The organism is Dyadobacter sp. HNCC25DJ187, assembly GCF_056895255.1.
Genome location: NZ_JBXHAT010000001.1, coordinates 1 through 230,686, shown reverse-complemented (window position 1 = coordinate 230,686; position 230,686 = coordinate 1). Strand labels below are relative to the sequence as shown.

Here is a 230,686-nt window from a genome sequence, read left to right as displayed (position 1 = left end):
CAAGACAAACCATACGAAGTTTTTCCATAAGGGGTTGGTCGCCCAGCCTAGCGGTGAGTGAGCAGAATTTTAGCCTTTCGGAATCATATTTTATATTGATCCCGTACGCGCTTTTCAAATTTTCGAATACTTCTGAAACTGGCGTTCTACGATACGTGAAATGATTGGTTTCTATAGGAAGCTCGTTAAATGTGCTGGCATCGACATTTGAAGCAATTGGTAACGAACTCAGTGCTGTACTATTAAACGTTGCTTCCTGATGTGCCTGTAAAACAAGATTTTTGCTAACGGATTTTAATTTTTCCCTACCACTATCCTGCCGGGCGTTGAATTTAACCATTACCGTTCCTGTTTTTACCCGAACTAATGGAGCTTGGTTCGCCACATCCCTGACCCTGAAGCTTGTGCCAACTACCCGTGTTTTCAAATGAGCGGATGATACGACAAAAGGCCTTTGGGCATCCTTAGTTACCTCAAAAAAAGCTTCACCTGTTAATTCAATCCCACGCAGTGTATCACTAAATTTTTCCGGATATGCTATTCTGCTGTTGGGGAGCACAATCACTGTACTTCCATCCGGGAGTATAACATGCCCCGGTTCTTTTCCGGAATTTGTAAATTGTAACCACCGTACGCCTCCTTGGGCAGTCGACCCAATCGTAGAGGTCATATTGAAATTTCTGAAACTGTAGACAGATAATGCCGCAACCAATAAAAAGATGGCGGCGATAGACAGCCAGCTAAAATCCAAAGTTAATCTCGAACTTTTCCTGATTGTTTTATCCAGAATCCCTTCAATATTAGACGCAGCAGTGTCATCGCTAACAAAAACTCCTTCCTCCAGGAACGACTGTACTATTTCCTTTGCCAGATAAAAGTTTTCTTCCTGTTCAGGGTGAGACAGGAGCCAGACATGCCAATGGTTATTAAGCGCATCCGTAGGCTGACTTATCCACTGATGGAAATCAGGATCGCTGAGCAGTTGTGCTATATCTTCGTTGCTGGACAATTTACAAATCTCATTTACTGGTATAACACTTAGAGATGATTTCTCTACTTATACCCTTCTGCATCTCATTTTTTTTCGTGAACGTGATTTCCAGACGTGAACACATTGATTTAAATCACGAAAAAACATAGAAATACAGATAATTGATACCATTGCTCTCTGAGATAATTAAGCCCGCGGTATAAAAAATTGCTTGCCGTCTGCTTGTTTACGCCCATCAGCAAGGCAATCTGATCGACTGACAATTGTTGAAAATACTTAAGATATAAAGCCTCTCGCTGACGTTCAGGAACACCTTCCATCAAGTGAGATAGCTTTTTCTCATTGAAATCTTTCGTTTCGAATTCGATCATCTGACTTTCTGTATCAAGTTCATTCTCCATCCAGAAGGGTACAGCAATTTCCACAGCACTTTTTTTCAGAGCCAGAAACACATTATTTCGGATGGTTTTGAAAAGATAAAACCGAACGCTCTCCGGGGCCCCCAATGAAGCACGATGTTCCCACAGATAAATAAAACTTTCCTGAAGACAGTCTTCGGCTTGCTCCCTATCTTTGGTAAATCGGGCAGCATATTGAAAAAGCGGTATGTAATATCTTTTCAAAAGGATTTCATATGCTTTCTTATTGCCAGTTTTAAAAGAACTCCAAAGCTCCGAATCATCAGAATACATTTTCATATCGCAATACAATTGGTCTTGTCAACACATGATTGCGAACTGAATCTGGTCTGAAAAATCTTCCTCAGTCCGCAATAATGGCTACCAAAAGCGATAATTCTGTTTATATACTGTAATTTTTCAGGAGACTTAGGATTTTTTTTCCGAATAATGCCACATAAAATAGTTATGTCTTACTCGGCCGGATTGGTGGGAGCTGTAAAATTGAAAAATGGTAATCCTGCTGCAAATTTCAAAGCAGTGTTTCTATCTTTCACCACTGCCATAAATCCACTTTGATGCCTGAATACGAAACCTGTGCACAGAGCAACTTCCTCCGGAATTTGTCCCAGTGTTGTATCTCTGCTATTGATCTGCCAACCATTGGCATGCGGCATCACGGCAAACAGATGTTCCTTTTTAGATTTCCATACAGAAGAATGTTCATCGAAAATGGCTACATTATTGGGGAGAATCACCCTCTGCGCATACGCCGCTTCCGACTTCGCCTTTTTCAACGCGGAATTAAGTTCATTCTCGATGATCAGGGAAGAAAAATCCAAAGCACTGAAGAAATTTTTTAATTGTTCTTCGGAACTCACATTTTCCCGGTTAAATCCCCCTATCAGTGAAGAGGTATTACGGAATCCTTTTGGCAGCAGATCCAGCGTTGCGAAGATGTTGTCACGATTTGTATCCACGGCATCTATACCCGCGATAAACCTTTCGAAGTACGGCTGTGCCTCTGGTGGACAAATATCGGTTTTAACATACTCATAGATAAGTCCTGCAGCAGATTGCAAACTCATATCCTGGTGATGATCAAAATTGAGCATTGCGGGATCATACACTCCGCCTACATCTATGACCGCGACAGATGGATCCGCTATTGCTTCATGTAACTGTGCCTGACTTCTCGTCCTTGTGATATCTAACTCATAACCGGCTCGTCTTAAAAGTGCCAGGGCAATCACTTCGTCTGCATGAAAAAAAGTATCATGCGTAATTACTTTCATATTCTTCATGTAGCAAGTATAGTAAACTAACCTCAAAAAGATGCTACTACCCACAACGTATAGTAGTAGAAAACATTATGCGGCATTAGGTACTCAATTTGTCCCATTAAGTCGCGAAATATTTGGATGATTATCATTTTGTAGTAGTCTGTCCAGTTAGGACAGAAATACCTACACGTGTAGAATATAGCTATAATATTGATTTTTAAGGCATTACATACGTTTCAGTCAATCCTTTTCAATTCGGATTTTTATAGAAGCCATTTGTAAAACAATTTCTACTTAACGGACTAAATATACGTCAAACGTAAATTTGGCATACAAATTGTATGGTACAACATGAAGTATAAAGGGCATAAGATTGAGCTTTGTCTAAGAAGAAATCTTATAACCACACATTTAATGATCATTAAACAATCTCAAAACATCTACTAATCTCTACGCATTATGAAAAAGTTACTAAGAAACTTGTATTTAACCTGCCTTGCAATGGTGACACTAGCCAGTGTCAGCAGGGCACAGGAAAGACTGGTTGCTATTGAATACAGAAATATAATCATTGCGCCTGATAACAAAAGTTTTTCTATGGATGTATGGGCAAGGTCAGTTGAACCTAGCTACACACAGGCAGCTGCACCATGGCAAACTTTTGAGATCAAATTAGATCTTACTCTGGTAGGAGGAGCAACTCAAATTGGTACTCCTACGATTATAAGTAATGGACTCTCTACATCTCCAGCTGTCACCAATGAAGTTGCAGGTGGTTCGGGACCTCGCTTGGCTTTCACATTAGGACGTGGAACTGGTGCTAACCTAACAGCAGCTGCGCAGAGACTGGTGACTGTATCGGTGCCTGTATTGGGTGGTGATGTTACATCAGCATCTGTTGCTGCTACAAGACCCTCGCCGGCAGTACCAAGCGTTACGCAGACATTCTGGTATAGCTCGGTGAACCCCACCACCCGTCGTTCGTTAATTATCCCTAACGATACGCCACTACCGGTTAAGTTAGCCTCATTCAAAGTAGCTAAGGAAGTTAATACACTGGCTCAACTTACCTGGACTACTACCGAAGAAGTGAATGCAAGCCGTTTCGATGTTGAACGTAGCGCAGATACAAGAAACTGGCAGGTAATTGGTAGGGTTGCCGCTAACGGAAACACCAATTCTAGCGTTGACTACCACTTTACCGATCCTACTCCACTGAGCGGAATTAATTATTACCGTCTGAAAATGATAGATCTTGATGAAACATTTGCTACAAGCAGTGTGCAGAGTATTACATTTGGAGAGTCTTCGGACCGTGCAGTTAGCGTATATCCGAACCCGGTTTCAGACGTGTTGTATCTGAATGAGGCAAACCTTGCTACAGTAAGAGAAATAGCGCTGTTGACATCTGATGGTGTTACTGCTTATCAGGCTAATTCAGTAAACGCTGACGGAATATCAGTTAAAAATCTTTCCGGAGGATTATACATTGTAAAGCTTACGCATCAGGATGGCTCATCCAGCAACCACCGTGTATTGATTAATCGCTAAGACCTTCTTAATTTCTAATTTTTAAAATTATATTACCATGTTGAAAAAAATATCCTTCCTTGCCTATTTCGGACTTGCTCTACTTTTAGTTAACTGTAAAGGTGATGACGGAGCTGTAGGACCGGCCGGTCCTACAGGACCTAAAGGTGACGCCGGTACCGTTGGCCCAGCAGGACCCAAAGGCGATACAGGTGTAAGCGGAGCTGCACGTTACTACTCACTAGGCGTGGATTCTACCGATGAAAAAGGTTATATGTATGTTGCGATGGAAGCAACTACGGCAGCAGACGAAGCATTTTGGGAAAATGCAGCGGCGTTTGTTTTTGTAAAATCAAATGGTGTTTACTGGGCACTTCCCGCTACCATTACCTTCCCGGGTAATGTAGAAAGTACCTTTCAGTATTATCAGGGATATGCTCAGAAAGTTTTTTATGCTGAAATAATGCAGAAGGACTGGACAGGTAAGTCACCGGAAAATATGAATCCACCAGTTAGAAAAGTGGATGATATTCGTGTAGTTGCCATTCCTGCGACTACCATGCGTTTAAATGGCGCGGTGAACTGGAAAAGCCTGGAGGAAGCTAAGGCTGCGTTAGGCCTAACTGAAAACGATTTAAAATCTTTATAGAATATAATAGAATTAAGAAATATTGAGGTTGTTTAGAAAAGGTACTTACTATAGTAAGTGCCTTTTTTTTGTTGTAAGAATAATAAGATATTTAAGCTTTGATCGACCTTCATCAGGCGTGAAATTATTATACGCCTCCTACTGCTTAAAACTCAACCTCATATTATTGAAATAGGCGTAAATTGGTGATTATCAAATGGCTTCAAGCGATTGGATCATACATCATTAGTAATCAGATATATAAAACATTCCTGATGGGCTAAAACAAATAATATCCAGTGACGTAAACAATTTTAACGAGAAATGTAAGAACTTCGTCGATAAGGAAGTAATATTTCATGTTATGACCTTTGAACACAAGCCATTTGTATTATTATTTTGCCCTTCAGAAATAACTGAGAAAAGTATTATATGCTCTCAACTTTATTAAATAGAAACTTCCGGGGACCCTTTCTCAGTATATGCGCCGGTTTGATTCTCATATTGGGATCACAGTATTACGCATATAAAAGCGTAGAGAATCTGAGTGAACATAATATCGGACTCAATAAAACGACGCGGATTTTACATCAGACTGCCAATTTCGGGCAACGGGCGAAAGACCTGCAACTCAATATGCATAGTTTTCTTAATACCGACAACCCGTTATTGCTTCGCGACAATTATATGAAGAGAGTGGAACTTATTGAGGTGAGCGATACCCTGTTTAACTTAATGAAGGGAGATGCGCAACAGACTGCAAGAGTAAAAGATTTGTTGGAAATATCAAGCAGAATAGCCCTGTTTGCTCATCAAGTGATGAAGGTATATCAGATGGAGGGATCTGAACAAGCTAGAACGCTGATTCACCGCGGGGAAGGAATTATGCTAAATCAATTGCTGATGCATAAAATTTCAGAAATTGATCGGTATGAAAACCTGAATCTGGAAAATCGACGCAAGCTCGTTCTCAGTACACACAAGGATACCACCCACGCAATAACGGGCACTACATTGGCTGGCTTCCTGCTGACGATGGCCGCCTTTGTTTTTATGGTTCGTGAGCAACGGCGGCAACGTAGGATGCAAGCGGAACTTAACAAAAAGGAGGCCGTTCTTAAACAGTACGTAGAAGCCATACCTGACGGTATTATGGTGCTAAATTCGAATAAGGAAATCGGATTGTTAAACCAGTCAGGCAGGGAAATGCTGGGCCTCAAGAATGAAGTTGTACCTGACCTGGCAACGCTATCTCAATACGTAAAGTACACCTATTGGGATGATGCAAATAAAACAATTGAACCTGAAGACCTACCAGTGAACCAAGCTTTGTATGGCTACAAAAATGCAGGCAATAAGCTGAACATACTACTGGATGGCAAAATCAAAAATCTCGAATCGAATGTGAGTCCGGTTTACGAAGCAGACGGTGAGATTGTAAGTGCCATAACGGTGTTTAGGGATATCACCGAGCGTGTCAATTACCAGACCATGCTGGAAAACGCTCGCATGATGGCAGAAAAGTCACTGCGTGTGAAAGACGTATTTCTTTCCAATGTAAGTCATGAAATACGGACTCCCCTGAATGCAATCATTGGTTTTACCAACCTGCTGGAAGGAGAACTGAAAGATCATAAAAGTCTTGAATTTGTAACGTACATTCAATTAGCCAGTCGAAATCTCCTGGAATTAATTAATGATGTCCTTGATTTCTCTAAAATAGAAGGTGGCCATGTACAGCTGGAAAAGACACCAACCTCGTTAAATGAACTCATCGATTCTGTTTCAGTACTTATTAGTCAAAGAGCCCGGGAAAAAGGAATTGACTACGAAGTAAACCTTGCTGATGATCTGCCTCGAATCATAGATACGGATCAGTTACGGCTCACGCAGATTCTTTTAAATGTGTGCGGCAATGCTGTAAAGTTCACCGAACAAGGGAAAGTTAAGTTAAGTATAGAACCCATCTCCGACATTGAAGATGAGCATCAGCGAATACGATTTACCATTATTGATACCGGTATCGGGATTGCGCCAGATAAGCTGACTGAGATATTCGATCGGTTTGTCCAGGCTTCTGAAAGCACAACCCGACTCTTCGGCGGTACAGGATTGGGGCTTAGTATCGTGAAATCCCTGGTAGAATTATTGGGAGGAACGATAGAAGTAAAAAGTCAGGCTCAAAAAGGTACGCAGTTCGTAATAGAATGCTACTTCAAGATATTATCAGAGGATAAATACGAACAAAAGAATAAGTTTCTGCAACCCTCGGAAGCAATTCTACCCAGACTACATGTACTGGTGGCAGAGGACAATATACTAAATCAAAAGCTATTGAGAGCCATATTCGAACGATTGGGTCTTGAATTCACAATTGCAAACAATGGTTACGAAGCGGTTCAGATTCTGCTACAAGACCTGACTTTCGACTTTATAATCATGGATCTGCAAATGCCTGTAATGGATGGCTATACAGCGATTAAGAAGATCCGTAAGGAAATATCGGCAACGATCCCTATTATTACTATGACTGCCCATGCGCTGGTCGGTGAAAAAGAGGAATGTCTGAATATCGGCGCAAACAGCTATATTTCTAAACCTTTCAAACAAAATGAATTAATTCGCGCCATCCTGCAAGTAACCGGGAAAGATGTTGTGTCGGAAAATGAGAGTAAAAAAGTAACAATACAAAAAACACCACCTATGCTTGAAAGCACATTAAACCTTAGCTACCTGAACGAAATTACCGGCGGCAGTGAGGAACTTCGTGATGAACTGATTGCCATGTTCGAAACAGAAAGTACAACGCAACTAGCTACGATAAGACAGGCAAATACGAGCCGGGATACAAATGCTCTGGCTCAGGCTATTCATAAATATCGCTCATCTTTATTTTCGGTAGGACTACTTTCAGTAGCCGACAAGTACAAAGTGCTGGAAGCAAGCCTCAAAAACAATATATGGCCAGCTGATATTAATGAATCTATTAGCTCTATTGAAAATGATGCGTTGGCAGGACTGGAAGAATTAAAAAATCTTTGATATTCCCTCTGGAATACATAGAAAGGACCAGCCTGTTTGAGGCTGGCCTTTTCTATGAAATGATATATGGCTATTTCAGATATTTACCGGCATAGGCCAAACATTGCATGGCAGCCAATCCCCATTGTGCAACAGCATTAGTAGAAATACCTTTTGCCTCTTCAACTGGCATAATTACGATTGGCCCAGTGATGATTTTTGTTTCATAAGAAGCCGTTTTAATTCCTGCACCTCCTTCAAAAAACTCCTCCCATGCTCGGTTGGCTAAAGTAGCATCTTTCTTCCTTAATGATGCGAAAGCTGTAAGGCGTGCATGGCCCTGTCTAAGATTAAGCTTGCTTAATGGTTGTCCCAATAAGCGCTTTTGTTCTTCGGGTGTAGCATTGTACAACTCACAATACTGCACCCATGCTTCTTCAAATTCGGGAATACCAAAAACAGCGATCAGCTCCGCGCATATTTCTGCCAGCCCGAATACAGCACTCAAATGTGACACAGAAAGTTTACCTTTCTCTCTAATCTGAAACTTACCTGTGTTCAAATCCATGATAGAAACACCTGTGAAAAATCCATGTGGTTGAGCAGCTATGGTTTCCATCGAATTCAATAACTTGGTTTTCACCTTTTCGTTACCTGTCCTTTCCCATTCCGTCAGCCAGGCACTGGCCAGTGCACCCCAATCTGTACCGAAAGATATACTGGCCAGTTCTCCCTTAGGATCGTTTGCAGGCGCTGTCTGTCCTATTTTCCTACCCGGAATAATGCTTCTCAGCGTTTTGTCTGCATCAATCTGTTCTTTCATCAAATCTCCTACCCTCTCGTCAGCAGTCAGATAGTAGTAGAAGCGACGGTTCGCAGCAGTACTGATTCGTAGCTGCTTGGCGCTGCATCCCCAGTGCATTACATTGTGCCTTGATCCGAGTGGACTAAAAGGCCCGATGTGGTGAACATCCACTTCGCCTGTGTGCCTCGTCATGGCCTCCGCCATACGAAACACATCACTTCTGCCAGTCCGCAGGAAATAATACCACAGCCATAGATCAGTCGAGAGCTCAGAATTGTCCCAAGCGTAACCACCTACGTCGTAGCGCCAGGTGTGCCGGTCATAATCATAGGCATGCATGACATCGCCATAATTCCAGAAGCCATACCATTTATGCTGATCCACTTGTTTGTGGTAGTAGTCAAAATAGAAATCAAGTTGCTTATCAATCTTTTCCTCTTTCGGATTCCCTTTTGCGACTGCACTGAATGCCGCACCAAAGATACCGGTTTCCGCAAAATACGCAGGCTCGGCTGCGAGTTGGGGCGGATGCTGGATAGCGTTGGCGGCAGCAGAAATCTCAGAGTTACCCGGAGTTGCGGCAACAATTTTTAGCTGCATTTCGCTGGTTCTAGCCACGCCCACAGGCCTCCCGAATTCCGGTTCGTAATCTTCATAGGTAATTTCCAAAGCATCTCGTTGCTTTTCAAAGGTATCCTGCCCCATTCCGTCATGGTAAAAGCGAAGATCCATAGCCGAGGACTTTGGCGCCCAAACCCAGAGCGTGATCTCTGCCAGATCTGTATGTGCGTTACGGATGTCGAGCTGAGCCGGGTGACTTTGCCAGAAGTTTCTGATACCGAATATTACACCTCCGCCGGGCGATCCCAGATAGGCAGTTCCGGTTGATCGTTTACCAAAAGCAGATTGCAACCAACCGTGCCCCGCTTTAGTTCGTTTCTGAATTTCAAATGAATCTGGTGTTGGCTGAAAAAGTGTATAATCTCCGAAAGCTGGTATGTAATGCAGTCTTTTCGAAACATTATCGGGAAATGCTGTAGTAGACGGCGTTGCCTTGCCAGACAGCTGTGCATCTATGACATCCTTTCCCGGATCACGGCGCAATCCCGTTAAACCGCGAATTGCCTCGGCAAAAACACCATTTTCTTCTCCTGTGAATCGTACATGTCTATTATGCAGCTCATCTTCAACAGGCACATTCAACCTCAAACCGATACCACTGATAAAGTCATTGTTTTCATCAGCATCATAGATGATAGTATGCAAAATGCGTATTGCATCGCTGTTCTCATAGAAGTAGAGTCTGACCACAAATGGCAGTAATGCCTTATTTTCCGTGGTATGTGAACCAGTCACTTTCACCACACAGCGAATTGGTCCGGTTTGTTCAACAATCACCTCCTTGATTTCACCCTGGAAATACTCCGTTCTGATCTGTTCACCAGGCTCAGCATCAGGTAGATTCTGAACATGTAAAACAAGATGACCATCCTTTGCTGCAATTTTGCCGTCACGTTCTATGCCATCAATAATTCGTTTTCCTTTTTTACTGATTTTGCAAATGATGCGACCAGTATCGATACTGATGTGTTCTTCGGTTTCGGAAATTTTAAGCAATGAAGATTTTACCGGCGCTTTCACTGGCTTCAGTAAAAATGTTTCCGGCATATTGGACTGAGCTCCAATGGCGTGCGCGGTCCATTTGATCGAACCATCGGGCCACTGGGCAGTTTGCCAGCTTTGTACCGGAACGGATGCTCCATTGACGCTTTGTAAAGAAAAAGAAGTAGCTTTTTTTAGTGCACCTTTTGGCCAGGGAACGCCCCATGTGGTTCCGATGGTTTCACCGCTTACCTTAGAATCCAGCCATTTCAAAGGCACCTCACCTGCTTTATTCGTTTTCGCTGTTTCAGTTTTAGCAAATGATGAAGCAACCGGCAATCCTGCAGCCAGCACTACAGCACTTTTAACAAATTTTCTACGTGTAACCTGAGGTAAATATTTCATGATGATTATAAATAAACCTATATTTCAAATGTCAGAAGAGGCATGGTACTTATGTAACCTTATTTTTACCAATTGTCAAATGTAATCATTCCGACACGGATCACTCTCCTGAGGTGTTATGTGTATTTGTTTGAAATTTGTTTAATTCACATTACTCAAATTATTTCTCTTTTACTCCTATATGAAAAGAATATCGATAGCTGTTTTGTTATGCATTGTCGTACTTAGCTGTGAGCCACGGGAGGTAGATACCATCAATATCAGACATATATGGAAAATTATGTCTGTTAAGGAAAATGGAGTACTTGTTTTTGACGCAGCTAACATGGATGGAGCAAGCAGGGCATATTCCCGATTTGAGATAGATCTCACCGATGCAAATACGGTTAAAATGACTGAGAAAGGCGGCATAAAGGTAACAGGCGATTGGACTCTGTCACGCGATTACAGGAAATTGATGTTGACCAATATGGTGGCAACTGCTTCGCTACAAGCTATAGACAGTTCTGAGTTTGATATTATCAGCACTAAAGGATCGGTGCTTATGCTGGCACGAACCACCACGAACTCCAAAAGCGGGAGAATACTGGCAGCATATACCCTGTTTCATAAATAAAACATATTCTAAAATTTAGACCATTCGCAGTACTTTGGTTATAAAACGATCTCATTACTGGCTTGAGTCCGATATGTACTATAGAAAACAGAGGAATTTACCCATCTGAAACAGCACCCATTACGCACGTATCGACTTATTAATCAACATTTAACAAATCGAGTTTTTCCGTATTAACAATTTCATAATCTGGAACTAACACAAGGGTAACACAACGAAGAGACCTTTGCACCCGAACAAAACCAGTGTTATGAACTTATTTACATCTACAAAAAATCTAATTACGGTCTGTTTGTTACTATTTGCCACGATCTCTTTCGCTCAAAAAGGATTAATAACAGGTAACATCATGGACAGCCAGAAATTATCACTGCCAGGAGCTACACTCAAACTTACGCCTGGAAATCAATATACGGTTTCCGACGTAAGAGGAAAGTTTGAATTTTTGAGTGTTCCCTCAGGAACTTATACCCTGGAAGCTACATATATCGGATATCAGAACCACAAGCAGGAAATAACCGTACAATCAGGACAAATTGCGTCCATTCAGCTTGTTATGAACGAAGGAAGTCTGGATATGAATGAGGTGGTTGTTTTGGGTGACCGGCTTAGAGGGCAAGCCAAAGCACTCAACCAACAGCGTAACAACGAGAATATCAGCAACATCATTTCTTCTGATCAGGTAGGTCGTTTCCCGGATTCCAACATAGGAGATGCGCTGAAGCGTGTACCGGGTGTTACGATGCAGAATGACCAGGGAGAAGCACGTAACATTATTATAAGAGGTCTTGCTCCTGAGCTTAACTCCGTGACTCTGAACGGCGACCGTATTCCATCTGCAGAAGGAGATAACCGCCGTGTACAAATGGATTTGATCCCTTCGGATATGATCTCTACCATCGAAGTGAACAAAACGCTTACGCCGGATATGGATGCTGATGCCATAGGAGGATCCGTCAATCTGGTAACACGTGCTGCTCCGAACGGACAACGCATATCAGCAACGCTGTCGAGTGGATTTAACCCTATTCGTGGCAAAGCACTTTATACAGGTGGATTTGTGTATGCCAACCGTTTTGCAAAAAATACAATAGGAATGGTGTTGAGTGGTTCGTACAATAATAACAACTACGGCTCTGATGACGTAGAGGCGACTTGGAGAAAAGATGATTTCGGAAATGTGTTCATTGGTCAATCCGATATCAGAAAATACGATGTGCAAAGGATCAGAAGAAGCCTTTCTGCGGCATTTGATTTTAAATTAGGACAAAATCATACGATTACAGCCAATGCAATGTATAACTGGCGCGATGACCTGGAAAATCGGTACCGCTTACGTACCGATAATATTGCACCTACCTATGACGATGCCAACAATATTACCGGATATACAGGCCGTATCAGCAGGCAGACAAAAGGCGGTATAGAAAACAGCAGCAATAAAGGCACCAGACTTGAAGCTCAGAAAGTCCAGAACTATTCGGTAAAAGGAGACCATTTATTGAGCTCGAAAGTGGACATGGATTGGTCGGTAAGCTACTCTACAGCAAGTGAGGATCGTCCTAATGAACGTTATATCAATTTCAGAAAAAGCGGCAATCCGATCACCTATAACGGAGATTCGCATTCACCTATGTTCACACCTGTCAATCTTTCATCAGGTTCGATCGGGCTGAATGAGATCAGTGAAAACCACGATTTTACAGAAGAAACAGAGCTTGGTGCGAAGGTAAATATTCGTTTTCCCTTATCAGTAATTCCAGACCAAAAAGGGCGCATGCGTGTAGGCGGGCGTCTGAGACTGAAAACAAAAGATCGTAACAACAATTTCTTTGTTTACAATCCTGTAAATGAAGATGACTTTGCAACGCTTGGTAGCACATCAACTGTAAATTGGAATGACAATAGCTTTCAGGCTGGGTCACATCTGGTTCCGGGAGTGTTTACTTCCAAGTCATTTTTGGGGAACCTCAATCTGACCAATACGTCGCTATTTGAAGCCGAAAGTGTACCCAGCGAGTTTCTAGGATTAAACTATAATGCGAAAGAAAACATTGTAGCGGGTTACGCCCGGTGGGATCAGGACTTTTCTGAAAAGTTATCTATGATTGCAGGTGTTCGTCTGGAAAATACTTCCATCAATTACACGGGAAATGTAATCGAAGATGAAGAAGAGCTTACAGGACAGCGGACTGTAAAAAACAGCTACACCAACCTTCTTCCAAGTATATCTTTCAAATATAATGCAACCGAAAACTTTATCCTGCGTGCGGCTGCAACTACCGCTTTGGCACGTCCTAACTATTATGCACTGGCTCCGTATATCAGTACAATTCCGGGCGATAGAGAGATCAGAGCTGGTAATCCTGACCTGAAAGCAACCTATTCATGGAATTTTGATTTGATGGCAGAAAACTATTTCGAATCAGTTGGACTGGTATCCGGTGGCGCATTTTACAAAAATTTGAAGAACTTTATTTACACTTATCGTAATCAATCCTATAGCACAGCTAATTATGCAGCAGACTTCCCTGGTACTACCAACCCAATTGCAGCGAGTGAGCTTTGGGATTTCTATCAATCCAGAAATGGTGAAAGCGTAAACGTATTCGGTTTTGAAGTAGCTTTCCAACGCCAACTGGATTTCCTTCCGGGCGCTTTGAAGAATCTGGGAGTCTATACCAACTATACTTTCACCAAGTCATTTGCGAAGGGAGTTTATAACGAAGACGGTGATGTGAGAAATGATGTAACTCTTCCCGGAACTGCTCCTCACATGTTCAACGCGTCACTGTCTTGGGAAAACAAGCGCTTTTCGGCAAGACTTTCAGCTAACTATACAGCTGCTTATCTGGATGCATTGGGAGGTAGTGATTTTGATGATATCTATTATGACAAACAATTCTTCCTGGATGCTAATGCATCTTACAAAATCACAAAAAATCTGCGTGTATTTGCTGAAGCGAACAACCTGACTAATCAACCATTGCGCTATTATCAGAGTGTTTCTTCCCGCACAGTACAGGCCGAATATTACCGTCCGCGTTACAACATCGGGATCAAATTCGACCTTACCAAATAACCGTCACAGACTAATGAAGTACAAAACCTGGGTCTGATTTATTCAGACTTGGGTTTTTCTAATACCACCAACTCATGATTAAAAATACGATTACCGCATGCTCACTGGCTTTTATGCTTGCCCTTACCTCCTGCGGAAAAAAAACGAGCAGTCTTAACGGCAACAGCGACTCAACAGCCATCAAACCCGTCATCATTACAGAGGCTGTAAAGCATGATACCGATGACCCGGCCATTTGGCTGAATCCTGAGGATCCGTCTAAAAGTCTGATCATAGGAACAGACAAAGACATTGATGGCGCCTTATACGTGTTTGACCTGAACGGGAAAATCGTTGCCGACAAAGTAGTGAGAAATCTTAAACGCCCTAATAATGTCGACGTAGCTTACGGGTTGATCATCAATGGAAAACCAACAGATATTGCAGTAGTAACAGAACGCGAAGCAAACAAGATTCGCATTTTCAGTCTGCCTGATATGAAAGCCATAGACAACGGTGGAATTGAAGTTTTCAAAGGTGAAGCAATACAGGCTCCCATGGGTATATCTCTTTATACCCGCCCTTCTGATAAAGCAGTCTTCGCAATCGTAGGCCGTAAATCAGGCCCGGCGGAAGGTTATTTATGGCAATATAAACTTTCAGATGCCGGAAACGGAAATGTGTCCGGAGAGGTAGTACGCAAATTTGGACGCTATAGCGGCAAAAAGGAAATCGAATCTATCGCCGTGGATAATGAAAGTGGCTACGTCTACTATTCAGACGAACAGGTAGGTATCAGAAAGTACTATGCTGATCCTGAAAAAGATAATAAGGAACTGGCACTTATTCCTAACATTGGTTTCACAGAAGACAATGAAGGGATTTCCATTTACAAAACCGGGGAAAAAACAGGCTACATCCTGGTATCAGATCAGGGAGCGGGCAAGTTCCAGATCTTCCCACGTGAAGGTAGTGCGAACAATCCTCATGAACATAAAATGATCAAATCCGTAAAGGTAACCGCTTTGAAAAGTGATGGTTCAGATGTAACGAACGTAGCATTGAATGATCAGTTCAAAAATGGTCTTTTTGTGGCCATGTCAGAAGGAAAAGTATTCCATTACTATCGATGGGAAGATATCATTGGCGCTGAAGAGAAGTAGCGTCATCATGTATGATAAAAGCTGGTGCATGACCAACATGCATCGGCTTTTGCATTTTAGGCTGAAAGCGGCATGTATCAGCATGTGATTTGCTCAAACCTGAAAGACAAACGTAATCTGGCTATAACCTTGAATTGCAGAAGCGTATTGAGCGAAGTCGCCATGCAACACCTTGACCTGAGAAACGCTGAAGAACTCTTCCCGGAATGGAAACAAGAAAATATGGGTTTGATTAAAACTTAATTCGTGATAAATGGCAGAGATACATTGTGATAACGGGGCAGTCTGATCTGCTGCCTCATATTTTTAAAGCTCTCCATCGGTCCCTGCGCGGCCAGCATATTCACCATCCAGGCAGGAATGATTCCGCCGGGATCTACCTGCAAAATATACTGTACCTGTACTTTGCTACCGACAAGTGGGGTGATTGTCCAATATCCTAACGACTTCTGGATTCTCACAACACCTTTTTTTTCTTCCACCCAGCCTGGGACTGCCGGAGCATTCACGGTCACTACTTTTGTGGAGGCTTCCTGTGACACACGTATATGCGCAACAAAATCACGGTTTTCCAGTGGCCATGGTAAGGCCACTTCAGAATAATAATACAGCTCGGAATCAGAAACACGTTTTACCATAGTGCAGGATTTGGTATGGGAAACCCACTGTGTAGCGGCTGATACATCCAGGAGTAACGTAACCAGCTGCGATACTGAAGCATCCACAATGCACTCCACTTTCACTGCCTTGACCTTACTGGTAGAAACTGTTTTTGAGAATACACGGATTCCGTTATCGTCTGCAATTAATTGCCAGTCAGACTGAGCCGATGCCATATTCCCATATTGCAACAGGATAAATAGCATATAATATATTCTGTGCATTGTATTTTTATCAGTAGTCCGGATATTTCAAATTGCACCAAAAGTACAATATATCTTTTGCGCCGTATATAGCCTCCGGAAAATTTAATAGCATGTTAAAAAAGGGAAACAGAATGCGGTATTCTAAATAACTATTGTCGGACGTAGGAAGAGGTGGATTAATAAATTTGTAAAATCTAAAGCGTTTAACGCTGAAAATCCGCATTTTCTTTTGAAATTTGCATGAATGAAGCCATCAAGCAGATCGTTTTGCAGATAGTCATTCGACAGAAACCATCCTGGCAAAGAATATTTTTTTGCAAAAAACGAATTCCCGGCGTCAATTTTTAGTTACATACAGAACCAGTTGCTCCAGGCAGCTATAAAAGCCTCAAACTTAAAAAAATACAATGGCTAAGTACTTAAACGAAACGTCAAGGACTTTCAGTGAATTCCTGCTTATTCCAGGACTTACTACAAAAGACTGTATTCCTCCAAAGGTTTCTCTAAAAACTCCGCTAACTAAATACAAAAAGGGACAAGTTCCTGATATTGAGCTAAATATTCCTTTTGTTTCAGCTATCATGCAATCTGTATCCAATGATGGTATGGCAGTAGCATTGGCAAAAAATGGTGGAGTTTCATTTGTCTTCGGATCCCAAACCATCCAGGATCAGGCTGAAATGATCCGCAAGGTGAAAAATCATAAGTCTGGATTTGTGATCAGTACAGCGAACCTCACTCAGGATCACACATTGCGAGATGTGATTGCATTGAAAGCCAAAACCGGCCACTCCACCATTGCGATTACAGACGATGGCACAGCTGAAGGTAAATTGCTGGGAATAGTTACCAGCCGTGACTACCGCGTTGGAACTGATTCTCACGACAAGAAGGTAAAAGAATTTATGACGCCATTCTCCAAGTTGGTTACTGCGCAACTGGGGTGTACACTGAAAGAGGCGAATGATCTGATCTGGGAACATAAACTGAACAGTCTTCCGGTTATTGACGAAGAGGCACGTTTCAGATTTTTTGTATTCAGAAAAGACTATGACAACCATAAAGATAATCCGAATGAGCTGACCGACAAGCAAAAGAAGTTGGTAGTGGGTGCAGGTATCAATACACGTGATTACAAAGAACGAGTTCCTGCTTTGGTTGAAGCGGGTGCAGATATTCTTTGCATCGATTCGTCAGACGGTTTTTCTGAATGGCAGCGTGAGACTTTGCAGTACATCAAGCAAGAGTTTGGTGACAAAGTAAAAGTAGGTGCTGGTAATGTGGTGGATAAAGAAGGATTTCTGTATCTTGTAGAATCGGGTGCTGATTTTATAAAGGTCGGTGTCGGCGGCGGTTCAATCTGTATCACTCGTGAGACAAAAGGTATTGGTCGCGGACAAGCAACTGCATTGATCGAAGTAGCAGAAGCAAGGGATAGGTATTTCGAGGAGACCGGAATTTACGTTCCGATTTGTTCCGACGGCGGTATTGCACAAGATTACCACATGGTGCTTGCTCTTGCCATGGGTGCCGATTTCCTGATGATGGGTCGCTATTTTGCCCGTTTCGATGAAAGTCCTACAAGAAAGCTTTTGGTGAACGGACACTACGTAAAAGAATATTGGGGAGAAGGATCTAACCGTGCACGTAACTGGGAACGGTACGATATGGGTGACACCGATGGACTCAAATTCGAAGAAGGTGTCGACAGCTATGTGCCTTATGCCGGTACGTTGAAAGACAACCTTGCCGTTACATTAGGCAAAATCAAATCCACCATGTGTAGTTGCGGTACATTATCCATTAAAGAACTGAAAGATAATGCACGCATTACGTTGGTATCTTCTGTTAGTATTGTAGAAGGCGGCGCACACGATGTGATTGTGAAAGAGTAAGCTTTAATCTATAAAAAATGGTCTGATTTACAAATCGTGGATCAGACCATTTTTTATACAATCATAGTAGCTAAGCGAGCATCCTTCTGCTCAAAGCGCTTACTCTGATTCCTTTAAGACTTTTTACTCTTGCCCCTATCTCAGTTTTATCCCGAAAGGTGTATCCCGGACCAAACAGCCCTTTGAACTCTTCAATACTTTCCTTCAATTGCTTTCTGGATAATCCGCTATATTCCAACTGAAGAAATCTCGATTTCTCAGCAGTGTATTTTTTTAACTTCCAGAATTGGGGATGGTTCATCCCTATGGGCGGACGAAAATGCTCTTCATGGTCTCGGATCAAAAATTCAAGATCAAAATTTACTTCCGATGAATTCCTTGATGCATAGCCTTTGATCACAATTTTGGCTTCACGCCCTACTGCCAATTTGAATATCTTTTCATGTATCATTTTACCTGAGAATGCTGATTAGTACTTATTTTCATATGAATGAAAATATTAAGTCTATAAATTCGATAGACAAAGAAAGCTATTAGTTTGTATAAATGCAATGTGTTTTACATTTTTTAAGATATCTGTTTTAAATTCTAACCCGGTATCTGCTTTCGCGGGAGCCGGGTTGATCTGATGGGCGACACTCTACAAAGCCATTCTCGGTAAGCCAGTTCAACGATTGATACACTGTAGCCGGGCTGATTTTCACAAAGTTGTTGCGTAGTAAAAGATATAAATTTGCAGCATCCGTGTAATCTTTTGTTTTTTGCAGATAGTCTGCCACCAGCAGTTTTTTACCAGGGCATCGTACGCCTTTTGCTTTGCAATAAGTTATAATTTTTGTTGAAATCCTGCTCATAATCTTCTTTTACACGTATTCTGAATTTCTTCAGCCCTTGATTGTCTTTTCCTGGAAGGCGTCATCTTTTTTCCTAAACGGCAGGAAAATGATACCACAGTCTATCTTCCGTTAAAGCGGATAGGGTCATACCAAGATTTCTGTATCGTACATGCTGTACAAAATAAGGCTACCTCTGTCTCCACTAGCCAAATTCAAAGAGTTTTTTTAATAAGTGATTTTGTCTCTTTTCACGTCTGCTTAGAATAATTTTATGAATGCGTTCGCTGATTCGCAGCTGCCTTAGAAAATCCTTTATTTATATCCATTCCATCACTTACCGTTTAAAATTATACGCACGCGGAAAATGATCATTTTATGCATGCTGTCACTCTGAGCGCAGTTGGAAATTGCGGTAGGATTCCGTTGATTAGGTGGCATTCACACCTAAGTTGCATAACTACATCTCAACCCGAATGTCAATCAGAAAAAAAGTAAATGGGTTCAATGAGCTGCCTCGCCTTCCATAAATTTCCACTTGAAAACGTTGTTACATTTACCATTCTGATGGTGTCTGCTTCGTATTTACAGATGAATTATCCGTAGCAACAGCTTGATCTGTGTTTTTTCGTTACTTTTATCTGAATAAATCCTTCTCTTACCGCAGATCATTCTGCACTATTATATTTTCACCAAATATTACTAACCACTAATCTATGAAGAAAAAATTATTGCTGTCGACATTAATCCTGTGCAGCTGCCAGTTACTCATCTTTGGCCAGTCTTTCAACAATTTCCCGGTTACCACGCAAAAACCGCCACTTCATGCCAAACACTGGATGGCGATTACCGGAAAACCGCTGGCTGCCACATCGGGGGCTATGATATTCAGCAAAGGAGGAAATGCTATTGACGCCTCGTGTGCCATGCTCGCATCCACTTGTACCATGTGGGATGTGTTAAGTTGGGGAGGAGAAACGCAGGCACTGATATACAATCCGAAAACAAAAAAAGTGATTGCAATTAATGCAATGGGGGTAGCGCCTACTGGAGCAACTGCGGATTTTTTTAAGAACAAAGGCATGAAATACCCACCGGAATATGGTCCGTTGGCAGCTACTACACCCGGTACAGCAGGAGGACTCATGACAATGCTGGCCGAATATGGCACCATGAGTTTGAAAGAAGTACTCGCACCTGCCATGCAACTCGCCTCTGGCTACCCTATTGAAGCGCAAACTGCCAACTCAATTGAAAGAGGAAAGGATAAGATCAAACAGTGGCCCTATTCGGCGAAGGTATTCCTGACTCATCCCGGAGAAAAGCGTGAAGCACCGGATGCCGGCGAGATATTTGTTCAAAAAGATTTACTGGCTACGCTCCAGAAACTGGTTGATACAGAAGCCGCAGCATTGGAAAAAGGCAAATCAAGAAAGGAGGCGATTTACGCGGCTTATGATCGTTTTTATAAAGGAGATATTGCAAAAGAAATTGCGCGAAGCACCCAGGAACAAGGAGGATTGATCACCGAACAGGATATGGCTAACTGGAAAGTAAAAATTGAAGAACCGCTGATGACCAGTTACAAAGGGATTGAAGTATATAAAATGCAACCCTGGACACAAGGACCCGTGATGCTGCAGGCGCTCAATATGCTTGAAAACTTTGATTTGAAAAGTATGGGTTACAACTCCTCACGTTATGTGCATACACTGTATCAAACCATGAATCTGGCATTTGCTGACCGTGACTTCTATTACGGGGATCCTGCATTTGCTCCTGAGGAACCCATGAAAGGCCTTTTATCGAAAGAGTATGCCAAAGAACGTATCAAGCAGATCAACTGGGAAAAGAACGACCCAAAAGTATTACCCGGCGATCCTTACCCATTTGAAGGAAAAACAAATCCATTTACACAGCAGATTAAAAACTGGGGAAATTTCCAGGCTAGCACAAGCAGAAATACAAACGGACTTGACGACAAATTCATGGAAGAATTTACGGCTGGCACCACTTCAGTGGAAGCTGCTGACGAAGAGGGCTGGGTAGTTTCCATCACTCCAAGTGGAGGCTGGGTACCCGCGTGCATTGCCGGTAATACAGGCGTTGGTTTAAGTCAGCGAATGCAATCTTTTGTATTGGACTCTCAAGAAAATCCTTTCAATGTGGTAGAGCCAGGCAAACGTCCACGTGTTACACTCACGCCTAGTCTTGCGTTGAAAGACGGAAAACCGTTTCTTTCTTTTGCCAAGCAGGCTGGCGATGAACAGGATCAATTGCTCCTACAGTTCTTCTTGAATGTAGTTGAATTCGGTATGACTGTACAGGAAGCGGCAGAAGCGCCCAGTTTCAAAACGTTGCAGATGTATGCCAGCTTCGGGGCGCATGAAAAAGATCCGGGCGGGTTAATCCTGAACGAACAAATGCCTGACTGGACCCGAAAAGAATTATCAAGAATGGGCTATAAAAATTCTTATCAACCCCGTACCAGCGGCCCTATTAATGCAATTTACTTCGACTGGATACATGGCAGCATGTGGGGAGGATCCAGTAACCATGGGGAAGATTACGGAATAGGCTGGTAAGTTTAATCCTTATTTTTTCTCTGCCACGGATACACGAATAAAGCACGGATATGATGTACATGAATAAACAAATTCGTGAAGATTCGTGTATCCGTGGCCAATTAAACTCTTGACACAGATCTACCAATAGCGCACTAATTTGATTTCTGCAGATATAAAAATTCATACTAATCGGTGTATCCGTGGTCAACTTCTAATCTGCCACTGATGCACGAATAAAGCACGGATATGATGTACATAAATAGACAAATTCGTGAAGATCCGTGTATCCGTGGCCAATTAAACTCTTGACACAGATCTACCAATAGCGCACTAATTTGATTTCTGCAGATATAAAAATTCATACTAATCGGTGTATCCGTGGTCAACTTCTAATCTGCCACTGATGTACGAATAAAGCACGGATATGATGTACATGAATAAACAAATTCGTGAAGATTCGTGTATCCGTGGCCAATTAAACTCTTGACCCAGATCTACCAATAGGTCGCGGTTTCGATTTTACAGATATGAAAATTTGTGCTAATCGGTGTATCCGTGGCAATAATCCATTCCAATTATCTCATGACTTCCATTTTATTTTCGGACCGACTACACCTTTCATCAAATTTTTGAATTCCGCTACATCTTCAGTGGTAAATGCCCTCTTAGGCATAATATTAGCTGAAGCCTCAGTGGGCTTAACAAGAAAGAAATCTGCAGTCTCAACAATTGAATGAAATTTCTCCCACTCCATAAAGTTTGAGAAAGACTCTCCTTTCATTCTGAATCCATTTCCATCTATTCTTACCTTCACTTCCTGTACAAAGGGATTTTTAGTTTTGATGAGATTCGGCACCTGTATTTTCGCAGTAATCTCGGACAAAAAGGTAAGATATACACCCATCAGCAATGGGAACAAGTACGACATGCTGAAGTAGTAAATTCCATTTACTATATTGACAGTAGTGGTAAACACCATTACCACCAGCAGGAAAATTCCTAAACCTCTCAGAATTTTGGTGATCAGCCTGGAGCTGTTATTTTGCACTAAACCTCTGTAAACTTCCTTTTCTGTTAATTTATATTCGATTTGCACCATAGATGAGAGAATGAACGTAAAATGTTAACGCAAGATAAAGTGTAGCTCCGCCACAGCAAAGTCTCTTAATCTAAAATATCCCAGTGAATCACTGTGGTTTATAGCCGAATCTAAAAATTAGATTAAAAAAGATAGAAATCTTATTTGGACTTGTTTTAAACAAGATGCTATATTTGCTATCAGTTCGATTACAATGTCCTTATGACAAACTCTCATATCTCATCCACCACATTTCGTATTGACGAGCAATCTTTCCGGGAGATTTATCTGCAATATTGGGATAAGGTCTATGCTGTGTGCTCCAGCAATCTGAATGACAGCGAGGTAGCAAAAGGAATGGTACAGGAAATTTTTAAATCATTATGGGAAAGAAAGGATGAACTGGAAATTACAACATCTGTAGAGCGCTATTTGATCCGGTCAGCTAAATTTAAGGTATTTGAATACATCAGAAATACCAGCAGCCGGCGTGAGCATAGTCAAAAAGCATTGACGAATTACTGTAATCATACCTGCTGTACTGAGAATGAAATCATGTACAATAGTTTGAAAAGCAAAGTAGATACACTGGTCGACACACTCCCCTGCCAATGCCGCAATGTGTACAGAATGAGCCGTGAGCAAGGACTCACCAATCGTGAAATCGCGTCGAACCTGCTCATCTCTGAAAGAGCAGTCGAGTATCATATCAGCAAGGCACTATCCATGCTCAAAGCTAATCTTTCTGAATACTTACATTAGTTTTTATAATTGCACCTTCGGCAATATCATTTTTATGCTACTTTTACTTAAAAGTGGGTCGATATAGCATTGCAAAAAACTATCCATGAAGGTCACCAGAGAACTTATAGAAAAATATCACGCGGGAAAGTGTACGCCGGAGGAAATGCTCATGGTTGAGGAATGGCTTCTTGACGACGAAGCGGAGGAAGAGTATGTCACTCCTAAAGCATTAGACAGAGATGCACTTCGCGATAGCATCTGGGAAGATCTTCAGGCAGACATTAATCCTTTACAGCCTGTCATCCCTGAAAAGAAACCGATAGGATTGTCTCTCAAAATGATACCCTTCCGGAAACCTGCCGTAGCTGCGGCAGCAGTATTGCTAATTGGTTCATTTCTTTATTACGCTAAACAGCAGGAAACCAGCCAGAAATTATTTGTACTCAGCAATGCTTCAGATACTTCTAACAAGAAGGTCAGCGGCAGCCTTTATACGATTAGCCTTGCTCCGAAAAGTAACATAGAAATCGATAACAGCACCGGGACTATTGATTTTTGCGGAGCTGTACTTATAAATCCTAAACAAGATATAGAGTTTACCATACAGGGAACTTGTGCTGCAGACGATGAAAAAGAAAAACTTTTCCTGAAAAAGGGACAAAACTACATTGCCATGAACTACAATAGCCACGACAATGAAAACGAAATGATTATTCTCGAAGAAGGATCACTTACAAGTCTTCCACCTATCGTGAAAAGGCAGCTCATGGATCAATTCAATATCTGACAGTTGTGTGTAAATGAGATTTCGATTATATACCTTTCTTATCTGTCTATCGTTTCTATGCACTTATTTATCCGGCTGTACTGAAAAAGAACACGGGGCTGCCTCAAACAAAAAGTATAGTATTTATGTAGGAATGACAGGAGGTAAAGAATTTCTCGTAACTACGGACACCATTGATTCAGGTACTATTAATCCCGAAAAGCAGGGAGCTGTAGTCGACCCACCAAGAATATTCCATGACCTTATTGTTCAAAATGGTTATTACTATCGCTTGGATCAGCGTACAGGTATGTTCAGCGAATCCACAATAGCAGATGGAATACTTAAAGAAAACAGATCTGTAAAAATTGCAGGTTTCAACGATATTGAAAATTACAATTGGATCAGTAAGGATTCCTTGTTACTGGTTGGTTACGAAGAGAGAAGCAGAAAGGCAATATGTGCTAAAATTAATGTTCGGAACATGACGGTTGTTCAGCAGGAACTTCCTATTCCCACTCCCTTTGGTAAATACAATTGGATGTCTGTCGGCTTTACCAAGTTTTTTGGAAACAAACTTACAGTGGGATATTGTTACCACAGTACTACCAAATTGCACAGCTACACTACCAGCGATACTTTGTATGTGGATGTGATCAGTTATCCTGAATTCAAAACGATTAATCGTTTAAAGGATACCCGCTCCACCTATCCCGGGGGAATTAATTCAGCCATGCAAAGCTTTTTTACTGATGAGAAAGGTGATTTTTATTTCCTGGCATGCCCGGGCATTGTGTCGGGGAATGTACCTCAAAAATCAACGGGCATTTTTAGAATTAAAACAACAGTAAAGGAAATCGATCCTGATTATTTTTTCAACATCTCCGGTTCCCCCATCCAAAATCATGGGTACGGGCTATGGTACCTGGGAAAAGGAAAAGCGATTGTACGTACGGAACACAAAGGACTTTTTTCCGGTGTGAATGATCATTACAAAACACATCATATTGAGTATTATCTGCTCGATCTGGTTCACCAAACGACCAAAAAGCTGCAACTTCCTCTTGACAAAGGAACCAGAAAACAATGTGTGCTGGTAGAAGACGGCATTGCTCATATTGCCATCAATTCAGATAAAGAAGGAAGTGCTGTTTGGATTTACAATCCGGAAAATGACAGTCTCAAAAAGGGGCTGCAACTTTTGGGTGAGGTCAATTACTTCCTGCGTCTGGAAAGGCTGAATTGAGATTATAGCATAGTGCCTTTCCCTTTGGTGCTAATATCTGTCAGGCTCAGCTGGCGGATGCGGCGCGGTGGAAGTCCAATCATATATGAATATTCAATCAGGACAACACATTTTATCACGGTGGGCTGCACTCGGAAACATCGATGTACTGAATTTGCTACGAATATTACGGCGCTCTGCGCCTTGTACCCAGCAACAATCGTGTAAGCCTGATGTAAGCTAAGCTTTTAGTCACAGAAATCATTGTGGATCAGGGAATCATCAATTCTCTCAATCGCACGGATGCCCCCTCTGCTTAGGGTGACATTCAATAAGGGTATTCAGAGCACTTTGGAATTCAAATCCATTCAAACTTATTAAACCAGCCTTGCTTACGTTTACTTTATCCAATTTTTCGCAATGAACACAACTCTCCTCTATTCCATAACAAACTATTTATCAATAACTTAAAATCGATGTAAATCTCACAAGTAAAAATCCCATCTAAAATTACCAATATTTTTCTCTCACGACCTTCGGGATAAAAGTGTCTGCGCTACTTCCATAGAGTAAGTAATAAAAAACTTTATGAATTTAACATTACGCAGCAATTATACCAGGTTTACTATTACCTCTATCATGCTGCTGTGCTCATGGCAGAGTATGGCTCAGATCTACGTTCACGGAATTATCAAAGGAATATCGGGAGAAGGAATTCCCGGTGTTGCGGTTCAGATCAAAAATTCATCACGGGGCGAACATACCGACGCTGACGGTAAGTTTCGTATCAATGGTCTTCAATCCGGAACCTATCAACTTTTGTTTTCGGCAGTAGGATATAAGAATCAACAACGGGATGTGACGCTGAAAAGCGGACAAAATCAGGAAGTGCTGATCGTGATGGAAGAAAACTCACAGCATCTGAATGAAGTTCGCGTTGTTGGGAAAACAGAAAGCAGAGCACTTAAGGAGGGCGCCTACAACGTCAATGCACTTGATACGAAGGTATTTGCGAATACATCTTCCGATATCAACCAGGTGCTTAACCGTATGAGTGGTGTCAGGATACAGGAAAGTGGTGGTTTGGGTTCCGACTTTCGGTTTTCATTGAACGGCCTCTCCGGAAACCATATTAAGTTTTTTATCGATGGAATACCCATGGAGTCATTCGGAGGAGGTTTGTCGTTGAATAACATACCCGTCAATCTTGCCGAAAGAATAGAAGTGTATAAAGGTGTTGTTCCAGCTTACCTGGGGTCGGATGCACTGGGTGGTGCTGTCAATATAGTTACCAAAGGCAAAGGTAACAACAAGCTGGACGCAAGCTATTCCATCGGTTCGTTTAACACCCACCGTGCGGCCCTTTCAGGAAGTTACACCGCTCCTAAATCCGGAATTACGGTCAACATCAGCTCTTACTACAATTTTTCTGACAACAACTACTGGATGCGGAATAATCCTGAGGCGAATGTAAAATTACAGGTAATTGAAGATGGTAAATTCGTTGTAAAAGATCGTCTCCGACGTTTTCACGATGGTTTTGAATCCTACATGGGACAAATTGAAGTGGGGATATCCAACAAAAAATGGGCGGATGTATTTGTTCTGGGTTTGACACATACCAACACGTATAAGGAACGCCAGACCGGTGCTACCCAGGACAAAGTAATTGGTGAAATGACTAATAAAAGCCACAATATTGTTCCCTCCCTGCGTTACCGCAAAGACAATTTATTTGTTAAAGGACTTGCATTAAGGGCTTTTGCTAATATTTCGAATGACAAATCGGTAGTTACGGATACAAGTTCAAGAACGTGGTATCAATGGAATGGAATTCCTGATCGTGTAAATCAAACCAGCGGAGAATTAAACGTAAACAAGTCTATCACGCATCTTACGGGAGGAAATGCACTTGCCCAGCTCAACCTGAACTATGCGCTGACACCCAACCACATGTTCAACCTGAACTATAACTACAATGCTTCATTCAGGGAAAGTTACAATGAGATCGATCCTTACAATCACTCCTATGACCGGTCAAACCGCCTGAACAAAAAGATTCTGGGATTTACCTACCAACAGGATTTCTTTGATTCAAGGCTATCTAATAGCTTCTTTGTCAAACATTTCGGCTTTTCAGGTAAGGTAATCGGTGCCGATAGTTCCGTATCCAAAGAGCACTCCAGCTATTGGGGATATGGCGGGGCTTCCCGATTCAAACTGACAGAAGGAACGGGTATTAAAGCTTCCTATGAATATGCGCTTCGATTGCCAGGACTGATCGAACTGTACGGAAACGCGGAAGAGGTGATCGGAAACGCCAATCTTCAACCAGAAAATAGCAACAACTACAACCTTGGCGTGTTTTTCACCAAACGCGTAAACAGTCATACTTTCTTTGCCGAAGCGTCAGCTTTTTACCGTAACACCAAAAACTACATCTATTCCATGCCTGCATTAAGCTCCGCAAGTGGAGATTTTTCCATGTACTACAATGCAGGAGGAATCAAAATCAACGGGTTCGAAGCAGATTTGAGATATGAGTACTTTCGCCTACTCAGCTTTTCTGTGAACATGAGTTACATGAACGCCGTAGACCGGGAACGCTACGTACGGGGAACCAACCGCGAAAAGATCACCTACCTGAGCCGTATTCCAAATCAGCCGTGGCTCTACGGTAGCACTGATTTCAACATAGGGAAAAGCGATCTGTTTGGAAAAGGTACGCGTTTACAGTTCAACTGGTTTACCCAGTTCATCAACAGCTACTCACTCAGCTGGTCGAAACTGGGAAACAAATCGACTAAGGATTACATACCATTGCAATTCATTCAGAATGTAGGCATTACTTACTCGCTGAAGTCTGGCAGATACAATATTACTCTTGAAAGCCGCAATCTCACTGATCAGATTGCCTATGACAACTTCAAACTACAGAAGCCAGGTCGCTCTTTCTTTTTGAAACTGCGGTATGTGCTCTCTTCTTACAATCTTTTTAATTATTAATCAATTTCTAAATATATGTACAATTCACTTAAACAATGGGTTTCGATCCTGAGCGTATGCTCGTCACTGTTCTTATTCTCCTGTAACGACAAGGATGGAAACGAAACGGTGACACCATCAACTCCTGGAGAATATGCAGTAATTTTTACCGCAGATAATGGCAACTCATACATGCTTAACGCATCGTCTTTGACAGAGGGTAGCATTTCGGCCGTAGGTAAAGGGACAGATGTAACGAGCATATTTACCTGGGAAGAAAATATTATTCAGAAAGGGCGTGACTTCTATCATTTGGACCCTAACGCAGGAAAATTCGGCAAATACCGTTTTGAAAATGATGTATTATCTACAGTATCTGAAATTGTATTTACAGCTTTTCCGAGTCCATATCTTGGATGGCACGTATGGTTGGACGACAACCAGGTGATGTTCGGACCAAGAAGCTCTAACTTGTATGCGATCGTAAATACATCTACAATGACGATTGTAAAAACGGGAGAGTTTGAAAAAACAGGTATTCCGGCTGACCATAGCAGGAGAATTTTCTCTGCCATTCCAAAAGGCAACAAGCTGCTGATCGGATATGGTTTGTATAATGAAGTGACTAAGGTTCACTACGACTCTTCTTACATGGCGGTGATGGATTTCCCAACACTTACTAACCTTACTGTTACAAGTAAAGATGGTCGCTCGGCGCCTATTGGTGCACTGCGTAACGGGTACTTCAGCCAGTTCAGCGAAGGTGGAAACACTTACGTATTGACACACCCTATCGCACTGGGCGCCAATAAGCCGGCCATGCCAACAGGTTTTTATCGCGTGAAGGACGGCAGCTACGAAATCGATCCCGGTTATTTTTTCGATGTTTCAGCCAAACGCAACGGAGACAAGCAGCTGGGAGTAGGTTACCTGGGTAATGGCAAAGCACTTCTCATCAGTGCACATGATGCAGAAACAAACGTAAAAGAATGGAACGACTGGTGGTATGCTTCTATGTGGGAATATCTGGTTGTAGATGTGAATACGCAACAGGTAGTTAAAAAACTTGATCTTCCTTATGTACTCAATTCACGTTCGGCAGTAATCCATGAAGGAAGTGCCTACATCGCGGTTAATGACCCTAATGCAGATGCCATTTACGTTTGGGAATACAATAGTGAAAAAGATACTTTCACCAAAGGGTTGAAAATTGAAGGAGGTAGTGACAACACACCTACTCTGTTCAAACTGAATTGATTTTTTTTCAGTCGGCAGCGCCACTTACCAAAGTTGGTGTGGAGCTGCCGATGTTGTACCTGAGCAAAATTATGTTTACTAAAATAAATGCATGGATACACCTGTGGCTCGGATTATTTTCCGGCATAGTTGTGATAATTCTCAGCGTGACAGGATGTTTGCTGGTGTTTCAACAGGAAATATCTGATATTATCTATCCGTGGCGATCTGTAGAGGCGCGTACCAGTGAAGAACAATTACCTCCCTCAGAGATATTTAAGGCAGTTAAGGCTTACGTTCCGGACAAAGAAATACAAAGCATCTGGTATTACGGTCTTGATAAATCCGTAAAAGTTAATCTCAAATCAGATTCTATTCTTTATGTAAATCCCTATACGGCCGAAATGCTCGCCTTTAAGGATCATGAAGATTTCTTCCACGAAATAGATGAGGGACATCGTCACCTGTGGCTTCCTCCCAAATACGGCGACCCGATTGTGGGCTGGGGTACGTTCATTTTCTTTATTTTAACCCTAAGCGGGCTCATACTTTGGTTTCCAAAGAAATGGAGCAAAGCAAATATCAATAAAAGTTTCAAGATCAAGTGGAAGGCCAGTTTTAAAAGGGTTAACTATGACTTGCATAATGTATTGGGTTTTTACAGCTTGCTTCTGGCGTTGATTATTGCCATTTCTGGTCTTGTGATGAGCTTTCAATGGGCGCGTAAAAGTGTATACTGGCTTAGTGGCGGAGTGAACAAGCCTCGCAAGGAACGCCGGAATGAGCCAAAGGAAGAAAAACCAGTTATCACGATGAAAGAGGCTTTGTTGATGCAAAAGACCGACCAGATATGGAACAAGGTCCGTAAGGAGTATGCTATCTACAATAAGGAAGAAGTCATTATTGGTTATCCGAAAGATGCAAGTGAACCCTTGTACACCTGTACAGATATGATTTACGGTTCATGGCGCTATATCTATTTTGACTTACAAACCATGCTGCCAACCAAAGGTACCCAGACGCCTTTAAGCGAAGAGAAGGCTGCCGACTGGATTATGCGTGCGAACTATGGAATCCACACCGGTCTCATTCTGGGAACAACAAGTAAAATCCTCTATTTCCTTGCAAGTCTGGTCTGTGCCAGCTTACCTATCACAGGATTCTACATTTGGTGGGGAAGACGAAAAAAGGATAAATCCAAAAAGGTCAGAACCAGTAAGACAGGGACTGCTACCGTCGATCCGCGATTAGCAGCCAGATAGTCTTACGTTGCCTTCATCGTCTACGTTTGTGCATGGTTTAAACGCTGGCATCACTAACAAAACATATGAACAAATACTACCGAATTTATACTGTTTTCTCACTGCTGTTGTGCAGTCATATTCTGGTTGGACAGGCATCCAAAACGCCTTATCTTGTGAAAGGTAACGTCTCCGACTCATCCACAAAAAAGACGATTGAGTTTGCCACCATCAGTATTCTTGATGCTGAACAAAAAGTGATAGCACTCACCTACTCTGATGAAAATGGTAATTTCAAATCGTCAGACATTTCCGAAGGAAGCTATTTCATTAACCTTTCATTTGTAGGTTACGGGCAGAAAAATCTACCTTTCAAAGTCAGCAGCCAGAAACCAGTATACGATTTCGGAAATGTATTGCTCAATGCTCAGATCAATCAGTTGCAGACTGTTACCGTAACTGGTAGCAAACAGCTTGTGGAACAGCAACCCGGTATGCTTATTTATAATGCTGAAAAAGACATCAGCAACAATGGTGGTACTGCTGCAGACGTACTGCGCAAGGCTCCTATCCTTAATGTGGATGCGGCTGGCAATGTATCCATGCGGGGTAATTCCAATCTCAGGATACTTATTAATGGCAAGTATTCCGGTCAGATGGCAAGAAGCCCGGGAGATGCATTGAATATGATGCCGGCCGGATCTATCAAGTCGGTGGAAGTAATCACAAGCCCCTCTGCCCGTTACGATGCTGAAGGTGCTGCCGGGGTGATCAACATTATTACTAAAAAAGGGCAACAGAGTATGAGCGGCACTATTGAAGTAGTCGGAGGAAATCTGGAGCAGGCAATTAATCCAAGACTTTCTGTTAACCGGGATAAATGGAATATCAATTCCACTTTGCACTTGCACCGTTTCCGTAACAAAGAATTAACCGAACTTGACCGCACTACACTTGAAAATGGCCGCCCAACAGGACGCCTTTACCAGGAAATCACAAAAGACAATACCAATCCGCACAGCTCGGGTGATGTACAGATTGAATATACCCCCGACTCTCTAAACCTCTTCAATTTTTCTGTGAATGGCTGGTTGGGCAGATGGCCTGACAACAGTACACAACGTAACCGCCGATTCTCTGCAGATGACGCGTTACTCGAAGAATATCAGCAATCGGCTACCACCCAGGCTCCTAGTAAAGGGTTCGATTTGAACCTCGGGTATACCCGCAAATTCAAAAAACCGGGAGAAGAACTTTACCTGATGGCACAGCACAACCGCTCAACCGATGATTTCAATTATATTTCCTCTCAAACAGGACTGGAGAGAATTCTTCTTTACAGAGAAACGAATGACAACCGTACCAATAATAATGAATGGACTTTCCAGACCGATTACATTTTACCGCTGGACAAATCGGGACAACATGCCCTTGAAACGGGATTGAAAGCAATACTTAGAAATGGTGGAACGAACTACAATGTACAGGAGAGCAGCGACAGCAATCCGGATGTATTGGTTCCGATTGGTTCACGATCGGATCAGTTCGACTACAGGCAGTATGTGGTTGCTGCTTATGGGCAACTCAAACTCAAATGGAAAAACGGTTGGGCTTTACATGCAGGAGCAAGAATGGAAGGCACCTTTCTGGAAGGCAAACAACGCATACAGAATACTTCTTTCAATAATGAATTCTGGAATTTTGTACCAAGCGCAACACTATTCCGAAAACTCAATGCAAACAACAACCTTACGTTGAGTTATACCAAAAGAATATCAAGACCATCGCTATGGGATTTGAATCCGAATGCAAATAGCCAGGATCAGAATAATATCACTGTCGGTAATCCACGCCTCAGACCTGAGGAAGTTAATCAGACAGAATTTACGTATGCATTGCAGACTGATAATGATGTTTTCCTGAACTTCTCCCTGTTTACCCGCAAGACCAATAATTCAATAGAAAGTGTGGTTTCAATAGGAGATAATGGTGTTGCCACAACTTCGAAGCAAAATCTCGCATCCAATGCGCAGCATGGGCTTAACTTTTCAACCTCCTTCCCTATTTTACCCGGATGGAAGTTCAATAGCAATGCCAATGTGAGATATGCCAAATTCCAAAGTGGTGCTTTAAATATCAGTAATGATGGTATTGCCTGTGGAATTAACCTGAATAGCAGCTGGAAACTTCCGAAAAACTTCAGCGTTCAGGTATATGGTGATTACGATGCCAAGAGCGTGACTCTACAAGGATATGAGTCGTCCTGGTTGTACTACAGTTTCTCTGCAAAAAAGGAAATTCCCTCTAAAAAGCTGACTGTTACGCTGACAACAGTAAGTCCGTTCGGTCAATACATTTCACGAACAGATGTGGTACGGGCTTCAGATTTCAATTCGACGCTCAACAATCGCTACATGATGCGCTCAGTGAGACTGTCTCTGAACTGGGAATTCGGAGGTTTGATTAAAGGAACGCAATCAAGAAAAATAAGTAATGACGACCAGAAGAATGTAAAATCCGGAGGATAACCAAATCCTCAGCAGGAAGACAAAAGGACGTGCAAAGCAATCTTTCACGTCCTTTTCCTATATCTCTTCTCCACACTATTTCTCCAGATATTTACCAATCAGCATAATACTTTCATGCTGGTTATGAGAGCCGCTTTTTACTAATTTCTCATTCAGTTCTTTTAATGCCTTTTTAGAATCTACTGAGCCAATCTCACCTATTCTCTGAATAGCATAAGGCAACATTTTAGGAAATACGGATTTCTCAGCAATAGCAAGTGTACGGCTGGCATCCAGTGCCGCCAGGGGTTCAAGTCCGTACCAAACCATTAATGGAAGATTATGATCATCCTTATCCTCCACTTTGGAAGCCAGTGCCTCCATTACTTCCCAGCGAGATGCGATGTCGATACGCTGCATGGAAGCAACCAGATACAGTCTCACCAGGGCAGATTCTTCATTCTTTGCCATTTCAGCAAACTTTTTAAGTGCATTTACTGAAACAATTTTATCCTCTACGATCAGCTGAACAGCCCAGCTTCGGATATATTCATCCTTATCTTTTAGTAATGCTTCTAATTCTTTATCACTAATCCCACCTGTAACATGGAGTGTCCATAACGCACGAAGTTTGCGGGTTACGTCCGGATTGTTATTCAGTATTTCCCAAATCGCTTTATGTACTTTCTTGTTGGCTCCGCGTTGTTGTAGTATTGTGCGCGCCTGCCTTACATACCATTCATTGGCATGAAGCTGATATGCAACCAATTCTTTGTCCGTCGCTTTGGACAAATCCACTTTCACCCACTTGTCATTGTCATGAGTAATTTTAAAAATCCGGCCCATGGTTTTATCATGTACATCCGGATTGGGGCTGTGGCACTGGTTTTTATCGTACCAGTCAATCGCGTAAACCGAGCCGGAAGGATCATATTTCATATTCAGCCACTGTGACCAGCTGTCGTTCATCGCAAGAAAATCGGGCTGGTGAGTGGCTATATAACCCGACCCTTTTCTTGTCAATTGGTCAATATTAAGCCTGGCCCCATTGATGTTATTCATAAAAATCTGGTTTCGATATGCCTCGGGCCAGCTGTTGCCACCCAGGTATATCATCGCCCCTGCATGCGCATGGCCACCACCGGCAGAAGCTGACCTGAAATTACCCGCATGTGGTCCCCGCTCTCCCACCCAGTGTACATGGTCAGCTATGGTTTTGATGTCATCAAAAGTATAAGGATTGAAATGATTGCCGGCCTGACGCTGGTAGCGCGCTCCTTGTATGACATGATACATATGTGGAATCACACAAACCGTAATGAACGGATGACCGTAATCATTGAAATCGATACCCCATGGATTGCTGCTTCCCTCAGCAAACACTTCAAATATATGTTTAGTAGGATGATAACGCCATACTCCAGCATTGATTTTGATCCTGTCCTTATCCGCTGCACCCGGTTTTCCAACATTAGAATGGGTAAAAATGCCATGCGTTCCATACAGCCAGCCATCAGGTCCCCACCTGAGGTTATTGAGCACTTCATGCGTATCCTGGGTTCCCCATCCGTCGAGAAGTTTCTGAACCGGGCCAGCTGGTTTACCATTTTTTTCATCAATAGGTATAAAAAGCAGATATGGTGCTGCTCCCAGCCAGACACCTCCCATACCTACCTCTATCCCGCTTACGAGGTTGAGTCCTTCTGCAAAAACTTTTCTGCTATCCAGTGTACCATCGCCATTGGTATCTTCAAATATTAAGATGCGATCCCTTCCCTGTCCCTCTGGTGCCGGCACAGGATAGGTATGTCCTTCCACCACCCACAATCTGCCCCTCGAATCTATCGTAAAGCTGATTGGGCGTACAATATCGGGCTCTGCAGCTGCTAATGTTACTTTGAAACCCTGGGGAGGCGTCATCGTTTTGGCCGCATCTTTTCCCGAGAGGCCGGCATTCAGAACGAGATCCAGAGGGGGTAATACAATGATATCCTTTTGCTTTAATTCATTGGGAAATTCCGGTCGGGTGTCATAAAATCGAAAATCATCAAAGTTAATATGTGCCCACTTATCATGTGGTATATAGGGAATTTGAGATATTCCTGTTTCGTTATCAATAATTCTGATAAAGATCTGCTGTCCCTTATAACTCGTCAAGTCCACCACAACGGGTTGTAAAGTAGCTCTTCCCTGCCCTGTGATATGAAATAGTACCTGTTGGTTGGCTGACTGCACGATTTCTACCCGCGTATCCTGCAGGGCTCCACCAGATACCTGAAAAGCGGCAAACGGATGAGTGACTGTAAACGGTGATGATTCGATTTGTCCGGTAAGTTTAGCATTGGCTGTGCCTCCACTGCTCAAAAAATGCTTCCCCTGGAAACCGATATGCATTTCCTTCTCGTGTACAGGAGAGGGTTCGGAAGAATATACAGGATTTTTGAAAGCTTCACCAGTAGCAGTCCAATCGGAGAAATTACCTTGTTCCAGGTCCAGATCAAGTCGTCTCCCATTCTGGACAGGAAGGTATCCGGCAGATTTGAATTCTGAAATCACACCATCCACTACTTCAAAACTGCCTACCATGCCTGCAATGCGATGTCCTGGTACAGAACAGTAATAGGTATCACTTTGCTCAGCTTTAAATACAATGCTGGTGCTTGTTCCTTTCTCAAGGATAACATTACTTTTGATACCCAATTTCTCCAGAGCAATATCATGCGTCATTAGCTCCCCATTGGTGATTGTGATGCGGACGCGATCTCCCTTATTGGCTTTCAGTACCGGATTACGCGCACCATCTCGCGCAAAGAAACCCAGCATGGTAGCTTCCAGCGCATAATCCCGGTCAAAACGGGCAGTATCTGTATTGGCTGCTCTACTCTTTTGGGCAAAAGTTGTTTCCCATGCCAGGCAAGCCATAGCAATGAATAGAAATTGGAAGCTTGGTCGAAAGGGCATAAGAAGATCAACTTTAATAGAAATATTCGATGTAAATCTATAAAAAAACCAAATATTTCATTCTAATTACTTACCTTACTTTTGATCTCTTTCTCCTTAGTATATCTTATCCAACAACCATCTCCCAAAGCAAAATTATTAAAACACAAGAAAGCCATAGCCATTGTATGCACCGCTTTGGCATTCAGCTTCCTGCTCATTTGGATATGCTGGTCATTATTTTTTGTCGGAGCGCCAATAACTTTTTTACTAACTGCAGGATTTCCTACCTCAAAGATGCTCCGTGATCATTATGGAAGTCTTCTCCGCTCCATATTTTCTGTGAGCTCCATTTTTCAGCCGGATCCGCCCAGAAAGGATCTGTTTCCGGCAGGCCTAAGGGCAGAAAAATACTCGTCGCCAGATAGGGACTTCCTTGGTTATTGTATACATCTGCCAAATCCGGCTGTGAGCCATATAGGCCTAACGTAAGCCAACCCTTATCATAGGTGGTCGGACTTTCCAGGGTTTTGCGGATCACGGCAGTTAGCGCTCCACGTACCTGCGCTGCTTTAAGGTCATCAGGTAGTCTGCGTTTCAGTGCCATATTAGCCAAGTGATGAAAGGCAGCACCACGGTAGATAATGGATCGGCCGGTTGCCGGGAAGGTGCCATCACTGTTGATCAAACGCTCCTGAATAACGGCATACCTTTCATTGCGCTTTCTGATTTTGCCAAACATGCTGTTATAGGCATTTGTCTTTTGTCCGATTACATCCGCAATGTCTGTAAGATAAGGATGGATGACAAAGCTGTTATAGTAGTCGTAAGCATAGGATGTTCCATCCATATACATGCCATCACCAACATACCATTGTTCGAGCTGTTGCAGAGCATAATCTACCCGCATCGGATCCCAGTCATACCCGTATTTACTAAAAAAAGTTTCGGTCATGGCAGAAAAAAGCAACCAGTTGGAAAAAACAGGTTTGTATCGTCGTGTACTTGTCAGCGCTTCTACCATACGCTGCTGGTCTATTGATCGTAAATTTTGCCATAGCCATGGCGCTCTGACAAACGCTGCAGCTAAAAAAGATGCGTCCACCAATTGCTGACCGCCCAGATCAAAACGCATGTAATCATTTTTGGTGGAATCCAATGCATTAGCTAATCCATCCAAAGCCCATTTTCTATATTGATTTCTCAGGGCCACCTCTTCCTTAGATCCGCCCTCCAATTGTAACCATGGCGCAATGCCGCTTAGCACCCTTCCAAGTACTTCCAGATATTGCACCTGTATCCGCTGCGCTTTGTTATCAACCCTGATCGAGGTGACCTGAGGCATTACAATACGCAAACTGTCTTTCGCAAGCGACGCCATGACAGGGCGACACATTTTATCCATTTCAGCCAGCCAGAGCGCTCGGTCAGTGATGACTGCTAACTTCTTATGTTCAACCTTTTTCTTTTGTGCAAAAGACAGCTGATTCAGATTTAAGGTAAAAAAGGAAACGAATGCAAATAGTATAATTTTGGTATTCAAATGTTTCATAGATGTAGGTTGATCTGTCCGGTTCACACAAAATGATATAACTGGCAGAAGGTCAAATTAAACAGAAAAAGGAAATTCATACAAGTATTACTGACTCATCGTGAGTGCTCTTTTCATAAATCCACCCACAAAGCCCGCAACAAATGTAAGGATCAAAGAACCATACAATCTAAAGTTCTCTATCTCAATTTGCCCGGTTGTTTGCGGTTGAGATGTAAATAGAAAGTAACCCGAAAAAACCAGTACAGCCTGCAGTGTAGCCAGAATCCAGCCCTTACGTGGTTCAGCAAACCCAAGAGCAATAGCACAAACCACGGCAATCATGTAGGGTAAATGCACACTCTCCGCATTTTTAATAACCAGGATGACCAATGCGCTGGTAAACAAAACTAAAATCATGCTTACCATCAGTTTCTTATCAAGAAACGGACCACTGCTTTTCATTACGCTGCCGGTTTTTACCAATGAAAGGATTTGTTTTGCCCTTTGCTCATCTCTGCTGGCAGAGTCATGTTGATCAAGCTTCTTACAAATCAAGGCACGAAAATGATATGGCTCATCGCTCGTTTCCTCTGCCTTGATAACAGCTTTATCTGCAGACATTAAAGCATCCTCGTAATTACCGCTTGCAATTTGCCTAGTTCTAAATGAGCAAGCCATACGTCTTGGTCTACACTGAGTGCAGATCTGATGTCCGATTCTGCCTGAAAGAGTTGTCCCTTAGATTTGTAGCAAAGCCCGCGGTACAGGAGTGCAATACAAGAGTTTGGTTTCCGGGATACAGCGTGATTAAAATATGTAAATGCTTGCTCAAATTCTCCGTTACGATACTGTAAGATGCCTGTAGCAAATTCTACCTCTTCTTTCTCCGATTTACTTCTCAGATCGGCATAATTGCGCAGATAATAAATATAACCGCAGAATGTAATAACGGCCAGCAATTCCAGCATATTCAGGAGCTATTTTGAGTTGGATTTGCCCGTCGAAGGACATACAAATCCAATTTTGGAAAAATGATACCAAGAACAACTTAGTATTTTTCAATGTATTTAAACAGAAGTGATCTTGTGGACAATGGGAAGATAGACTTCAAATGCAGCCCCGTGCCCCTTTTGACCTTTGGCGATAATTACACCCGCATGATTCTCCACAATTCTTTTGCAAATCGAAAGTCCAATACCTGTTCCTTCGAAGTTTTGAGCTGTGTGGAGTCGCTGAAAGATGGTGAATATCCTATCGGCAAACCGCTGATCAAATCCAATTCCATAATCTCGGAATGTGATACGTACGTATTGATTCTCGGGCTGTAAATCCGGGAAATCGGATAAATCAGAGCCATTTAGATTTTCTGAGATAATATCGATACGGCCTTTGTCCGGTGAGAATTTCAGGGCATTACTCAATAAATTGTAAAAGAGCTGATTCATCTGTAAAGGAACCGCTTCAATAACAGGAAGATTACCGACATGTATAACAGCTTCCTTTTGTTGGATCGTAAACTCAAAATCTTCCATCACTTGTTGTAGTATTACATTCAGGTTGGTCGATTCAAAGTTTACCTCTGAGTTGGAAACTCTGGCGAAGCTAAGCAGGTCCCGAATCAAATGCGACATTCGCTCAGACGAATTTCCTATTCTTTTCAAATAGTCGCGTGCTACGCTATCACTGTTTGAAATATTCTGTCCGGCGAGTTCCGAGAAAACCTGTATTTTCCTCAGAGGCTCCTGTAGATCATGACTGGTTACATGTGCAAACTGCTCCAGTTCTCTATTGCTATTTAATAACTGGTCATTGGTTTTTTTCAGCTCAGCAGTCCGCTGTGATACGTGCCTTTCCAGCGTTTCCTCCAGCATTTTCTGGTCATGGATATCGGTACTGGCACCAAGCCAGTTTTCAATTTCGCCGCTCGTACCACGCTGGGCCACACCCCTGCTCAGGTGCCATCTATAAATGCCATCATGCCTTCTGTAGCGATGCTCATAAATAAAATCTTCTCCGGTTGCCAGAGATTTTTGCCAGTGGATCAGGTTGTTTTCCCGTTCGTCGGGGTGTACCATGACCATCATACCATTTTCTTGCAGCTCCTGCTCAGTGAGTCCGGAATATTTTAATATGTAATCATTATAAAAATTTTTGCCTCCCGTCTTGTCAATTCTCCATACGAGTTGTGGCGTACTGTTAGCCAAGAGCTTGAAACGCTGTTCGCTTTCACGAGCCAATTCCAAAGCGGTAATCAGTTCTGTTACATCGTTTGCCACAACCATGACGCCGGTGATCACTCCTGTTACATCATAAAGAGGTTCGAAAACCATATTTACATATAGCGTAGACTGCTTTCCATGTCTTACAATAGGAAGCGGCCATTCATGAAGTACCTTTTGTTCACCTGAATTAAAAACTTCTTTTGCCACTTTCTCAAATCCATCCGAGGGAATCTGCTCAAAAGCGCCTGCAAAGGTAGTACCCAGAACCTGCCCACTGGTTTTACCCCAGTACCTCAGCATCATGTTATTGGCAAGTTCAATAATGAGATCCGGCCCGCGAAAAACCCCGATTGCTACCGGCGCACGCAGGAAAAAGTTTCTTAGTTCTGCCTCTGTTTTCTGAGTTATACTATTGATACGTATTACAGAACTCACTTTGGATATCAGTTCACGAGCCACAAACGGTTTGACCAGATAATCGTCTGCGCCCCAGCTAAGTCCTTCTATCCGTGCCTCTTCTCCGGCTCTGGCCGAAAGCAGAATCACCGGAACTCTGGTACCCGGCCGTTGCCGTAGTTCTATCAGCAACTGTTTTCCGTCCATGACAGGCATCATCACATCACTAATCATCAGATCCGGACGATTTATCCCTATTTTTTCTAATGCATCTATGCCATTTACAGCAAAGTCAACTGTAAAATATGGTGATAGCAATCTGCCAATGTAGCTGCGCATGTCCGCGTTGTCGTCTACAACCAGAATGTTTACTTCTTTTTGCACTGTAAACTCCTTTGCTTCAAACTCCGGCTCCGGGAACGACGATTGATCCATGTCACTTGCTTCAGTATCCAGCAAGCTCATTGCCTCACGAAGAAAAGTCTGCCGTTCCAAAGTATTCGGCTTATTGGCTTTACTCTGGGTGATCTGGTCGTCGGAAAGATGCGCCTTACCGGTTGGCAGTTTTACCGTAAAGCTACTTCCTTCACCAAAAACGCTTTCAACGCTGATCTGTCCATGATGCAGGTTTACCAGTTCTGACACGAGTGACAGTCCGATGCCAGTTCCTTCGTGGGTACGTCCTAATGCATTTTCGACCCTGTGGAAACGCTCAAACATGTGTGGAAGCTCATTTGCAGGAATACCCACCCCGGTATCCGTCACACGTAAAATTGCCTGATCACCTGACCCGTATATCAATACCTGTATACTTCCGTTCAGGGTATACTTAAATGCATTGGATAACAGATTTAATACAATTTTTTCCCACATATCGGTGTCTACATACACGGGTTTCTCTATCCGCTCAGTATGGATCACCAACTCCATTCCTGCGCTTTCAATAACGGATCTGAAATTAGAAGCAAGATCTTCAGTCAATTCTCCAAGGTTGATCAGCTCAAAAGACGCCTTTACCCTGCCAGCCTCCATCCTACTGAAATCCAGTAAGTTATTTACCAATTTCAAAAGCCGTTGCGCATTACGGTATATGGGTTCATAATCTTCACGTGTCAGCCCTATCTCGGGATGATCTATCGCTTGCTGCAAAGGTCCGAGAATCAGTGTCAGCGGCGTACGAAACTCATGGCTTACATTGCTGAAAAATGCAGTTTTGGCACGATCAATTTCTGCAAGTTGCTGAGCACGTTTTTGCTGTTGCTGATAGGCATCTACATTTGAAAAAGCGGTAGAAATTGTATTAGCAAACAGAGCGAAAAAATTCTGGTATTCCTGGTCGAGGGAACGGCCCGAACTCACACCGGCAACGACGTAACCATAAGGATTTTCCTGGCCTGCAATGGTAATCGGATAGACCAGCGCTGTATGAGGTGATAGTTCAAAGGGACCACTCTTCGTTTCAGGAAAACGCGATGTGAGATTTGTGAGCTCAATAGGCCAGACGTCCGTGTGTCCGAGTTCATAAGTACTGAATGACATATCCCCGCCAGACAGCCCTGCTGATACCTTTATATCAGCCCCATCTGAGTGATGATCCAACTCATACACCTGTATAAACGGCACATCATATACGAAATCGCCGGGAACCTGGGCGATAACATTACAGATTTCTTCATTTGATCTTGCATCTGCCGTACGAATTGCCACATCCCTGAGCACCTGTGTTCTTCTGGCACTTAAAACCTGATCCGTAGTTTCTGTGATAGGGTGAAAAATGCCTCCTACATTTCCAGACTCATCTCTGATCGGGGCAAACGAAAATGTCATGAAAGCCTCTTCTATATAGCCATATCTGTCCAGCAACATCTGCTGATCTTTGATGTAAGTTCCTTCGCCTCCTAAACCACGATCAAATGCATCTCCCACCACTGGCAATGCTGTTTCCCAGCATATCTTAAAATTCTGACCCATGGATTCAGGATGTTTTGCTCCACAAATAGGTCGGTAACTGTCATTGTAGATCTGAATCAACTCTGGCCCCCAGGCTATTAATATTGGAAAAGTAGAAGAAAGACAAAGGCTAACGCTGGTGCGTAAACTCTGAGGCCATTCGCTCACAGGTCCAAGCGCCGTTGCAGACCAGTCCATGGATCGTATTAGAGCGCCCATTTGCCCTCCACCTGATAAAAATTGTTCTTCGTTTTCAGTACGCTGCATCGAGACTTTCCGTGGTAGTATTGAAATTTCCATATATATGTAAAGATAACAGGTGAGTGCTATATTCACGGCCTATCCGGGTGGCAAGACTATTTTTTGTTAATAGCCTACCCTTGCATCTTACAAATCCATATGTCAGATATCGTGTTGTCCTGACTCATGCGGATGATGATGGCTCAGAGCAAAGAATCCTGAGGAGACAGGTTTTCCAATTGCAGGAAGATGGGAATAAGCGATTTACCTTTTTCTGACAGCACATATTCTATATGAAGCGGTTTCAGCTTAACCACAATACGCTGCACCAATTCCTGCTCTTCAAGTTCTTTCAGAGCAGTAGCGATGGACTGTTTGCTGGAACCTTCCAGTTGCCGGAGCAAAGTATTAAAGCGCACAGGCTCCGAAAGAGCAAGTCTGAATATCTGTGGTTTCCATTTCCCGGATAACTGTTTTAATAACTGCTCTGCCGGACATTTACTTTCACTGGTCTTCATTCTCCATATTTTTGTAAGCACGATGTTGTGTCAACAACGAACGATTCTACGAAGTTGCCTAAAAAAGCTGTTATATAGTCATAAAAAACAGACTAATTGATTATTTGAAAGTTTAGCCTGTAATTTGTAGATATAAATGATCAGGTATATACCAAATGGATCATTTATGAATAAATGCATAAGCCACCATATTTCTGGTACGTCTCTTGATTTAACAAAAATGCAAACATCGCCCGTAAATCCACTTCTTTGCGATATCGAAACCGGAATCTGCGAAGTCCCCGAAAATCATTCTGAAATCCAAAATGAAATTACGTCGTCTGACAAGAGGCCTTTGAAAATTATATATTTTACAGATCCCATCTGCTCGTCTTGCTGGGGTATTGAGCCGCAACTCCGTAGACTCAAGCTGCAATACAGCCAGTACTTTGATATAGATTACCGAATGGGTGGGCTGCTTCCCGACTGGAGTTACAACAGTGGTGGCATCAGCAAACCATCGGACGTGGCACATCACTGGGATGACGTAAGTATACACTACGATATGCCAATAGATGGTGATGTGTGGCTTGAGGACCCCTTGGATTCTTCTTATCCGCCTTCCATTGCATTCAAAGCGGCACAACTGCAAGATGAGCAAAAAGCGGTTGACCTGTTGCGTGAGCTTCGCCATATGGTGTTTCTGAAAAAAAAGAATATCACCAGATGGGAGCATTTACTACAAGCAGCAAAAATATGTGGTTTGGACACTGAGCAGTTTACCAAGGATTATCATGGAAAAGCCAAGGCACTTTTTGAACAGGATTTGAACATGGCAAGACAACTGGGTGTACGTGGTTTTCCGACCTTGTTTTTTGTCGACAACAATGGTAATCAGGAGAAAGTCTACGGCACGAAGTCCTACGAGACCTATGAAAGTGCTTTACTTAAACAACTTCCCCACGCTCGCAAGAAAACAGTAGATACAAGCTGGGAAAATCTTTTTTCTAAATTCAATACACTTACATCCCGTGAGTTTTCAGAGTTGGCTGGTATGGATCGGACTCACAGTGAAGTTTATCTGCAAAACCTGGAAGATTCCGGGCTGATAGGCCGGTTCAGCACTAAAAACGGGAATTTATGGATTCTTAATAAGCCGTAAATAAAAAACTGCTCTTACAAATAAATTGAAGTTAACCTGCTATTTTAGTGCATTCTAAAGCTCGTTTCAGCTGGCAACCATTCGCAATTTAAATTATCTATCTATGCCTAACTTTTTCTTCTCCGTCATTGCCATTATTGTGGGTGTAGCATTGTATAAACAGTTCGATTTTCAAACTCTGAAATTTGATAATATGGGGCTTGCAGTCGTTTATGCGATCACTTTTATAGGATCGGTCTTTTTACTAATCAAAGACCTGAAAAAAACGAATAAAGCGGATTCTTGAAAAGGATGCAGAATTAACTTCCGGTTTTAAAAGTGTAGTTAATTCTGCATATGTAACTGCGTTTGTGTATACCACATTATTCTGTGGTCGCGGGTATCTTTGCCGGGCTTGCCAGGTGCCAACCTGATTTTTGAAGAAGTATGATTGTTGTCTAATTTTGAACTACCATTCAGCAGCACTTCCATCCTCATGTTGCCACAAAGGATTTTTCCAGTTATGTCCTGTTTCTGCCAGGCGACGCACATGCTCTTCATTAATTTCAACACCTAAGCCAGGGCCAGCAGGAATCTTCACAAATCCATCGTCATAATCAAACACAGACTGATCCGTTATGTAGTCCAACAAATCGCTTCCCTGGTTATAGTGAATTCCCAGGCTCTGTTCCTGGATAAATGCATTATGACAAGTCGCATCCACCTGAAGGCATGCAGCCAGAGCAATAGGTCCCAACGGACAATGCGGAGCTGCAGCGACATCATAAGCTTCTGCCATGGAAATGATTTTCTTGCATTCGGTAATACCACCAGCATGTGACAAATCAGGTTGTATAATATCCGCATAACCATCTGAAAGCAATTGTTTAAAATGCCATCGACTGAACATACGTTCGCCTGTTGCAATCGGGATACAGGTATGGTTGGCAATTTCGCGAAGTGCCTCGTTGTTTTCGGGTAAAACAGGCTCTTCAATAAACATAGGTCTGAATTGTTCCAACTCTTTTGCCAGCACTTTCGCCATTGGTTTATGTAGACGACCGTGAAAGTCAACTCCTATATCCAGATCATATCCTACTGCCTCGCGAATAGAAGATACACGTTCTAACACCAGATCGATTTTTTTATACGTATCGATGTACTGCATTTCATCAGTTGCATTCATTTTGATGGCCCTGAAACCAGCCTCAAGTGATTTCTTAGCTGTGGCGGCTACATCTGCCGGCCGGTCGCCGCCAATCCACGAATAGACCTTAATTTTATCTCTGCACTTCCCACCCAATAGCTGATAGACCGGAGCATTGTAGAATTTACCCTTGATATCCCAAAGTGCCTGATCTATACCTGAAATTGCACTCATCAGGATAGGTCCCCCACGATAAAATCCTCCGCGATACATGGTGTTCCAGTGTCCTTCAATATCCATGGGATCTTTGCCGATCAGACTCTCCATCAACTCAATCACTGCAGCCTTTACGGTAGCGGCCTTTCCTTCAATCACCGGCTCTCCCCAACCTACAATACCTTCGTCGGTTTCAATTTTTAGAAATAACCACCGGGGTGGTACCTGGAACAATTCGTAACTTCTGATTTTCATCTTAATAAATCCGGATTCAATGTGAGATAGCGAAGCTATTTATTTCTCCGCTAACAGCAAAAGGATAGAAAGGAAGATTTATATCGTTGGGGCCGTGACAGAAACAGGGGTATGTCATGAATTTTATAGCTTGTATGCTTGACAATCAGCATCATTTGCTTGTAAATTTGTGGCTCAAACCTACAGAAATGATTGCCAAAATTATCACTTTTATCGGGCTGGCCAGCTCTAATATTCTTCTCTACTTTTTTTTAATCCAGTTTGAATCTGTACCGGATTATAAAATATTGTTCATTTTGCTGAGAGCGATTTTTATTACAAGTATTCTCATGCAAAGCCTTGTTGCATTTGGCTTTTTCAAGGGTCAAAAGCTGTGGACCTGGAGGTAAGGATCATTTTCTTCATTCCATCAATGTATTTTCACAAAAGAAGTCCGGCTATACGATCATAACCGGACTTAAAACGATGTCCTGCTGATTTGGTTTTATTGCTCAGACTAGCTCAGCAATGTAACAGGAACCTGAGCACATCTAGTAAACCAGGCTTTTCAGGTATGCCATTGTTTGAGGAACCTGTGTTTGGTAATTCGGACTTTCATCTTCGATATAGTAATGCTCAATAGCCGATTTCCTGGCTGCTTTCAAAATAGCAGGAATATCAAGCTGTCCGGTTCCCAGAGCAACATCGTTTTCTACCGGCGTTCCTCCTGACAAATTACCTTCAACCCCTTTTTTAAGATCCTTCAGGTGCATCAGTTTGAAACGTTTCGGATATTTCTTCAATAGTTCAGCAGGATCTCCGCCCGGGAAAAAAGCCCAAAGGATATCGAGTTCGAAGCTTACATACTTTGGATCTGTCTTCTGGATGATGTAGTCCAGCAAAGTGCCGTCTTCATGTTTCACGTACTCATAGCCATGATTATGATAGCAAAATGTAAGACCGTGATCATCTTTTAGTTTTTTACCGATCTGATTGAAATCAGCGATGGTTTTATCAGCCATTTCCTTTGTAAAAGGACCAGTGTGAGGAATCCAGGCCACCCGCACGAACTTAGCACCCAACGTTTTGGCATTGCTGGCAACCTCGTCTGTTTTATTCAACGCATCCGGGTACTGGACACCAAACGATGAACATTTGATACCTCTTTCATCGAGCATCTTACGGAGTTCAGCAGCTGTTTTTCCAAACAAACTGGAAAATTCCATATCCTTGATTCCTAACTTTTGCAACGTATCAAGCGTAGCTGCCGGATCTTTCGCCAAACTTTTGCGGTAAGTGTATGACACCATTCCCGGCATTTCGGGAAACAACGGTTTACCTTTCTGAGCGAACACTGCAGTGGTACCAACACAGACTATGGTAAAGGCTAAAACAATACTTCTGATTTTCATATTAAGGATTTTTGGGTACACTATCCGGACGAGTTTTGGATGACACAACCCCGATAAAATAAAATTCAAACCAAAAGTCAGGATATTTGTCAATTTGACCAAATATGCGAATCGAAGAAAAAATGGATGACCCATCTCAACAAAACCCGTGGTTGATAACCGACGTAAAGCTCAGATCTGCCTGAGAAATCTCTGCCTATCCAACACACCTTTATGATCCGGGTGAACTTTACTAGCTTTGACCGGATTTCTCCAAAATCAGAAATTGTTGTAAAAGGAGGCAGATTGGCATAAAATGTATGTGTGTCTGCTACGGGATTTTCAATTAGCCTATATGAATCAAAAAAGGATCAAAAAGCAGATCAGCAATTTTTTTACCGGAGAGTATTTTACAGATGCGCTTCGTATTACCCTTAGCATAATAGTTCCGGCAGGTATCCTGTTTGCTCTGAAATTGCCTCAGCCTGCAATTGGCGTTGCACATGGTGCGCTTCTGATCGCACTTACTGATATAAGAGGAACGATCGAAGATAAACGTACCACTTCGATTGTTAGCATTCTGCTGTTTTTCATTATATCGGTCATATCCATCCTTGCGCTGCCGTACCCATGGTTATTGGGCATAATTGTCTTTTCCGTTACAATGGGATGCTCTATGCTTTCCGTATATGGAAGCCGTTTCTCTATATCCGGCACCGCAGCTATTGTGTTGATGATTTTTATATGGGGACTGAAACCATCCGGACTTTGGTTTTGCGGTTACCTGTTGCTAGGTGGTATCTGGTATTATGCTGTCAGCCTGCTGCACTTAATGCTTTGTCCTGAAAGATATCTTCGTTACGCAATTTCAGAATGTCTTATAGCCACCCATGACTACCTGAAAGTAAAGGCTCAATTTTACGATACAGAAATTCCTTTGGAAGATTGCTATAAGCGCGCTATTCTCACACATAATCGTGTGAGCGAAGCACAACAACAGTTGAGAAGTATCCTTCTACGCGACAAAATAGTGATGCATGATAGCAATCGGAAAGGGCAAGCCCTACTTTATGCCGCAGAAAAGACAATAGACTTGTATGAGCAAATTACGGCTATTAACTATTACTATGACTTTATTCGTGAACAATTTGCCATCACGGGCGCCTTGGATCTGATTCGTCAGATGGTAGAAGTTCTGACTGCTGAAATGCTTCATATCAGCGAGATGAGACCCTTTTCTGAATCGCTAAAGAAGCCACAGGAAAGTCGTCAGATGATATATCTGATGGCAAGGTTTGAGTACATAATTGAAAAGGAAAGTCAATCAAATGCTGAAATTCTTTCCAAATTACTTGGCAATCTTCGGGGCATTCATGCAGATATTCAAGGAATTAATCTCGTGCTAAGCAACGCGAATACCGTACCTACAAACCTTGAAGAAAAGCCTGAATATCATCATTTTGCTCCATTTGAAAACATGGAATGGAGACACCTTTTAACACATCTCAAGTTCAGTTCACCTATCTTCCGATTTTCCCTCAGGTTAGCATTAACTTGTCTTTTTTGCTATCTGATCGCGCACGTTTTTGAACTTGGCAGATACAGTTACTGGATCTTAATTACCGTTGTCGTTATTATCAAGCCTGCCTTCAGCCTTACACGTGAACGCAATATACAACGGCTTACAGGTACAATAATTGGTATTGTCATCGCCCTTTGTCTGCTCTTTTTCGTAGACAACACGACAATCCTGCTTGTGTTCGGGGCGATATTTTTACTTGCATTTTTCACCTTTAACAGAACACATCACTTACTAAGCGTTATTGCTCTTACGCCAATGATCATTGTTGTTTTATATATCTACGGCAATAGTGGATGGGGTTTTGTGATGGAAAGGATCAGCGACACGCTCATCGGTTGCGCCATCGCTTTTGGCGCAACCTATCTTTTCCCGTCGTGGGAGTCGAGCAGGATACCGTTCCTGTGCAGAGAACTTCTGAAAGCTAACATACATTATTTAGAAAGACTGCTGGATGCGATTACAGAAAAACCAATCAGTCTAACGACGTATAAACTAGCAAGAAAAAGTGTATACATAGAACAGGCTAACCTTTCGTCAGCCTTTCAGCGTATGTTGGGCGAACCGAAACACAAAGCAATAGCATCTGAGAAAATCTATCATTTTCAGATGCTCAATCATATTCTCAGTTCAAATATATCATCGCTGTTCGTGTCGCTGCCCGCTTCCATACCCGCCATTATTTCAAAAGCAGATCAAATCCTGGTGCAGTCCGTGATTGCGTCACTTTCACAAAGTGAGCTCCTGCTATACCAGAGAGATCAGCATTCCGGAGAACTCCCATTTTCCGGAATAGCAGATTTATCGCAAAATTATTCATCTGAAAAATACCAGGATACATTTTATGTATTGAAGGATATTGACAGAGAAATCAGGAATTGTTGTATTGAACTTCGGGAAACCGTGGTGTAATTACTAGAGCCAATAGGACAGAAATTAATACAATCTAAAAGAACCGCTCAAATACGATTCCATAGGTAAGTATAAAATTCTCTTTCTCTGTTCTGCTGATCAGATTGTAATTTAATGCAGTATTCAGCGTCACCCATCGCCACACTTTAAAACCGACATTTAGGTTCGTCGTCACAATATGGTCTTTTTTATAGGTCAGGGAAGGTTGCCAAAAGCCCGATCCTGTAACGGTGATAAAATCTTTGTGCTTCCAGTTAAGTTGTAATCGGAGAGAATTTCTGATTGTCTGATACCTAAGTTCGACACTATCGGGCTGGATGATATTACTACGTTCGTACAAGAGTCCGTCGCTGACGCTGAACATCAGATTTTCCTTATTGAAAACACGGTAAGCAAGTCCGGCGCCTGACTGAATCTGCTCGTTGATTTTCAGTGAGAAGCTGGATGTGAAATTGACCAACCCCCAATAATAGAAGTCCGGCACCTTTTTGTTGTACACGTTAAAATCGACAGAAGCATTGACATCATTGTTCGTTAGCGTTTCAAGCGTTCCCCCATACAGCCAAGCAGCGTTCGAATTCATCACAAACCGCTTCTTTTTCACACTAAATCCTCCGCTGTTATTTAAAAGATAAGTCATTCCTTCCGAGGTTTTATTGAACGTACCCGATGTAGCCAAGCGTACCCGATGCGTGAGTGAATCACTGAATTGAGCATTGGCTCCCGTAAAACAGATAAAAAAAAGGAAAGAAAAAAGAATGAATTTCATATGACTGATTGTAAGACTACACAGGTCCACGCGTAAAGCGTCGGCAGGCCTGAAAACTTTTACAAATGACCGGCAAAAGAACGATGCCACTATCAACCACAAGCAGTATATGCCAGTACTTCAGGATCTCTACAGAATCATAATAGAAGAAAAACAACATTTCGGGTATTCATACCCCGATTTGTAACCATTGGCAAAACAGGGAGGCTGACGCATTATCCACGCCCTTCAAAAGCCAGGTTTTACAAGTTATCTAAGACTTCTATCACTGCATTAATCAGTCCGGAGTCAGGTGACCTTCCCGGCACTACAGTTTCAATTATCGCCCGGTATTGCTGGCTATCATCCTTTTCGAAAACAACCTCCACATCTTTTAGCATCAGATAAAGTTTGTAGGTATAGCCGAAACTAACCAGCCTTCCGTCTATGGTTAGCTCCTCCCCCTGGTATTCGACAGGAATCTGTATTAATTGCTCATTCTGCATTGCACTATATCAAAAATTTGTCAAAGATAACCCTGCCGACGTAAGGATGGAAATATCAGCCAAAACAATTATGTTGGCTTAAGCTGTCCACACCTGTAGCACTTTTGTAACTCATATAGCATGATTCAATCGCTCATAATGACCTTTGCCTTATTATATTCAGGCTTCTCTACAATTGCTATTTTACAATGAATGCATGGATTTCTCTAAGAGAAATTGGCAATAATATGAATACTCAAGTAACTTAGAGGTAGCTACTACATTTTCATAAAAATGAAATCATAAGTAGTTTGGTTAGAGAATTAAAAAGGGTGGCTATTTTGTGGCTGCCCTTTTTCTTTGCAGTATCCCGACATGCTTCACAATGGATGAATGTTATTGATACACATTTTTATCGAATTTTACTAGATCGAGGAATCAACAAACCCAGTTTTAAACAAAGACAAGTGCCACAAAGTGGTAGCTACCCGGCGTAAAGTACCACGGGCACTCTTTTTGCTTGAAGTAAATACGCGATTATATTCATCACATCTAACCATCTGACTTAACTATGAGAAGATTAACACTTGCCACACTGGCAGCCGCTGCCATATGGGTTGCAGCTTGCAAAGATGATGTTGCCGAAGGTCCGGAAAACCCGGTAGAATCGGATACGCTTACATCTGTGGAGACTAATCCGGCCAATACAAGTTATAAACCCGCATTTTCCGGGCAGACACGCACGGCGGCTGTAAAAACAACTACCAAGTGGTCAAGCCAGATTCTTACGGAATCCCTCCGTAGTCCCTGGGGAATTACCACACTACCTGATGGCCGATTACTAATCACCGAAAAAGGAGGTACAATGCGGATCGTTACGACGTCCGGGGAGACCTCTGAAGCAATTACGGGAGTTCCAGCAGTTAATGCAGAAGGACAAGGTGGTTTGCTTGGGGTGCGTATTGATCCTGCTTTTGCCACGAACAGGACTATCTATTGGGTCTATTCAGAATCCACAAGCGAAGGAAATCTTACAGCAGTTGCGAAAGGTAGATTATCTGCAAATGAGCGACAGATAGAAGCTCCAACAGTTATTTACAGGGCTACACCAGCTTACAGAGGAAATCTGCATTACGGAGGAAGGATTCTTTTCGATCAGTCCGGGAATCTGCTGATCAGCACTGGTGAACGTTCAGATGCTGCTGTCAGGACACAAGCGCAATCACTCAATTCAGCCTTGGGGAAAGTCATTAGAATTACCAAGGAGGGTGAGCCGGTTGCAGGAAATCCGTTCATGGGGCAATCAGATGCGCGTGCCGAAATTTATGCTTATGGTTTCCGCAATCCTCAGGGTATTGCCATACATCCGGTTACCGGAGATATCTGGGAAAGTGAGCACGGTCCGAGAGGTGGTGACGAAATAAACCGTATTGCAGCAGGTGCCAATTATGGCTGGCCGGTAATTACTTACGGGGTGGAATATAGCGGTGCAACCATAGGCGGAGGCGTTCAACAACAAAATGGTATGCAGCAACCTGCGTACTATTGGGATCCGGTGATATCGCCAAGCGGAATCACTTTTTACACCGGTAATCGTATTCCAGAATGGACCAATAATCTGTTTGTGGGTGCATTAAGCGGCCAGCATATTGCGCGACTAGTCATTGAAGACAATAAAATTGTAGGTGAGGAAAGATTGCTGGCTGGAGAATCTCAGCGTTTTCGCGATATCGCACAGGGAAGTGACGGAGCACTTTATGCCATCACAGATCAGGGACGGCTATACCGTATAGATCGGCAATAACCAAATGCAGCCCTGAGCAGCTAATACTGGTCAGGGCTGCTTTGCTATCAAGATGTTTCTTATTAATAGAACATTCATATGAGGCGTATGCGGTCAGGATTAAATTAATTAGTCTTTAAATTGGATATAATGTTCGGAGCGCATTGAAGACAGCTTGGTGCGTAATTGTCGCGTGATCTTCGCCTGGTAAATAATCGAAATACACTTGTAATAATGGTGATTTGTTCTGCTTCAACTTATCAAAAAGTAAATTTGCATCTACTTCCATCACGTGAGGCTGAACACTCGGGGCCAAACCTTCCTTACCAACTGCAATGTATACGGCGGTTTTATTTTGGAGCGCTGCGGCATCAAGCTTCAAAATCGAGCCGTTATCCCACCAGATACTTGGACTGATGATGATATATCTATCGAATATTGACGGTTTTTTTAATAAAACTTCTGTAGCCAGTAGCCCTGCGAATGACTGCCCGATAAGTGTTTTTGAATGATTTGTCTTAAAATTCTTTTGAACATAAGGCTGTAACTCTTGTTCCAGGAAGTGGATAAACTTTGCTGAATGGCCACTTGTTGGTAGCTTCTTTTTCTCGGACTCTATCGCCGTTTCAAATGTAAAATCTCTCTTTCTGTCCACATTGGCTATACCAACAATAATAGATTTGGGAACGCGATTGATCCATGAAAAATTATTGAAGTGATATAAGCCGGTAACATGAATAAAATCCTCATCCGCAGAGCCATCAAGCAGGTAAACGACCGGATACCTGACAGTGTCTTTGGGGTTGTATCCTTCAGGTAAATAAATATTCAAAACCCGTTCCTCTTTTAATACAGTGGATTTTATCCGATCGACTCTTCCAAGTATAAATGGTAAACTGCTAACCTGAGCGGTCTGGCTTAAAACACTATGGGTAAAGAAGGTCATGAAAATGACCACTACTAACACTCTCATCTGCTATTCTGTGAATTTACCTGCAAAAATAGGAAATAATATCTCCTGCAATCATGGTTAAAAACGGGTAGATATAGAATGATAGTGCACCACTTCTACCGACGAATGTGGGATTCTGTAATTTAAGACTTATCACTACATACTTTCTTCTACTTTTTGGACACTTCCTTTTCTACCTCAAAGCCAACTATAGGTATATAACCCTTTGTGCCATCCGGCAATACTATGCGGTAACCCTTTCCAAATTCTCCTAAGATCCGTATCTTTTCATTTTTTGAAATCACGCTTATTTTCTCAGTATTGGAAAGAGCTGTAGAAGCATATAGAGATGCCTTTGATTTTATCCTGACAGAATCACCTAACCACCTGGATGATTTGGGAAGCCCTGGCAATTTTTCCTTTTTATCACTGATGAAAGGAAAAGGATCAACAGCACCGGAGCCACGCGTATATATTCCAAAGTGCAGATGTGGCGTCGTCGTAATTGCATTGCCTGTATTTCCTACCAAACCCAGAGTATCACCGCGGGTCACCCGTTGTCCTACTGAAACCATTTGACTATCCAGATGGGCATAGTATAACGAATACGGACTACCTGAAGCTGACAAAAAAACAATTTTACCACCCAGATTATTGGTGCCGGTTCGTGTAATGAAGCCATCGTCCGATGCTACCACAGGCGTACCACGCGGCGCTTTGATGTCAACGCCTTCATGAGAGCGAATCCCACCATCACGCTGGGCTCCCCAAAAACTGATCAGATTCTGCATGCCGAAGCTAGCTATTGGAAAAGTCAGTGTAGGTAAGGTAGTAGCTGTCAGGGAAACTCTGAGGGTTTCATTCAGACCTGTTTGTATACGCAACAGCAACGTATCCTCGTGATAGTCCGAAATCGTCAATGTATGATCGTCGGTTTTCAGGTATTCAACTCTTTGCGGTTTTCCGTTTGTTTTAATACGGTAAATTTCAATGAACAATTTTGATAATGAATCTTCTTCATTTTTGGAGGGTGTAATGACTATTTTCCTTCCTTCCGGAATTTTGAAACGGATCGATTGCGCAGGTGTTGAATCCCCGAGAAAAAATCTTTCCTGAAAAGGTAGAGATGAAAAAAGTGTATCCGCCAATACCTGTGCTCCTTCCCGGAACCATGTCTGCCCCACGCCCGTTTTTTCCAGCTTTGCCTTGTATAATTCCTGTTCATAATGTTCCTGTGGTGTAACAGGAAACCAGCGTGACACCGGCACAGGTTTACATGAGGATAGGTAGATGATCGCCGAAGCAATCGTTATGTACTTAATATATCTTTTAATGAGATGACTGGCTGTTATCATAGCTACCTACGATAATAAATTCATGCCATGGAATGGCTGTTACCTGATGCTGATACATCTACTTAAGGAATCTGATAAAAGCTGGCATTTCCTTTAGTTTCCTGAACATGGATCACATAGTCGAAGTCGGCCAGTATGTTTCCTTTAAAGAATTGTATTTACTTAACAATAACTCAAAAAAGGTATTTATTCAACAGGTCATCGGGAGTCCAACGACTTGCTCATATCTGAAGCCTAGAAACTATTTGAGTCTGTTAAGTATGTATTTAATGGAAAACACACCCTGAATATAACCGATGTATGAATCTCTCTGCGGACTGCCTGCGCCTGGTTGATAGTTGTTTACTTCGTATCCAATGAAATCTTTTCTCCCCATTACAAAGGATTTCTGAATACCCCAATCAAGTATAAATTGACGGCCAATTTCACTGGTAAAACCTATTGTTGTTGCCGGAAACACGATTATTCCACTTGCAGAAACAGGATCACTACTGATCACGGGATTGATAGGATCAATATATGAGCTTGGACCAATACGTCGTATCGCTGTTTGCCTGTATTGCGAAAAAATTGCATATCCACCGATATAAAAACTCGCTTGTTGCGATTTACCCTTAAAGCCAAACGGATAAAGTTTACCACCTGCTTTGGCAAAGGCACCAGATGTTCTCAAATCCGATACTCCGTCATACATACGGCTGGTCAGTACGCCTGTATGACTGCTCGCCAATGTATATCCCAATGCCAGATTCAAGGAAAACGCCGTATTCTTCCTGATTTCAGAATTGATTTCCATCGTTTTCGCAATCGCAGGAACTACGTTTACTCCAAGCTGTTTTTCCCACTGAGCATTTGAGTAATGGGACATGAGCAGCATTAAAATCAAAAGGTAGATAGATCTCATAGATATAAGTTTAAATATTATAATTCAGGATTTGGGCAGAAAAGATTAGTTACATTTTTCTAAATCCACCCGGTGGGCAAGGTAGCTTAGTATCACCTTTTCCGACGACAATAATTCTATTGTGTAATGGATAGGCTTTGGAGGAGTAATCATCGCATTTACAATACCGACATATTGAATAACCAATTGATCCTTTTCTATCCTGTAAGTAGATGGCTGGCCGACCACCGCCCGGCAGTTAGCTATGGTATCATTGGTGACATACAAGTATTGACCATCAAACGTCCAACGTTGAATTTTGTCGCCTGAGTTGCTATTCCAGGTTCCGGTTAAGGACACTACATCGAAATTGACAGAATCCTTTTTACATCCGAACAAAAGAAACACCAACAAAAAAATAGTTACTCTCATATTTTTCCACATTAAAATACAATATATCAGAAAGAACCTGAAATTTGTCAAAAGGTTGGAAAGCAGTTACGTTTATGAAAAAAAAGCCAGTTGCCAGCATTTTAGCTGACAACTGGCTCATATTTAAAAACAGATACTTTGATCTTACTTCTTAAAAATGCGGTAAAGTCTCCCTTGATCGGTTACGGCATACAGCGCTCCGTCTTTTCCCTGAGTGATGTCGCGGAAACGCTGTCCTTCGCCGGAGAGCAATCGCTCCTCTCCTACTACTTTGTTATTTTCTATTACCAGACGGGCAATGTGCATGCTGCTTAGTCCGCCTACGAACAAATTATTTTTCCACTCGGGGATTTCGTCACCGCTGTAAAAAGTAATCCCACTTGGCGACAAAACCGGGTCCCAATAGTACACGGGCTGCTCCAGTCCTTCTTTTACCTGAATAGAATCACCAACTTTCCTTCCATCGTATTCTATACCATATGTGATCGTAGGCCAACCATAGTTTTTTCCTGGCTCAATGCGGTTCAGCTCGTCACCACCTCTCGGACCGAACTCCACTTCCCACAAATCACCCGTAACCGGATGAAAAGCTAATCCCTGTACATTACGGTGGCCGTAAGAATAAATTTCAGGTCTGGCACCAGCCTTGCCTTCGAATGGGTTACCGGCTACAGGTTTTCCTTCCTTCGTGATACGGATTACCTTACCCAATGCAGAATTCAAATCTTGCGCCTGAGGCCTTGTTTTAATATCAGAACGTTCTCCCGTACTGATGATCAGGTTACCTTCCTTGTCGAACAGAATGCGTCCTCCGTAGTGCAGATTCCCTGCAAATACAGGCGTCGCTCTGTAGATCACAGTGGCGCCTTCGATTTTCTTCTCGTCAGCCGACAGCTTACCTTTTGCCACGGCAGTCAGATTCCCACCCGGACGTGGCTCTGAGAACAGCCAGTATACCATTCTGTTTTTTTCAAACTCAGGATCGACACGAAGTCCGAGTAAACCACCTTGTCCGTCAGCATCCACCTTCGGAATACCTGTAATCGGCTCGCTTAATTTGCCATCCGTTGTAGCAATACGCATAGTGCCCGCTTTCTGTGTGATGATCAGACGACCGTCGGGCAGCGAAGTAATTCCCCATGGATTAACAAGCTCACTGGTAAGCACTTTGCCTTCTATTTCGATGGAAGATTTTACACCACCTATACGTGTCTGGCCTTCGAACGATGGTTTATAATCTGAATTTGCCTTTTGGGTTTCTACCGGCGACAAGGTGCTATCGGCCGTTTTCGCCTCAGAGCTATCAGATGATTTCTGCTGACAGGCACTGAAGGTAAGCGCTGTACCAGCCAGCAGGAGTAAAATACGATTTGTCATTGTTTTGAAATAAAAGTTAAGATAACACTCATTATAAGTCAAAAGGTAAGCACTGATTTTATATTTTTCAAGATTAGTAAAGTATATTCAGGCAGATTGCTCGTTGGCTAGCAGATCGCAATTCAAAGACTCCTCTCCGCATTGGTAACAACTTCTCTCCTGATTACCTCCTGCTCACCGTAATTGCTAATCATATCTACAATTCTGAAAAGCCATTTCGCATCATTGCGCTGCACTCTTTCTAATTTCTATTTAACTTTTACAGGATCACTTGCCGTAACCGATATACTATGCGGGCCGTTTACTACCTTTACGAAATAGGGAGCTTTCTAGCTCTTGACCACATATTTCAAACAAAAAACAAACAACACTCCCACAACGAAATTAACATATGGCGTCAGGTATATTTGCAGTTTTAGATGATATCGCTTTTCTGATGGACGATGTTGCCCTGGCAACGAAAGTGGCAACCCGCAAAACTGCGGGAATATTGGGAGATGATCTGGCGGTGAATGCCGAAAAGGCTACAGGCTTTGTATCAAGCCGGGAATTACCAGTACTATGGGCCATTACCAAAGGATCATTGATCAATAAATTGATCATTGTGCCCGTGGCACTGCTTTTAAGTGCATTCCTGCCACAGGCAATCACGATTATTCTGATCATGGGAGGTTTCTACCTGGCTTATGAAGGTGTTGAAAAAATAGTCGAATACTTTTTTCATCATGAGAAAGAGAAGCAGGTTGTTGTAAGTGATCATGAACTGAAGCACAAAGGCCCTGATTTAGAGGATGAGAAAATTAAGATCAAATCTGCTGTTACCACAGACTTTATCCTCTCTGTAGAAATTGTTATCATCGCGCTGGGAACAGTGGTAGAAGAATCCCTTACCATACAAATTGTAACAGTTTCAGCCGTTGCATTACTAGCGACAGTCGGGGTGTATGGAATCGTTGCTCTTATTGTCAGATCGGATGATGCAGGCTATAAACTGATTGCCAAATCAAATGGAAAGGGATTCCTGGCTAAATTGGGGCAGGTGTTGGTAAAAGCGTTGCCGATTATCATCAAAGTACTTGGAGCAGTTGGAACGGTAGCATTGCTACTGGTATCGGGCGGAATATTTGTTCATAACATCGATTACTTCCACCATCTTTTCCCGGCACTTCCTTCCATTGTGAAAGAGTTTGCATTTGGTATAGCGGCGGGAATCGTAGCATTGGTTGTAATAACTGCTTTTAAAAAGATATTTATTAAGAAAAAAAGTACTGTCTAAAAAACGTATTACTTCAATGATTGTACGAGTCAATCTATAGCAACATTTGCAAAGACAACGCGCTACTCATGATTTTCACAATCGAGAAGAAGTTACCTATATGGCAAACAATATATGCTGTAGAATACTTTGAAACAGCTGGCGGGATACATCATACGCGAAGCAACTAAATTTGTGATTACAAAGCTTCTCAAAATAAGAAAGGCAGTATAACTATATCAAAAACATCTTTCCTTGTTACCGAATGATCACTTATGATGTTCTCTCCAGTGAACGCCTCAGTGATCAGGTGGTAAAATTGAATTGATTGTAGTACAGAAAGGGGTTGACGACTTACGTCTGCCCCTTTTTACCACGCTTTCTCCAGCTCAAAATAAAATATACTACCCAAACCTATTTCACTTGTCACGCCGATACTACCTCCCTGGGCCTGTATAAATTCTTTACTGATTGCCAGTCCGAGTCCAGTTCCCGTCTTGTGGCTTCCCGGCACCTGGAAATAGCGGTCAAATATTTTACTGTTGTATCGGCTGTCTATTCCAGCCCCTTCGTCCTTCACCAGAAAACGAACCATCCGATCTGTTTCAACGATCTCAACCTGAACTCTGCTGCCCTGCTCGGAATACCTCACCGCGTTCGTCAGGAAATTAATCAACACCCAGGCAGTCTTCTCCGTGTCTGCTTTTACATCGGATATCGCTTTATCGGTATTCACAATCAATTCTATTTTCTTCTGTTCAACGGGTATTCTCACGGCATCCACCGCGTAACTCAAAATAGCATAAGGACTGCTTTTTTGCATGTTAAGCTGAATATTTCCTGTCTCCACCTGAGACATATTTAAAAGTTCTCCCGTAATTTTCAGCAGCCTGTTGCTGTCATCTTTTATGCCTGCAATTAATTGTTGCTGATCCTCGTTCAAAGAACCGGTTTGTTGATTTTCCAGCAGTTGAACACTCATTTTGATTGATGAAATAGGCGTCTTGAGCTCATGGGAAACGGTAGCAATGAAATTAGTTTTGGCAAAATCGAGCTCTTTGAAAGGAGTTATATTTTTGAGGAGTATAACCTGACCTATGTGTTGAGGTTTTTTTTCGGCCGTAGGGAAAATAGTAATATCTACGATCTCTTTTTCAAAATAACTCTCCTTATTATCAGCGAATATTTTTAGCGGAGCACTGGAAATTCCGCCCGCCGATGCATTTTGATTTTCCAGGATCAATGTTCTGAGCAGATCATTAAACTTCGCCAGTTCTGTGGCCGATTTACCGATCATATCTCCGGCTTCCATGCCTGTGATACGAACCGCCTGATCATTTGCAAACAGCACGACTTTGTTTTCATCCAGACCAATAACCGGCTCATGCATGTTATTGATGAGTGTTTCGATTCGTTTCTTTTCAGTTAATATCTGCGATAAATTGCTATTATTATATTCCTCCAACTTTTCAGCCATTGTGTTGAAGGACTCTGCGAGTTCACCAAACTCATTATTGCCCGAAAAATGGAGCCGTTCTGTATACTTCTTGTCAGCAATAGCCCTGATGCTGTCGGTCAGTTCCCGAATGGGATTTCCCACGTTTCCGGGCAAATTCACAAGCAGTGTAAATGCAATTACAAAACAGATGGTTCCACCCAATGCGATCCATATGAAAGCAGACTGCACGGTGCCTAATGCCCGGTCACTTTTGGCCTGTATCGCCTCCATATTGATCCGTGTAAGTTCAGCCAGATCATTCCTGATCAGCACCGGAAGTTGTTCATTTCCTACATCGTGTTGCAACTGGCTAAAATGATGCGCTATTTTCTCTGTAACCTCCTTCTCACCAGGCTCAGTTTCATTCTGTTTTTGATTCTGCAGATTTTGTTGAAAGATGCTTCTTGCGCCTCTATCGGATTTCACCTGATCCAGCGCCAAAGACATGCTCCTGGCGTAATCCAGTGTTTTGTAGTTGTTTTGCAAAATATTTTCGGTCTGTTTCTCAAGTACATAGATATGCCTCGCAGCGATTAATGACAATGCCAGGATCATCAAAAACAGCAGTCCCAGACCCAGCCGGAGTTTTGTTTTTATTTTCATAATGTCAGGACCCAAGTTAGGATTAGATCAGGATAAAATCACCAGGTCAATATCTGAGCTCGACAATTTTTTCAGCAAATTATTGAAAAGGTTGGTTGCCAAAATTATTTTCAAAAGCGTAATATGAGGCTTCCCCAAACAAATGGTTGTAACCTGTTGTTGCTCAGCAACACGGATAATTGCCTCAGAAACATTTCGATCTTTCACCCTGATAATCTCCGCTCCCATCTCCGTCGCCAGTTTAAAGTTGTTGATCAGGTGGCGCTGTTTGTCCAGTGCGATTTTATCCTGACTTTCGTTCGGCGTTTGCACATACAGCACCAACCATTTGCTGTTGTAATGGTTTGCCAGCCGGGCGGTTTTCCGAATTACATGTCTGGCTGTGCTTTGATTGCTACTGATGCAAGCCAAAATCTTTTCCCGGCGAACGGCAGCGGATCCAGACACTTCCGATTCTACCTTACGCTCCACCTGCCCTGCGACTTCTTTGAGCGCCAGTTCACGCAATTGCAGGATATGATCCGGCTGAAAAAAATTAGTAAGTGCGGTTTCTATTTTATCTTTGGTATAGATCTTCCCCTCTTTTAATCTTATTATCAATTCATCGGCAGTCAGGTCTATATTCACTACCTCGTCTGCTGATGACAATACCCGGTCTGGAATGCGCTCGCTTACATCCACCCCTGTTATTCTCTTTACTTCCCGATTCAGACTTTCAATATGCTGAATATTTACTGCGCTAATCACACTGATGCCCGCATCCAGAACAGCAAGCACATCCTGCCAGCGCTTCTCATTGCTGCTACCTTCCATATTGGTATGTGCCAGCTCATCAATAATCACCACTTCGGGTCTTAAGCTGATGATGGCCTGAACGTCCATCTCCTCAAGCTGCTTTCCTTTATAAAAAAGTTTTCGGCGTTCTATTACGGGTAAGCCATCAAGCAGTTGATGTGTTTGTGCGCGATTGTGCGTTTCGATATAGCCAATCCTGACATCAACGCCACTAGCAAGCAAGCTGTGCGCCTCCTGAAGCATCCGATACGTTTTCCCTACTCCGGCACTCATGCCGATATAGATCTTGAATTTCCCACGTCTGGATTTTTTGATCATTTCCAGAAAATGCTGCGCATGAAGATTAATCTCAGACATAGCTATTAGAATGCTTTTTACAACTTAGAATCAGACGCTCCTGGCGTACAGCGCAGGTGAATTTAGAATGCAATGGATAAACTGGTAGTCGCAAACAGGTTGTTCCTGCCAAAACTTTTGTCCGTTTTTCCGGCAAACAGAGCATCTTTACTACTTAGCCTTCTCACCTCCAATCGCCATAGTACTTTATCAAACAGCGCAAAATCCATATTTACCGAAACGCCTGTAGTCCTGAATCCGTTCTGGCTACCTGTTGTAATAATGACCTCTTTTTCATCACTGAAATATTCCCCTCTCGCAGCGAAACTCAACTTTGGCGAGGCGGTATACCTCACGATCATGACAGGAACAAACCAATTATTGTACTGCCTGCTGCCTTTGGCTTTTTGTTCCATTCCGTAATCAAATCCAGCTGTTAATCCCCATTTTTCTGAAAGCCGCATGATGCCGTAGACGTTGTGATAGATACGCGTTTGTCTTACGCTATCCGGTTTGTCATTGCCAATAAAAGTGCTGTAGTTCAAAGTTACTGATTCTGAAGGCTTATATGTAAACTGAGTTCCAAAGGCAGGAGAACTGTTTCCATCAATCCTTTGAATTCTTTGCCATCCGTTCAGGTACATTGCAGCCAGGTGTAACTTTCCGTCTTCGGTAGTGTAGCCCAGCTTTACCCCCGACTCAAAATAAGGCGTATTTTCAGCAACAAGACTTCTCGTCAACGCCCAGTTGTCCCTTCCTACAGCACTTTCAAAACCAATGTGCGATGGCATAATTCCGGCATCAAGCCAAAGATTAGCATTTTTTGCAAGCTTCACACCAACATTAGCTTCGAATACATTCTTTAAAACACCAGCTTCCGCAGTATAATTGGCATTCATGTAACTTCCCGCGGCAAGTGCCAGATTTGCTCTTACCCGTTCCTGACTAAAGCCAGCCTTGATATAACCCAGATTTAAATTAACCTCTCCTGTCCTGTTGAAGTTATACAGGAAATGGGGAGAAGTATTGTTGGCAGGACGGTTAAAATTATAGTTGTAATAGACCTCGGCATAACCGCTGATCGTTAACGGATTGGGTGTTTTTTCCTCCTCCTGAGCTGCAAGGGTATTGAAACTGATAGATGCGACTATGGTAAAAAGCAAAGTTTTCATTGAAAGAAATAATTGAGTGATTGTGTTAAAGCAGCCTAGTATCTGCTGCATGAAGTGTATTTATAATTTTTCCAAAGCCACATTCAATCTGAGCACGTTCACCTTTTCAGGTCCGAACAAACCTAAAAATGGCTTTTGAATATGCCCGGAGACGAGCTGGCGGAGTTGCTGCTCAGGTATCCTGCGGGCAGCGGCAATCCTTTTAACTTGCACCAAAGCTGCTTTCGGCGAGAGATCAGGATCAAGTCCACTTCCGCTTGCGGTGACCAGCTCGACCGGGATTTCAGTTTTACTCACACCCGGATTATGAATCAGAAAAGTGTCAATCCTGGCCTGCACCGTGGTCAAATACTCACCATTCGACATGGCTTTGTTACTGCCCGCGCTAGATGCGGAATTGTACTCTACCGCAGAAGGACGGCCATTGAAATACTTATCCTGAGTGAAATTCTGCCCGATATTTGCATAGTATCTTTTTCCCGCAGATTCTATCTGCTCACCTTTTCCACTGTGAGGAGTAAACCGGGCCAGGCCCCAGATGATAGCTGGATAAATAACACAGAAAAGAATAATGGTAGCCAGCGTAAATCTAACCGCCGAAATAATGTTTGATTTCATGTTTTTTAGTTTTAAATCGATCACGATTAGATCCATATACTTACGATAAGGTCGATAGCTTTGATGCCTGCAAACGGAATCAAAATACCTCCCATACCATATATTAACAGGTTTCTTCTTAGCAAAGCACTTGCGCCAATTGGTTTGTAGGCTACTCCTTTAAGCGCAAGCGGGATCAGAAACGGAATGATAACCGCATTAAAAATAACTGCTGAAAGAATAGCACTTTCCGGACTATATAACTGCATGATATTTAAACCTTGTAAAGCAGGAATACTGGTGATGAACAGCGCTGGAATGATTGCAAAATACTTGGCGACGTCGTTCGCGATTGAAAAGGTGGTGAGCGTACCGCGAGTCATTAACAGCTGTTTTCCGATCTCCACGATTTCAATCAGTTTGGTCGGATCGTTATCCAGATCCACCATATTGCCAGCCTCTTTTGCTGCCTGCGTTCCACTGTTCATCGCAACACCCACATCGGCTTGTGCGAGAGCAGGCGCGTCGTTGGTACCGTCTCCCATCATCGCCACAAGTTTACCACTCAGCTGCTCGTTTTTGATATAGTTCATTTTATCTTCGGGTTTAGCTTCTGCGATAAAATCATCAACACCGGCTTTCCGGGCTATAAACTGAGCAGTCAATGGGTTGTCGCCCGTCACCATTACCGTTTTAACACCCATTTTTCTCAGGCGCTCAAAACGCTCTGTAATACCAGGTTTGATAATATCCTGCAGCTCGACGACGCCCAGCACCTGTTCGTTTTCTGTTACTACGAGTGGTGTTCCTCCGTTGCCCGAAATATCTCTTACTTTCTCTTCAATGTGCCCTGGAAACAGATTTCCTGCGTGCATTACGCTATTTCTCATCGCATCAAATGCTCCCTTTCGAATGCGCGTGCTGCCAAAGTCCACACCCGAGCTACGCGTTTCGGCGGTGAAGCTGATGAAATTTGGATTGTCCAACTGGTAACTGTCCTCCGTAGCACCTGCAAGTTCGAGAATTGACTTCCCCTCCGGTGTCTGGTCGGCTATAGAGCTGAGTACTGCGGCTTTAATAAAATGATTCTTACTGACACCTTCCGCAGTATGGAAATGGGTGGCCTTTCTGTTTCCAATCGTGATGGTTCCCGTTTTATCCAGCAGCAACACATCAATATCACCGGCTGTCTCCACAGCTTTGCCCGATTTCGTAATCACATTCGCTCTCAGTGCACGATCCATACCAGCAATACCAATTGCAGAAAGCAACCCTCCGATTGTAGTCGGAATCAGACAAACAAAGAGCGAAATAAAGGCTGCAATCGTGATGGGTGTGTTTGCATAATCTGCAAAGGGTTTCAGCGTAACGCTTACGATAATGAACACGAGTGTAAATCCTGCCAGAAGTATGGTCAAAGCGATCTCATTAGGTGTTTTCTGTCTGCTCGCTCCTTCCACCAGTGCGATCATTTTATCTAAAAAACTTTCGCCCGGTGCTGCTGTCACCATCACCTTAATTCTGTCCGATAGGACTTTTGTACCGCCGGTCACACTGGATTTATCGCCTCCTGATTCCCGTATTACCGGAGCGGATTCTCCCGTAATAGCACTTTCATCAATACTAGCCATGCCTTCGATGATATCCCCATCCGTCGCAACATGATCACCTGCTTCACATATAAAAATATCTCCTTTCTTCATCTGCGCTGACATGACATCCCGCGTTTCAACAGAAAACCCTTTTTTGTTTTCAACCACCAGTTTGGCTGGTGTCTGCTGGCGGGTTTTGCGCAAACTTTCAGCTTGTGCTTTACCTCTTGCTTCAGCAATGGCTTCGGCAAAATTGGCAAAAAGTAATGTGAGCAGAAGTACCAGAAAAATGGTAAAGTTATAAGCAAAACTGCCTTGCGATTTGTGCCCGGACAGGATCCAGACGCACACTACCAGCATGATAAATGTTCCTATCTGTACGGTGAACATAACAGGGTTACAGAACATGGTTTTCGGATTAAGCTTGATCAGCGACTGCTTCAAGGCTTCCTTGACTAAATCCTTTTGAAATAAGGATGGATTTTGATTTTTCATTGTGTACAAGATATCCGTGGGCCATTGGCCTGTGGTAATCCGTTTAAGTTAAAAATTGGTTGTATTATTTATAAGCTGAAATATTCAGCTATTGGTCCGAGGGTGAGTGCAGGGAAAAATGAGAGCGCAGTAATAATCACGATCACCGCAAAAATCATCATTCCAAATGTGGCTGAGTCAGTTGGCAAGGTACCTGCGCTTTGAGGAACCTGTTTCTTACCCGCGAGTAGTCCCGCAATGGCAATGGGACCGATAATAGGAATGAAACGCGATAGCAGCAATACAATTCCGGTACTGATGTTCCACCATGGTACATTGTCACCCAAACCTTCGAAGCCACTTCCATTATTAGCTGCAGAAGAAGTGAATTCATACAGCATCTGACTAAATCCGTGAAAGCCCGGATTCGACACAGTAGCAGATGTAATTCCCGGAAAGGATGTAGTCAAAGCCGTTCCCGCCAGAATCAAAAGCGGGTGAAGCAAGGCTACGATCATGGCAATTTTCATTTCCCGGGCTTCAATTTTTTTGCCCAGAAATTCCGGTGTACGACCAACCATCAACCCGCTGATAAAAACAGCCAGTATGATATAGATAAAGAAATTCAAAATACCCACACCGCAGCCACCGTAAAATGCATTGGTCATCATGGCCAATAGCTGTGTCATCCCTGACAACGGCATGCTACTATCATGCATGGAATTAATTGATCCTGTTGAAATAACGGTTGTGGCTATACTCCAGAAACCTGAGGCTGCACTTCCCAACCGGGTCTCTTTTCCCTCCATAGCTCCGGAGCTCATATCAATACCCAAATTTGACAGAGCTGGATTACCCTGCACTTCCCAAATAATTGTAGGTACACAGAGAATCAAAAAGCCTAATGTCATCACACCAAAAATCATAGCAGCCATCTTCCTCCTTTTCAAAAAGAACCCCAGTGCGAAAATCATAGCAAACGGAATAATCATTTGCGCAGCCATTTCAATCATGTTGGAAACATAGCTGGGATTTTCAAGCGGATGCGCCGAGTTAGTACCAAAATATCCCCCCCCGTTTGTACCCAAATGTTTGATAGCAACAAATGCTGCTACAGGACCCGTAGAAACTCCCACCGTGTCTCCCTGCATGGTAATGATGTGATCTCTACCTTCGAATGTCATGGGCATACCGTTGAATGCCAACAAACTAGCTATAACGATACATATCGGCAGTAATATCCGTGTACACGAAATAAGCAGCAGGTTATAAAAGTTTCCAAGTTGATCAGATGCTTTTTCTCTTAGTGCTTTAAGAAGAACAACGGCAGCCGCCATACCTGTTCCGGCACTGACGAATTGTAAAAACATTAAAAACAGCTGAGAAAGATAGGTCACCCCGGTTTCACCTGAATAATGCTGAAGGTTACAATTTACCATAAATGAAATACTGGTATTGAACGCAAGATCCGCAGACTGGCTCAGATTCCCATCAGGATTAAATGGTAACCGACCCTGGTTCATCAAAAGCAACATGCACAATAAAAACCAAACAAAATTGACCGTCAGCATACTGATCATATGTTGTTTCCAATTCATTTGGGCACTCCTGTTAATTCCACTAAACCGTAAAATGATATTCTCAAAAGGATTCATAATCGGATCCAGAATTGTCCTTTCGCCTCCGTATACTTTTGCTATGTATTTGCCTATCGGAATAGCGGCGACGATTGTAAGCGCGTAGGTGGCAATGATGCCAAAAATTTCTGTGTTCATTTTAGTATTTGTTTCAGTCTTCGCAATACAGGTGGTGATTCCACTTCGTTAACATGTGCCGGAATCAGAATTTTTCAGGTTTGATCAGTACGTAACACATGTAGAGAAACACGGCGATGGAGATGATAAGTAATGAGCCCATGTTTCAGATCTTTTCAAAGAATGATACAGATTGATACAGAATGGCAAAGCAAAGACAGCCTGCGGCGATGAGAATAATAGTTAACATGATGGATGTTGTTAAAATGTCTGATAAGTACGACTTGGTAGTTTTCATTTTCTACTTTTTAAATAGACAGCTACCAACGACGTACCAAGAAGATCAAACAAAATTTAATCAACTAATAATCAACGTTGTATAAAAAAATAACAGCACTGTCTATTTGGAAAAACCTATCATTTTGATAAGCTATACTATCAAAATGATTTGCTTGGAGTAGGAGAATGAATTATAACTTACCTGACTTACTCAGACCAAATTCATCTATTTTTCTGTAAAGCGTTGCAATACCGATCCCGAGCAACCGGGCTGCTTCTGCTTTGTTACCCTGACACTGATTCAGTACTTTCTGAATATGATGCCTTTCGACGCTTTCCATCGTCAGGGGTGACAGATTTGGGTTAGTGGCAAGTACAAAGTTTGTGACGTCGGATGGCAGACTGGATGCATCAAGTATTCCGTCACTGATAATCACTGCTCTTTCAATGACGTTCTTCAGTTCACGGATATTGCCACTCCAGCTATAATGTTCCAGAGCGTTCGCAAAGTCAGCCGTATAACCCGGATTAGGCTTATTGGTCTGCTTGGTGTAATAATCCAAAAAGAAATCCAGCAACAATGGAATATCTTGTACCCTTTGGCGAAGTGGTGGGAGCGTAATCTGAAATACGTTAAGCCTGAAATAAAGGTCAGCCCTGAATCGATGCTGTTCTGATTCCGTTTTCAGATCTCTGTTGGTAGCAGCGATCAGGCGAAAATCCGATTTGGTAGTCTTGGTATCTCCCAATTTAATGAAGTCATGGGTTTCCAATACCCGTAATAGTTTGGCTTGCAGTTCAAGTGGCAATTCACCTATCTCGTCCAAAAATAAAGTACCTTGATGTGCCTCTTCCAGCAGTCCGCGCTTGTCTTTCAGTGCACCTGTAAATGCTCCTTGTTTATAACCAAACAATTCACTTTCGATCATTTCTCTACCAAATGCACTGCAATTCAGGGCGACAAAGTTTTTATTTGCGCGCTGACTACTATAATGAATTGCTTGCGCGAAAACTTCTTTACCGGTTCCTGTTTCACCGGTCAGAAGCACCACGGCATCTGTAGGTGCCACTTTTTTTGCCAAATTGATTGCTTCCTGAATAGGCTTGGAATTTCCAATCACAGCATCAAACGAAAACCGGCTGGATACGATGGCTTCAAGCTTTCGGACCTTCTTCTGAAGTTGTGATTTTTCTACTGCTTTATCCAGCAAGGGTAATATTTTATCATTGTCATCACCCTTGACGATGTAATCCATCGCCCCGTTCTTCATCGCCTGTACACCATCCGCAATATTTCCGTTGGCCGTAAGCAAGATGATTTCTGCAGCTGGATTTCGGGATTTTAAAAGTGGAACCAGCTTAACGCCATCTCCATCCGGAAGTCTGACATCACAAAGAACAGCATCAATTGCAGGATTTTCTATTGCCTTTAAACCTGACTTACAATCTTCTGCTTCGATTACCTCCATTCCTTCCGCCCTAATTACTCTGGCTAGAAGAGACCTGAGCTTATTTTCATCATCAATGATCAGAACTGTCTTCACTGGTTTTTTGTATAGAGATTTCTATGTTTGACAGCACCAAATTAGTAAATGATTCTTCCCTAAATACTGCTTGATAGGAAAGATTAAGAATTTCCACCCTTTTATTTGATACAACTATCATGACAAAAAAATCGATTATCAAAATGATAGTGTCATGTCATACATAAGAATAAGCTTTAAGAATGACATATACTACTGATTAACAAAGATCAACGAGTGGGCGAAGGTTGCTATAACGCATCATCCGTGGCAATAAATGGACCTTGTTTTACGGGCATTCCTTGATCTTTCCCCATGTAAAGTGTTTGAGAAGGCAGCATAAAACGAGTACCGGCTTCAGCGATTACGTCCATCATTTTCAATAGTAATTCTTCCTGTATCTCAAGAAAACTGTTCATATCGCCAGTGTCAACATAGGCAAATATGTCAATTTTAACTCCATTTAGCCCGACCTCGGTAAAACGCACTCTGGCGGGATCCGGATTCACACGAGGATGGGTCAGCAGCACCCTGCGCAAATCCTGAATGACCTGGCGAATCTGATCGGGCCTGGTTTCTGGTCGCAGGAAAAATGCGGGATGAAACCAGAAGCGCTCCCGATAAGCATAGTTTTCAATTTTAAGTGAAGAAAGCTCGCCGTTAGGTATTGTTACTATCGTTCTGTCGAGCGTCCGCACCTGTGTGGCACGCATACCGATTCTTTCAATTGTACCCAAGATCTCCCCGATTTTACAAAAGTCCCCTACCCGTACCGGTTGGTCGGCGATGATTGTGACACTGCCTACAAAGTTTTCTACGGTTTTCTGCGTACCGAGTGCAAGAGCAATACCACCTATCCCCAGTGCTGCTATACCTGTAGTTACATCGAAACCGAGTGTATCCAGTACCACAATCACTCCTACAACAGCGAGCGCAATTTTCAACGCTCTGCGAAGAAACAGTATAGCAGAAACGGCTGACTGATTGCGATTTCTGGTCATACGCTGCTCAGTCAGATTCCCTGTCACATCTATGAGTTGCCAGATTAGCAGAATGACCGCTACTATACCTACCAGAAGTGTCAGGTTGCTGAAACTCTGGCGTACAACTAGCGAAATTCCTGCCTCCCTGCTAAAATAGGTGAAGATTGTTATCGCTGCATACAGTTGGGCAGGAATTGAAAATGCCTTCATAACACCCAAATAGGGATCTTCTCCGGACTTCCTGAATACTTTCGGAATGAGATAAATGAAAAGGCGCGCTATACCAAAAGCGAATAGATAGGATACAATCAGCAATAGTGCAGTTGCAATCCAGTGAGATGCCGGAACCCCGCCCCATTTGGTTGTTTGCAGAAATGCCGGCGAAACGCTGTTAACGAAAGTACCTGCTTCTATATCCTCCACATCAAGTGGAATACGTTCAATGGTCTGAGGAGAAAATAACCATATCGGATTGCCTTCTTTATCTACAAATCGTTGAAGTATCAGATCGAAGGATTCATGATTAAGCGTGACGGCACCAATCCTGTCGAACTCCGGACCAAGGTTGTCGTCTGTTTTGCCATCCGGATCATTGCTGATCCAGGAATAAGGATAAATCCGGCCATTCACTTCCAATACAGCTTGCAGTGCTTTGGCTTGCTTGACAGTCACACGTTTACTGGTGCCCGGACCACGATATAAATAGAGTGCTGCCTTTTGATAATTGCTTTGGTAACTGGCTTTAATAAATCCGTCGATTGATCCGCGCGGAGATCGTCTTCCCAGTGAATCAGGAGGATATACAGCCCGCTGGGTTTTACTGGTGTCCCCGGAAATAAAAGGAATCTGAGCTGCAAGCGGAAACTGGGTTAATAGAAATATCAGACATGCTGACAAAAAACGTATCACTGTGAAATTTTTCTTTATTGTATCTAGCATTATAAAATTGTAATTGGTATTTCGTTTCCGTAAAATTTATGCCAATGCCATGATTAAGTCAACGGATTTTTTCAGGAATAATCATAGCAATTTTTAGGAACACTTTTAATAGGTGATATGAAAAGATAATCACTATTTTAGCACAGCTCCAAAATACATTTAAATATATTCATGATCCGGACCTTACAGATTTCTAACATCTTCGCATTTGTGATCACATTAGTGATGAATTATTTGTCCAACACAGGTATATTCAAAAATAGTACGATGGCGTCGGTATCCGAAAAATACCAGAACCTATTTACACCGGCGGGATACGCATTTTCAATCTGGGGTATCATTTATCTTGCCCTGTCCGGCTTCATCATTTATCAGAGTAAAGGAATATCCGGCAATACTAAACCTCATAGCGTGGTGAACAGGATCGGTTGGCTTTTTGTGCTTTCATGCCTGGCCAATTGTTTATGGATTGTCTGTTGGCTGTATGACCATACCGGCTTGTCTGTGCTGGTAATGATCACGCTGTTAGCAAGTCTCTGTGCTATTGTTTTGAAAACACGAATGGAATTGGATTTGATTCCATTGAAACGAATTGCCTTCGAATGGTGGCCTTTTGCCTTGTATCTAGGCTGGATATGTGTCGCTCTTATTGCCAATACATCTGCCTATCTTACAAAAATTGAATGGAACGGACTGGGTTTCTCCGAAGAAGCCTGGACACTTATCATGATATTTGCAGCAGTCGTCATTAATATTCTGTTGATCTGGCTTAGGAATCTACGTGAATCCGCTGCTGTGGGTGCATGGGGATTGGCCGCTGTTGCCATCGCAAATCATCACCAGGTTCAAGATGTATTTTATGCGGCTGCGGCAGCAACGTTATTGCTTTTGCTTAATGCAGGTGTTCACGGATATTTAAATCGGGGAAAGTCCTTCTTGCCGTCGAAGAATATTCCGCGTTAAGAGGTTCGATTTAGCGGATTGCCTGAGGTAGTTTTTTAAGGATAAGTTTTTTTAACATATTCAATAGGTACTTCACGAACATGGTTGGGTAACTTCGATTTTCGAAAATAGTAGTCAACATGTCCAGAAATCTTTACTACTTACTTGTATCACTGCTCATCGTTTTCATAGTACAGGAAATTTTCCTGGCCTATCTCCATTTAAAAACAGCGAACGGGCTTTCTTTCAATTCTGATTTTTTGAAATTTTTCCTAGTCCATGAGCTCACGCACTTTGTAAGTATCGTTCTGCTTTTGCTTTACTTGAGGAGCAGAAGTTATATAGCAGCATTTTGGACCGGCAGCGTGCTGGCGGTATTGTTGGTTATTCACACCTTTATTGTATTTAATGCCTTCACCAGGCATACCTATCTAAACTGGTATTACATTACGTATGGCGTTATTCAAATGGCTCACCTGGTTTGGGGATTCATCCTGGCGGCCTCCTCTAGCCGCGAAAAGCCATGGCTAAAGCGTTTTGGATTTCTCTCCGTTTGCCTGCAATCCATACAAGTGGTGATAGTGATAGTTTACATTGGATTTGCAGATTACAAGCTGAAATCTAATCTATCCGTGCCCAGTCTATGGCTTGGCTGGGGTCTGACAGCCGCCTACACATTTTTCATTATGAATTTGATGGACGAGCTAAGGACAGTAAAATTCAAAGCTGGTATAGGAATGAGTGATGTCATCCCAACCATTTGCGCCTTGCTAATCATCATCCCTTCACTATATTTTGCTTTCTCATTGACCGACCGCAATCTATCATCCAGGCAAGCAAGAATCCCGACAGCCAGCGAAATGGCTGTTGCGAGCCGATTCGAAGGAAACATTTTTGTTAACAGTGAAGGCGATTCGCTTCCATACCGGATAATAAAACCGATTGATTATGATCCCAACCAAAAATATCCTTTGGTTCTTTGTCTGCATCACGGAGGGGCACATGGCCATGATAATGTTGTCCAGGTTGAAAGTTCCTATGCTCCGTTTCTCTCAGGCTATAACATGCGTAGAGACTACCCAGCCTTCCTGCTTGTACCACAATGCCCCGTAGCAAAGGTATGGTGGGATCCGGATGTGGATTTATCGATCATAGAACTTATCCATTCGCTAGAAAAAAGCTTCACTATTGACGTTCAAAGGCGGTATGTAATGGGTTTATCTGGCGGAGGATATGGTACGTGGCATTTCATCGGAAACCATCCTGAGCTTTTTGCTGCTGCCATTCCCATTTGCGGAAAAGGAAATGAACAATTAGCAGAAAATATGAAAGATGTTAAAATCTGGGCTTTTCATGGAAGCGAAGATAAACTCGTTGATGTAAAAAAGTCCCGAAAGATGGTGAGTGCTCTCAAAGAAACGGATCACGATGTTCGATACACAGAATTTTCAGGACTTGGTCACAACATAAGTGATCAGGTACGAGAGACACCCGGACTCTGGGATTGGCTGTTCGCACAGAGACGCCGTTAAAGCTAACGCAAGGCCTCACATCCGAATTCCATTAAGCCATTTTGTTGCAGCCTTTACTTTTGCGTCAGAGTGAATGTCGGTAAAGTTATCACCTCCATCAATGCGAATGTCAGGATCAATTCCCTTTCTGTAAACCCTTCCTTTACCATCCGAGTAGAAGTTGACAGAGAAAAAGAAGAATAGCTCCTTACTCAGCTTTCTGCCCGTTGTACTGGTGGTAAAGCCATAGCTGGACTCACCAAAAACCATACAATTATCCTTAGATCGGAGCGCAATGGCAAAGGCCTCGCCACTACTTGCGGTAATAGGGCCTGTCAGGACAGCTATTCTACCAGATTGCAGCGAAGTGGAACAAGTGCTGCCTGAAGAAGTAATCTGTTTGTCATTTAAATAAAAATTGCCACGTTTCATTTCCCAGATATCCAACTCATTTCCGTCCCTATCTGCGGTTGCTCCAATATGGCCATCTCCAACTATGCGATTGACTCCTCCAAGCATATCAAACATGTTTCCACCATAGTTCAAACGCACATCAACAATCCAGTTTTTTGCACCTTTACTAATTAAGTCACATACTTGCTTTTGAAGCTCCCGGTTAAATGATTCATCCGTTTCAAGACTACTGCCTGGGCTCGTCGGAACGCGCAGGTAAGCAATAGACTCAGATAACATATCAGCTACAATGTACTTATCATTCTTATAGGCGGCTCGCCTTAATGCAGGACTTATCCTACTGTTGTCTTTGGGTATGTAGCTACTGTATTTCTGGTCTTTCAGTACAAACCCATGTTTGTCTTCCAGACTTTCCAGAATAAAATGCAACGCAGGAATTAGCTCCTCGTCACTGTCCGCTTTTTCCGAGAGCTCCATTACTCTTCGCTTTATTTTGTCCCAGTCAACCGCGTTTCGATTCAAACTTTCTTCTTTTGCGTAATGAATTGCTTGATTAGCGAGTAGTTGATACTTTGTAAGACCAGACTTCTGAAGATTAAGCGGAATACGCAGCCCATTCTGCATCCACCATCCGTTTATATGCTTTTTGCCTATTTTCCCTATATATGCTGCATCGGCGTCTCCTGTGAATTGTATAAACAAACTATCGCCATCCACACGACATACGTCACTTTTCAATTCACCTGCCTGCTCCGGAATATATCCATTACAGTACAACTTCCCGATCCAGGATTTCTCAAAACCAAGATAAACAGTGACACGCTGATCCTTCCAACTCACATGGCCTACCCACAACTTAGGATACAAAAGACCATCAGGTTTTGTGTTACAACCAATAATAGATATCAAAATTAGACACCAGAGAAGAGTTATTTTCATCAGAGATCTTTGAATTTCTATTTGCAATAATCTAAATTAATCTTCGGTTACACAACCTACCTTAAGTCATATACACCGTCTATTCAGTTGATCATGGGGGCTTAACGTGGTAAATAGCTCTGTGACAACTGGAATCTAGTGTCAACTCTCGAGGCATTAAAATTGTATCCGGTATAGTAAGTCTGAAATTCACAGATATTCAATTTAAAATAGAATTTAGTTAAAAACCATCAATGAGCACTCCTATTCCTGTAAGCTCCCAACAGCCGAAAGCGGACCCACTAATAGTGACCTTCCTGATTGGATCTGAGGCACAAGCTTATTTCAATAGCCTGCGCCAGAAATATTTTCCTCCGGATCGCAACTATATCGATGCTCATCTGACCCTTTTTCATGCATTGCCTGATCAGCCCTGGATTATGCAAGACCTGGAAAAATTGGTAAACGAGCAAGATGTATTTGAGGCAAAAGCTACATCAATAGTATCGCTTGGGTATGGTACGGCTTTCAAAATCATGGCAAATGAACTGAATGCCATACATCAGCAGCTTCAAAAAAGATGGCTGGATCACCTAACCAATCAGGACAGACAGAAACGTAACTTCCATATCACGGTTCAAAATAAAGTCCAGGCTGCCAGGGCTAAACATTTGCAGCAGCATTTAACAGAAGAATTCGAACCTTTTAGCTTCAAAGTAATTGGAATTCAGGTATGGCGGTATCTGGGCGGGCCGTGGGAGCATGTTGTAGAATTCCATTTCCAATCCCATCAAACCGCTTCATAGCGCACAGTTGTATTCAACAGCTGTACTTACTACTCTTTTCTTCCATAAAGCAGTAGTCTTTTAAATGCATATATGGCAGGGAACTTTCCAAATTCCTGTTTTATCCGGCTTTTATAGGTTGTCACAAAAAGTTCTTGCTGATCGGGAGACAGACGTTCGAGATAGGGTATCAGTGCGGATCCGGCAATGAAATCGAAAAGCATTTTTTCACTGTCCGCAACAATAGGATATACCTTCTGGACGATCTGAATATCCTGCAATCCGGAATCGAACATGATCTGCGCGTATTGATCTATGCTGAGCATTGGCGTTTCTCGTATCCAGTTATCTAAAAAGCCGGCATATGGTTCTTCTCTGGCCAATGTCAGAAGAAGTCTGTTCAGCCGATTGTCATTCTGAACCGGCATTTGCACAGCAAATTGCCCGTGGTCAGTAAGTTGCGATATCAGTTTGGGAAATAGATGCTGATGATCGTCTGACCACTGCAACGCAGCATTACTGAAAATCAAATCCCACTGTTGGTGCGTATTTGCATCAATAAAATCTTCTACAGTAGCTATCCTGAATTTCAGGTTTTTCTGATTCCATTGCCCGCTACTCTGAAGCATTTCTGCAGACGAGTCGATTCCTGTGAAGTTGGTTTGGCCAAACCTTTCCGCCAGTAGGGATGTCTGCTCCCCGGTGCCGCATCCAATATCAATGGCCTGCTCCAAATGGCTATCCGAAATCAACGCCATCAAATCATAAAAAGGTTGGTAACGTACATGCTTAAATTGATTATATATCTCAGGATTCCAGGGCATAATTTCTCATTTGATTAATACATCAAAATGGCTTACAATTCTTTGGCCACAGGCTGGATAATTCAAACAAACTATAATATTCTTTGTTTATAAATAAAAAACCGGATTTTAATAGGGTTGACATGCATCAACATCTATCAAAATCCGGTTCAGTTTAAGGATACCAAAATCTAGCCCATCACCAATTCACCCAATGCTTCTTTGGTAAAACCTTTGAGTTCATCGGTACGATGTTCGTGGATTTTCTTTACCCATGACGGATCAGCTAACAGCGGGCGACCCACCGCAATTAGATCAAAGTCGCCACGATCCATACGGCGCATCAGCTCATCCAATGAACTTGGCTGTGAACTCTCGCCTGCAAACGCAGCCAGAAACTCGCCGGTAAGCCCTACAGAACCTACTGTGATCGTTGGTTTACCAGTGAGTTTTTTAGCCCATCCGGCAAAATTGAGATCTGATTCTGCAAACTCAGCCTCCCAGAATCTTCTTTGTGAGCAATGGAAAATATCAACGCCGGCTTCAGCCAACGGATTCAGCCATGCTTCCATTTCCTGAGGTGTTTTGGCAAGTTTATGATCATATGCAGTTGGCTTAAACTGAGACAATCGGAGGATAATCGCGAAATCTTCCCCGGTTTGTTTGCGAACCTCTTTGATCACCTCAACTCCGAAACGCGTACGTTCAGCCAGTGTTTTACCGCCATATTTGTCTGTACGGTCATTGGTTTGGTCCCAGAAAAACTGGTCGATCAGATACCCATGAGCTCCATGCAGTTCGAGCGTGTCAAAACCAAGTCTTTTTGCATCTGCAGCAGCACGTCCGAAAGCCTGAATGGTATCGGCAATATCTGATTCTGACATGGCCTGCCCGTTTTTCACGCCCGGTTTTCCGTAGCCCGAAGGGCCTTCAAACGGTCCGGAAGGCAACCAGCCAGAGTAGTGATTATCCATCACCCCCATGTGCCATATCTGAGGTCCCATTGAACCGCCTGCAGCATGCACTCCATCAATTACGTTTTTCCAGCCAGCGAGTGCCTTCTCACCATGAAAACGGGGAATATTTTCATCATTCGAGGAGGCTACACGATCTATCACAGTTCCTTCTGACAGGATTAAGCCCACCTCACCTTCAGCTCTGCGCTGATAATAAGTTGCAACCTGATCAGTAGGAACGCCTTTTGGAGAAAATGATCGGGTCATCGGCGCCATGACGATGCGGTTTTTTAAATTCAGCGATTTCAAATTGAAAGGCTTGAACAAATTATCGGTATTCATAAGTAGTATTTACAGGTTAATTATAATTCTTTTTGAATAAGCTGACTTAGCGCAGCAAATGCTTCTTCATTGCGTTGGTAGTACGTCCACTGTCCTACTCTGGTAGCTTTCACAAGCCCTGCCCGTTGCAGCACCGACAAGTATTCTGACACAGTTGACTGCGTAAGACCCGCTTTCTGCTGAATTTGTCCTACACAGACACCATGTTCAAATCCATATTTTTCCTGACCCGGGAAACTTTCCTGAGGATCTTTTAGCCAGAGCAAAATGTTCAATCTGGTAGTATTGCCGAGCGCTTTGAAAATTTCGAGTGGTTCCATATCGAGATATCGATTATTTCCGATATCCCAATTAACATACCTCATGCTATCTACGTTCCGTAAACTGAAGAATATTCATAAAAGAATCAGAATTTGTACCTAACGGGTCAATCAATCAGACCCTAAAAATCTCAGAACGATCAAAGCGCATCAATAAACGTCAAATACGGTTTGACACTCTTTTCAATCCACTCCGGTGAAGAATGGTAGTCTACTCCATAACAAGCAAAAAACGGACGATAATCTGCCTTCACATATTCAAAACTGAGTTCGAAAGGCCGGGTGAGCTCCTGCAGGGTATACTTGTATTTTTCCCCTGCTGCAAGCTCATGTTCATCAACGCCTAATGAAATAGCCAGTGCCACTTTCTTTCCGGCAAACTTATATCCGCTTTTACTACCATACGCCCATCCATGAGTCAGCACCATATCTAACCACTTCTTAAGCATAGCCGGGCAGTTGAACCAGTAATAGGGAAACTGAAAAACAACTTTCTCGTACTGTTCAATAAGCCGTTGCTCCTGTATAACGTCGATGTTTTCATCCGGATATTTTTCGTGAAGCTGATGAACCACGTATTGGTCCGGATACTTGTTCAGCTCTTCAATCCATCTTTTGTTAACTGATGAGTTTTGGATATCGGGATGGATAACGATTACTAATGTTTTCATGACATCATTTTATATTTGTTGTCTGCAAACTTAAAATTCATAACTTCAATTTTGAAGGTTAACTACCAAATGTTAGGTACTATAAAAAATGTAAGTATGTCTCAAATCAAAGAAACCTCAACAAATTCGGCAAACAGGAAAGCACTAGGCGATGAGTGTCCGGAAGCTTACGCCACCAATATTGTAGGCGGACAATGGGTGCTGGTGATCTGTTCCTGGCTGATGAACGGAAAGCTAAGGTTCAGTGAGCTAAAAAAAGTGCTTCCCAATATCACCGAAAGAATGCTTACTTTACAACTGCGGAAGCTGGAGCAAAATCAAATCGTTAAACGAACTGTTTATCCGCAGGTCCCACCCCGAGTAGAATACGAGCTAACTGAGATCGGCTATGATCTCAAACCAATCATAGCTCAGCTCGAAAAATGGGGAGATAAGCACAAGGCGTTGACGGATGGCGCATCAATGAATGATTAATCCTATTTTCATGGCAGAAACACGATCATGTGGATTATTCTAATACTTACGTCCTCCCAAGATTTATGATGAAAGTGTAACGCCGCCTTAGACTAATGGCTGCCGCAGATTGACCTTTTCAGGATTCGAAATGATTGGGTGCTGCACATTTTTTCCAGTATGTTACGATTAAATTGATCGTATCCCTGATCTCTGAATAACTGTTAGGTTTAACAAAGAAGCCCTGAGCAGATGTACTGTAAGCATCGATGACCAGCTGATAATTTACCGCAGTGGTCAAATACAAGTAAGGGATGCATTTCAGGTTCAGATCAGCATCGTTTTTCAACTTTCTTCTCAGCTCCAGTCCATCCAGTTTGGGAAGGTTTATATCTGACAAGATCAGAAATGGCAGCGGGATAGTACCATTCAAATATTCCAGTGCAGCCATGCCGTCGGGAAAATAGATTCGTTCGTTTGGCCAATCAAGCTCGTTAAATACCTGCTCGAGTAAGAGCTGGTCATCTTCGTCATCCTCAATGATAATGATGGCTCCATTTGTATTCATACTCAAAGATTATGGATAAAAGTAGATGTTTATTAAGGTTGTATTGGTGAATACTGCTCTTTTTAAGCGCTTCATATTAATTTGCTATCCCTTAAGACTTTACATCACCCATTAATAACTTCTTTAATTCGGTATGTGTTCCTTTCACAAAATGTTTGTCTCCATTTTTCAGCGTGATAAGCGTGTAACGCATATCCGCATCAGGGAGCATTTCCTGGATTTCCTCCGCAGCTATTCCCACCAGAGAATTATCATCTTTCGATTCAAAGTTTATCTTTTTCATATGCAACGTTCTGTTATCAACTGATGGGGGCATCGTGGTCCGATGATCTAGATACGATTCGACTCTTCACCGCGGAGGCACGCAAACGTGTTTCGTCTTCGTCGCCGTGATAACTTCCTGCCGTTTCATGTACATCGAGCGCGCCATAACTGTCTAAAACACCCACCACATGCTCCGCATCTTCATTCGTGGTGGTATGAACGGTCACTATTGTACGGTTGTGACTTACTTTATGATAAACAGATGCATTCGCCGCATCATTACCAAATAGTCCTTTAAAGAAAGATTTTATGCCCTCCAGCACGTCGGTATCGTGTGTTGTTTCGGCATCGTCCTCCAGATGTTGCTTATATACTGCCGTTTTTAAATTAACTTCTGACGGGGCATACCCTTTTTCTAAAAGATACCTTTCGACCTGACGTGCGCTCTCAATCTCATCAAAAATCGCGACTACTGTATTTGCCATGGTATTAAATGGAATGATGTATGTGAATGTAATGTATCTCCGGAACGGAAAATCCAATCCCATTCCCGATTGTGATTCAAAACACAATTTCTATGCCTACATATCGATATCGCTTTCGGATGTTAATTCAATAGCTGCTGGCTAATTTGGTCTGGCATGATATTGATAGCTCATTAAATCAAAACACATTATAATTAAAAACAAACATTAGAACCATTATGGCAACTTCAGGAAATGCAACGAATGTAATCAATGAGTTAATTGAAATAAACAACGACCGCGTAGCCGGCTTTGAAAAAGCAATTGCAGATATCAATACAGAAAATATCGATCTAAAAGAATTGTTTCAGGGCTACGCTGAGCAGAGCCGCAAATACGGCCAGGAGCTTGCTGCTATCGTAGGTTCTGCTGAAGAAGTAGAAACAGGAACCAGCGTTAGCGGAACATTGCACCGCGCATGGATAGACGTAAAATCTCTATTTGGAGGTAGTGACAGAGCCAGTATCTTATCTGAGGCCGAACGTGGTGAAGATGCAATCAAGAAAGCTTATCAGGATGCTTTAACGGATGAAAATCTTCCTTTCGATGCATCAGAAATTATACGTAGTCAGGCAATGGGAATTAATTCCGCGCACGATCAGATCAAAGCACTCCGCGATGCTGCCAAAGCATAATCGGGAATGCCTGAGATAAAAAAGGCTGCTCTTTTACAGAGCAGCCTTTTTTTTTGTATTTTAAAGATATCATTATCAGACTGATAGAACATTCCGAGAATCCTAATTTCCATTTACTCGCGACTATTTTCTCTCTAAATATTACCACTTCTACGCAATACTTACCAAAATTACCGCAGCGTGTTCAGAATGGTTTTCTATGTAATTAATACATTTGGGACGCAGGGATGCCATGAAAATACCTTAAAATCTGTAACCCAAATGTACCGTCGGAAAAACAAACCATGAGTCAGACTCATACGGTGCATGCTGAAACTGTAATACAGTTGAATCAGGAGTATAAATCAGTGTGATCCATGGTACAAGATATAAGCCTTTGTATGCATTTTCCTTTTTACCAAACATCAATCTGTAACCTGTCCTCACTCCCAGATTGATCCCACGATGTTTTTTGAATTCTCCTGTTTGATCAAATCGTACCTGATCTGTGCCGTAATCTGACTGAAGTCCGATAAACAGTCCTGTGCCTTTCTTGAAAATATAGTCTGCTTTCATACCAAATCCACGGTTACGAAGTGTGTATCCCGGGTCAGACGTAAAGAAGTCTGGTTGAGTTATGGCAAACAAACCAGGGTTATGTGAGGTATAATCTGCACAATGATACCCGACTAACGTTATAAGCTGTGTCATTTTTTAGCTGACCCTGACAGTTGGAGAATAATCATTGGTCAAATCCCTTATACGCGGATCCGCCATGGCTTTCAGATAAATGGGTGTACCGATTCCTGATCCACTTCAATTCAGCAACAGGATCTGTAGTGTAACCGAAGCTTCCTAAAGCCAGCATTTTCAATAAATTTCAAACTCGACGCAACCCTTATATCTTTTTCTCCGTATCTGTATCAAAACGTGATGAAATATGCCCGGACCGAACTCCGCAGCTATTGATGAATTGATCGATGGCTGTCTGAATAGCAACCGCCGAAGCCAGGAGTTGCTCTACAGACAGTTCTACGGATATGCCATGGGTGTATGTTTGCGGTATTCGAAAAACAGAGATGAAGCCAGGGAAATTTTAAACGACGGATTTTATAAAGTTTTTACAAAGCTGGATAGTTTCAATAGAGAAAGACCTTTCAAATCCTGGCTGGCCAGAATCATTATCAATACAGCCATTGATTATTACCGACATGAGGTTGGTAAAGACATTTTCGTACACGAGGAAGTTGCAGGGGAATTTCCGGTTCAGGAAGCGGTTATCAGCAAACTGGCTTATGAAGAGTTAGTTATTTTAATTCAAAGTCTTTCTCCGGCATACAGACTGGTTTTCAGCCTCTATGCAATCGATGGTTATACACATGACGAGATAGCTGAACAATTAAAAATTACGCCAGGAGCATCTAAATCAAACCTGTCGAGGGCCCGGGAAAAACTGAGAGAATTATTATCAAAAATTAACACTGACAATTATGACAGAGTTGCCAGATGACGAACTGGACAAACTCTTCAAAAAGTCATCCGAAGAGTTTGATCCCACTTATGAACCCGAAGAATGGAATGCCTTGCGTAAGCGCCTGGATGTCCATGATGGAAAAACTACGCTTTATTGGTTAAGAAAATGGTGGCCCTTAGCCCTATTCGCATTGATCATTCCTGCGTGGTTTGGCTACTACATGTTGGCTGATTCCAATGAGCATCCAACGACGTTTAGTAATATACCGGCCACAAAAGCTATTAGATCATTAAAAAATGCGGAACAGGTAGCTGATCAAGATGCTGTAAAGTCGCCCCCGGTAATCGTCAGAGATAAAGTATCCGTTAAGCTAAAATCAGAAGATGATAAAACACCAAAGGTTACATTAGCAGCGGGGGATATCAGTAATCAAGCAAGAAATAACGGTCGTAAAAAAGAAAGGGAAGTTGCATTCGCCTCATCACCGGTTGTAGAGGAAGACCCGGACATATTCCGGAATAAAGCTAAAAAAGTGACCTCTGATACTGAGAAGTTGATGAAGCAAATAACATCTGAAAAACAGGGCATTGCAAAAAAAGTCTTTTCTGAACAAGAGGATTTGCTGGAGCAAAGGGAAAGCCTGAGCAACAAAAGCAACCTGTACCATATTGCAGAGGAAATAAAGCCGGCAATTGTATCTGAAGAATTAATATCGCCAAAAACAAAGCTGTCCTTGTCTCCCAATCTGATCAATCATATGCCTTTCATAACTTATGATTCTCTGTCTATGCCAGGTATAGAGATTCCGGAAAATGATTGGAAACCAACAATAGAAAGAGCACGCGATCTTTCGCCGAAGATGGCGATTCGTTTTAGCTATTCTCCTGATATAACGACGGTTGGCTTAAAGAATTTTTCGAAACCAGGATCCGCTGTTTCGCTCATGCTGGAATACAGTATTTTCCGAAAACTGTATTTGCAAACCGGTGTGGTCAGAAGCGTCAAAGACTATCGCGCTAATGCCGGAGAGTATGCATTAAACAAATATGTAACCAACATTAATACGCCATACTCCGTGGATGGAATATGCACGATGATTGAAATACCGCTGGTCTTTCGTTATGACTTGGTTCAAAGGGATCGTTTCAGATTTTTTGCAGGTGCCGGGACGAGCTCCTATTATGTTCAAAATGAGAAATATACATACCATTACGAGCAATATGAACATGGACAAATACCAGGCTGGAAAGGAAAAACAGGTTGGTTTTTACTGAGTCACATCAATGCCTCTGCAGGGTACGAACAAAGAATTTCAAATCAGCTATCAATCCTGGCCGAGCCATATATTCAACTGCCTTTAAAGGGTGTAGGTTATGGGAAAGTAAACCTGATTACTACAGGCATGTGGCTCTCCGTACGGTATACACCTTTGTTCAACCGTTAGTCGCGACCTCTTTGTTACAACTAATCAATCAATTATATCACTATGAAAGCGAAAGAAGAAACAATGAAAAGAGGTGAATTTTTAAGAAGCTTGGGACTCAGCTCTACAACACTGATGGCCTTTTATTGCCTAGGAACCACCATGAGTTCCTGCGGATCAAAACAGGACGATCCTGATCCGGGTACCGGCAATGGTACCGGTGTAAGCGGGACCACGACGGGCTCCAACATCAGTTTTACTGTAGATCTGACGAGTAGTACTTACTCCAAACTGAAAACAGCGGGCTCCTATGAAATTATTGGCGATGTACTGGTTGCATTTACCACATCCAACGGTTATGTGGCGCTATCCAAAGTTTGTACCCATGAAGGAACTACGCTCCGATACCGTAGCCAACAAAATGACCTTTTTTGCTCAAGTCATTCTTCGGAATTTTCCCTGACCGGCGCTGTCGAGCAGGGACCGGCAGCAACAGCTTTGAAAGCCTACAAAGCATCCGTCTCGTCTGATGGAAACACACTAACCGTAACTGTGTAGCAAACCAATAATTCCCCCCATGAAATCACTCCGATTTTTTATTTTACTATTAGTTTCTTTCGTTTCCCAGGCACAGGATGATTTGCTCAGCCAACTTCAGGAAAGTGACAGTGCACAGATTTACCCTGTCACTGCTACTTTCAAATCAACCCGGGTAGTAAATGGTCAGTCCATAGAAACGATGAAGAAAAAACACCTTGATTTCCGTATCTCTCACCGATTCGGCAGGCTCAATTCAGGGGCTTATCAGTTTTTTGGCCTCGATCAGGCTACCATGCGAATGGGATTTGAATACGGGATCACCGACAGGTTCATGGTAGGTTTGGGACGCAGTACCTCTCAGAAGGTGTATGATATTTTTGGAAAGTATAAGTTGATTCAACAAACAACCGGCGTCCGGAATATACCCGTGTCTGTCACTCTTTTTGGAGGTACCGGTGTGGCTACAGCAAATCAGGAGCTGGAGTTTCAGGATAAGGTCTATTATACCGCGCAGGTGCTCATTGCGCGAAAGTTCTCGGAAAGATTATCGCTGCAGCTATCACCGTCTTATCTTTTCCGTAATCGTCCGGAAGTAACAGGCGATGAGAAACTGCTCCTGGCTGTAGGCATTGGCGGGAGGTACAAAATTTCAAAACGGGTCTCGATCAACGGAGAATATTTCTGGACGGCCAGAGAAAAGAATACAGTTACTGCACCATACCACGATTCTATGTCTTTCGGCGTAGATATTGAAACTGGTGGACACGTATTTCAGCTTCATTTCACTAACTCTCTGGGTATGATTGAAAAGCAGTTTATTGGAGAAACCGCAGGCAGTTGGGGTAAAGGTGATATCCATTACGGATTCAACATTTCGCGCACTTTCAGTTTTGATAAACATAACAAAAGGCAGTCAACTAAAAAATCAGAACTATGATCCGTAATTTGTTAGCGACCGTGGCAACAACCGCTCTGCTCCTGACTTCTATGGCTGTACATGTGTCAGCACAAAGCAACATGTTTTACACGAATGTAGGTCATACGAGCTTTTCCTCTAAAACGCCATTGGAAGACATTGACGCAGATAATCATAAGACACAAGCTGTATTGAATCCTGCTACAGGCGAAGTGGCCATACGCATGAATATGAAAGATTTCACGTTTGAGAACAAACTCATGCAGGAGCATTTCAATGAAAATTACATGGAATCAGGTAAGTATCCTGTAGCTACGTTTGCCGGTAAGATTACGAAAACAATTGATTATTCACAAAATGGAGAAAACGACGTGTCGGCAACAGGGAAGTTTACAGTTCACGGCGTTACACAGAACAGAACCATTGAAGGAAAACTAAAAATAGAATCGGGCAAAATCTTCATTACATCTACCTTTCAGGTAGCACTGGCTGACCACAAGATTGAAATTCCACAACTTGTTTTTGTGAAAGTGGCCCAAACAATACAAGTCAAAGCACAGTACACTTTGACAAAAAAATAATACCTAAATTAATTCGAATGCTAAACATTAGTCCCGGTGGGATGACTGTTTAGCATTATGGTGCTATTTTTCATATGTACCGCATTTTCCTTATCTCACAAGCGTACACTAAAACGTTGAAACAGTTTACAAATTGATAAAATAGATCGAGAAGTAATCAAATTTAAAGCCTGTAAATTTAGCAATTATACAGTCACTTACTCTCAAAAGCAATTCCATAATCATCATGAAGCGTTTTTTATTAGTTGGGTGTCTGACGCTGATATCATCTTTCACATCCGGACAGATTGTAGTTGGAAATATTGACATTAATCGTGCCGACAGCGTGAACATTATTGAGGTCTACGTCAACCGACGCGCATGTAAAAATCTGGTTCACGTATATGTTGATTTTGGTCAGAAGGATACTTTTAATGCCCAGAGCCTTGGTAATAGTAACGATGAACTTGTTATCATGGACCCTCAGACAAATAGAAAAAAGGTTTTCAAGTCTACCGCTGCCGTACTTAACTTCTTTGAAAAGAACGGCTGGGACTATATGAATAGCCTAATTGAAAATCAATCTGGGAACTCGGGTTACTATTACTATTTCAGAAGAAGTCAGTCAAATTAGAAGCAAGGATTGTAAACCAAAAACCCAGGTACTTAGAAATCCATACAGATTTCTAAGTACCTGGGTTTTCTTCTTTTAGAAATGGATCGAAACAAACCTCCAACACATGCTAGATCTTCTCTTTCACCACCAGAATCTCCTGCAAAACCGCCCTAGTCAATTCCGCTTTTGGCTTAAAATTCGCTGTTTTCATATACTCCAACAAACTATAACGAAGCTGTCGGGCAACAGGGCGGCTTAAATCATTGCTGATATCAAAACTACATACCAGCAATTTTCCATTTCCTACAGTGGCTTCGAGTACATTCGCCAGGTGCCGGTTGTTTGCAAAATTGTCGATAGAACGCACAATCGGAGGCAGGTACTCGTGACATCTGAATAGCAAAACCTGCGGATTGAGCTGAGAGACCACACAAGTATCTACTTTGAAACCGAAACCGACATCGCACCTGAAAGCATATTCGAGCACATTGTGAGCTTGCCGGATTGCACCAATATGGATTTGCTTACGCTTGCCATTACTGATCAAAATGGTAAAGAACTGATACGTTTTGAGCCCGCGAAAAATAAATCCAACACAATTCCTAATCCGGCGGTGGCTCCTTCCCTGCCCAAAGATGTGGAGAACAATGAGCAATTATTTCTGATCTGTCAACATCTGGAGCAATACCGACATGCTACCTACAATCCGACAGATTACTATACTGAAGCACTTCGCCGGGATCCGAAAGATATACGTAACAATAATGCATTGGGAGCCTGGTTCCTGCGGAGAGGTCAGTTCGCCAAAAGCGAGGCTTATTTCCAAAAAGCAGTTGAAACTTCAATCGGGCGCAATCCTAATCCTTACGACGGCGAGCCCCATTACAACCTCGGGCTGAGTTTCCAGTACCAGGGATTGATGGAAAAAGCTTATAGTGCATTTTACAAAGCGGCCTGGTCAGCAGCGTGGCAGGATATTGCCTATCTGGCATTGGCTCAGATTGATGTAAAAAATGCGAATTACACCGAAGCACTGGAGCACATTAATTTCTCACTGGATCGTAATGCGAGAAGCTCAAAAGCATACACGATTAAAGCATCCATTTTAAGAAAAACAGGGAAATTTGAAGAAGCGACAAAGGTTTGCGAGCAAGCTATCAAGCGGGATGGGTTTAATCTTTCTGCACATTACGAACGGATAAAAATTCAGCAGGAAACTGGCTTAAGTGACGGCGATCTGTCGCAGATTCTCTCATTAGGAAGAAATGAAGTAAATAGTTACATCTAATACGCGCTGGACTACGTTGCTTGTGGTTTGTATCAGGAAGCAATGGATTTCCTGACATTGGCTCAAAGCGCTGACCCAACTCATCCGATGGTTCATTACCATTTCGCAGGCGTTTACAATCTCTCCGGTCAAGACAAGCAAGCAAAAAACCGGCTTGAAAAAGCAGCAGCCCAAAAACCGGATTATTGCTTTCCTAATAAATTAGAGGATGTAGCAGTTTTGAAATTGGCTATCGAAAATAATCCGACAGATGGGTTTGCACCTTACTATCTGGGCAATCTGTTTTACGATAAAAGACAATACTATGACGCCATTGCATTGTGGGAACAATCTATCCGGATTAATCCAGCATTCCCAACTGTGTTCAGCAACCTGGGCATCGCTGTTTTCAATAAGCTAAACCAACATGAGCTTGCTTTGGAAAACTTTGAAAAAGCATTTTCGCTTAACCTTGGCGATGCGCGTATACTCATGGAAGTTAACCGGCTTTACAAGCGGTTGAACGTATCACCTGCTGATAGATTGAGTTTTCTATTGAAGCATTCTGAAACAGCACAGCTCAGAGATGATGTTTATCTTGAACTAGCAACGCTACACAATCTTACCGGAGATAGTGATACAGCCCTAAATATGATTCGAGAACGCAAATTTCATCCATGGGAAGGTGGCGAAGGTAAAGTGCCGCAACAGTACGTAATCGTACTGATAAGCCAGGCTTGCAAGCACATAATCAGTAGGGACTTCTGCTCAGCCATTGATCAACTACTGGCTGCCCAGCAATATCCCCACAACCTTGGAGACGGGAAACTGCCCGATGCTCCTGAAAATAACATTCACTATTGGCTTGGAAATGCCTACGAAGGATTAGGTAAAGACGATAAGGCCAAAGCATATTTCAGGGAAGCCACAGACGGAAACAGCCAGCCTATAGCTGCTATTTTCTATAATGATCAGCAGCCCGATAAAATTTTCTACCAGGGTCTAGCATGGAAAAAGCTGGGGAAAGTGAGTAAAGCTGATTCCATTTTCCGAAGGTTAATTGAATACGGAGAAGTACATCAGGATGAACATATTACCCTTGATTATTTTGCCGTATCACTCCCTGACATGCTCGTATTCGATGCTGATCTTGGTGCCATTAATCAGATCCACTGTTATTACATCATTGGTCTGGGTCATTTGGGACTCGAAAATTATCAGAAGGCAGATTAGTATTTCAAAAAGATTCTTGAATTAGACAAATCCCATCAGGGCGCGTTATTTCATACGCGACTGATTAAACATGATCCAACATCTGAAATCAGTTTGAAATGTTTAGTAATGTCCCGTAGCATTTTAAATGCTTTCGCAGATCTGCAACCGGGATGCCTATGCTTTACTGGCTCCCGGCAAATTTCCAACTTCCTCGCATACAACAGTCAGAAAATATAATGCTAGCTGATTGGAATAACCTTTAAGATATGCAGTGACAAGGATAGCTGAAAGAATCCTGATAATGCAACAAAGAGTTAATCGCTGGTTGATAAGCTACTATGAACCAGCGTATCAGTCATCAAAGCCTATTCTTAACTCAGCGAGACCTGCCACCAACAAAGTCCTTTCTAATTCCTATCATTCCACCGTATGATGTCCGGTACAACTGTCCTATATCTGCCGCAAAGGAAGCGCGTATGGTCATTCCCTCAAGACTCTTTATTCTCCGCTGCAGAGAAATCATGCCTGAAAACTGTTTAATTGTTTCCGGGAACGGCGCATCATACGTACCAATATTTGTCGTGTAGGACAGTTTGCTCACCCAGGTCATGTTATCCAGTAACCTGCCGCGCAGCCCTGCATGTAAGGCAGATACCCTATTGTTACTGGTAAAAAAATCCGCGTATTTCGGAAATCTGAATTCTGTATCCGATGTCGGAGAAATAAAAGGTGTACCAATACCGCGGTTATAGTAGGACCAGCCGTCACGTATCTGGGAATTATTGAAATAGTTGTCTCTTCCAAAATCTCCCCGTCTTTTTACATAATTCTCTACATTAAATTCGGGACCACCCTGATTTTTAGTAAAAAGAAATTCCAGTACCACTTCGGTTACTTCGAACGCTGCGCCATATGAATTTTTCCTCCTCATCCGGAAGCCATTTAATCCATCCTGCAGATTTGTTAGTGCATAAAGCGTTCCATCTTCATAAATATGTTGGCGATACAAGAAAAATGAAGTAGCATAGGTTTCAATTTCCATACCCAAATCAATTGTTCCTAAGTGGTTGCCGACTCTGTTACCATCATCAAAATCGTTCACAATTTCATTCGCATCACCAGGCTTACCAGTAATAATACGATAATAATTAGCCCACCCCTTCGGCATTCTTCCGTCAATCGTTAAATAAGGAGATTTGCCTCCCCACTGCACCTGATGATTAAATCCACCGTACAGTTTGACACGGGAATGTTTTCTGCCTAATCGCAAATAAAACATCTTTTGATGTAGCTTCAGATTGCTTGTAGTTTGTCTATCACTTTCAAAATGACCCTCAGAATAAAAAGTATTAAATGATAGTAGTCCGTCTGTAAATGGGACCGCTACAAACCCTATCGTTCCGATTTGTATTTTGGGTATTGGCATGGCATTGTTTGACCAAATGTAGGAACCACTTCCTATTGTTGAATCTGCCAGACCTACCCATTGTTTTTTTCTTCCTGCAAAAAATTCCCAATTTTTGAATTGGATAGAACCATTTATTTGTGGAAACATAATTTCATTTCGGGCAGATGCATTGGCTGCAATTTCGACTGCACTACTAAATCGCCAATTGGAATTTCTTGATCCAATTGGAACATAATAAGCAAAACCACCGTAAAAATTAGCTAAAGGTGTATGATCAGGAATAATACCAAACTGGTTTGTTTTTAGCCAAAAGGGTGTTCTTCCGGAAGAGCTGACCATACCAGAAACTTCTGCAAAAATTGAAGTAGAATCTTTGGCTGCATTCGATTCGGAGTAGGAAGTTTGTCCATAAACGTTAACAGGTTGAAACAGTATATATACATATACGATGCCACAAAGGAACACATATCCTTTATTCATAAATAGGAAGGTAACTACTGTTTTAATAAACAATTAAACAGATATCATAATCCATATATTTGTTTACAAAACAGAGGAGGGTTGAGTAATAATTAATGATTTAATAGAGGTTAAATATTTGAATTATATACTAAATGGAAGAATTCATATCAATTGAGAATAGGGTTAATATTAAATCTGTATCATTCGCAAATATAGGTTATCTGTAAAGCACACTCCACCACAATTATTCATTATGGGAATAGAATATTAACGAGACAAATGAAATAAATAAGTTCTATCGATTGGAGGTTACACAAAGTTTGTAACCAAAATAAATACTACAAAGAAGTAAAAAAAATGTCGTTGAAATAGAAATTCATGGAAAGTAGAAAATACTCCATTCTATTTCTATCATAGTATTTAACGTACTGCGAATCAACAATTTTCAAATTCATTCTAAATGGATACGCAATAAAAAAGCAGATATCGACAGCTCTAATCTGTCAACATCTGCTTTAACCTAATTTCCGTACTTAGAACTTACTGGATGCACCAAACACTCACCGCGCGTCCGTTAGTTTTAAATACCCCATTTCCTTCATCATCAATTACCACAACCTCAGAAACCGTACCCAGAAAATCCGCAAAGGTTTTCCCAGCATGTTGAGTTCCTACAAACATCGTTTTTTCTGCATCCTCGTGATTCGACATCAAAACGGCACAGGCGGAATTTGCATGTTCATCATCACCTTCCCTGGTCCATCCAATAGCGTTATGATCATCCATATAGTCGTGTTGCGGGCCATATGCCAGTTGTTTTCTAACCCTAAGCAGTGTTTCCAACTGAGGCATACTCTCCATTACAACCTGATGCTCCTGGCCATCATTGCCAGTATCCCTATATTCAGAACCATATAAATCCGTATAGAATACACAAGGATAACCAGCTTCTCTCAATAAAATCAAAGCGTACGCCAATGGCCTGAACCAAGGTTCAACAGGTTGTTCCAAAGACTGCAGAGGTTGCGTATCGTGATTCTCTACAAGCGTTACGGCAAGTTCAGGACGCGTTTGTACGAGGGTATTGTCAAAAATAGTTCTCATATCAAAGCCCTCATTCTCTTTGGATGCCTTGTAAAAATTACCCTGCAGAGGCGCATCAAAAAGTGACATCCTGCTTTCGGTTGCATCTATATAAGCGAGGATCGAATCCAGATCATAGGGCGACCAATACTCACCTACAGTGTACAGTTCCTTTCCAAACTTAGTACGCAGATGATCCAGCCATTCATTAAAAAATGTCGGATCCATGTGTTTAATTGCATCCAGACGAAAGCCGTCGCATCCCGATGTCTCGGTAAACCATTCTCCCCAATTTTTTAATTCCTGTCGCACATGTGGATTTCTGAAATCAATATCAGACAACATGAGATAATCATAGTTGCCGTTTTCAAGATCCAGCACATCCTGCCACCCTTCTCCATATTGGTTTTGAATGCTGTAAATCGCATTTTCTTCCGTATCTGCGTTGTAATCAACTCCTGAAAAGCAATGATAATCCCATACAAATTCAGAGTACTTACCTTTTCTTCCCGGAAAAGTAAATTTGGTGTATGCTTTAATCTCGAATGTATCACTGACAAATTCTGTCCTGTTATCCGGTACTACCTCTTTCACAGGAACAATTTCCGTTTCATCCGCACCGCCCATATGGTTGAGTACGATGTCACAGTAAACCTGCAGTCCGGCGTCTTTACCGGCGGCTACTGCGGCTAAAAATTCTTCCCTGGTACCATACTTAGTTCGAACTGATCCTTTCTGATCAAATTCACCCAAGTCATATAAATCATAGGAATCATAGCCTGTTGAGTCGGCACCTTGCATACCTTTTTGAGCAGGCGGTAGCCATACAGAGTCAAAGCCTATTTCCTTCAGGTGCGTTGCCTGGTCTTTGAAGTGATTCCACAGTGAACCGTCGGCTGGCAGATACCATTCGAAGAACTGTAGCATTGTAAAATTTTCCATAATGTGTTTTAAGTTCGCTAATTTCAAACAGGTATTAAATAACCGTACCCGATTAAAGAGTTGCTGACTATTCAGCCCATCACAACGGTTGCTATGGATACCAGCACTACTGAAAGCATCATGGAAAGAAATACCAGTAAGACAGTCTGCTCTTCATCAGCTTTAAGAAATGCGGCAAAAACCGTAACATTTGCAGCGACGGGAAATAACGGCACCAATGCTAACATACGTAAGTCGTCTTCCTCAATATTTTGTGCTACTGATGACACCACCAAAATGATAATGGCAATGATCACAGCAGCAGCTAACGTTCTGATACCTAATACTTTTGCAAAATACGGGATGCGTATTTTCTTGAAATCAACATCTCCCAGTTGGAGACCAACGATCATCATGCCGGCAGCCGATACCGCAAAACTGACCACGCTTAGTGCCGGTTTGATAACCTCCGGCGTCTCCACCTCTAAAATTTTACATATCACACCAGCCACAAACACGTATAGAAATGGTATACTTAGCATTTCACGCAACGCCTGTTTAGATGAGAATTTTGTTTTCGCGACCTGATAATAACCGATCGTATCGCCATACAAGGCAGATCCGAGGTAGATGCAGATGAGTACGCTTACACTGTCTTCCCCAAAAAGTGCTTTCGCAATCGGAATTCCAAAAAATGCGATATTGAAGAAAGAAAATGAACTTCTCAACAGCAGAGGTTCGCTTTCTTTGGCAATTTTACGCTGCACAGGTATCGCCACGAAATTCATGCTGAGCGCCAGCAAGAACGTAATGATGGGAAGTACCAATAGTTTTGAGGGTTCCGCATCCAGCATATTAGTAAACACTACCAATGGTAACAACACATTGATCAGCGGTTTTGAGATATAGTCCGAACTTAAATCGAACTTTTTGCGAACCAGGTAACCCAATGGGATGAACGCCATTACCGGTAGCAACTCCTTATAGAGTTTAAGCAGGTTTTCCAATGATCTGGCTGGTTAGGTGACGGCAAAGATTACCAATCATTTTTACATTGAACCAGACGGCATTTACATCCAGTAGCTTGCCATTAGTGATATGACCCACAGCGTATAATCCTTCGGTGCTCTTGCCATCCAGGGTGATCTGCAACGTATCGGTGTTGATACTAATTCCACCCACCGGATCGGGTTCAATCAGTCCATCTTCAGCCAGATTCTGTATCAGTTCTGATTTCATCATCTTCACTGCGGAAGCAGGACCGGTAGCATTAATCAGGTACGTTTCATTAGCAGGCTTCTTTTTTCCAGATGTAAGTTTGAAAGATTTGGAGCTTTCGTCGAATTCTACCGATGTTAGGTTGGGCAGAATACTAAGCCTTTTGTCTTCGAACAGAGCCGCTATCCGTTGCGCGTTGACAAGAGGCATGCAGTGACGGTTTATACCCCAGAGTCCACCCAGCCATTTTTTAAATTTAAGCTTTTCAGACTCCTCCAGCCACTTCCACATCTGGGTGCTATCATAACGCAGAGAATACGGTATGTTGGTCAGCGCATCACCTCCTTTTTTTGCCAGAGCAATGTCTTCCTTCAATAGTGCTGCAGGATCCTGTCCTGTCCTGGCTGTTGCTTTCCAGTCTATTTTTTTTCCCTGCAACGTTTCTGCTTCCTGCATAAATAAGCGGAGCATATCCTTCACAGTGGGCCTGCGCAACTTTGTACGCTGTATTTCATGCAGTTTTTTAAGTGTAATATATTTCCTTTCCGGCATGTGCTGGTCTTCCGGCTGAACCCGTGGTAAAAGACCATCGAGCGAATAACAGGTTATCTTCCCGGTATACCCGTTATCTTCCAATGTCATCAATGCATCAATAGCACTCAAGCTGGATCCCAGAATTCCCACAGGGGCATCTTTGGGGATTTTTTTCAATAGCGGAGTTGAAGGCCATGGGGATGCAAAATAATTGTTATGTTCTTCGAGCTCCGGATAGTTGTTCGCAATCGGAGTGCCGGGAGCCAGTAGTACAAAATCACTCTCGTGCGACTTTCCATCAGCCATCAATATCTTGAAACCCGACTTCATTTTCCTGATCCGGGCTGCCTTTGCGTGTAGCACGGTGACCTGCATTCCTTCTTTTTCAGCCAATTTAAGATAATGCTTAAATTGGGTTTTAAGATAATCCCCATACAGACGACGTGTGGCAAAAGCTTCGTGCTGACCCTGATTGTCAACTACTTCCGGCTCTACCCTATCGTCATTTTCAATAAGCCAGTCGCTGAAATGTGCAGGTTCATCCACGTGGATTCCCATCAGGTCAGCCTGGGTGTTAAGTATGTGTCCTGGTTGGGTAGTTCCAAACGCAAGTCCCTTACCTACTTCTTTATTTTCTTCAATAATAGTAATCGAAGTAGTCTGATGAAATCCCGATACACGTAGTTGAAGAAACAGCTCCACAAAGGCGGAGATTCCACATGCTCCGCCCCCGATTATTGTAATATTTGTATTGCGCATTTGCGATGTTGATAAAGTTCGTCATTGCCCCATTACGGGATTATGAAGATTATCAGCAAATAATCATGCTAAGCAAGCAGACCACTCAAAAGAAAGCTCGCTACACATGATTCCAAAAGAAAATACTCCGGCGCCATATACCGGAGCATAAAATGAGTCATATATTGCAAAATCTCCGCCAGGTGCTCCAGCCATCACAATCTTTGCTTGCCTCCTGCTCATTGTCTAAGCTTCTAACCGGACCTCTCGCCGAGCTGTCTGTAGGCCGCGCAAAAATGAACAGATTCATGCACTCATCGGACAGCCAGGTGTACATCACGTCTTATAATCCGCACCTTCACGCCGGAAAGTTCAGTTTGCACTTCCTGACAAGCTCCTTCGTTGTATTGGTAAATACTCCTCTTTCCATTTGGCAGACTGATCACATAACGACTATCCCCTACTTTCTTTAGCGTACATAGTTTCCCATAACGTTCGGAATAGACCAGTTCGGAATCGACAGGCTCCTGGTAATACAAGTTTGTGATGGTCGTGGCGATATGTTGTGGCAAATGCCTGGATGCCTTCTCATCACCGATGAAATCAACTTTGTAATTCTTATTGGTAACAAATGTCGTGACCGTTTGCTGCTTTCTCTTCCCGTTTACATGATGTTCCGTCAAAGCACTTTTCAGTACGCCCTGTGTGAAATTGTTCTCACTGAAAAATGTACCGGAATAAAACGGAACTTTAAATTCAGCTTCAATACGTTGCTTCGTAATTTCACTCTGGTAGTGAAAAACTTTCACTTCTCCAATGGCATGCCCTGCTACAATCACATCGTATCTCACCACCTGTGAAAGGGAAAATAGCGGCGCGGAGAAAAGCCACCATAACATTATTCCGGTTCGAATTTTCATAAAAGTTGATTGCTAAGATTGCTATTCGGACAACTCGCTGCGTTGGTCTTTCGACTTAAAGATCGGATAGCCCAACTGCACGTACCATGGTTCCTCATGATAATCTTCCAAACCGATATGCTCTGAAAATTCCCTTGTGATTTTACCTGTTCCAAAAATCATATCCCAGATAAAGAACATATTGCCATAATTGCCGTTGATTACGCCAATACCATCTGCATCCGTAGCTGCATGGTGGGCATGGTGTGTGGCAGGTGTAGAAATCGTTCTTTCTACGACCCACATCACCGGATGCAGCCATTTAATTTTATAAAGGGGTTTATCCCATTTGATACTGGAATGGGCTGATATGCCAATCAGCGCTTTGAAGAAATAGCCAATGATAAACGCCTGACCAAATCCCAGAAAAATAAGAACGGTAGATACTATACGGGAAGGAAATAGAAGTAAATAGATCCAGGAATTGCGACCCGTCAGGAACACGCTCATTTCAGGTGCGGTATGATGAACGCGGTGTGCCTTCCATAGCCATGTGTAGGTGTGAGCAGCCCTATGCCACCAATATTGTGTGAAGTCCTCCAGCAAGCAAGTAACTAGTATTCCTGCCCATAAAGGAACGGATTCAAATACATTATAATACTGGGGAAAGAAAAAATTCAGTACATATGCTGTTAGTAAAAAGCTGATGGGCCGTGTAATGGTACTTGATAAAAACAAGCCGGCAATGTTGATATACCATTCATTCTGTGACCATTTACCACTTTTGTACAAACCTGAGAAAAATTCTGCCAGACTGATTACTACAAACAGAATCAGTATTTCGTAATAGACGAGGCTTTCTGTAAATCGCATAACGATACAAATTTTGATTAAAAAAAGAAGATGGATGATGGGATAGACAAGGTGATCTACCCCTGACAGCAGTCCGCCGAAGAGAAATAATTTACCACCAAAATTTCAAGTGGCGGAACTGAACCGTCTGAGGAATGTGTATCCGGAAGAATATCCGAAAAGAGATGTGTATCAACAACAACAGGAAAGCTGCTGCACTAGTAGTCTTGACTCTGAAAAGCCTGAGGACTTACTTTGCCGGGATGTCAATAATGTGATTTTCATAGATAAATCCGGTTTGTGACTGTATAGGGCACAGCGTAAAAGTTTATCAATAATATTGAAATTTAGAGGATACATAAACTGCCAGTCGATGGAAGAGTTGCTGGTTGTACCTACGGCAACGAGGTGTCCCACTGTTTCTGTCAAGCAGTCGATTTATCAGATACAATTGACCAAGTCACAGCATAAATCTATTCGGAGCTTTTTAAGACAGATGCCGTTTTGGTACCTAATAGTTCTTCCAAAGTTTTGTGCAGATCTTCACCTTTCAGATTTCTTGCCACAATTTTCCCTTTCGGATCCAGTAGAAAATTCGCTGGTATCGCACGCACACCGTATAGTGCCGCAGGTTCGCTATGCCAGTATTTCAGATCGGATACCTGTGTCCAGTTCAGACCATCCTTTTCCACCGCTTTCTGCCAGGCTTCTTTGGTTTTATCAAGTGACACTCCTAATACATCAAATCCTTTATCTTTAAACTTTTCATAAGCACTCACTACGTTCGGATTTTCTTTGCGGCAAGGTCCGCACCAGGCAGCCCAAAAATCTACCAACACATATTTCCCGTAGTGATCCGATAGTTTCACTGCCTTACCGTTCAAGTCGTTAGCCGTAAAATCAGGTGCCTGCCGACCGACTGACACTTTATCCAATGTTACTATCAGATCTTTTAGTGTGTGCACATAGGCTGTCTTGTGCAAAGATGGATCCAGCAAAGCGATATTTTGCTCAATCTGCTCAGGTGTGAGCCGATATGCAAAGTTACGATAAAGCACATAAGCTGAGACAATTGATGTTGGATTCGCTTTGATGAATTCATCAATTTTCACATCCTTTGTTTCTTTGTATTGTTCAAATAAATCCTGGGCCGGCGACCCGCTCACTACACTATTTTTGTAATAGCCGGCAGTATCCAAAGAAACCGTGACCTTGTTGGTATTTTCCAGAAACAGGAATAAAGGAGCGCTTTTACTGTTAACGGCAAGTCCATATAACTCAGGCAATTCCACCGATGAGGTAAGTTGAAATTTACCTTCGCGAATCGGTACCGAATCTATCGGATAAAAGATTTTCTCTTTAAACTTCTGCAGATATACATAACCGGATTGTACACCCGGCACAGTGCCTTCAACCGTGACGCGAGCAGGCTTATTCTGAGCCTGAAGTGACTGACCCGCCAGTAATGCCGATGCAAGAAAAATATATGATCTCATACCTTATTAGTCTATCAATATTATAGATTTTATAGACAAAATTATTAAGTATCCGTTATACTTACAAATGTCAGACTGAATTTTCGGTTTACGTACCTAAAATACAGATGAAGCAGTCAAGCCAACAACTCTCTCAACAGACGCGAATTATATAACTTTTCAATGCCAATATTTTTAATAATCTCATTCAAACCGAAACCAACGAACAGCTGTTGCCTTTTGTCCATCTCAATCAGGAATTCTGAGCCCTGCCCGATTTCTGCTCAACCAGCATTTCAGTCAGCGTCCAGAGTTGCCTTCCCAAATCTTTGTTTTTGGAAGCTGACGAAGTTCTTCCAGGCTTTCGGCCGACAAAATACTTACCTGTAATTCCTTGAACTTCCGGTGACGACGCCAAATAAATAGTCGTTTCCGCTCCCTGTTTTACTGTTTTTAGAAACGGACGGAATAACTTCATAAACGCAGCAGAAATTCCGGTTCCATCTCCGGCGAAATTACTCGCCACGGTGCCCGGATGCAGTGCGTTTGACGTTATGCCATATGAAAATAATCTTTCCGAGAGCTCATTCGAAAATAAGATGTTAGCCAGTTTCGATCTGCCGTATACAATAAGGTCCTGGTAAAAGACGGGATCGATTAGTTTATCTATATTGAAAAAAGCAAAAAAATGAGCTTCGGAAGCCACATTAATCACGCGTGCACCGGGTTGAAGTAAAGTTAAAAGTCCGGTTGTCAATACGAACGGACCTACGTGGTTTGTAGCAAATGTAAGCTCAATGTCGTCAACCGATTTTTGTTTATGCTGAACGAGTAAACCCGCATTGTTGATCAACACATCAATTTTTCCATAACGACTCCTGATCTCCACCACAGCTGCTTTCACAGACTCGATACTTCCCAGATCACAACTCACAAAATCTGTGCTGACGCAATCTCCTATCTCCTTTTGCAAAGCTTCTACTTTGTGTCTGTTACGTGCTACCAGAATAAGATCATAACCTTTTTTTGACAGCTCAACAGCCGTAACATAGCCAATACCCGAGGTGGGGCCAGTAATTAGTGCAACAGGATTACCCATTAAATTAGAGATATAGGAGTTGATAGTTTTAAGTGAACAAATATAGTCTATATATTCTATAGAAATTATAAATAATATTCATTACTGCTGTTCATGGTGAAGCTTAAATATAAAAATCCGGTTCCAACACAAGCAGGTGCCGCAGCTATCCTTATACGCGCATCCTCTATGTCGCCAATCGGCAAAACCCGATACACCGCCGTGAAATGGAGCTGATGAAAACTCTGTTAAGAAAAGTGATGATACCAGAATTTGTAAATTGAGCAGCATCCGTACTTATGTGCTATTCTTCCGTACAAATGGACTATTCTGCCAACAAGCTACCCGGTAATTTTGTTCTGTCAAATTAAACAAAAGAACATACGTCATGGCTAGAACAATTTTAATAACAGGAGCATCAAGAGGATTTGGGAAATTATGGGCAGAAGCATTATTGCAAAGAGGCGATCAGGTAGCGGCAACGGCACGTGATATTTCCTCTCTTCAGGAGCTCACAGAGAAATACGGCGATAATATTTTCCCTGTTGAGCTGGACGTCACAAATGTGGCACAGGTGAACAAAGTAGTGAATGAAGTCAAACAACATTTTGGAAGCATCGATATTCTGATCAATAACGCCGGTTATGGCTTATTCGGAACTGTTGAGGAAACCACTGAACAACAAGCCAGAGCGCAGATGGAGACAAACTTCTTCGGATTGCTTTGGGTGACTCAGGCCGTATTACCAATTATGAGAGAACAGAAAAGTGGTCACATTATACAACTATCCAGTTTTTTAGGATTGACAACGCTCCCTTTGCTCGGGCTTTACAATGCTTCCAAGTTTGCGGTGGAAGGGCTGAGCGAAACCATTGCTTCGGAAGTAGCGCATCTAGGCATTCATGTAACGCTTATTGAGCCAAACGGATACAGTACCGAATGGGCGGGAGCGTCTGCAGCTCAAACAACTTCGGATATTTCCGATTATAATCCCGTGCGTGAAGGCTTTGCTTCATCAGGCGAAAATACGGATAGTTGGGGGAAACCTGAAGCTACTGTAGACGCCATTCTGAAAGTGATTGACAGTCCAAACCCACCAAAGCGTTTACTTTTGGGAAAAGTTGCTTATCATGCAATGCCTGCGATATATCGTCAGCGTATTAATGACATTGAAGATTGGAAAGAAGTGAGTATTGCAGCTCATGGACATTAAATTGTAATACATGAAACATTTCAAATCTATTAGCCAGATGCATCTGGAGAACGGTTGGGAACCGCCTCAGCACCCTTTATTCAGTGTGATCGGATGCCAATTTGGCTGTCCGATGCCGGATAGCGAATTTACCAGCGATTGTTACATGATTGGTGTTAAAAAGTTCCGGTCTGGGGTAATCAAGTATGGCAGAACTCCCTACGACCATTCAAATGGTTCACTGATGTTTGTCAAGCCAAGACAGATTATAGAAATGCGGGATGTACAGCTGGAAGAAAAAGGGTTCATGATTCTGATCCATGAAGATTATCTGAATGGACACACTTTACATGAGGCGATTCAGCATTACGGTTTTTTTGATTATGAGATCAATGAAGCGCTACACCTTTCCCCGTCCGAAGAGGCAGTGATTTGGGAACTTCATGATAAGATACGGACAGAATACCATACCAACCCTGACGAATTCAGCAGAGAGATCATACTGAGCCATATTGATTCCATTCTCAGATATGCCCAACGCTATTACAAACGTCAATTTATCAATCGCACAGATATGTCGGGCAAGGTGGTAACACGATTCAATGATGCGTTGAAATTGTATTTCCACGATGTCAGCATCAAGGACAAGGGACTGCCCTCGGTGAACGGACTAGCTGATCAACTTGCACTGTCACCCCGGTATCTGAGCGACTTACTGAAGCAAGAAACAGGCAAAACGGCGATTGAGTTGATACACATTTCTGTGATTTCGGAAGCGAAAAACCTGCTAAAAACAAACAGTTTGGGAGTCGCCGAAATTGCATACCAGCTAGGATTTGAAAATGCCTCCTACTTTACCAGGTTATTCAAAAAGCAAACGGGTCAGAACCCGCTGGAATATAGAAAAGTGCAACTCAACTAGACTTAACAGAACATACGAATGAAAGCGATCTTATTAACTGAGCCAGGTGGAATAGAAAATCTGAAACTGACGGAGGTTAATGTACCTCAAATCGGAACCGATGAGGTGCTCATACAAGTAAAAGCGATCAGCATTAACCCTGTGGACGTTAAAAGTCGTGGCGGGAAAGGAGTATATGGCAGGATTAAAGATAATAGTCCGCTCATACTTGGCTGGGATATTTCAGGCGTGGTCACTGAAAGTAACAGCCATGAATTCAAAGCCGGAGATGAAGTATTTGGAATGGTAAATTTCCCTGGCCATGGAAAGGCATATGCCGAATACGTGGCAGCACCAGCCAGCCACCTTGCCATTAAACCCAATTCCATTTCCCATGAAGAGGCTGCAGCAGCTACCCTTGCAGCGTTGACTGCCTTGCAAGCCCTCGCAGAATATGCAAAAGTACAGCCCGGACAAAAAGTACTGATACATGCGGCTGCTGGTGGTGTAGGCCATTACGCTGTTCAGCTTGCTAAGCATTTGGGTGCCTATGTAGTGGGAACTTCTTCAGCGAAAAACAAAGAGCTGATACTTTCACTGGGAGCCGACGAGCATATTGACTACCGTGGTTACGATTGGAAAAACAGTCCGTATGAATTTGATTTTATCCTTGACACTATTGGTGGTGACAATATTGATCTGTCTCTGGAAGTAGCCAAAACAGGCGGAACGCTCATTAGTATACCCTCAGGTTTGAATGAAGCCGTTACGGAAAAGGCGAAGGAAAAAGGTGTGGACGGTTATTTTATTCTAGTGAAATCTGATGGAGAAGGCATGAAAAAACTGGCTTCCCTACTTGCAGACGAAACACTCAGATCACATGTATCACAAAGCTTCTCCTTTGAAGAAATCGGAGCCGCACATACACAAGTGGAAAGCGGGCGTACGGTTGGGAAAGTGGTGGTAGTCGTGTAAACTGCTGACTTATTTTTATATATGGAAAAACTCACACCCACCGCCACTCTGGTTTCCAGCGCAGCGGTGGGTTGATTTTTACCAATCCAATTTTAGAAGTATGGTAGACTGCGATTCGAGTTTAAGATTTACAACAGACTTTCCACCCACGAGCCTAACCTCCTTTTTTCCGCCCACCATTTCCAATCCGCCAGCTTTTTCCAGGGTTTCTATCTGTTTTTTTGTGGGATTCTGAGGCGAACCCATACCCTTCCAGACTTCATAAGAATTGCTGTGATTTTTGTCAATTACATATTGGCTTAAAAATATTTTCTTGCTGGTCGGCAGGCCCTGCAATTGTACCGCAACATTTTCCGGAGCTACCAGTTCATCTACGTCATGATAATTCCAGACCATTACCGATGCGGTATTTTTATCAATAGCCGCTAAGGAACCAATGTCAGACTGCTTGCGGATGCTGCTGGCTAAAATGGAATCCAGCGGATACATCCTATTTGACTGCACAGCTACTCTTTTGCCAGACATTTTTCCAAACATTCTGAATACATTCAACACGGGCTTATCCACGCCATTTGTAGCCAGGTCACGAAACCCGCCAAACCATGGTTGGTTCTCAAATTCAAAGGACCAGCTTACGGCACCCAGCATATTTTTCTGATGGCGATCTGTCAGTTCATACACACGCGCAAAAGATGCTGCGGTGTAACTCGAAAACATGGTTCCATTCCGATACGCATTCTCAGGATTGGTAGCCATACTGCATGCTGCACAGCCTTCCGGATCGGATTCGCCCAAAATGACAGGTACATCTTTAAGTTGCGGATACCTGGCAATCACATCGAAATTGTTAACGATGTTTTTAAGCTGAGCTTTTACATTCATCACCACCTTGCCATCCACCACCTTTGGTGAGCCTTTGGCATGAAACAAAATGATGTCCAGCGGAGATCCTGTTTTGCCCGTCACATAATTTGTACCGGAAGTACAGTGTTTCAAAAACGCATCCAGAAACTTCATTCCGCCACCTGTTACATTACAACCACCGATTCTTGCGTTGGGGAGAGCTCTTTTTACTGCAGCTGCCGTGTAATCATACAGCTTAAAAAATTCCTGCTGTGTACCTTTCCAATATACCCCATCCGGTTCGTTCCAAAGTTCCCAGTACCAGCTCTCCACTTCTGCTTTTCCATAACGTTCCACACAATGTGTAACCCACTGAAAAACAAGCTCGTTCCATTTATCATAATCTTTTGGAGGATAACTCCAACCGGTAAGTAATTTCTCGAACCTGTCACCTGGCTGCCAGTCGTGTTTATACGGCTGAGGATTTGTAGACAAAGCTTCCGGCATAAAACCAATCTGCGCCAAAGGTTTCATTTTCCTGTTCACATAGGAATCGAAAATACTGTCGACAATGGCCCAATTATACACAGGCTTTCCGTTTGCATCTTCTGTATACATATTTGTAGATCCCCATTTCAAAGATGGCGTACCATCACCTGATGTCATCAGATTGTGGGTTCTTACATAAACAGGAACCGGGCTCAGTGCGGCCATCTCCGTGAGCAGTTTTTGCCCGTCCTTCATGTAGGTATAGTTCGGTTCATCATAGCCAAACCAGGCCCAGATCGGAGTCATTTCTCCAACCGTCTGCTTAAAATCGACTTGAATCACCGCTGGATTATTTTGGCCTGATGCAGGTGAAATGGCAATCAGGAAAAGCAGAAAAGTACTTATGGAAAACAATTTAAACATTTGATAAGGATTAGTTAGACGAAAAATCTCTTTATGATTTACCAAAAATGAAGGATTTTTCCCGGGCTGCAATAGGGTTTTAGCTTATATGTTTGATTTACTCCCCGCCCGTTTCAGCATACCGGCGAAGTTCTTCGTTGGGAACAAGCGGTCCCATAAACAAAAGCATAACTGCCAATCCTATCAGTGCAACAATACCAAAACCCATAAATAATATACTATAAGCCATACTATAGCCCAGTGTGATTGAATAATTTTTCAGAATAATTCCAGATACCGACTGAAAAACAGCTCCACCAAGGCCTGTCCCCACACAAGCCATACCCCACACAGAAGCCGCTGAATTTTTAGGCACCACATCGGCAGGAAAAGTGAGCGCGTTAGCCGTGTAAGCAGTATAGCCAAATCCTGCCAATCCAAATACGATCAGGGCGGTCATAGGAGTAGAGATCACAAACGGTCCTGCCAGTAGAGGTAGGATCATAATGAGACCTGCAATGGTTACAGATAGTTTTCTGGCTCGCGGAATAGGCATTCCCCGTTTAATGATATATTGCGTAAAATATCCCCCCGCCAAATTTCCGGCGTCTGCAATCAGAAAGGGAATCATCGCAAGCCATCCTATCTGTTTAAGCTCAAGATGGTGCACGTCAACCAGGTACCTGCCAATCCAGAAAGTCACAAAATACCAAACCGGGTCCATGAAGGTTTTGGATAAGGTAAACATCATTACGAATCTGGTTTTCAAAAGCTTTATGGCTGGAACAGTAAAAGTTTTAGGCTGCGCCACCGTTTCTGCAGGGGTATAATATATGAACCAAAATACAGCCAGCCATAAATACCCGCAAAGCGCTAAAATGATAAAAGTTGCCTGCCAGCCATAGCTTACACCCAGGTACGCCACCAGAGGAGGCACAATAACGGCTCCAAGCGCAGAACCACTGTTAAAAATGCCTGAAGCGGTGGATCTTTCATGAGGTGGAAACCATTCCGTGGTAAGTTTAATAGCTGCAGGCCAGTTCCCAGCCTCTCCTATTCCGAGCATAAACCGACAGACTCCAAACTGTAATGGTGTGGTCGCAAAAGCATGTACGAGTCCCGCAGTAGTCCAGAAAGCCATGCAAAGTGAATAGCCCAGTCGGGTGCCAAGACGATCAATTACAAAACCTGAAAAGGCATTTGAAATCATATAGGCTACGAAAAACGCCGTGCCTATATAACCAAATGCATCATCAGGTATAAGCCTCCGCAACTCCCCTTCAGCACTTAAATAATTAAAAGACAGCCGGTGTACATAATTGAGGACGGTGGCCAGAAACGCCATTCCCACCATCACCCACCGCATTTTCGGGAGTTTTTGCATGGAGGAAACGGGTAAATTGTTATCTACCATTTCAAGTCGGATTTAGGCAATCTGAAAGATTAAAGCTGAGATACAGGTATGAGGTGTTCCGCATCGTGACTCATTGAGACACGATTTTCCAGGGCACGCCCCATTTCTTTCCAATGCACCTTCATCAGATCACCATTTTCTAATCGGATATGGTTTCCAAAACTGAAAGCGTCGGCACCAAAAAAATGCACATGTGCTTGCAGGGGAATCCGGTGTCCCGGATATTTAAAATGATGATATTCCAGATTCTGCAGACTATGCGCCATGTTTGTCTCTCCGGTCTTAACAGGTGAGCTCCACTTTTCCACCCCACCTGCCGCCACAGATACGCTGCCGGTGATATCTTTAAATTCACCCCCGATGACCAGTTCCGGACCTATGGAACACTGTCGTAATTTCGATGGTGCCAGGTACAGATAGTTCTTTTTTTCCATCACATGATCAGAAAACTCATTGCCGGTTGCAAATCCGATTCTTCTGGGATTACCCTGGTTGTCAACTATATAAACTCCCGCTACTTCAGGCTCTTCTCCACCATCATTGGCAAAGACGGGAATCTGAAGGGTTTGTCCGTGTGCTCTTAACACAGATCCGTTTCCCTTGTAAAACCACTCCGGCTGAATGCCTATCTGACCATCTTGCGGAAACCCTCCTTTCACACCCCATTCATACATGACTATACTATCCGTAGGTTTCGAATTTCCTCCGCCAGCATGCATCATCTGTCGATTCAGTGCGCTGTTCTTGTGCGTCAGGCCTGTGCCTGCAACCAAGCAGGCGAAAGGATTTTCAGGATGGTCAAATGCGGGAAGCAACCTCCATTCATCATTGCTTTTATAAACAGGATCGTAGTTTAACTTCTTTTCAGACCGCTTTGATAATAACAGATCAGACAGACTTATACTGTGTTCGATCGCGTACAAGGCAGCTTCATACACAGACTTAAAGCCGTCTACCAATATCAGAAAGGGTTCTTCTACTATTGCAACTGCTCTTCCCTTACTCTGATGTTCAATCTGTACAACTCTTATTTTATTTTCCATTGCTTTCTTTTTTACTGATTACTGGGTCACCCATCCTCCATCGATAGAAAAACAGCCTCCTGTTGAATAGCTGGATGCTTTACTGGCCAAATACAATGCGATCCCCCCTATTTCGTACAGCTCGCCCCAACGACCCATAGGTATTTTGGAAATGAAAGCTTTGTACTTTTCAGGATCATTGATTAGTGGCAAATTAAGATCGGTGGCAAAAGGGCCGGGAAGAATTGCATTCACTGTGATGCCATCCAATGCCACTTCCATGGCCAGGGAACGTGTCAGCTGCAGAATCGCACCTTTGCTGGTAGCATATGGCGTACGTTCAGGGATGGCAGTAAGTGCCAGCATGGAGCCAATATTAATGATCCGCCCATAACCGTTCTGCTTCATGACGGGCACTACTTCTCTGCATGCCAGCCAGGTTCCTGTTACATTCACATTCTGCACTTTATTGAAATCTTCCAGCGATAAAGATTCAATGGGGCCACGGATATTAATACCAGCTGAATTAATCAGGATATCAATTTTACCAAAAGCTTCCACCGTCTTTTTAACAACCGCTTTGATACTTTCTTCTGACGTGACATCGCACTCGGCACTCATGCATTCCGTATGATAAGTTTCTTTTAAAAGTTGTTCTGACTGACGATTAACTTTCGGATCGCGTGCCGCAATCACAACGTTGGCTCCGGCTTCTGCCAGTGCATGAGCCATCGCCAGTCCGAGTCCGCGATTACCCCCCACGATGAGTGCGGTTTGTCCATGTAGCTTAAAAAGTTCCAGGATGCGCTGTTGAGTTACTATATTTTCCATAGTGTTTATTCAGTGATAATAAAATGTTCGAGACCTTCATGTTTGAGCGTAAGACCAACGCCAGGCAACTTGTCATCAAGCTGCAACCTGCCATTTTCAGCAATAGCCTCTCCTTCGAAAATGTACCAGAACATTTCGTTACCTACTTCAATTTCGGTTTGAGGGAAATATTCGGCCATCGGACTTGCAAAGGAGCTCATAACCACATGTAAATTATGCATTTGTCCGCCATGAGGAATCACTTCTATGCCATGCGCCAAAGCCATGTTACATATTTTCTGAGCTTCGGTGAAACCACCTACTCTGTTGGTATCGAACTGAAATATATCCAATGCACCGGTTTGCAACAGATCATGGAATCCATAGCGTGTGTATTCATGCTCGCCACCTGACAGCGGGATATCGGTATATTGGCGCAGCTTTGCGAAGTTGTGAATCTCGTCGGGAAGCAGAAGTTCCTCAGCCCAGCGAAGATTGTAAGGATCCAGTTCCTTTAAAAGTTGTTTGGCATATGCCAGATTAAATCCCATATAACCTTCCAGCATCACGTTCACATCCTCTCCAACGGCTTCTCTCACCACTCTGACCATCTCTACATTTTTACGCAAACCCGATACTCCATCCGTCAGCGGATAGCCACAGCGTAGCTTCATGCCCGAAAAACCTTGGTTTTTATAATGAATTGCTTCATTGTGCAAACTTTCCAGATCTCTGGTATATAACCTGCTGTAGTAGGTTTCGATATCGGGAGTCGTCCTGCCACCCATCAGCATAAATACAGGTTGGTTCATTACTTTTCCCTTGATATCCCAAAGGGCAATGTCTACCGCACTAATCGCAGCAATGACAGTACCTTTTCTACCAAAAGCGACCGTCGAGCGGTACATTTTCTCAAACAGGTATTCGGTATTCAATGGATTCTCTCCGATCAAAAGTGTTGTAAGTTTACTGTCAATAATAGCCTTGGTAATGTCCGGACTAAGTCCGGCGTTGCCGTAGCCGATATGGCCTTCATCGGTTTCGATTTCTACCACCAGCCAGCTAAAGAAGCGGAAAGCAGCCTGCGAATCGTTTTGAAAGTGAAGCGGACTGAGTGGAGTTGCAAAAACAGTATTGGTGGTTAATACCGGGCCTGTCCACTTATATAATTTGGTTCTTACTTTTGTAATTTTCATTGGATAGCTTGGATATAAGATTAGCTGTCGCAGGTATCACCAAGGATACCTGCTGGCTGTTTTGTTAAAAAAATTCAGTCGATTATGACGTCGGTAGGATCGTTACCACTTGAAGTGTAATAGTGATACGCCCTGCCGTGGAAGTTGCATTTCGACTATCACTTTACCGTCTTTGGGAGCAATCCATTCAGGAGATGTCAGCAACTGAAGCTGACCAGCTTTTTCCAGCAGACGAATCTGCTCAGCGGAAGGCTGCTTGGGCGAACCCATACTTTTCCAGACCTCATAGGAATTGCTGTTTTCCTTGTCAATACGATAATGATACATCATCATTTTTTGAGATGGCAGTCCCTGTACGGAAACTTTAACCGGTGCATCCAGTGAAGGCACATTATCATCGTGGTAATTCCATACCATCACCGCAGCGGAATTGGCACTTTTAGAAGCCAGACCATTGATATCGGCCTCTCCGCGTACACTCTCATCCCTTACTCTTTTGTAGTCATAAGCGAGATTCTGCTTCACATCCACACGGTTTCCTTCCATCATACCGAACATTCTGAAAACATTCAATACCGGTTTGTCTACGCCATTCGTAGCCAAATCGCGGAAACCCCGGAACCATGCCTGATCTTCAAATTCAAACGACCAGCTTATAGCACCAACCAGATTAACTCCGCGCGCCTCTGAGAGCTCGTATTTCCTGGCAAAGGAAGCTGCGGTATAGCTCGAGTACATCGTTCCGTTTCGATAGGCATTCTGCGGACTTACATCTTCCGAGCAGGCCGCACATCCTTCCGGATCCGATTCTCCTATGATGATCGGCAACTTTTTGAGTGTAGGATAGGACGCGATAATTTCAAAACCCTTATCAAGATCGCGTAGCTGCGTGCCCATATTCATCTGTACATGTCCGTCCACCACTTTCGGAGCACCCTTGGCATGGTAGGTAAGTACATCAATAGGTGAGCCGGTTTTACCGGTTACATAATTTTTCCCTTTGGTTACATGATCAAAGAAAGCCCGCATCCACACGCGAGACTTATCCCAGCCGGGGCCTGTTACTTCCGGACCACCTACTTTGGCTGTAGGAAGTGCGCGTTTTACAGCATCGGCAGTATAATCATACAATTTGATATACTCATCCATGGTACCCTTCCAGTAACTGATGTTAGGCTCATTCCAGAGTTCCCAATACCAGCTTTCCACTTCTTTCTTTCCATAACGTTCTACAGAATGTTTTACCCACTGATACACCAGTTCTGCCCACTTCTTATAGTCCTTCGGTGGATAGGCCCAACCCAGATAAATATCATTGTAATCGTCTCCCGGTTTCCAGTTATGGCGGTAAGGATCCGGTTTCGTAGAAAGTGCCTGCGGCATAAATCCAACCTGGGCAATGGGCTTCATGCCTCTTTCTATATAAGTGTCAAATATTTTATCGACGATCGTCCAGTCATAAACCGGATTCCCCTGCGCATCTTCTGTATAGGCGTTGGTCGATCCCCACTTGAGTGCTGCTTCTCCGTCGCCGGTCACAAGTAAGCTGTGTGCCCTTACATACACAGGAACTTTGCTTAGTTGCGCAAGTTCGGTCAATAGCTTTTTGCCGTCCTTCATATAGGTATAATTCGGTTCGTCATATCCGAAGAATGCCCATATAGGTTTCATAGGTGCTTTGACGGCATTCATATTTACCTCAATATGAACAGGCTGCTGCTGCCCGAATGAGGAGACTGACAGTGCCGAAAAGATGGCCGCATTGAACAGGAGTGATTTTGTTTTTTTCAGAAGCATCAGATATCGTTTTAGTCAAATTTATTTATTCCAGGTAATTCTTAGCAGCGATACAGCCTGCGCCGGCATTTCAAAGCGTATATTTCCCTGACCATTTTTTACATCAATCCATTGTGGAGAAGAGATCATTTTTAAGTTGCCGGATTCTTCAAGTCGTCTGTATTGGTCGTTGGTCACCTGCTGTGGTGCGCCCATTTCACGCCAGGTCGTAAATGAATTGCTATGTGTTTCATCAATGCGGTAGTGATGTACCATCACACGCGAAACAGGAATTCCTTTCAAAGCGAGTGCGATTTGTACCGGATTGATTTCTATGTCTTCATCATTGTAGTTCCACACCATGATTGATGCTGAATTATCATCTTTAGTTGCCATAGCATTAATATCAGATGCACCTGAAACCCCGGTCTGCATTATTTTTTCAGCGTTATACCCATTGGCGCGGTTTACCGACACGCGGTCTCCGGTCATAAGTCCGAACATGCGCATTACATTCAAAACGGGCTTTGCCACTCCATGCGTCGCAAATGAGCGGAAACCGTCAAACCAGGGCTGCCCGGGAAAGGTAAATGTCCAGCTCACTGCCCCTTCCAGATTTAAATTATGCTTGTCGGCCAGCTCATATTTCCGGGCAAAGGATGCCGCGAAGTAGCTTGAAAATAATGTTCCGTTGCGGTAAGCCATATTGGAATACCCCGAACTCGAAGAGCAGGCAGCGCATCCTTCCGGATCCGACTCACCGATGATGACCGGAAGTTTGGCAAATTCCGGAAACGATTTAATGATCCTGAAGCAGGCGTCAATTTGTTTCAAATGGGTTGACAGTCCCATTTGTACATGTCCTGCATCGGTCACTTTCGGAGATCCTTTGGCATGGAAGCCGAGGAAATCAATTTGAGTTCCCTTTTTACCAGTCGCAAAATTCTTACCGCTGCGGCAGTGCTCAAGGAAGTCAGTCAGAAACTGGTTCTGTCTTTTGGAAAGCCCTCCCGTTACATTAGGTCCGCCGACTCTTGCCGAGGGTAGCGCGCGCTTTACAGCCTTGGCAGTATAATCGTACAATTTGAAATATTCTTCGTCTGTTCCTGCCCAGTAGCCTGCATCCGGCTCATTCCACAATTGCCACCACCAGGTTTCCACTTCTTTGGCGCCGTAACGCTCAACGGAATGTTTCACCCATTCATAAATCAGCGCTTCCCACTTGTCGTAATTATTGGGCGGATAGGCCCAGCCCGTCCAGATGTCGCTGTAAGCATCGCCCGGAGCCCATTTATGTTTGTAGGGTTCCGGCTTCGTCGATAGTGCCTTGGGCATAAAACCGATTTCCATTAATGGTTTGACTCCCGTATTTACCCAGGTATCGACAATTCTATCAACCGTTTTCCAGTCATATACAGGGTTACCGTCTTTACCTTCGGTATAAGCATTGGTCGATCCCCATTTAAGTGCCATAGGCGAACCTTCATGAGTATTCAAAAGATTGTGCGCCCGTACATACACCGGGCTTTGGCTCATTTTCACAAAATCTCCCATCAGCTTTTTGCTTTCCGGTAAATAGGTATAGTTCCCCTCGTCATACCCGACATACGCCCACATAGGCTGCATTTTCCCGACTTTTTTATCAAGATCTACAGAAATAACCTGTGCGGAGGTATCGGGCAATACCTGAGCACGCTGCTCCAATCCACCTGCAAGTGAACCGGAAAATATGCACAGGCCTGCAAAGACAGCTGCCGGTTTTTGAATCGCTTTTTTTAACATCATTGTTTTAAACGGTATTTAAATATTCACTTCTATATGCGTATACCTCAGAGTTCAACTTTAACGGCGGGCGAAAAAATCATCTCATTCACTCCCGACGTCTTTACACCAATTCTCGCAAAAACATATTCGCGGGAGGCCAGGGCCGCTGCCAGTGTTGCATCGATTTTCACCGGCGTTGTGAGAGCCCCGAGGTTTGCCACCTGAATTTCTACTTTCTGCCGGTTGTTAAGATTATCCAAAACGGCCGTAGTTCCTATGTAAAGCCCGACAAACTGCAATGCTCTGGTGTCATCAACTTTTGTCAGATTAAAAGTCGAAGCTAACTTACCTGCTTCATTGGTTATAGATTCATTACCGACTACATAATACGGACGTACCGGAACATCTACTGTGGTATTACCATTAAGATTTACAACAATTGAGTCTCGTGATACTACCCACGGGCCATTACCAGCTACAAACGACAGGCGGTAACTGCCATCGAATACAGAGGCGGAGAAGCTTCCGTCCTGGTTTACATAAACAGGAATTTTAGTTTTTAATGGAAAGCCAGGCTGCCACAATTCCAGCTGAACTCCGTTGCTCCTCACCCCTACTGGCTGGTCGTTGTAGACAACCTTTCCTGAGATGGTGGCAGCTGGTGGCGCATAATTGTCTTTCTCGCACGACCAGAGTGCAGTAAAGAAAAGCAGGCAAACACTTCGATATATCACTTGCATACAATTGATTTTTTGATGATTAATGGAATGGATTTCTGATGATCTTCGGATTATTATTGATGACCGATTGAGCGATTTCTGAATAGTAGTTGCCATCTCTGAAATGGCGGGGACGTGTGTTTCTGGAGGAGCGGAACTTATCAAAAACATATTTTCCATGATTAGGATGTCCGGGACGGATAATCCGGTAAGGGAATAATGCATAGATATTTGCATCCGGATTTCCGGTTGTGCCATCCCAAACTTCATGGGCAATGCGCCACCTGCGGAGATCCCATACCCGATGATCTTCAAAAGCCAATTCTACCTTGCGCTCATTTCGGATACGCGGCATGGTAACTGTACTTAGGCTGTTTACACCAAAACCCGCACGCTCTCTAATCCTGTTGATATATGTAAGAGCCTCACCTGCCTTACCCAGTTCCAAAGCCGCCTCTCCTGCATTCAGGTATATTTCTCCCAGACGGAATTGCACCCACCAAATGTCACTGCGTACTGCACTGGTGGCTGCGCCGGGAGCACTATCCAGGTATTTCCGAAGGTAAAACCCGGTTGCAGAAACATAATTCTCGTTATGCAAAGGACCATCAGCCCCGGTGAGCACACCGCCATCAGCATATTGTGTATTAAGCCCGCCTTCCTGACGATCGTATTTATTAGCATTCGCATTCCAAACGTATACACCAGCCTGCATTTGCAGTGCTTGCCCCGCAAATGAACTGCCCGGATACAAAATGGTTCCTGAAAGCCGTGGATCTTTGTTAGCGAAAATAGCAGAGGTTTGATCATAAAAGATCCAGTTCGCCTGGCCTGCCGCCGTATTACTCCCAGTCCCGACACCTTTCAGTGCTCCATTGGATCCGTCCAGATATTCGAATGATTCCACCAGATTCAGGGAAGGAGATAATGCGGAAGATCCACTTACATTCTCTACATCTTTTCGCAGGCCCCGCGGTATATTTTCCAATGTAAATAAATGCCTTCTGCCCTGGCCAACTGCATAGTCGATCGCCATAATGACCTCGCGGTTGTTGGCCTTTGAAGTGAGAACCTGATAAAAATTCTGCCCCTTGTCAGGATTACTTTCAAAAAGTTGATACGCACCGCTTTTGATGATTTCTTCGGAGGCGGCAAGCGACGATTCAAAAAAGTAGCTTGCGCGTGAAGCGGGGATACCAATTACACCATTTGGCAATGTGATCGGAGCCGACATCAGATTGTTATACTTAGCTAACGAACCGGCATAAAGCATCGCGCGGCTTTTCAGCGCTAACGCTGTGTAACGATTGGCTCTGGTTTTGCTATCCTGATTGCCCAGGTCTGCCATAATCTCACTCAGCTCGGATTCTATGAACAGGTACACCTCCTCTTCTGTATTTCTTGGCTGCTGCAGATAGGATGGATCTCCTTCGAAATCGTAAATCATTTGCTGGGTAATGATCGGTACTCCACCCATCCTTTTGACCAGTTCAAAATAGTTAAATGCACGGATGTAACGTAGCTCAGCTACAAACTGCGTTTTAATCTGATCTGTCATTCTCGGAGCTGTCGCTGCCTTGATGTTGTCTATGGCCAGATTGATATCACGAATCAGGTCATAGTTCCACAGTGCCCACCTGCGAAATGGATAATCGATCAGACTGTTACGGAACTCATAGTCGAAATTACTGACACCCGACCACATCGCTTCGTCATAGGATGCATAGTCTTTCCAGCCGCAGTATCCTTCACCAGCACCACAGCCGTAAGGACCTTCAAAGTCGGTGTGACGTGGTAAGCGGCTATAAAAGTCCGCTATCGTGCTCAGGATGAGCTGTGGATTTGTCCACAGCTGCTCGTCGGTCAGCAGGTGTTCCGGCTCCCTTTCCAGCCAGTCCTTATTACAACTGAAGCTGGTAGTGAGCAGCACCAAAATGAGTATTGATTTTAAGAATGATTTCATCTGTTTATGTGTCATCAGGTTGAACATTCAGTATTAGAATGTCAGGTTGAAACCTACATTGATAATTTTTTGAGAAGGATACCGCAAGCCGGATTCCATAGCCAGTTCAGGATCCAGTTCGATATGTGAAAGATTGTCGAAGGTGAATGGATTGGTTGCGCTTACATATACCCTGGCTGCTTTCATCTTTGCCTTTTCTATTAGCTTTGGAGGAACCGCATACCCCAGCTCAATTCTTCTTACTCTGACATAGGTTACATTGGTTCGCCAGAAATCACTGTTGCGATAGTTAGCGTGGCTGGAATTTTCCCGTATGGCTGGATACCTGCCAGGAATCCATTCGCTGTTATTGTCATAGACATCAGCACGACGCCAGCGGTCTTTAAGCATCCATTCCGGAGAATTATGCCCTCCCTGAAATGGGAACCGCATTTCAAGATTCTGGTTAAAAGAGTACATGGATCCACCTGCGAAATCTACCGACAATGAGAAGTTTTTATATCCAAAACTGCTTGTCAGACCAAAACCAAGAATCGGATTATCATACAATGCATATCCGATCGGTCTTTGATCCAGGTCATTGATGATTCCATCTCCGTTTACATCCTTGTAAATCAGGTCACCAGGTAACATCGTGGTATTTCCCTGACCGTCATTGTTGATGGTATAGTTTTCAATCTGCTCCATAGACTGAAACTGTCCGATGACCTGATAGCCAAAGTTCACACCCGACCAACGCTGCTCAGTCGCGTTCCGATATTCGTCCCAGGAGTTTCCGAATCTGGGCTTGTACCGATCCAGAATCTTACGGCGTGACAGTGTAGCATTGACACCAACACTATAGGTAAAATCTCCTTTTTTACCGCTATAAGTGATAATTCCTTCTATACCCCGATTTGCTTCGGATTCGAGATTTTCTGCCGGCAACGAATATCCAACTTCACTGGGAAGTAATACATCATAACGCGAAGCAGGTAGTCCTGAAAGTTTCCTTTCAAATATGTCAAACTGAGCAGATATCTTATTTTCGAACAGTGAAAGATCAATACCTATATTCTGGGAAGTACTCGTCACCCAGCTCAGATTGGTTACGGGCAGCCCGCGGGGTCTCGCACCTACGATCACCTTTCCATCCAGCATATACTCACTGCTTCCGTAAGTAGCGCCACCCAGATATCCCCACGGAGATACACCCTCTTCCCTGCCTGCCTGTCCCCAGGAGGCGCGCAGTTTCAGGTCAGTTAAGAATGTAAGCTTATCGCGCATGAACTTTTCTTCCGATATACGCCAGCCTGCTGATATACCCGGAAACAGCCCCCAGCGCTTTTTAGGAGCATACAGGTAGGAACCATCATAACGCCCAAGCAATTCCAGCAGATACTTACCTTTATAATCATAGTTAACCTTACCGATTACCGAAGCACGTGCGTTGGTTGTCCAGGTAGTGGAAACATCATTGACATCCACAAAATTGATCAGGTTATTATCGTTGATCGGAGGAACAGACTGAACTGTCGTGTAGGTGTCATCACTATCCGAACGCTCGTAGGCCAGCACACCTGAAAAATAGTGATCTTTGAATGAATTGTCGTAGCTAAGCTGCATTTGGACGAACCTATCTTGTACCTCTCTGCGGTTCCGGTTACGGAGCGGACTTTCAAATCCGCCATAAACCTCGTAGGTATCCTTTTCTGCGTTGTAACGGTAAGCGTCATAACTGTAGCGCTGGCGATCAAACTTATTCTGCTTGTAGGAATGTGAGTAAGTTGCTCTTGCTTTTAAACGAAAAGGAAATGCGTATTCCGCAAAAAAGTTACCTGTAGCGTTGTTCCAGATGTCCTTCTGCCAACCGGCTATTTCTTTGGTATAGGTAGATGGCAGTCTGGTCAGGTAGCGAACATCCCCGTTGATATAATCAGGATTGCCGTTGGCATAAGGATTATCCATCGGCCAGGAGCTGTTAGCACCCAGAAAGGCGTTCCAGATCGGGTCTTCTCTACCAGGAATAGCTACGTTATCACGGTTTTCAATTCTGTAACTAAGCTGCGTACCCACTGTGAAACCTTTTGCTATGGTAGTCTGCAGGTTAGCCTGAAGATTTGTACGGTTGAAGCCATGACCTTTCATAACAAAATCCTGATTTACATGTTCTGCAGAAAAGTAATAGGTCGTCTTTTCAGAACCCCCGGATACGCTGGCGTTAAAGCTATACTGTGCCGCATTGGGATTATTGACTACATAGTCGTACTGATTAAAGCTCTGGTAGCCAGGTTCATTGCCCAATCTCCACTTTTCCAGCTCCGAAGCAGGCATGGTGACAGGAAGGCCTCGATTCTGCTGAGACTCCGCTCGGGTCTGATGGAAAAGGTATGCATTAGCAGGCGTTTCAAAGGGAAATCTGGTGAGATTCTGCCAGCCGTAATAGCCATTGATATTGATTTGTGGTGTTTGGTTCCTTCCCTTTTTGGTAGTAACTAAAACCACACCATTGGCGGCACGGAAACCATATACCGAGGCGGATGCGTCTTTTAAAATTGATATGTTCTCAATATCATTTACATTCAGGTTATTAAACTGCCCGCTGGTTTGCGGTATTCCGTCAATGATAAACAACGGTTCACCCATGTTTCTGATCTGTAGCACAGCTGGTGAACCCGGACGAGCATCGCCCTCGTAACTATTGGTAGATCTGGTTGTTATACCCTGCATCTTACCAACAAGCGCGTCAGCCGTCGTTGTGGCTGCAGTCTGTGTGAGTTTTTCGGACGTAATTGCACTCACCGCGCCTGTCACCGAAGCTCGCCGTTGTGTACCGTAGCCCACAACCACCACTTCGTCGAGCGCTTTGTCGTCATACTTCATCTCTACTTCCAGAACACTTTGCGATCCCAGAATTACTTCCTGGCTCACATAACCGACGAAAGAGAACAGTAAAACTTCGCCGGCAACAGCCTTAATGCTGTACTTGCCATTCTGATCCGTAACCGCATTGGTTCCGCTTGTTTTCGCCTGTATATTCACACCTGGCATCGTTGTCTTATCACCTGCATCACGGACGGTCCCGGTCAGTTCATTAAGTTGCTGAGCGCGCAGGTATCCCGGACAGTGAAATAGTAATCCCAACAGCAAAATACATGCCGTTGCAGGAATATGGTAGCAGACCTGTTTTTTCATTCATACAAATGTTTACAATGGGTTTATACTTGTGGATTTATTCAATAACCAGCAGACTTCAAATAGGTAAAGTCGGAGCAATAGCACACAGAACCGCCGGAAGGCCTGAATGATTTACTGCATAGGAGCCCACTTCCGTACACAAGAAGACGTAGTTATACTTGCCGCCGGTTTTAGACGGTAAAAGATGAATTATTGGAAAATAAATTATAGCCTGTATTTAAACAATGCCTACAAAGGCAGAGGGGCGATTGAAATCAACTTAAACAGAATGAGCATACTTTTTTTCATGGGCATAACAAGTTTAAGATAAGAGTAATGATTTTCTGCACCCACACTTACCGGAAAGGCGGGCATGACAGAATCAGTCACTGACTTTCAAGTCAGGCAGCGTTGAAACGGAACATAATACATCTACGGCCTTTGTTTACTTAGCAGCCATGAGCACTGACAAATCAGCTATTTAGAAACAAATGTATACCTCGCAATGAACAGGACGGAGCATTGCCTATAGTGTGTGCATATATTCGAACGGATAATACTATACGAATATATCCAGGTACCGGACTTCTTCTGAGACCGGCATGATGCCATGTTTTTGAAGACAATTAAAATACATGCTGTCTCCTGCCTTCAGGTGGTATTCATTATCGCCTACGGTCATTTTCATCTCACCGTCAATCACATAAATAAATTCTTCTCCTTCATGTGACAATTCATGTTGCTTAACCTCCCCTTTTTTTGCTACGAATAGCATGGGCTGCATTTTTTTCTGATGATATTCCGGCCCAAACGGGTAAATGAAATATCCTTTTTCAGTCTTCGTCAGGTTCGCTTCCGCTTTTTGCTTCGATGTCAAAATAGCACTTAGCCACTCCTCGGTTTCCAGCAAACTGGAAATGTTGGTTCCAAGTGTCTGTGCGATCTTAATCAAGGCAGCCACCGATGGAACCGTTTTGTTATTCTCTATTTTGGAGATCATACTCTTCGATAGCTCACTGCCATCCGCCACCTCCTGTAGTGTTCTTTTCTGACTTGTTCTTAATATTCGTATCCGGTCTCCGATATTAAGTGTGTTCCCTTCTTCTATCAACATATAGTTCAACCTTGTTTACTAATTTAAATTTTGTTTCACTTCATTCAACAAGGTTGAATGCAAATATAAAGGCAAAATCTGACTACACAAACTTTTGTATAAATATTTTGTGTTTTTATTCTATTTTTCAAAACATGTTAGGAAAATGGCCTCTTACGCACTTTCCTAACAGACAAATATAACTCTCTGTCCCGGAAACTTATTTGCGGGTACTTCCTGGCAGGATGCGGAACAGCATGATAATGCTCATACCATATATGGATATCGTCGACACATTCTCACTACACTGTACCCGTCAATATATCATTTTAACTATGCAAGTGCCTATTCATAAGTCATTTGAACTGCTTTGATTTCAGCCAAACCCTCTCCACTGCCATATATACTAATGCCCGTACGAGGTGCACGGTCCCAACGCGGGAGCCATGGTGCTTCGAATCGCATGGTGCGCTCCAGCGAATCAATCTTTTGACCTTTCACCCCCCAGCTGAATTCATAGAACTGACCAAACCTGGTGGTGAGCTTCAATTCAATATGATTATACTTCTCGGGAATATCCTGCCGTTGCAATACCTCACGGATTCCGTCTTTCACCTGCCAGAGCTCTATATGATTTTCGGTGGCTCCATATCCGATCGCATTATTTACATCTCCGTAGATTACAATGCTTTGTAGCAATTCCTTTTTGGCAATCACCTCAGCCATAAAAGCATAATTTCCTTTTTTTACAGTTAGTCCAAGAAAGTTACCAGCATATGCCGAATTTCTATTTTCGATCTGGAGTGCCCCATTCCGCACCTCAAATGTGGGTTTAGGAAAGCTTACATCATAAGTCCATGGTGTGGTGATCGTGTCACGTTCGTAATCAACTATAAAATTAGAATTGATCACCTCAGTCGGGCCGGCAGGTGACTGGGCTTGTGCCGGAGTGGTACGACCATATCTAAAAACCGGCCATTTCGTTGTTTCATTCCAAACGAGTTCTGACAACACACCTTGTCTACCTGTAAACGTAAAATCAATAGCATTGTAGGCATGATGCAAATAGAAATAACGGTTTTCAGGCGTTACAACGACCGTTCCGTGGCCGGGGCATTTCCAGGTGTCATCTCCAAACAAAACCGGATTACCCACAAATTTTGTCCAAGGCCCCTGCAGCTTTTCCGCCCTGGCAAAACCCACCTGATAATTGCATTGTGCACCACAACAGGCATTGCCCGAGTAGAGCATATACCAGTAATTCCCTTTTTTAAACAGGGATTGCCCTTCGGCACCTCCGGATTCCCAACCTGTCGAATCTGCTTTAATCATCGTAAATTCCTTTCCTGTTACACGGAGTCCATCTGGCGATAATTCTGCTCCCAGGATTTCAATTCCGCGGTCTTTATCCAGTCCGTAGGCTTTCCATGTCATATACAATTTCCCTCCGTCTTCAACGACAAATGCATCAATGGCTTCCTTGGTCCATTCGAGTATTACACCATGATCCTTAAACCCTTTTTTAAGATCAGTAGTTGTAGCAACACCAATAAACGACTGCTGGTCGTATTTTCTCCTCGCGGTGTAATAACAATAATAGATTCCATTTCTAAAATAGAGTTCGGGTGCCCAGTAACTACCCATGGTCCATTCTGGCAAAGTATTGAACACTGGACCAACATATGCCCAATCGATCAGGTTTTTAGAACTGTATATCGGATAGGCCGGCCCCCACTCAGAAGACGTTCCGGCAGCATAGTAGGTATCTCCCACACGTATTACAGAAGGATCGGCAAAATCACCGGCTATGACTGGGTTTCTATACGTTACCTCAGGTCCGGGCAGTTGCTTTTGCGCATATGTATAAGTGCCCAAAACGGCATAAATCAGAACAAGCTTGGTCAGGAATTGAGTCATATGGATTACAGGAATGTTGAACGAAGAAAGGGATTTATTTTCGGATAATCAGCAAAAACCGTGCTTTTAGAAGTTCATGCAGTGTTTATGATAACCATTCTTGACTCAAAACCGCTCATCACAGATCTTAAACCGCTTATGTACTTTGTTATACATAGTACCTTATATAACCAATACATTTGTCTTGTTCTTAAACAGAGTTATTAGCCATCATTTAAAATAATTATTAGCCATGAAAAAGTCAGTTCAATTGTTCGCCCTAGTATTTGCCTTCGTTGCCACAGCCTTCAGTGCAACAGCAGAAGATAAAGAGGCTAAAAAATCATCAGGATTTGGCACTGGCATGTACGCCACAAAGAGTGGAACTATCAGAGTGATGGTAGAAAAGATAGACAAGAAAGCCAGCACTACCATTAGGTTGAAAGACCATCAGGGAAAAATTGTTTATGCAGAAACGGTGAGTAGAAGTATTCAGCTTTTTAGCCGAACCCTCAATGTGGACGAGCTGTCAACAGGTAAGTATGAGGTAGAAGTGATGAGCGATGGTGAAAAACAAACCAAATCCTTTGAACTGATTCAGCCTAAGTCAGAGAGAATTTTACAGGTGAGGTGAAAGCTTTGTACGATCTCTCTAATTTGCTACCGGGAGATCGTATTGTTTTTTTTACAAAATCTCTGAAATTGCAAAAGACTCCCGATTTTTTGCCAATAGCAGATACTGATTAAAAAAGTGTAGTAAATTGAACAAAAATGGATGTGATCATGCCTTTGAAACGCAGGAGCTTCGCATTTCATCCTAATTCATTTGCATATATATCCAACCGGCAGGCTTGATGCTGTAAATTTACCTGCCTGCCGTCAGTACATCAAAATCTCTAAGGAAAGAAAATATTTAGCCAGACATGAACTTCTCTAACATAAATAAAAGGGATGATTGACATAGAAAAAGTGAGGCGGGACACACCAGGATGTCATGATAAGGTATTTCTGAATAGTGCGAGTTCATCGCTGATGCCATCGATAGTAACTGACAAAATGACCACTTATCTCCTTGAAGAACAAATGAAAGGAGGTTATCAAGTAGCTCAGACATATGATCATGCCATCCAGGATTTTTATACACAGGCTGCTCAGCTACTGAATTGTAAGGCCGCCAATATTGCCTTTGCTTATAACGCCACCGACGCCTATGCCAAAGCACTCTCATCTATCCCCTTTCGAAATGGTGATACCATCATCACTACTGATTACGATTACATATCGAATCAGCTTGCTTTCGTTGCTTTGAAGAATAGATTCGGAGTGCAGGTACTCAGGGCAGAGAATCAGATGGACAATAGTCTTGACCTCGCCAATTTTGAAGATCTGATTATCAAACATAAGCCGGTGCTGGTCGCTGTTACGCACGTTCCCACCAATTCCGGATTGGTTCAGGATGTTGAAGCAGTGGGCAAGTTGTGTAGCAAGTATGATATCCTGTACCTGGTTGATGCATGTCAGTCGGTGGGACAAATGGTTGTAGATGTACAAAAAATCAATTGCGATTTTATCAGTGCAACCGGCCGTAAGTTTTTACGAGGCCCAAGAGGAACGGGTATTCTGTATGTTTCCGACAAAGCACTCGCATTGAATCTTCAGCCATTAATCATAGACTCTTGCGGAGCAGAATGGATTGATGCAGATCATTTTGAAATTAACAAAACAGCCCGAAGATTTGAACTTTTTGAGCGCTCGTATATGTCTTTGATCGGATTTACAGAAACAATTAAATATGTCAACAAAATCGGTATCGACCAAATCGAAATATACAACCAGCAATTATCCGGACAACTTCGCCTGCTTCTGGCCAAAAATGAAAAGGTAAAGGTATTGGACCACGGTGGAAGACTTAGCAGTATTATCACGCTGCAATCCACCGAAGGTACAATCAATCAACTGGAAATGCTGTTGCAACAAAACAATGTATACTATTCTGTCAGTAAACTAAACACAGTTCCCATCGCCAGACCTGCAAAAAGCGATCAGTATGCGGTGCGACTATCCCCTCATTATTTCAATACATCCGATGAGATTCATTTTGTGGCGTCGGTGCTGGAATCTCTGAAGTAATAAGTGGCTGAAATTAAAAAACCACACTGAAGATTTGACATTCGGTAATTTTTGCCCGGACAAGATTTCAGAATATGCAGGGCATTATTGTAAAGCGATTTTATCATGTGACTATTTAAGGACACTGTGTCCACGATTTGCCCTGTTAATCAATTTTGTAACCTCAGGAAAGATATAATACGCTATAAATACTGGTAGTGAGACTATTACAATTCATTTAAATAGCAGGAAGCTTCCAAAGTTTGTGCTGGGATGATTTTTGAAGTATAAACGTAACTATACTTTAGAAACGCTCAATTATCCCTGATGATCAATTCTTCTGCTAACAACGAAACATCTACTTATACACAACGTGTCACCATTGCAGTTGGCATCACTATATTACTTCTTGGCCTTACAGGTCTGTTTGTATATAGCTTCCAGGTATTTCTGTTCATCATAGGCGCGCTGCTGATCGCTCTTCCCATGCGAGCCGGTGCCAAGGCGCTTCATCAGAAGTTTGGCATGAAAGAAGGACTGGGCCTGCTCATCATCATTATAGGCGTACTGGGATTGGCAACAGGAATATGCTGGCTCTTTGCAGCCAGAATTTCTGAACAGATTGGCCAGTTCAAGCAACAGATACCGGATGCCATTAAGAGTGCGGAACAGCAATTGAATAACTCGCAAATCGGCAGGCAACTACTCAACAGTATTCCTTCGGCAGAGGATCTTGCCGAAAACAGCTCAGAACTAATGGCGCATGCGCCTGGATTCCTGTCTAGCACTTTCGGAGCTTTGAGCAGCGTATACGTGATCATATTCATGGGGGCTTTCATTGTTGTCAATCCTCGTATGTATCGTGAAGGAATGATCATGCTTGTACCTAAAAAAGGCAGAAAACGTGCCGGTGAGATCCTGTCCAGCCTTAATAAAACACTGGTCAGTTGGCTGTTAGGCCAGCTTTTCTCTATGACGGTGGTCGGTGTACTCACATTCATCTGTTTGTGGATTTTGGGTGTTCCCCTGGCAGGAGTGCTGGGGCTTCTGGCTGGCATCCTTTCATTTATACCAAACCTTGGCCCTATTATAGCGTTGTTCCCGGCTCTGTTATTCGCATCACTTGATGGTTCGGATCAGGTACTTTATGTTCTGATACTATATCTGGCCGTTCAGGCATTTGAAAGTAGTGTCGCCACGCCTTTGGTACAAAAAAAAATGATCAATATGCCCCCTGCTTTGGTTTTCGGCTCGCAGCTTTTGATTGGAGGCTTCGGCGGCTTGCTCGGACTCACCCTTGCCACCCCTATTATGGCCTTGGCCATGGTACTTGTAAAAATGGTATATGTTCAGGATGTATTGAAAGACAGTGAGATAGAAGTAAATCCATAACTATTACGGTCAATTACCCCTTTATTATACTAATCAACAAAAATCCAATTCACAATGAAGATAGTTATCGTAGGTGGAGGTTTTGCGGGAGTCAATGTAGCCCGTGCGCTTGGAAATGATAAGCGATTTGAAATCATACTTGTTGATAAAAACAACTATAACTTCTTTCCTCCTCTGATCTATCAGGTAGGGACAGGCTTTCTGGAACCTTCCAGTATCAGTTATCCGTTCCGGAAGCTTTTTCGGGATCTTAAAAGCGTAAAATTTCGCCTGGGTTACTTACAACGCGTAATACCGCACGAAAATAAGGTCATTCTCTCAAGTGGTGAACTAACTTACGACTATCTCATTTTCGCAACCGGAGCCAAAACAAACTACTTCGGATCGGAAAATTTGAAAAAAAATGCCATTGCGATGAAAACGCTTGATGATGCACTGGAAATGCGGAACAAACTTTTGCGTCAGATGGAACAGGCCAGTGTGATAGATGACTCCTACGAATTAACAAAGCTCCTTACCATTGTTATCGCTGGTGGCGGGCCAACGGGGGTGGAATTATCAGGCATGTTTGCGGAGATGAGAAACGGAATACTCCGTAAAGAATATCCGGAGCTCATCGGAAAAGGTGGGGAAATTTATCTGATCACCAGTGCCAGTGAACTACTCTCCCCTATGAGCGAAAAATCTCAAAAGGACACATATAATCAGCTGAGGAAACTTGGTGTAAAGATCAGGCTTCAGTGCCGTGTAAAAGACTATGTAGATGATAAGGTCGTACTCTCCAATGACGAAACGATATCCACAAAAAATCTGATATGGGCCGCTGGGGTTACTGGTAAATTGTTTGACGGCCTTCTGGCAGAAAGCTATGGAAGAGGCTCCAGATTGCAGGTAGACGAATATAATAAAGTCAACGCAACGGAAAATATCTACGCCATTGGCGACATCTGCCTGCAGCTGACTGATCCCGATTTTGCTACAGGACACCCTCAGGTCGCGCAGGTGGCCATTCAGCAAGGCAGACATCTGGCGAAAAATTTCCGGCTTATGGTTGAAGGTAAACCATTGAAGCCATTCAGATATGTCGACAAGGGCTCAATGGCCATTATAGGAAGGATGATGGCTGTTGCTGACCTTCCGAAACCTAAGGTTCATTTCAATGGCACCATCGCCTGGTTCGCCTGGCTGTTTGTACATCTGATTTCTTTGATCACTAAAAAGAACCGATTCAGAACACTTTTCAACTGGATGGTAGCCTACTTTACTAAAGATCAATCGCTTCGAATGATATTTAAACCGAGCTGGAATAAGTATACAGACGAGTAACCAGCTACTTCTTTTTGTAAAGCACGATGGCTAAAACGTGTCAGTGCTTTACGAAGAGAAAGTCGGGTACCGCATATATCTCAATCGAAGGAATTCTCCACAACAGCATTAACGCACATGCTTACTACTAAATCTTTTTGCCGACTTCTCAGACGACGAGGAGGCATTGCCTGACATTATAAATTTACATTTCTCTCTGAGCCTATGGTTTGTTTCAAGTATGAATTATAATACATTTGATCAATCTGTACAATTGGCCTGACGACTTGAAATACTTTACCATCATTCTCCTATTATTGCTGGTCTCTTCCTGTTCTACCAAAGAAACCAAGCAATTTACCATCGGCTTCTCGCAGTGCACCGGTGCCGACAACTGGCGTCGAACGATGCAGGAAAGTATGTATCGGGAGCTGTCTTTCAATCCTGAGATTAACTTCATTATGAAAGATGCGGGTGGACAAAGTCAAATGCAGATCACTCAAATTGAAGCGCTGATCGAACAACATGTTGACCTGCTGATCGTGTCTCCCAACGAAGCGGAACCTATTACGCCCATCGTAGAAAAAGCATATCAGAATGGCATTCCTGTTATTATTCTGGACCGCCGCACCAATTCTGACCAGTACACAGCCTATGTGGGTGCTGACAATGTGGAAGTCGGACAGATTGCCGGAGCTTACACCAATACGCTTTTAAAAGGAACCGGAAAGGTGATCGAGATCAGTGAAAAGCCCGGCTCGTCTGCAGACACAGACCGTCACAAAGGTTTTATGGAAACAATTGGCCGTTTTCCGGGAATTAAATTAGTTGCGAAGCTGGATGGCGATTGGGATAAATATTCGTTTGAAGTTCCATTGACTAAACTTTTGAAAAGCCATACAGATATTGATGTCATTTTTTGTCAAAATGACCGGCGAGCACTGGCTGCAATTAAAGTTTGTAAAAATTTAGGTGTTGAAAAAAAGATCAGGCTCATAGGTGTTGACGGGCTAACAGGGCCAGACGGCGGTATTGATCTGGTCGACAGAAACATTCTCAATGCAACTATTTTATATCCTACCGGGGGGGAAGAAGCCATACGGACTGCCATTGCGATTCTCCGGAAGCAGCCTTTCAAAAGAGAAAATCGGCTTCAGATTACGATGATTGATTCTACCAATGTAAGAATCATGAAGTTACAGGGCGAAAAACTGGTGGCTCAGCAACAGGATATAGAACGGCGCCAGGAGAAGATCGAAGAGCAGCGTGCCATTTCTGAAAACCAGAGTATCATCATTTATACCGTTTCCATTACACTCGCTCTGGCGCTGATTTTTGGAGCCATTTCCTTTTATTCCTTACGTGAAAACCGAAAGATCAACAAGCGGTTGGAAGTGCAGAACCATGAAATATCAGATCAAAAGAACCAGATAGAGCAACTCGCGCAAAGTGCAGAGATTGAGAATGAAGCCAAACTCAAATTCTTCACCAATATTTCTCACGAATTTCGTACACCACTTACCCTGATACTCGCCCCGGTTGAAGACGTTTTGGCTAGTGAAAAAATTCGCGACCCCTTGATTAAACAAGAACTTTCCCTGATCAGAAAGAACACATTGCGACTGCTTCGGCTTGTGACACAGCTGATGGATTTCCGGAAACTGGGTAGTCACCGTATGCAGGTTCGCGCCGGAGAACATAATTTAGTTGCCTTCGTGAAAGACATCATGGTAGCATTTGAACGACTCGCTTCAAAACATAAAATTGACTTTCAGCTTATCGCTTCCGAAGCAGAAATAATGGTTTGGTTTGATGCTATGATGCTCGACAAAGTAATCTTTAATCTTCTTTCCAATGCCTTTAAATTCACACCTGACAAAGGAAGGGTCTACATATATATTAAAAACATTGCGCCTAATCATGTTCAGATTATGGTAGAAGACAACGGAATTGGCATGACGAAATCAGAAGTTGCTCACGTTTTTGAGGTATTTTATCAGGCAGAAAGCAATTACAAAGCACTCGGAACCGGCCTCGGTCTGGCGCTTTCGAAAGAGCTGATCGCGCTTCATCAAGGAACGATCGCCGTTCGTAGTCAGCCCAACAAAGAAACAGCCTTCACGATTGAGTTGCCGCTTAGAAACAACCACTTTCAACAAGACGAATTAATTAACGAACATACAGAGAGTTTTTCATCTGTTCAAAACTTTGAGCTTAACGATGAATCTATGGTCTCGGATGTTGCAACACCCGGTGAAATTTCGGTCCGGGAACAGTCGGTTCTGATCATTGAGGATAACAATGATCTCATCAGACTTCTTGAACAAAAATTACAGAATAGCTATCAGGTATTCTTAGCCAATGACGGCGAAGAAGGTTTACGGCTGGCATTTGAACACATTCCGGATCTGATCGTTTGCGACGTGATGTTGCCTAAGAAAGACGGATTAGGCGTAACTGCCATTTTAAAAACCGATTTCCGGACCTCCCACATTCCGGTTATTATGCTAACGGCCCGCACCACCACAGAACAACAAATAGAAGGCATTCAAACAGGTGTAGACGCCTACATTACAAAGCCTTTCAACTTGGTGTATGTGCAGGAAATGATCAAAACATTGCTTAAAAACCGGGCATTGCTTCGCGAACATTATACCAGCGAATTACCCATTGAAACTTCTTCCGGCAGCAATCCAAACAAACTTGACAAGAAATTTATTACACAATTTACTGCTTACATAGAAGAGCATTATGACAACTCAGAACTGAGTGTGGAAGATATTGGCAGAGACATGGGTATGTCTCGGGTGCAGCTTTACAGAAAAGTGAAAGCACTTCTGGGTATGAGTGTCAATGAATACTTGCAACAGATTCGGCTCAACAAGGCCAAGTTCCTGCTGCGTCGTGATGATCTTACGGTAGCTGATATTGCCTATAAGGTTGGCTTTTCCTCCCCTACTTATTTCTCTACGGCTTTCAAAGGAAAGTATAACCAGACTCCCATGGAATATAAAAAATCCTAAACAACCGATTTATTATTTCATATTTTCAGATTATTGTACAATTGCTCCCTGATGGATGCTTTAAAAATGCTACAATTTTTAAATAAGATGTATCAAAATCGAAAGATCGCTGATGTATCAAATTTTAAATACCTATCTAATTCACTGATTATCATAATAATATACTTCTAAAATACCACTGTATCAAAGTTTAACTTTTTTGAGATATTATTTAGTTATTCCGGGTGCCGAGCGGCGGTAGTTTTGACAAAAAATCAGAACTACCAATGAAAAACAGTAAGGTATTAGTTTGGTCGATCGTCGTTGCACTTGGTGGATTCCTCTTCGGATTCGACACGGCGGTTATCTCGGGGGCGGAAAAAGCCATTCAGCATTTATGGGATCTCTCCGCGGTCGAGCACGGATTCACCGTTTCCATCGCACTGATAGGAACCGTACTTGGCGCCATGCTGGGCGGTATTCCGGCGGACAGGCTCGGAAGAAAAACCACCTTATTCTGGATTGCTGTTTTGTACCTGGTTTCATCACTCGGCTCCGCACTGGCAAACGACTGGTACGTTTTCATCTTCTTTCGGTTCATTGGCGGATTGGGCGTAGGCGCTTCCTCTGTTGCTGCACCGATGTATATCTCAGAAATTTCTCCAGCCAAATCACGCGGGAAAATGGTTGGGCTCTTTCAGTTTAATGTCGTTTTCGGGATATTAATCGCTTACTTCTCCAACTACTTCATGCAGGATCTGGGCGAAAATGCATGGCGCTGGATGTTGGGTGTGCAGGCTTTGCCCTCTCTGATTTTCTTACTGGCGATACTTTACGTTCCTGAAAGTCCACGCTGGCTGATTATGAAAAAAGGTGACGTACAGCAAGCCAGAGAAATCCTCAATATCATCGACATTGAAACGAGCGAAGAAACTTTGTTTGCCATCATGAACGCAAATGAGGAGACTAAAGACAAACCTACTGCAAGGCTGTTTTCTTCCAAATATAAAACGCCCGTGACACTGGCCATTCTGTTTGCTGTTTTCAATCAGGTTTCAGGAATTAACGCCATCATTTATTATAGTCCGCGTATTTTTGAGATGACCGGATTGGGAGCAAAAGCTGCGTTTTTATCTTCTGCGGGAATCGGTTTCGTCAACTTTGCTTTCACACTTTTAGCCATCAATTTTATAGACCGTTTTGGTAGACGTACATTGATGGCAATCGGCTCGGTAGGCGTCATCATCACACTAGGATTGGTTGCAAGGGCATTTTTTATACAGGATTTTACCGGCGTTCCAGTTTTCCTTTTCGTATACATCGCATTTTTCGCATTCTCACAAGGTGCGGTGATCTGGGTATTTATATCTGAAATTTTCCCGAATGAAGTACGGGCAAACGGTCAGGCGCTGGGAAGTTTCACACACTGGTTTATGGCGGCCATCATCGCCTTTTCATTCCCGATCATTTCCGAATATCTGGGTGGTGGAATCACCTTTTCCTTCTTCGCTGTCATGATGATTTTGCAGCTCATTTTCGTGTGGCGCATCATGCCCGAAACGAAGGGAACCTCGCTGGAACGGACGGACAAGACGATGGTTCTGCACTGAGTCAGCCATGCTTTCAGCCATCAGCCGTCGGCCAGAATGTCTTTTCTTGGATTAATCTGATAGCCGGGGCGGCCCCGCCGAAAGCCGACTGCCGAAAGCAGGAAAACAGAAATTCTGAAAAAGTCAAATAGTATCCATTAATATTTATCTCAATCCATATGAAACCTGCAATAACCGTTTTCGGGGAAATGCTTTGGGACATGCTGCCTTCTGGTAAGCAGCCCGGCGGAGCGCCCATGAATGTGGCCATTCACTTGAAAAACTTCGGCATGATTCCCGCTTTCATTAGTCGCGTCGGTGACGACGACCTGGGCGTTGAACTCATGGAATATTTGAACAACCAGCGTTTTAATACCAGTTTTATTCAAACCGGTATTACACACCTGACCGGCATTGTAAAAGTTAACCTGACCGACAAAACAGAGGTTACCTACAAAATTGTGCAGCCCGTAGCATGGGATTATATCATGCCCACACCCGAAAACAAACAATTGGTACAAGACTCAGATGTGTTTGTATACGGTACACTTTCGGTTCGTAGCCAGCAATCCCGCGATACGCTGTTTGAGTTACTGAAAGACGCAAAACTGAAAGTGTTCGATGTCAATATCCGTCCGCCGCATCTTGACAGAGCAACAACTGAATACCTGCTGCAACAAGCTGACATTGTGAAAGTAAATGAGCATGAGCTCAATACCGTTTGCACCTGGTTTGGCATACAGCCTGATGTAGAAACCCAAATGAAATTCCTTTACGAACGCTTCAACCTTCAACTGGTTTGTGTAACACTCGGAGCCGATGGAGCCATTGTACTTTCCAGCGACGGCTTCCATAAACAAGGCGGATACGAAGTAGAAGTGCAGGACACCATTGGCAGTGGCGATTCATTCCTGGCCATGTTCCTGAAAGAATATGTCACCGGCTCGTCCATTCCCTCTGCACTCAAAAAAGCCTGCGCCGTGGGTGCGTTGGTAGCTTCCTATTCCGGCGCTACACCGGAGATTTCCGAATCAGAACTGGATCATTTTCTTACCGTTAACCAATAATTCCATGAACAAAAAATTACTAATGATGGCATTTGCCATCCTATGCAGTATGCAGCTGACATGGGCACAAACCAGGGTTTCGGTTTCCGGAACTGTAAAAGCGACGGACGGAGAAATCCTTCCGGGCGTGAGCGTCCTGGAAAAAGGGACAACCAACGGAGCAGTGAGCGACGCAACGGGAAAATATACGATTTCGGTAAACGCATCGGCTACACTGGTTTTTTCTTATGTAGGCATGGTTGCACAAGAGTTATCCGTTGGTAATCAATCCGTTATGGATGTTACATTGGAATACGATCAAAAAAGTTTGAATGAAGTGGTTGTTACCGGATATCAAACCGAAAGGAAGAAAGATATTACAGGTGCAGTAAGCGTGGTGAACATCAAGGACATCAAAGACAGCCAGGTAGGTAACCCTGCAAAGGCTTTACAGGGAAGAGTGCCGGGAGTACTTATCACAACGGACGGAGCTCCCGGTGGAGGTGCCACTGTCAGGATCCGGGGAGGTAGTTCTTTGGGCAATAATGATCCGCTTTACATCATCGACGGTATCCCGACCAAAAGAGGATTGAATGAAATTAATCCGGCTGATGTCGAATCGATTCAGGTTTTAAAAGATGCCTCGTCGGCAACGATTTATGGCTCACGGGCTGCAAACGGTGTTATCATTGTCACAACCAAAAAGGCGAAAGACGGACAATCGCGTTTGACTTTTAACGTATCCACATCGATTCAGGACTATGCTTCGAAGCTAAAAACACTTAATGCCGACGGCAGAGGCAGAGCCTACTGGCAGGCGGCTGTAAATGACAAAGCAGATCCGAATGCCAACCAGATTTACCAATACGATTGGAATAATGATTTCAACAGTCCGGTATTGAATCAGATCAAATACCCGGAATTTATAGATGCTGCAAAAACAATGAAACCTGCGAATACGTATTGGTATGACGAAATCTCGCAGAAGTCCATCATCCAGTCATATGACATGGCAATTTCCAATGGTTCGGAGAAAGGAAGTACGATGTTTTCCTTAGGCTATTACGATAACAAAGGAATCGTAAAGTCTACGCACAATAAAAAATTTAATGCAAGACTAAACTCAGATTTTTCACTTTTTAAATCCAAACTGAAAATTGGAGAAAACCTGTCGGCTACTTACATTCAGGATGTTCAGTCTCCGACTGCCGATATATTATTTGCTTCGCTGGTATCACAACCCGTTGTTCCGGTTTATACGGAGGCTGGTGGCTGGGGCGGCCCTGCATCAGGAATGACTGACAGGCAAAACCCTGTCAGGCTTATTGAGGACAACAGACAGAATAAGGGTAACTTTTACAGACTATTCGGAAATGTATTTGCGGACCTGGAAATTATCCCAAAACTTCATTTAAGAACCAGCTACGGAATTGATTATAGCGGTGGTTACAAGAGACTGCTTCGTAAATCCTACACGTCAGGCTTCTTGTCCGACCCTACGAATCAGGTATCCAATTTCCAGGATTATTCAGGCAATTCGATCTGGCAAAACACATTGACTTACGACATCCGCACAGGCAAGCACCAGATAAGTATACTGGCCGGCCAGGAAAGTATCCGGTATATCTCGCAGGAATTTTCGGCAAGCAGAAGAGGCCTGGCTTTGGAAAACATCAATTATGCTTATCTGAACGCAGGAAGTAACAACATCAATAATGGTGGCAGCGGCAGTGCGAATTCACTTTTCTCCTATTTCGCGAAAGTAAATTATACCTATGCAGACAAATATTTAGCATCTGTAACCATACGTCGTGATGGTTCTTCACGCTTTGGAAAGGAAAACCGCTTCGGAACATTCCCCTCGTTTTCTTTAGGTTACCGTCTGAGCGAAGAAGCATTTATTAAAGACCTTCCATTCATTTCTGATTTAAAACTGAGATATGGCTGGGGTCGATCGGGTAATCAGGAAATCCCGAACAACGCTACGCAGTCTTTATACTCAGCCATTTACGGCGCTGATCCTACTTGGGACTTTGATAATGGCAGTGCTTATGACATCGGAGGAAATGGCACCGGTCAGCTTCCGTCAGGATTCACCTTAATTCAGCAAGGCAATGATGCCCTGAGATGGGAATCCCTGGCAGAATCCAATTTTGGTGTGGATTTTGGCTTCTTAAACAACACCTTGACGGGTTCTGTTGATTATTTCCAAAGAAAAACTTCGGATATATTAATAAGCCCGGCATATCTGGCCGTGATTGGCGACGGAGGAAACCGGTTTACCAACGGCGCTTCGATGAAAAACAGTGGATTTGAAGCATTACTTTCCTATGACACAAAAATTGGCGAAGATCTGAAAATCAACCTAACCGGTAATTTCTCACTGTATCGCAACAAGATCACTTATTTACCCAAAGAGGTGATTGCGTCCTATCCTGGAAACGGAACGGATAAGACTATACTGGGTCGTCCGGCTAATTCTTTCTTTGGATATGTTACCGACGGAATATTCCAGAATCAGGACGAAGTAGACAATTCTGCAACCCAGCCGGGAAAAGGCGTAGGACGCATCAGATATGCAGATTTAAATAACGATAACATAATTGACGCTCAGGACAGGGATTTTATTGGAAACAGTACCCCTAAATACATGTATGGCTTCAATACCACCGTCAACTGGAAAAATTTCGATCTGAACTTTTTCTTTCAGGGGATCGATGTAAAGGTTCAAAACGAATTTAAAACCTATACCGATTTCTCATCACTCTGGACAGGAACCAACTGGGGCGAAAGAACCATGGACGCATGGACTCCGCAAAACACGGGCTCAGATATTCCTGCATTGACATTGGTAGATAGGAATAATGAAGGCCGCTTTTCGACTTACTTTATAGAAAACGGTTCGTATCTCAAATTAAGAAACCTGCAAATTGGATACAGTGTCAAAAAGATAAATAACCTGAAAATCCAAAGCGCGAGATTGTATCTGCAGGGAAGTAATTTATTTACAATCAAAAGTAAATCTTACACAGGTCCCGACCCGGAGATTCCAAACTTCGCTTTCCCTGTGCCTATCATCGGAACAATCGGACTCAATGTCACTTTCTAAAATCCTGAAATCATGATCACTAAAAAAATAATATATTGCTTCACATTGCTCATGCTGCTTGTAACTGGCTGCGATGATGCACTGGTGGAACCGGCACAAGGTGTCGTTTCAGGTGACGATTTGAACACACCTGAAAATGTGGACAAAATGGTAATAGCAGCCTACTCCGCACTTGGGAACGATCATTATACCTCTCCGTTTTCCAGTATGTGGGCTTACGGAAGTATACGTGGAGGCGATATGTACAAAGGTGGCGACGGACCGGGTGATTTATCCGAATTTCATTTATTCGAAACATTTTCGCTCAACAGGGTTGACAATGCAATGATTGATCAGGTATGGTTCAGATTGTATGTTGGTATCAGCAGGACAAATGACGCACTGAGAAGAGTAAGTGCCTTGTCCGAAGCAGAATATCCGCAAAAGGCAGCTCGGATGGGCGAATTAAATTTTTTGAGAGGGCATTTCTATTTTCTGCTGAAAATCCTGTTTAAATATGTCCCGTACATCGACGAAAACGTTGCCAAAACCGACTATCCAACCATTTCAAATGATAAGCTTTCCAATGATGAGCTATGGTCAAAAATTGAGGCTGACTTCCGAAGTGCTGCTGACAGGCTACCCGACAACCAGAGTGATAAAGGCCGCGCCAACAAGATTTCAGCAAAAGCCTATTTGGCAAAAACATTATTGTACAAGGCCTATGAACAAAATCAAACCCATGCCGTAGTAACGATAAATAAAACTGTGCTTGAAGAGGTAAACAAGCTCTGCGACGAAGTGATCGCCTCCGGCAAGTATAACCTGAGTACCGATTTTGCTGATAATTTTTTAACAGCTACTGAAAACGGTCCGGAATCCGTATTTGCAATTCAATACTCAAAAAACGACGGTACACCGCTGGGCAGGCTTGATTACGGCCATGCGCTGAATTATCCTATGAATCAGGAATACGGTTGCTGCGGTTTCCATGTCCCAAGCCATGACCTGATCAATTCATTCAAGACAAGTGCTGACGGACTGCCTTTGTTTCAAACCTATGCTACCAACGATGTAGCAGCATCCCTTGATTTCACAACTAACTCGTTCGATCCGCGACTTGACCACACCGTAGCAAGACCAAATTCGCCGTTCAAATACGGAACAAACTATGTATTCCAAAAATCCTGGGCTCGTGCTCCTGCGGTTTATGGTGCTTTTGCAAGCATAAAAGAAGCGGTTTTACCAACGGATCCTTCTTTCCAAAAAGTACCTCCTTTTATGTCCAGTTCGAAAAACTGGCAGATTATCCGGTTCTCTGATATACTTCTCTGGAAAGCTGAGGCTTTAATAGAACTGGGCAGGCAAGACGAAGCACTTCCGTTGATCAACAGGATCCGTTCCCGCGCCGCCACAAGTACTGCTTTACTGGTGAAAGCAGACGGCAAACCTACTGCTAATTTCAAAATTCAACCGTACGTAAAAAATTCGGACTGGACACAGAGCTATGCACGCATGGCCTTGCGCTGGGAAAGACGACTAGAATTTGCCGGTGAGGGCTATCATTTCTTCGACCTGGTTCGCTGGGGAGTTGCGGCGCAAACGATTAATGCCTATTTTCAGATAGAAAAAACAAGGGCTACGCATTTATCAGATGCCCGTTTCACTGCCGGTCGGGATGAATATCTGCCGATACCATTGAATCAAATCAATTTCAGCAGTGGGTTGTATAAGCAGAATGTGGGATGGTAGGCGGCTGACGGCTATCAGCTGTCGGCTTGGTCCGTTATCCACAGTCAGTTAATATCGATTAATAATAGAGTTATATAAACAAAAATCTTAGCTTATAGGTAAAAGTCTTCGGCATCCATCTGCCGACCGCCGAAAGCTCTAAACAAACTATATGAAAAAAATAATCATTACACTAGTCCTTATTTGTGTCCTGACTGGCTCAACTGCCATCGCCCAGGAGTTTAAGGAGAAATACCGTCCGCAGTTTCACTTTACACCCAAAGCCAACTGGATGAACGATCCGAATGGCATGGTGTATCACAATGGGATTTACCATCTTTTTTACCAGTATTATCCGGATGACAAGATTTGGGGACCGATGCACTGGGGACACGCCACGAGTAAGGATATGATCTCGTGGAAAGAACAGCCGATCGCTTTGTATCCGGATAGCCTGGGTTATATCTTTTCCGGAAGTGCTGTTGTGGACAAAAACAACACGGCCGGTTTCGGAAAAGATGCCTTGGTAGCCATTTTCACACACCACGACCCGGTGCAGGAAAAACAAAAAACCGGTAAACACGAAACGCAAAGCATCGCGTATAGTCTGGATGACGGTAAAACCTGGACGAAATACAAAGGAAATCCGGTGATTGAAAATCCGGGCATCAGCGATTTTCGTGATCCAAAAGTAAGGTGGTTTGAGGCTCAGAAAAAATGGGTGATGACTTTGGCAACGAAGGATCGGATTACTTTTTATTCGTCACCTGATCTGAAATCCTGGACGCGTGAAAGTGAATTTGGTGCAAACGAAGGCGGCCATGGCGGTGTTTGGGAATGCCCTGACCTTTTTCCGATCAAACATGAAGGAAAAGATATTTGGGTGTTGATCGTAAACATCAATCCGGGTGGACCGAATAAAGGTTCTGCCGGCCAGTATTTCCTGGGAGATTTTGATGGTAAAACGTTCACTTCCAATTCAAAAGAAACAAAATGGCTGGATTTTGGAACGGATAACTATGCTGCGGTAACATTTGCCAATACCGGCAACCGCAACATTCTGATGGGTTGGATGAGCAACTGGCAATATGCCAATCAGGTTCCGACCGATCCGTGGAGAAGCGCGAATACCATCGCCCGCGAATTGGGTTTAAAAACGGTTGGAAAAGAGATTTATATGACTTCTGTTCCTGTTAAAGAACTGGATGTCTTGAACACCACGGGTTTTTCAATAAAAAATCAAGAGGTGAAGACCGAACTCAATCTGACTGGAAAAGCAAAAAACAAAACCGGTTTGTTCCGTCTGGATTTAACGACAACCAATGCCAAGGATTTTTCAATTGTGCTGGCCAATGAAGCAGGCAACGAACTCATTGTCGGGTATGACAAATCCAAAAATCAATATTACATTGATCGTTCTAAATCAGGAAAAATTGACTTCGAAAAAGGTTTTGGAGAAAAGCACTTGGCACCACGATTTGCGACAGGAAGCGATATGCCTATTACGTTGATCGCAGACGTAGCGTCCGTTGAGCTTTTTGCGGACAACGGCCTGACGGTCATGACGGATATTTTCTTCCCTGAAACGCCGATGTCCAAACTTTATATCAAATCTGCATCAGGTATCAGTATTAAAAATTTAAAATATACCGTATTGAAATCATCGGTAAGGTAAAGGCCTATGAGTGCTTTCAAAATCGGTCCTTGGGGAATATAGACCAAATCACAACTAAAAGCGCGTAGCAATCCTGAAAGGATTTAATTCTGATTCATCACCGACAGCCTGGAAGTGAGGAGCCACATAAGCTTTTTATTTCCAGGCCGTTTTTATATTTAAAAAGTAGGTAGATAAGGAAGTTAGAAAAAGCATCCGGATGCTTTTAGAATGGTGCAGATATAAACTCTAAAATACGATGGCGAAGGTTGAATACAAGGACATTGACCATTATCAAAAGCAATTTAATGAGCCGGTTCAGCAGCGAATGCAGACTATCAGAGAGCTCATTCATAAAGTTGCACCCGAGTCAAAGGAGGTGATCAGCTATTCTATTCCGGCATTTAAAATTGAAAAGAAATTTCTGATCTATTACTGCGCATTTACAAAACACATTACTATCTCACATCCCTGGAGTCAAGATTTACTGTCGGAATTTGAAGGCGAGCTAATGAATTACAAGATTTCCAAAGCAGCTATCCAGTTTCCTCATAGCGAACCATTGCCACTGGATTTGATCGAAAGAATTCTCAAATTTAGAAAGCGGGAAGTCGATGCTACTAACTGATTACCGATGAAATTATCTCGCAAACCAAACCCTGAACGCAATGAACGACAAAAATAACGAACGGGTTTATAAAATGTCATTCGCCGGAGTATATCCACATTACGTAGCCAAGGCAGAAAAAAAAGGAAGAACAAAAGCCGAAGTAGATGAAATTATCTTCTGGCTTACCGGGTATGGACCAAAGCACCTTCAAACAATTCTGGAGAACAAAACCAGTTTCGAAGCATTTTTTAATGATGCACCACAAATGCATCCGAATGCTAAAAAAATTACTGGTGTTATCTGCGGCTACAGGGTTGAGGCTATTGAAGATCCAGTTATTCAAAAAGTACGTTACCTGGATAAACTGATTGATGAATTGGCAAAAGGTAAAAAAATGGAGAAAATTCTAAGAGCATAAATGGGCACCTGATCTGCACTAAGGCACATGCCTTCCTTTTGACTTGATTATTGATACAACCTGGTTCTGTCGTATCCTTGATTTGCATACAAGCTTCGTGGATTCACATACGGCCAACTTGTCGGACCTTCTGATATTTGTGTAACGTAAAACAAACATCATGAAAATGAAAAACATAGCATTAGGAAGTCAGGGATTATTGGTATCAGGCATTGGCTTGGGTTGCATGGGCATGACAGGCATAGAGGAAGGGCATATCTACGGACCTGCAGATCAAAAGGAAGCTATTGCCACCATCCATCGTTCTCTTGAATTGGGAGGCTCTTTTTTAGATACAGCCGATCTGTATGGCCCCCTTAAAAATGAACAGCTTATAGCAGAAGCAATCAAAAACAAACGGGACGAATATATCATCGCTTCCAAGTTTGGTTGGGAGATCGATGATAATCATAAAATCACCTGGGCCATCAATGGTCAAAAAAAGTATGTAAAAAAGGCGCTGGAGCGTTCTTTAAAAAACCTCAATACCGACTATATTGATCTGTATTACATGCACAGACTGGATCGGAACACCCCTATCGAAGAGACAGTAGAAGCCATGAGTGAATTGGTAAAGGAAGGGAAAGTTGGTTATCTTGGTCTTTCGGAGGTATCCTCAGAAACCATCAGAAGAGCACATGCTATCCATCCGATCACTGCTGTTCAAAGTGAATATTCGTTATTCGAGCGGACAGTAGAAGAACGTGGTGTTCTGAATACATTGACTGAGCTTGGGATTGGTTTTGTTGCTTATTCACCACTGGGACGTGGCTTCCTGTCTGGTCAGATTCGCAGCATAGATGATCTTCCTCAGGATGATTTCCGCAGAGGAATTCCCAAGTTCCAGGAAAAGTATTTTCACAAGAACATGGAATTGGTAAAAGCCATAGAAACAATGGCGGAAGAAAAAGGCATTACATCTTCTCAACTTGCATTAGCATGGATCATCAATAAAGGACACGTACCGATACCAGGTACTAAAAGAAGAAAATACCTGGAACAAAATATTTTTGCAACGGGTATTGAGCTGAGCGAGACTGATGTATCTAAACTCGAGAGTATCATCCCTTTGGGAACCGATACGGGCGAACCTTATGATGAGTTCAGTATGGGACTTATTGACTAACACACACATCGAACGGCTGCATATCATTTTTTGCAGTCGTTTATGCTTACTTTTATTTCATGAACGCAATCGAATCCGTATCAGAATTTCACAGGCTGCTATCGCTGCCTGCGCCGCGCCATCCTCTTGTAAGTGTCATCAATCTTTCAGAAAGTCTGTTTCTCGAAGATGATATTTGGAAGAAGTTTGTCAATCGTTTTTACTGTATAGCTTTAAAGAGAGAAGCAAAAGGTAAAATCAAATATGGTCAGCAACACTACGATTATGATAAGGGAGTACTTAGCTTCACTGCCCCGAATCAGGTACAGTATCTTGATCTGCAGACCGTAGAATGCGGAATGGGTTTCCTGTTAATATTTCACCCTGATTTTTTGCTCACTCATTCACTATTAACAACCATCCATACGTTTGGCTTTTTCTCCTATGCAGTTAATGAAGCTTTGCATCTCTCGGCTGAAGAGGAAAACGACCTGGTTAATATCCTGCACAACATTGATAAGGAGTGCTTACATATAGATAAGCACACACAAGAGATTATTCTGTCTCAGATTGAGCTGTTGCTTAATTATTCCCAGCGCTTTTATGAAAGGCAGTTTATCACACGAAAAAACCTCAATCATCAGCTCCTTGTCAGATTTGAGCAATTATTGGATAATCATTTCGGGTCAGACGCACCAGCAGAAAAAGGTCTTTTAACCGTGCAGCAAATTGCGGAACAGATGAATCTTTCACCTAATTATCTGAGTGACCTTTTGCGAATTCATACCGGCCAGAATACACAGCAGCATATTCATGAAAAATTAATTGAGAAAGCAAAGGAAAAACTCTCTGTTACGAATTTGTCTGTAAGTGAGATTGCCTATACACTAGGCTTTGAGCATGCACAATCATTCAGTACATTATTTAAAAAGAAGACGAATGTATCGCCGGTGGAGTTTCGTCAGGCGTTCAATTAGCGTTGTGGTTCCCGTGCTATTACTGCTAAGATCATATCAATGAATTGTTGTTCTGAATAGGTCTGCAAAGTATTGGGAGCTTTCTCATAAGCGTCTTCACCCTGCAACAGATTTAAGTCTGAGTTCAAACAAAAAATGAAACAGTGCCCGCCGTGATTGGTGAAAACATGGTTCTTATTATTGAATTGAATATAAAGGTTGTATTCTTCATTTTTTTTTGGAAAATACTCCTGGAGAATATCTACCTGGATGAATTCATTCTTCCAATAGCATAGTTGCAGGGCCTTAGCAGGATGACGGTTAATAACCATACGTATTTCCCCACTAATGTCTGTTTCTTGTTTGTAGTCGATGATGTCATAATCAGAACTACAGCTTTGAATCTCGGATAACAGCTTTTTAAAGAGATGTTGCATTGCGCTCCATTGAAGTGTGGCTTGAATATACGCAATGTGCTCGAAAACATTCCAGGATTACATCAATAATTGCCGAATTTTAATATAAGCAATCAATTTATCTTAACATTCTTATTTCATCTTAATTACTGTAACCAATCTCCCCGGGATCAATCAGTTGCATCCTGCAGGCCACTAATACTTACGATCTTTAATATGGTATCCCTGACCTGGGTAAAGGAATAGCCTTTTGTGTAGAAAGGGATTTGTTCACCAAAATTATGATTGGGAACCATCGATTTCTCAGATGTGGTCAGGAAAACAAACTTTGGCTCACCACCTACGAAATAATTTTGTTTCAACAACGCTTCCAGAAGTTCAAACCCGTTCATTTGGGGCATGTTTAAATCACTTATTACAATGGAAGGCGCCTGCTGATCAGGAGCTAATAAATAGGTCACCGCATCATATCCATTTCTAAAAATTCTGATATCATCTTCAATGTTGAGTTCCTCAAAAACAGTTTGAATCAGAAATGTATCGTCTTCATCATCGTCCACTAATACGATGACTTTACTATTCTTATTTTGCATAAGCTACTTATTTTGTTCTTCAAAATCCGGCAGTAATATCGTAAAAACTGATCCCACATTTGGCTCACTTTTAACAGTGATATGTCCATGGTGCATTTCAACAATACGTTTACAAATAGCAAGTCCTATTCCAGTACCCTGATAGATGGACTGGCTGTGCAGCCTCTGAAACATTTCAAAAATACGCTCTGAAAACTTCTGATCAAATCCTATTCCATTATCTGACAAAGTAATTCCCGTCCACAAACTATCTTCTTTTAAACCTAATGCTTCACGGTCTTTAGATGTGATCCGATAAGTACTGATTTTTATTTGAGGGGTAATCAGATCATTTACAAATTTGATGGCGTTTCCAATGAGATTCTGGAATAGCAAACTCAGAAGTCGTTTATTTCCAACCAGGGTCAATTCCTGCTCCAATGTGATCTCTGCTGAAGACTCAGTGATCTGCATTTCCAGCTGATCCATAGCCAGATTAATAATCTCTGACAGCTTCAGCGCCTCAACTTCGACATTGCTGTCGGAAGATATAGAGGAATAATTAAGCAGATCCCGGATCACATCAAGCATCCGCTCGGAACCCGATTTGATCCTTGTCAGAAGATGTGAAGTTTCCTGGGGAATAGACGGGTCGTTTCGCGATAGTAACATATCTGAAAAAACCGCCATTTTTCTAGCCGGCTCACGTAAATCATGAGAAGCTACATAAGCAAATCTGGCTAACTCCTGATTACTTCGGTTCAAATTGGCAACGGTAATATCCAGCTCCTTTTGCCGTGCTTCAAGTGCAGCAGTAATATTTCTCAGCTCCTGATTATCACGTAATGTTGCTTCAACGACTTTTTGAGCTTGTATATTCACCAAAAAAACCGACCAATCCACATTTGAGTTTGAAGGACTTTGGATCGGATTCATAGACAACAAATACCATACACGATCTGAATCAGTACGTTGCTGAAGTGAAACTTCAATTGAAAAAGCCTGACCTGACGCCATTTGATCTTCAATTTTACGAATAGGTATATTTGGATTTCTTTGCCCAAGCCAATGAATCCATTTCAATCCTGCAAGCGTGTCAGTAACGCTAAAATCCATAAAACCTTTGTTTGCAAACACGATGAATCCATCATGCGTTACAGTCAATAGCAGTATAGGCAATGAATTGGTAAGTACTTGAAATTTCCTTTCGCTTTCGCCCAATCTGTTTGTCATTTGCTGCAATCGGTCATTGAGCTTTTTGGCTTCTTCGTAGGGCGTAACTGCCGGTAATTCATCAAAGAGTTTCTGTCCTTCTTTGATTTGCTGCATACTTACCTGGCTGCCTAATGGCAACTCATAAAGCAGCGTAACGACATTGTTATTAATACGAAAATCATGTACCAGTCTTCTTGCATAGGTTAAATTAGGGTGTTGAATGTCAAATGTCGAAATCCTGGGATCCGTGACCTTTGCATAGATAGAATTTTTCCCGGATGAGGCTTTTTGAAGGCCTAATACAATAGAAGGCTGCTCTTCTTTGCTTACTACCATCCTACATACTTCCGACACAGCCGTGGCGAAGCTGGTTTGTTGCACCAGGCTGATACCGAAGTATTCTGCCACCTGCATGGAACGCTTGTGTGCAAGCATTAAATCAAGATCATTGGTCAGCACTACCTTCGTCAGTTCATACATAATTTTAAACTTTTACAATCACCACTGAGGTATCATCTGAATGTCTGGCAAATTCTTTATAAATGACTGCCGAAAGTATAGATTGGTCATATCGAAAAGCAGCAGTGTGCTTAGATAAGTCCCAGCGGGAAGAAATCCCATCCGAGCACATTACCAGATTTCGTCCTGGCTCCGGTCTGATTGTTTGAGATTCCAGCCTTTTGGGAATGTTCACCCCTACTATGCCGTTGTAAGGCAGGTAAGTCTTTGAAGAGATCGCATCCTGCAACCGGGTGGAGATATTACCTACTCCGCTTATCAGCCAGTACTTATTTGTTAAGTCGTACACTGCAACAGTGGCAACAAGTCCTCTTGTATTCTTAACATTCTGATGGATATCCAGCAGTATCTGATGGGGGGTGTTGTAAACGCTTTTTTCAAATGCATGAACAGCCTTTTGAGAGGCTTCATTAGCTAGGGCACCGTGTCCGAGGCCATCTGCCAGCATTACTTTTACAAAATACGGATTAGACTTCCATGCATAGGCATCACCACATTGAATTTCACCCGCTTTGGCTAAAACAATAGGAGAAACCGAAATCTTCGACGGACGAATCTGCTGGTGATCAGACTCAAAAATGCGGCTTAACAAGATGGTCCCCCATTCAGGAACAGAATAGATTTGCATCTGGTCCGACAACCGGCGCACTGCACCCAGCCCCTGTCCGAGTGTCCCCTTGGTTGAGATGCCGTCCTCCATCATGCGGCCAGGATCTGCCATGCCGGGACCACTGTCTACGCTGATGATTTCAAGTCCTTTTGCCAACGGATCATTCATGCAGCGAATTATTATTTCACCTCCTCCCGCGTGTTTGATCAGATTGGTACCTATTTCACTGATAACGATATCGATTTCTGCTATCCTTTTCGGCGACAAACCACATTGTACTGCTAATCTGGAAGCGTCTTTCTTGATAAGGGGCAAAAACCCCTTGTCCCTCACATCAAAGGCTATCTGCTTTCCGCTATCCATTTTTCCATTTAATAATCTTAACAGTAGTCCCTTTCCCCACCACGCTTTCAATGTGAAAGTCACTGGCCAGCCTCCTGGCTCCGGGCAGCCCCATACCCATGCTCTTTCCGGTTGTATATCCGTCTTCCATGGCTTTTTTAATATCCACTATACCGGGACCTTTGTCTTCAAAAATGACCTGAACGCCTTGCTCCCGACCTCGTGACACTACCTCCAGCACAGCCATACCTCCACCTCCGTAAACGAGCATATTTCTGGCTAGTTCGCTCACGGCCGTAATGAGCTTTGTTTGGTTTACAATGCCCATACCGATTTTTACCGCTGCATCTTTGACACGATTGCGGCAAATAATCAAATCTCTTTCCTGCTGAATAATTATGGTTTCTTTAATATTCATCGTCATCTTCCCCGTCGTTATCGGTTTCTTCTGGCATCATGCGTTCAAGTAATGCCATACCACGTTCTATATTCAACGCAGTGTATACACCCGATAAAGGAAGTCCGAGTTCTATTAATGTGATTGCTACTGCAGGCTGCATCCCTACTACCACGGTGGCGGCGTCGAGGATACTGGACATAGCCGCAATATTTCCAATAATTTTCCCCATAAAGGAATCTACAATGGATAGCGCAGATATGTCAATTAGCACCCCCTTTGCTCCCGTTTTGTGTACCATTTGAACCAGATCTTCTTCCAGGCTCAATGCGAGTCTGTCATAAAGATCTACCTGAATGGTCACAAGCAGGAACTTACCCATTTTGAGGATAGGTATTCTTTCCATAATTCTGTTCTACTGTAAATTACTGGTTATTTTTCTCTCTTGCAGCACGTCTCACTTCCAGCTGCAGTACATTAAATGCATATTTAAGAGCACTGGCAAGAGTCGCTTTGGTAACCATCTTGGAAAGATCTATACCCAGATGTACAACAGTTTGTGCGATTTCCGGACGGATACCACTAATGATGCAGTCGGCTCCCAAAAGACGGATGGCGCTGACCGTCTTGATCAAATGCTGTGCAACGAGTGAGTCTACTGCAGGTACACCTGATATATCAAGAATGGCTATAGTGCTTTCATTGTCGACGATGCCTTGCAGCAGGTTTTCCATTACCACCTGTGTTCTTGCGCTATCCAGGGTTCCGATAATAGGCATAGCAATAATGCCATCCCAAACTTTGATAACCGGAGTAGACAGTTCCGCCATTTCATCAGCCTGACTTAGAATTACTTCTTCACGCCCTTTAATGAAAGTCTCGAAACTGATAATTCCTATATTGTCAATGAACTTGCTGATCTCTATGGTTGCATCATATAATTGTTTTGCGTCATGTTCAATTATCTGAATCAGCACTTTGAAGATTGCATCCTTCAGCGAGAAAATATAAACTACTGTTTCTCTGGGACTAAAGCCTTGTTTAGCGCGGGAAATAGTGATGCCGGTTACATAGTCAAGAAGTGGTTCCAGATCGGGAGAATACAAATCACTGATGTTCTCTGACGTTATGGTTTTTAACAAGATATCTAAAAGCTCTTCAGACTGTGCTTTCAGATCATCTATACTATTATAGTTACCTCCAAAATCTTCAGCTAATTCTCGTTGGTCAATCCAATAGGACAAAATCTGTTCTCTATGATTTTTTAGGTCTGTAATAATGCTGCTTGTCATTTGGTGAAGGTTTTGTAAATGTTGGCAAGGTATGTATTAAACATGAAAATCAATTCGTATGAAGGAAATATAAATAATTCAATTTATCAGTTGCAAGCCAATATGAAGCATTTCCGGCTTGTTGGCGTAAGTCAACATAACCTGATACTTCAGCACTTTTCAATCCAATTTATCCAGACATTCTTAAATGGCCATGACCGGATAATGGTATACAAGGTCGGCGGAGTATCCTGTCATGAAGCTAAAAGTTTCACAACAGGATATGCATGAGGGTATTTATCCGTATCGCAATAGTGTCATAGAACGGCAAAAGCTGCCCGTCATCTGTAAAAGGTATCAGCAAACCTGACGTACTGTTGCCAGTCATAAAATGTCATATCATGCTTGCCCGTTCGGTTATGATAGCCAAGTGGAGGCTGCGTGACAGGCCGATCGACTCCCGGTGGATGTAGTGGCAATTTGGATTCCTGTTTGTATATGGAAAAAACCGGCTCTGCATTTTTTAAAGCAAGAAATGTACCTTTTGGGTCAGCCCAAAGGTCTTCAGAGGCATTTGTCGCGTAAACTGCCCGCGGCGCGATCAATGCGATGAGCATGTGCTGATCAACCGGTAAGTCTTTCTCATTGTCGTTGTACTTTTTGTAATTACCACTAAACCAATGAGGAAACGTAGTATTGATCCTTGCTACACTTTCACCAAAATTTCTTCTGGAAAGAGCAGCACCCGTATTGCCGGAACAGTTGGAAAAGCAAATTGCAAAACGCTGATCAAGAGCGGCGGCCCAGAGTGAGGCTTTCCCGCCTCTGGAATGACCTACAACGCCTACCTTCGTGGCATTGATAGAGCGATCTGTCTGCATATAATCCATCACTCTGCTTGCCGCCCAGGCCCATGCTCCTACTGCCTTCATACCATTATCTGCTTTTGCAAGATCGGGATAAAGACGAAGTACGCCATTTTGGTACTGATCCTTATTATCCGGCGCTGCATCCGAGTAGTGGAAAGCGGCAATGGCATAGCCTCCCTCAACCACCTGCTCAGCAGGCCAGAAGCCACTTACCGAATCACGCGAGGCAAGTGTGTTGCTCGGGCTCCTGTTGTTAATCAAAAGAAATGCTGGTGCTGGCTTTTTTAAAGCATTCGGGACAAACATGACCAGATTAATTTTTATAGATTCCCGGTTTTGTGTTACTATGATTTCAACCTCTTTTAAAGTTGCTTTACCGGACATGGCATTTTCATCCTGATTTACCACTTTAAAATCAATCTGGTCAAAAGATTGAGGCATTTTTCCGTAAACATGCTCCTCAAAAAGAGCAAGAATTTCAGGTCTGCGCCTATTTTCCCAATCTTCGACAGAGAGTACCCTCTTATTAGTTGGGTTGTCAAAAAGATCCGGAAGTACATAAGTTCCTACCTTATTTTCGTCGTAATTCTGAGCAAGTGTTCTTTGTTTAGCTGTAAACCCTATGGTGAAAGCCAATAACACAAATATGTTCTTCATTTCAAAAGCTGTTATTCATCAGTATAGCACCTTTCTGCAAACTATTTCAGTTTAATAAAAGATCAGTCAATACGAATCCCTACTGTTACAGTTTCAGCTTGATACCGCCATTCACTACAAAACCATCCAGCGGAGCATAAACGTCCTTAAATTCGGGGTTGCTGATGGTACCTTGATATATAGACCCGAAACGTGTCTGACGGGTATCTGTAAAGTTTTCAAAGTTGATGAACAGTGAAAATTTCTCCCAGATACGCTCAGCCATCCATCCGGTGATCCAGTAGTTTTTACCTATTTGTCCGTCACTGAGTGTTTGCCCGCTGTAATAGTAAGCTTCAAGTCCGATTTTCCATTTATCTTCCATCTCGTACATCAGCACGTTGTTCAGTCTGTGCCTCGCAGTAAGCGGATTGACGCGCCTGATACCATCCTGACGGATGTTCGCATCTGTTAAAGTATAACCTAAAAAGAGCTTGAACTCATCATAGCTCAGTTTCAGATTAGTCTCCATCCCTTTGGTATCTACATAACCGTTGACATTGACAAGATTAGCTATGCCTGGCTGCCTGGTAAATTGCAAGAGTAAAGGACTATTGATACGTGTATAAAAGAGCATGTGGTTAAAACTAAAACTGAGCTTACCTAAACAATTTTCATAATTGAGATCAAAATTACCACCGTGCGATTTTTCAAGCTTGTTCTGATCAGGATTGATCGGCAATACGGCACGAAACTGCCTACGCTCCGCTTCTTCAATAAAAATTGTTGGCGTTTTATAACCCTGTCCCCCACCGAGTCGGGTGCTCAGTTCAGGCGTTATTTTGACAAGACCAGATAATCGGGGAAGGATAACAAGGCCGTAATCAAATACATAATCGCCACGAATACCTGTTTCGATTTGTAACCAGGAGGATGCTTGCCATGTATTTTGAAAAAAAGCGCCAACCGTATTCTGGGTATAATCTCTCTTCACAAAATCATCTGACGGGGATTCACGAAACCGATCCGTATAGAGATTGACACCTGCTACCCAATCAGATTTATCATGGTTGCTGTTAAGTGCTACCTCAGAATAGGTAGAGAGCTGTTTTCCATTAAAAATATAATCGGGGATACTGATCCTACGGTCAAAACCGTTGACAGAGTTCTTGAACGTCAGCCTGTTTTGCTCACTTAAATCGTGCTCTAAAGTCAACTGAGATGAAACACGTACACTTTTGTTTTTTTCAAAATAGCGATGTACCTGATCTTGCTGGCCTTTAATCCATTTAATATCTCCGCCTACCCGATCTTCAATCACAGTATTTACACCAAGATGTATCCTTGTGTAATCGCTTAAATACAGAAATAACTTTGGATTTAGGACATACCTTTCTGTTTTGGGAATGGCCGTAAAACCTTCGTCCGAAGGGTCATAAGGACGGGTACTATTGCGTGACCCCAATGTGGTGAAGCCGATCTTATTGAATTTCTGACTGTAAAACCCACTGATATCCAAGCCGCCAGCCGATGTACCATTGATTAAAAAGCGTAAATCCCTTTCTTCTTTGGGCGTTATAGACACCAGGTTTACCAACCCTGCGATGGCCCCTCCTCCATATAATGTAGATGAAGCTCCTTTGATTACCTCTACCTGCTTTAAGTCCAGAGGGAGCGTTTGCAATAACCCAAGCCCACCCGAAAACCCTGCATAAAGCGGAAATCCATCTTTCAGAATTTGTGTATAACGCCCATCAAGCCCTTGAATACGGATACTGGAATTGGCCGAAGTAGCAGATACCTGCTGGGTTTGTATGCCGGTACTCTCATTGAGCATCATACGAATATCTCCTGGTTTCATATTAGCCTTTTCTTCCAGCTCTTCTCCTGCAATCAGCTCCACGCGTGTAGGGATGCTTTGTATTGTCCGCGTACTGCGTGTGGATGAAATAATGATTTCTTCAAGATCTTCCCCCTCCTTTTCCATTAATACCAATAGCGTATCTGTTGTGGTAAGAAGCCGGACATTTTCTTCCTTAGATTCATAGCCCGCTAAACTGAATAAAATTTTGTGATTGCCTGCGGGTATATTGTTTAAGGTCACAACGCCGCTTTGATCTGTGGCTGAGCTCGTGTTTGATTCAGCAATTTTCGCGCTGGCTCCGGCAAGCGGTTGGCCAGATACCACGTCACGAACGACAGCGGTTACTGTATGCTGCGCCATGGCTACAGTGCTTCCAAGCACAAATAGCAGAACGCCAAATGTTTTTTTCATTTGAAATTTTAAGAAGGTAAAGAATATGACGTGATGATCAGACTTGAAACAGTCTACCATACAATGAGGACAGATTCAGACTAACCGGGGTGGTTGCCATATGGCGTGTGGTGCATTAGTCCAGGTAGCATCAAGATAATGAAATGGAACCGTGATGCGTGTCTCACTCTTCAATGACAAATCAAGTGAGTGGTAAGCGGGCAATATACTGTTGCAAGCGCCACAAGCCAGAAAAGGGACACACGCACTATGAGCCTGATGGTCATCATCATGGTGTCCTGTGCTGGTTTGCTCAGTCAACTCATCGTCACAGCAATCACTCTCAGCTTTACAGGTAAAGCCAGAAAGCGTAAGGAGATATATTGACAGCAGGCAGACCAACCATTTCATTTTGCAAATGTAGTAGTGCAAAGCAACACTCCCAAATGAATATGGGTGACCTCAGTAATTTCGTCGTGTTTCAGTATCCTGAACACGAAACATTCGACTCACTAGGCATAAATGGCTTTTACAATTCCTGATCAGCCCATTGCTCCACGCCGACAGGTCATACTTAATCCATTGCTGAAAGTCGGACACTGTCTTCAATATTTCCCCGCTATAGGAAAGGATGACGAACCATTTAATTCCCATAAGTTTCATGCACAGATTCTGAGCCGGCCGAAGAAATTTATGCTTACATCAGCCGAAGAGATCATGTTACGATGGAAGGAAGCATCACCCTTGGCAAACATTTTTTATGGCCTTCTTCCTATGTTTTATGTAAACTAAATTCCCTCAGGGTTTAGAAAAATCTTAAGATGAAAAACGAAAACGTAGAAAAACAAAGACTATCCCGTCAGTGGAACAATGAAGAAAACTGGTACAAGTGGGGTCCTTATTTAAGCGAAAGACAATGGGGAACCGTCAGAGAAGATTACAGTAAGCATGGAGACGCATGGCAGTATTTCCCGCATGAACATGCCCGTATGCGCACCTACCGCTGGGGTGAAGACGGACTTGCTGGATTTTCAGATGAGACCCAAACATTATGTTTTGCGATAGGGCTTTGGAATGGCAAAGATCCTATTCTGAAAGAACGGTTATTTGGACTGACAAACCCCGAAGGAAACCACGGAGAGGATGTAAAGGAACTTTACTACTACCAGGATAATACGCCTACACACAGCCATATGCAAATGCTGTACAAATACCCTCAGACTGAATTCCCTTATCAGGAACTCAGAGACCAGAACGCCAGTCGTACGCCAACTGACAGGGAATTTGAACTGCTTGACACAGGTATTTTCAATGAAGGAGAATATTTCGATGTAGGGGTATCGTATGCAAAGAATGACACAGAAGACATTCTCATAAGCATAAAAGTTTATAACAGAGCCGATCACCAGGCCTCACTGCATGTATTACCAACACTTTGGTTCAGAAACCGCTGGACATTTTACCCGGAGGTGAAAAAACCACAAATCCAAAGGCTAACCCATAACAGCGTCAGGGCAACAGACGAAAATCTGGGTTCCTACGTACTTAGCTTTCAGACTCCGGATGCAATTCTGATGACTGAAAATGAAACCAATACAGAACGTGTATTTGGTGAGGAAAACCCATCTCCTTTTGTAAAAGATGCCTTCCATGATGCGATTATATCCGGCGACTTTGCTCCCTTTGATAAGCAGCCTGAAGGTACCAAGTGTGCACCGGTTTACAAACTGGTTATTGAAGCCGGTCAATCCACTGAGATCAGGTTACGTCTGAGTCAGAGTGAGCAGGTATCACTCGACGACGAGTTTGATGCTGTTTTCAGTGATCGGAAACAAGAAGCTGACGCGTTCTATGCACAACTGACGAAAAATAATACCCCGGATGATGCCTTGATCAAAAGACAGGCTTGGGCAGGTCTGATGTGGTCTAAACAGTACTACCACTACGATGTACATCGCTGGCTTACCGGGGATCCGGGGCAGAACATACCTCCCAACGAGCGATGGCAGGGACGTAATTCGGATTGGCAACATCTGAATGCAGAACATATTATGATTATGCCCGACAAATGGGAATATCCTTGGTTTGCAGCCTGGGACCAGGCATTTCAATCAATTGCTGTCGAAAGCATAGACCTTGAATTCGCCAAACAACAGCTCTATCTGCACACAGATCCACGTTATCAGGCATCGGACGGCAGACTACCCGCATATGAATGGAATTTTTCAGACAATAACCCGCCACTCCGGGCAGCGATCGCATGGGTATTTTACCAGCAGGAGCTCGAATTCACTGGACAAAAAGATTATAAATTTCTTTCTGTGATGTTTGAAAGGCTACAAGCCAACTACGAATGGTGGCTTAACCAGGCAAGTGGTAAGGAGGATGGACTTTTTCAGGGAGGTTTCCTTGGTCTGGATAACATAAGCCTGTTTGACAGAAGTCATGGTATTCCCGGCGACGGCGTATTGGATCAAGCTGATGCAACTGCATGGGTTGCTGCATATACCCTGTCGATGATGCGGATATCTGTTGAATTGGCTCAGAACGACCCTGATACCTATGAGCCTCTGAGTTGCTATTACTTGGATCAATACATACGTATAAGTCAGGCGCTACAAAATATTGCCAAACTATGGATTGATGATCGTAATCCGGACAGCAATAATGGCTTTGCCTATGATGTGCTGCATACAGCTGATGATGAAACCATTCCGATTCCTCTTCGTTCATTGGTCGGACTTGCAAACTTGTTTGCCGTAATGACTGTGGATCGTGAATCTGCACGCGCTTTACCTACATTTTACGCAAAAATTCAGGACTACGTTGGTCAGGACAAATCTGGCAATGCCTGTTATTGTGTGATGGATGAAAATGATGACCGAGATTGTATTCTGTTCGCATTATTGTCTGCAGAACAACTGGAGCGTCTTAGCAAATTTCTTTTCTCAGAAGAAGAATTACTGGCGCCAGGCGGAATTCGTTCTTTGTCAAAGGTATATACCGAACCATTCTCCATGGAAATTGCCGGCGAAGTAAGCAGCATTCAGTATACGCCGGGTGAATCAGATACCAATATGTTTGGTGGTAATTCCAATTGGCGGGGACCGGTCTGGTATCCTTTCAATTTCTTTATCGTGAGAGCACTGAAAGAGTTTGGCAAGTATTATGGAGACAAAGTAACAGTAGCCTTGCCCACAGGAAGTGACACAAACGGAGATTTGACTGACGCAGCCGCATTTCTATCGGAAAGACTCTGGCATGCATTTCGGCCAAATGAAAACGGTGAGCGTCCATGTAATGGTGATGATAAGATTTATGCTACTGATCCGCATTTTAAAGATCTCATTTTGTTCTATGAACATTTCGACGGTGATACATCCAGAGGATTAGGTGCGAGCCATCAAACCGGCTGGACAGCTCTGATCACACGTCTATAGTACAGATTTGAAGTACAGATTTGAGCTGATGGTACATTATAAAGCTGTGACGTAATTCTCTTGGATCTTGCTGCCTCCTCGCCAACGAGCGTGATGCGGCAAGGTTATTTTCAGTAGTAATGCAATTTACATCGTCTAACTAAAATTTAATTTAATGACAAATACCAATTTCTTTCCACAGCAAGTTGCCGTGATCACCGGCGCCAGCGAAGGTATCGGGTTTGAAATCGCGCGACAGTTGGTTCTGAATGGAGCGAGTGTCGTATTAAACAGTTTAGAACCAGATTCAACCCGGCAGGCCGTTGAGCAATTGAATCAAATACACGCGGGAAGCTGCGTAGCAGTGGCAGGAGATTCATCAGATTCAGCTGTGATTGCGCAGATGGTAACTACCGCTATCGACTCCTTTGGTAAAATAGACTTTGCGGTAGCCAATACGGGCATTACCGTACCGGGTGCATTTTTAGAATTTGACGAAGCAGACTTCTCCAGAATGATGGAGGTCAACATCAAAGGCACTTACTTTTTTGCACAGGCAGTTGCGAATCAAATGAGAAAACAGGAGTCCGGCGGCAGCATTGTGCTGATGTCTTCTGTTAATGCCAAACAGGCCAACAGGCACCTGAGTGCATATGCGATGACAAAATCCGCTATCGTCATGATGGCAAAAAACCTGGTGGTGGAGCTTTCTCCTTATAACATTCGTATCAATTGTGTGGCACCTGGTGCCACTTTAACCCAGAGAACGGTCAATGATAAAGAATATGAAAACGCCTGGTCGGATGTAACGCCACTTGGCCAGGTGGCCACGCCGGAGGATATTGCAGCCGCAACGCTGTTTCTACTGTCAGCACCGGCCAAACATATTACGGGCCAGACATTGGTGATTGATGGCGGTTGGACCGCTACAAGCCCGACTCCCGAGGGTGAAACACTTTAAAGTGAAAGGTTAGAATATCCTGTAAATATATCATCCAATCCAGAGAGCTACTTATGCATATTGCAGGGTAGCTCTTCTTGTGTCATCTGGTTTAAATTCTGACCAGCGTTCCATTGAATTTCTCATACACTTATTACCGCTTCCCCCATCCTTCTTCCAGTTCATTACTTCCTCATATCACAACACTTCGACCATCAAATCATAGATTTTTCTATTCAAATCCCAAATTTGTTCAATAAACAAACATTTGTGCTAGCAATTTGTTGATTCGTTCCCTATTTCCAAAAGCCACATACCGAAATTTGCTAAGTAAAATCATATTATTTATTAAGCAAATTATATTGCTGCATGTTGGATATCGATCCCCCCAATAGCTCTGTGGAGTTAGGCCGGAAACTAGTTTTCTGCACAAGTTTCATTTTTAAGTGCCCCATTTATGTGCTCATTTTTATGAGTGTAATTATTAAACATTTTGGTAAATGATGAAAAAATTACTTAAATTCTTCAGACCAGCATTCATGACGGCTGGTTTGATGCTTTTTTACTCGGCAATTTCTGCCCAGGCAATAAATGCTACAATTATATTAAATAAGGATGTATCCTATCAAAAAATTTCCGGCTTTGGGGGATTTGTAAACAGTCCTCAGTTTGGATATAACCATATGACTGAGACTGAAATCAGGAAGATGTGGGGTTCAAACAGTGAAGCAGGATATAATATCATGCGGATATACATTCCAATTGGCAAAGAAAACTGGTCGCAAACTGTAGCGACAGCTCAGCTAGCTCAGTCACTTGGCCTTAAAATATTCGCCTCACCATGGTCCATGCCCGCAGAATGGAAAACGGACAATACAATTGCATCCCGCTTCCCGCTTGAAAATTCACAATACAGGCCAGTATATTTAAAGGAGCAGCACTATCCAGATTATGCACAATACCTGGATGATTTTGTAACCTATATGAAAGAAAACGGTGTGGAGCTTGACGCTATATCACTTCAAAATGAGCCTGATTATCAGGTAGATTATGCAGGATGCATCTGGACACCGGCGCAAATGGCTAAATTCATCAGGGAGCAGGCCGGTAAGATCAACTGTAAAATCATTGCTCCGGAAACCGTCGGTATTACAGACAATTATGCAACAGCATTTATGGACCCGGCAGTACTGGCCAATTTCGATATTTTCGGCGGTCACCAATACGGTGCAATTCAGCCAGGTTTGCTTCATGTTCAGGCACAAGGAAAAGAGGTATGGATGACTGAGTTTCTGATTAACTGGAATCCTACGGGAACCTCACGAAATTTTAACTGGCAAATTGATGCGTTTGACTTTGCAGTCAAAGTCAATGATGCCATGCTCGCTAACGTGAATGCGTGGGTTCATTATGCAACAAAGCGGTATTACGGGCCTATGGGCGACGGCCAATTTGGTACTGTTGCCGGCGAAATCACGAAACGGGGGAGCATACTCTCTCACTATGCAAAGTATGTGACAGGAGCGAAGCGTATTCAAAATATATGGAATGATAACACCAGTTCACTCAACGGTTCGTCTTACATCTCAGAGGCAGGTGATAAGGTTTTTGTGGTAGTAATCAATTCTTCCGGGAACTCCTATAATTTATCAGTTGACCTGCCGTTTCTTTCCAATTCAGGAAAAGCAATTACCACTACTTCTGCAGCAAGTTTGGTTGAAACCAATGTTGCCATGACTACCGAGACAGCTCGTCCAAAAGTTACTATTGGTGCGTCCAGTGTAACAACACTTATATTTGATAAGAGTGGTGAGCGCGTGGTTTCCGAAATGACCAGTACGCTGGTGAATTATGGACAAATTGAAGGGCAGGCTGTTACTGATCCTGCTTTTGGAACCGCTTACAGGTTAAGTGATAAAACAGCTGTGTTAAAGTTTGATTCTCCATTATTGAGTACAAACAGAGACATCAGCAACGGATATCTTCAATTGGACAAAAAGTACAACAAGCTGGTTTTCCGGGTGGAAACGCTTTCCTCGACCAACCTTTACACGTCCAGTAGTACCACACTTTACTATGTCAATAAAGCCGGCGAAGTAAAGTCTCATAACTATGGCACTTTCGACTTTGCAAGGAGACAAAATTTTGATTGGGTTTTTGACATCTCAGAAAATGTTCTGCCAGAAGGCTGCTCGGGTATTATCGGAATCAGCAACGGCAACTACAGTTCTGTTCTCAGTTTCAAATTTGCTCACGTGTACCTCTCGATAGGCAACGAACGAGGATATGCCTTTTCAGGACCATATAGCAGTGATGATAGTTATCTCATGGATTGCCTTGATGATATGACTTACACCTCCCTCGACTTTACCGCGAACAATGGTATTCCATCAAATACGGACTGGCATGCGGCCGCCGCAAACAAGAACAGCGTATTTTACACACAGAGTGACGAGGTAGCCAGCAAAACGAATGTTGTTTACCAGGGAGTTTGTGAAAATCTTGAATTGAGTGACGTGGGCGGTGACTTCTATCCACCAAACCCCTTCACAGCGACACAGGCTACTTACACATGCACGTTGAATGGAGCAAGAATGCTGGTACTGCCGTTTGAAGCAAATATTCCTTCGGGCGTGAAGGCATACACACTTGAATATACAGACCCAAAAGTAACTGGTAAAATCATAATCGATTCCAAAATTCCTGCGAATACGCCGGTGCTTGTGAGCGGCAAGGGGATATTCAAATTTGAAGGATCAGGTGCCATATCGCCAGCTGCTAATCTGAGAATTATCACCGCCAATGCACGTAATTTACAGGTGGGTATCACAGGTGGTGTTTTTATCGGAATAAAAGTGCCTGTCAATGGATACTACCTAAGTACCAATAGTGGAGTAGCCACGTTTAACAGAGCTGCAACTACCTCGCAACCCACTGTTAGCTCATTCGGGGCATATTTAGCTCCCGGGCTGCCTACCACTTCCCAAAGCCTCGATATTACATTGGACGAAAGTGCGCTACCAGTACGCCTGGGCGCTTTCATCGCTGAGTATGTGGAAGAAACTGTGCGAATTCAGTGGACTACACATTCGGAAACAGACAATGCTGGATTTGAGATTGAGAGAAGTATAGATGGAAAAAGATTTGAGAAAGTCGGTTCTGTGAAAGGATACGGCAATAGTGTACAGGAAAATCGTTACCTGTTTACGGACGAATCTCCACTTCCAGCGATCAGTTATTACCGCCTCAAACAGATCGATCTTTACGGCAGCTCTGCCTATTCACAGGTGAGATCTGTCACCAGCAGTACTATCATGCGGGTAATCGTATATCCTAATCCGGTTAGAGATATTCTTACTGTAGATCTTAAAGGAAACAAAGTAGAGGGTCAGCTTATTATTATGAACGTTTTAGGCAAAGCAATTTTGGAATCAAATCTGAATGGGTTAGAGCAGACGGAAATTGACGTATCAGCATTGAATGCTGGCATTTACTTCTATAAGATCGGCAATTTTAAAGGATCATTTGTCAGACAATAGTGCTCCTCTTTCGAGGATCTAATTACGTAAAATACAAAGGGATACCAATCTGTAGACTTCATTTGGAACCGACAGGTTGATATCCCTTCTGTACATGATCAGAAGATGCTATAGCTTTAACATGCATTGCATTTGCAGACCAATATGATAGGTGTGCATATCAATGCGAGATGGAGGAATGAAATAAGTAAAAGTAGGCTGTGCGGTCACAGAGAAACGCGTGCTTAAATTATAAATAGCTCCCGCCGCTACTATTGGAGCTATTCTTGATGTTTCATCAGACCTAAGATAAACCTCTCCGATGGAAGGAATATTGAGACGACTCGTAGTGGCAAAGTTCCATTGCGCGCCCGCGGAAAAATAGGGCGATATTTTTTTCTCAGATGTCTTCAGGTTGACCATTACAGGAATAGAAAAATAATAGGACCTCCCGTAAGAATAATTTGAATTGGAGCCAAAATTCGTAAACCATAAACCTGTAGAAGCGGACCACTTTTCCGAAAAGGGATATCTTCCATTCAGACCTACTAAATATCCATTGGAAGATATTTCTGAATGAATCACACGCTCTGCAAATACCCCGCTACCATCGTCATGTTTGTATTTTACAGTGCTTTTTGTTTGGCTGTAAAATGGAGTTACTGTAGCAGATATCGCAAACTTGCTCTGCGCTAAAGCGTTGCTATATGCGGACAAAAATGCAGGCAATATGAGTACTGTAAAGCGTATTGATCTCATATCTTTCCTTTTTTTATTGATTAGATTCTAAAATCACAAGTTTGTATAAAGGCTAATATGTCACAACATAATTAAACAATGACAATTAAAAATATAAATTTATTACTTAATAGCCCACTTGTTTGTATGTTGAATCCAATAGCAGCTAGATAGAAGTACGCATGATATGTAAAAACAACACCCCGGAAAATCAGGTTTTCCGGGGTGTTATAACCGATTAATTATTTTCCGAATGTGAGTTCGGAAGGGTAATTTTTACCAAAAGTAAGCGTACAACGATACGAGTAGCACAAGAATGAAAGCTGCTCCCCATACAAAACCTTTATGCGCTTTAAACATGGAAGAATCGATTACCAGTCCTTTTTTCTCGTCTGGCAGAACGTAGCTCAGTATAAACATCCCGGCTACGCAAATCACAAACACCCACCCCATTCTATCAAGAAACGGCACCTGTGTCCAATCAGCAAATGGAAGCCAATTGTTGTGCATGGCCAGCGCGATAACAAAACCGCCTACGATAGCAAACAGAGCACCGGCAGAGTTGCTTCGCTTCCAGAAAAATCCCATGATAAATGATGCAAAAATACCCGGAGAAAGTAAACCCGTCATTTGTTGAATGAACTGAAATCCACCAGCCTTATCAATACCCATATATGGAGAAACCAAAATTGCCAGTATCATCGAGATTACAATGACGATACGACCAATGGTTACCAGCTGAGCTTCAGTTTTATTTTTTCCTATATAAATTTTGAAAATATCAAGGGTAAAAATTGTTGAGATACTATTGGCTTTCCCAGCAAGTGAGGCTACAATAGCGGCAGTAAGTGCTGCAAATGAAAGTCCTTTCAATCCGACAGGTAACAGATTCAGCAGTACCGGATATGCACGGTCCGCAACAATCACACCGTTTTCAGTCATTTCCTCCTGGAAAAGTCCCTGGTTGTAAAGCGTATAGGCTGCTATTCCGGGGAGTACCACAATAACTGGCATCAGCAACTTTAGAAAAGCAGCGAACAGCAGTCCATTACGGGCAGTTTTGAGATCTGCCCCAAGGGCCCGTTGCGTGATGTACTGGTTGCATCCCCAATAGTTTAGATTTACGATCCACATACCACCCAGCAGCACTGTTAGCCCGGGTAGCTCCATGTAGTGCTTACTGCTTTCATCAAAAATCATGTGAAAATGATCGCCATGATTTTCTCTCATCAATTGCAAGCCATTAAGAAGACCAGTAGTATCAAAATTATCTGAAACCAGATTGATGGCAATATAACTTGTAGCGAGCCCACCAATAATCAGGAAAAATACCTGAATCACGTCGGTAAAACCAATTACCTTCATCCCACCGATCGTGATGATGATCGAGAATACGGCCAGTCCCCACATACATAAATCAAAATCCAGGCCGGATATACCGGACACAGCCAATGCTCCCAAATACAGAATCGAAGTCAGATTTACCAGGATATATAAGCCCAACCAGAAAATTGCCATGATCAGACTCACCGTCGGATTGTAACGCTGACTCAAAAACTGAGGCATGGTAAATATGTTGTTTTTCAGATAGATCGGCATGAAAAAAAGCGCTACAATCACCAGCGTAGCCGCTGCCATCCATTCGTAACTGGATATGGCCAATCCCATTGAAAAACCATTGCCTGACATACCGATAAACTGTTCGGCAGATATGTTGGATGCAATCAGAGAGGCCCCGATCGCCCACCAGGTAAGTGATCCTTCTGCCAAAAAGAAATCCTTGGTAGAGGCAGCTTCACTTTTTTTACGATGGTAAATCCAGTAACCGTATACGGCAACAATTATGAAGTAAACAAAAAATATAATATAGTCAAGTAATTGTAATTGTTTCATTGACTGCGATGCATAATAAGTGAATGGGACAAAACGAGCTTATGTTTGACTTACCAGACTAAGAATTTCCTTTCTGATAGTCGCTCAGGAACTTCGCTAAGCCCGAATCAGTCAATGGATGATTTAGTAGTGCAGTAATGGCGCTTAGAGGTGCAGTCATCACGTCTGCCCCAACCTCAGCACATCGTAGTATGTGAATCGGATGTCTAACGGAAGCAGCAAGAATCTGGGTTTCCATTTCGTAATTGTCGTAGATAAGTCTGATCTGACTTATCAGCCCTATACCGTCCACAGAAATATCATCCAACCGGCCTACAAATGGAGATACATAAGTAGCACCAGCTTTGGCCGCCAATAGTGCCTGCCCGGCTGAAAAGATCAGGGTACAGTTGGTTTTAATCCCTTTACTGCTGAAATACTTGATGGCTTTGATCCCGTCCTTGATCATGGGCACTTTCACGACAATATTTGGATGCAGTGCGGCAAGGGCCTCGCCTTCCTCTACAATTTGGTCAAAGCGGGTACTGATGACTTCAGCAGATATAGGACCATCGACCAGATTGCAGATAGCAACATAATGCTGAATAATTCTGTCTTTTCCTGTAATTCCCTCTTTCGCCATCAGCGATGGATTTGTCGTTACACCATCAAGAACGCCCAGATCATAAGCTTGTTCAATTTCATTCAGATTCGCTGTATCAATAAAAAACTTCATATATAGATTTGTAAAATTTTGAAAATTATTCTTGTTTATAATGGATATTATTACACCGCAAAGACACTAAGATTTCCCGGCAAAAGATTTGCCGGGAAATGAACCAACTATTCTAACCTATGAGTCTTATGCATTTGATGGATAGGATTCTGCCAAGCCAGATTGTTCTGTCCTGACATAGTAATATTTGTGATTAGAAGATCTTTATATTCTTAAACCGTACCAGCACTGTAATTGCTATACGCAACCAAAGTGCTTCACATCCTATTGTATCGGACCTTGTGCAATTATCACTGGGAGCTCATTGTCATAAATGCTATGATTAATCAACAGGCAAAGATATCTCTCCATCACCGATGCACGTGAGCAAATTTGTTCGAATAAAGGGTAAGAATGTTACATTAAAACACGACTATCCTCTGAAATTTGCAAGGTAGTTCACTACCTGATCAGATAAACATTGACTGACTTTTTAACTTCATCCAAAGTCTGTTTTGGTGGTTTAAATCCCGTAGGAATTGGTTGTTTGGCGAAGGTTTGTAAATACAGCACCCAGGCATCCCGCCACCAAATTGCCTCCCTGTGCTGCACTTGTAATCGCTGTGCAACATCAGTATAAACTCTTGGATCCAGACTACCCTTAGCCAGATTCCACTGCTGCTGCATCCATACGACGGAGTCAGCACCATTGTAAAAATTGGTACAAAGTTCTTCCCATAAATTTCGTCCGGTGTTCAGCTTTTTGTCCCACGCTACATGATGAAACCATAGCAGGTAAGGCAACGGCGTTTTGTCAGCATTATTCCACTGTTGCTGCACTTGTGGCCTGTACTGTGCCAGTGCATTACTTCCCGAACTGGTACGGTCAAAACCAATACCAATAGAATCGGCCCTATGGTAATAGGTGGCTGTCCAATCCGGACGCGCTCCCCTGCTTTGCCATGGTTCCGGTGCAAAATGTACACCCATCCATGGGCGTGAAAGTCCAAGTGGTGTGTTATAGGAGACGTATATTTCGCGCGATCTGAGCATCAGATTAACAATTGATTTACGTGCTTTTGCATTACGGGTAAGTGTCAGCATTGCCCATTCATTAGCGATTTGCTCTGAGCTCAGCTGATGATCCCAGCTCAACCTGCCGAATGCATACCAATTGGCCTGTGCTAGCGGATGTCCTGTCCAGTTTCTGTCACTTCCTGTGTTGGCTACACCGGCCATAAGCGTTTTTGGATAGCCATGCAAACTTCCGTCGATGACCCTGGCAACCGTCGATCCCTCTCCACTTACATAAGTATCTGAATCCAGGCATTCTTTGAAAATGGGCGCTTCATAAACTGCATTCGTGGCAAAACCAAGGTATTCCTGCGTAATCTGAAATTCTATTCCCAGCGGCGTTTTTGGCATATTTCCAAATAAAGGAGAAAACGGCTCACGCGGCTGAAAATCGATAGGACCATTTTTAACCTGCACAATAACTTTCGGATCGAACTTGCCGTCGAGCGGGACAAATTCTTCATAAGCCGCTTTAAAACGATCTGCATTCGGATCTGCCTTGTATACAAATGCCCTCCATACCACGATACCATCATAAGGTTTGAACGCTTCTGCCAGCATATTGGCGCCCTCGGCATGGGTGCGGCCATAGTCCTGTGGGCCGGGCTCACCTTCGGAGTTGGCCTTTACTAAAAAACCACCAAAATCAGGAATTTCCTTATAGATCTGAGATACTTTTTCAGCCCACCAGGCACGCACCTGCGGATCCAGCGGATCGGAAGTAGAAAGTCCGCCCAGGGTTTTGGGTGCAGCAAAATATACGGACAGATACGTTTTGATGCCATACTTCCGCATGACCTTTGCAATGGCCGCTACCTTCACGATATACTCCTGTGACATAAACCTTGCACTGGCATTTACATTGTTCAGCACTGTACCATTAATCCCCAAAGAGGCGTTTGCACGGGCATAATCCTCATATCTTGTATCAACACGTTCCGGCAATTCATACCATTTCCAAAGTGAAGAACCGGCGTAGCCCCGCTCAATCGTTCCATCCACATTGTCCCAATGGTTCAGCATCCGGTACTGTACTTTCGGGCTGCTTGCAATGTCCAAACCTTTAATAGGTTGCTGCATCTGCATATGTCTCAGCAGAGCGAAAGTTCCATATAAAATACCACGCTCCGTTTTCGAACTCACCACAAGATTGCCTCCCGACAATTGGATGCGGTAACCTTCATCCTGCTGATCTGTACTCGCATCCAGTTTGAAAACAATACCACCGGATTTGCCTGCAAAAGCATTGGTGACCGAAATATTTTTGCCAGTCAGACCCTGTAATCCTTTTTGCAGCTCGCTGGATGCACTCTGCGCCACCTCCCCTTTTGATGCGTTACCAATAAACGCTGTGTACCGAAGGTATTCTGCTTTGACAGATGCGTTTGTAACCGGCTCATATTTAAGCCACAGCCGATAGCCGTCGTCACCATCAGAAGGTAACGGATCGGCGGCAAATAATGCGGGGCTGAACATGATGAAACTGAAAAATAATAAAAGGTATTTTCTGGTCATGGTATGTATTAAATTGTGTCCTCGGTTACAGACAGGCTCAACTGTTGATGAACGAATCATAGGATCAGACATGAATTATTTTTTTACATTACGAATATGTTCCGCTACATTGAGCATGGTATCGATATAAATATCATCCTGCTGTTCTTTCAGGTAATGCAGCAATTCACTATGCGCCTGATTGGATACATTCAGTGCATGTTCCCCACCTACACCGTGAAAAAGGAAAACAAGCAGCTTCCCACTTTTTTGTGCCTCTTTTACCAGTGCAATCATTTGCTGGCCTGTCTGCTCAACCATCGAATAACAATCAATGTCCAGCAATTTCTGCTCATCGAACGAATGCATCTCATGTCTCACGGATCGGGCTGCAGCGAACTCATTAGTCAACGTTGGTATGAATTCACCTTCCATTACCTTTTTATGTCCACAGGTAAAAGCAAATGTGCGTTTGTCCCGGCCATCAATGGATTTCAAAAAGGCATTACACATCCTGACTTCATCCTGTATCCTGCTCAGACTGTATTTGCTCAGATCATATTCCGGTTTTACCCAGCTCATTCCAGGGCCGCTTGCATCACAGGGATGATACAGCGTATGGTTACCTAATTCATGTCCTTTCCGGGCAGCTCCGCGCCAGTCCTGGATCCTGTTACGGGCAGCATCCGAAGAAGCGGTCAGGTAAAATGTACCTTTCAGACTCAGGGAATCCAGCGTCGGGATTACGTTATCAAGATGCACATTGAGTGCATCATCGTAAGTTAATACCACAGCGGCTTTCTTTCCCTTCCACGGTTTTGATTCATCCAGCATTTCTCCGTCCGTTCTGAACGGTGAAGCCGGCAAACCTGCCGAATTGTAAAAATTAATTCCCTCCGGATTATCCTGCCAGGCGTAACGTACATATTTTGGATTCTTTATTGATTCACTTGAAAGTTCAATCTGGTTCTTTCCAAGAATTTTTGCTTTTGCCCAGACAAAACGTTTATCATAATCGGCCACAGCAAACCACTGGAGTTCTTCGCCATCATTAGATTTTATGCCTTCCGCAACATCTTCAAATGTGAGCAGAATTTTGTTGCCGGAAATGCTTTGTGATTTAAGCCTGGGTCCGCTATACACGACAGCCTTGTCGTTATAGGCAAGATTTCTGGCAGAAAGCGCCAGTCGTTTTCCGATGTCTTTTTTGTTTAGAGGATGTATATCATTCCATTCGCCCAGGTCCAGCGTTACAGTTACAGCTGTATTTTTTAACAAAAGTGCCTGGTTTTGCGCTTCTCTGAGCACAGCCAGATTACTCTCTGCCGGTGTGTAATCGATATCCTGAAAATTCGGTAACTGTACAACCAGGAATGGCAGATTAGCATCAGACCATAGTCTGCGCCAGTCGTTGATCAAAGCCGGCATCAGCCTATAATAAGCCTGTGCGTTAGCGACGTTGGATTCACCCTGATACCATATAAAACCTTTTACTTTCATCGGCAGTACAGGTGCAACCATGGCATTGTATAAAGCAGTCGGCTGATTTTGCGCCACAAATGGAGCGGCGGAACCCGTAGGCGTCATTCCGGACGGGTAAACCTGACCGACTTTGTATTGCCACGTTCCTTTTAAATCGATCTGCTGATCGTTGGCAGTCATGAAATAGGGTTTGTCCGGCACAAAACCGCCTTTCTCTGCCTGGTTTGTAACCCTGATTACAAACGTATTCTTACCTGCTTTAAGCACGCCGGCAGGAATTTCATAGCGGCGCGGCGGATATTGGTAACCTGTTCCCCCTACTCTTTTGCCGTTGACGTACATGTCATCTGCATCGATGATCCGTCCCATGTAAAGCTTGACCTGCTTTCCCACCCAGCTTTCAGGAACTTCAATTTCCCGGCGAAACCAGACGACACCATTCAAATCCTTAATTCCCTGATCTTCCCAATAACCCGGAATGTTAAAATTCCGCCATCCTTTTGGTTGGTAATCAATGCTTTCCCAATGTTCAGCCTGTCCCAAATCCGTGCTCTGAGATTGTCTTCTTCCAACATTTGAATAGCTGCGGTTGAGCGAGTTGACATAAGCCGTGTCTTTATTCTGAATAATGGTTTTTTGAATATCAGTAAAATCTTTGTAACCGCCTTCACTAATCCATGCTTCGATAGGCGTGCCTCCTACCGAGCTGTTAATGATTCCGATGGGGACTTTGTATTGATCGTAAAGATTCCTGGCAAAAAAATAGGTCACAGCGCCCATGGTAAGCACATCTTTTGGATTAGCCGTTTTCCATTCACCGGCAGGAAAGTCGTCCTTTGGACCTTTCAGATCCGTAAGGGTTTGTACAAAGAAATTCCGGATATCAGGGTAATTGGCCGTTGCAATATCGTCAAAAAAACGCTCCTTCACCCGCTCCATATTGATGACCATATTGCTTTGTCCGCTACAAAGCCAGACATCTCCAAATGCTATATTCTTGATCCGGATCTCGTTTTTACCTTTTAGTATCATTTCATAACCACTCCCGGCGGACTGTGCAGGCAGTTGAATTTTCCACTTACCATCAGAGGCAGTTACAGCGCTGTAACTTTTCTTTTTCAGTGTTGCAATTACTTTCTCTTTTGGCGTAGCCCATCCCCAAATCGTAACCGGCTGATCGCGCTGCAATACCATGTTATCTGCAACCAGCTTTGGTAAACGGATGTCAGCAAATAATTGACCCGAAATAAAAAACAACAAAAAGGCAAACTTAAAAACGCGCATCAATGATACTTGTAACAGCACAAATCAGTAAAAAAACAGCACCAATTTGTCCTTATGTTTAAAATGAATATATTGATAAATTAAAGTATACAAGAACCTGGTGCCCAACACATTACAAAACCTAACATAACCTGACCAGACCTAACAATACTTGTCCTAAAAATTCACCACCCCATCAAACGCTTTCTTTGGTTTGTAATTCTGGTCGAATAAAAGCGGGTAATCTTTTCTGTTTGGTACAGGGAAATTATCCAGCCAGGTTGATTTATCAGAGACATTCCAGAAGGTGACGCCCGTTACGGTGCCTTTGTATTTTCTAAAAGTATCAAATATCATTTTGTAATGTGCAATTTGCTTTTGTTCCATTTCAGGCGTGAATTCGCTTTTATCCGTATCTTTTTTTTCCCTACGTTCATGTTCTTTTGGATATACTGAAACGTCCAGCTCGGTGATCTGAACGGCCAGCCCCAAATCCGCAAACTGTGTGATCGACTTTTCCAGCTCTGCCTGTGTAGGCTCAAAAATAGACCAGTGTGCCTGCAATCCTACCCCATGAATGGGGACATTTTTTTCCTTTAATTTTTTAACCAGCTGATAAATCTTTTCCCTTTTAACAGCGCTTTCAGTATTGTAATCATTGTAAAAAAGCTTCGCTTCCGGATCAACCGCATGTGCATATTCAAATGCTTTCTGAATGTAATCCTCACCGATAATCTGGTAAAATTTTGATTCACGGTAAATGCCTTTTCCCGTATCGGGTACCGCTTCATTCACCACATCCCAGGCGTAAATTTTTCCTTTGTACCGCGTCATTACGTCGGTAATATGCTGTTTCAGCCGGGCGAGCAGTTCCTCACGTGACACCTGCGCGCCAAGTGAGTCGGTAAAAAACCAACGCGGTGTCTGGTTGTGCCAGCATAGTGTATGTCCTCTTACCTTAATCCCATTATTTTGCCCAAAAGCCAGAATAGCATCCGCATCCTGCCAGTTATACCGGTTCTTTTCAGGATGGATCGGCCCCATTTTCATCGCATTTTCAGGCGTAATACTGCTGAACTGCTGTTTAATCAGCTCTGATTCCGGTCCTGTTAGGTTTCTTGGCGCAACCGCGACACCAATTGGAAAGTAATCTTTATATGCTTCTTTAAGCGTTTTCTGAGCCAAAAGGTTATCTGAGAAGAATAATGCCGCTGAAACAGCCACACACCGAACCCAAAATCCTAATCCCGACGATTTTACCATGACTTATATTGATAAAAATGATTTTCTACTTAAACAACAGCTGTGAAAACTGAAACAGATCATGTCGCCAAACCGGCCAGGTATGACCGCCCGGGTATTCGCTATACGCGTATTTTACGCCAAGTTCGTCAAATTTAGCACGCATGATTTTACAGTTATTAAAAGCAATATCTTCCTGACCGCCCATGGAGATCCAAAGGTTTTTGATGTTGCTATTAATTTTGTCTGTGTTATTTTTCATGAACTCATATTGCGGAGTGGCGAGTGCCGTGTTGTTGGCAAACCAACCGGAGCTGAATACGCCCAGTGAAGAAAATAGCTCCGTATTTCTGATTCCGGCATAAAGCGTTTGCATTCCTCCCATGGATAATCCTGCAAGCGCCCTGTTTTTCGCATCGGTTTCTACACGGAAGTTGCTTTCCACAAACGGAATAGCACTTTGTTTTAATTCGTTTTCAAATGATTTCAAAACATTTTCATTGAAACCGGCAATGCCACCTGTGCCACCCATGTTTCCATCCAGCATCACGATCACCATCGGTTTTGCTTTTCCCTCTGCAATCAGATTATCCAGAATCAGGTCTGTTTTGCCTTGGGTTGCCCATCCTCTCTGATCTTCGCCACCTCCGTGCAGCAGGTAAAGCACAGGGTATTTTTCTGTGGATTTATCATAGCCAGGAGGTGTATACACATACATTTCTCGCCAGCCGCCCATGGCTCTTGACTGGTATTTTTTGATACGGATATCTCCATGAGGAACATCTTTTTGCGCATAGTAGCCACCGTTGCGATATGGAATTTCAATACCGCTGGCCATTCTGCCCATCCCGTAAAAAGTTTCGCTCGCAGGATCAACCACGGCAACGCCATCAATCAGAAGGGAATAGTAGTGAAATCCTTTTCCGATAGAATCGGTTGTGACGGTCCAGAAACCACCGGTATCTTTCGCCATTTCATATTTCTTGCCCAGGTCAATCTGTACCTTTTGTGCCTGTGGGGCCTTTAACCTAAAAACAACCCGGTTATCCGGCAAGATCTGAGGGTATTGGGCAGAACGGATATTGGTCTCAGCACGTGTTCCCAAAAGGGTATATTTTGACAGAGAAGCATTATCAACTGGTTTGAACAAAAACTGAGAAAACATGTATAACCCGTTTTTCCAGACTTTAAAATCATGCACGCCCGGTTCAACATAATATACATGTGGAACCTGATGCTCGAACATGTAATCATGGGTCCGTTTGCTGAACGTGATCAGCCTGTCATTGTCACCGCAGGAAATGAAAAGCAGTTTTAACTTCTTCTTTGCTTCCTCAGGATTGGGCATCAGCTCAGTTGGAATTTTGGTGTTGGGTGCAGATGAAAATCCACCAACCCACGCAAACTGATCCAGGTTTCCCAACCCGAAATTAAGCGACTGCCCTCCTCCCATCGACAGCCCTGCGATGGCACGATGTTCACGGTCTTTCAACACGGGGTATTTGATTTCGATAAAAGGAATCAGATCTTTCAAAAGATCCTGTTCGAATGTTGCGAATGCAGCAACCTTATCCGGAGCCATGATGTTTCCTGATGCACGGTCGTCTTTCATTGCCCGGCCGTTTGGCATGACCACAATCATGGGCTCAATTTTCTTTTCAGCATAGAGGTTATCCAGGATCAGCTGCGGATTACCACCTTTCAGCCATTCCTTTTCGTCCCCGCCAATTCCATGCAAAAGATACAGAACCGGGTACTTTTTCTTTTTATCAAAACCGGGAGGCGTATACACCAATGCCTTACGCGTACTGCCAACCGTTTTCGATTGATATTGAACAGAATCTATTTTGCCGGCAGCAACGCCAGTCTGTACCGCATCATAACCCTTGGGCATTTCTTTCAATATCTCCTGCGCCCTGCCTCCAAAAGCCAGCAGCATCAGACTCATGACAATAGATAGTAATCGTTTCATAATTTCAAAGGGTTAGTAATTGATTTATTGAATTCATTGGTTATCCATGATTTTGGAAAATGCTTAACTTTTCACTTTGGATTATTGGCAGTAATCCGGAAATAGTCAAAATCTGCATATCCCCCAGCCTGCTTTGTGGCATAATTGAACAAACCGTAACGGTAACCCATAAAATGTGGAATCGTATAGGACATCTTCAAAGATTTGCCAATGGGCAGCCAGGACTTTCCATCCAGACTGTAAAAGAAACCGGCTGTATCTTTCTTATCCCGAAAATTACAATCGGCTTTCAGATAGATGATCTTTTTATTAAGTGCTATACTTTCTGCTTCCGCCACCATTCCGGTGGCGTTACTTACCATGACAATCTTAGCACTCCCTTTTTCTATTTTAATTCCGACAACTCCGTAGTTCTTTTGCAAAAGTCCTAATCCGGCAAAGTCGCCTTCTTTCATGTTTGAAACGTCAATGGAGACAGATGCCGATGACTCGGGGCCAATTGTTCGCTGGGTTAGGGTGTTTCGAGCCGACACGAAGGATGTATCAATTCGCCCTGTTTTCAAGCGTAAAAATCCTTTTCTTTCAGTTACTGACCACAACTTATTGTCAGGATTATGGTTCCATTGCCAGACGAGCGGTAAAGCAGGTTCTGTTTTTTTACGTGTAAATTCATCTGATGCCACGATACCAGGTATCAATCCTTTGCTGGCAGGCAGTTCTAATGTTTCAGGTACTTTTCCGTTACTGCCCAACACCGGCCATCCGGCTTCCCATTTTACCGGAACCAGATAAGGAATACGGCCCACGGCACCATAATCCCGAAAAAGATACGAATACCATTTTCCATCCGGTGTATCAATCAGTCCGCCTTGTGCTACGCCTAAATCCTGCAAGCCAACACGGCCTTCATATGGACCGGTAATTTTATCAGCCCTATGAATGACTACCGTACGCATGCTGCCTCTGGGCCAGGTAATATTAAAAAGATAGTATTTACCATTCACTTTGAGGAGCTGCGATCCTTCGGCCGGAAGTCCTCCACCGGTACCAGAAGGCAAACTGGCATTTTCGATAATAACCTGCTCAACAGCACCTTTTTTCACCGCCGAAGCATCTGCTTCGAGCTCTATCATTTTAATTTTACCAGCTCCGTAAACCAGATAAACCTTTCCGTCATCGTCAAAAAACAGGGAATGGTCATGGTATGACGGCCTGAAAGACGATACCTTCCAGGGGCCTTTTTCAATATTTTTTGTCGTAAAAATGTAGGTTTTCCCTGTTGTCTGTGCGAAGGTTGTTGCATAATACAATCCATTGTGATAGCGCAGACTGCTCGCCCAGGATCCTCTGCCATACGTACTTTTCCCATTGGTCAGACTAAGCTCATCCATGGTTGCCAGCGTATCATAGGCGTAACTGACCAATTGCCAGTTTACCAGATCCGTTGATTTCATGATCGGCAGCCCGGGACTCATGTGCATGGTGGTGCTGCTCATGTAATACGTATTGCCCACACGGATCATGGCCACGTCAGGCACATCGGCAAAAATCACCGGATTTTGCGCAGTCTGGGCATTTGACAAAAGGGGTATCAACAGGAAAATAGCCCCGAAAAGACCGAACCTAAATTTCTCTTTCATTACATGCAAGGTATATAGGAAGTTACTATTCAATCGGCCCAATCAGTTCAGCAAATGTTCCATCAGGATCCTGTACCAATACAAAATGTGAAGCTTTATTTAAAGGTGTGGGTGTACTTCCCAGAAAAGTAATGTTCCTTTCTTTTAACCTTTCAATAATCCCCTTTAGAGATTTCACCTGAATGGTAATGTATTGCACCCCTGTATCGTCCTGAATAAATTTCTGCTTAGGATGCGTTGCCTTCTTGCCAAAGCTCATCAGTTTCCATTCACTTGCCTCAGGGCTGTTTTCCAGTTTCAGAATATTGACATCAACCGCATCACCGCCGGTAAGACCTCCTCTTTTTCCAAATTCACCATTGATCGTAAAATTGCCGGTTTTCACCATGCCGATCGCATTGACATAAAAATCCAGCGAGCGTTCCATGTCCGCCACTACAACGCCTGATCCGATTTGTTTACTGGTAAAATTGGACTGTGAAAAGGCGGGCTTACCTGTCAAAAAAGCACAACATATAAACAATAACAGATATTGATAACTTCGCATAAGTCAGCTATTTAAGTAATTGATAATGAATATCAGAGATAAAATCTTGGTATAGGAGTCAGCTGTGATACCGGCCGGATGGTCATACCGGGAGTTATGGCCAGGCCGGATATCAACAGCTGAATATCTTGTTAACTCATTTAGAAGCTGGGAACATCGGATCACTACCACTGTATTTCAGATACTTAAATGACGCCGTGTTATCAACCTGATCTCCTGAAGAGGTAGCATACATACCAAACAGACAACCTATAAAACCACCTGCAACCTGCGTGCTCAGGAATTTCGCATCCACTTTATCTTTAAGTAACTCCCACTTTGATCCAGTTGAAAAGTGGAAACTATATGTATCTCCGTTTGCTGTAACACGTAGTTTCACAGGCTTGGAATCGTCGGCAAGAGGCATATGCGCGAGCAATTCCATAGTTCTCTTTTCTGCGCCGGCTTTGTGAAGCTGGATGACGGGCTTACCTTGTTGCAGGGATTTAGAGATAAAATAGAAATGCGACTCATCCTGCAGAATGGTTAGTCCGGCTTTTTCATTTTCAGACTTAACAGAGAAATTCAACTCCGTTTCGGCTGTGCAATACAAATGCTGCTGGCGCTTGCCGATGAATGATGGATTACCAAATTCCATGACCGTTTCCGGTTTTAGCTTCATGGTGAGGCCTGACTTTTTTGACAGCGAAAATGAACTGCTATCAATCGTGCGCATAAATAATAACGAAGGATCCAGGTTTTTTTCAAAAGTCAGCGTATAGTCGAAATTTCCCGCCTGAGGCAGCGCGTCCTTTTGCTGCACCTCCTTGTAATTTACCGTGTATTCGTACTTAATCTCTTTACTGCCAGGATTGATAATCGGCCAATCATTTTTCCATTCTACAGGAGCTATAAATGTTTCACGACCCGTATTATAGAAATTTCCTTCATAAGGGCGGACTGCAAGGAAAATAGCATAGGTTTTTCCATCGGGCCCGTCTACAAACTGCGCATGGCCAGCGGAAGTAATGGGGTCCTTACGATCCTCAGGCAGCCCCATTTGCGTTAAAATCGGGTTGTTTTCGTAAGGTACATAAGGGCCCCAAACCGACTTACTGCGAAAAACTACCTCCGTGTGATTCACAGATGTTCCTCCTTCAGCTGCGTATAGATAATACCAACCGTTTCTTTTCATAATATGTGGCGCTTCGATCCACACGGGTTTTTTGCTCAGGTCAACCCCACCGTTCACCAGCTGCTTTTCTTCCCCCACTACCTTTAATGTAGCCGGATCAAGTTCATACATCCGAATGGTCCTATGGCCGGAATAAAGCGCCTTTCTGTTTGGTGCATCACTGTTGTAAATAATGTAAGCCTTATTATCATCGTCAAAATAGAGTGACGGATCAATACCATGTACCTGCGGAACGCGTACAGGATTACTCCACGGACCAGCCGGGTTCTTGGCGGTTACTATGAAATTTCCGTCATGATCAATGTCGGTACAGGTAACATAATAGGTCCCATTATGATAGCTGATCGCAGGTGCAAAAAGTCCCCTTGTTAGCTTTTCTCCCATGAAATCCATTTGTGTTGCACGATCGATGACGTTACCGATCTGTTTCCAGTTTTTAAGATCCTTACTATGAAAAACTGGAATGCCCGGAAAATAGGAAAAGGTAGAGTTGACAAGGTAGTAGTCAGTTCCGACCTGGACTACACTTGGATCAGGATAAAAACCAGTCAGGATCGGGTTGACGATAGTCGTTGTTTGTGCCATGGAAGCATGCCCGATAAAGACGGATGCAACGAGTACTGCGGAGATAAATCTTTTAATCATTATTGTAAATCTTGTCCAGCGATAACACTTTATAAGTTATTGAAGTATAAACACATAAGACTTACCAGCTTGTGTTGGCATGTCATAAAGGAATGTTTCTTTAATAGTTGGTTGTACCATTTTCGTCTGCGGGGATACCACTGCATCAGCTACCTCCACATTGCGAAAAAACCCGTTGGAATTTTGTCCGGAAGCTACACTTAAAGACTTGCTATTTGCAGATTGCATTTTATTGGGGACACGAAGCCGAAGATTTCCACCCAGTTTAGATTTTACTTCAAGCTTTATTAATTTTCCTTCTGTCCATTGCATATCAACCACTTCAAACCCGCCTTGCGCCAGCAACCCGCCAATGTTTCCCTGCGGCCACACATCCGGAAGAGCCGGAAGTAGATGCACTGCTCCGTCCGCACTTTGCATCAGCATTTCAGTAATTCCCGAGGTACAACCAAAATTGCCGTCGATCTGAAAAGGGGGATGTGCGTCAAACAAATTGTTATAAGTTCCGCCGCCTTCTTTTGATGTACCCAATGGGGAAAGCTGATTTTTGATCAGTGTGAATGCGTGATTCCCATCCTGCAATCTGGCCCACCAGTTTACTTTCCAGCCCATACTCCATCCGGTCGATACATCACCGCGGTGCGTCAGCGTTGTTCTGGCAGCAGAAAACAGTTCAGGTGTTCGATAAGCCGAAATCTGATCCGAAGGGAACAATCCATACAAATGAGACACATGACGATGACGGTCATTTGGATCGTCCACATCATCCAGCCATTCTTGCAACTGTCCATGTTGACCAACATGCATAGGGGGTAAACGCTTTCTCTTTTCCCGTAGTGCATCCGCGAATGCAGCATCCGTTTTCAATATTTCAGCTGCACGAATAGCACTGGTAAAAACATCAAACGCAATCTGGTTATCCATGGTTGTCCCGGCATCCAGCGAAGACCCTTCATGGGCAGCCGGTGCATTCTCAGGAGAACTCCCCGGATTGACAACCAACCAGTGGTATTTGGGATGCTCTACCAGGAAATCCGCATAAAAATCGGCTGCGCCCTTTAGCACCGGATATATTTTTTTAAGGTATGATTTGTCTCCCTGATACAGATAATGCTGCCATAGATGCTGGCTTGTCCATCCACCTCCTGCAATCCACATTCCCCAAAAGGCTCCGTCGATAGCGCCAGTTGCACGCCATACATCAGTGTTGTGATGGGCCATCCATCCTCTGGCACCATACATGGTTCTGGCAGTTTCCTTACCGGTAACAGATAATTCCTCTACCATTTTCAAAAATGGCTCATGCAATTCACTCAGATTTGTTCTTTCCGCGGGCCAGTAGTTCATCTGTGCATTGATGTTGATGGTGTATTTACTGTCCCATGGCGGCCGCATTTTGTTGTTCCAGATTCCCTGTAGGTTGGCGGGCTGTCCACCAGGTTGTGAACTCGAAATCAATAAGTAACGCCCATACTGATAGTATAGCGTAACCAGTTCAGGATCATTCACATTACGAAAATTTTTAAGCCTCTCATCTGTCGGCAGACTACCCAGATCTGTCATACCCAAATCAAACTTTACACGTTTGAAATACTTCTGGTAGGCAGCAACATGTGGATTCAATATGGCACTGTACGACTTTGCATAGGCTTTGCTCAGATACGACAATGCCAGCGCATGTTCATCTCCGCTTACATCCTGATAGTTTTTAAAATTGGTGGCAATGGAAATATAAATAGTCGCTGCATTGGCTCCTTTAACAAGCAATGCCGTATCACTGGCTGACACCGTTCCCCCATCCGTTTTAATCCGTGTAATTCCTTCAAACCTGACCAATCCTTTGACACCTTCATGATCCGAAGCTGTACCGGTGATGGTTAGGTCATTACTGCCGGTTATTTTGATGGCCTTGTTCAAATGCAGGGATGCATAGGAGGCATCAAAAGTAAGTTGACCTGGTTTGTCTGCTGTTAATCGAATTACAATGACCCGGTCAGGAAAAGAGGCAAGCACTTCGCGTGTATAGTTCACGCCGTCAGCCTGATAGGTGGTTTTGGCTACGGCACGTTCAATGTCGAGTTCACGGTAATAGTTGGTATAGTTTTCATGTCCGGGGAAATTCAAATGCAGTTCGCCAAGTGGCTGAAACATTTGTCCGTGGGACTTTTTAGTGATGATGGCTTTATTGGCCAATTTCTCAGCTTCCTTTTGCTTTCCGTCAAAAATTAGTTTTCTAATTTCCGGCAATGCTGCCTGCGCATCCGGATTATCATTGCGGTTGGGTCCTCCAGACCATAATGTATGCTCGTTGAGCTGAATCCTTTCATTTGCCACATCTCCATACACCATCCCTCCGAGCCGTCCATTTCCTACAGGCAAAGCATTTTCCCAGACATTGCCCGACGGTTTATCATACCATAGCCTTTGTGTACGCTGCGTTTGCGAATAACCTGACGCTGCAACCGTCATCAATAACAGAATAAAAATACCTCTCATATTAATTGTAATCATGAATCAGATCTCTGATATATACCGCTACAAAATTGATGTCAAATGAAGTAGACGCCGGTAATAGATGGCTTAGATAAACTAGCTTTACCAGCCGGCGTCTACGTTGACAAAGCATCACGTTTTTTCAATGTGCATATAGTGTTTTCCGGTATCAGAACAGGGCAAGGGTTGATTTTTTATAATGATCAGGGAGTAATTGTTTTTATGTTTCCGCTGTTATCTCGCAACAATTCCCTCACTTTTACATTACGAAGGTGTGTTTTTCCTGAGATGGCTGCATCGTGGTAGAACAGATACCATTTCCCTTTAAATTCTACAATAGAATGATGCGTTGTCCAGCCTTCAACTGGCTTCATAATTACCCCTTTGTACGTGAATGGGCCATATGGTGAGTCGCCTTCTGCGTAACATAGCAAATGAGTATCACCCGTAGAATAGGAGAAGTAATATTTTCCGTTATACTTATGCATCCATGCACCTTCAAAGAAACGACGGTTGGTGTCACCGGCTAATAATGGCTTTCCGTTTTCATCCAAAATTTGTACATCACGTAAGGGTTCGCCGAACGATAACATATCATCCTTCATCACCGCAACTTTAGCATTTAAGGCAGGTTCATTTTCATGACCTTTACCCAGATCCATCATCAAGGTTTTATCGTAGGTTCCGGTATGCCAGCGCTGTAATTGTCCGCCCCAAATACCTCCCAGGTACATGTAGGATTTGCCATCTGTATCCGTAAAAACAGCTGGATCAATACTGTAACTTCCAGGTATGGGCTTTTCCTCCGGTTTAAATGGTCCGGTTGGTGATTTACTTGTAGCCACTCCAATCCGGAACACGCCTTCTTTGTCTTTGGCAGGAAAATACAGGTAATACATTCCATTTTTATATGCGGCATCCGGCGCCCACATTTGCTTTTCAGCCCAGTGCACATCTTTCACATCCAATGCTACACCATGGTCTGTCACTTTTCCTCCGATTTTATCCATGGAATACACGTGGTAGTCGCGCATTTGGAAATGTCCACCTTCATCATCTTGTGGCACATCTGCTTCAATATCATGCGATGGATAAATGTAGATTTTCCCGTTGAAAACATGTGCGGAAGGATCGGCAGTGTAAAGATCGCTTACCAAAGGTTTAATTTGAGCTGGTGTTTGCTGAGCGTAAACGCCTCCTACCCCAACTGCCAGTGTGAAAACAAGTTTGTTGAAAGAAAACATATCTGATGTTGTTATTAATTATTTGAATAGCTATGTGAGTAAGACGACGTAGCTGGAATATACTCTCGCAACACATATCCAAACCTTTCTTATCAGGAAAAACAGACTGTAAGAGAATGGCTGACCATTCCCTTACAGTTTTTGATTTTATCTGACCTTCTACATATATCCCGGATTCTGGTAGGCCGCTTTTTCTTCGGCTGTCATATCCAGGTTATCCAGCTGTCCTTGCGGAATAGGTCTCAGAAAATGATAGTTCTCAATAGTTCTGTTGTATTTCACAGGTTTGCGATCTCCCACTCCCGTACCACAAATGGTATAGCTAGCGCCAATTTCTTTCCAGGTTTGCGTGCGCACCAGATCATACCAGCGGTAGCCTTCACCATAGTACTCACGAGAACGTTCGGCAAGCAGATAGTTCAATGTGATCGTCGCCGGTGTGGCCGCGACCATGGCTGCACTGTTATCTGCTATTTTTTCAACATTACCCTGGTTGTTCCACCGCCACTTACCGGCACGTGCACGGATAACATTGATCAGTTCTCTTGCAGTTTTGCCCGATTGTGTAGAAGCGCCCTTTACAGCGGCCTCGGCTGCAATAAAGTAGAGCTCCGAGAATTTAGAGATGTTGAAAGGGCGTGTGTTGGCCGCATTAGGCTGGCCCAAACCTGTTCCATTATCCGTTCTGTAAGTTCCAAGTTTCCAAAGACCAGGGTATACCAGTCTGCTGATTGCACTCGGAGCAACAACGTAATCGGCTCTTCCGGGCAACACACCAAGACCTACACTGCTTTTGAAGACACTATTAGAATAGTCTATTGTCTCAGTGGGATCTTCATTCAGGAATGTAAGAATGGCATCACCCGGACGTACCTGCATATTGTTGGCATTATATAAGAATTCATTCGTTACCCCGGCCTTTGGCCAATTGCCGCGATAAGCGGTTGTAAATGTTCCATCGTAACGCGAATCGTTGGTTTTATCTGCGAAGGTGTTTTTAAACACTTCGTGAGGCGGCGCCATCCGTACCCATGGACGCCCAAGTGACTGATCCGCTTCACGCTGGACGGAATTGACGGTCTGAGGCGCACTCCAATTGGTTTTGGAACTGGTGATACTTGTATAATTCCATGTCAGCATCCATACCGCAAAGTTATCGGCATCACCACCACCAGCGTAGGTCAGGCTGGAACCGTTGAATAATTCGCTGGTTTCGGTGTGATCAGCATATAGCAGTATTTCACTGTTTCTATCATTCGGACCTAAGTTCACATCGTAGTAAGTATCTTGGAGCTTGAATGGACCCGGATCTGCAATAGCCTCAGTAGCGATATCATAAGCCTTCTGAAAATACCACTGTGCGTTGTGCCCATCTGGATCCGTACGCGGTGCAGCAGGGTAAGTGGGAATATTTTTAGGATTTTCTAACCACCAGCCATAAGTCAGATAGGCTTTGGCCAGATACAAACGCGCGACGGTTTTTGTTACTCCGCCAGTCACGCGTCCGGTAGCCGGCAGGTCATTCACCGCTTTGACAAGATCAGGAAAAATAGCCCTTGTATATACTTCCGGCACCGTGTTGCGAACTGAAGTTCTGAGTGTGGAGATATTAAAGGCCAGTTCTCCTGAACCCAAATCAAGTGGTACGCCTCCGAAAGCCTGTACCAGCAAAAAGTAGTCAAATGCGCGAAAGAAACGCGCTTCGGCGATCAGTGCTTCGGAAATGCCTACCTGCGTCGCATTTTCTATTACGCCGTTGGCTGTATTGATATTGGGAAACGCATTATACCAAACATTGCTCGCATCACTGTTATTGGGCATGATTAGTCCTCCACCCGACAGATCGTGGATTTGGAATCCACCACCACCACCGCTGGCTCCCCATGTAGCTTCATCAGTGCCGGTCATGCACGAGTTGTAGTAGTAGGCATTTCCAAAAATCCATCTCATGTGGGCGTACATGCCCGTCAGACCTCCGTAGACACCTTTTTCTGTTTTGAAATATTCCGGTGTGTAAATCGCCCTGGGTTTTTCTTCCAGAATATCTGTACATCCCAGTGAGAAAAGCACCAGAAGCATCAGTCCTTTAAGACTCAAAGATTGTATCCTTTTCATATAAAATGCTATTTAAAATGTCAAATTGATTCCTACCAGATAATTCCTTGTCGATGGCGTATTGGTACCTATTGTAAGTATACGTCTCAACGCGCCTGATAATGGAACCGCAGCATTCTCATTTCCATAAGAATTCGTTTCCGGATCCATGCCCGATTCTCTGTTATATGGAGAGAACATTACAAATGGGTTTTGGGCAGTGAAATAGAGTCTTAGCCTGCTAAGACCAACCTTTCCCAGCTGCTGGGAATCGAAGTTATAACCCAGCGTCATCGTTCTCACTTTCAGATAAGAAGCGTCAAAGTAACCAAGTGTACTACCGTATTTCGGGTTGTCGCCACCTATTCCGCCAGGCGCAGGATATTTTGCAGATGTGTTCTCGGGTGTCCAATAATCCACTTTTACGTTATTACCCGATCTTGCATTCAGGTTATTCAAATATCCGGAAGAGCCATAAAGCGTACTATTGAGCAAGCCACCTTTTTTAAACGCACCTACAATTCCCAGATCGAAACCTTTGTATGAGACATGGGTGTTAAATCCACCCTGGAAGTCAGGCTGCATACTGATAATCTGTCGGTCACTTGCATTAATGGCTCTGGTTGGAACACCATCGCTGTTGTAATCACCAGTATATTTTACTTTAATCATACCTGCGTTACCACCCGGCTCCAGAATATTTCTGTGCTCATCGTCTGCCTGCCAGATCCCTATTTTTTCATAGTCAAATATAGAATTGATCGGATGACCTACGAACCACCAGTTTCCTTCATCACGTTGCTGTCCCGAAGAAAGTGACACCAATTTGTTGCGGTTTGTATAGATGTTGAAACCTACATCCCAAGTCCAGCCATTCACATTTTCGAGAATCGTCCCGTTTAAATTAAATTCAACACCTCTGTTTTGCGTCTGTCCGATATTGGCAGTGTAACTGCCCACACCGGATGTAGGAGGCAAGCCAACACCAAGCAATACGTTTTTAGTTTGCTGGGAGTAATATTCAACTGTACCAGACAATCGATTACTCAACAGTTTGAAATCCAGACCGAAGTTGACCGTATTTGAGAATTCCCATCCTAAACGTGGATTGGGTGCATTGGATACATAGAAGCCCGTTGAATACGTATCATCGCCAAAGTTGTAAGGTCTTGTGGATAGCAGTCCTAGGGTTTCGTAAGGGTTCACGGCCTGGTTGGACGTTTGTCCATAGCCCGCTCTTAGTTTAAGCAGATTAATTTGCGGTATGCCAGCCATGAAATTCTCCTTGGAGATATTCCAACCCGCAGATACCGCTGGATAGGCATTCCATTGGTATCCGGATGCAAGGCGGGACGACCCGTCAGAACGATAGGTAACACTGATCATGTAACGATCGTCATAGGAATACATCACACGACCCATGTAGGAGAGAAGTCCCCACTGGTTATAACCCTGGTTGGCAGGATTCACTGTAATGATCCCATCAGCTCGACCCAGGTTATAGAATTGGAAAGCATCCGAGGGAATGTCGCGCGCAGCAACGGATGAGTTGTTGGTGGTATTCTGCTGCGCTGAGTACAGCGCTACAGCATTGATAATGTGCTTATTAAAGGTCTTGTCGTAGCTTAATAAATTTTCGATCGCCCAGTTAGTTGTCAACGAATTATTGATACCTCCTTCAGAGACATTTAACGGATTTCCACTGAAAACACCCTGACCACGGTAATTTCCGCCTGTGGTATGTCTGAAATTCAAACCAAGATTGGCGCGGTACTTTAAGCCTGTTACACCCGGAATTTTTAATTCTCCAAACAGCGTATTGTAGGAACCATATGCTTTCGACTGATCAATGTAACTGTCACCCAGGCTATTGAATCTTTCTCGCGACGGCACCCACTGCGGACCCGATGTCTGCTCCTGAACCAGGGTTTTCATCGTACCATCTGCATTGTAAGGATTGGTGATCGGAGTTCTGCCAAGCGCCATACCTACTGCAGGTATATTGTTTCCATTATTAATGGTAAAGTTTGAGTTGGTTGATAAGCCTAGTTTGATATACTTATTGATATCCTGGTCAACCGATCCCTGTAGTGTGTACCGGGTAAAATTCTGTAAAGGAACAACCGCATTCTCCTTATAATAACCCAGTCCGAACGAGTAGCTTCCTTTCTCAGTGCCAGCTGATACGCTCAAATCATGGCTTGTCATCATTCCATTTCGGTATATCATATCCTGCCAATCGGTATTAACATCATTGGATTCATCGATTGTGTTTTGGAATGTTTGAAGACTGGCAGCACGTAATGCAGCATATTCAGGTCCGTTCATCATCGGATACTTGGCAAAAACAGTTGTTGTGCCATGAAATCCATTGTAATTGAAAAGTGCCTTCTGTCCGCGTTTACCTGTATTTGTTGTGATCAATATGACACCATTGGCACCACGCGAACCATAAATGGCAGTGGCGGATGCATCCTTCAGTATATCCAGACTCTTGATATTGTTGGGATTGATGTCGGTAAGTGAACCTGCAAAAGGAATCCCGTCGAGAACGATTAAGGGATTATTATCCGCCCTTAATGAACGTTGTCCCCTGATCAGGATTTGCATGGCAGCACCCGGTTTTGAAGAAGTTTGTGAAATATCCACACCTACTACACGTCCCTGTAAAGCTTGCGACAAGTTGGCCGAGGGCACCTCTCTCATGATATCTCCGGTTATGGATACCACAGACCCTGTTACTGCTTCCTGGCGCTGCGTACCATAACCTACAACTACTACCTCATTGAGCACCTTATGATCACTTTTTAAAACAGCATTGATCGTTGTTTGCGAACCGACTGCAACTTCCTGTGACATGTAACCTACAAGCGAGATAACCAAAATTGCATTTGACTCTTCGGAAACGCGTAGTTTGAAGGTACCGTCCTCATCTGTAATCGTTCCGCTGGTAGTAGCCTTTACTAATATACTCGCGCCCGGCAGCCCAACTCCATCTTCGTCGGTCACTTTACCCGTAATTTCGACGTCGGCTACAGAGACAGACCGGTGTCTGCTACTGTAATTAGCCAGTACTCCGCTACCTGCAATAGCTTTATCCGACGCTCCCCCAAGTAATAAAATGGGAAGGCCGCACATGCTCGCAACCCTTGCCCACGTATTTCGGTTTAATAAACAGTCATGCATAATTGATGTATGATTTGATGGTTTAATTCAGTTCTAAATTTCATCCCGACGGTCTATGATCCGGAATGTCCACCACCAGCAGATTTGCAGGTAGCAAGTTTCGCTTTACGTTTAGTTGTTATCATCTCATAGAGCTTGGGTTAAAAAATGTTTGAAAATCTTTCATTGCTTGAGTTGGACGGTTCGGTTTACGTATGCTGGCAAAATAAATTAGTGTCAATTTGACAATACTTAATTTGAACGTGATGATTGGGACTGATGCGTCTTTCAACATATTGCACTGACTGGCATTACATTGGCAGCCATTAACAAATGCGGAGCGAATACATCAAAATCTGTTCATCATTTTTTCCAGATATTATTTAATTTATTGCTTACAAAAGTAGTACTCATTGAAGGCGTGGCGTGAGCACATTTGTTCATTTTACCAGTACTATTGTTCAAATTCTCCAAAAAAATGCCCGATTTTGAGACAAACTTGCATTTTTTGGATTTATTTCCCGTTTTTGCAGCATAGTTAGCTCAATGTTGATATAACAAAACATAACCACCAAGAATCAAGATTTCCATAGGCCATATTAAATTCTGCTAACCTAGGGGTAGCCTGTATAATTCATCACTCCGATGCACTTAAATACTTCTCTCTCGATCCGATTAATTTGTGTGGTGATACTGTTGCATGCGGTAACTTCTTTTGCTTTTGCGCAACATCCCAAACCTAAGTTCACTTCCCTGACGTCCATGGATGGGTTGTCTTCCAATACTGTAAATGCTATTGTTAAAGACCGCTACGGACTGATGTGGTTCGCGACCGAAGACGGTTTAAATAAATTCGATGGTACTGACGTATCGGTTTATCGCCATAATAAAGCAGATTCAACATCTTTGAAGTCAAGTGAGATTTCCAGTCTGCACCAGGATTCTGGGGATCGCATTTGGATTGGCACCACCGAAGGTGGACTACACCTTTACAACAGGAAGAAGGATTCTTTTGTAAATATACCCTCTCCTCACAGTGTAACCAGCATAACCAGCGATGCCAAAGGCAAGTTATGGGTAGGAACCACAAGCGGATTAATCAATGTAAATCCCGAAACTCATCAGATCAGCACCTATTCTTCTGCGGCAAATATTCCTGATCAAATATCAAAAGGATTAATCCTCAGTGTTGCTATAGACAGAAAGCAAAGAGTGTGGATAGGCTCCAACAAAGGCTTATTCAGAATTGACCCTTCTGATAAATATGAAGAACATGTGAACTACCTGCAATCACTTCCGGATGATGCTGGCTCGCGGTCAGTGAAGTCTATTGAACAAGATCGAGAAGGATATATGTGGGTAGGTACATTCAGTGGGTTGTTTAAGCTGAATGAGCATGGACAAATACTTAAGAATTTCAGGTTTGAGGCGGGCAATACCAACTCATTGAGCAGCAATATGGTATTTGCCATTGCCCGGGTGAACGACAGATACCTGTGGATTTGCACCGATGCCGGCCTGAATATTCTGGATACCAGCAACGGAAACATCACGCGGTATTTTCCTGATCCAAGAACACAGTTCAGTCTGAGCAATAAGTCAGTACGTAGCATACTGATTGATAATGAGGGCATTTGCTGGCTTGGCACTTACAAGGGAGGCGTCAATAAGTACGATAAGAACCTGGCTATTTTCGGATTGATACGGTCTGACATGAACGATCCATATGGCTTGAATGCGCCATTTGTCACATCATTTGCACAAAGCGGGGCCGCAGGATTATTTGTCGGTACAGATGGTGGAGGTCTTAATTTGTACAACCGCGAAACCAATCTATTTAAAAGATTCCCCATTAATCCTAAAAACAAAATTGCCTCTTCAGGTCTGGCTATTTTAACACTCGAATTGGCCTCGGAAAATGATCTTTGGATTGGAACCTTTCAGGATGGTCTTTTCCGCTTTAACCCCAAGACAGGCACTTACAAGCAATTTACCAGAGGTAAAGACTCATTAAGCCTGGCTAATAATGATATTTTTTGTCTGAAAAAAGATAAGTCTGGTAATGTATGGATAGGCACGAATGGAGGCGGTGTACATCTGCTTAATCCCAAAACAGAACATATAACCAGGTACTATCATCCGGAGCTGCCTATCTCTCAGAGGGCCATTCCGCTTAATGGCTATATCAGAGATATCATGCAGGATAGCCGGGGACAGATCTGGATTGCTTCACATGGTACAGGTATTGCAGTTTTCAATCCGAATACGCGCAAAGCGATTGTACTGAATAAGAATAATAGCAACCTGCCAAGCAATATTACTTTCTCGCTACTGGAAGACAGTAAAGGGAATATCTGGGTTGGAACATCCGGCGAAGGCTTAGCCCTTTACAATGCGCAAACACGAAAATTCACAACCTATGGCGAAAAGGAAGGGCTGGCAAGTAATATAGTCAACAAGGTACTTGAGGATGCTCAGGGAAGGATATGGGTAAGTACCAATCAGGGTATCAGTTTCTTTGATACAAAAAATAAAAAATTCAATAACTACACGTCCTACAACGGAATCCAGAACAAGACATTTGTACTTGGAGCAGGCATCCGCGCTACTGACAACACCCTTTTCTTTGGAGGAATCGACGGATTCAATCACATCGATACACGGAGCTTACCGGCAGGCAAAAGCATTCCACCGATTATCCTTAAAAATCTCCGAATCGGTAACCGGGACATTACGCCTTTGGATTCAAATTTCATTGATGCGGACATTTCGGTGGCTAAAACGATAAGTCTGGACTATAAACAGAACTTTTCAGTAAGTTATGCAGCCCTCGACTACACCAATCCCAAACAGATGCGTTACCGCCACCGACTTGTAGGCATGCAGTCGGAATGGAATGAAACGGGAACAGGTAATATGGCGAGTTACACCAACCTCAGCCCTGGCAATTACGTATTTGAAGTACAGGCAAGCAGCGACGGGTCTAATTGGGGACCTCAAACCAAGTCTGTTGAGGTTATTGTAAAACCCCCTTTCTATTTGACGATTTATGCCTATATCTTATATATTCTGATCCCATTAGGAATTGTCTTGTATATGAGGCGCCGAGGTATACAGAAGCTCCAAAGGCAATTCAAAGAACAGCAACAAAAGGCGGAAGCTGAACAGGCAAAAGAGCTGGATCGCATGAAAATCAAATTTCTCACCAATTTAAGTCATGAGTTTAGAACACCAATATCATTAATTCTGGCACCGGTAGATAACCTTTTGTCTAAGACTAAGTCAACTGAATTGCATCCGTCGGTTACGGCTATCAAACGAAATGCCAAACGATTACTTAACCTGGTCGACCAGCTTCTTGACTTTAAAAATATGCAACAGCAGGAAGTTACGCTTGATCTGAGCCGAAAAGATGTCATCCTATATATCAGGGATACATGCGACCAATTCAGTGATCTTTCAATCAGAAAGGGAATTGCGTTTAGAATTGAAAGCAGTGTAAGCCAGCTTTTCATGGATTTTGATGCAGAGAAACTTGAACGTATCCTATTTAATTTATTGTCAAATGCATTCAAATTCACCCCAAAAGGCGGCGCGGTGCAGCTGGAAATCGATCACGAGTCCGGCTCTTCAGATAATAACCTTTTAATAATTACTATCGAAGATACAGGAATTGGCATCCCTGAGGACAAGCACGAAAAGATCTTTGACCGCTTTTTCCAAAACGATACGGATCTGTCTGTGCTCAACCAGGGAAGTGGTATTGGCTTATCTATTGTGCGGGAATTCGTGCAACTGCATCAAGGAACCATCACCGTAGCCAGCGAGCCAGGCTCAGGCAGTACTTTTACAGTAAAGCTTCCAATTGCTCCAGATAGTGCTCCCGTTCCTTCACAACAGAAGACCATGGGGTCAGCTGATGTATCCGACGTTACTGACGCGGCGGCAGGTAAACCGGAGAAAACGCAAATGGATGATCCATCAACGGTGTTGATCATTGAAGATAATGACGAATTCAGGCATTACCTCAAAGAGAGCTTGCTACCATTTTATCAGGTTATTGAAGCAAACAATGGAAAAGAAGGCTGGCAGAAAACGCTCAGCCATCATCCGGAACTCATCGTTAGTGACATTGCCATGCCTGAGATGGATGGGATATCTCTGAGCCAGAAGATCAAGGCTGACAAACGCACCAAACACATTCCGATTATTCTACTTACCGCTTCTACAGGCGAGCAGCAGCAATTGGAAGGGCTCAATTCCGGTGCAAATGATTATCTGACCAAACCCTTTAATTTTGAAATTCTCAACGCGAAAATCAATAATCTGATTCTTTTGAACCGGCTGCTAAAAGGTGTTTATTCCCGCCACATCAAAATTTCAGGTCAGGATCCGCAGATACAATCCAGCCAGGAAAAATTGCTAAAGGATATGCTCGCCTACATCGAAGACAATCTGCACACTTCCCAGCTCAGCGTGGAAAATCTAAGCAAACATGTAGGCATGAGCCGTGGCACATTGTATAGTAAAGTACTGGAAATGAGCGGACAAACGCCTATCGAATTTATCCGGTCGATCAAGCTTGAAAAAGCGGCAGTCCTGCTTGAAAACAGTGATCTGAGCATTTCACAAATTTCTTATATGACCGGTTTTACCGCACCTAATTATTTTGCGAAGTCATTTAAAGCAAAGTTTAATATGCTCCCTACGGAATATAAGGCAATGAAAAGAAGACAGCCTCCACTAGTTCATGCTCCATGAGCAGTTCAACTATCACGCAAATGAATGAATAGTGGATTTATTGCCATTCGGATAGGTTTTCTGCGTACAGCTTATTATTACCGGAAAGATCAGGATTGTTGCAGAACCTAATGATTATCTTCAGACAAAAAAAGAGTCTGTGAATGTCCTGCATAACGCAGGCAGATCACAGACTCCCATGAAATATTAACTGCTCATTGCTGATAGTCTATTTACCATCCGGGATTCTGAATCAGCTTTTTGCTTTTTTGCAACGCAATCAGTGGAATCGGGAAAAGATAATTTTTCCTTTTGAATACACGCGTGTGCATTCTTACACGCTGGTCAAATGTTGTGGCATTACCCGCGGCAAACTTCCCGGTAAAATCTCCTCCCAAGCCACCTTCACCGGGCTGATCTTCAGCAATCATCCATCTCTTCACATCGAAATAACGCTGTCCCTCTGTAGCAAGCTCTATACGGCTTTCGAGTTGAATCGCTTTACGCTGTAAAGCCTGATTTCCTTTAATAGAGGCATTTAGCAATTCCAGATCAGGCAGTCCGGCACGTTCCCGGACCAGGTTTATATATTTGAGCACATCAGGATTTGAAGGGTCGGATTCATTGAGCGCCTCTGCATATAACAGGTAAAACTCGGCCAGTCGGAAGATGTAGGAAGGCCTGAATCTGCTGGTTACACCGGGGGCGCGTTTGTGCACAGTTCTGTTGAACCTTTTATAGAGTAGAAAGCCAGACGCCGGATAATAAGCTTTGGTACGATCGGCATTGCCTCCCAAATGAAAATTCACTACATTATTGGTAATATGCCACTTTCGGCCAGAGAAAAATACAGTGTTGTAAAAGCGAGGCTCACGGTTGATATACATGTTGTTAACCATTGACCCATTGTAATCTGAATATCCCTCCTCTTTGTACAGCGGGGATTTTTTGAGGTGACTTTTTACCTTAACAGGAAGGCCGTCTTTCATATAAAAATCGTCCACCAATTCCTGGAGCACAGCAATATCACCTTGCCCGTTTTGCTCACTGGTAGGTGTGGAACGGCGGTCAAATCCACTTCCGTCCATGCCTCCCCAGCCAGTTTTGGCGGTTGCCCAGATCACCTCTGAGTTATACTCTTGAAACAGCTCGTACACAGATCGATCCGGATCCAGTTTCCCGCCTGTATAAGCTCTGTATAAATCATAATTTCCTTCCTGTGCAAAATCAATCAGATCTTTACAAGCTTCAGCTGCCTTCTTCCACTTGGTTAAATCCTGAGCAGGAAATAACGGTATTCCATCCGAAGACATGAGCTGCTGACCTTCAGGATAGCCACCATTGAAAAGTGGACTGGCTGCATACATCCATAACTTTGCACGGACTGCAAGGGCGGTGCCTTTCGTCGGAACAGCCCTGTAGTTTTCGTTGGAATGATAATTTCCCTGATGCATTCCTTGCATGGCCAAAAGCAACTCTCTGTCAATGAAGTTAACAACCTCGTCTATTGGCCTTCTTTCAAAATCCAGATCATCCGTCAGATCAAGTGATTTATCAACTATAGGGACGGGGCCGTATTGTTCCAAAAGAAGGTAATGATAAAAAGCGCGCATAAAACGAACATCCGCCTTGAAGCGATCGACCTCCTCCTGAGTTAAAACCTGGGCATTGGTTCCCGTACCGCTAATGGGTTTCGCATTTTCAATAAAAATATTCGCTTGTCTGATCAGATTGAAAAGCGGTGCCCATCTGTGGAAGTTATTGGTTCCAGAGTTCCATTCCGAGTAAATACCGGCGTTCTGAGCTCCTCCATTTGTTTCAGTAAATACCTCGTCAGCCATAGAGGTCCACGGGTTTTGCACACCCGATTGGTAGTTCAGCGAATGAATGACTGAATAATCCGGCACACCATCAAAAATCTGAGAATACCATCTTTTGGTATATGCTACGTTACTGAACACATCGTCGATTGATGTCAGCCCCCCTGCAAGCTCATCAGATACATCCAAAAATTTAGTACACGATCCCAGAAAAAGGCAAATTGAGAAAATAATGGTTTTATATAGTTTCATAATCAATGCTGTTTAGTAATGATCAAAATGTCACATCAAGGCCCAACGACAAAGTTCGTGGTAGCGGATAGCTCATACCCCTGTTGTTATTGCCGGTCTCCGGGTCCCAGTATTTGATCTTATCCCATACGCCCAAATTATAGCCCATCATGTAGATCCGCATGTTCTGTGCTTTGATTTTACTGGCTGTTGCTTTGGGAATGTTATAACCTATTTCCAGATTCTTGAAACGAAGAAAATTACCATTTCTCAACCACCAGGTACTGGCTTCCTTATTGACGTTTCGCTCATAACGTTGATGCAAACGAGGCATTATCACATCCTGACTAGGATTGTCGGGCGACCATCGGTCGAGCATAAATGAACGGTAATTCGATTTGTCATAACCCCAGTTAAAAGGAAAAAAGGTACTATTACCATCTCCGAGCAAAACAGAGGTATTGCCTGTACCCTGGAAGAAGGCACTGACGTAGAAACCATTATATTCCACATTGGCACCAAAACCATAAATAATTTCAGGCTTGTAGGGATGTCCGTGCCCTCGTTTCTTATCAAATACATCCACGACACCGTCTTCATTCAAATCTGCGTATTTTATATCTCCTGGACCCAGGTTGTTCTGTAATGCCACAGATGGCAAATGCTCTTTGAGTTTATAAGCAAAAGTGCCGTTGCTGTTTTGCGTGATGTAGAAATCATCGTCGGTATATAGCCGTTCTGCTATATACAGTGTGTGTTCATTGACCCGGGTTCCTGTCAGGGCCATCCAGGGATGTGGCTGTTGCAGTTCATCATATTCAAGAATTTTGTTTCTGGAAAAGCTGAAAGTCCCTCTGATACCCAGCTTGAATTTCCCCCAGCTGTGACGTGCATTGATACTTCCATCAACCCCGTGATTGGAAACAGAGCCAAAATTATCCCACGGTGAGGCCCAGAAACCGGCCGTTCCCGGAATCGTTCTGCGTTGCAGAAGTATGCCCGTACGCTTTGAACGGAAATAATCTGCAATGACCTCAATCTGATTTCCGAAAAGGCTCAGATCCATACCTATGTTATACTTGTTTTCAATTTCCCACTGTAGTGACTGGTTCTCAAATTGCAACTCATTAATACCAGTACCAAGTCCGTTGGAACCTCCACCGGATGTAATGCCCTGCTGGAAATTGTAACCGTCCGTTCTGAATGTCGGACGGTACAGAAATCTTGAAGTTCCCGTGTTATCGTTTCCTGTCCGACCTGCAGAGGCCCTGATTTTCAAGGACGAAATACTTGCTTTCAAAGCCTCAGGGAAAAACGACTCATTGGATATCATATAGCCGATACCGATTGCCGGGAAGAAACCAAACCGATGGTTTTTTGCGAATGTTTCGCTACCTGTATAGCCGAAATTACCTTCAATAAAATACCTGTCTCCAAAGGAATACGATGCCCTTCCTACAATACCCTGCTTCCGGAATGCTAGCGCCTGATCATGATTCTGCAACTCTTTCTGCATATACAGTATCATACCATTCAGCGAATGTTTACCGAAGAGTTTTTTATAGTTCAGGGAAGTCTCCATATAGATTTTTTTGGCTGCGCTGAAACCTTCCACAGGCTCGCCCATATCCGGATTGCCGGACACCGACTGACTGAAAATAAGATTGCCATTTGCGTCACGTCCGGTTGCAAAGTAACGATTTGGATTGAGTGACCTGGTAGATGAGAATGTTCCATCGTAGTCAAAACTAACCTTGCCATTTAAAAAAAGACCAGGTGTAATGAAATCCAGTTTTTGCGTCAGTCCGACACCTGTCTGAAGCAGTGCGTTCCATTCCTTTTTGTAACCTGAATTGAAAAGCTGGTTATACGGATTTCGGTTATTGCTATCATTCTCTGCCGGATAGGTCGAGGTAGTGCCATCACTGTAAACGGCCGGAAAAATGTAAGATGGCGTATTGAGCATCATACTAAAAATATCTTCCGGATCGACGCCGGCCCAGTTACGCGCCAGATACTGCCCGCTGATGTCTACATTCAGAAGTGTAGTCGGAGTGATATCCATATCAACGTTACTGCGCAGATTATAGCGCTTCAGTCCCACATTGGTTTCATACTTATTTTGCGGGTCATTTTTAAACACACCATCTTCAGCAAAATATGCTCCGGACACAAAGTATCTGGCCTTTTCAGTACCTCCGCGAAAGTTAAGCGTATAGCGCTGGTTACGGTTTACTTTGTTCATCAATTCGTCGAGCCAGTTGGCATTCGGGTACAAATCCCTGTCCTCTCCGCTTTTGTATTTAGCAATCAGGTCTGAGGAAAAAATCGGACTCAATCCATCATTGGTAAGCGCCTCATTGGTAAGTTCCAGATACTGCCACGAATCCACAAATTCGGGCAGTCGCGTAGGTGTTGAAAAGCTATGTTCCGTACGGAAAGAAATCTGAGGCTTACTGATCCCACCTCTTTTGGTTGTTACCAGTATAACACCGTTAGCACCCTCTGCACCGTAAACCGCTGTAGCTGCTGCGTCTTTCAGTACCGAGAAAGTTTCGATTTCATCCGGTTCAATATTACTGAATGATCGCGGGACACCATCTACCAACACAAGGGGTGCCGTCCCTCCGGCAAAGGTACTCACACCTCTGATCCAGAATTCAGCATCATCTCTCCCAGGCTCTCCCGTTCGCTGAATACTCATCAGACCTGCCATCTGCCCTGCCAGGTTGTTGGTCAGGTTCCTCGTTGGAAAAGTGATCTGGCTACCGTTCACTGTACTGATTGAGCTGACAACACTGGCTTTTTTCTGAGTACCATAGCCTACAACCACAATTTCGTCAAGCGCTTTGGTATCTACTACCAGAACAACCCGGATATTACTTTGATTTTTAATTTCTACCTGCTGACTGACATAGCCTATAAAAGAAAACAACAGAACCGTATTTTGCTCCTCTCTGATACTGAGTGTAAATTTCCCTTCCCCATCGGTCGTTGTCCCTTCCATGCTATCCTTTACACGTACACTTACGCCAGGCAGCGCCTCTCCTTTTTCATCCAGCACCTCCCCTTTCAGATCGATCTTTGGGCTGTTTTGTTGATTGCTTTTCACAGCATCTGCAGAAGTGGTTTTGGGTGCGGATCTGCGTACCACTACCGTATTATCAATAATTTTAAAAGTTAAGGGCAGCCCGTCAAAACATGAGCGGAGCACTGATTCAATCGGTGCATTTTTAAGGCTGACACTTGCTTTCAGGTTGCTGACATCCTTGTCATTATAAAAAAATACAAATTTACTTTGCCTTTCAATGGTCTGAAATATTTTCTCTACAGACATGTTTTTGGCGCTCAGGGTAAGAGGCTGCGCGACGCTGTCGGCCTTCACCTGGATAAAAACTACTGTCAGTAAAAGAGCAATCAGTTTTATTTGCATAAAAATGCGCCGTTTTAATGTTGGTGATATTCTCAGTGTCAGAGTACCTTGATGGGTCTGCCGATCGTAATTTATCCGCTTCCCGGGCACAAGGCTTCCATGTGTAATAAAATTCATTACATTTATGATGTTTGGGTGAAGAAATAATGTGAAGTCATTTTCCGGACATACCGGTTCTGTACCTGAATATGACCGCAGAAATGCTCGCAACATACCTGCGGTCTTTTTTCAAGACTCATTTTTGTTCTCTAAGGGCCTCGTAGAAGATGCTGCATATGGAGATGGTTACGTATGGTTATAAATGATAATCTTACTGAGCAGATGCCCATACGAGCTCCCCATTCAACGCTTTATCGGCTGATGGCTGTAATTTAAAGTTCAGCCCGGAGAAGCGCAGTATTTCCAACATCTGAGAAAGGTTCGCATCACGATGTATTTTGCCGGAAAACTTCTCTGTATCGTCGTGAACATCGTAAACTGCTTTTACATTATACCACCGTTCTATCTGCCGGAGTACTGTGCTTACATCGGCGTTCTGAAAATGGAACAGACCGTCTTTCCAAGCTATCGCCTGGCTGACATCCACATGTTTTTTTGAAAGTGAGCCAGTTCTTCCCATACTGGCCTGCTCTCCCACACGGAGCCTGATTGGATTTGCAGCTGTGCCATTTGCTTCTCCAAATCGGCTCACGTCAACGGATCCCTCCAAAAGCGTTGTATTGATCATTTCATCATTGGAATAAGCACTTACATTAAAGTGCGTACCCAGAACAGTAATCTTTTGTCTGTCTTTTACTTCCACTGTAAATGGATGCTTGGCATCTTTGGCAACTTCAAAATAACATTCTCCTGTAATACGTACAATTCTGGTAGGTCCACTGAATACGGCAGGATAACTTACTGATGATGCTGCATTGAGCCATACCTTACTTCCATCCGGCAACACAAGCCGATAATGCCCCCCTGCAGGTGTAGTTATTGTATTAAATCCGGTGACAACAGCCTTGGAGTCAGCCTGCAGATCATATGCCAGCTCACCATCGCCGCTTCCTGTTATTTTAATCTGTCCTTCCTGCGCAATGGTACCCTTTACAGATGCGTCCAACGAGATCGATTCACCGTTCGACAGCGTAAGCACGGCTTGGTTCCGGCCAGGCGCAACATCCAGTACTTTTGAGCTGACTTTTTCAGATAAAGAGAGATTAAACGCCGGCTTTTGGCTGATATAAATTCCAAATGCAAGGACTAAACATGCAGCTGATGCCATTCTGAACCAGGCTGTCTGCCAAACTCGAATGGTAGCTTTTGGCTCTGACGAGGTAATCCTGTTCAGCAAATTCTGATGCATCTCCGATTCAAGCTGCTGCTTTTCGCCTTCCGAAAATTGATCCAGGATATGCGGATCCTGATCAAAATGATCATAGAACTTTTCAACAAATTCTTTTTCTTCACGACTCGCTCTACCGTACAGGTAGCGCTTTATCATATTCAGCAATTGCCTTTTGTAATCTCGGTTATCCATAAGTTCCGGTACATATATATACGGACCGTTGTGAGGGCCTGTATATACATGTACTGAAATGCAAAGAATCTCCCAAACGGAGTTAAAAAAATCTAAGATTATTACAAAATAGTTGGTAACAGATTTCTAAAGCCTAAGAAATCATGTATGCTGAGAGGATTTCAATCAACAATATTCTGTCAAAATTGTCTTTGATGATACTGGTTGCTGTTGTCAATTGGTTCTGAACTGTCTTTTGTGATACGTTCAATTCGCAGGCAATTTGCTCAGTTGTCTTTCCATGAAAATAATGCTGCATAAAAATTTCTCTTCGCCTTTCGGGCAGTGCTGCGATCCAGGTATTGAGCAATTCTGTTACTTGATTCTCCCTTAAAACATCATCAGTCCTTTGGCTGGAAGTCAGCTCACATTCAAACAGATCCAGCATGGCTGTTTGGTTGTCATCCTGTGCAAGTTGTTTGAGCACCTGGAATTTTACGGCAGTGTGCAGGTAAGCCGGGAGATTTGCAATCTCAACCAACGCTCTTCTTTCCCATAAATCTGCAAATACATTCTGAACCACATCCTGTGATAAATCCTTGTTTTTTAAACGCTTATAAGCATTATTAAACATACGTTCCCAATGTCGATGATACAAGGCACTAAATGCAGATTGTTCATCTGAACGCATCAAAACCAACAAGTCACTATCACTATACGTCTCTTTCATCTGTGTCGACTCTATCCATAATCGGGATTAAAGATAAATTTATATCAACAAAGTACAGCAATACAAGGATGCAAAAAAATTTTTAGATCAAAGAACAATGAACCCTAGCAACATAGCTAATAGCACGAGTGTGATGAGATATTTGAACGCATTATGCTATACGAATATAGATTCACAAACCCGTCATGTCGGAATCTGGTTGCTCATTCGCGCTTTCCGGGCCACCCATCCATATCATGTTTTAAATTTGGAGTTTTTGCTGAACTTTTCAGCATTGTATCTGAGAGAATCGTTTTTAGGAATAGACAGGCTCTGCCAGTTATCATCAGCTGACATTTTACCTATATAGACAATCTGCCCGACATGATACGCGTAGTGAGTAAGTTGCCGATTGATGGCTTCCGTAACGGTATGTCCCTCATTACGAATGTATACGATCTTCTCCAGGTCTTCTTCCTGTAAATCTCTGAGTGTACGAAAGAGGCAATTCCAGCCATTGTTCCAAATTGTCAGTAGTTCTGATCTGTGCGATACTACACTTTCAAATTCGGTATCACGGTTACGCGAGGCCTTTTCGCCATCCGACGTTAAGAAATCAGTAAATCTCGATAACATATTACCTGAAAGGTGCCGGATAATGATAGCGATACTATTGCTGTTCTGCTTTTGCGAGTCAAAAAGTGCTTCATCACTGACTTGTGCCATACACATTTCGCCGAGCATTTTATAGTATTCAAATTGTTTTATGGCAGTATTTAAATAACTGCTCATGGAAGATCAAAGTTTTTGCGATTTATGTAGATCATGAATATAGCTATTATTCTGGAAATAGCTGCTATATAAAACCAGGCACCACAAGCAAAATAGTTGCCGTGGCGCCTGGTTTTATTATACCCTTATCGTCTCATCAATCGTTGTCGGCAGATAATCTGGTATCTTCCTTTTTTCCCTGATCTTCCTCAGGGGATGTTTTCTTTGCGTTTTCGGCGGGATCGTTAGGGAGCGCTCCGGTTTCCTCATCACCGGCATGTGAATAAGTCCCATCTCTATCATCATCATAAACCTCATCCACACTGTCAATCTTACGTCTTTCGTTTTCATGATGCTTTTTCATATCGTGCCTGTTTTTAGTGTCCTATTGATAATCGTCAATCTAAGAAAATGTCGTGCCAGGCAAGACAAATCCCCATTACCACAGAAGGATAACAGGCGCAACTCAACGCAAAAGGCAGATTTCGCCCCCTGAAATTCAGGCCGAAATCTGCTTGTTATACTTTTTGCTCGTCCCTAATTCCAGTCGCTACTGATATCTTTGGCCACCAGCGGATTGGTGTTTTTCTCTGTTAGAGGGATCGGAAATAACACGTGTTTATCCTGGAAGAAAGATTGACTTGAATTTGGATACTTCGCTTTCTTTTCTGCATTTAGTGTTTGCTTGGCCACACCCCAGCGTATCAGGTCAAACCAACGCACTTGCTCACCAGTCAATTCAAGCTGGCGTTCCCGCATCAGTTTTTTCATTGCTTCATCTTTACTGCCCAATGTTGTGTAGGTGAATGCTCCGGAACGCGCACGTACCTTGTTAATCAGAGGGAGCGCTTCTGAGATTTTACCCGCATTGATCTGGGCCTCCGCATACATCAGCAACACGTCAGCATAGCGAATGACTTGGGAATTAATATCCGACTGGGGGAGCTCGGCCTTTTCTTTGTACTCATAAGGCTGGTATTTTCTCCATCGGTATCCATTCCCATTCTCAGCATATGGATAAGGCTTAGCCCCACCCGGGCAGTTATCGCAAAAAGTAACATCTCCCCCGCTCTCCTTACTTCCATAGAACGTATTTTTGGCTCTGGGATCCACATAAGCTTTACCGGATTCATCCTGATAGGTAAATGCATTTACGGCTGCATCTGAGATAAAGACATTGCGCCAGTCATTCCAGCCGTACTCCATCGCCCGGCCTGTCAGCGTATTCTTGCCACTTCCCGATCCTTCCTGTGATCCGAACATATAGTACGGACTCCCTTCTGCCCATCCACCCCATGATTTATGCGGAATGTCAAAAACTGTCTCCGCATTTTTTACCGGCGATTTTGTAAACAGGTCGTCAAGATTCGGTACAAGATCATAGGCATACGGTGCTTTCGTAAGCAGGTCAAACTGGCCCGCCGCTTCGGTATATTTTTTCTGATACAGATAAGACTTACCCAATAGCGCAATCGCAGCCCCTTTTGTAACTCTGCCCAAGTCTGCTCCGCTGGTATAGACAGCTGGTAAGCCTGCGATAGCATTGTTCAGATCCGATTCGATCTGCTTCCAGACTTCTTCGATGCTGGCTCTGTTAAGGTAAAATTCGCTGTTTCCGTCGTAATCCTTGCGAATCGGCACACGGCCCCAAAGGGTTACCAGCAAAAACTCTGCATAGGCCTTTAAAAAGTATGCTTCTGAGGTATACTGAGCCAGTTTTGTTTTTTCAGCGTCCGAGGCGGGAACCACCTTCGAAGCTTTATCAATGACCAGGTTTGCCCGGAATGTAACCTTATAAGCTGTAGACCAAAGATCATTAATCTGAACATGGTTGGCAGCATAGCTATAGTCATGCAACTGGAGAACATCGCCCTGAAGCGGTGCATCCGCCTCAGCTTCATTGCCGGTCAGATCCATCAGGTAGTAAAAATCCCGCGAATAAAGCCCCTTGTAAAGCATCAGACCGTAGGTGGCTGTTACTGCTTCGGAAATGGTGGCCGGTGTTGTAAAATAAGTGTCATCATTATAACTGGATTGATTTTTAACATTATCCAGAGAATTGTCACAGCTGGTCATGGCCAGGCAGGCCATAGTTCCCAGAGAAAGTATCCGATTTTTCATTATGCTTTAATGAAGTTGAATGAGAAGATTTTAAAACCCGACCTGAACACCAAGAAGGAAAGTTCTCGGTTGCGGATATTGGCCTGTGTCTACTCCTTTGGTAAAAATGAAAGACTTGGCATCCGTGACACTTGCGCTCACCTCAGGATCATATCCTTTGTAATTGGTGAGTGTCAGTAAATTCATTGCCGTTGCATATATTCTGAAGCTTGAAAACACTTTTGCATTGGAAGAATTCAGCAGCGTTTTGGGAAGTGAGAAACCCACAGTCAGGTTACGAAGGCGCATGAATGAGCCATTCTCCAGAAAGCGATCGGAAGCGCGAAGGTTAGAGGGCGTATTCTGACCCGATCTTGGCATGTCTGTAATGTCCCCATCTTGCTTCCATGCGTCTAAAACTGCTGTAGATGAATTGAATGGACGTGTGGTTCCTTCGGTCCAGTAACGCAATGCGTTGTACACCTTCACATCTCCTATTCCGGCAAGTCCCATAGACAGATCCCAAGATTTGTAAGCCAGATTCACCGATCCTCCGTATGTCCAGACAGGAATGGCAGAACCCAGGAATGTTTGATCTGCATCAGTGATTTGCCCGTCACCGTTCAAATCCTGGTATACAATATCTCCTGCTTTCAGGCCATCCTGATAGGATTTAAAGCCTTTGCCAACTGCCTGCTCATTATATCTTGCTACATCTGCAGCACTGGACACCACATGATCTACCTTGAAACCGTAGAATGAGCCGATTGCTGCACCTACGTCAGTCTTGGTAATATTGATACCGCCATTGGTACTACCACTGATAATTGGTGATCCGCTACCCATTGATACGACGTTGTTCTTGTTGTAACCGGTATTGGCAGAGAAGCTGTAACTGAAATCTCCCGTTTGTCCGGCATAGGACACGGCAGCTTCAAAACCTTTATTAACTGCATTGGCTGCGTTCTGAACCATACTGGCGTCGTTGTAAACATCACCCAGACCTGTAGAAATCGGAAGTTTTACATCCAGTAATAAGTCTTTGCTATCTCTTTTGTAGTAATCGATGCTGACCTGTATTTTATTACGTAATAGACCAAAATCCAGTCCGAAATCGATTTGAGTAGTTTCTTCCCATTTCAAAAACGGATTAGGTACACGTGTCACAGTTGCTCCTTGCTGGAATGCTTTGTTTTCACCAAAAGAATAAACAATGTTGTTGTTCCCATATCCGCGATAAACGGTTGGATCGGTGAGAAACAAACCTATATTGGCATTACCTGTGATACCCCAGCTACCCCGTAGTTTCAGGTCAGAAACGAACGAAACATTTTTCATAAACTCTTCATTGGCCAGCTTCCAGGCTACTCCCACAGAAGGAAAATTGCCTTTTCGATAAGCTTTTCCAAACGCCGGATTGATATCCTGACGTATGGAAGCATTCAGCAGATATCTGTCGTTAAAGCCATAGGTAAGACGTCCGAAATAAGAACGAGACGCATAGATACTAGAACCTGCGCTGGTGATGCTATTGGATTTGGATACACCAATTTGTTTGATCAGATCATTGGTAAAACCAGAGCCGGTCAAATTAACACTTCTACTTCTGTTTCCTTCATTGTAGGTATTACCCACCATAACGGAAAAATCGTGCTGCCATGCAGACTTGGAATAGGTCAGGATATTTTCAATCAGCGGCGATACACCAAAGGAATAACTCTCATCAATCTTACGATCAGTCCTGAGATTTCCATTCATGTATTCTCCTGTGTAATTGTAGCTATTGCTGTTGGATAGACCAATATTTGCCTGCGTTCTGAATTTCAGGCCATTGAGGATATCCACTTCTCCCCAAAACTGAAAAAGATTAGAAACTCCTCTGGATAATTTTTCAGTAAGATAAATACCAGGCAATGGATTCAGTGCATCGTTTTGATCCAGAATGGTAGTAACCCGACTGTATCCCCCCAGATTAGTAGGGTCCATGGTAGGCGCATACGGAGGCATACGAAGTGCTTCTACAAAACTAGCGGCATTGCCCGTGGTACGGTTATACTTGAAATTGATAGTCTGCCCAAGTCTGATTCTTTTACCGATCTGCTCTTCCAACTGCGCCCTCAAATTGATACGCTGATAACCAAAATCTTTCATGATACCATCCTGATTGGTATAACCTGCGGAAAAATTATAGGTAGCTTTTTCACTTCCACCTGTTACGTTAACATGGTGTTCGGTAATTTTCGCATTTCTGAATATTTCCTTTTGCCAGTCGGTGCGGGTTACCAGTACATCAGGTGTGTTGAGCTTGTCGGGTACCTTGTTTCCCTGAGACACATTGATATCCTTTACCAGTTGTACATACTGCTCAGCATTCAGCATATCCAGTTTTTTCCATGGCTGTGCTACGCCCACATAACCGTTATATGTAACTTTGGGCGTACCTGCTTTGCCCTTTTTTGTTGTGATCAAAACCACGCCATTTGCAGCAGAAGCACCGTAGATCGCTACTGATGCTGCATCCTTAAGTACTGTGATGTCCTGTATATCATATGGACTTACCGAATTGATGTCGCCACCCTGAATACCATCGATCACATACAAAGGGTCTGAATTGGTGAGTGAACCAACGCCGCGAATGATGATTTTGGCATTAGATCCCGGAAGACCTCCTGTATTGACGATCTGTACTCCGGCAATTTTACCTTGTAACAGCTGCTGTGCAGATGTGGCCGAAACGTCGCCGAATTCCTTGCGACCCACCACAGCGACAGCGCCTGTAAGGTCTTTCTTTTTGGCAGTTCCATAACCGATAACTACAACTTCATCCAGTGCTTTCGTATCGACGGCGAGGGAAATATCCAACAATGACCGATTACCTACAATTTCTTCTCTTGGCACATAGCCGACAAAAGAGAAAATCAATACTGCGTCTGAGTTTGCACCTGTTATTTCGTAATTGCCCGCCATGTCTGTACTAACACCACGCTGTGAGCCTTTCAGCACCACACTCACTCCAGGCAGCCCGTCGCCACGCTCGTCGGTCACTTTCCCTTTGATCGTCACTTCTTCTATACTCACTTTAGAATTTTTCAACATGGCTATCTCAGGCCTGCCCATGGACTCAGTGGGTACTGTCTGCGACATACTTGCACTTTCCAATGCAGCGGTTCCGGTATCCAATGCACGCTTTTCGAACTTCGATACAATGATGTAAGCTTCTTTACCTGCCTTCTTAAAACGCAGGTTAAAAGGTTTTAAAAGGTCCGTCAACTGCTTTTCAAATTTACTTCCCTCCTGGCGATACGCTGCACCGGTAATGGTAATATTTTTGACTGTTTCTTCTTCAAACAATATGCTTACCTGATGCTGTTTTCCTAAATCCACCAATAGGTCTTTGAGATTTTTAGCTCTGTTACGGCTTTCAGGATGCTGCGTTTGGACAGGTATTCTGCTGTTACTTGCCAATGAGATACCCTGCGCCACACAAAGTTGCTGAACGGATAACATGGTCAGCACAATACGGGTTTTTTGTAGAAATCTGCTACTCATGATCTGGGTTGATTACTGATTTTCTCAATTCTATGAATTCGTTATGTTTTACTACTTCCAGTTGGAGTAATTCGGTTAATATGGCCAATAGATCGTCGGCCTGCTTCGCTTTATAGACGCCACCAATCCGCCTTTTGCTTAAAACGGGATCCAGTATACGTACATCTACTTTAAAGCGGTCATTCATTTGTTCGACTGCTTCGGAAAGCAAGGTGTTATCGAAGTAAAACATATCCTGCTTCCAGGCCACAAATGCTGCAGGAGCCGATGAGGATGTAAGCGTAAAACTGCCATTGGCAGCCGTCGCGAAAAGGTTGCCCGGTTTCATATAGAGCTGTTTTCCTTTCGGTAAACTCAATTTTACCTTTCCCTTAGTCAGAAATACTTTGGTTCCTCTTTTACGGGAAAAAGCAACAAACTCGGTCCCAAGCACTTCAATGCTATAATCCTTCTCCATACGCACGATAAACCGACTATCGTTTGTGGTATGCACTACTTTAAACTCCGCTTCACCTTCCAGCATCACTTCTCTGTTTCCGGATCCGAATCCCAGTCTGGGCACACGTAATGTAGAATTGGCATTCAATACAACATCGGTTCCGTCCGAGAGCTGGAATGATGAAACGTGACCATTTCCAGAGGTTAATGTTTTGTATATCAACTCATTTTTAAAAACGAATCCGGCTACCAATATCAGACAGGCAGCAGCGGCGCTGTAAAGCCACGGGCGTTTCCAGATGCTTGACTGAATGAAAGGTTTCTGAGGAAGCGGTACGTCTTTACCCGTATTCAGATCTGTTACCAGTGCCATATAATCAGCAAGGGCATTTTCTAATTGTGGTGAAAACTGAGGATGCCGGCTCTCCCATTCATCCATATACTGGTAGTAGAGCTCTTCATTTTGGGGATCAGCCAGCCAGTCTTCGACAAGCTTGCGCTGGATGGATGTCGTCCGTCCGTCAAAAAAATCAAACAGGACATCTTTGAATAGGGAATCTTTCATTTTATATTTTTTAGCTTTTACAGGCCTTGGGGAATCACGACCAACCAAAACACTTTCCAAGGAATGGTACCCTGTTTTGCATTTCGTGTAACATAGACAAGTACAGTATGAGCAACCCCATACCGGTGTGCGAAATTTACTGTAAGTAAAATACAAGGCATAAAAACCAGCTGTCTTTCAAACCATTGCGAAGCCTACCTAAAGCTCTGGTGATAAGCGCTTCCACTGCCTTGGTAGAAATCTGAAGCTCTGCAGCTATTTCTTCAAGTGTTTTACCATCCACACGTTTCATCAGATACGCCCTTTTACATTGGGGTGGCATTTGCTGCACGATGGTTTCAATCTGTTGATAGAGTTCGTTGTATTGCAATGCCTCACATGGATTAAGTGTATGTGCAGCAAATGGAATTGTCACGGTTTCCATAGGAGATGTACGATTCAGATCCCACTTAAGATAGTTGTACGATCGATTCCGCACCGCCTTATACAGATAGGCTCTGTAGGAGGTAGTAATCAGCTCAAAAGTGCGGCTTTGCCAGAAGGTCGCAAATACTTCGGATACAATATCCTCCGCTACTTCCTGTGAGTGTACAAACCTGATTGCGTGGTTGCATAAATTCTTATAGTATTTTCTAAACAGCAGCTCGCACCCTTTTCCCGGATCCTGATTGAACATATCCCGAATCAGATATTCGTCGTTGAGCATCACCGGCTCGGCATCCTGGCCGGCTAAATCCATGGTCTCCGGTATTAGGGGAGATAATTTTTGGGTAGAGTTAAGCGTCATAGCGTTTCATTAGCGATTTATTGTAAAGACAAGCCGATATGCACTATCCCTATACTATAAATAATATTTTTTTTTCAATAAATAATTCAATTAAATAAAAAACCAGATAAGATGCTGTACATCCGGATTCATAAAACAGTCCGGGTCAACTTTCGCTGACCCGGACAACATCCAGCATTTAATCTGAAAATATGAACAATTAGGGTTTAAGTACTTTAACCGAAACAGATTCTTTGGAATTACCTACCTTAATCAGATAAAGACCGGCATTTTTACCCAGAGGCAGCGTGTGATGCTCGTTTTCCAAAGGGTTTTCAACCAGTTTCTGTGAAAGAATACGTCCGGTCAGATCCGTTACCATAATCCGAACAGGATAAGCATGCGCACCGCTGATGACAATGCTGGCCTTATCTCCGGTTACCGGGTTTCCAAGTACTGTTACATTTAGCTTGCCAGACGCGGTTTCGCTGTCCAGGGCGGCAATTCTGCCATTAGCCTGCATGGCAGGTTCCTCTCCGTAAATCAGCTGACCTTTGTAGTAAACCGTGATCTTGTTATTCTCAGCAAAGTCGCCTGCTGCTTTGTAAGAGTAATCATTGGTCTCGTCGAAGACAGACCAATTCGATTTTCCAATTCTGTACTGAATGTTGCCTGTGCTGCTCAGCGGAAAGAGTTTCCCCAAAGATAACGCTGGCTTCAGTTCAAAATAGCTGTCAGCATTTGCTCTCTGCTGGTTGTTCACAAACTGTCCGGCAATATTTCCCGTACCCAGTTTGGCAAAATCAATCCAATAATTCAATCCTGCTGTACCATCAGCTGTGAACCAGTAACGAATCGATAGATCGGCGTAATCTACTGGTACATTCCCGGTATTTTCAACTTTAAGCCAGGTGCTGAGAGAAGTTGAACCGGTATTGGTGTTTTTATTTTCGGAATAAACTTTCAGATCCAAAACCGAAGCGGCTGTATCCGGTTCTACCCCCCACCAGAGTTTACCATTGCGGTACAAAGTAATTTGATCATTTACAGCATAGGAAGAACCATTTTTGAAGGAATAATCATCGCTTTCCGCAAAATTTTCCCAGTTGGTATTCGCAAACCGAGACTGTATCACACCCGAGTTTCCTCCTGCATTCAAATTACCGGCCGAAGCATTAAACTGATACTCGATGTATCCCAAAGCGCCCTGACGTGGTTTTTCAAGTGCGACGTAGTTCATGGAAACCTTGTTATTCCCCATCTCAGCATGATCGATCCACTTGTTTATACCTGTATAATTCTCGGCAGTGATCCAGTACCGTGCTGTAAGTTCGCTGTAAGGAATAGCTAAGCCACTTTCATTGGATATCGTCAGGAACGGCTTGATGTTATTATTATCAACCTGACCATTGTCACCGTCTTTATACAGCACTTTCAAACCAGATGAAACCATGAGTGTACGACTCAATGACGCAGCAGCACTGTAAGTTGCGTTGCCATTTTGAGAAGCAGTGATTACGGTTGTTCCAGGTGCAAGGATGTGCACCTTTCCATTTACGATAGCAGCTACTGAAGTATCTGAACTTGCGTAACTCACCGGCAAACCGGAAGTAGCCAGGCCATTTGGCTCAAAATCTGCATCTCCAACGGTTTTTGAAATAATACTGTCTAAAGAAACAGTTTGTTCCAAAAGTGTCGGTGCAGTGATCGTCAGACAGAAATCGTCTAGTACAAGCTGACCGGATGGACCAGCTTTTGAAGCCCAGATACCTATCGTTGCCGCATTTGCCGGTACAACTTTAGTCGCCGAATACTTGGTATACACGGTTGCAGTAGAAGCTGGTGTAGACGGATGAACAATCAATTCAATTTTTGCACTTTCAATTTTCGCCCCCTGAGCATCATAAAAATCGAGACCAATTCCAGCCCACCATGGCAGGATGGATTGTGAAGCATTGGAAGGATTAGGCGTTCCTTCTACTTTGGCCCAAACCTCAAAATTGATTTCCGAACCCGCTGTTACTGTAATCCTTTTGCCATAATTGATCGCTCCCTTATCGGCTGTGATTACCGCACTTTTCAACCCGCTCTGTGCAGACGTTCCAATTTTTGCAGCCGCTGCATTCGGGTTTCTGATCCAGTTTACAAAACCGCTTTCAAAGCCGTTGTTAGTAAGTATACCACACAAACCGGCAGCAACTACCGTGATGGAGGAACTTGCAGAAATACCGCTTGCATCCTGAGCTGTTGCCGCAATGGTAGCTGTACCAACAGCCACAGCGGTCACGATTCCACTACTAGATACCGTAGCAACAGATGGATTGGATGAGCTCCAAAGCACTGTTTTATTGCTTGCAATTGCCGGAGCAACGGTTGCTTTAATCGAAGTTGTATCGCCCACACCAACTGTTGCATTGGTTTTATTCAGAACTACCGATGTCAGCAACACGTTGGAAGAAGTAATCACACTGCTTGCTGTTTTCGCACCATCCTGTGTGGTCACGGTAACGGTTGCATTGCCTGGTGAAACCCCGGTTAACACGCCATTTTGATTAACAGAAACAATACCTGCATCAGAGCTGGACCAGGTGATGGCTTTGTTTGTAGCATTTGCCGGTTGTACAGTTGCTGCCAGAGTGATTGAATTGTTTACACCAACTGCACCTGATGCAGGAATGGTCACACCTGTCACAGCAATGTTGGCAGCAGTTACAGTTGAAGATGCCGTTTTTCCACTTTCGTTAGTAGTAGCTGTAATAACCGCGGAACCTGGGGATATACCTTTAAGAAGCCCAGCTGCATCAACACTCACAATCGAAGTATTTGACGATGTCCAGGTTACCCTTTGGTTGGTGGCGTTTGCAGGTGATACCGTTGCTGCCAGTCTTGTTGTATCGCCCACCCCTACAAATGCGGTTGCGGGGTTCACAGCAACAGAGGTAAGCGGATTAAGCCCGATTTCTATTGCATTGATTGCAGGGTAGTTCAGGTTTGCAATCGGTCTGAAAACCAATGAAATCTGTCCTTGCGCTGTGGATTTCACTTCAAACTCGCGCACGATTCCTTTGTATCTCCCACCTGCCTGTGTGAAAATGTCAAAGTTCTTCAACAAGGTATCAGCAACGGTGTTTGCTGTTACGTTAAATTTCCTTTTCCCTGCTGTAATGGCCGTTGAAAGCTCCGCAAAATGCAGGCGTACCACATATTTAGAGTTGGGAATGAGATTTTCGTAAAGGTAGGTCATCCGTTCCCCAGTGTTACGCTGCGTTTTGTACGCGCCTGCTGGCGCAGGTCTTACTACCCCGCTGATATCTATCGCATTGGTAACAGTTGAAGTCCACATGTTATAAGATTGCGGATTGTCGGCTACAAAATTACCGATGGTTGGTCCGCCGCAGTTGTTTGCAATCACTGTAGTTCCAACCGTCAAAACACCTGTTGCCGTTTTGGCTCCGTCTTCCGTGGTAACGGTTATGGTGGTGGTGCCCAGTTTTAATCCGGTCACAAGTCCGCTGGAATTGATCCTGGCAACAGTGGTATCGGACGAAGCCCAGCTCACATTTTTGTTAAGCGCATTGGCAGGCAGAACGGTTGCCGTCAGATTTCTGCTTGTACTTAATCCAATGGTGATGGTTGAGTCCAGTAATACGCTTGTGACATGGATTACCGGTGTAACTTTGATGCTGCTCTGAGCAGTTTTGTCTCCATCTTGTGTAGTTACCGTGATATTTGCGATACCTGTACTAACGCCAGTAACTAATCCCGTTGCATTCACAGTAGCAATGTTCGTATCCGACGAGCTCCAGCTTACTGAAGTGTTAGACGGATAGGCAGGAGTAAGTGTCGCTTTCAGTTGTTTGGTTAAACCTACTATCACGGAATCCGCGGCAGGAGCTACTGCAACAGAAACAACCGGTCCGCCCGAAGGTTCTCCCACGAAGATTCCGTTTCCGGCGATCCCAAGATAAACTCTGCCGTGCAGATCCGCAGCGATGTTACTCACGATACCCGGAACAGGGTTTGCGATGGTTGTCCAGGTTGCTCCGTTGTCGTCGGAACGGAAAACGCCGTACGAAACTCCGTTAATGGGCGTGCTCTCGGAAGTGACATAAATTACAGGATTGGAAGAAGCTGTTGTATCAGCCTTTCCCACTGCAATCCATTTCACTTTGGTGATACCCGCAGGATTCACTTTTGTAAAAGTATTACCTGCATCAGTCGAATGGAAAATTCCGTCGCCAGAGAAAGAAATCCACAAATCACCTTCAATACCTGGTGTGGTTTCTATGTTCATTTGCGCGACATTTCCAACATTGGGCAAGTTGGTAGCAGCGGTAGGCGCAAAACTTACGCCGCCGTTTGTACTGACATAGATTTTACCGGCTGCATAAATATAAAAGAGATTTCCGTTCACTTTGTCGGCCGCAAGCGGGTTCATGCCAGCCCAGATTTGATAGATGTCTCCTGGTTTGAGAACAGCATTGGGTACTCCGCCGGCTGGTGTCCAGGTTGTTCCTAAATTCGACGATTGGTAGGTAAGACCTCCCTGTGTAACCCAGACCATTTTTCTGCTTGTAGCCGAAACCGCAATCCGTCCGCGGGCTCCCGGCAGTGAAGCAAATTTGGTGTAGGATGTACCTCCGTCGGTTGAGTAACCTCCAATACCTGGCCCGTTCCATCCATCGCTACCCACACGTGCTATGAAATTCGGGTCGGAGTATTGAATGGCACCGCCGGAAGTGTTACAGCCTGTATTGGTCGCAAAAAAACTTGATACTCCTTTTGCAGGTGGTGTATCAAGCGTCTTATGGTCAAAACCTCCCACATCACCGGTAGTGGACACCAAAAAATTGGAGCCCGACGGTGGCGCTACCAGAGGTCCTGCTACCACGATTTCCTCCAGACCATTGTTGCGTAGTTTCCATGTCACACGACTTGCCCAAACATTGGTCGTTTGCCCAACGTCTAACATATCGGTGAACCATACCTGTCCTTCATGGAAAGGATCCCACACAAATCCGTTGACATCGTGCCCTATATTTCCGTTTGCTCCATTGCCACCGGAGTGAGGGGCCTCTGTCACGTCACGGGTTGCCGGCACCATGGGCGTCCAGCTTCCACTACTTCCACCGTTTGTACTTCTATAAGCCAAGTCGTGGTTCCAGGTTCCGGAAGTCGCAATGACGATCTCATTGCTATTTAGAGGATTGACGCCAACGCTACTATATTGTTTACCACTTGCCGGGGTAATATCAATCCAACTATTTCCATTCCATTTATTGACAGTCGTGCCTTCTTCTTTCAAAGTCCAGTCCCGAAGTGTTTGCGTTACATAAAAAGTACCATCGTTACTGATACTTGCGCGTCGCGGCCTCACAGGGCTGCCCGGCATTAATGTAAATGTATTGCCGGCATCTGTGCTGCGATAAACGCCATCTAAACTTCCAAAAAAGATATTCTTTGTAACGCCGTTAAGTACCCCTCCACTTTTATCAAAGAAGATAAATCTGCCTGCGATGTTGTCAGCTAAGGAAGTGTTCACTTTTGTCCAGGATCCCACTGCTCCTGCCGCTGTACTTTTATAAGTACCGTTCGCGCGTGTTGTCACATATACCACATTGCTGTTGTTTGGATCAACCACCAAACGGTCTGTGAAAGTCTGGTCGCTGTTGGGGAGTACAGTTATAGGAAGCTGGCAGTCAGTCCAGGTTGCACCCCTGTCTAACGACTTCATGACCGTGCCAACCCCTGTTCCACCACCGGGATTAGCTCCCTTACCTGTCTGAATCGTTGCATATAGGATATTTCCTGTTAAGTCATTAGGATCAAAGGCAAGATCTCCGCATCGTGCGGCCACTTCCCAGTTCCAGTATGTGGTTGGTATTTTATCGTACCACATCAGGTCTTCCCATTTTTGAGCTGCGTGGTTCCAACGGTAAGGCGTGCCTACATCGGTTGTGATAAAATAGAGATTGGGCACTTTTGGGTGAGCCTTCAAGCTCGTCACATTACCGCCGCCGCCCATTCGCACAGACTTCCAATTGTAGCTTTGTGCGTTGGCTACAAAATGAAGAGCGCCTGTCAATGCAATGAACAGGGCCATGATTCGGATTGATTTTTTCATAGAGATGCTTTTCGTTAAGAATTGTGACACTTATGTCAGACAAGCGAAAAGCAAAATCCCTATACTTAAACTTGATATTTTACTAAAAAAGAATTTAAATCTCTCCAGGCAACATAGTTTTATTACTTTCAACTATGTACAAGGAAATGGTTCCCGCACAGCGGCATCTTTATTTTTTCAACCGAAATCAATTAACTCTTACTCAGCCTGCACATTCACATCTTTAAACATAAATGTATTATCACTCACTCTGACAGGCTTTCCACTGGCTGTGGTAACATTTTTGAGCGATATCTGTTTGGTTTTGATATAAGGAAATTTCTCCTTGTACGAATCGTCTCTCATTTCAGGATTGAAGTTGCTGAAGATGGTGGGCCCATTGTAATCTTCAGGATGTTTGGCATCGTCGATACGCAAGTTTTCAATCGTAATCCTTACAGGCATATAGCAGGTGTAACCGAAGTCATGCTGACCGGAATAAGATCCGCTGATCAAGGAAGCGCTCACTGGCTTACCATTAGCCGGAACAAAAATGCAGTTCCGGATGATCAGCTCTCCCTGCCACGTACTACCGTAATCCGACCGTAGATTGACCATGCTCCTGCCCCGAATGGTTGAGTTTTCAATTTTCAATACGCCGCTGCCAATGGCATTGATACCCATATGCCCTAAGGTTGAATTACGAATAGTCGCATTCGCCACTCCCTGATGCGCATCAAAGCGGGACAATGTGCAATTGTCGTATAGTATGTTCTTGCAGAAGTTAGATCCCAGGATACCCCAGTATTTACTGTCATTGATGTCGTTAGTCTGACTGCAGTTAATAAATGAAACGTTCAACGCACGGTTTGCCGACAAATCATAGGTTCCCATAGATACCGGCTTACCCGCTGCACCTATGGTGCTGTATGTTCTATGTCCTGTCAGAAATGCGTTTTTAACTGTTACAAAAGAACAATCAGTAATATTTATAAATCCGCCATACGGAGCGCCGTGATCCATTTCACCCTCAATACGGTGCTCTAATCCTTCCACTATTACATTGGATCTTCTGATAGCAATATTCCGGTTGTAATAGGTATACTTCGACTCCGCCTGATTGGCAATGGTGGTAAAACGTCCACCTGTTATTTTTAGCGGTTTCTCGTCTATTGGCAAGGCGGTGATATCGGTGATCTGATCGAAATCCCAGATGATCGGCGCATTCATATCGACATTCCCATTTTTATCAACTACAAAAATATCTGTCTGTGATGAGCCATTGTTCTGATTGAGACCAAACCTGATGTACTGTTTCACATTTGCGTTGGTGACAGTGATCAGACATGCTCCTGGCAAAGCCGCATCGATCTTTTGCTGATTCCTTTTAAGTGAAACAATATTTTTCAGCTTGAAAGGTTTCAGCGCTGAACCTACACTAAATACAGAAGCATTGCGGTTTTCGACGTTTGTATCATCAATAATGAAAGCGGCCTTACCGAAATCCGTATCTGTACGAATCATCGCCGTCCTTTCTTTTCCTCCAATATAATAAGTCGCTTTGTCATCCGCTTTGACCCTAAGACCATGCATATTGGCGTAAGCATGCGTTGCAGCAATAGCATCGGTGTCGTCCGATTTGCCATCACCTTTGGCACCAAAGTCGTTGTAGCTTACTACCCCTATTTTTTTGAAGGTTGCAGTCTGATTGGGTGAGACATTGACCTGTAACTGTCCATTTTCATTCGTGGTTACAGAGTTTTTACCTTTTTCAGAGGTGATTAACACTTCTCCGGAATGCTTTTTACCTTGCGCATGCGTCGCGAAGGAACCGATCAGAAATACTTGCAACGTTAACAAATACTTCATAGGTAGTATCAGCTTGATCATACATATTTCAGGTTAGGAATTAATGATGCTTATAAAAGCTTTTGCGGGAGCGGGTTTACTAACTAAGCAATGAGTGACCCTAAGGATACGACCCAATTATCTTGTCATGAGCCCATCCGGCCTTATGCTCAGAAGCAAATTTGACTTGCTTTGCAATATATACCGAGATCGTAGCGTCTTTACGTGCTTCGTCCAATCCTTCTCTGCTTTTGGTTTAAAAACACAAATAACAGGGCTCCTACAGATTCCATAGGTTATTGGAGAGTGCCGGGTGAATGATGATATTTTAAATAAGAAATCCTGAATTTACTCGGCAGAAAGGTAAATCCGGGGGGGCCAGACAACAGATGAAGCTTTGGAATTCGGTGAATCAAACTATTTCTCTTCCTCATCCCCTCTCTCATCTTCCGTTTCAAACTCATCCATGATCGTATCCTTCCACATTGGAACTCCTATATGGTAGGCAGTTCTGGCGATCATATGGGCTGCTACAGGAGCGGTTAGAATCAAGAAAAAGGCAATCGCAATTGCTTTGGTCGTTACTGAAATATCCGGAAATATCACGGCAGCGCAAAACAACAAAAACCCTACACCCAGCGTACCTGCTTTGACAGTCACAGATAGGCGTAAATAAAAGTCGGGCATCCTGACCATGCCAATTGCTGCAAACAAAATGGCCAGCGAACCAAGCGTACTGAATATGGCGATGAAAATATCTGTCATGGCTATTTTTGCTTATCTAAATAAAATGAAAAAGCGATCGTACCTAAAAAGGCAATCAGCGCTAAAATGACTGCAACATCCAAAAATACCGGCTGCGCTGAACGAATGCTGATCGCAGTAATCACAGCAATACCGGTAGTGATAATCAGGTCTATGGCTATCACACGGTCAACAAGATCCGGACCTTTGAATAAGCGGATGAATATCAATATTGCCGATACGGACAATAAGGGGAAAATTACGTAATCGAAATACAGGTTTAATGTCATCGTAATATGGCTAATAGTTTCTTCTCAAATCCATTTTTTATACGCTGAATAAAACGCTCCTTATCTCCGAGATACATCACATGAATGTAAAGCCATTTTTTATCTTCACTTATATCCAGAATCAACGTGCCCGGAGTCAGTGATATAATGGTAGACAAAATACTGATCTCTACATCGGTATCAGCTTGCAATGGATAACGAACAATACCTGGTTTAAAGAAGTACTTTGGCGTGATTACATCATATGCCACCTGAAGGTTTGCAACAATCATTTCATAAGCAAAATAGAAAATGAACATAATTGTTTGGGGTGCTCTTGTAAAATAACGATGATCTTCTTCTGAGCGGTTCAATATCCACAGGACCGAAAAGCCAAGCAGAAATCCGAAGAAGAAATTCATGAAATACAATGAGCCCGTAAGTGCCACCCAAATAAAGGAAAGCAGCAGATTCATTAAAAAGTGTTTTATCATAGTTACGTTATTTATTTCCTAATACAGCTCTGGTATAAGGTGTAGTATCAATCATTTCATTCGCAATCCTGTCTGCAACCTGAATAATAAACTCCGCATTCAGGCCGATAAATAAAGAAGTACATGCCAATATGCCTATAGGTAATAGCATAAGAAATTTTCTACCGGTTCTGAGCGGTTTAAAACTATCAACGATGACATCATCTTTAACAGCATCTTTCCAAAATACTTCAGACCACAACTTTGCAATGACGAACAAGGTTATAAAACTACCCACAATGATACTCGCAGTGTATACATAACTTTGACTGGCCAAGGCACCTTCTATGAGATAAATTTTAGGCCAAAATCCGGAAAGTGGTGGAATACCAACCAGCGAAAACAATACAATGGCTATCAGAAGTGATATCTTTGGGTATTCAGCGTATATACCACCCAGTTTGCCCATATTCATAGTACCCCGCAACTGCCTGATGAGCCCGGCAATCAGAAATAAATTGGTTTTAACAATGATATCATGTATCAGGTAAAATACAGCTCCAAGTAATGCCATTTTATTATACAGACCCAACCCTCCTACAACAAAGCCAATGTGACAAACAATCAGATAGGAGAGCACGCGCCGGATATTGGTCCTGATCAGCGCACCAAACGCGCCGGTAAGTATGGTAGCGACAGCAATGAAGATGAAAACTGTTCTTACAAAATCGTCAGGAATAAACAGCAATGTGAAAAACCTGAAGAGGGCGTACAGTCCTAGTTTTGTAAGCAAGCCGCCAAAAACAGCCGCTACTGCCGACGGTGGTGTATGGTAAGACGATGGTAGCCAAAAGTATAACGGAAATACTGCAGACTTGATCCCGAAGCCTATCAGAAAAAATATGGCCGTCAGATTCACAATACTACGATCTTCTATCGCTGCAATCTTCAAGGAAAGATCTGCCATATTCAGTGACCCCGTAATGCCGTATAGAATGCCGATTCCCGTGAGAAAGAACATCGAAGCCAGTATATTCATGGCCATGTATTTCACTGCGCCTTCCAGTTGTGGTATCCGTCCTCCCAATGTCAATAGCACGAACGAAGAGATAATCACGACCTCAAACCATACATACAGATTAAATATATCACCAGTTAAAAAAGCGCCGTTTAGTCCCATTATCAGGAAATGGAATATTGGAAAGTAACCAAAAAGCATCCTCGCTCGCCCTACCCCTACCGCAGAAAAAATAGATACTGCCAAAGCTGCAACCGATGTGAGTAATACCATGGTAACACTGAACAGGTCCGCAACAAAGACAATCCCAAAGGGTGCGTCCCAGTTAGCTGCGTTCATAGTAAGGATACCACCATTGTAAACTTTCGCAAACAAAGCTACTGCCAGTATAAAACCCAATAAAGAGCCGGCAATGCTCAATATCATTTGCTGAACCGTCTTCTTTGGGAGCGCAAGCTGAATTAATGCGGTAAATAAATGGACTAATACTGTCGCTATTATGTGATTATCAATCATATATCTTCTTCCTGTGGAGTATTCAATGTATCAAGATCATCCGTCCCTAGCAGCGCGTAGACACGTTTGAGTAAAACAATAGCAAAGGATGTGAGTCCGAAACTGATCACGATTGCTGTCAATATCAAAGCCTGTGGGATAGGGTCTGCATAAATATCTTCAAATACTTCCAGGTTGGCTGCCATAACAGGAGGCTTTCCTTTGGTAATCGTCCCGAGAAGGAAAATCAGAATATTGGTTCCATTCCCCAGCAGAATAATACCAAGAAGCAGACGTACCATACTTCTTCTCAAAATCAGATACACGCCGGAAGCATACAGCGCACCAATCAGAAATACGAGTAAAAGCTCCATAATCAGTGTGTTTCCAAAGAAATGGTGAATAAAATTGTCAATACTACGCCGATGACCACCAGATAAACTCCGATGTCAAAAAGCAAGGCAGACCCTACCAATCCTACAACCGGAATCGGTTGCTCAATCCAGAGTCCGGTCATGACCGGAAGTCCAAATAAAACGGGTAGAAACATGGCAACAGCTGCCACAATCAGACCTACCGGAATAATTGCTGATGGCTTGTATTTGAGCATTTTCATACTCTCGGCTGTTCCAAATGCGAAACTATGTAAAACAAATGCGATGGCAGCTACCAGTCCACCTACAAATCCTCCTCCCGGATAATAATGACCACGGAGCAGAAGGAAGACAGAAAATAATAATAGTATAGGCAGCAAATATCTGGATGCCGACTGTAATATGGGACTTCTCATAGGTTAATCTTTTTCTGAAGTTTTTAGTCTTAGTTTGATCAGACTATATACACCAATTGCAGAAATACTTAAAACAACAATTTCAAACATGGTATCAAAGCCTCTGAAATCCACCAGCACGATGTTAACTACATTCTTGCCTCTTGCCAGCGAATAGGCAAATTTCCCATAGAAATCGCTGATGTCTTTTACTGTGGGAATTTGTAGTACTTTGATTGCTGTCAGAGACAACAGAATTCCAAACAGCCCTGCGACAAGAGCATCTCTGATCACTATGGCTCGATTACTGTGCGGAACAACCAAAAACGACGGCAAATTGAACAACACAAATACAAACAAAACGACTGTTAAGGTATCAATGGTGAATTGTGTAATGGCCAGATCAGGCGCGCTGTAAAATACAAACATCAGACAAATAGCATATCCGATGATACTTGTACCCACCACTGCTGTGAGCCGGGATGTAGTGGTTACAGTCAAATAAAGAGCTCCCAGTAAAATCACCACATTAACCCCTTCATGAACACTTATTGGAATCAGCTTGCTGTAATCGACATAGATAGGTCCTCCTTTTACTAATTCATATATAAGCAGGACTTCGGCGAAAACTATAATTTTAAACAGGTACGAACGCAAAAATCCATTGTGCATGAAGCCGGTATACCATACTGAAAAACGCCTCAGATTAACCCATGACTTTTGGAAAATATAATGAGGTGTATAGCTGTTGAATCTCTCAACAAAGGCAATTTTACTTGCTGCCGGCTTGTTAACCAGATAGACAACCGTCCCGGTGACGATCGTGGCCCCACTCAACAGGAGTACTGTGTTGAAGCCATGCCATATTTTCAGAGTAAACTCCACAGGTTCAACTGACAGAGCATTGACTGTAGGTGCCACAATGTATTGCCCTGCTATATCGGGAAAACAGCCTAGTACAAAACCGAGGATACCCAGGATGAGTGGCGGTACCCAAACCAGTGCGGAAGGCAATTTGACATTCTCAAACCTTGAGGGTAATGGCCCTGTAAAAGGTTTGATTCCTGCCATCAATCCTGCCGCCACCAGACATATGTTAGCGATAACAGCCACCACCGTCAGTATAATCGCCAATTGAGAACCTGCAGCCAATGTTGCTTCATAGATCAGGTCCTTTCCAATAAAACCAAAAGAAAATGGAAGGCCAGCACTCGAAAGAGCTGCCAACACACCCGCAACAAATACGGGGAACAGTACTTTTCTTAGCCCGGACAGTCGCGTGAGTTCCCGTGTTCCTGTCTGGTAGTCGAGAATACCGGTTACGAGAAACAAACAAGCCTTGTACAGCGCGTGTACGATGATAAATGTACTCGCCGCGATAAGCGCCTCTTCGGTACCTAAACCAATCAAAAAAGTCAATACACCCAATACTGCGATCGTCGAATAGGCTAACACGCCTTTTAGGTCTGTTCTGAAAAGGGAATGTAATGCCGCATACAGCATCGTAATCCCTCCAACAATCATCAAGGTATTTGACCAAGCCGAAGTGCCTCCCAACACCGGTGTAAACCTGGCCAGCAGAAATATACCCGCTTTCACCATCGTGGCTGAATGCAGGTAAGCAGATACAGGTGTTGGTGCCTTCATAGCACCGGGTAGCCAAAAGTGAAACGGGAATTGGGCGGATTTTGTAAATGCCCCCATAAAAACTAGCCCTAAAACCACCGGATACATTTCGTGACCTGTGATCATACCAGATGATGAGATCAACTTACTGATGGAATAAGTATCTGCGATGTTTCCCATCAGGATTAAGCCTGCGAGCAGAAAAAAACCTCCTAACCCGGTCACACTAAGTGCTGTAAGGGCACTCTTCCTGGAAACTGCGCTGTCATTATTAAAGCCAATCAAGAAGAAGGAACTGATACTGGTAAGTTCCCAGAAGACAAAAAGGAGTAAAATGTTATCTGATAGCACTACACCCAGCATAGCAGACATAAAAAGGCATAAGTAGCCGTAAAAGCGGTCGAGATAGCGGTGCCCTTTTAAATAAGAACTGGCATATATGAAAATGAGAGATCCGATACCGGTGATCAATAGACTGAAAAGCAAAGACAAACCATCCAGTCTGAATTCAAAGTTAGTCCCTAGTGAAGGCACCCATGGGGTACTTTCATATAAAATACTACCTGATCGGATTTGGGGAATGTGGCTTGCAAAAAAACAAAACAACGCAGCCGGCAGCACTGCCAGAATAATGCTGCGATCTGATCGGAAATATCTCCCCAGTGGGATTAGCAAACATGATGTAATTAAACCTATCAGTATTGTGAATAACATTTACGCGCATTTATATTGTCAAAACAGATTTCTATCAGCTTATCTTACCATAAGCTACAGCACACTCTTAATACCAAACCATGATGGCCTTTAGGGAAACTTCCTTGCACAGATTCGACCAAACTTAAACTTTACCCCGCCGTGTTGGCATCATCAAGTGGCAACCGCTGCAATTTTTACGCCAAGCTGGCATAATCGCGGAAAATAATCAATATACGCAATTTTCAGTTGAAAAGCAAGCTATACTGATAGCGCGGCGTGTTGGCTGAACCCATGTCGGCTAAGCAATTCCTGTGGTAAAATGCTGTTTCGGAGTGGACGGAGTGAATCAGTAAAGAACTGCTGTTAGTCCGACAAAATAAGGAAAACAACGCAGATGAATGGCATCATGTAATATCGGGAAATGATATCTACAGGTAGGAGTAACGACCACACCCAACCTATTTGATAGTCCTAAATACCTAGAATGAAATTGCTATGTTAGTCGACCAAATGTTAAACACAACCACTACTATGGTAAAGAAACATTTGGTATAACTTTCCAATCCCTGAAACGCCATAGCAAACACCTACGTGGCGTATTGCATACTTTGGTCTTCTCGAGTAAGTTGCGTATCATATGTTATCGTAGCTTGTATTCAAAATTCTGAATATAAAATTCAAAAAAGTTATAACTAATTAGAAGCGTCAGCATTACCAGGCGTGTGAGTTTCAAAGAACATGGTGGGTGTCGATTTCAATTTGGTTACGGAAAATTTCTCCTCTGGTGTTTTCCTGGAATACAAGTACCCTTCCTGTCGTGAGGTTGAAATCGTTAATAGATAACTTTCGGTTCTGACTTCATTTTTCACCCATGCATCAAACCACTCCACAGCGACAATGATATTTTGATAAATAATAAGATTATAGGCAGATAAATCTACATCGACCCACTTTTGACTTTTGTAAGCATTAAAAAATATATTTTCTGTCATAAGCTCTTTGCTTAAATTTCCAGAATGACTCTCGTCAAGTGGTAAAATATGCAATCGGAAGCGCACGCTGTCAAATTCACAATCATTAAGATGCATTTTAAATTTGGTCAGTTTTAACGGCGTCTCATTAGTATGAATAGCAACTCCGCGCAGACGACCTCTGGAGCTCACGTAATCACCCCAACCGGTATACCTGGAACTAGGATTTTTGTTGCCGATAATAATAAGTTCTCTTTTGCCTAGGGCGACCACTTCATGTAGCTCAATAGCATTTGCTGTGAGCTTGATTTCATAATTGGATTCAGATAGGTCGCGCTTCAAAAATGTTGCAGATTCATACCCTAGATAGCTCACTATGACCGTATCAAGCGAGGCTGCATTGGTAATGTTGATAAGGAAATGACCATGTGAATCAGCTATTCCCCCTACACTTTTCCCCTTTACTCCTATACTGGCGTATGGTAAAGGCGCTTTGGTTTGACGATCAGTAATAGTCCCGATAAAAGATTGCCCGAATAATGTAATTGGCAGGCAAATGATAATACAAAGTAATTTGATCCGGTATTTTTACATAGTACAAATAGCTGCATGTGTCTTTTAAAGATCACATCTGTCCAATTATACCTTTCAAATATCCTAAGGTAAGCAGACTAAGTTAATGGGAATACGCCAGCCTACATCCGGTTGGCAATAATGTTATGCATTTTAAATCAAACACTTCTGGTGAAAATAAAAAGGCTATATTTACTTGATATGAATAAACAAGGACCAATTATAATTACAGAAGATGATGCTACGATCGGTTTCTGCTTGAAGAAGTATTTACATCGTTGAGCTATCCAGATAAAAGGATATATTTTATCGATGGTCAGGAAGCACTGGATTATCTGTATAAAATCGATAGTGTTCCATTTCTGATATTATCTGATATCAATATGCCCAGGTTGGACGGTTTTCAACTCAGACAAAAATTGCACACAGATGCCCAACTGCAGCTTAAGTGTATTCCATATCTTTTCTTCTCAACGGCAATGAATCAGAAAATGGTGATCGATGCATATAGTATGTCTGCACAAGGTTTTTTTATCAAGCAAAACTCATTTTCTGAACTAGAAAAAACAATTAAAGCGATAATGGAATATTGAACAAGGTGCGCCGCTCCTAATAATTTTGTATTGTAGTATAATGTAGCAACTTTTCATTTTGATTAACTATCTCATATCTTCGATTCATTTAGTATAAACTTGCCTCATGTAATCTGACTATCTGAAAATAAAAACACTCCTGTTATCCCGGAGCTTCAGATCCCTTTAAATCACAGGACATAAACGAAACCCAGAGCCATGATTGCAGACTTAGTCAGGGAGAGCGATATGTCTGGCTATTAGATGAAAAACCACACATTGTACAATATGATTTGTTGAAATGTAATGCCAATTTTCTTTGGATCACCGATACAGCGAAAGGCATCTTAAAGATTTACTCAATTTTAAACCACTTTCTTGTAAATATACGTGGGGCATATGAAATCATTAAATAGCTCCACACCGGTATTTTTGCGGAGTCCGGAACCTTGTCAAGCAGCTCCATGCGCTTATCAGCAACTGTAAAAGAAAACCCGTAAATGATTTCAATGGACCGCACCGGCTTGGAGTTCAAAGACATATCACTTTCAAAACCCAGATAGGTTCCGTTACTCTCCAAATTTTGCATCAGCAACGGATATTGTGTGTAAAAAATATGCGCATCACCGCGAAGGGAAAGCTTTTCACCAGCCTGGTAAATGATGAACAGGTAAGGATTGATTAGTCCTTTGGCATTTAAATCGGCCGGAAATTTGGTGAACAGATTCATATTTCCCATGAATTTCCAGGCTACCCCATAAAGTGGTACAAACGATGCGAATACTTCTCCGGAGTTTGTTCTTTTACTCCCACTCAGAATTTCAGCTCCCAGCCTGAACAAAGTTTTGCCTGTGTTAGCACTGATTTCAGGCTGTACATAATAGGCTTGGATCTTTTTTAACGCAGCAGTTTGTCCGTATTGGTAATATGCATTCACTGTCGCATAAAACCAGCTCTTTGTATATTCCAGTCGCCCGCCATTTGTGATCCGTTCGTAGTAGTGCCTATCACCGGACGTTGCCCGAAATACATCTACGGCATTTATGGTTGTCAAAGTGACCTGGTTGGTGAATTTGTGTTTTAGGTGGTGAACAAACAGGTATTTATAGGTATGAGGAGAAACCGGAGAATATACCGGATCAAAATGCTTCGCATACGGCCTTGTAAAGGTGATGGTCAAATCAGTTTCTAACTTCTTTTTATAAAGAAACCGAATACCTTCATGTGCGCGGCTTTGCTGCCCCCAGGGCGCGGCAGAAAATATCCGACCATTATCCAGCGATAATGCCTGTCTGCCAATCCGGACTGAAAGGTTTGTAAAAATCCTGGATTCAGCATATGCTTCGAAAAAATTCATATTGCCTACCTTGGAAAACCGGCCGGATTTCCCCCACACATGAATTTCCTGGGGTGATGCATGTAATCGAAACCAGTTGGTCCTATAATTAATGCTAAGCCGGTTTCTTTGAGTTGTGTAAAGTTCCGGCATTGTGGTGTCAGCTGCAGTCAACATGAAATTATCTCTGTATTCTGTCCTTGGCCTTATTTCAAGATCAACAATTAGTTCCCGGAGCAACGTGTCTGGCGACTGTGCGTATACTTCGTTCATTACGAAGAACGCAATAAAAAGAGCCATGCGGTAAACATGGATAGCGTAAAGGATCATCCGGGATAACATAAATACGGTTTCTTTTTTATCGTAAAAAACCAGAAAATAATTGTTAATGCAGTGCGGCGGCGGAAGATGTTTTAGTCACAACCAATACTGGGAGCGAGGATTTTCTGATTTCATCGTACACATGTACTATGGGCAGATACCTGTAGCTTAGTTTTTAGATTGTTGATCTGCCTCACCTTTCAAACTTACCAGCAAATCCCGAATATTTTTGCTGATTTGAAAAATTTGGTGTATTCCAGACAAAGGAAAAGCCTGTAAATATATGATTTACAGGCTTTTAGTGTATTATGATATTAAATCTGGCGGTCTGGACGGGACTCGAAGGCTTTCGAGCTATATTCATCTAAACCGCATTGTATCAACATTTTGTAGTCTACAAAGCGCTTGGCTTTTTACTGCTGCCACCGAAAGTTACTTTCTATGCTAAAGCTGCTGTAGGCAACTCTCCATATAACGGTAGTACCTTCGACATTACGGGGGCAGGATTATACTTTCCCAGTAGGACTTCAACCGTCTTTTGTAAACCTTCGATCTGCCGATCCTTAACATCTATTTGATTCAGTAAGCGCTTAAATTGTTCTTCAAGGCTGGCAAGGTGCTCCATCAGATATCCTGACTCCTTTGGTTCAGTAGCATCGCTATTTTTCCAGCGATTAAAAAGATACTCTTTTGTTACACCAAGAATCTTCGCCCATTCTTCAAGCTCTTCATCACTCATTTCTGATCTACCGAATGTGAAATACATTGCTTGACGTGACTTGCCTGACAAAGTTGCTAATTTTGCGACTTTAAGATTTTTCTCTTCAGCAACTTCTTTAATGATTACTCCTATTGGCGTTGATCTCATATACAATATTGTTTATATAGTGTTAAATATGTAATAACCTTTAACAAGCTAGTAATAACTTTATAAATGCAAATATTGACTTTTGAAAAGTTAAAAGCAATACCGCTTGTGGAAAATGTAAACCTTTTGACATAAAAAATCCCGCAACGGGTGAGGTTTGCGGGAATTGGAGTGGTAAATTTGCTGAGATTAATCCAATGATATAAAGAATGGACGTATTTGAACACTTAAATCTAGTTTTTCCTAAGGAAAAGAGATTAGATTTTTCTAGAATTGAACTGATCAGATCTGAGCTCCATCTTTCAGAATGTGAACAGCCTATCACTACATTCTCGGTACCACTGGAAAACTATTTACAGGCGGTTGAAGCCGTGTCCATAGCGGAGAAAGCCCTCAGTGAGGTAACATCTTCAATACAACGTCTTTAACAAACGGGGCAATTGTAGCAATGTTAGCTCCCAAGGCTACGATATCTAACACGGTACTTGGCTTTAATTTCCCTGTGTCGGATTCTGCGATTGCATTATCGACTACCGCCACTGCGCTTTCCTTTTCCTGGTCAGTTGCGTCTTGGTCAGCGTTGATCCGTACAGCCAAGAGTTTCATGATTTCCCTAAACATAACTGGGTCATTAATTGAGACATTCTTGGAGTCGACAACAACGTTGGAATTATCACCTACTGTAAAACTATAATTATTCATTGACCTTGTGATTTGTGACAAATAGTGTAACCCTGTCGGTGTGATTTTAGCTGAGTAAGGCTGATACGACGGCGGAATACTATAGGAGCCTGAGCGATCGCCGCGAAAGCTGTTGTTTCTTCTGCCGGCCGTCGAAAAATATATCCCGCCACTGTATCCTCCTTTAAACTGGATATTACCTGCGGACCGCAAATCGGTTAGAACGGCGTTCTTATCCTTCTTTTCGCGAATGCCTATCTGTTCCAAAAAAGAGTCTATTGGATGGAACTGGCCATCGCCTGCAAAGGACTCTAAATGTTGTAAAATTCGAATGTAATTGTTTTCCATTAAAAATCAGTCTCGCTTTTGCCGGATCCTGACATTGCCTTTTTGAGCGATTCGATTTGCTTCAGTACAGTTTCCTCGGTGATCTCCTTAATTTTGCTCCATTGATATTGGGTCGGCATATTACCTGTTATAGCTTTCGCAGAAGTTTTCTTCGCTTCCAATGCTCCTGAAGAAATAACCTTATCCATTCCGGCCGATTCATGGTTGAAATCAGAAAACGTGTATTTGTATTTATCGTCTTTAACGATCACGGTAACGGTATAAATCACATTCCCAACCTCAAACATACCAGCTGGCGGATTTTTCACAGCCATCGGTTTCACAACTTTCCCCAAAAGTTTGCCGGTCTCTTTGTCTTCAAGTTCTAAAGCAAGCTTTGTGCCTCCGGTACCGGTAACAAACCACGACTTTGCCTTCGAAAACAGATCATCCTTCTTAGAACCAGGCAGATCCACAACCTCCGTGTAAGTGATCTTCTGAGTTTCAGGGTCGATTGGCAATTTCTGAGCTTTGGAAGCTAATGAGATTAACAATAAGGAGGAGAGTAAAATTAATTTCGATTTCATCTGGATTAATTAATTGATTTTTAAATAGTTAAAAATTTACAGAAATTTAATAACAACATTGTTGTTGCATTTGTGATAACATTGTTATTACATTTGAAAAGTCGTTCACTTCTTACGAAAGACAATAATAGTAAATAACGGTCTATAACCTACAATTATGAACGTTGATAAAGACAAAGTAAGGCAACCATTGGGACAAGCGCTGATAGCGCTTGACAATGTAGACAGGCTTTTGCTCCGCAGAAAGCTGATTCGGATCGGGCTAACACAGGGCAGGTGGAAACACATTCTGACCAACGCAGTTGCACATGAACTTCCCTCATTTGTGAGAGATGCGATCATTGAGGAAGTGCCATCTACTGCGGAGCTATTTGAACATCCCAACCTAAAAGGTGAAAGTGTCTAATTCTTATCTGTAAACCCGTTTATATGAAACTCATAACCGCTCTTAAAATCGCCTTTTTTATGGCCCTGCTATCAGAAACAACTTTTGAATTGATGTCTAAATACGATTCTTGGATCATAGGCATTTGTCTCGGAGCAATGTTCGGACTTTTTGTAGTAAGCACTATCAAAAGTAGCCGCAACAGATGAGCACGACAGATCTAAGTCTCAAAGAGAGGTTTTTAGCGGGTCATCCATTCGTTGGGAAACAAAGCTATCTGCATCGGTATCGTTACGACGATGAATGCGGGGTGCAGAAGTGTGAATTCGGAGTTCCTGCCAGCTGGGTATACTATGGGCTTGTCGATAAGATCAATGAGGCGGGATGTACCATTTACATTTCGGTGCTTGGTGCAAAGACAGTAACAATTCGGATCAAGTTTGAAGATCTGATTTTCATCCCAATTGCATGACCGGGATTGTCCTTTATCAATTGTCGTACTCTTATGTGATTTGCATATGACATATCGTGAAAGATTCATTGCCGGCCAAACCTTCAGCTTTCTTCAGAAACCATATCACTATCAGTACAAGGAAAGCGAACATGTTCTTTATCGAAATGACAATTACATGTTGGGCAATTTTCAACCGTATGCCAGAGTGTACAATGTTGGCAAGATTGATTTTGATGCAGTATTACTGGACAATGATTCTAATGTACTTGGGCACCATTGGGAGTTCACTGACATGCATTTTGGTTGGTTCCAGCCAAAGTGGCATTTCAAGTGGCTTGAAGTGAATGAGTGGATGCATGTATATGTGAAGCATACTTTCGAAGAACGTTTGGACGGTCTGCCACATCCCTGTTGCGAGATCATAGCAGTTCTCACTCCAAACTGTAATGAAAATAAAGAAGTGTGGCATGCCTACTTGAACGGTGGCCTTACTATAAAGGAGTTAGCAGTATCCAGCAAGTCACTGGATAGCATTCAAAATGAAGTCGAAAATCATATTTTAAATAAATAACATATGTCACAGGTAGCTTCTATAATCCTTACTAATGAAGATTTTGCTTTGATCGATAAAGCTTTGAAGAAAATGGCCGTCAATGATATGCCGAATCTATTAGAAACTTTGAGTTCGTCCTTCCTGGATGACGCTTATATGAGCCCACTATTTAAAGGGAGTCACTGGCAACAGAAAAGAGACAAAGAAGCTAAGGAAAAAGAGCAAGAGGAAACAGTGGTAGTGCTTCGAGCAAAACTGATCCAATTTAGAAAGCAATATCAAGAATTTAACAATACTGCTGGTCCAAGCGGAGCTGGCAAATAAAGAAATTGGCGTGAGAACGCTGATGTAGAAGAGGGTTTACGTAAAGTAATGGCGGTGGCTGATTAGCTGCCGTCATTCTAAAAACTATCAGGACTGAAGGTGTGGCGTAATGGTAGCGCGTCTGGCTCCGGCCACTCTGTGCGGGTTCGAATCCCGTCTCCTTCACATCTCCACTCGGAGACCGTTGAGTAATGTAGTAAGTCCTTCCCCGCCGCGCTGTGGCGGGGAAGATTAGACAACCAGGCTTCAACAAAAGACATCGCGGGGTAGAGCAGTTGGCAGCTCGTTGGGCTCATAACCCAAAGGTCGCTGGTTCGAGTCCAGCCCCCGCTACAAGGTAAGACAGGTTTTACTGCTGATCCGGCATTGCTCCCGGATTGGGTAAGGGAAAGTACGTCTCAACCTCCTGCCAAAGGTGCTCATTATATGAGAGTTGCGCGGGTAAGGGTAAGTATGCCCTTTCTGAACAGCATCTAAGGCAAAACATATATACTAATACGTTACCGGCAAATAAGCGATGTCAGGGTTAGGGGAACTATGTCCTAAAAATGGCAAAAATGTTTCAATAGAAATTTCAATTGAGGTTTCCATTGAGGTTCAATTGAAAGATTGAGCGATAGAGCTATTGAAAGCTGTGTACTAGTTACTATCCGATATAAACAAATTTTCAAAATTCAAAAAAATGGCAGGAATCCCTCGTAGACCAACCAAAGGACGCGCATTACAGCCCGATCCGAACAAGAGCCTATTTAAATTCAAGCTCACCTGGTTGCCTGATGCGGACGGTAATCAGAAAAAGAGCGAAACCTGGTACAGTTACGACTACCAGATAGAGCGTGAAGAATTCCCTGAAGGCATCAGCAAAGACCTCAGAATGCAGTGGAAGCAACTACTGGCAAATATCTGGAAGTATGAAGAGCTGTATGAATTTGTCAAATGGCTTAGGCCACACAACCAGGATGACAGTCTGCTGCTTTACATGCCCAACTGGCCGGAGATTTATGAAAGCATTCAGATGATCGAGACCAAGTATGGTTGGAGTGTACTCGAAAATTACGTCCATATGGTCGGCTTCCATGATTTTGCGCTGCAATCGGTAAACAGAAGCCATCCAAGGCAAGCTGGCAACAGTCCAGGACGCGTTGACTTCCGCAGATTCTACGGCTTTAAATACGTCCATCGCAACGATTTCATAGTGACCAATCTGGCCACGGGTAAATTAGTAAAGGTAGATGTGTACGACAACCTGATGTATCATTCGGAAAACCACCTACACACGCTGTTTGGCCGGATTCCTACCAATGATCCCGCACCAATGCCAATTCGTGGCGGCATACCGCAAGCAATCGGCTCTATGATTCCAAAATATAGCGAGTAGCAACTTTTAACTTAAAGCGATATGGATTATCAGATGTCTCTTTTTTCAAATCCGACAACACCTGGAAGCAAAAAGTCGAGCGATAACCTCATAAGTGAAGAAGAACAGGTCATTACACTAGAAACAAAGGTTTCATGGCCAGCAAAGTGGCGAGAAAAGGATGGTGAAAGAATGATCCTGTTTTCAATACCAATGCATTCGGACCTACTTAAAGCAATAGGTGGGAAAGGACCGAGTGCTGTTAACTGCTACTATCGGAATCTGCGGTTCAAATACGGCACACTAACCAAAGGAACAGCCATAAAGCTTACGGCCAGCATCGACAGAGGTAAACGTGGTGGCGTTCAGCTACACATCAAGGAGCTGGAAGTAGTGGGTGAAGTCGCAAAGGATCTTACCAAGGTCTCGGCCAATATGATGAAGAAATGGGCAAAGCAGATTGAAAAGCAACAAAAAAGCTAGGTCGAATTTTATGCAGATCGATATCCAATCATTTCGTAGCAATACATTCTCCATACGGTTGGTAAATGACAAGGTGTACCATGTACCTGGATGGGAGCCAGTCCCGATTATGCGGTTTTTCAACCGATCCCGGGACGATGAGACCCAAATACTGATCGCAGCTTCAATAGGAGCCCTGCAATGGACACTGAAAAGCCGAGACGAACTAGATCACTTTATGCAGCGTGCCATCCCAACTTACTGTACTCAAATATCACCCACTTTACCGCCCAAATCATGACCAAAAAAGTAGATATCCAAACCACAGGCAAGAAGCTGACCAATATGGAACATACCATTCTGGAAGCAGCAAAGGCTAAAGCAGACCAGGGATTTGACAGGAACTATATCCGCTTGTCTGTTGAAGAAGAAATTAAAAGCTGGAAACAGCGCGACCGATACCGTACCGCCGAAACCCACTTGCACTACAAAAGCATCTGGGAAATGGATTTGAAGAACGGAAGCACAGTATTGGCAATCTTTAAGACCCGTCTGTAATGGCTCCTATAACAATACGCCTATCGCCATTCGAGGTAAAGGCAATTCTGGATATCCTGGAAGATGCCTGCCGCAAGTGTGCTGATCGCAATGTAAGAGTAGAAACGATTGTACTTGCTGAATTCTATGTCCAGTGGTGGAGAAAGCGTCTATCGACCTTCACCAAGCCAATGCCAAAAAAAGACCCGGCTTATAAAATACCGGTGTCAGTTGTAAGAATTCTGCACTATCGTTTACAGCATTCGCCCAGCGATCATACACGGCAATTTATTCTCGCCAAACTCGACCAGGCGCTTATTGACAGAAACCTCCGTCCCACATTCCCAACAAAACTTTTATGAACAAATTTCTTACTGACCTTGTCGTCATCATCTTCCGGATCATTTTCGCGATCATACTTGTCTGCGCTGCACTGATTGGAATGGCGGTGGCAGCTCCAACACTTCTGGTATTTGCAGTGATCAGCTTTATCAAGTTCGTAATTCTTCCCAAACCGGCAATTTTATGAGCACCGCTTACTTTGGCGGTAAGTCCGGAGCAGGCACTTACCAGACCATCATCAATCAGATTCCACCGCACAGGATATATGTGGAGCTATTCGGTGGTATGCTCGGCATATACCGACACAAGCGGCAGGCACAACTGAGCATCTTGATCGATAAGGATATCGACCTGATAACAAGGTGGGGGAAGTTTCAGATTAAGCCAGAGCTTAAAATTAACTCAATATTAAACTTGGTGAACAGTAAAAAATCAGCGGGTAGTTGGGGATACGCGGGTTGTTCACTTGAATTGTTTGAGTATTCAGCAGCATATAGCGCATTGAACTGTGACGATGTTTTTATTTATGTTGACCCACCTTACTTGATGGAAACAAGGAGCTCATCAACCAGGTATAAGCATGAGTTGACGGATGAACGGCACAAAGAATTGCTTGAAACATTGATATCTCTTCCGGATGCCAAGATTGCGCTAAGCACCTATCCGAATGATTTGTATTATGATTTTTTCATGGATAGAATGAACTGGCGCTTTATTGAATTTGAGAGCCAAACCCGTCACGGCAAAGCGATCGAGCAGCTTTGGATGAATTACCCGGAGCCAACAGAATTACACGATTATCAATACCTGGGCAGCGATTACCGAGAACGGGAACGGATCAGCCGGAAGCTAAAGCGCTGGCATGCGAAGTTCCTCGAGCTGGCACCGCTGGAACAGGCGGCAATGATACAACGACTTACAACCATTCAGGATCCTACCGCCGAAATGAGCGAGGGATGATCATCAGATTTTTTCAAACTTCAATTTTTTTATGGAAAATACTAATAACGTGAGTGTGAAGAGCTATACCCTTTATGATCAAAGTGGTAGCTGGCTAGGGCAAATTGTTCTTTCGTCAGACGGGCTGTTTGCATCTGTTACTGATTGGGGTAATCTCTCTTATGCCTGGAGGACTTATGGGAAGGCTGATTTCAGAGAATTCATCTGTAGCCTCAATGTGGACTACTTCGGAGGGAAAATGTTTGTAGGCATGTCTTACATTCTTCATGGGCAGAAATGTGAGGATGCTTGCAGGCGCTACGCTGCTCGAATACTACCGGCTTTACAGGAAGTATTGAAACAGGATTTGGAAATAAACCCAACTTGGTGAGAAGTATAAACCTTAACAGAGTCAATCAAATGGAATATTTTAAAAAACGCAGTATCTGCCTGACATACTATGGTGTAATACTGAGACAGGAACCGTTAAACGCATTGGTGGTTATCGATGGTGAATCGGGC

Annotated in this window: 178 protein-coding genes and 1 tRNA gene (1 of these 179 cut by a window edge); 70 read left to right on the top strand and 109 right to left on the bottom strand. The window is 43.1% G+C overall.

Annotated elements, in window-relative coordinates; all coding sequences use genetic code 11:
• From AC1XUE_RS00895 to AC1XUE_RS00885, 3 genes are all read right to left on the bottom strand, one after another.
• Window positions 1–1,009 carry the 5' portion of a FecR family protein gene (locus tag AC1XUE_RS00895; RefSeq protein WP_483354040.1) on the bottom strand. The gene continues 68 nt to the left of window position 1, outside the view, so 1,009 of the gene's 1,077 nt are visible here — the first part of the coding sequence; the start codon lies at window positions 1,007–1,009; its stop codon lies off the left edge, out of view.
• Between the two features lie 110 nt (window positions 1,010–1,119).
• Window positions 1,120–1,689, bottom strand: coding sequence for an RNA polymerase sigma factor (locus AC1XUE_RS00890; RefSeq protein WP_483354039.1), 570 nt, complete (start codon window positions 1,687–1,689; stop codon window positions 1,120–1,122).
• Between the two features lie 173 nt (window positions 1,690–1,862).
• Window positions 1,863–2,693 (bottom strand): MYG1 family protein, encoded by an 831-nt coding sequence (locus AC1XUE_RS00885; RefSeq protein ID WP_483354038.1) that lies wholly within the window; start codon window positions 2,691–2,693, stop codon window positions 1,863–1,865.
• 438 nt (window positions 2,694–3,131) lie between these two features.
• Here AC1XUE_RS00885 and AC1XUE_RS00880 point away from each other — a divergent pair, with 438 nt between their 5' ends.
• The 3 genes from AC1XUE_RS00880 (at window position 3,132) to AC1XUE_RS00870 (ending at window position 7,872) form a co-directional block, all read left to right on the top strand.
• Entirely contained in the window at window positions 3,132–4,223 is a 1,092-nt protein-coding gene (locus AC1XUE_RS00880) for a T9SS type A sorting domain-containing protein (RefSeq protein WP_483354037.1), read from the top strand.
• Window positions 4,224–4,260: 37 nt separating this feature from the next.
• Window positions 4,261–4,851: a collagen-like triple helix repeat-containing protein gene (locus AC1XUE_RS00875; RefSeq protein WP_483354036.1), complete on the top strand. Its 591-nt coding sequence runs from the start codon at window positions 4,261–4,263 to the stop codon at window positions 4,849–4,851.
• Between the two features lie 411 nt (window positions 4,852–5,262).
• Window positions 5,263–7,872 carry an ATP-binding protein gene (locus tag AC1XUE_RS00870; protein WP_483354035.1) on the top strand — a complete coding sequence of 870 codons (2,610 nt, stop codon included), beginning with the start codon at window positions 5,263–5,265 and terminating at the stop codon, window positions 7,870–7,872.
• A gap of 70 nt (window positions 7,873–7,942) precedes the next feature.
• On the opposite strand, the gene AC1XUE_RS00865 is transcribed toward AC1XUE_RS00870, so the two are convergent.
• The gene (locus AC1XUE_RS00865) at window positions 7,943–10,663 is read right to left on the bottom strand and encodes an exo-rhamnogalacturonan lyase family protein (RefSeq protein ID WP_483354034.1); all 2,721 of its coding nucleotides are present in this window, start codon (window positions 10,661–10,663) and stop codon (window positions 7,943–7,945) included.
• Between the two features lie 181 nt (window positions 10,664–10,844).
• On the opposite strand from AC1XUE_RS00865, the gene AC1XUE_RS00860 reads away from it, so the two are divergent.
• The 3 genes from AC1XUE_RS00860 (at window position 10,845) to AC1XUE_RS00850 (ending at window position 15,503) form a co-directional block, all read left to right on the top strand.
• Complete coding sequence (locus tag AC1XUE_RS00860) at window positions 10,845–11,279, top strand: hypothetical protein (protein ID WP_483354033.1); 435 nt, start codon at window positions 10,845–10,847, stop codon at window positions 11,277–11,279.
• A 250-nt stretch (window positions 11,280–11,529) separates the two neighbouring features.
• On the top strand, window positions 11,530–14,361 hold the full coding sequence (locus tag AC1XUE_RS00855) for a TonB-dependent receptor (protein ID WP_483354032.1): 2,832 nt from the start codon (window positions 11,530–11,532) through the stop codon (window positions 14,359–14,361).
• Window positions 14,362–14,435: 74 nt separating this feature from the next.
• The gene (locus AC1XUE_RS00850; RefSeq protein ID WP_483354031.1) at window positions 14,436–15,503 is read left to right on the top strand and encodes a phytase; all 1,068 of its coding nucleotides are present in this window, start codon (window positions 14,436–14,438) and stop codon (window positions 15,501–15,503) included.
• A gap of 239 nt (window positions 15,504–15,742) precedes the next feature.
• On the opposite strand, the gene AC1XUE_RS00845 is transcribed toward AC1XUE_RS00850, so the two are convergent.
• Window positions 15,743–16,387 carry an START domain-containing protein gene (locus AC1XUE_RS00845; protein ID WP_483354030.1) on the bottom strand — a complete coding sequence of 215 codons (645 nt, stop codon included), beginning with the start codon at window positions 16,385–16,387 and terminating at the stop codon, window positions 15,743–15,745.
• A 389-nt stretch (window positions 16,388–16,776) separates the two neighbouring features.
• Between AC1XUE_RS00845 and AC1XUE_RS00840 the strand changes: the two genes are divergently transcribed.
• On the top strand, window positions 16,777–18,264 hold the full coding sequence (locus AC1XUE_RS00840; RefSeq protein WP_483354029.1) for an IMP dehydrogenase: 1,488 nt from the start codon (window positions 16,777–16,779) through the stop codon (window positions 18,262–18,264).
• Between the two features lie 70 nt (window positions 18,265–18,334).
• Here AC1XUE_RS00840 and AC1XUE_RS00835 read toward each other — a convergent pair whose 3' ends face one another.
• Window positions 18,335–18,715 (bottom strand): hypothetical protein, encoded by a 381-nt coding sequence (locus tag AC1XUE_RS00835; RefSeq protein WP_483354028.1) that lies wholly within the window; start codon window positions 18,713–18,715, stop codon window positions 18,335–18,337.
• Window positions 18,716–18,845: 130 nt separating this feature from the next.
• Window positions 18,846–19,118, bottom strand: a complete 273-nt coding sequence (locus tag AC1XUE_RS00830) for a Fur family transcriptional regulator (RefSeq protein WP_483354027.1) — start codon at window positions 19,116–19,118, stop codon at window positions 18,846–18,848.
• 695 nt (window positions 19,119–19,813) lie between these two features.
• Here AC1XUE_RS00830 and AC1XUE_RS00825 point away from each other — a divergent pair.
• Window positions 19,814–21,682, top strand: coding sequence for a gamma-glutamyltransferase family protein (locus AC1XUE_RS00825; RefSeq protein WP_483354026.1), 1,869 nt, complete (start codon window positions 19,814–19,816; stop codon window positions 21,680–21,682).
• Between the two features lie 562 nt (window positions 21,683–22,244).
• On the opposite strand, the gene AC1XUE_RS00820 is transcribed toward AC1XUE_RS00825, so the two are convergent.
• Entirely contained in the window at window positions 22,245–22,763 is a 519-nt protein-coding gene (locus AC1XUE_RS00820; RefSeq protein WP_483354025.1) for a YcxB family protein, read from the bottom strand.
• Window positions 22,764–22,964: 201 nt separating this feature from the next.
• Here AC1XUE_RS00820 and AC1XUE_RS00815 point away from each other — a divergent pair, with 201 nt between their 5' ends.
• The 7 genes from AC1XUE_RS00815 to AC1XUE_RS00785 all read left to right on the top strand — a co-directional run bounded on the left by AC1XUE_RS00815 (window position 22,965) and on the right by AC1XUE_RS00785 (window position 33,467).
• Window positions 22,965–23,504 (top strand): RNA polymerase sigma-70 factor, encoded by a 540-nt coding sequence (locus AC1XUE_RS00815; RefSeq protein ID WP_483354024.1) that lies wholly within the window; start codon window positions 22,965–22,967, stop codon window positions 23,502–23,504.
• An 85-nt stretch (window positions 23,505–23,589) separates the two neighbouring features.
• Window positions 23,590–24,273: a hypothetical protein gene (locus AC1XUE_RS00810; protein WP_483354023.1), complete on the top strand. Its 684-nt coding sequence runs from the start codon at window positions 23,590–23,592 to the stop codon at window positions 24,271–24,273.
• Window positions 24,274–24,286: 13 nt separating this feature from the next.
• A complete protein-coding gene (locus tag AC1XUE_RS00805) occupies window positions 24,287–25,498 on the top strand; it encodes a hypothetical protein (RefSeq protein ID WP_483354022.1) in 1,212 nt (403 codons plus the stop codon).
• Window positions 25,499–26,065: 567 nt separating this feature from the next.
• Entirely contained in the window at window positions 26,066–28,483 is a 2,418-nt protein-coding gene (locus AC1XUE_RS00800) for a TonB-dependent receptor (protein ID WP_483354021.1), read from the top strand.
• Between the two features lie 15 nt (window positions 28,484–28,498).
• A complete protein-coding gene (locus AC1XUE_RS00795) occupies window positions 28,499–29,719 on the top strand; it encodes a hypothetical protein (protein ID WP_483354020.1) in 1,221 nt (406 codons plus the stop codon).
• On the top strand, window positions 29,716–30,960 hold the full coding sequence (locus tag AC1XUE_RS00790; RefSeq protein ID WP_483354019.1) for a PepSY-associated TM helix domain-containing protein: 1,245 nt from the start codon (window positions 29,716–29,718) through the stop codon (window positions 30,958–30,960). The genes AC1XUE_RS00795 and AC1XUE_RS00790 overlap by 4 nt, the downstream gene beginning before the upstream one ends.
• 65 nt (window positions 30,961–31,025) lie before the next feature.
• Window positions 31,026–33,467, top strand: coding sequence for a TonB-dependent receptor (locus AC1XUE_RS00785; protein WP_483354018.1), 2,442 nt, complete (start codon window positions 31,026–31,028; stop codon window positions 33,465–33,467).
• 75 nt (window positions 33,468–33,542) lie between these two features.
• On the opposite strand, the gene AC1XUE_RS00780 is transcribed toward AC1XUE_RS00785, so the two are convergent.
• The 6 genes from AC1XUE_RS00780 to AC1XUE_RS00755 all read right to left on the bottom strand — a co-directional run bounded on the left by AC1XUE_RS00780 (window position 33,543) and on the right by AC1XUE_RS00755 (window position 43,246).
• A complete protein-coding gene (locus tag AC1XUE_RS00780; RefSeq protein ID WP_483355986.1) occupies window positions 33,543–36,368 on the bottom strand; it encodes a PVC-type heme-binding CxxCH protein in 2,826 nt (941 codons plus the stop codon).
• A 304-nt stretch (window positions 36,369–36,672) separates the two neighbouring features.
• A complete protein-coding gene (locus AC1XUE_RS00775) occupies window positions 36,673–37,938 on the bottom strand; it encodes a DUF2264 domain-containing protein (RefSeq protein WP_483354017.1) in 1,266 nt (421 codons plus the stop codon).
• An 87-nt stretch (window positions 37,939–38,025) separates the two neighbouring features.
• Window positions 38,026–38,541, bottom strand: a complete 516-nt coding sequence (locus AC1XUE_RS00770) for a hypothetical protein (RefSeq protein ID WP_483354016.1) — start codon at window positions 38,539–38,541, stop codon at window positions 38,026–38,028.
• Window positions 38,541–38,888, bottom strand: a complete 348-nt coding sequence (locus AC1XUE_RS00765; protein WP_483354015.1) for a tetratricopeptide repeat protein — start codon at window positions 38,886–38,888, stop codon at window positions 38,541–38,543. Before AC1XUE_RS00765 ends, AC1XUE_RS00770 begins: the two co-directional genes overlap by 1 nt.
• 99 nt (window positions 38,889–38,987) lie before the next feature.
• On the bottom strand, window positions 38,988–42,788 hold the full coding sequence (locus AC1XUE_RS00760) for an ATP-binding protein (RefSeq protein WP_483354014.1): 3,801 nt from the start codon (window positions 42,786–42,788) through the stop codon (window positions 38,988–38,990).
• Window positions 42,789–42,931: 143 nt separating this feature from the next.
• A complete protein-coding gene (locus AC1XUE_RS00755) occupies window positions 42,932–43,246 on the bottom strand; it encodes a winged helix-turn-helix transcriptional regulator (RefSeq protein WP_483354013.1) in 315 nt (104 codons plus the stop codon).
• A gap of 220 nt (window positions 43,247–43,466) precedes the next feature.
• Here AC1XUE_RS00755 and AC1XUE_RS00750 point away from each other — a divergent pair, with 220 nt between their 5' ends.
• Together AC1XUE_RS00750 and AC1XUE_RS00745 are read left to right on the top strand one after the other, a co-directional pair.
• Window positions 43,467–44,387 (top strand): ClpXP adapter SpxH family protein, encoded by a 921-nt coding sequence (locus tag AC1XUE_RS00750; RefSeq protein WP_483354012.1) that lies wholly within the window; start codon window positions 43,467–43,469, stop codon window positions 44,385–44,387.
• Window positions 44,388–44,490: 103 nt separating this feature from the next.
• Entirely contained in the window at window positions 44,491–44,673 is a 183-nt protein-coding gene (locus AC1XUE_RS00745; RefSeq protein ID WP_483354011.1) for a hypothetical protein, read from the top strand.
• 162 nt (window positions 44,674–44,835) lie between these two features.
• Here the strand turns inward: AC1XUE_RS00745 and dgoD are convergent, their stop codons facing one another.
• The gene (gene dgoD, locus AC1XUE_RS00740; RefSeq protein WP_483354010.1) at window positions 44,836–45,984 is read right to left on the bottom strand and encodes a galactonate dehydratase; all 1,149 of its coding nucleotides are present in this window, start codon (window positions 45,982–45,984) and stop codon (window positions 44,836–44,838) included.
• 530 nt (window positions 45,985–46,514) lie between these two features.
• Entirely contained in the window at window positions 46,515–47,375 is an 861-nt protein-coding gene (locus tag AC1XUE_RS00735) for a sugar phosphate isomerase/epimerase family protein (RefSeq protein WP_483354009.1), read from the bottom strand.
• Between the two features lie 334 nt (window positions 47,376–47,709).
• On the opposite strand from AC1XUE_RS00735, the gene AC1XUE_RS00730 reads away from it, so the two are divergent.
• Window positions 47,710–49,845: an FUSC family protein gene (locus AC1XUE_RS00730; RefSeq protein WP_483354008.1), complete on the top strand. Its 2,136-nt coding sequence runs from the start codon at window positions 47,710–47,712 to the stop codon at window positions 49,843–49,845.
• Window positions 49,846–49,879: 34 nt separating this feature from the next.
• Here AC1XUE_RS00730 and AC1XUE_RS00725 read toward each other — a convergent pair whose 3' ends face one another.
• Both AC1XUE_RS00725 and AC1XUE_RS00720 read right to left on the bottom strand, forming a co-directional pair.
• The gene (locus AC1XUE_RS00725; RefSeq protein WP_483354007.1) at window positions 49,880–50,614 is read right to left on the bottom strand and encodes a DUF481 domain-containing protein; all 735 of its coding nucleotides are present in this window, start codon (window positions 50,612–50,614) and stop codon (window positions 49,880–49,882) included.
• Between the two features lie 242 nt (window positions 50,615–50,856).
• Entirely contained in the window at window positions 50,857–51,099 is a 243-nt protein-coding gene (locus AC1XUE_RS00720; protein WP_483354006.1) for a hypothetical protein, read from the bottom strand.
• Between the two features lie 550 nt (window positions 51,100–51,649).
• Between AC1XUE_RS00720 and AC1XUE_RS00715 the strand changes: the two genes are divergently transcribed.
• Window positions 51,650–52,882: a PQQ-dependent sugar dehydrogenase gene (locus AC1XUE_RS00715; RefSeq protein WP_483354005.1), complete on the top strand. Its 1,233-nt coding sequence runs from the start codon at window positions 51,650–51,652 to the stop codon at window positions 52,880–52,882.
• 115 nt (window positions 52,883–52,997) lie between these two features.
• Here AC1XUE_RS00715 and AC1XUE_RS00710 read toward each other — a convergent pair whose 3' ends face one another.
• From AC1XUE_RS00710 to AC1XUE_RS00690, 5 genes are all read right to left on the bottom strand, one after another.
• Window positions 52,998–53,834: an alpha/beta hydrolase gene (locus tag AC1XUE_RS00710; RefSeq protein WP_483354004.1), complete on the bottom strand. Its 837-nt coding sequence runs from the start codon at window positions 53,832–53,834 to the stop codon at window positions 52,998–53,000.
• A 149-nt stretch (window positions 53,835–53,983) separates the two neighbouring features.
• Window positions 53,984–55,075 (bottom strand): peptidoglycan DD-metalloendopeptidase family protein, encoded by a 1,092-nt coding sequence (locus tag AC1XUE_RS00705; protein WP_483354003.1) that lies wholly within the window; start codon window positions 55,073–55,075, stop codon window positions 53,984–53,986.
• A gap of 334 nt (window positions 55,076–55,409) precedes the next feature.
• Window positions 55,410–56,072 (bottom strand): hypothetical protein, encoded by a 663-nt coding sequence (locus AC1XUE_RS00700; protein WP_483354002.1) that lies wholly within the window; start codon window positions 56,070–56,072, stop codon window positions 55,410–55,412.
• A 45-nt stretch (window positions 56,073–56,117) separates the two neighbouring features.
• Window positions 56,118–56,483 carry a hypothetical protein gene (locus AC1XUE_RS00695; RefSeq protein ID WP_483354001.1) on the bottom strand — a complete coding sequence of 122 codons (366 nt, stop codon included), beginning with the start codon at window positions 56,481–56,483 and terminating at the stop codon, window positions 56,118–56,120.
• Window positions 56,484–56,627: 144 nt separating this feature from the next.
• Entirely contained in the window at window positions 56,628–57,860 is a 1,233-nt protein-coding gene (locus tag AC1XUE_RS00690) for a PQQ-dependent sugar dehydrogenase (protein WP_483354000.1), read from the bottom strand.
• Between the two features lie 391 nt (window positions 57,861–58,251).
• On the opposite strand from AC1XUE_RS00690, the gene AC1XUE_RS00685 reads away from it, so the two are divergent.
• Window positions 58,252–59,136 carry a DUF808 domain-containing protein gene (locus AC1XUE_RS00685; RefSeq protein ID WP_483353999.1) on the top strand — a complete coding sequence of 295 codons (885 nt, stop codon included), beginning with the start codon at window positions 58,252–58,254 and terminating at the stop codon, window positions 59,134–59,136.
• Window positions 59,137–59,485: 349 nt separating this feature from the next.
• Here the strand turns inward: AC1XUE_RS00685 and AC1XUE_RS00680 are convergent, their stop codons facing one another.
• The 9 genes from AC1XUE_RS00680 to AC1XUE_RS00640 form a co-directional block, all read right to left on the bottom strand.
• Window positions 59,486–61,216, bottom strand: coding sequence for a HAMP domain-containing sensor histidine kinase (locus tag AC1XUE_RS00680; protein WP_483353998.1), 1,731 nt, complete (start codon window positions 61,214–61,216; stop codon window positions 59,486–59,488).
• 27 nt (window positions 61,217–61,243) lie between these two features.
• A complete protein-coding gene (locus tag AC1XUE_RS00675; RefSeq protein WP_483353997.1) occupies window positions 61,244–62,368 on the bottom strand; it encodes a universal stress protein in 1,125 nt (374 codons plus the stop codon).
• 62 nt (window positions 62,369–62,430) lie between these two features.
• Complete coding sequence (locus tag AC1XUE_RS00670) at window positions 62,431–63,519, bottom strand: porin (protein WP_483353996.1); 1,089 nt, start codon at window positions 63,517–63,519, stop codon at window positions 62,431–62,433.
• A gap of 60 nt (window positions 63,520–63,579) precedes the next feature.
• On the bottom strand, window positions 63,580–64,137 hold the full coding sequence (locus AC1XUE_RS00665) for a K(+)-transporting ATPase subunit C (RefSeq protein WP_483353995.1): 558 nt from the start codon (window positions 64,135–64,137) through the stop codon (window positions 63,580–63,582).
• A 26-nt stretch (window positions 64,138–64,163) separates the two neighbouring features.
• Window positions 64,164–66,203, bottom strand: a complete 2,040-nt coding sequence (kdpB, locus tag AC1XUE_RS00660) for a potassium-transporting ATPase subunit KdpB (protein ID WP_483353994.1) — start codon at window positions 66,201–66,203, stop codon at window positions 64,164–64,166.
• A gap of 68 nt (window positions 66,204–66,271) precedes the next feature.
• Window positions 66,272–67,957: a potassium-transporting ATPase subunit KdpA gene (gene kdpA / locus AC1XUE_RS00655; RefSeq protein ID WP_483353993.1), complete on the bottom strand. Its 1,686-nt coding sequence runs from the start codon at window positions 67,955–67,957 to the stop codon at window positions 66,272–66,274.
• A 64-nt stretch (window positions 67,958–68,021) separates the two neighbouring features.
• On the bottom strand, window positions 68,022–68,099 hold the full coding sequence (kdpF, locus tag AC1XUE_RS00650; protein WP_483355985.1) for a K(+)-transporting ATPase subunit F: 78 nt from the start codon (window positions 68,097–68,099) through the stop codon (window positions 68,022–68,024).
• A gap of 307 nt (window positions 68,100–68,406) precedes the next feature.
• Window positions 68,407–69,759, bottom strand: a complete 1,353-nt coding sequence (locus tag AC1XUE_RS00645; protein ID WP_483353992.1) for a sigma-54-dependent transcriptional regulator — start codon at window positions 69,757–69,759, stop codon at window positions 68,407–68,409.
• Window positions 69,760–69,989: 230 nt separating this feature from the next.
• Complete coding sequence (locus tag AC1XUE_RS00640; RefSeq protein ID WP_483353991.1) at window positions 69,990–71,660, bottom strand: mechanosensitive ion channel family protein; 1,671 nt, start codon at window positions 71,658–71,660, stop codon at window positions 69,990–69,992.
• 171 nt (window positions 71,661–71,831) lie between these two features.
• Between AC1XUE_RS00640 and AC1XUE_RS00635 the strand changes: the two genes are divergently transcribed.
• The gene (locus AC1XUE_RS00635; RefSeq protein ID WP_483353990.1) at window positions 71,832–72,623 is read left to right on the top strand and encodes a TspO/MBR family protein; all 792 of its coding nucleotides are present in this window, start codon (window positions 71,832–71,834) and stop codon (window positions 72,621–72,623) included.
• Window positions 72,624–72,742: 119 nt separating this feature from the next.
• On the top strand, window positions 72,743–74,134 hold the full coding sequence (locus AC1XUE_RS00630) for a carboxylesterase family protein (protein ID WP_483353989.1): 1,392 nt from the start codon (window positions 72,743–72,745) through the stop codon (window positions 74,132–74,134).
• A 15-nt stretch (window positions 74,135–74,149) separates the two neighbouring features.
• Here AC1XUE_RS00630 and AC1XUE_RS00625 read toward each other — a convergent pair whose 3' ends face one another.
• Window positions 74,150–75,436 carry a S41 family peptidase gene (locus AC1XUE_RS00625; protein ID WP_483353988.1) on the bottom strand — a complete coding sequence of 429 codons (1,287 nt, stop codon included), beginning with the start codon at window positions 75,434–75,436 and terminating at the stop codon, window positions 74,150–74,152.
• A gap of 263 nt (window positions 75,437–75,699) precedes the next feature.
• Here AC1XUE_RS00625 and AC1XUE_RS00620 point away from each other — a divergent pair, with 263 nt between their 5' ends.
• Complete coding sequence (locus tag AC1XUE_RS00620) at window positions 75,700–76,251, top strand: 2'-5' RNA ligase family protein (RefSeq protein WP_483353987.1); 552 nt, start codon at window positions 75,700–75,702, stop codon at window positions 76,249–76,251.
• A 29-nt stretch (window positions 76,252–76,280) separates the two neighbouring features.
• Here the strand turns inward: AC1XUE_RS00620 and AC1XUE_RS00615 are convergent, their stop codons facing one another.
• The 4 genes from AC1XUE_RS00615 to AC1XUE_RS00600 all read right to left on the bottom strand — a co-directional run bounded on the left by AC1XUE_RS00615 (window position 76,281) and on the right by AC1XUE_RS00600 (window position 79,322).
• On the bottom strand, window positions 76,281–77,054 hold the full coding sequence (locus tag AC1XUE_RS00615) for a methyltransferase domain-containing protein (protein WP_483353986.1): 774 nt from the start codon (window positions 77,052–77,054) through the stop codon (window positions 76,281–76,283).
• 170 nt (window positions 77,055–77,224) lie between these two features.
• A complete protein-coding gene (locus tag AC1XUE_RS00610) occupies window positions 77,225–78,331 on the bottom strand; it encodes an NADH:flavin oxidoreductase (protein WP_483353985.1) in 1,107 nt (368 codons plus the stop codon).
• A 20-nt stretch (window positions 78,332–78,351) separates the two neighbouring features.
• Window positions 78,352–78,651, bottom strand: coding sequence for an ArsR/SmtB family transcription factor (locus AC1XUE_RS00605; protein ID WP_483353984.1), 300 nt, complete (start codon window positions 78,649–78,651; stop codon window positions 78,352–78,354).
• A gap of 140 nt (window positions 78,652–78,791) precedes the next feature.
• Window positions 78,792–79,322 carry an NAD(P)H-dependent oxidoreductase gene (locus AC1XUE_RS00600; RefSeq protein ID WP_483353983.1) on the bottom strand — a complete coding sequence of 177 codons (531 nt, stop codon included), beginning with the start codon at window positions 79,320–79,322 and terminating at the stop codon, window positions 78,792–78,794.
• 96 nt (window positions 79,323–79,418) lie between these two features.
• Here AC1XUE_RS00600 and AC1XUE_RS00595 point away from each other — a divergent pair, with 96 nt between their 5' ends.
• Window positions 79,419–79,796 carry a winged helix-turn-helix transcriptional regulator gene (locus tag AC1XUE_RS00595; RefSeq protein ID WP_483353982.1) on the top strand — a complete coding sequence of 126 codons (378 nt, stop codon included), beginning with the start codon at window positions 79,419–79,421 and terminating at the stop codon, window positions 79,794–79,796.
• A gap of 118 nt (window positions 79,797–79,914) precedes the next feature.
• Here AC1XUE_RS00595 and AC1XUE_RS00590 read toward each other — a convergent pair whose 3' ends face one another.
• The 3 genes from AC1XUE_RS00590 to AC1XUE_RS00580 form a co-directional block, all read right to left on the bottom strand.
• Window positions 79,915–80,343, bottom strand: a complete 429-nt coding sequence (locus AC1XUE_RS00590) for a response regulator (RefSeq protein WP_483353981.1) — start codon at window positions 80,341–80,343, stop codon at window positions 79,915–79,917.
• A 91-nt stretch (window positions 80,344–80,434) separates the two neighbouring features.
• Window positions 80,435–80,626, bottom strand: a complete 192-nt coding sequence (locus AC1XUE_RS00585; RefSeq protein ID WP_483353980.1) for a hypothetical protein — start codon at window positions 80,624–80,626, stop codon at window positions 80,435–80,437.
• Between the two features lie 16 nt (window positions 80,627–80,642).
• Window positions 80,643–81,179, bottom strand: a complete 537-nt coding sequence (locus tag AC1XUE_RS00580; protein WP_483353979.1) for a hypothetical protein — start codon at window positions 81,177–81,179, stop codon at window positions 80,643–80,645.
• Window positions 81,180–81,310: 131 nt separating this feature from the next.
• On the opposite strand from AC1XUE_RS00580, the gene AC1XUE_RS00575 reads away from it, so the two are divergent.
• A complete protein-coding gene (locus tag AC1XUE_RS00575) occupies window positions 81,311–81,766 on the top strand; it encodes a ferritin-like domain-containing protein (protein WP_483353978.1) in 456 nt (151 codons plus the stop codon).
• 243 nt (window positions 81,767–82,009) lie between these two features.
• On the opposite strand, the gene AC1XUE_RS00570 is transcribed toward AC1XUE_RS00575, so the two are convergent.
• Window positions 82,010–82,456, bottom strand: a complete 447-nt coding sequence (locus tag AC1XUE_RS00570; RefSeq protein WP_483353977.1) for a hypothetical protein — start codon at window positions 82,454–82,456, stop codon at window positions 82,010–82,012.
• Between the two features lie 229 nt (window positions 82,457–82,685).
• Here AC1XUE_RS00570 and AC1XUE_RS00565 point away from each other — a divergent pair, with 229 nt between their 5' ends.
• From AC1XUE_RS00565 to AC1XUE_RS00540, 6 genes are all read left to right on the top strand, one after another.
• Entirely contained in the window at window positions 82,686–83,255 is a 570-nt protein-coding gene (locus AC1XUE_RS00565) for an RNA polymerase sigma factor (RefSeq protein WP_483353976.1), read from the top strand.
• The gene (locus AC1XUE_RS00560) at window positions 83,236–84,663 is read left to right on the top strand and encodes a porin family protein (RefSeq protein ID WP_483353975.1); all 1,428 of its coding nucleotides are present in this window, start codon (window positions 83,236–83,238) and stop codon (window positions 84,661–84,663) included. Before AC1XUE_RS00565 ends, AC1XUE_RS00560 begins: the two co-directional genes overlap by 20 nt.
• 42 nt (window positions 84,664–84,705) lie before the next feature.
• Window positions 84,706–85,200 carry a QcrA and Rieske domain-containing protein gene (locus tag AC1XUE_RS00555; protein ID WP_483353974.1) on the top strand — a complete coding sequence of 165 codons (495 nt, stop codon included), beginning with the start codon at window positions 84,706–84,708 and terminating at the stop codon, window positions 85,198–85,200.
• Window positions 85,201–85,219: 19 nt separating this feature from the next.
• Complete coding sequence (locus AC1XUE_RS00550; RefSeq protein WP_483353973.1) at window positions 85,220–86,119, top strand: DUF5777 family beta-barrel protein; 900 nt, start codon at window positions 85,220–85,222, stop codon at window positions 86,117–86,119.
• Window positions 86,116–86,679, top strand: coding sequence for a YceI family protein (locus AC1XUE_RS00545; RefSeq protein ID WP_483353972.1), 564 nt, complete (start codon window positions 86,116–86,118; stop codon window positions 86,677–86,679). Before AC1XUE_RS00550 ends, AC1XUE_RS00545 begins: the two co-directional genes overlap by 4 nt.
• Window positions 86,680–86,905: 226 nt before the next feature.
• Window positions 86,906–87,292 (top strand): hypothetical protein, encoded by a 387-nt coding sequence (locus tag AC1XUE_RS00540; RefSeq protein ID WP_483353971.1) that lies wholly within the window; start codon window positions 86,906–86,908, stop codon window positions 87,290–87,292.
• Between the two features lie 109 nt (window positions 87,293–87,401).
• Here AC1XUE_RS00540 and AC1XUE_RS00535 read toward each other — a convergent pair whose 3' ends face one another.
• The gene (locus tag AC1XUE_RS00535; RefSeq protein ID WP_483353970.1) at window positions 87,402–87,761 is read right to left on the bottom strand and encodes a hypothetical protein; all 360 of its coding nucleotides are present in this window, start codon (window positions 87,759–87,761) and stop codon (window positions 87,402–87,404) included.
• A gap of 27 nt (window positions 87,762–87,788) precedes the next feature.
• On the opposite strand from AC1XUE_RS00535, the gene AC1XUE_RS00530 reads away from it, so the two are divergent.
• Window positions 87,789–88,562 (top strand): tetratricopeptide repeat protein, encoded by a 774-nt coding sequence (locus AC1XUE_RS00530; RefSeq protein WP_483353969.1) that lies wholly within the window; start codon window positions 87,789–87,791, stop codon window positions 88,560–88,562.
• Between the two features lie 42 nt (window positions 88,563–88,604).
• Window positions 88,605–89,774, top strand: a complete 1,170-nt coding sequence (locus AC1XUE_RS00525) for a tetratricopeptide repeat protein (RefSeq protein WP_483353968.1) — start codon at window positions 88,605–88,607, stop codon at window positions 89,772–89,774.
• Between the two features lie 358 nt (window positions 89,775–90,132).
• On the opposite strand, the gene AC1XUE_RS00520 is transcribed toward AC1XUE_RS00525, so the two are convergent.
• The 8 genes from AC1XUE_RS00520 to AC1XUE_RS00485 all read right to left on the bottom strand — a co-directional run bounded on the left by AC1XUE_RS00520 (window position 90,133) and on the right by AC1XUE_RS00485 (window position 100,445).
• A complete protein-coding gene (locus AC1XUE_RS00520) occupies window positions 90,133–91,644 on the bottom strand; it encodes a capsule assembly Wzi family protein (protein WP_483353967.1) in 1,512 nt (503 codons plus the stop codon).
• A gap of 522 nt (window positions 91,645–92,166) precedes the next feature.
• Window positions 92,167–93,651 carry an alpha-amylase gene (locus tag AC1XUE_RS00515; protein WP_483353966.1) on the bottom strand — a complete coding sequence of 495 codons (1,485 nt, stop codon included), beginning with the start codon at window positions 93,649–93,651 and terminating at the stop codon, window positions 92,167–92,169.
• Between the two features lie 71 nt (window positions 93,652–93,722).
• On the bottom strand, window positions 93,723–94,637 hold the full coding sequence (locus AC1XUE_RS00510; RefSeq protein ID WP_483353965.1) for an AEC family transporter: 915 nt from the start codon (window positions 94,635–94,637) through the stop codon (window positions 93,723–93,725).
• Window positions 94,621–96,141 carry an FAD/NAD(P)-binding protein gene (locus tag AC1XUE_RS00505; protein ID WP_483353964.1) on the bottom strand — a complete coding sequence of 507 codons (1,521 nt, stop codon included), beginning with the start codon at window positions 96,139–96,141 and terminating at the stop codon, window positions 94,621–94,623. Before AC1XUE_RS00505 ends, AC1XUE_RS00510 begins: the two co-directional genes overlap by 17 nt.
• Window positions 96,142–96,434: 293 nt before the next feature.
• Window positions 96,435–97,040 (bottom strand): DUF6134 family protein, encoded by a 606-nt coding sequence (locus tag AC1XUE_RS00500; RefSeq protein WP_483353963.1) that lies wholly within the window; start codon window positions 97,038–97,040, stop codon window positions 96,435–96,437.
• A 21-nt stretch (window positions 97,041–97,061) separates the two neighbouring features.
• Window positions 97,062–97,892 carry a sterol desaturase family protein gene (locus AC1XUE_RS00495; RefSeq protein WP_483353962.1) on the bottom strand — a complete coding sequence of 277 codons (831 nt, stop codon included), beginning with the start codon at window positions 97,890–97,892 and terminating at the stop codon, window positions 97,062–97,064.
• 452 nt (window positions 97,893–98,344) lie between these two features.
• Window positions 98,345–99,367: a redoxin domain-containing protein gene (locus tag AC1XUE_RS00490; protein WP_483353961.1), complete on the bottom strand. Its 1,023-nt coding sequence runs from the start codon at window positions 99,365–99,367 to the stop codon at window positions 98,345–98,347.
• Between the two features lie 232 nt (window positions 99,368–99,599).
• Window positions 99,600–100,445 (bottom strand): SDR family NAD(P)-dependent oxidoreductase, encoded by an 846-nt coding sequence (locus AC1XUE_RS00485; RefSeq protein WP_483353960.1) that lies wholly within the window; start codon window positions 100,443–100,445, stop codon window positions 99,600–99,602.
• Window positions 100,446–100,812: 367 nt separating this feature from the next.
• On the opposite strand from AC1XUE_RS00485, the gene AC1XUE_RS00480 reads away from it, so the two are divergent.
• Genes AC1XUE_RS00480 through AC1XUE_RS00470 form a run of 3 tightly spaced genes read left to right on the top strand, consistent with a single transcriptional unit; the run spans window position 100,813 to window position 103,492 of the window.
• A complete protein-coding gene (locus AC1XUE_RS00480; RefSeq protein WP_483353959.1) occupies window positions 100,813–101,637 on the top strand; it encodes an oxidoreductase in 825 nt (274 codons plus the stop codon).
• Between the two features lie 10 nt (window positions 101,638–101,647).
• Window positions 101,648–102,538: a helix-turn-helix domain-containing protein gene (locus tag AC1XUE_RS00475; protein WP_483353958.1), complete on the top strand. Its 891-nt coding sequence runs from the start codon at window positions 101,648–101,650 to the stop codon at window positions 102,536–102,538.
• Window positions 102,539–102,556: 18 nt separating this feature from the next.
• A complete protein-coding gene (locus AC1XUE_RS00470; RefSeq protein ID WP_483353957.1) occupies window positions 102,557–103,492 on the top strand; it encodes an NADP-dependent oxidoreductase in 936 nt (311 codons plus the stop codon).
• Window positions 103,493–103,570: 78 nt separating this feature from the next.
• Here the strand turns inward: AC1XUE_RS00470 and AC1XUE_RS00465 are convergent, their stop codons facing one another.
• The 12 genes from AC1XUE_RS00465 to AC1XUE_RS00410 all read right to left on the bottom strand — a co-directional run bounded on the left by AC1XUE_RS00465 (window position 103,571) and on the right by AC1XUE_RS00410 (window position 122,056).
• Window positions 103,571–105,247, bottom strand: coding sequence for a GH39 family glycosyl hydrolase (locus tag AC1XUE_RS00465; RefSeq protein ID WP_483353956.1), 1,677 nt, complete (start codon window positions 105,245–105,247; stop codon window positions 103,571–103,573).
• 97 nt (window positions 105,248–105,344) lie between these two features.
• The gene (locus AC1XUE_RS00460; protein WP_483353955.1) at window positions 105,345–106,610 is read right to left on the bottom strand and encodes an MFS transporter; all 1,266 of its coding nucleotides are present in this window, start codon (window positions 106,608–106,610) and stop codon (window positions 105,345–105,347) included.
• A gap of 59 nt (window positions 106,611–106,669) precedes the next feature.
• Window positions 106,670–107,683: an AraD1 family protein gene (gene araD1, locus AC1XUE_RS00455; RefSeq protein ID WP_483353954.1), complete on the bottom strand. Its 1,014-nt coding sequence runs from the start codon at window positions 107,681–107,683 to the stop codon at window positions 106,670–106,672.
• 18 nt (window positions 107,684–107,701) lie between these two features.
• Window positions 107,702–108,493 carry an SDR family NAD(P)-dependent oxidoreductase gene (locus AC1XUE_RS00450; RefSeq protein ID WP_483353953.1) on the bottom strand — a complete coding sequence of 264 codons (792 nt, stop codon included), beginning with the start codon at window positions 108,491–108,493 and terminating at the stop codon, window positions 107,702–107,704.
• 5 nt (window positions 108,494–108,498) lie between these two features.
• Window positions 108,499–109,668, bottom strand: coding sequence for an enolase C-terminal domain-like protein (locus tag AC1XUE_RS00445; RefSeq protein WP_483353952.1), 1,170 nt, complete (start codon window positions 109,666–109,668; stop codon window positions 108,499–108,501).
• Between the two features lie 102 nt (window positions 109,669–109,770).
• Window positions 109,771–111,465: a GH39 family glycosyl hydrolase gene (locus AC1XUE_RS00440; protein WP_483353951.1), complete on the bottom strand. Its 1,695-nt coding sequence runs from the start codon at window positions 111,463–111,465 to the stop codon at window positions 109,771–109,773.
• Window positions 111,466–111,486: 21 nt separating this feature from the next.
• Complete coding sequence (locus AC1XUE_RS00435) at window positions 111,487–113,229, bottom strand: GH39 family glycosyl hydrolase (RefSeq protein WP_483353950.1); 1,743 nt, start codon at window positions 113,227–113,229, stop codon at window positions 111,487–111,489.
• A 44-nt stretch (window positions 113,230–113,273) separates the two neighbouring features.
• Complete coding sequence (locus tag AC1XUE_RS00430; protein WP_483353949.1) at window positions 113,274–113,948, bottom strand: DUF3823 domain-containing protein; 675 nt, start codon at window positions 113,946–113,948, stop codon at window positions 113,274–113,276.
• 19 nt (window positions 113,949–113,967) lie between these two features.
• Window positions 113,968–115,890, bottom strand: coding sequence for a RagB/SusD family nutrient uptake outer membrane protein (locus AC1XUE_RS00425; protein ID WP_483353948.1), 1,923 nt, complete (start codon window positions 115,888–115,890; stop codon window positions 113,968–113,970).
• 33 nt (window positions 115,891–115,923) lie between these two features.
• Entirely contained in the window at window positions 115,924–119,064 is a 3,141-nt protein-coding gene (locus tag AC1XUE_RS00420) for a SusC/RagA family TonB-linked outer membrane protein (protein ID WP_483353947.1), read from the bottom strand.
• Window positions 119,065–119,605: 541 nt separating this feature from the next.
• Complete coding sequence (locus AC1XUE_RS00415) at window positions 119,606–120,160, bottom strand: helix-turn-helix domain-containing protein (RefSeq protein ID WP_483353946.1); 555 nt, start codon at window positions 120,158–120,160, stop codon at window positions 119,606–119,608.
• 324 nt (window positions 120,161–120,484) lie between these two features.
• On the bottom strand, window positions 120,485–122,056 hold the full coding sequence (locus AC1XUE_RS00410; protein ID WP_483353945.1) for a glycoside hydrolase family 43 protein: 1,572 nt from the start codon (window positions 122,054–122,056) through the stop codon (window positions 120,485–120,487).
• 232 nt (window positions 122,057–122,288) lie between these two features.
• Here AC1XUE_RS00410 and AC1XUE_RS00405 point away from each other — a divergent pair, with 232 nt between their 5' ends.
• The 14 genes from AC1XUE_RS00405 (at window position 122,289) to AC1XUE_RS00340 (ending at window position 142,100) form a co-directional block, all read left to right on the top strand.
• Window positions 122,289–122,669 carry a DUF3244 domain-containing protein gene (locus tag AC1XUE_RS00405; protein ID WP_483353944.1) on the top strand — a complete coding sequence of 127 codons (381 nt, stop codon included), beginning with the start codon at window positions 122,289–122,291 and terminating at the stop codon, window positions 122,667–122,669.
• Between the two features lie 317 nt (window positions 122,670–122,986).
• Window positions 122,987–124,165: an aminotransferase class V-fold PLP-dependent enzyme gene (locus AC1XUE_RS00400; protein WP_483353943.1), complete on the top strand. Its 1,179-nt coding sequence runs from the start codon at window positions 122,987–122,989 to the stop codon at window positions 124,163–124,165.
• 306 nt (window positions 124,166–124,471) lie between these two features.
• Window positions 124,472–125,536: an AI-2E family transporter gene (locus tag AC1XUE_RS00395; protein ID WP_483353942.1), complete on the top strand. Its 1,065-nt coding sequence runs from the start codon at window positions 124,472–124,474 to the stop codon at window positions 125,534–125,536.
• A 54-nt stretch (window positions 125,537–125,590) separates the two neighbouring features.
• On the top strand, window positions 125,591–126,862 hold the full coding sequence (locus tag AC1XUE_RS00390) for an NAD(P)/FAD-dependent oxidoreductase (protein ID WP_483353941.1): 1,272 nt from the start codon (window positions 125,591–125,593) through the stop codon (window positions 126,860–126,862).
• A gap of 266 nt (window positions 126,863–127,128) precedes the next feature.
• Complete coding sequence (locus AC1XUE_RS00385) at window positions 127,129–129,864, top strand: substrate-binding domain-containing protein (protein WP_483353940.1); 2,736 nt, start codon at window positions 127,129–127,131, stop codon at window positions 129,862–129,864.
• 266 nt (window positions 129,865–130,130) lie between these two features.
• Window positions 130,131–131,453 carry a sugar porter family MFS transporter gene (locus AC1XUE_RS00380; RefSeq protein ID WP_483353939.1) on the top strand — a complete coding sequence of 441 codons (1,323 nt, stop codon included), beginning with the start codon at window positions 130,131–130,133 and terminating at the stop codon, window positions 131,451–131,453.
• Between the two features lie 158 nt (window positions 131,454–131,611).
• Window positions 131,612–132,499, top strand: coding sequence for a carbohydrate kinase family protein (locus AC1XUE_RS00375; protein ID WP_483353938.1), 888 nt, complete (start codon window positions 131,612–131,614; stop codon window positions 132,497–132,499).
• A gap of 4 nt (window positions 132,500–132,503) precedes the next feature.
• Window positions 132,504–135,587: a SusC/RagA family TonB-linked outer membrane protein gene (locus tag AC1XUE_RS00370; RefSeq protein WP_483353937.1), complete on the top strand. Its 3,084-nt coding sequence runs from the start codon at window positions 132,504–132,506 to the stop codon at window positions 135,585–135,587.
• 12 nt (window positions 135,588–135,599) lie between these two features.
• Window positions 135,600–137,318 (top strand): RagB/SusD family nutrient uptake outer membrane protein, encoded by a 1,719-nt coding sequence (locus AC1XUE_RS00365; RefSeq protein WP_483353936.1) that lies wholly within the window; start codon window positions 135,600–135,602, stop codon window positions 137,316–137,318.
• Window positions 137,319–137,469: 151 nt separating this feature from the next.
• Complete coding sequence (locus AC1XUE_RS00360) at window positions 137,470–138,972, top strand: glycoside hydrolase family 32 protein (RefSeq protein WP_483353935.1); 1,503 nt, start codon at window positions 137,470–137,472, stop codon at window positions 138,970–138,972.
• 238 nt (window positions 138,973–139,210) lie between these two features.
• Window positions 139,211–139,579 (top strand): iron chaperone, encoded by a 369-nt coding sequence (locus AC1XUE_RS00355; RefSeq protein ID WP_483353934.1) that lies wholly within the window; start codon window positions 139,211–139,213, stop codon window positions 139,577–139,579.
• Between the two features lie 40 nt (window positions 139,580–139,619).
• A complete protein-coding gene (locus AC1XUE_RS00350; protein ID WP_483353933.1) occupies window positions 139,620–139,979 on the top strand; it encodes a DUF2200 domain-containing protein in 360 nt (119 codons plus the stop codon).
• Window positions 139,980–140,145: 166 nt separating this feature from the next.
• Window positions 140,146–141,144, top strand: coding sequence for an aldo/keto reductase (locus AC1XUE_RS00345; protein ID WP_483353932.1), 999 nt, complete (start codon window positions 140,146–140,148; stop codon window positions 141,142–141,144).
• Window positions 141,145–141,203: 59 nt separating this feature from the next.
• Window positions 141,204–142,100: a helix-turn-helix domain-containing protein gene (locus AC1XUE_RS00340; protein ID WP_483353931.1), complete on the top strand. Its 897-nt coding sequence runs from the start codon at window positions 141,204–141,206 to the stop codon at window positions 142,098–142,100.
• Here the strand turns inward: AC1XUE_RS00340 and AC1XUE_RS00335 are convergent.
• From AC1XUE_RS00335 to AC1XUE_RS00305, 7 genes are all read right to left on the bottom strand, one after another.
• Window positions 142,097–142,516 carry a hypothetical protein gene (locus AC1XUE_RS00335; RefSeq protein WP_483353930.1) on the bottom strand — a complete coding sequence of 140 codons (420 nt, stop codon included), beginning with the start codon at window positions 142,514–142,516 and terminating at the stop codon, window positions 142,097–142,099. The two genes, AC1XUE_RS00340 and AC1XUE_RS00335, sit on opposite strands and share 4 nt — an antisense overlap.
• Window positions 142,517–142,665: 149 nt before the next feature.
• A complete protein-coding gene (locus AC1XUE_RS00330) occupies window positions 142,666–143,088 on the bottom strand; it encodes a response regulator (RefSeq protein ID WP_483353929.1) in 423 nt (140 codons plus the stop codon).
• Window positions 143,089–143,091: 3 nt separating this feature from the next.
• Window positions 143,092–144,762 (bottom strand): sensor histidine kinase, encoded by a 1,671-nt coding sequence (locus AC1XUE_RS00325; protein ID WP_483353928.1) that lies wholly within the window; start codon window positions 144,760–144,762, stop codon window positions 143,092–143,094.
• 4 nt (window positions 144,763–144,766) lie between these two features.
• Window positions 144,767–145,774: an ATP-binding SpoIIE family protein phosphatase gene (locus AC1XUE_RS00320; RefSeq protein WP_483353927.1), complete on the bottom strand. Its 1,008-nt coding sequence runs from the start codon at window positions 145,772–145,774 to the stop codon at window positions 144,767–144,769.
• On the bottom strand, window positions 145,767–146,177 hold the full coding sequence (locus tag AC1XUE_RS00315) for an anti-sigma regulatory factor (RefSeq protein ID WP_483353926.1): 411 nt from the start codon (window positions 146,175–146,177) through the stop codon (window positions 145,767–145,769). Before AC1XUE_RS00315 ends, AC1XUE_RS00320 begins: the two co-directional genes overlap by 8 nt.
• Window positions 146,161–146,556 (bottom strand): STAS domain-containing protein, encoded by a 396-nt coding sequence (locus tag AC1XUE_RS00310; RefSeq protein ID WP_483353925.1) that lies wholly within the window; start codon window positions 146,554–146,556, stop codon window positions 146,161–146,163. The genes AC1XUE_RS00315 and AC1XUE_RS00310 overlap by 17 nt, the downstream gene beginning before the upstream one ends.
• 19 nt (window positions 146,557–146,575) lie before the next feature.
• A complete protein-coding gene (locus AC1XUE_RS00305) occupies window positions 146,576–147,442 on the bottom strand; it encodes an STAS domain-containing protein (protein WP_483353924.1) in 867 nt (288 codons plus the stop codon).
• A 42-nt stretch (window positions 147,443–147,484) separates the two neighbouring features.
• Here AC1XUE_RS00305 and AC1XUE_RS00300 point away from each other — a divergent pair, with 42 nt between their 5' ends.
• Window positions 147,485–147,712: a hypothetical protein gene (locus AC1XUE_RS00300; protein WP_483353923.1), complete on the top strand. Its 228-nt coding sequence runs from the start codon at window positions 147,485–147,487 to the stop codon at window positions 147,710–147,712.
• 50 nt (window positions 147,713–147,762) lie between these two features.
• Here the strand turns inward: AC1XUE_RS00300 and AC1XUE_RS00295 are convergent, their stop codons facing one another.
• Together AC1XUE_RS00295 and AC1XUE_RS00290 are read right to left on the bottom strand one after the other, a co-directional pair.
• A complete protein-coding gene (locus AC1XUE_RS00295; RefSeq protein ID WP_483353922.1) occupies window positions 147,763–148,947 on the bottom strand; it encodes a glucuronyl esterase domain-containing protein in 1,185 nt (394 codons plus the stop codon).
• Window positions 148,948–149,032: 85 nt separating this feature from the next.
• Complete coding sequence (locus AC1XUE_RS00290) at window positions 149,033–151,201, bottom strand: TonB-dependent receptor (RefSeq protein WP_483353921.1); 2,169 nt, start codon at window positions 151,199–151,201, stop codon at window positions 149,033–149,035.
• Between the two features lie 501 nt (window positions 151,202–151,702).
• On the opposite strand from AC1XUE_RS00290, the gene AC1XUE_RS00285 reads away from it, so the two are divergent.
• The 4 genes from AC1XUE_RS00285 to AC1XUE_RS00270 all read left to right on the top strand — a co-directional run bounded on the left by AC1XUE_RS00285 (window position 151,703) and on the right by AC1XUE_RS00270 (window position 159,078).
• Entirely contained in the window at window positions 151,703–151,972 is a 270-nt protein-coding gene (locus AC1XUE_RS00285; protein WP_483353920.1) for a hypothetical protein, read from the top strand.
• Between the two features lie 29 nt (window positions 151,973–152,001).
• The gene (locus AC1XUE_RS00280; RefSeq protein ID WP_483353919.1) at window positions 152,002–154,620 is read left to right on the top strand and encodes an MGH1-like glycoside hydrolase domain-containing protein; all 2,619 of its coding nucleotides are present in this window, start codon (window positions 152,002–152,004) and stop codon (window positions 154,618–154,620) included.
• Between the two features lie 154 nt (window positions 154,621–154,774).
• The gene (locus tag AC1XUE_RS00275) at window positions 154,775–155,560 is read left to right on the top strand and encodes an SDR family NAD(P)-dependent oxidoreductase (protein ID WP_483353918.1); all 786 of its coding nucleotides are present in this window, start codon (window positions 154,775–154,777) and stop codon (window positions 155,558–155,560) included.
• A gap of 479 nt (window positions 155,561–156,039) precedes the next feature.
• Complete coding sequence (locus AC1XUE_RS00270; RefSeq protein ID WP_483353917.1) at window positions 156,040–159,078, top strand: T9SS type A sorting domain-containing protein; 3,039 nt, start codon at window positions 156,040–156,042, stop codon at window positions 159,076–159,078.
• Between the two features lie 108 nt (window positions 159,079–159,186).
• Here the strand turns inward: AC1XUE_RS00270 and AC1XUE_RS00265 are convergent, their stop codons facing one another.
• From AC1XUE_RS00265 to AC1XUE_RS00200, 14 genes are all read right to left on the bottom strand, one after another.
• Window positions 159,187–159,816 (bottom strand): outer membrane beta-barrel protein, encoded by a 630-nt coding sequence (locus AC1XUE_RS00265; protein WP_483353916.1) that lies wholly within the window; start codon window positions 159,814–159,816, stop codon window positions 159,187–159,189.
• 255 nt (window positions 159,817–160,071) lie between these two features.
• Window positions 160,072–161,688 (bottom strand): sodium:solute symporter family transporter, encoded by a 1,617-nt coding sequence (locus AC1XUE_RS00260; RefSeq protein ID WP_483353915.1) that lies wholly within the window; start codon window positions 161,686–161,688, stop codon window positions 160,072–160,074.
• 58 nt (window positions 161,689–161,746) lie between these two features.
• Complete coding sequence (gene fsa / locus AC1XUE_RS00255; protein WP_483353914.1) at window positions 161,747–162,403, bottom strand: fructose-6-phosphate aldolase; 657 nt, start codon at window positions 162,401–162,403, stop codon at window positions 161,747–161,749.
• Window positions 162,404–162,844: 441 nt separating this feature from the next.
• Complete coding sequence (locus tag AC1XUE_RS00250; RefSeq protein ID WP_483353913.1) at window positions 162,845–164,971, bottom strand: alpha-glucuronidase family glycosyl hydrolase; 2,127 nt, start codon at window positions 164,969–164,971, stop codon at window positions 162,845–162,847.
• 75 nt (window positions 164,972–165,046) lie between these two features.
• Window positions 165,047–167,716, bottom strand: coding sequence for a sialate O-acetylesterase (locus AC1XUE_RS00245; protein ID WP_483353912.1), 2,670 nt, complete (start codon window positions 167,714–167,716; stop codon window positions 165,047–165,049).
• 156 nt (window positions 167,717–167,872) lie between these two features.
• Complete coding sequence (locus AC1XUE_RS00240; protein WP_483353911.1) at window positions 167,873–168,958, bottom strand: endo-1,4-beta-xylanase; 1,086 nt, start codon at window positions 168,956–168,958, stop codon at window positions 167,873–167,875.
• A 25-nt stretch (window positions 168,959–168,983) separates the two neighbouring features.
• Complete coding sequence (locus tag AC1XUE_RS00235) at window positions 168,984–170,909, bottom strand: alpha/beta hydrolase-fold protein (RefSeq protein ID WP_483353910.1); 1,926 nt, start codon at window positions 170,907–170,909, stop codon at window positions 168,984–168,986.
• 71 nt (window positions 170,910–170,980) lie between these two features.
• Window positions 170,981–172,549, bottom strand: coding sequence for a glycoside hydrolase family 43 protein (locus AC1XUE_RS00230; RefSeq protein WP_483353909.1), 1,569 nt, complete (start codon window positions 172,547–172,549; stop codon window positions 170,981–170,983).
• 25 nt (window positions 172,550–172,574) lie between these two features.
• Window positions 172,575–173,096 carry a VOC family protein gene (locus AC1XUE_RS00225; protein ID WP_483353908.1) on the bottom strand — a complete coding sequence of 174 codons (522 nt, stop codon included), beginning with the start codon at window positions 173,094–173,096 and terminating at the stop codon, window positions 172,575–172,577.
• Window positions 173,097–173,232: 136 nt separating this feature from the next.
• Window positions 173,233–174,915, bottom strand: coding sequence for a glycoside hydrolase family 43 protein (locus AC1XUE_RS00220; RefSeq protein WP_483353907.1), 1,683 nt, complete (start codon window positions 174,913–174,915; stop codon window positions 173,233–173,235).
• Between the two features lie 36 nt (window positions 174,916–174,951).
• Window positions 174,952–177,411 carry a glycoside hydrolase family 95 protein gene (locus tag AC1XUE_RS00215; protein WP_483355984.1) on the bottom strand — a complete coding sequence of 820 codons (2,460 nt, stop codon included), beginning with the start codon at window positions 177,409–177,411 and terminating at the stop codon, window positions 174,952–174,954.
• Window positions 177,412–177,611: 200 nt separating this feature from the next.
• The gene (locus tag AC1XUE_RS00210) at window positions 177,612–178,652 is read right to left on the bottom strand and encodes a glycoside hydrolase family 43 protein (RefSeq protein WP_483353906.1); all 1,041 of its coding nucleotides are present in this window, start codon (window positions 178,650–178,652) and stop codon (window positions 177,612–177,614) included.
• Window positions 178,653–178,811: 159 nt separating this feature from the next.
• Window positions 178,812–180,767, bottom strand: coding sequence for a RagB/SusD family nutrient uptake outer membrane protein (locus tag AC1XUE_RS00205; RefSeq protein WP_483353905.1), 1,956 nt, complete (start codon window positions 180,765–180,767; stop codon window positions 178,812–178,814).
• 12 nt (window positions 180,768–180,779) lie between these two features.
• Entirely contained in the window at window positions 180,780–183,932 is a 3,153-nt protein-coding gene (locus tag AC1XUE_RS00200; RefSeq protein ID WP_483353904.1) for a SusC/RagA family TonB-linked outer membrane protein, read from the bottom strand.
• A 624-nt stretch (window positions 183,933–184,556) separates the two neighbouring features.
• Here AC1XUE_RS00200 and AC1XUE_RS00195 point away from each other — a divergent pair.
• Window positions 184,557–188,672 carry a hybrid sensor histidine kinase/response regulator transcription factor gene (locus AC1XUE_RS00195; protein ID WP_483353903.1) on the top strand — a complete coding sequence of 1,372 codons (4,116 nt, stop codon included), beginning with the start codon at window positions 184,557–184,559 and terminating at the stop codon, window positions 188,670–188,672.
• Window positions 188,673–188,884: 212 nt separating this feature from the next.
• On the opposite strand, the gene AC1XUE_RS00190 is transcribed toward AC1XUE_RS00195, so the two are convergent.
• The 20 genes from AC1XUE_RS00190 to AC1XUE_RS00095 form a co-directional block, all read right to left on the bottom strand.
• A complete protein-coding gene (locus AC1XUE_RS00190; protein ID WP_483353902.1) occupies window positions 188,885–190,723 on the bottom strand; it encodes a RagB/SusD family nutrient uptake outer membrane protein in 1,839 nt (612 codons plus the stop codon).
• A gap of 22 nt (window positions 190,724–190,745) precedes the next feature.
• Entirely contained in the window at window positions 190,746–194,135 is a 3,390-nt protein-coding gene (locus AC1XUE_RS00185) for a TonB-dependent receptor (protein ID WP_483353901.1), read from the bottom strand.
• 310 nt (window positions 194,136–194,445) lie between these two features.
• Window positions 194,446–195,621, bottom strand: a complete 1,176-nt coding sequence (locus AC1XUE_RS00180; protein WP_483353900.1) for a FecR family protein — start codon at window positions 195,619–195,621, stop codon at window positions 194,446–194,448.
• A 169-nt stretch (window positions 195,622–195,790) separates the two neighbouring features.
• Window positions 195,791–196,366, bottom strand: a complete 576-nt coding sequence (locus AC1XUE_RS00175; protein WP_483353899.1) for a sigma-70 family RNA polymerase sigma factor — start codon at window positions 196,364–196,366, stop codon at window positions 195,791–195,793.
• A gap of 234 nt (window positions 196,367–196,600) precedes the next feature.
• Window positions 196,601–197,137, bottom strand: a complete 537-nt coding sequence (locus AC1XUE_RS00170; RefSeq protein WP_483353898.1) for a DUF1572 family protein — start codon at window positions 197,135–197,137, stop codon at window positions 196,601–196,603.
• A 136-nt stretch (window positions 197,138–197,273) separates the two neighbouring features.
• On the bottom strand, window positions 197,274–197,480 hold the full coding sequence (locus tag AC1XUE_RS00165) for a hypothetical protein (protein WP_483353897.1): 207 nt from the start codon (window positions 197,478–197,480) through the stop codon (window positions 197,274–197,276).
• Between the two features lie 173 nt (window positions 197,481–197,653).
• A complete protein-coding gene (locus AC1XUE_RS00160; RefSeq protein ID WP_483353896.1) occupies window positions 197,654–199,237 on the bottom strand; it encodes a RagB/SusD family nutrient uptake outer membrane protein in 1,584 nt (527 codons plus the stop codon).
• Window positions 199,238–199,267: 30 nt separating this feature from the next.
• A complete protein-coding gene (locus AC1XUE_RS00155; RefSeq protein ID WP_483353895.1) occupies window positions 199,268–202,765 on the bottom strand; it encodes a SusC/RagA family TonB-linked outer membrane protein in 3,498 nt (1,165 codons plus the stop codon).
• Window positions 202,758–203,768 carry a FecR family protein gene (locus AC1XUE_RS00150; RefSeq protein WP_483353894.1) on the bottom strand — a complete coding sequence of 337 codons (1,011 nt, stop codon included), beginning with the start codon at window positions 203,766–203,768 and terminating at the stop codon, window positions 202,758–202,760. The genes AC1XUE_RS00155 and AC1XUE_RS00150 overlap by 8 nt, the downstream gene beginning before the upstream one ends.
• A gap of 136 nt (window positions 203,769–203,904) precedes the next feature.
• Window positions 203,905–204,507, bottom strand: coding sequence for an RNA polymerase sigma-70 factor (locus AC1XUE_RS00145; RefSeq protein WP_483353893.1), 603 nt, complete (start codon window positions 204,505–204,507; stop codon window positions 203,905–203,907).
• 247 nt (window positions 204,508–204,754) lie between these two features.
• Complete coding sequence (locus tag AC1XUE_RS00140; protein WP_483353892.1) at window positions 204,755–210,658, bottom strand: Ig-like domain-containing protein; 5,904 nt, start codon at window positions 210,656–210,658, stop codon at window positions 204,755–204,757.
• 198 nt (window positions 210,659–210,856) lie between these two features.
• A complete protein-coding gene (locus tag AC1XUE_RS00135; RefSeq protein ID WP_483355983.1) occupies window positions 210,857–212,506 on the bottom strand; it encodes a hypothetical protein in 1,650 nt (549 codons plus the stop codon).
• A 396-nt stretch (window positions 212,507–212,902) separates the two neighbouring features.
• The gene (mnhG, locus tag AC1XUE_RS00130) at window positions 212,903–213,250 is read right to left on the bottom strand and encodes a monovalent cation/H(+) antiporter subunit G (protein WP_483353891.1); all 348 of its coding nucleotides are present in this window, start codon (window positions 213,248–213,250) and stop codon (window positions 212,903–212,905) included.
• Window positions 213,251–213,252: 2 nt separating this feature from the next.
• Window positions 213,253–213,519 (bottom strand): monovalent cation/H+ antiporter complex subunit F, encoded by a 267-nt coding sequence (locus AC1XUE_RS00125; RefSeq protein ID WP_483353890.1) that lies wholly within the window; start codon window positions 213,517–213,519, stop codon window positions 213,253–213,255.
• Window positions 213,516–213,992: a Na+/H+ antiporter subunit E gene (locus AC1XUE_RS00120; RefSeq protein WP_483353889.1), complete on the bottom strand. Its 477-nt coding sequence runs from the start codon at window positions 213,990–213,992 to the stop codon at window positions 213,516–213,518. Before AC1XUE_RS00120 ends, AC1XUE_RS00125 begins: the two co-directional genes overlap by 4 nt.
• Before the next feature lie 7 nt (window positions 213,993–213,999).
• Window positions 214,000–215,505, bottom strand: coding sequence for a proton-conducting transporter transmembrane domain-containing protein (locus tag AC1XUE_RS00115; RefSeq protein ID WP_483353888.1), 1,506 nt, complete (start codon window positions 215,503–215,505; stop codon window positions 214,000–214,002).
• Entirely contained in the window at window positions 215,502–215,858 is a 357-nt protein-coding gene (locus AC1XUE_RS00110) for a Na+/H+ antiporter subunit C (RefSeq protein WP_115828925.1), read from the bottom strand. The genes AC1XUE_RS00115 and AC1XUE_RS00110 overlap by 4 nt, the downstream gene beginning before the upstream one ends.
• A gap of 2 nt (window positions 215,859–215,860) precedes the next feature.
• Window positions 215,861–216,274 (bottom strand): Na+/H+ antiporter subunit B, encoded by a 414-nt coding sequence (locus AC1XUE_RS00105; protein ID WP_483353887.1) that lies wholly within the window; start codon window positions 216,272–216,274, stop codon window positions 215,861–215,863.
• Between the two features lie 3 nt (window positions 216,275–216,277).
• Window positions 216,278–218,554, bottom strand: coding sequence for a hydrogen gas-evolving membrane-bound hydrogenase subunit E (gene mbhE / locus AC1XUE_RS00100; protein WP_483353886.1), 2,277 nt, complete (start codon window positions 218,552–218,554; stop codon window positions 216,278–216,280).
• A 713-nt stretch (window positions 218,555–219,267) separates the two neighbouring features.
• Window positions 219,268–220,059: a carboxypeptidase-like regulatory domain-containing protein gene (locus AC1XUE_RS00095; RefSeq protein ID WP_483355982.1), complete on the bottom strand. Its 792-nt coding sequence runs from the start codon at window positions 220,057–220,059 to the stop codon at window positions 219,268–219,270.
• Window positions 220,060–220,397: 338 nt separating this feature from the next.
• Between AC1XUE_RS00095 and AC1XUE_RS00090 the strand changes: the two genes are divergently transcribed.
• The gene (locus AC1XUE_RS00090; RefSeq protein ID WP_483353885.1) at window positions 220,398–220,712 is read left to right on the top strand and encodes a response regulator; all 315 of its coding nucleotides are present in this window, start codon (window positions 220,398–220,400) and stop codon (window positions 220,710–220,712) included.
• A gap of 334 nt (window positions 220,713–221,046) precedes the next feature.
• Here AC1XUE_RS00090 and AC1XUE_RS00085 read toward each other — a convergent pair whose 3' ends face one another.
• The 4 genes from AC1XUE_RS00085 to AC1XUE_RS00070 form a co-directional block, all read right to left on the bottom strand.
• Window positions 221,047–222,327, bottom strand: coding sequence for an alginate export family protein (locus AC1XUE_RS00085; protein ID WP_483353884.1), 1,281 nt, complete (start codon window positions 222,325–222,327; stop codon window positions 221,047–221,049).
• Between the two features lie 460 nt (window positions 222,328–222,787).
• Window positions 222,788–223,216, bottom strand: coding sequence for a helix-turn-helix domain-containing protein (locus tag AC1XUE_RS00080; RefSeq protein ID WP_483353883.1), 429 nt, complete (start codon window positions 223,214–223,216; stop codon window positions 222,788–222,790).
• Window positions 223,217–223,609: 393 nt separating this feature from the next.
• On the bottom strand, window positions 223,610–224,245 hold the full coding sequence (locus AC1XUE_RS00075; protein WP_483353882.1) for a hypothetical protein: 636 nt from the start codon (window positions 224,243–224,245) through the stop codon (window positions 223,610–223,612).
• Complete coding sequence (locus tag AC1XUE_RS00070; protein ID WP_483353881.1) at window positions 224,245–224,811, bottom strand: DUF4468 domain-containing protein; 567 nt, start codon at window positions 224,809–224,811, stop codon at window positions 224,245–224,247. Before AC1XUE_RS00070 ends, AC1XUE_RS00075 begins: the two co-directional genes overlap by 1 nt.
• A 157-nt stretch (window positions 224,812–224,968) precedes the next feature.
• Here AC1XUE_RS00070 and AC1XUE_RS00065 point away from each other — a divergent pair, with 157 nt between their 5' ends.
• The 13 genes from AC1XUE_RS00065 (at window position 224,969) to AC1XUE_RS00005 (ending at window position 230,555) form a co-directional block, all read left to right on the top strand.
• On the top strand, window positions 224,969–225,217 hold the full coding sequence (locus AC1XUE_RS00065; protein WP_483353880.1) for a hypothetical protein: 249 nt from the start codon (window positions 224,969–224,971) through the stop codon (window positions 225,215–225,217).
• 23 nt (window positions 225,218–225,240) lie between these two features.
• On the top strand, window positions 225,241–225,405 hold the full coding sequence (locus tag AC1XUE_RS00060) for a hypothetical protein (RefSeq protein ID WP_483353879.1): 165 nt from the start codon (window positions 225,241–225,243) through the stop codon (window positions 225,403–225,405).
• Window positions 225,402–225,668, top strand: a complete 267-nt coding sequence (locus tag AC1XUE_RS00055; protein WP_483353878.1) for a hypothetical protein — start codon at window positions 225,402–225,404, stop codon at window positions 225,666–225,668. The genes AC1XUE_RS00060 and AC1XUE_RS00055 overlap by 4 nt, the downstream gene beginning before the upstream one ends.
• 46 nt (window positions 225,669–225,714) lie before the next feature.
• A complete protein-coding gene (locus AC1XUE_RS00050) occupies window positions 225,715–226,221 on the top strand; it encodes a hypothetical protein (RefSeq protein ID WP_483353877.1) in 507 nt (168 codons plus the stop codon).
• 3 nt (window positions 226,222–226,224) lie between these two features.
• Window positions 226,225–226,527, top strand: coding sequence for a hypothetical protein (locus AC1XUE_RS00045; RefSeq protein WP_483353876.1), 303 nt, complete (start codon window positions 226,225–226,227; stop codon window positions 226,525–226,527).
• A 260-nt stretch (window positions 226,528–226,787) separates the two neighbouring features.
• Window positions 226,788–226,860, top strand: a tRNA-Met gene (locus tag AC1XUE_RS00040).
• A 436-nt stretch (window positions 226,861–227,296) separates the two neighbouring features.
• A complete protein-coding gene (locus AC1XUE_RS00035) occupies window positions 227,297–227,905 on the top strand; it encodes a hypothetical protein (protein WP_483353875.1) in 609 nt (202 codons plus the stop codon).
• Between the two features lie 21 nt (window positions 227,906–227,926).
• The gene (locus AC1XUE_RS00030; RefSeq protein WP_483353874.1) at window positions 227,927–228,367 is read left to right on the top strand and encodes a hypothetical protein; all 441 of its coding nucleotides are present in this window, start codon (window positions 227,927–227,929) and stop codon (window positions 228,365–228,367) included.
• 276 nt (window positions 228,368–228,643) lie between these two features.
• Entirely contained in the window at window positions 228,644–228,904 is a 261-nt protein-coding gene (locus tag AC1XUE_RS00025) for a hypothetical protein (RefSeq protein WP_483353873.1), read from the top strand.
• Complete coding sequence (locus AC1XUE_RS00020; RefSeq protein ID WP_483353872.1) at window positions 228,904–229,245, top strand: hypothetical protein; 342 nt, start codon at window positions 228,904–228,906, stop codon at window positions 229,243–229,245. The genes AC1XUE_RS00025 and AC1XUE_RS00020 overlap by 1 nt, the downstream gene beginning before the upstream one ends.
• A complete protein-coding gene (locus AC1XUE_RS00015; protein ID WP_483353871.1) occupies window positions 229,242–229,412 on the top strand; it encodes a hypothetical protein in 171 nt (56 codons plus the stop codon). The genes AC1XUE_RS00020 and AC1XUE_RS00015 overlap by 4 nt, the downstream gene beginning before the upstream one ends.
• Window positions 229,409–230,185, top strand: a complete 777-nt coding sequence (locus tag AC1XUE_RS00010) for a DNA adenine methylase (protein ID WP_483353870.1) — start codon at window positions 229,409–229,411, stop codon at window positions 230,183–230,185. The genes AC1XUE_RS00015 and AC1XUE_RS00010 overlap by 4 nt, the downstream gene beginning before the upstream one ends.
• Window positions 230,186–230,216: 31 nt before the next feature.
• Complete coding sequence (locus tag AC1XUE_RS00005) at window positions 230,217–230,555, top strand: phiTE_072 family protein (RefSeq protein ID WP_483353869.1); 339 nt, start codon at window positions 230,217–230,219, stop codon at window positions 230,553–230,555.
• Window positions 230,556–230,686 lie beyond the last annotated feature (131 nt).

Excerpts from the sequence above, each read along its gene's own strand:
- AC1XUE_RS00890 (WP_483354039.1), bottom strand. The coding sequence starts at position 1,689 with ATGAAAATGTATTCTGATGATTCGGAGCTTTGGAGTTCTTTTAAAACT.
- AC1XUE_RS00885 (WP_483354038.1), bottom strand. The coding sequence starts at position 2,693 with ATGAAGAATATGAAAGTAATTACGCATGATACTTTTTTTCATGCAGAC.
- AC1XUE_RS00880 (WP_483354037.1), top strand. The coding sequence starts at position 3,132 with ATGAAAAAGTTACTAAGAAACTTGTATTTAACCTGCCTTGCAATGGTG.
- AC1XUE_RS00875 (WP_483354036.1), top strand. The coding sequence starts at position 4,261 with ATGTTGAAAAAAATATCCTTCCTTGCCTATTTCGGACTTGCTCTACTT.
- AC1XUE_RS00870 (WP_483354035.1), top strand. The coding sequence starts at position 5,263 with ATGCTCTCAACTTTATTAAATAGAAACTTCCGGGGACCCTTTCTCAGT.
- AC1XUE_RS00865 (WP_483354034.1), bottom strand. The coding sequence starts at position 10,663 with ATGAAATATTTACCTCAGGTTACACGTAGAAAATTTGTTAAAAGTGCT.
- AC1XUE_RS00860 (WP_483354033.1), top strand. The coding sequence starts at position 10,845 with ATGAAAAGAATATCGATAGCTGTTTTGTTATGCATTGTCGTACTTAGC.
- AC1XUE_RS00855 (WP_483354032.1), top strand. The coding sequence starts at position 11,530 with ATGAACTTATTTACATCTACAAAAAATCTAATTACGGTCTGTTTGTTA.
- AC1XUE_RS00850 (WP_483354031.1), top strand. The coding sequence starts at position 14,436 with ATGATTAAAAATACGATTACCGCATGCTCACTGGCTTTTATGCTTGCC.
- AC1XUE_RS00845 (WP_483354030.1), bottom strand. The coding sequence starts at position 16,387 with ATGCACAGAATATATTATATGCTATTTATCCTGTTGCAATATGGGAAT.
- AC1XUE_RS00840 (WP_483354029.1), top strand. The coding sequence starts at position 16,777 with ATGGCTAAGTACTTAAACGAAACGTCAAGGACTTTCAGTGAATTCCTG.
- AC1XUE_RS00835 (WP_483354028.1), bottom strand. The coding sequence starts at position 18,715 with ATGATACATGAAAAGATATTCAAATTGGCAGTAGGGCGTGAAGCCAAA.
- AC1XUE_RS00830 (WP_483354027.1), bottom strand. The coding sequence starts at position 19,118 with ATGAGCAGGATTTCAACAAAAATTATAACTTATTGCAAAGCAAAAGGC.
- AC1XUE_RS00825 (WP_483354026.1), top strand. The coding sequence starts at position 19,814 with ATGAAGAAAAAATTATTGCTGTCGACATTAATCCTGTGCAGCTGCCAG.
- AC1XUE_RS00820 (WP_483354025.1), bottom strand. The coding sequence starts at position 22,763 with ATGGTGCAAATCGAATATAAATTAACAGAAAAGGAAGTTTACAGAGGT.
- AC1XUE_RS00815 (WP_483354024.1), top strand. The coding sequence starts at position 22,965 with ATGACAAACTCTCATATCTCATCCACCACATTTCGTATTGACGAGCAA.
- AC1XUE_RS00810 (WP_483354023.1), top strand. The coding sequence starts at position 23,590 with ATGAAGGTCACCAGAGAACTTATAGAAAAATATCACGCGGGAAAGTGT.
- AC1XUE_RS00805 (WP_483354022.1), top strand. The coding sequence starts at position 24,287 with ATGAGATTTCGATTATATACCTTTCTTATCTGTCTATCGTTTCTATGC.
- AC1XUE_RS00800 (WP_483354021.1), top strand. The coding sequence starts at position 26,066 with ATGAATTTAACATTACGCAGCAATTATACCAGGTTTACTATTACCTCT.
- AC1XUE_RS00795 (WP_483354020.1), top strand. The coding sequence starts at position 28,499 with ATGTACAATTCACTTAAACAATGGGTTTCGATCCTGAGCGTATGCTCG.
- AC1XUE_RS00785 (WP_483354018.1), top strand. The coding sequence starts at position 31,026 with ATGAACAAATACTACCGAATTTATACTGTTTTCTCACTGCTGTTGTGC.
- AC1XUE_RS00780 (WP_483355986.1), bottom strand. The coding sequence starts at position 36,368 with ATGGCTTGCCTGGCATGGGAAACAACTTTTGCCCAAAAGAGTAGAGCA.
- AC1XUE_RS00775 (WP_483354017.1), bottom strand. The coding sequence starts at position 37,938 with ATGAAACATTTGAATACCAAAATTATACTATTTGCATTCGTTTCCTTT.
- AC1XUE_RS00770 (WP_483354016.1), bottom strand. The coding sequence starts at position 38,541 with ATGTCTGCAGATAAAGCTGTTATCAAGGCAGAGGAAACGAGCGATGAG.
- AC1XUE_RS00765 (WP_483354015.1), bottom strand. The coding sequence starts at position 38,888 with ATGCTGGAATTGCTGGCCGTTATTACATTCTGCGGTTATATTTATTAT.
- AC1XUE_RS00760 (WP_483354014.1), bottom strand. The coding sequence starts at position 42,788 with ATGGAAATTTCAATACTACCACGGAAAGTCTCGATGCAGCGTACTGAA.
- AC1XUE_RS00755 (WP_483354013.1), bottom strand. The coding sequence starts at position 43,246 with ATGAAGACCAGTGAAAGTAAATGTCCGGCAGAGCAGTTATTAAAACAG.
- AC1XUE_RS00750 (WP_483354012.1), top strand. The coding sequence starts at position 43,467 with ATGCAAACATCGCCCGTAAATCCACTTCTTTGCGATATCGAAACCGGA.
- AC1XUE_RS00745 (WP_483354011.1), top strand. The coding sequence starts at position 44,491 with ATGCCTAACTTTTTCTTCTCCGTCATTGCCATTATTGTGGGTGTAGCA.
- dgoD (WP_483354010.1), bottom strand. The coding sequence starts at position 45,984 with ATGAAAATCAGAAGTTACGAATTGTTCCAGGTACCACCCCGGTGGTTA.
- AC1XUE_RS00735 (WP_483354009.1), bottom strand. The coding sequence starts at position 47,375 with ATGAAAATCAGAAGTATTGTTTTAGCCTTTACCATAGTCTGTGTTGGT.
- AC1XUE_RS00730 (WP_483354008.1), top strand. The coding sequence starts at position 47,710 with ATGAATCAAAAAAGGATCAAAAAGCAGATCAGCAATTTTTTTACCGGA.
- AC1XUE_RS00725 (WP_483354007.1), bottom strand. The coding sequence starts at position 50,614 with ATGAAATTCATTCTTTTTTCTTTCCTTTTTTTTATCTGTTTTACGGGA.
- AC1XUE_RS00720 (WP_483354006.1), bottom strand. The coding sequence starts at position 51,099 with ATGCAGAATGAGCAATTAATACAGATTCCTGTCGAATACCAGGGGGAG.
- AC1XUE_RS00715 (WP_483354005.1), top strand. The coding sequence starts at position 51,650 with ATGAGAAGATTAACACTTGCCACACTGGCAGCCGCTGCCATATGGGTT.
- AC1XUE_RS00710 (WP_483354004.1), bottom strand. The coding sequence starts at position 53,834 with ATGAGAGTGTTAGTAGTGGTCATTTTCATGACCTTCTTTACCCATAGT.
- AC1XUE_RS00700 (WP_483354002.1), bottom strand. The coding sequence starts at position 56,072 with ATGAGATCTATCTACCTTTTGATTTTAATGCTGCTCATGTCCCATTAC.
- AC1XUE_RS00695 (WP_483354001.1), bottom strand. The coding sequence starts at position 56,483 with ATGAGAGTAACTATTTTTTTGTTGGTGTTTCTTTTGTTCGGATGTAAA.
- AC1XUE_RS00690 (WP_483354000.1), bottom strand. The coding sequence starts at position 57,860 with ATGACAAATCGTATTTTACTCCTGCTGGCTGGTACAGCGCTTACCTTC.
- AC1XUE_RS00685 (WP_483353999.1), top strand. The coding sequence starts at position 58,252 with ATGGCGTCAGGTATATTTGCAGTTTTAGATGATATCGCTTTTCTGATG.
- AC1XUE_RS00680 (WP_483353998.1), bottom strand. The coding sequence starts at position 61,216 with ATGAAAATAAAAACAAAACTCCGGCTGGGTCTGGGACTGCTGTTTTTG.
- AC1XUE_RS00675 (WP_483353997.1), bottom strand. The coding sequence starts at position 62,368 with ATGTCTGAGATTAATCTTCATGCGCAGCATTTTCTGGAAATGATCAAA.
- AC1XUE_RS00670 (WP_483353996.1), bottom strand. The coding sequence starts at position 63,519 with ATGAAAACTTTGCTTTTTACCATAGTCGCATCTATCAGTTTCAATACC.
- AC1XUE_RS00665 (WP_483353995.1), bottom strand. The coding sequence starts at position 64,137 with ATGAAATCAAACATTATTTCGGCGGTTAGATTTACGCTGGCTACCATT.
- kdpB (WP_483353994.1), bottom strand. The coding sequence starts at position 66,203 with ATGAAAAATCAAAATCCATCCTTATTTCAAAAGGATTTAGTCAAGGAA.
- kdpA (WP_483353993.1), bottom strand. The coding sequence starts at position 67,957 with ATGAACACAGAAATTTTTGGCATCATTGCCACCTACGCGCTTACAATC.
- kdpF (WP_483355985.1), bottom strand. The coding sequence starts at position 68,099 with ATGGGCTCATTACTTATCATCTCCATCGCCGTGTTTCTCTACATGTGT.
- AC1XUE_RS00640 (WP_483353991.1), bottom strand. The coding sequence starts at position 71,660 with ATGCTAGATACAATAAAGAAAAATTTCACAGTGATACGTTTTTTGTCA.
- AC1XUE_RS00635 (WP_483353990.1), top strand. The coding sequence starts at position 71,832 with ATGATCCGGACCTTACAGATTTCTAACATCTTCGCATTTGTGATCACA.
- AC1XUE_RS00630 (WP_483353989.1), top strand. The coding sequence starts at position 72,743 with ATGTCCAGAAATCTTTACTACTTACTTGTATCACTGCTCATCGTTTTC.
- AC1XUE_RS00620 (WP_483353987.1), top strand. The coding sequence starts at position 75,700 with ATGAGCACTCCTATTCCTGTAAGCTCCCAACAGCCGAAAGCGGACCCA.
- AC1XUE_RS00615 (WP_483353986.1), bottom strand. The coding sequence starts at position 77,054 with ATGCCCTGGAATCCTGAGATATATAATCAATTTAAGCATGTACGTTAC.
- AC1XUE_RS00610 (WP_483353985.1), bottom strand. The coding sequence starts at position 78,331 with ATGAATACCGATAATTTGTTCAAGCCTTTCAATTTGAAATCGCTGAAT.
- AC1XUE_RS00605 (WP_483353984.1), bottom strand. The coding sequence starts at position 78,651 with ATGGAACCACTCGAAATTTTCAAAGCGCTCGGCAATACTACCAGATTG.
- AC1XUE_RS00600 (WP_483353983.1), bottom strand. The coding sequence starts at position 79,322 with ATGAAAACATTAGTAATCGTTATCCATCCCGATATCCAAAACTCATCA.
- AC1XUE_RS00595 (WP_483353982.1), top strand. The coding sequence starts at position 79,419 with ATGTCTCAAATCAAAGAAACCTCAACAAATTCGGCAAACAGGAAAGCA.
- AC1XUE_RS00590 (WP_483353981.1), bottom strand. The coding sequence starts at position 80,343 with ATGAATACAAATGGAGCCATCATTATCATTGAGGATGACGAAGATGAC.
- AC1XUE_RS00585 (WP_483353980.1), bottom strand. The coding sequence starts at position 80,626 with ATGAAAAAGATAAACTTTGAATCGAAAGATGATAATTCTCTGGTGGGA.
- AC1XUE_RS00575 (WP_483353978.1), top strand. The coding sequence starts at position 81,311 with ATGGCAACTTCAGGAAATGCAACGAATGTAATCAATGAGTTAATTGAA.
- AC1XUE_RS00570 (WP_483353977.1), bottom strand. The coding sequence starts at position 82,456 with ATGACACAGCTTATAACGTTAGTCGGGTATCATTGTGCAGATTATACC.
- AC1XUE_RS00565 (WP_483353976.1), top strand. The coding sequence starts at position 82,686 with ATGCCCGGACCGAACTCCGCAGCTATTGATGAATTGATCGATGGCTGT.
- AC1XUE_RS00560 (WP_483353975.1), top strand. The coding sequence starts at position 83,236 with ATGACAGAGTTGCCAGATGACGAACTGGACAAACTCTTCAAAAAGTCA.
- AC1XUE_RS00555 (WP_483353974.1), top strand. The coding sequence starts at position 84,706 with ATGAAAGCGAAAGAAGAAACAATGAAAAGAGGTGAATTTTTAAGAAGC.
- AC1XUE_RS00550 (WP_483353973.1), top strand. The coding sequence starts at position 85,220 with ATGAAATCACTCCGATTTTTTATTTTACTATTAGTTTCTTTCGTTTCC.
- AC1XUE_RS00545 (WP_483353972.1), top strand. The coding sequence starts at position 86,116 with ATGATCCGTAATTTGTTAGCGACCGTGGCAACAACCGCTCTGCTCCTG.
- AC1XUE_RS00540 (WP_483353971.1), top strand. The coding sequence starts at position 86,906 with ATGAAGCGTTTTTTATTAGTTGGGTGTCTGACGCTGATATCATCTTTC.
- AC1XUE_RS00530 (WP_483353969.1), top strand. The coding sequence starts at position 87,789 with ATGGATTTGCTTACGCTTGCCATTACTGATCAAAATGGTAAAGAACTG.
- AC1XUE_RS00525 (WP_483353968.1), top strand. The coding sequence starts at position 88,605 with ATGGATTTCCTGACATTGGCTCAAAGCGCTGACCCAACTCATCCGATG.
- AC1XUE_RS00520 (WP_483353967.1), bottom strand. The coding sequence starts at position 91,644 with ATGAATAAAGGATATGTGTTCCTTTGTGGCATCGTATATGTATATATA.
- AC1XUE_RS00515 (WP_483353966.1), bottom strand. The coding sequence starts at position 93,651 with ATGGAAAATTTTACAATGCTACAGTTCTTCGAATGGTATCTGCCAGCC.
- AC1XUE_RS00505 (WP_483353964.1), bottom strand. The coding sequence starts at position 96,141 with ATGCGCAATACAAATATTACAATAATCGGGGGCGGAGCATGTGGAATC.
- AC1XUE_RS00500 (WP_483353963.1), bottom strand. The coding sequence starts at position 97,040 with ATGAAAATTCGAACCGGAATAATGTTATGGTGGCTTTTCTCCGCGCCG.
- AC1XUE_RS00495 (WP_483353962.1), bottom strand. The coding sequence starts at position 97,892 with ATGCGATTTACAGAAAGCCTCGTCTATTACGAAATACTGATTCTGTTT.
- AC1XUE_RS00490 (WP_483353961.1), bottom strand. The coding sequence starts at position 99,367 with ATGAGATCATATATTTTTCTTGCATCGGCATTACTGGCGGGTCAGTCA.
- AC1XUE_RS00485 (WP_483353960.1), bottom strand. The coding sequence starts at position 100,445 with ATGGGTAATCCTGTTGCACTAATTACTGGCCCCACCTCGGGTATTGGC.
- AC1XUE_RS00480 (WP_483353959.1), top strand. The coding sequence starts at position 100,813 with ATGGCTAGAACAATTTTAATAACAGGAGCATCAAGAGGATTTGGGAAA.
- AC1XUE_RS00475 (WP_483353958.1), top strand. The coding sequence starts at position 101,648 with ATGAAACATTTCAAATCTATTAGCCAGATGCATCTGGAGAACGGTTGG.
- AC1XUE_RS00470 (WP_483353957.1), top strand. The coding sequence starts at position 102,557 with ATGAAAGCGATCTTATTAACTGAGCCAGGTGGAATAGAAAATCTGAAA.
- AC1XUE_RS00465 (WP_483353956.1), bottom strand. The coding sequence starts at position 105,247 with ATGTTTAAATTGTTTTCCATAAGTACTTTTCTGCTTTTCCTGATTGCC.
- AC1XUE_RS00460 (WP_483353955.1), bottom strand. The coding sequence starts at position 106,610 with ATGCAAAAACTCCCGAAAATGCGGTGGGTGATGGTGGGAATGGCGTTT.
- araD1 (WP_483353954.1), bottom strand. The coding sequence starts at position 107,683 with ATGGAAAATAAAATAAGAGTTGTACAGATTGAACATCAGAGTAAGGGA.
- AC1XUE_RS00450 (WP_483353953.1), bottom strand. The coding sequence starts at position 108,493 with ATGGAAAATATAGTAACTCAACAGCGCATCCTGGAACTTTTTAAGCTA.
- AC1XUE_RS00445 (WP_483353952.1), bottom strand. The coding sequence starts at position 109,668 with ATGAAAATTACAAAAGTAAGAACCAAATTATATAAGTGGACAGGCCCG.
- AC1XUE_RS00440 (WP_483353951.1), bottom strand. The coding sequence starts at position 111,465 with ATGCTTCTGAAAAAAACAAAATCACTCCTGTTCAATGCGGCCATCTTT.
- AC1XUE_RS00435 (WP_483353950.1), bottom strand. The coding sequence starts at position 113,229 with ATGATGTTAAAAAAAGCGATTCAAAAACCGGCAGCTGTCTTTGCAGGC.
- AC1XUE_RS00430 (WP_483353949.1), bottom strand. The coding sequence starts at position 113,948 with ATGCAAGTGATATATCGAAGTGTTTGCCTGCTTTTCTTTACTGCACTC.
- AC1XUE_RS00425 (WP_483353948.1), bottom strand. The coding sequence starts at position 115,890 with ATGAAATCATTCTTAAAATCAATACTCATTTTGGTGCTGCTCACTACC.
- AC1XUE_RS00420 (WP_483353947.1), bottom strand. The coding sequence starts at position 119,064 with ATGAAAAAACAGGTCTGCTACCATATTCCTGCAACGGCATGTATTTTG.
- AC1XUE_RS00415 (WP_483353946.1), bottom strand. The coding sequence starts at position 120,160 with ATGTTGATAGAAGAAGGGAACACACTTAATATCGGAGACCGGATACGA.
- AC1XUE_RS00410 (WP_483353945.1), bottom strand. The coding sequence starts at position 122,056 with ATGACTCAATTCCTGACCAAGCTTGTTCTGATTTATGCCGTTTTGGGC.
- AC1XUE_RS00405 (WP_483353944.1), top strand. The coding sequence starts at position 122,289 with ATGAAAAAGTCAGTTCAATTGTTCGCCCTAGTATTTGCCTTCGTTGCC.
- AC1XUE_RS00400 (WP_483353943.1), top strand. The coding sequence starts at position 122,987 with ATGATTGACATAGAAAAAGTGAGGCGGGACACACCAGGATGTCATGAT.
- AC1XUE_RS00395 (WP_483353942.1), top strand. The coding sequence starts at position 124,472 with ATGATCAATTCTTCTGCTAACAACGAAACATCTACTTATACACAACGT.
- AC1XUE_RS00390 (WP_483353941.1), top strand. The coding sequence starts at position 125,591 with ATGAAGATAGTTATCGTAGGTGGAGGTTTTGCGGGAGTCAATGTAGCC.
- AC1XUE_RS00380 (WP_483353939.1), top strand. The coding sequence starts at position 130,131 with ATGAAAAACAGTAAGGTATTAGTTTGGTCGATCGTCGTTGCACTTGGT.
- AC1XUE_RS00375 (WP_483353938.1), top strand. The coding sequence starts at position 131,612 with ATGAAACCTGCAATAACCGTTTTCGGGGAAATGCTTTGGGACATGCTG.
- AC1XUE_RS00370 (WP_483353937.1), top strand. The coding sequence starts at position 132,504 with ATGAACAAAAAATTACTAATGATGGCATTTGCCATCCTATGCAGTATG.
- AC1XUE_RS00365 (WP_483353936.1), top strand. The coding sequence starts at position 135,600 with ATGATCACTAAAAAAATAATATATTGCTTCACATTGCTCATGCTGCTT.
- AC1XUE_RS00360 (WP_483353935.1), top strand. The coding sequence starts at position 137,470 with ATGAAAAAAATAATCATTACACTAGTCCTTATTTGTGTCCTGACTGGC.
- AC1XUE_RS00355 (WP_483353934.1), top strand. The coding sequence starts at position 139,211 with ATGGCGAAGGTTGAATACAAGGACATTGACCATTATCAAAAGCAATTT.
- AC1XUE_RS00350 (WP_483353933.1), top strand. The coding sequence starts at position 139,620 with ATGAACGACAAAAATAACGAACGGGTTTATAAAATGTCATTCGCCGGA.
- AC1XUE_RS00345 (WP_483353932.1), top strand. The coding sequence starts at position 140,146 with ATGAAAAACATAGCATTAGGAAGTCAGGGATTATTGGTATCAGGCATT.
- AC1XUE_RS00340 (WP_483353931.1), top strand. The coding sequence starts at position 141,204 with ATGAACGCAATCGAATCCGTATCAGAATTTCACAGGCTGCTATCGCTG.
- AC1XUE_RS00335 (WP_483353930.1), bottom strand. The coding sequence starts at position 142,516 with ATGCAACATCTCTTTAAAAAGCTGTTATCCGAGATTCAAAGCTGTAGT.
- AC1XUE_RS00330 (WP_483353929.1), bottom strand. The coding sequence starts at position 143,088 with ATGCAAAATAAGAATAGTAAAGTCATCGTATTAGTGGACGATGATGAA.
- AC1XUE_RS00325 (WP_483353928.1), bottom strand. The coding sequence starts at position 144,762 with ATGTATGAACTGACGAAGGTAGTGCTGACCAATGATCTTGATTTAATG.
- AC1XUE_RS00320 (WP_483353927.1), bottom strand. The coding sequence starts at position 145,774 with ATGGATAGCGGAAAGCAGATAGCCTTTGATGTGAGGGACAAGGGGTTT.
- AC1XUE_RS00315 (WP_483353926.1), bottom strand. The coding sequence starts at position 146,177 with ATGACGATGAATATTAAAGAAACCATAATTATTCAGCAGGAAAGAGAT.
- AC1XUE_RS00310 (WP_483353925.1), bottom strand. The coding sequence starts at position 146,556 with ATGGAAAGAATACCTATCCTCAAAATGGGTAAGTTCCTGCTTGTGACC.
- AC1XUE_RS00305 (WP_483353924.1), bottom strand. The coding sequence starts at position 147,442 with ATGACAAGCAGCATTATTACAGACCTAAAAAATCATAGAGAACAGATT.
- AC1XUE_RS00300 (WP_483353923.1), top strand. The coding sequence starts at position 147,485 with ATGAAAATCAATTCGTATGAAGGAAATATAAATAATTCAATTTATCAG.
- AC1XUE_RS00295 (WP_483353922.1), bottom strand. The coding sequence starts at position 148,947 with ATGAAGAACATATTTGTGTTATTGGCTTTCACCATAGGGTTTACAGCT.
- AC1XUE_RS00290 (WP_483353921.1), bottom strand. The coding sequence starts at position 151,201 with ATGAAAAAAACATTTGGCGTTCTGCTATTTGTGCTTGGAAGCACTGTA.
- AC1XUE_RS00285 (WP_483353920.1), top strand. The coding sequence starts at position 151,703 with ATGGCTTTTACAATTCCTGATCAGCCCATTGCTCCACGCCGACAGGTC.
- AC1XUE_RS00280 (WP_483353919.1), top strand. The coding sequence starts at position 152,002 with ATGAAAAACGAAAACGTAGAAAAACAAAGACTATCCCGTCAGTGGAAC.
- AC1XUE_RS00275 (WP_483353918.1), top strand. The coding sequence starts at position 154,775 with ATGACAAATACCAATTTCTTTCCACAGCAAGTTGCCGTGATCACCGGC.
- AC1XUE_RS00270 (WP_483353917.1), top strand. The coding sequence starts at position 156,040 with ATGATGAAAAAATTACTTAAATTCTTCAGACCAGCATTCATGACGGCT.
- AC1XUE_RS00265 (WP_483353916.1), bottom strand. The coding sequence starts at position 159,816 with ATGAGATCAATACGCTTTACAGTACTCATATTGCCTGCATTTTTGTCC.
- AC1XUE_RS00260 (WP_483353915.1), bottom strand. The coding sequence starts at position 161,688 with ATGAAACAATTACAATTACTTGACTATATTATATTTTTTGTTTACTTC.
- fsa (WP_483353914.1), bottom strand. The coding sequence starts at position 162,403 with ATGAAGTTTTTTATTGATACAGCGAATCTGAATGAAATTGAACAAGCT.
- AC1XUE_RS00250 (WP_483353913.1), bottom strand. The coding sequence starts at position 164,971 with ATGACCAGAAAATACCTTTTATTATTTTTCAGTTTCATCATGTTCAGC.
- AC1XUE_RS00245 (WP_483353912.1), bottom strand. The coding sequence starts at position 167,716 with ATGCGCGTTTTTAAGTTTGCCTTTTTGTTGTTTTTTATTTCGGGTCAA.
- AC1XUE_RS00240 (WP_483353911.1), bottom strand. The coding sequence starts at position 168,958 with ATGGTAAAATCGTCGGGATTAGGATTTTGGGTTCGGTGTGTGGCTGTT.
- AC1XUE_RS00235 (WP_483353910.1), bottom strand. The coding sequence starts at position 170,909 with ATGAAACGATTACTATCTATTGTCATGAGTCTGATGCTGCTGGCTTTT.
- AC1XUE_RS00230 (WP_483353909.1), bottom strand. The coding sequence starts at position 172,549 with ATGAAAGAGAAATTTAGGTTCGGTCTTTTCGGGGCTATTTTCCTGTTG.
- AC1XUE_RS00225 (WP_483353908.1), bottom strand. The coding sequence starts at position 173,096 with ATGCGAAGTTATCAATATCTGTTATTGTTTATATGTTGTGCTTTTTTG.
- AC1XUE_RS00220 (WP_483353907.1), bottom strand. The coding sequence starts at position 174,915 with ATGATTAAAAGATTTATCTCCGCAGTACTCGTTGCATCCGTCTTTATC.
- AC1XUE_RS00215 (WP_483355984.1), bottom strand. The coding sequence starts at position 177,411 with ATGAGAGGTATTTTTATTCTGTTATTGATGACGGTTGCAGCGTCAGGT.
- AC1XUE_RS00210 (WP_483353906.1), bottom strand. The coding sequence starts at position 178,652 with ATGTTTTCTTTCAACAAACTTGTTTTCACACTGGCAGTTGGGGTAGGA.
- AC1XUE_RS00205 (WP_483353905.1), bottom strand. The coding sequence starts at position 180,767 with ATGAAAAGGATACAATCTTTGAGTCTTAAAGGACTGATGCTTCTGGTG.
- AC1XUE_RS00200 (WP_483353904.1), bottom strand. The coding sequence starts at position 183,932 with ATGCATGACTGTTTATTAAACCGAAATACGTGGGCAAGGGTTGCGAGC.
- AC1XUE_RS00195 (WP_483353903.1), top strand. The coding sequence starts at position 184,557 with ATGCACTTAAATACTTCTCTCTCGATCCGATTAATTTGTGTGGTGATA.
- AC1XUE_RS00190 (WP_483353902.1), bottom strand. The coding sequence starts at position 190,723 with ATGAAACTATATAAAACCATTATTTTCTCAATTTGCCTTTTTCTGGGA.
- AC1XUE_RS00185 (WP_483353901.1), bottom strand. The coding sequence starts at position 194,135 with ATGCAAATAAAACTGATTGCTCTTTTACTGACAGTAGTTTTTATCCAG.
- AC1XUE_RS00180 (WP_483353900.1), bottom strand. The coding sequence starts at position 195,621 with ATGATAAAGCGCTACCTGTACGGTAGAGCGAGTCGTGAAGAAAAAGAA.
- AC1XUE_RS00175 (WP_483353899.1), bottom strand. The coding sequence starts at position 196,366 with ATGAAAGAGACGTATAGTGATAGTGACTTGTTGGTTTTGATGCGTTCA.
- AC1XUE_RS00170 (WP_483353898.1), bottom strand. The coding sequence starts at position 197,137 with ATGAGCAGTTATTTAAATACTGCCATAAAACAATTTGAATACTATAAA.
- AC1XUE_RS00165 (WP_483353897.1), bottom strand. The coding sequence starts at position 197,480 with ATGAAAAAGCATCATGAAAACGAAAGACGTAAGATTGACAGTGTGGAT.
- AC1XUE_RS00160 (WP_483353896.1), bottom strand. The coding sequence starts at position 199,237 with ATGAAAAATCGGATACTTTCTCTGGGAACTATGGCCTGCCTGGCCATG.
- AC1XUE_RS00155 (WP_483353895.1), bottom strand. The coding sequence starts at position 202,765 with ATGAGTAGCAGATTTCTACAAAAAACCCGTATTGTGCTGACCATGTTA.
- AC1XUE_RS00150 (WP_483353894.1), bottom strand. The coding sequence starts at position 203,768 with ATGAAAGATTCCCTATTCAAAGATGTCCTGTTTGATTTTTTTGACGGA.
- AC1XUE_RS00145 (WP_483353893.1), bottom strand. The coding sequence starts at position 204,507 with ATGGATTTAGCCGGCCAGGATGCCGAGCCGGTGATGCTCAACGACGAA.
- AC1XUE_RS00140 (WP_483353892.1), bottom strand. The coding sequence starts at position 210,658 with ATGAAAAAATCAATCCGAATCATGGCCCTGTTCATTGCATTGACAGGC.
- AC1XUE_RS00135 (WP_483355983.1), bottom strand. The coding sequence starts at position 212,506 with ATGAAGTATTTGTTAACGTTGCAAGTATTTCTGATCGGTTCCTTCGCG.
- mnhG (WP_483353891.1), bottom strand. The coding sequence starts at position 213,250 with ATGACAGATATTTTCATCGCCATATTCAGTACGCTTGGTTCGCTGGCC.
- AC1XUE_RS00125 (WP_483353890.1), bottom strand. The coding sequence starts at position 213,519 with ATGACATTAAACCTGTATTTCGATTACGTAATTTTCCCCTTATTGTCC.
- AC1XUE_RS00120 (WP_483353889.1), bottom strand. The coding sequence starts at position 213,992 with ATGATAAAACACTTTTTAATGAATCTGCTGCTTTCCTTTATTTGGGTG.
- AC1XUE_RS00115 (WP_483353888.1), bottom strand. The coding sequence starts at position 215,505 with ATGATTGATAATCACATAATAGCGACAGTATTAGTCCATTTATTTACC.
- AC1XUE_RS00110 (WP_115828925.1), bottom strand. The coding sequence starts at position 215,858 with ATGGAGCTTTTACTCGTATTTCTGATTGGTGCGCTGTATGCTTCCGGC.
- AC1XUE_RS00105 (WP_483353887.1), bottom strand. The coding sequence starts at position 216,274 with ATGAGAAGTCCCATATTACAGTCGGCATCCAGATATTTGCTGCCTATA.
- AC1XUE_RS00085 (WP_483353884.1), bottom strand. The coding sequence starts at position 222,327 with ATGGCTCTTTTTATTGCGTTCTTCGTAATGAACGAAGTATACGCACAG.
- AC1XUE_RS00080 (WP_483353883.1), bottom strand. The coding sequence starts at position 223,216 with ATGAGATCAACGCCAATAGGAGTAATCATTAAAGAAGTTGCTGAAGAG.
- AC1XUE_RS00075 (WP_483353882.1), bottom strand. The coding sequence starts at position 224,245 with ATGGAAAACAATTACATTCGAATTTTACAACATTTAGAGTCCTTTGCA.
- AC1XUE_RS00070 (WP_483353881.1), bottom strand. The coding sequence starts at position 224,811 with ATGAAATCGAAATTAATTTTACTCTCCTCCTTATTGTTAATCTCATTA.
- AC1XUE_RS00065 (WP_483353880.1), top strand. The coding sequence starts at position 224,969 with ATGAACGTTGATAAAGACAAAGTAAGGCAACCATTGGGACAAGCGCTG.
- AC1XUE_RS00060 (WP_483353879.1), top strand. The coding sequence starts at position 225,241 with ATGAAACTCATAACCGCTCTTAAAATCGCCTTTTTTATGGCCCTGCTA.
- AC1XUE_RS00055 (WP_483353878.1), top strand. The coding sequence starts at position 225,402 with ATGAGCACGACAGATCTAAGTCTCAAAGAGAGGTTTTTAGCGGGTCAT.
- AC1XUE_RS00050 (WP_483353877.1), top strand. The coding sequence starts at position 225,715 with ATGACATATCGTGAAAGATTCATTGCCGGCCAAACCTTCAGCTTTCTT.
- AC1XUE_RS00045 (WP_483353876.1), top strand. The coding sequence starts at position 226,225 with ATGTCACAGGTAGCTTCTATAATCCTTACTAATGAAGATTTTGCTTTG.
- AC1XUE_RS00030 (WP_483353874.1), top strand. The coding sequence starts at position 227,927 with ATGGATTATCAGATGTCTCTTTTTTCAAATCCGACAACACCTGGAAGC.
- AC1XUE_RS00025 (WP_483353873.1), top strand. The coding sequence starts at position 228,644 with ATGACCAAAAAAGTAGATATCCAAACCACAGGCAAGAAGCTGACCAAT.
- AC1XUE_RS00020 (WP_483353872.1), top strand. The coding sequence starts at position 228,904 with ATGGCTCCTATAACAATACGCCTATCGCCATTCGAGGTAAAGGCAATT.
- AC1XUE_RS00015 (WP_483353871.1), top strand. The coding sequence starts at position 229,242 with ATGAACAAATTTCTTACTGACCTTGTCGTCATCATCTTCCGGATCATT.
- AC1XUE_RS00010 (WP_483353870.1), top strand. The coding sequence starts at position 229,409 with ATGAGCACCGCTTACTTTGGCGGTAAGTCCGGAGCAGGCACTTACCAG.
- AC1XUE_RS00005 (WP_483353869.1), top strand. The coding sequence starts at position 230,217 with ATGGAAAATACTAATAACGTGAGTGTGAAGAGCTATACCCTTTATGAT.